This window comes from Streptomyces sp. NPDC059256 (genome assembly GCF_042753785.1).
Lineage (GTDB): Bacteria > Actinomycetota > Actinomycetes > Streptomycetales > Streptomycetaceae > Streptomyces.
The window spans coordinates 199,269-426,893 of record NZ_JBHYZO010000005.1 but is presented as its reverse complement, the minus strand read 5'-3'; the positions used below and the strand labels follow the sequence as shown (position 1 = coordinate 426,893).

Genomic DNA, 227,625 nt, shown 5'->3' with positions numbered 1-227,625 from the left:
GGGTGCTGGGGGTGACCGGCTGGCGGCTCGCCTTGCCGGTGCCGGGGCATCCGCTCGGTCTCAGCGGCCCGCCCGAGTTCAACGCCCGCGCCTTGGAGGCGCGGGAGGCCGTGGTCGGGTACGGGGCGCCGTACGGGCTGGTGCCGGAGATCAGCGAAGCGGGTCACCCGGGTGACCCGGCCGATGTGCACACGGAGGTGGTCTGGCACTGCCTGCCGGTGCGCGAGGCGCCGCCGGCCGACGTGCCGTCGTTGGGAGAGGCCGAGCGTGAGCTCGCGGAGGGGCTCAGAGCGGCGACGGAGGCCCTGACCCGACTCGACGTGGCCGCGTCGGGTCCGGTGGCGGAGGCTGCGCTGGACGCCTACCGGGCACGGGCCGAACGGGGTCGGGAGGCGCTGGCTCCGGGCTATCCACCGCGTGCGGTGCGGGTGTTGGAGCTCGCCCAACGGGTGGCGCTGCTGGTCTCGGTGGCCCTGGACGGCGGCGGGACCCGTCTCGGCGGAGCGGTGAGCGCATCGCAGATCGGTGCACGCGGGGAGGTGCTGCGGCCGGTGGAGCGGGTCGCGCGGAGGGCTCAGGTGGCGGCGTACAACGCCTTCGTGGAGGAGCGGGAGCGGGGCGCGTCCTGACGGTGGCGACCGGGCGGCGTCGGTAGGCCCTCCGGGCCGCCCTTCGTCCCCGGTCTCGTTCCGGTCGTGGCGCGGCGGCCCGGACCGTGGGTGAAGGGCCGTGGCGACACGACGACGCCCGGGCATCCGAGCCGGCTCTTGGGGAGGAGGCTTCGGATGCCCGGGCGGGTGGGGCAGCGTCAGCCGTTGATGCCCAGGTTGCCGAACGCGGGGTTCAGAAGGCCGATCACGTTCACCGTGTTGCCGACGACGTTGACCGGAACGTGGACCGGTGCCTGGACGAGGTTGCCCGAGCCGACGCCCGGGGAGCCCACGGCGTGACCGCCTGCGTGCGCGCCCGTGGTGGCGGAGGCCATCCCTGCACCCGCGGCGATCAGGCTGCCGGTGATCATGGTGAGGGCTGCGGCCTTCTTCAGGTTCTTCACTTTTGAACTCCTCCTGGCGTTCGCCGCGGCCAATCGCCGCGGCTCGCCCTGGAGAACGCCCGGACGGCGCACAGGATGCGCCGTCCGGGTGACATACACCCGACAGTATGAATCTCAGACTGGAGCGGAACCGTCTGCCGGTCTGCCCTTCGGTGAGTCGGTCAGTACCAGTCAGCCGGTGGCTCGGTGTCGTGCCGCTCAGTCGGTGAGGCCGTTTCGAACCGCCCAGAGCGCCGCCTGGGTGCGGTCCGCCAGATCGAGCTTCATCAGGATGTTCGACACATGCGTCTTGACGGTCTTCTCGGAGAGGACCAGCGCCCGGGCGATCTCCCGGTTGGAGCGCCCGTCGGCGATGAGGCCGAGGACCTCGCGCTCCCGCTCCGTCAGGGAGGTGCCACGTCCCGAGCCACTGCCGGGCTCGTCCTGGGACAGCAGGGCGCCGGCCACCTCCGCTTGGAGGAGGACATGCCCGGCGTGGACCGAACGGATCGCGCCGGCCAGCGCCTCGGGGTCCACGTCCTTGTACACGTACCCGGAAGCGCCGGCGCGCAGGGCCGGCACCACGGTGCGCTGCTCGGTGAAGCTCGTGACGATCAGCACCTTGGCGGGGTTGGACAGCTCCCGCAGTTTGCGCAGCGCCTCGATGCCGTCCGTGCCCGGCATCTTCACGTCCATCAGGATGACGTCGGGCATGAGTTCCTGCGCGCGGGCGACACCCTCGTCGCCGTCGCCCGCCTCCCCCACCACTTCGATGTCGCCCTGGATCTCCAGGAAGGTCCGCAGGCCCCGGCGTACGACCTGGTGGTCGTCGACCAGTAGGACCCGAACCGTCTTGTCACCCACCGGGGACCTCCATCTCGATCGTCGTGCCCTTGCCGGGTGCCGACACCACGCGTAGCCGACCACCGACCCCGCTCGCGCGGTCGCGCATCGAGACGAGTCCCAGATGGCGACCCGCCCGGCGGACCTCGCGGGGCTCGAAACCCTTGCCGCTGTCGGTGATGCTGAGGACCGCACCCTGTCCTCGGCGGGCGAGGACGACATCGACCTTCTTCGCGCCCGAGTGGCGCAGCGCATTGTGCAGCGCCTCCTGCGCGACCCTGAGCAGGGCTTCCTCCTGGGCCGCGGGAAGTGCCTTCATCCCACAGGTGTCAAAGGTGACGGTGGCGCTGTGCGCTCGGTCCAGTACGTGGATCTGGGTCCGCAGGGTGTTGATGAGTCCGTCCTCGTCCAGTGCGGCGGGCCGCAGTTCGACGACGGCGGCGCGCAGTTCCTCGGTGGCCTCGGCGGCGAGTGCGGCCACCTGCTGGAGCTCGCCCTTGGCGCGGGCCGGGTCACGGTCGACGAGGGCCGCCGCCGCCTGGGCCGTCAGGCGCAGCGAGAACAGCTTCTGGCTGACGGCGTCGTGCAGTTCATGGGCGAGGCGCGACCGCTCCTCGGCGATGGTGAGCTCGCGGCTGCGCTCGTAGAGCCGGGCGTTGGTGAGGGCGATGGCCGCGTGCTGGGCGAGGATAGACAGCAGTTCCTCGTCCTCCTCGGTGAATCCGCAGTCGCCCTGTGGCTTGGGGCAGGACTTGTTGGCGAGGAAGAGGGCGCCGATGATCTCGTCGCCGTCCTTGATGGGGAGGCCGAGGAAGTCGGACATCTCGGGGTGCTCGGCCGGCCAGCCCTCGAAGCGAGGGTCCTTGCGGACGTCGGCGAGTCGCTCGGGCTTGGCGTCGCGCAGCATGGCGGCGAGGATGCCGTGCTGACGGGGCAGCGGTCCGATGGCCTTCCACTGGGCGTCGCTGATCCCGTCGACCACGAACTGGGCGAAGCCTCCGTGGTCGTCGGGGACGCCCAGCGCCGCGTACTGCGCATCGAGCAGTTCCCGGGCCGAGGCGACGATCGTCTTCAGCACATCGCGCACCTCAAGATGCCTGCTCATGGCGAGCAGGGCGGTGCTCACGGCTGCGAGACCGGTGCTGGGTTGCTGACTCATGAACTCACGGTACCGGCGGCGGTGACCCCGCGTATCGGGCCGAGGGAGGCGGTCGCTTAGGGCTGTGGGACTAGGTCGAAGTGCCTTCAGGGTGGGGTCCCGCGGACGAGGCGGCCCGTCGGGTGCCGTTCCTACGGTGGGTGCATCGGCGAGAACGGTCAGTGGCGCCGGGTGCCGAGCGTACCGAAGGGGATGGATGCGATGCCGGTTGCAGTGATCACGGGGGCTTCGAAGGGCCTCGGGCGTGCGCTCGCGGAGGCGCTGGCCCAGCGTGGTTGGGATCTGGTGCTCGGGGCCAGGACCGTCGAGGTGCTGGAGCGGACGGCGGAGGCCGTGCGCTCCCACGGGACGCGGGTGACGGCGGTCTCGGGGGACGTCAATGACGCGGTGCACCGGGGTGAGCTGGTGGCCGCGGCGCGTGAGCTGGGCGGGCTCGACCTGCTGGTGAGCAATGCCAGTGCCTTGGGTGCCGAGCCGTTGGTGCGGCTGGACGTGTTGCCGCTGGACGGGCTGCGTGCGGCGCTGGAGACGAATGTGGTGGCGGCGCTGGGACTGGTGCAGGAGGCGCTGCCGCTGCTGCGCGCCAGCGGGTCGGGCACCGTGATCGCGTTGAGTTCGGATGCGGCGGCCGAGGCGTACGAGACCTGGGGCGGGTACGGGGCTGCGAAGGCGGCGCTGGACCAGTTGGCGGCCGTCCTCGCGGTGGAGGAGCCCGGACTGCGGGTGTGGGCGGTGGACCCGGGCGACATGGACACCGATCTCTATGCGGCTGCCGTGCCCGTGGACGACGAGCACAGGCCCGCACCCCAAACGGTGGTGCCCGGGTTCCTGCGGCTGCTCGACGAGCGGCCCCTGAGTGGCCGGTACGGGGCCCAGGCGCTGCTGGGCGGCCTCTAGGGCCTGTCCGATGCGTCCTGGCCGGGCTGCGGACGCCCTTGGTCGGACATGACCTGAGCCGCGTCCGATGCGGATGGCAGCGGCCGGGGCGTGACTGCGGCGCAATGCCTGCTCGCTGCCGTACCTGGACGGGCAGCGGGTGGGTTCCAGGAAACCAGTGGGGCGGCCGGGCGACCGAGCGCCGTAGACGGGGCGCTGGGGCCGGCGCAGGACACCGCCCTGGCCCGCGATGGACCGCGATGGACCTATCTATCGGAGGGATGGAGGCGTACGTGATGGCGCAGGACCATGAGGAGACCGGACGGGGAACGGGTGGGGCGGCGGCCTCCCTGGACGGGCTCAGGGTGCCTTCGGAGCTCTCCGCCCGGCTGCCCGCCGAGGTACGGGGTCGGGGCCGGGACGATGTGCGGCTGATGGTGTCGAGGGGGTCGGGGGTCTCCCACCACCGCTTCAGGGAGCTCCCGGGTCGGCTGCGGGCCGGTGACGTCCTGGTCGTGAACACCTCGCCCACCCTGGCGGCTGCGGTGAACGGCCGGGTCGGCGGCGAGGCCGTGGTCGTGCACTTCTCGACCTGCGGTGATGACGGCCGATGGGCGGTGGAGCTGCGCCGCCCGGACGGCGCGGGCAGTACCGAACCCCGTACCGGCGGTCCTCGGGGTGCGGTGGTGCGGCTTCCCGGCGGCACCCGGCTGGTTCTGGAGGCCCCGTTGGCCGCGGGTGCGGACCGGCTGTGGTGGGCATCGGTCTCCAGCGGTGTGCCGGAGCTGCTAGGGCGCTACGGGCGGCCCATTCGCTATGCGTACACGGCCCACGACCAGCCGCTCGCCGCGTATCAGACGGTCTTCGCGCTCCCCTCCCCCGACGGCACGGGTTCGGCGGAGATGCCGAGCGCGGCTCGGCCCTTCACCGAGGCGATGGTGGCGGAGCTGGTGAGCAGGGGGGTGCAGTTCGCGCCGGTGGTGCTGCACACGGGGGTGGCGTCGGCCGAGGCCCATGAGCCTCCGTACCCGGAGCGCTTCACGGTGTCGGCGGCGACCGCATGGCTGGTGAACGCGGCCCGGGCCGGCGGGGGCCGGATCATCGCCGTGGGGACGACGGCCGTCCGCGCGGTGGAGTCGGCGGCGGACGGGAGCGGGCTGGTGCGGCCCGTGACGGGGTGGACGGACCTGGTCGTGACGCCGGAGCGCGGGGTGCGGGTCGTGGACGGGCTGCTGACCGGGCTCCACGAGCCCGAGGCGTCGCATCTGCTGATGCTGGAGGCGATTGCCGGCCGGGAGTCCCTGGGCCGTGCCTACGCCGCGGCACTGCGCCGCCTCTACCTGTGGCACGAGTTCGGGGACGTCCATCTCCTCCTTCCGGACGAGACACCCACGCATTGCATTGCTGGCGCAACAATCAGTGAAACCGAACCGCACCCGATGTGAGCCCGCACATAGGACCCAGATCACTTACGAACCTCAGTAGTGGTTTGCGCAAGGCCATGTGAACGGCTGATAAGTAAAGGGAAAGGCGTTTCCGGGGGACGGTTATCAACTAATCCGGGTCGTACGTCACACCTTTGCCAGGACATTTTGCTGCCGCTAAGAATTGCCGAGTCGCCCGCCGTAGGAGCGCAGCGCCGCCTCCACGGCCTGATGCGACATCCGCTATTCGAAGAGGTACGACTGTATGTCCGCGTCCAGCACCCGACTGACCAAGGTCCACCGGGCCTCGATCGCCGGTATCGCCGCCGCCGGTGTCGCAGCCATCACCCTCTCCCTCGTTCCCGGCGCCGGCTCCACCGAGGCCGAAGCCGCCACCATGGCACCTGCCGTTCCCGTCGCCTGGCAGTCCGACTCCGCCAGTGTGAAGACCGTGCCGGTCCACGCTCACATCACCAAGCAGCAGTCGGCGATCGAGACCCAGGTCGAGGCCGCCGCGAAGGCCGTCACCAAGGCCAAGGCCGACGTCAAGGCCGCTGCGGCCCAGAAGGCGAAGCTCGCCGCCGCCGCCAAGCAGGCCGCTGTCGAGGCCGCCGCCAAGAAGCGCGCTGCCGAGCAGTCCGCGGCCAGCCGAGCCGCGGAGGTCACCCGCAAGCCGGTCTACGCCAACAACCTCGACGGCTGGATCCGCCAGTCACTCGACATCATGAAGAAGCACGACATCCCGGGCTCGTACGACGGTCTGCACCGCAACATCATGCGGGAGTCCAGCGGTAACCCGCAGGCCATCAACAACTGGGACATCAACGCGATCAACGGCGTGCCGTCGAAGGGCCTGCTCCAGGTCATCCAGCCGACGTTCAACGCGTACCACGTGCCCGGCACCCCGCACGACCTGTACCACCCGGTCGCGAACATCGTGGCCGCGGCCAACTACGCCGCCGACCGCTACGGCACCATCGACAACGTCAACGGCGCCTACTGAGCCTTAACGGGCCGGTCAGCGCTGCATACGCCGAAGGGCGGCACCCCGCAGTGGGGTGCCGCCCTTCGGCGTACCAGGGCCGGTCGTCGCTACTTGCGCATGACCTCGGGCTCGTGGCGGCGCAGCAGTCGGGCCACGAGGAAGCCGCAGAGGACGCCGATCGCGAGCAGGACGGTGATGTTGATGCCCCACTGGGTGACCGTGTTCTCCCACAGGGGGTCCAGGTCGTCCGGGTTCTTGTGGTCCCACGGGGGCATCAGCCGGCCGAGGTCCAGGGTGGAGCCGGCGCCGGCGATGGCCCAGCGGGAGGGCATCAGCCAGGCGAACTGCTCCAGACCGGGTGATCCGTACACCTTGAAGAGGATGCCGGTGAACACGACCTGGACGATCGCGAACATCACCAGCAGCGGCATGGTCTTCTCGGCGGTCTTCACCAGCGAGGAGATGACCAGGCCGAACATCATCGAGGTGAAGCCCAGTGCGGTGATCACCAGACAGAGTTCGACCGCGGGCGGCATGAGCAGGCCCTCTTCGGGCAGCCGGCGGGGGGCGAAGCCGATGCCGCAGATGATCACGGCCTGGAGGGCGGTGATCATGCCGAGGACGATCACCTTGGACATCAGGTACGCGGAGCGGGAGAGGCCGGTGGCGCGCTCCCGTTCGTAGATCACCCGTTCCTTGATCAGTTCTCGTACGGAGTTGGCGGCACCGGAGAAGGTGATGCCCACCGCGAGGATCAGCATGATCGTGCCGGCGTCGCCGTTGAACTTGGATCTGCCGTCATTGGGTGCGGCCAGTCCGAAGTCGGCCGGGATGACCACGCTGACCAGGCCGAGGACGGCGGGCAGGATCACCATCAGACCCATGAAGCCCTTGTCGGACGCGATGACGGAGACGTACCGGCGCATCAGGGTCAACAGCTGGGAGCCCCAGCTCTGCGGCTTCGGGGGGCGCAGTTGTTGGGGTGAGGGCATGTTCACCGACTGCGCGGCGACGGCGTCGATGTCCGCCGCGTACATCTGGTAGTGCTGTGAGCCGCGCCAGCGACCCGCCCAGTCGTAGTCCCGGTAGTTCTCGAACGCCGAGAACACATCGGCCCAGGTGGTGTATCCGAAGAAGTTGAGGGCCTCTTCCGGTGGGCCGAAGTAGGCCACCGAACCGCCGGGCGCCATGACCAGCAGTTTGTCGCAGAGCTGGAGTTCGGCGACGGAGTGCGTGACGACGAGGACGGTACGGCCGTCGTCGGCGAGTCCGCGGAGCAACTGCATCACATCGCGGTCCATGCCGGGGTCGAGTCCCGACGTGGGCTCGTCGAGGAAGATCAACGAGGGCTTGGTGAGCAGTTCAAGCGCCACGGACACGCGCTTGCGCTGACCGCCGGAGAGCGAGGTGATCTTCTTGTTCTTGTGGATGTCGAGCTTGAGCTCGCCCAGCACCTCGTCGATCCGTGCCTCGCGCTCGCTCTCGGCGGTGTCGCCGGGAAAGCGGAGTTTGGCGGCGTACTTCAGTGCCTTCCGTACGGTCAGCTCCTTGTGCAGGATGTCGTCCTGCGGGACCAGCCCGATGCGTTGGCGCAGCTCGGCGAACTGCCGGTAGAGGCTGCGGTTGTCGTAGAGCACATCGCCCTGGTTGGCCGGCCGATAGCCGGTGAGGGCCTTGAGCAGGGTGGACTTGCCCGAACCCGAGGGGCCGATGACTCCGATGAGGGATTTCTCCGGCACGCCGAAGGACACGTCCCGCAGGATCTGCTTGCCACCGTCGACCGTGACGGTGAGGTGGCGTGCGGAGAAGGAGACCTCTCCGGTGTCGACGAACTCTTCGAGTCGATCGCCGACGATACGGAAGGTGGAGTGGCCGACGCCCACGATGTCGTTGGGGCCGATGTTGACGGTGCCCGAGTTGGTGATCGGCTGACCGTTGACGTACGTGCCGTTGTGGGATCCGAGGTCGCGGATCTGGAAGCGGCCGTCGGGGGTGGCGGTGAACTCGGCGTGGTAGCGGGAGACTTGCAGGTCGGAGACGACCAGCTCATTTTCCAGGGCACGACCGATGCGCATCACCCGGCCGAGGGAGAGTTGGTAGAAGGTCGTCGGGCTGCGGTCCCCGTGCACGGGAGGGGTCCCGGGGCGTTGTCCGCCCTGTTCGGGAATGCCCGGTCCGTTCTGCGGCTGCCAGCCCCCGTGGTCGGGCTCCGGCCAGTTGTGCCGCGCCTCGGGCGGTGGCTCCGGCGCCTGGTGTTGGGGGTGACGTCCAACGCCCTGCCCGGCGATCCCACCGTGCCCGGCGACTGCACCCCGCCCGGGGACTCCACCGTGCCCGGGGACTCCGCCGTGGACATCGGCCGTCGCGGTGGACAGCATGAGTCGTGGACCGTCGGTGGAGTTGCCCAGATGGACGGCCGAGCCCGGGCCTATCTCCGTCCGCTGGATGCGCTGGCCCTGTACATAGGTGCCGTTCGTGCTGCCGTGATCCTCGATCACCCAGGTGTGGCCGCCCCAGCTGACGCTGGCGTGCCGCCAGGAGACCCTGGCGTCCTCCACCACCATGTCCCCCTGTGGATCCCGCCCCAGGGTGTACGACCTGGACGGATCAAGGGTCCAGGTCCTTCCGTTCAATTCCAGTACGAGTTCCCGCACTCCATGCCCCACTACTTGTCCCCCGAATTACCCCCGTCGCAGGGAGTCTAGGGATGGCGAACATCGTGGGGAACTATTTCAGGCTTGGTCCGACCTGGGGAAGTCGGGCCTCGTGAAGACCCTGGGAGCGACTGTCGCGGACGGCGGAGCAAAGATCATTGATCATGCGAAGTGCATACATCGTAGGTAGATCCGCTGGAATGCGGTGCAATCACCCGATAACACCCATGGAGTGGATCGGAAGGGCGGCCGGGCACGAGCACACCAGAAGGAATGCACTGTTCCCTTTGCACTCCTGCTGAGCAGGGCCGTTCTGCCCTCGGGGCGAACATCGGGGCGGGGCGCCTCCGGGGAGTGCGCCCGGATCAGTGGGGCGCCACGCTCCTGGCGCGACGACAGGCGCCCGGCATGGTCCTGGACCTCTCCCCCGTCAGGTCGCCGGGGCAACAGCGTCCCCACCGCCGTCGATATCGAGCCACCCGGGCAGTCGCACCGCACCGCCAGGAGCTATGCACCGGCCGTGGCGTGTGCCGGTGCGCTCAGCCGGGGCCGGGGTCGAGGCGGGGGCCGGTGCGCTCAGCCGGGCCTGAGGCGGGGGCCGGGGCCGGGCGAACCGCACCACCTCGGCGTACGGTGACGAGTGCGGCCGAATGTCCGCCTATCGGGACGGTGCGTCTCGGCACGGGCCCGCCGGATACGGTGGAGGAACCATGAGCGCTTCGCAGACCTCCGACGTACGCACCCTTCTCGTCAAGATCTTCGGGAAGGACCGCCCCGGGATCACCGCCGGACTCTTTGACACTCTTGCCACCTACTCCGTCGACGTCATCGACATCGAACAGGTCGTCTCCCGGGGCAGGCTCGTCCTGTGCGCCCTGGTCACCGCGCCCACCTCGGCCGGGGCCGACGAAGGCGACCTCCGAGCCACCATCCACAGCTGGGCCGAGGGCCTGAAGCTCCAGGCCGAGATCATCTCGGGCACCGGCGACAACCGGCCGCGCGGCAGTGGCCGCTCCCACGTCACCGTGTTGGGGCACCCGCTGACCGCGGAGGCGACGGCGGCCATAACGGCTCGTATCACCTCGGTCGGCGGCAACATCGACCGCATCTTCCGGCTGGCCAAGTATCCGGTGACCGCCGTGGAGTTCGCGGTCTCCGGCGCTGAGACCGAGCAGCTGCGGACGGCTCTGGCCACCCAGTCGTCGGCGATCGGCGTCGATGTGGCCGTGGTGTCCGCGGGGCTGCACCGGCGGGCCCAACGGCTGGTGGTGATGGACGTGGACTCCACGCTCATCCAGGACGAGGTCATCGAACTGTTCGCCGCTCACGCCGGGTGCGAGGACAAGGTCGCCGAAGTGACGGCGGCGGCGATGCGCGGCGAGTTGGATTTCGAGCAGTCCCTCCATGCACGGGTGGCCCTGCTCGCGGGGCTCGACGCATCGGTGGTGGACAAGGTGCGCGCGGAGGTACGACTGACTCCCGGCGCCCGGACCCTCATCCGGACGCTGAAGCGCCTCGGGTTCCAAGTGGGCGTGGTCTCGGGCGGATTCACCCAGGTCACGGATGACCTGGTGGAACGGCTCGGACTGGACTTCGCATCGGCGAACACCCTGGAGATCGTGGACGGAAAGCTCACCGGTCGAGTGACGGGTGAGATCGTGGACCGCGCGGGCAAGGCGCGACTGCTGCGCCGGTTCGCCGCGGAGGCGGGCGTACCGCTCGCGCAGACAGTGGCGATCGGCGACGGTGCGAACGATCTGGACATGCTCAACGCGGCCGGTCTCGGGGTGGCGTTCAACGCCAAGCCCGTGGTGCGCGAGGCAGCGCACACCGCCGTGAACGTGCCCTTCCTGGACACGGTGCTCTATCTGCTCGGGATCACCCGGGAAGAGGTCGAGGCCGCGGACGGCGCGGACGACGGACCCGCCGACTACTGATCGCCGTCAGCCCCATGGGGACGCGGGGACGCGGCCGTACCGATGAAGCAGCAGAGGCCCCGGCGCGAGCCGGGGCCTGTTCGGCCTCTGGGGCCGGGTGCCGATCGTGAGGACCGTTCCTGTCGGCGCGTCGTGCGGAGCGAGCGCCACCAGCGATGCTCAAGCTCAGGAGTGTGGCGTCCAGAAGTCGCGCAGGGTGCCCACTCCGTGTTCCAGTGACTTCCAGGATCCATTGAAGGCGATGACCGCGTAGGCCGAGGTCGGGAAGCCGCTGCGGTTCATCCGGGGCAGGAGGTCGCCCTCGGTCTCACCCGCGAGGGCGTCCGCGAGGGCGTGCATGCCGGGGTTGTGGCCGATGACCAGAACGTTGTTCACCTCGTCGGAGGTCTCGCTCAGCAGGGCGATGAGCTCGCCGAGGGACGCATCGTAGAGTCGCTCCTCGTAGCTCGTCCGAGGGCGGTGCGGCAGCTCGTGGACGGCCAGCTTCCATGTCTCGCGGGTCCGGGTGGCGGTCGAGCAGATGGCGAGGTCGATCGGAATGCCGGTCCCAGCGAGCTGGCGGCCGACCACCGGTGCGTCCTTGCGGCCCCGCTCGGCGAGCGGGCGCTCGTGGTCGGACTCGTCCGACCATTCGGCCTTGGCGTGGCGAAGAAGAACGATCGTGCGGGCTGCGGACGATGCGGGCGATCCGGGGGCTGTCCCTCCGGAAGACGTGGCGACGCTCATGCACCCCAGCTTCGCATGAAATGTGCCAGCGGGCGCGGGGTGTTGACGGGCTCACCCTCCTCGACCGAGTCCATGACGACGCCCTGGCGGGGACGGTCCGGAGCGCGGCGAAGTCCTTGAGGACGCGGCTGGGGCGGCGGTGGACGGGAGGCCCGCGGGAAGGGAATCGTTGGTGCCGGGGGCGGCAGGTCAGGTGGGTCCAGCAGGTCCAGCGGGTCCAGCGGGTCCAGCGAGGGAGAACGCCGGGGCGACCTACCGACCGACGTCGGCGATCACACACGCGCAGGGCAGTTGGCGGACCAGATCGAGCAGAAGCGTGGCGGGCGGCAGGCGGCAGGCGGCAGGCGGCAGGCGATGGTGTCGCTGCCGGGTCCGCTCACATCAACTCAACGGGCTGCGGAAACCAGCAGTGCTGCGGAAGCCAGCGGGAGAAGCGCTGCGACGGTTCAGGGGAACAGCAGTTGCCGCAGATAGGCGACGAGATCACCGATCCCGCTCTCCCCACCCGCGGACTGCGCCTGGGCAGGATCCGCAATCAGCAGCAGCAGGAACACGAAGGCGAGCATCGGCAGGACCAACGCCCACCAGTGAAGCCGGACACCGCTGGCACCGACGGTGGGGGAAGGGGTGGGCGAGTGCGCCGACATGGCCGTCTCCTCAGGGTCGTCCGCTGGTCTGCTCCGCTACGCAAAAACCTACGGATCGTGAGCTGACGGGCCCATCCGGTGACCCACCCACTTGTCCCTGAACCTGGCCCCCTAGGGGATGGTGGTGCTAACCCCACCCTCCCCCGGGATGCCGTCAGGACGGCCGACGGGCCGATCAGGGAGAGGCGATGGTCGCGATGATGCCCATCACGACGAAGAGGGCGATCATCGTGCCGAAGATCAGGAGAAGCTTCTTCTGGCCGTTCTGGGGATTCGGATCGAGGACTGGCTTCATCTCCTCAGTCTCGCATCCCCGTCTCGTCCTCGATCGTCCGGTCCCTCCCTGCGAGGACCCCCAACGCGATCTGCGGTACGAGCAGTCCCGCCATCAGACTGATCGGCAGTCCCCAGCCCCCGCTGTGCTGGTAGAGGACCCCGACCAGCAGCGGCACCGGCACGGCGATCAGATAGCCCACGGACTGGGTGAAGGCGGAGAGCCGTACGACGCCGGTCGCGGTCCTCGACCGCATCCCGATCATGGTCAGCGCGAGCGGGAAGGCGCAGTTGGCGACCCCTATCAGCAGGGCCCAGGCCCATGCGCCGGCCGCCGGGGCGAAGTACAGGCCCGTGTATCCGCCCAGTCCGCACAGCCCGAGCACGGCGACGATGGGTCCCTGGTTGCGCAAGCGGGCGGCGAGCCGTGGGATGGCGAAGGCGAGGGGCACCCCCAGGGCCATGATCACGGCAAGGAGAAGACCGGCTGTCCGGGCCGAGACTCCGGCGTCGCGGAAGATCTGCGGGATCCAGCCCATGACGGTGTAGCCGCCGGCCCCTTGGAGCCCGAAGTACCCGGTCAACGCCCAGGCGGTGGGGCTGCGCAGCAGACTCGCTGCCCTGCGGGCGGGGGCGATATCGGCAGGGGTGACGGCCAGGGCGGTGTTCCCTGCCCCGCTCCGCGCCACCGACGGCTGCCCGGGCTCCGCCGTCTGCGGCCTTCGTTCGGCGGCCCTGAGCGGTCGGAGTACCACCAACCAGGGAAGCACCGCGACGGCCGCGAGGGTCGCCCAGAGGCCGAGGCCGAGGCGCCAACTGCCGCCGAGCGCATCGGTCAGGGGGACGGTCGCCGCCGCGGCCAGACCGGTCCCCAGCGAGAGCGCCATGGAGTAGAGCCCGGTCATGGAGCCCACCCGGTCCGGGAAGTACCGCTTGACGAGCACCGGCATGAGCACGTTGGTGACGGCGATCCCCATCAGGGCGAGGGCACTGGCGGCCAGGAAGCCGGCCGTGCCGTCGGAGAAGGGCCGCAGCAGCAGCCCTCCGGCGACGGCCGCCATGCCCGCGCAGACCACGGTCGCGGGGCCGAAGCGGCGCGAGAGCCACGGCACCGCAGGGCTGAAGAGCGCGAAGCACAGGGGCGGTACGGCCGTGAGGAGGCCCGCGATGGATCCGCTCATGCCCAGTCCGGTCCGCACCTCCTCGAACAGGGCGCCGAGGCTGGTGATGGCGGGTCGCAGATTGAGCGCGGCGAGCACGATCCCCAGGATCATCAGACGCACGGTCCAGGTGCCCCAGGGCGCGGCCGGCCGGGCCGGCCCTTCGGTGACGAGCTGGGGGGCGGCTGTCACGGGCTTCTGGGTGGTCCTGTCCGGGGGCATCGCCCCATCATAGAATCATTGGATGTATTCCCTTCTGGCGGTTCGATCTGATTCGATCTGACTCGATCGGTTCGATCCGTCCCTCATCGCGCCAGGAGCGCCATGCCGCTGACCTCTCCCCGCCGTTCGGGGCTCACCGACCAGGTGATCGCCCAACTGCGCCACCAGATCACGTCGGGTGAGTGGCCCGTGGGTAGGCGCATTCCGACCGAACCGGAGCTGGTGGAGCTGCTCGGCGTAGCGCGCAACACCGTCCGGGAGGCCGTCCGTGCGCTGGCGCACAACGGTCTGCTGGACATCCGACAGGGATCGGGGACGTACGTCCTCGCCACCAGCGAGCTGGCGGGGGTGATGCACCGGCGGTTCGCCGGGGCGCTGCCCCGGGACATCGCCGAGGTGCGCTCCACCCTGGAGTCCTCGGCGGCCGACCGGGCGGCGCAGCGACGCACGGAAGCCGATCTACGGCTGTTGGACGCGCTGCTGGCCCGGCGGGAGGAGGCGTGGGCCACGGGCGATGCGGAGCGTTTCGTCGCCGCCGATGTGGCGTTCCATCTGGCGGTGGTGAGCGCTTCGCACAATGAGGTGCTCATCGAGTTGTACGCGGACCTCGGCCATCTGCTGCATGACTGGCTCCGTGCGGACGTGGGCCGGAAACTCGATCCGGAACGACATGTGGACCATGGGCGGCTGGTCGAGGCGATCCGTGCCCAGGACGGGGAGCGTGCGTCAGCGGAGGCCGCTGCGTATCCCTTCCTCTGCTCCGTGGACGAACACGGGCACCGCGACGACCACGGACACGACGGCGGGGGCCAGTAGCGGGGAGAGGGCCAGTGGCGCGGAGAGGGCCGGTGGCGCGGAGAGGGCCGGTGGCGCCCGGCGCGGAATCCGCTTCTGACCTCGGCAGGGGCACGACACCAGAGGAACGCAGCACCCAGTCGGCCGTTGTCGATCGTCAGGGATAGGCGACGGGCTGGTGGCTGATCCAGACCGCGCCGATCTCCTTCCAGCAGCGGCCCGTCAACTCCACGTAGCCCGCCGGTGCCACCAGGACCGGTGCGCTGTCGACGTCCAGGTCCCACCAGCGCTCGCACTCGATGTGCAACCGGACCCGGTCGCTGCCGGGGTAGGGGTTGTTGCAATGGGCGGTGGCGGTGGAGCCGTCGACGACCGTTCGGCAGAACGCCTCGTACCGCTGGGGTTCGGGTCGATCGCGCTGGGGCTCGCCGAGGGCCCCGGGGGCGGCACAGAACACTGCTGAGAGCGCCACCAGTACGGACGCTGAGCACCGGATCACATGCACGGGCTGGACCTCCTCGGCCGTACTGCGGCGGGTGGCCGCGGCTGCACCACAAGGGGGGATCGCCTCCCAGCCTGGCGGCCCGTCGCCCTGGCCGCGAGCCTTGAGGGCCGAACGAGTTACCCGACGCCGTGCACGACGACGCCCCCGCTCCTCCTCGGTGGGGAGCGGGGGCGTCGTCAGAGCCGCACAAGGGCGGTTCGATGCAGGTCAGGCGCCCATCATATGGACGCCGCCGTCGACGTGGACGATCTCGCCGGTCGTACGCGGGAAGAAGTCCGACAGCAGTCCGACGACACCGCGACCCGCCGGGTCCGGGTCGGCCAGGTCCCAGCCGATGGGCGCACGGTGGTTCCACACGTCCGCCAGGTCCTCGAAGCCGGGGATCGACTTGGCGGCCATCGACTTGATGGGCCCCGCGGAGATCAGGTTGCAGCGGATGTTCTTCGGACCGAGGTCACGGGCGAGGTAGCGGTTGGTGGATTCCAGGGCGGCCTTGGCCACACCCATCCAGTCGTACTTCGGCCAGGCGACCTGTGCGTCGAAGGTGAGGCCGACGACGGAGCCGCCGCGCTCCATCAGCGGCAGGCAGGCCATCGTCAGCGACTTGTAGGAGTACGCCGAGACCTGGACGGCGGTCGAGACGTCCTCCCAACCCGCCTCCAGGAAGTTGAACGCCCCCTGTGGGCCGAAGGCGATCGAGTGCACGATGCCGTCGAGGCCGCTCTCGTCGCTGGAGTGCTCGCGGATCTTGTCGGCGAGCGAGTCCAGGTGCTCCTGGTTGGTGACGTCCAGTTCGATGACGGGTGCCGTCTTGGGCAGCCGCTTGGCGATGCGCTCCACGAGGCTGAGCCGACCGAAGCCGGTGAGGATGACTTCCGCGCCTTCCTCCTGGGCGACCTTGGCCGCGTGGAAGGCGATGGACGCGTCGGTGAGGACGCCTGTGACGAGAATGCGCTTGCCGGCGAGAATTCCACTCATGGCGATCAGTGACCCATGCCCAATCCGCCGTCAACGGGAATGACGGCTCCAGTGATGTACGAGGCGTCGTCGGAGGCGAGGAAGCGCACGGTGGCGGCGATCTCCTCCGGCTGCGCATAGCGGCCGAGCGGCACCTGTTCCACGATGCCGGCGCGCTGTTCCTCGGTGAGCGCCTTGGTCATGTCGGTGTCGACGAAACCGGGGGCCACGACGTTGAAGGTGATGTTCCGCGAGCCGAGCTCACGGGCGAGCGAGCGGGCGAAGCCGACCAGGGCGGCCTTGGACGCTGCGTAGTTGGCCTGTCCGGCCGAGCCGAGCAGACCCACGACGGACGAGATCAGCACGACGCGGCCCTTCTTGGCCCGCAGCATCGCGCGGTTGGCGCGCTTGACGACCCGGAAGGTGCCGGTGAGGTTGGTGTCGAGGACGGAGACGAAGTCCTCCTCGGACATCCGCATCAGCAGCTGGTCCTTGGTGATGCCGGCGTTGGCGATGAGCACCTCCACCGGGCCGTGCTTCTCCTCGATCTCCTTGTACGCCTGCTCCACCTGCTCGGTGTCGGTGATGTCGCAGCGAACGGCGAGGCAGCCGGCCTGGGTGAGGGCCTCGGGCGGCTCGCCGGAGCGGTACGTGATCGCGACCTTGTCGCCTGCGTCGGCGAAGGCTCGGGCGATGGCGAGGCCGATGCCCCGGTTTCCTCCGGTGACGAGAACCGAGCGGCTCAACGGATCACCCTTTCGATAGCGGTCTGGTACCTCCGAAACTATCGGTCCCGCCCGCCTCCCGGAGAATCGGGCACTGACAGCGCCTACCTCGCGTCACTGTGGGGTCCCTACAGAACGCCACCGGGCAATGGCGACGAAACAGGGTGGGCAACGGGTGCTCGGGCGCGACATGATCAGGGCGACCGGGGTCGGCTCATCGGGGCGACCGGTCACCGAGGACAGGAGACATCCGTGGCCCATTCCATCGACGCGTCGTTCACGGCGCTGCCGCTGCGGGCGCTCGCCGACGCGGCGCTCGCCCGAGCACGCGCGCTGGGCGCCCACCACGCCGACTTCCGCTTCGAGCGGGTGCGCAGCGCCGCGTGGCGGCTGCGGGACGCCAAGCCGTCGGGGTCGTCGGACACCACGGATCTCGGCTATGCGGTGCGGGTGGTCCACGGCGGCGCGTGGGGGTTCGCCTCCGGTGTCGATATGACGATGGATGCGGCTGCGCGGGTCGCGGGGCAGGCGGTGGCCATGGCCAAGCTGTCGGCCCAGGTGATCGCGGCGGCCGGCTCGGACGAGCGGGTCGAGTTGGCGCACGAGCCCGTCCATGCGGACAAGACCTGGATCTCCTCGTACCGGATCAATCCGTTCGAGGTAGCCGACGAGGAGAAGACGGCGCTCCTCGCGGAGTGGAGTGCGCGGCTGCTGGCGGCAAGCGGTGTCGCGCACGTGGATGCGTCGCTGCTGACCGTGCAGGAGAACAAGTTCTATGCGGACACCGCGGGCACCGTCACGACCCAGCAGCGGGTGCGGCTGCATCCGCAGGTCAGCGCGGTCGCGGTGGACGAGACGACCGGCGAGTTCGACTCGATGCGGACGATCGCCCCGCCCGCGGGCCGGGGCTGGGAGTATCTGACCGGCACCGGCTGGGACTGGGAGGGCGAGCTGGAGCGGATCCCGGAGTTGCTGGCCGAGAAGATGCGGGCCCCGAGCGTCGAGGCGGGCCGCTACGACCTGGTGGTCGACCCGTCGAACCTGTGGCTCACCATCCATGAGTCGATCGGCCACGCCACCGAGTTGGACCGGGCACTCGGCTACGAGGCGGCCTATGCGGGCACCTCGTTCGCCACGTTCGACCAGCTGGGCAAGTTGGAGTACGGCGCTTCGATGATGAATGTGACCGGGGACCGGACCGCGGAGCACGGGCTCGCCACCGTCGGATACGACGACGAGGGCGTCAAGGCCCAGTCCTGGGACCTGATCAAGGACGGAACGCTGGTCGGCTATCAGACGGACCGGCGGATCGCGAAGCTGACGGGCCTCGGACGGTCCAACGGCTGCGCCTACGCCGACTCCCCCAGCCATGTGCCCGTGCAGCGGATGGCGAACGTCTCGCTCCAGCCGGTGGCGGGCGGTCTGTCCACCGAGGACCTCATCGGTGGGGTCGAGCGCGGGATCTATGTGGTCGGCGACCGTTCGTGGTCGATCGACATGCAGCGCTACAACTTCCAGTTCACCGGGCAGCGGTTCTTCAGGATCGAGAACGGGCGGCTCGCCGGGCAGTTGCGGGACGTCGCGTACCAGGCGACGACGACGGACTTCTGGGGGTCCATGGAGCAGGTGGGCGGCCCGCAGACCTATGTGCTGGGCGGGGCGTTCAACTGCGGGAAGGCACAGCCCGGACAGGTGGCGGCGGTCTCCCACGGCTGCCCCACCGCGCTGTTTCGCGGTGTGGACATCCTCAACACCAACCAGGAGGCGGGTCGATGACCTCGCTCCCGTGCAACGTCACCGGGGCGGGGCGCCGTGCGTCGCGCCCGGGGTCCTTCCGCTTCGCCACCCAGGAGAGCGTTCGATGAGCCGTAGCAGCAAGCCGTACGAGATCGTCGAACGGGCGCTGGAGCTGTCCTCGACCGACGGTTGCATGGTGATCGCCGACGAGCAGTCCTCCGCCAATCTGCGCTGGGCGGGGAACGCGCTGACGACGAACGGGGTCACGCGGGGCCGGACCCTCACGGTCATCGCGACGGTCGACGGGTCGCAGGGCACCGCTTCCGGTGTGGTGTCCAGGTCCGCTGTGACCGCCGATGAGCTGGAGCCGCTGGTACGGGCCGCGGAGTCCGCCGCCCGCAAGTCCGATCCCGCCGAGGACGCCCAGCCCCTGGTCGGGGACGCGGAGCCCACGGCCGGTTTCCGGGACGCGCCGGCTGAGACCTCTTCGGCCGTGTTCGCGCGGTTCGCTCCGGCTCTCGGGGAGGCTTTCGCCCGGGCCCGGGCGGGTGGGCGCGAGCTGTACGGCTTCGCCAGCCATGAGATGACCTCGACCTATCTGGGGACGTCCACGGGGCTGCGGCTGCGGCACGACCAGCCGAACGGCACGCTGGAGCTGAATGCCAAGTCCCCTGACCGTTCCCGATCTGCCTGGGCGGGGGTGGCCACCCGTGACTTCCAGGACGTGGACCTGGCCGATCTCGATGCGGAACTGGCGCAGCGGCTCGGCTGGGCCGAACGTCGGATCGAACTGCCGGCCGGGCGGTACGAGACGTTGTTGCCGCCGACGGCGGTCGCCGACCTGTTGATCTACCAGCTGTGGTCGGCGGCGGCGCGGGATGCCGCCGAGGGCCGTACTGTCTTCTCCAAGCCGGGGGGCGGCACCCGGGTGGGAGAGACGCTGTCGCCGCTGCCGTTGAGGCTTCGCAGCGACCCGCACGAGCCCGGTCTGGAGTCGGCGCCGTTCGTGATCGCCCATTCCTCGGGCGATGACGCCTCCGTCTTCGACAACGGTCTGCCGCTGTCGGCGACGGATTGGGTGCGCGGCGGGCGGCTGGAGCATCTGGTGACCACGCGGCACAGCGCCGGGCTGACGGGGCTGCCGGTCGCTCCGGGGGCCGGGAACCTCATCCTGGACGGGGGCAACGGGCGCTCGCTGGAGGAGATGGTGGCAGCGACGACCGGTCGCGCGCTCCTGTTGACCTGCCTCTGGTACATCCGTGAGGTCGATCCGGCGACCCTGCTGCTGACCGGGCTGACCAGGGACGGCGTCTATCTGGTGGAGGGCGGCGAGGTGGTCGGTGCGGTGAACAACTTCCGGTTCAACGAGTCACCGGTCGATCTGCTCTCCCGGGCGACGGAGGCAGGCCGTACGCAGAAGACGCTGCCGCGGGAGTGGGGCGACTGGTTCACCCGGGCGGCCATGCCGGCGCTGCGGGTACCCGATTTCAATATGAGCTCGGTCAGCCGGGGCGTATAACCTCGAAGGGGCCCACCATCGGGCCGTGTGATGACTCTGAAGGAGATGCGAGAGAAGTGACGGACATCGTCGACGAACTGCAGTGGCGCGGGCTGATCGCCCTGTCCACTGACGAGGACGCATTGCGGAAGGCGTTCGCGGACGGTCCCGTCACGTTCTATTGCGGCTTCGACCCGACCGCTCCCAGTCTGCACCTGGGCAATCTGGTGCAGATCCTGACCATGCGGCGCATCCAGCTGGCGGGGAACCTTCCGTTGGGGCTGGTCGGCGGGGCCACCGGGCTGATCGGTGACCCCAAGCCCAACTCCGAGCGGACGTTGAACGACCCGGAGACGGTCGCCGCCTGGGTCGGGCGGCTGCGGGCGCAGATCGAACGGTTCCTCGACTTCGAGGGCCCGTACGCGGCGACCATGGTCAACAACCTGGACTGGACGTCGGGTCTGTCGGCGATCGACTTCCTCCGTGACGTGGGGAAGTACTTCCGGGTCAACAAGATGATCGCGAAGGAGGCGGTCGCCCGTCGGCTGAACTCCGACGCGGGGATCAGCTACACCGAGTTCAGTTACCAGATCCTCCAGGGGATGGACTACCTGGAGCTGTACCGCCGACACGGCTGCACGCTCCAGACCGGTGGCAGCGACCAGTGGGGCAACCTCACCGCCGGTACGGATCTGATCCATCGGGTCGAGCCGGACGCGGGGGTGCACGCCCTGGCGACGCCGCTGATCACGAAGGCCGACGGCACCAAGTTCGGCAAGACGGAGTCCGGCACGATCTGGCTGGACCCGGAGCGGACCACTCCGTACGCCTTCTACCAGTTCTGGCTGAACGCGGACGACCGGGACGTCTCCAAGTTCCTGCGGATCTTCAGCTTCGCGTCGCGCGAGGAGATCGAGGAGCTGGAGCGGTCGACCGAGGAGCGTCCTCAGGCGCGGGCCGCCCAGCGGGCGCTGGCCCAGGAGCTGACGACGCTGGTGCACGGCGCGGAGCAGTGCGCCGCCGTGGTGCACGCGTCGAAGGCGCTGTTCGGGCAGGGCGAGCTGGCTGAGTTGGACGAGCCGACGCTGCGGGCCGCGCTCTCGGAGCTGCCGCATGCCAAGGTCGCCGAGTTGGCGCCGGTCGTCGATCTGTTCACCGAGGTGGGACTGGCCACGAGCAAGTCTGCGGCCCGGCGCACGGTCAAGGAGGGCGGGGCCTACGTGAACAACGTCAAGGTCACGGCCGAGGACGCGGTACCGGATGCCGGGGAGTTGCTGCACGGCCGCTGGCTGGTCCTGCGGCGGGGCAAGAAGAACCTGGCCGCCGTCGAACTGGGCTGACGCGGTTGCGCCAGCGGCGCCAGTGTTACGACGAGAAGGCGGCCACTCGGGATGAGCCCGGGTGGCCGCCTTTCGCCGTATCGGTGCACTCGCCGTATCGGTGCGCCCGCCGTGTCGCTGCGCGACCCCGCTCGATCGGGGGCCTGGCCCGCTCAGGCTCTCTGCTTGTTGCCCTTCATCGCGATCCACGCCCGGTCTCCCAGGAAGACCAGGGCGACGGCGAAGACGAGCTGGAGTGCGTGGCGCCCCCAGTCGAAGCCGGGGGTCTCCTCGATGCCCATCCCGCCTGCGGCCCAGTTGCCGAGCACCGCACCGCCGATGCCGCAGATGGTGGCCAGCCACAAGGGAAGGTGCTGCTTTCCGGGCAGGATCGCCTTGGCGATCAGTGCCAGCACGAATCCCACGATGATCGCCCACAACCAGCCCATTGCTGCCTCCTCGTACGGCTCTGCGTGAGCAGTTATGCCGCAAGTGTCAGCCCATAGTCCGTACGGCGCATGTCGGGCAGCTCCATACGTGGTGTGACCCAGTGCCGGCACGCATCGGATCCGACCCGCTCTCGTGGCCGTCACAGCGGCGGGCTACGGTGGGACGGTCAGGGCCAGGGAGTGTCCGACAGTGGACTCGGGTGGTGGAATGTGATGCGGAAGCAGGCACACGCGGAGGTCTTCCGGATCACGGGAGCGCGAGCGGGGCTCGCCGACGACGTACGGGCCCGTCAGCGTCGCTATGTGATCTCGATGTCCGTACGAACGGTTTCGGTGGTTCTGGGCGCCGTGCTGTGGAACGTGGAGCGCCATGTGGCGATCGTGGCCCTGGCCCTCGGCATCCTGCTCCCGTACATCGCCGTGGTGATCGCCAACGCCGGCCGGGAGAACGCGCCTTCGCTGCCGTCGGCCTACCTCTCCACACCGGTCCGTCCGATGATCGCGCCCATGGAAGGGGCATCCGACCCGGAATCCCCATCGGAACCGGCCGCCTTCGGGACCGAGGCACATCGTCCGCGGGGCGCTTGAGCTCACGGGGTGCGATCGACGCCCGTACCGCCGGTACGGAGTGCTCTCGAACCTCAGGAAAAGCTCAGATCAATCATGAAGTTCCAGTGCCTCCCACCCCATGGTGCGTGACATACTGCCTACGCGCTCCGCATCCCCCGTCGGAGCGACGGACCGACGCCGGGCAGCTCCCCCCGTGGCTGCTCGGCGTCGTTTGTTGTGGACAATGTGCTGGTGAGCGAAGAGACCCCGATCTGTTCCGCCAAGGGCTGCCGTGCGCCAGCCGTTTGGGTATTGGCCTGGAACAACCCGAAGCTGCACACTCCCGAGCGCCGCAAGACCTGGGTCGCGTGCGAGGAACACCGGGAACACCTCTCCCAGTTCCTCAGCCTCCGCGGATTCCTCAAGGACTGTGTGCCGCTGGCGGAATGGGAGGCTTCGGGCGCGGGGGACGCCGGCCGCTAGCCCTCGTCACCCGCTTCGCAGCGATCGGGACGGCGTTGGCCACCGCTCACTGCCGCCGGGGTGCTCGGGACGCTCCCGGCCGCGGAACGATCCCTCAGCCGCCGATCGCCGACATGGGCCGGTCCGGCTGGAGGAAGGACGGGTCATCGAGGCCCGAACCCGCCTTCTTCCCCCACATCGCCTGCCGCCACAGCTCGGCTATGTCCTCATCGGGTGCGTCCGAGCGCAGGGCGGCCCGTAGATCGGTCTCCTCGCGGGCGAACAGGCAGTTGCGCACCTGACCGTCGGCGGTGAGCCGGGTGCGGTCACAGGCGTGGCAGAACGGACGGGTGACGGAGGCGATCACTCCGACCTGGTGGGGGCCGCCGTCGACGATCCAGCGCTCGGCGGGGGCGGAGCCGCGCCGGTCGTCCCCTTCGGGGGTGAGCGTGAAGCGGGTGCGCAGCGAGGTGAGGATGTCACCCGCGGTGATCATGCCGTCGCGCTTCCAGCCGTGTTGGGCGTCGAGGGGCATCTGCTCGATGAAGCGCAGTTCGTAGGCGTTCTCGATGGCCCATGCGAGCAGTTCCGGGGCCTCGTCGTCGTTGAGGCCGGGCATCAGAACCGTATTGATCTTCACGGGGGTGAGGCCGGCTTCTCGGGCGGCCTCCAGTCCCGCGATCACATCGTGGTGTCGGTCGCGCCGCGTGAGTGTTTTGAAGACGTCCGGGCGCAGGGTGTCGAGGGAGACGTTGACCCGGTTCAGCCCGGCGGCGCCCAGGGCGACCGCGGTGCGCTTGAGACCTATGCCGTTGGTGGTGAGGGAGAGCCTCGGGCGGGGTGCGAGAGCCGCACAACGTTCCACGATGCCGACCAGTCCTGGCCTCAGCAGCGGCTCGCCGCCGGTGAAGCGCACTTCGGTGACTCCCAGCAGGGAAACGGCGATGTCGACCAGCCGGACGATCTCGTCATCGCTGAGCAGATCCGGTTTGGCCAGCCACTGGAGGCCCTCTTCCGGCATGCAGTAGGTGCACCGCAGATTGCAGCGGTCGGTCAGCGAGACACGAAGGTCGGTGGCGACCCGGCCATAGGTATCGACGAGCACCGCGGGCCCCCTTTCCCGGCGAATCCCAGCGAATTCCCAGCGGAACTGACGTATGTACGTCTTTGTCTGGGCAAGGCGCGATGGGCGTGGATCGCCGTCGTTGCTCCCTGCCTCTGTCGAGCCTACGTCAGGGGTCCGACGATCGACGGTGCCGGTGGGCGGGCGGGGTTCGCAGGGCAGTGTCCTTGGGCGTCCTTGGGCGTCCTTGGGCGTCTTGAGCGGGGATCGTGCAGCGGCGCCGACGTATGAGGGGGCCAGGGCGGCGGCTTCCTGCGCCCTGGCCCCCGTACCGTGCCCGTGCGGCTCAGTGGGCTCCGGTACCGGTGAGGGACTTGACCTCCAGTTCCGCGTACTTGCCGCGGTCCGGCTCCTCCTTGCCCAGCAGTGAGCCGAGGAAGCCGAGGAGGAATCCGAGGGGAATGGAGACGATGCCGGGGTTCTCCAGGGGGAACCAGTAGAAGTCCAGGTCCTTGAACATGGAGGTGGGCTTGCCGGAGACGACCGGCGAGAAGAGCACCAGCACCACGGAGGAGATCAGTCCGCCGTAGATGGACCACAGGGCGCCCTGGGTGGTGAACCTCTTCCAGAACAGGCTGTACAGGATGGTCGGCAGGTTCGCCGATGCGGCGACCGCGAAGGCGAGGGCGACCAGTCCGGCCACATTGAGGTCGCGGGCGAGTGCTCCGAGCCCGATGGAGACGACGCCGATGGCGACGGTCGCCCAGCGGGCAGCGCGGACCTCTTCCTTCTCGGTCGCCTGGCCCCTGCGGATCACATTGGCGTAGATGTCGTGCGCGAACGACGAGGACGAGGCGAGGGTGAGCCCGGCGACGACCGCGAGGATCGTGGCGAACGCGACCGCCGAGATGACCGCGAGCAGGATCGCCCCGCCGGCGGAGTCCGTACCGCCGATGTGGAGGGCGAGCAGCGGTGCCGCAGTGTTGCCGGCCTTGTTGGACTCGGAGATCTCCGTCTGCCCGACGATGGCCGCGGCACCGAATCCGAGGGCGATCGTCATCAGATAGAACCCGCCGATGATCCCGATCGCCCAGTTGACCGACTTCCGGGCGGCCTGGGAGGTGGGGACCGTGTAGAAGCGGATGAGGATGTGCGGCAGTCCTGCGGTGCCGAGGACGAGCGCGATGCCCAGGGAGATGAAGTCCAACTTGGAGGTGCCGGTCGCCCCGTACTTCAGTCCGGGCTCCAGGAAGGCCGCGCCGTGACCGCTCTTGTCGGCGGCGGTGCCGAGGAGTTCGGAGATGTTGAAGTTGAACTTGAGCAGCACCAGGAAGGTGATGAGCAGGGTGCCCGCGATCAGCAGGACGGCCTTGACCATCTGCACCCAGGTGGTGCCCTTCATTCCGCCGATGGTGACGTAGAGGATCATCAACAGACCGACCAGGGCGACGATGAGGACCTTGCCGCCGTCGTTGGTGATGCCGAGGAGGAGCGAGACCAGCACGCCCGCGCCGGCCATCTGTGCGAGCAGGTAGAAGATCGAGACGACGATGGTGGAGGTGCCGGCAGCGGTGCGCACCGGGCGTTGGCGCATCCGGTAGGCGAGGACGTCGCCCATGGTGAAGCGGCCCGAGTTGCGCAGGGGTTCGGCGACCAGGAGCAGGGCGACCAGCCAGGCGACGAGGAAGCCGATGGAGTAGAGGAAGCCGTCGTAGCCGAAGAGCGCGATGGCGCCGGCGATGCCGAGGAACGAGGCGGCGGACATGTAGTCGCCGGAGATCGCCAAGCCGTTCTGGAAGCCGGTGAATTGGCGTCCGCCCGCGTAGAAGTCGGCGGCGCTGCGGGTTTGGCGGCCGGCCCACACCGTGATGAACAGGGTCGCCACGACGAACGCGGCGAACAGGGTGATGATCAGGGGCCGGTGTTCGGTGGTGGCGTTCTCGGCCGCCAGTGCGGTGGCGGCCAGGTGCAGGGTGTCGCTCATCCGCCTGCCTCCGTACGGGATTCCATGCGGGACTTGATCGCCTCGGCCTTGGGGTCGAGCTTCGCCGCGGCGTGCCGGGAGTACAGCCAGGCGATGAGGAAGGTGGTGGCGAACTGGGCGAGGCCGAAGACCAGGGCCACGTTGATGTTGCCGTAGACCTTGGTGCCCATGAGGCCGCCCGCGTAGTTCGACAGCAGGACGTACAGCAGGTACCAGATGATGAACGCGACGGTCAGGGGAAAGGCGAACGAGCGGTAGGTGTGGCGCAGTTCGCCGAACTCCGCGCTCTCCTGCACCGCGATGAACTGCTCGGTGGTGGGCTGGGCGGGGGTGGTGCCGGTCTCGCCCTGGGGCGGCGGCGCTGCGTCGGATGCCACGGCTTCTCCTGGTGACGCGGGAGGGGTGGGGACAGGCATGGTGGTCAAAGTGGAATTACCTTCGCTATTCAGGAGGCACTGGAGGGTTGTGATGGTGCTCCACCTCCTGACAACGGCACGGTGAGCGCGCCGGACCGGTTCAACATCGGCCTTTTTTGGTGACGGTTTCCGCTCGGACATTGATGGCGATCAAGATCGGCGATAGCTTCGCTGGTCATGTACGCGTCCAAGCGCACCCCGTGTTTGGACGGTTGTCACGGATGATGTGGAGAACCCATGGCTCATCTGCGGTCCAAGCGGCGTCGAGCGATTGCGCTGCCTGCGGGTCTGGCGCTCACGGCCTCGCTCGGCTTCCTGCCCGCGGGAGCTGCCTCGGCTGCCACCCCGGCCGAAGTACCCGCCGCAGTGGTGGCGGACGGCCCGAAGTTGTCGTACGTGGTGAACGTCACGAGCGGATCCCACACGGCTGCCTCGGTGAAGAAGGCGATAGCGAGAGCGGGCGGAACGGTGGTGATCGCCTATGACCAGATAGGCGTCATCGTCGTCCACTCGCAGAACCCGGACTTCGGCCCGGAGATCCGGAAGGTCAAGGGCGTGGTGTCGGCAGGCTCCACCAGGACCGCGCCGCTGACGACCGCGACGGACACCTCGATCGACTCGGCGCGGCCCCTGACCGCCCAGGAGGCGAAGTCCGCCGCGGCCACCGCACAGGACGACCAGGATCCGCTCGAACCCCTCCAGTGGAGCCTGCCGGCCATCAAGGCCGACCAAGCGCACAAGAAGTCGCAGGGCAGCAAGAGGGTCACGGTCGCCGTGATCGACACCGGTGTGGACGACACCCACCCCGACCTCGCGCCCAACTTCGACCAGGCCGCATCCGCGAACTGCGTCACCGGCAAGCCGGACACCACCGCCGGCTCCTGGCGGCCCGCCGCCGGCGAGAGCGACCACGGCACGCACGTCGCCGGCACCATAGCGGCGGCCAAGAACGGCGTCGGCGTCACCGGGGTCGCGCCGGGCGTCAAGGTCTCCGGCATCAAGGTGTCGACGCCCGACGGCTTCTTCTACACCGAGGCCGTCGTCTGCGGCTTCATCTGGGCGGCCGAGCGCGGCGTCGAGGTGACCAACAACAGCTACTACGTGGACCCGTGGCTGTTCAACTGCAAGAACGACCCGGACCAGAAGGCCCTCGTCGAGGCTGTCACCCGGGCGACCCGGTACGCCGAGCGCAAGGGCGCCGTGAATGTGGCGGCGGCGGGCAACAGCCGTACGGACCTGGCGTCCGACCAGGTGAACGACGGCAGCAGCCCCAATGACAGCACCCCGGTCGACCGTGTGGTCGACCCGAGCGTGTGCCTCGACATCCCGACGCAGCTGCCGGGCGTCGTCACCACGTCCTCGCTGGGTGCGAAGGGGCTGAAGTCGTCGTTCTCGAACTACGGCAACGGCGTGGTCGACGTCTCCGCCCCCGGCGGTGACAGCACGGCCCTCCAGAAGCCGGACGCACCGGCGACCGACGGCCGCATCCTGTCCACGCTGCCGAACAACAAGTACGGCTACAAGGCCGGTACGTCGATGGCCTCGCCGCACGTCGCGGGCGTGGTGGCGCTCATCAAGTCGAAGCACCCGCAGGCGTCCCCGGCCGCGGTGAAGGCCCTGCTGTACGCACAGGCCGACAACCGGGCCTGCACCAACCCGTACGACCTCAACGGCGACGGTGTCGTCGACGCGGTGTGCGAGGGCGGCAAGGGCAAGAACGGCTTCTACGGTGAGGGTGTCGCCGACGCCCTCGACGCCGTACGCCGGTAGCGCCGAAGCGCCACGCACAGAGCCGCGGCAACGGTCGGCAGCGACCCCGTGAAGGGGCGTTGACCGGGCCGGACGCGGTAGGGCGCACAGGAAACAGGGGCCGGACGCCGAGCACGGGCGTCCGGCCCCTGTTGGTATCTCCCGGCAGTGTGATTCCAAAGCTCTGCGGGCTGTGGGGCTGCTAGGTCTGGGGCCGTGGGGCTCCCGGGCTGAGACCCGCTTCAGCCCGCCGTCAGTGGCGCGGCTGCCGGGCGAGCACCCCGAGGGTCAGCAGCAGTTGCCCCACCGCGTACAGGAGCATGATCCAGAAGTCGGACGCCGGCGGTTGGGGCCAGTCGGCGACCCCGGTGGCGATGATCAGGTCCGAGATCAGGAACAGCGCCCCGCCGACGCCGGCCGCGAAACCCAGCGCGGTCGATCGCCAGGCCATGGCGGTGAGCAGGAGCGAGTAGCCGGCGACGGGCACCCGCAGTTCGGCGGGCAGGCCGGGCCACAGGGCTGCGACGGCGCCGACCAGCGCCACCCCGTAGACGAGGACGGAGCCCCGGGGGGTCCGGGCGCGGCCGAACAGCGTCAGGTAGCACAGATGGCCCAGCGCGAAGGACCCCATGCCCGCGAGGAACGCCAGGTCAGAGTCGCCGAGTAGGAACACATCGCCTCCCCAGCCGCAGATGAGTGCAGCGACCAACAGCCGGGGACCCCGGTGGACGATCACCAGGGCGGCGAGCAGCGGCATCAGCAACGGTTTGGCGATGCGGTGGCCGAGTTCTGCGTCGGCGAGCAGGGAGGCGAGATCACCGACCAGCGCCGCTGCGAAGGCGACCAGCAGGACCCGGCCGGCCGTGCCCGCAGGAACGAGCGGTCTGTACCGTCGCGCGTGCCCCGGGGCGTCCGGTGTCGGACGGACCTCGTACCGCGCGCTCATGAGGTGGCCACCCGCGGCGGGTTGTGGGTGGTGGTGTTCTCGGTGAGCCCGACGACGGAACGCTCCTGCTCCGGTGCGAACGAGCCGAGGAGGCGGTCGCGCAGGAAGGGGATCTCGCCCGGAAGGTCGGTGAGCAGACTGCCCAGGCTGGTGACGGCGTCCCGGGCTTCGTGGCGCGCGGCCCGACCGTCGGGGCGGAGTCGCCAGCGGGTCATCTCCACGACGGTGAGCAGCACGAACGCGGGCGGGGACCACACCACGGCATCGGATGGATTGGGCATGGTGGCACGGTAGAGGCGGTTCGGCGGACAGGCTAGACGGTGTTACCGACAAGTATGCGAGACATGATGTCAGCAACTTTTGGTGACTTCTGCCAAGCGGGCGTCCGGCACGACCCACGGCATCGGGGCCGCGCCTGCCGGAACCACCCGGGTGCGATCACACTCCGGCAGCCCCCAGCAGGGAGCCGGCCGCGTAGGTGACGCCCATCGCCAGCGCTCCCCCACCGACGTTGCGCAGCACGGCGCGCGGCACCAGCGCCGCGCCCAGTCGCGCGCTCCACCAGCCCGTCATCGCCAGCGCGGCCAGCACGGACAGGACCGTGACCCACAGCCGCACCGAAGCCGGCGGCAGCACGATCGCCAGGAGCGGGAGCAGCGCACCGACCGTGAAGGCGAGGAAGCTGGCGACCGCGGCGTGCCACGGATTGGCGAGGGCGTCCGGGTTGATGCCCAGTTCCACCTGCGCATGGGCACGCAGGGCGTCCCGCTCGGTGAGTTGGACCGCGGCTTCCCTGGCGACCTGGGCGGAGAGCCCTCGTTCCGCCAGGAGATCGGTGAGCTCGTCGAGTTCGGCCTCCGGCTGCTCCCGCAACTCCCTGCGTTCGACGGCGAGCGCGGCCCGTTCGGAGTCTCGCTGCGTCGAGACGGACACGTACTCGCCGGCTGCCATGGACATCGAGCCGGCGAGCAGCCCGGCGAGCCCGGCCGTCAGGAGGGTGCCGCGGTCCCCGGTGGCTCCGGCGACGCCCACCACGAGTCCCGCGGTGGAGACCACCCCGTCGTTGGATCCGAGGACGGCGGCCCGTAGCCAGTTCAGCCGGGTTCCCAGCACATCGCCGTGGGGCTCGTGACCGGGGGGCGCGGTGGACGGGTCGTCAGGTGCTCCGCCCGGATATGAGCCGCCTCCGGGTGCCGCGGGGAACGGATCGTGCGGTTCGTCAGCGCTCACCTCGGGAGAGTCTCACCGAGTCGGAGCGAAGGCGCGGATCGACCCGCCCATGAACGGCGTCGGGCGGACTCCTCCGGCTGGATAGACCGCCGAGGGCCCGGACCCGGCCGTACCGCGAACGGACGGAGCGTCTCTTGGCCCTGTCACGGACATGGTTGACCCCCCGCCAGATCGGGTGCGGGCTCCGCGCACCCGGACCGGGGGCGCGTAGGGGGCGCAAAGGGCCACAAGGAGCGTACCGGGCAGGGGGATCGGACGCTGTCTCAGGTGGCCCGTATTCTCTGTGACCATGCTCGACGACAGCGCGACAGCAGCAACGACATGGCCGACCGCATATCCCGAGGGGTATGCGGTCGTCGATGTGGAGACCACCGGACTCGCTCGGGACGACCGGATAGTCTCTGCTGCCGTCTACCGCCTCGACACCCGGGGAGACGTCCAGGACCACTGGTACACGCTGGTGAACCCGGAGCGCGATCCGGGGCCGGTGTGGATCCACGGCCTCACCAGTGATGTGCTCGAAGGCGCCCCTCTCTTCGGGGACATCGTCGACGCCTTCTCCGAGCGGCTGGACGGGCGGGTGCTCGTCGCCCACAACGCCCTCTTCGACTGGTCGATGATCGCCCGGGAGTACGCACGGGCCGGCCGCACCGCACCGGTCAGACAGCGCCTGTGCACGATCGCGCTCGCCAAGGAACTGCGGCTGCCGCTGAGCAACCACAAGCTCGAATCCCTCGCCGCGCACTTCGGCGTGGTCCAGCAGCGCGCGCACCACGCGCTGGACGACGCACGGGTGTTGGCCGAGGCGTTCCGGCCCAGTCTGCGGGCCGCGGCCAAGGACGGTCTGCGGCTCCCGCTCCTGGAGTGCCGCCCCCTGACCGAGTGGGTCGACACCTCGACGCCCCGCATCGGCCAGCAGCCCTCGTACGGCCGATCGGCGTCGTACGGGAGGTACGGTGCCGGCAGCTGGCGCCCCGCGCGCAAGCGACCGGCCTGTCCCTACCCCAACCCCGGACGCTACGAGGTGGGCTCCACCCTGCAACAGGGGATGCGGGTGGCCTTCTCGGGAGACACCTCCGTCGACCGGGAGCTGTTGGAGGACCGGGCGATCGAGGCCGGGCTACACATCGCGACCAGCGTGTCGCGGCTGACGAGCCTGCTGGTGACCAACGATCCGGACGCCGCCACGTCGAAGTCGCTGAAGGCCAAGCAGTACGGCACGCCGATCGTCGACGAGGCCGCCTTCACCCAGCTGCTCAGGGACGTGAGCCCGGCAGACGGGTGACGACCGGGCGTGCCGCCTCCGAAGACGGACAGGCGGGGCCGCACCCTGTGGCCCATGGCACGTTGTGAGGTCTGTGGAAACGAGTACGGCATGTCGTTCGAGGTGCACGCGCAGGGCGCGGTGCACGTCTTCGACTGCTTCTCCTGCGCCATCCACCGCATGGCGCCCATCTGCGAGCACTGTCGGGTCCAGATCATCGGCCAGGGCGTCGAGGTCGAGGGCCACTGGTACTGCGGGGCGCACTGCGCCCGCGCGGAGGGCCAGGTGGGGATCGTCGACCGGGTGTGACGGGCCGCGCCCGACCTCCCGACGGCGTCGAGCGGTTTCGGCGGGGACCCGGCTCCGGCGCGACACGGCCCAGCAGGTACGGTCGAAGCCGTGTACCGCTTCCTGTTGTCCCGGCAGTGGGTGATCCTCACCCTCATCGGCCTCGTTCTCATCCCCACGATGATCGAGCTGGGTTTCTGGCAGTTCCACCGCCATGAGCGCCGGGTCGTGCAGAACGAGCTGATCGCGAAGAACCTGGCGGCGCAACCGGTTCCCGTGACCGAGCTCACCTCCGAGGGCCACACCGTGCCCCGCTCCGACTTCTGGCGGCGCGCGACGGCCACGGGCACCTTCGCCACGGACAAGGAGGTCGTCGTCCGGTTGCGGACCAACTCCGACGACCGGGTCGGCTTCCATGTGCTGACCCCGCTGGTGATGGCCGACGGACGCGCGGTGCTCGTCAACCGCGGCTGGGTCCCCAACGACCGGGGCGACCAGCACGCCTTCCCCGACGTACCGCCCGCGCCTCGGGGCACGGTGACGGTCACCGGCCGGTTGAAGGCCGACGAGACCTCACGCGGCAGCGGTATCAAGGAGCGCTCCGGGCTACCGCCGCGCCAGGTGATGCTGATCAACAGCTCGCAACAGTCGAAGGCGCTCGGGATGCCCGTCATCGGCGGCTATCTGGAGCTGACGGACCCCAGGCCCTCCGGCGACCTGCCCGAGCGGATCGGCCAGCCCGACCACGACTCGATCGGGGCGCACATGGCGTACGCGATCCAGTGGTGGCTGTTCACGACCGGGGTGCCCATCGGCTGGGTGGTCCTCGTACGCCGTGAGGTGCGCGACCGACGGGCCGCAGCGGACCGGGTGGACACCCCCGGAACCCCCGCCACACCCGTCAGCGCCTAAACGCAGATCCGGATCCCCCGGCCTTCTGCCGACCGGGCGAATCCGGCATTCACACCCGCTTGGTCGTCCGGTTGCTTAGCCTGCGCGGCCGACGGGAACAGGCCAAGGCGTGACCCTACGCATCGAGGACTACGCCCTCATCGGCGATCTCCAGACCGCGGCACTGGTCGGCACGGACGGTTCCATCGACTGGCTGTGCCTCCCGCGGTTCGACTCGGCGGCCTGCTTCGCCGCGATCCTCGGCAGCAAGGACAACGGCCACTGGCGCCTCGCCCCCAAGGGCGCGGACCTGTGCAGCAGCCGCCGCTACCTGGACGACTCGCTGGTGCTGGAGACGGTGTGGTCGACCCGGACGGGCAGCGTCAAGGTCATCGACTTCATGCCGCAGCGCGACGAGGCCCCCGACGTGACGCGGATCGTGGAGGGCATCAGCGGCTCGGTCGAGATGGAGGGGGTCCTGCGGCTCCGCTTCGACTACGGCTCGGTCGTGCCCTGGATGCGCCGTGCGGACGGCCACCGGGTGGCGATCGCCGGCCCCGACTCGGTGTGGCTGCGCAGCGAGCCCCAGGTCAAGACCTGGGGGCAGCAGTTCAGCACCGTGTCGTCGTTCACGGTCGCGGCCGGCGAGAAGGTGGCGTTCGTCCTCACCTGGCACCCCTCCCACCGTCAGCGGCCGGAGTGCGTGGACCCGTACGAGGCCCTGGAGACCAGCCTGCGGGACTGGCGGGAGTGGGCCGCGCGCTGTCGGACCGCTCCCGGCAGCCCCTACCGGGAGCCGGTCGTCCGCTCCTTGATCACCCTGAAGGCACTGACCTACGGACCGACGGGCGGGATCGTCGCGGCACCCACCACCTCGCTCCCCGAGGAACTGGGCGGCGTACGGAACTGGGACTACCGCTTCTGCTGGCTACGGGACTCCACCCTCACCCTGGACGCCCTGCTGGACGCGGGCTACCAGGAGGAGGCATCCGCCTGGCGCGACTGGCTCCTGCGGGCGGTCGCGGGCGATCCGGCCGACCTCCAGATCATGTACGGACTGGCCGGGGAACGACGGCTGCCCGAGACCGTACTGCCCTGGCTGCGCGGATACGCCGGCTCCGCTCCCGTACGCACCGGGAACGCCGCCGTGGAACAGCTCCAACTCGATGTGTACGGCGAGGTCATGGACTCCCTGTTCCTGGCCAAGGAAGCGGGGCTCCCCGCCCAGCAGCACGCCTGGTACCTCCAGCTGAGCCTGCTCGGATTCCTGGAGTCGAAGTGGCGGGAACCCGACGAGGGGCTCTGGGAGGTGCGTGGGCCGCGCCGCCACTTCGTCCACTCCAAGGTGATGGCCTGGGTGGCGGCGGACCGTGCGGTGCGCACCCTGGAGTCGGACACCTCGCTGCGGGGCGACGCCGGCCGCTGGCGCGCCATGCGCGACGAGGTGCATCGGGAGGTCTGTGAGAAGGGCTTCGACCCGAAGCGGAACACCTTCACCCAGTACTACGGCTCGGAGGAGCTCGACGCGGCGACCCTGCTGATCCCCCGGGTCGGCTTCCTCCCGCCGGACGACCCACGGGTGATCGGCACCGTGGACGCGGTCCGGGACGGGCTCGGCACCCCGGGCGGTCTGGTGCGCCGGTACAGCACCGAGGGCGCGGCGGTGGACGGACTGCCCGGCCAGGAAGGGGCCTTCCTGGCCTGCTCGTTCTGGCTCGCGGACGCACTGCGGATGACCGGCCGGGTGAAGGAGGGCAGGGAACTGTTCGAGCGGTTGCTGACCCTGCGCAATGATGTCGGGCTGCTGGCGGAGGAGTACGACCCGGTGGCGGGGCGTCAGCTCGGGAACTTCCCGCAGGCGTTCAGCCATATCGCGCTCGTGACCACGGCTCTCGCGCTGGGTCGCGAGGAAGAGGCAGGATAGGTCCATGGATCTTGGACTCAAGGACCGCGTCTACGTGGTGACAGGTGCCTCACGAGGCTTGGGGAACGCCGTGGCGCGCGCCCTGGTCGCGGAGGGCGCGAAGACCGTGATCAGCGGACGCGACGAGAAGACGGTGACGGACGCCGCCGCCGAGTTGGGCGCCGCGGCGGTCGGAACTGCCGTGGACAACGCCGACCCCGAGGCGGCCGAGCGGCTGATCTCGATGGCCCGGGCACACTTCGGACGGTTCGACGGAGTGCTGATCAGCGTGGGCGGCCCGGCACCGGGGTTCGCCGCCGACAACACCGACGAGCAGTGGCGGGCGGCGTTCGAGTCGGTGTTCCTCGGTGCCGTACGGATGGCGCGCACGGCCGCGGCTGCCCTCCAGGAGGGTGGGGTGATCGGGTTCGTGCTCTCCGGATCGGTCTATGAGCCGATCCCGGGGCTGACGATCTCCAACGGACTGCGACCGGGGCTCGCCGGCTTCGCCAAATCCCTCTCGATCGAGCTCGGTCCTCAGGGCATCCGGGTGGTGGGACTGCTGCCGGGGCGGATGGACACGGACCGGATCCGGGAGTTGGACGCGCTCTCCGGCGATGCGGACGCCGCACGGGCCGGAGCCGAATCCCGTATCCCCCTGCGCCGGTACGGTTCCCCCGACGAGTTCGGGACCGTGGCGGCCTTCGCGCTGTCGCCGGCCGCCTCCTATCTGACGGGAGTGATGCTCCCGGTGGACGGCGGCGCACGGCACGCGTTCTGAGCCCCGGTCACTCGGCAGCGCGGAGGGCAGTGCCCATGGCCCGGGGAGTGTCCTCGTGCCAGGCCCCGCAAGCCAGACGGGATCACGAGGGCACCACCTAGGTGACCTTGCTCGCCTCGTGCTTCGCCGCGGCGAGACGGGCCTCGGTCGGCAGGGAGGTCAGCCCCGCCGATTCCCTGGCGTGGGCGACCGCCTGTGAGGTGAGGCGGTGGAGCGTCGCCGCGGGCGAGGCATAGGGCTCAAGTAGCAGTCGGACCCGGGCGGTCGGCTCACCCCGCCGACCCGTCAGTCTGATCCGGGCCCGGGACACCCCTTCGAGGGACTGGGCCTCCGCTTCGACGGCATCCTCCAACGCCCGCCCACGCACCCGGGCGCCGTCCCCGTCGCCGCTGTCGACGAGCACCTCCGTCAGCCGGGAGCGGCGGAGTTGGGCGCAGAGCAGCCACAGGGCGAGCAGGACCAGCACGGCCAGTACGGCGATGACCACCGGCCACCACCAACTCTCGTCCCGCCAGCGTTGACGGTCCGCCGTGCTCAGCAGTACGTCGCTTGGCCCCTTCCAGGGCCACCAGGACGGTACGTCGAGCCCGGCTCCCGCCGCGAGCACCCCACCGCTCACACAGACCAGCACCAACCCGGCAAGGCCGAGCAGCACCCGATTGACGGTCCGTAGCATCGCGCTTCATCCCTTCTTCGCCTGGGGGCGTGCGACCTGCACGCTCAACGCCGGTGGCTTGGCCAGACCCAGTTCGCTGACGGCGGCACCGAGGGCGGTGTCCAGGTCCGTGTGCACGTCGTCGAGTTCCCTGAAGTGCGAACGGGCCCGCACGGCCGCCTTCTTGCGGCGCAGCCGCACCCGTACGGACTGGACCCCGGGCACCTCCATCGCCCGGTCCCTCAGCACCAGTGCGGCGGCGCGGCGGTCGAGCCCCGCGCGGACGTTCGGATGCTCGCGGCTCATCGGCAGCAGGGCGCGCAGGCCGGGCGTGAGGGCGAGCACCAACAGGAGCAGACCGAGCAGGACCACGACGGCGGCCACGACGAGGACCCAGGTGTCGTCCACGCGCCAGCGCGCGAGATGGTCGGCGGTGGTGCGGCGCCACTGCATCGCCGGCCGGTCCGCGCGTACGGCCGCGACGTCGTAGAGCAGGAGCCCCGCGCCGCCGAGCACCACCAGGGCGAGGAGTGCGGCCGGCACCCTGCGGGCCGACCAGAACCGGCCCGCCTTGGCTCCAGCGCCCGGCGGCGCTGGAGCCTGGCCTTCAGGTGCCCCGGTCTCACCGGACGGGGTGGCCTCGGTCATGACACCCCTTCCTGCGCTCGGCCGCGCGCCGGTGTGGCGGGCGCCGGTCGGAGCCGTTCGACGAGGACCGCTACCTCAGGCACGTCCATACCGGCCAGCGCCCGGACCCGTTCGGACACCCGACGGCGCACCGCACCGCACTGCTGGCCGATGTCGGAGGGGTAGTCGAGCTCCAGACTGATGCGGACCCGGGCGATGTCATGGCGCACGGCGACCGTGGCATGGGGTGCCCCGCCGCCCTTGGGACGGGAAGGCCCGTGGAGGGCTTCCCGTGCGGCCTGCGCCGCGATCTTGGCCACGACACGGTCGGCGATGACGGTCGCACCGCGTTCGGACGGGTCGACCCCGGCTCCTCCGTCGGTGCTCTTCGTACTCTGCGCGCCCTGTGTGCTCTGCGTGCTGTGCTCCGCTGCCACCCGGTGTCACCGTCGCCGATCGCCGCGATCGCGGCCACGGAAGAAGTCTCCGGGTTCCAGGTCGCCGTCCAGGAAGCGGCCGACCACGAATCCGACCGCCCCCAATGCGGCGACCAGAAGGAATGCGCCGAATCCACCGAAATATCCGGCGAAACCGAGCGCCATGCCGGCCACGAGGCCGACCACAGCCATGCCCATCGCGTGCTCCTCTGCGGTCTTCGGGCGGGACGTTCGGTGAACTACTGGATACGGGGCTCCGGCTCGTCGTCCTCCTCGTCGGGCAGCTTCACATCGCTGACCGCGATGTTGACCTCGACGACCTCAAGCCCGGTCATCCGTTCCACCGCGGAGACGACGTTCTCCCGCACCGCGCTGGCTACGTCGGCGATGGAGACGCCGTAGTCGACGACGATCTCCAGGTCGATGGCGGTCTGGACCTCGCCGACCTCCGCCTTCACTCCTCGGGTGGCGTTCGACTTGCTGCCGCCCGGCACCCGGTCGCGTACCGCCCCGAAGGTGCGGGACAGTCCGCTGCCCATGGCGTGCACACCCAGCACATCGCGGGCGGCGAGTCCGGCGATCTTCTCCACCACGCCGTCGGCGATGGTGGTTCGACCGCGGGAGGCCGGGTCACCGCGCTTGCCGGCCGGTGTCTTCCTCAGGTCATCGCTCGTACCGGAGGGCTCATGGCCCGCATCGGTCCGGTTCCTCGGGGCTGACTCGCTCATCTTCCTGCTTCCTTTCCGAGCGGTAGCACCCCCCTGGCGACTGCCTCGTAGGACCCGCTCGACCGCCGCGGGACCTCCAAGACACCCCTGAGCCCACACTAAGACGGGTTGCCCACTCTCGCGCCGGGGATGGGGCACGCTGGGGCAATGACGACAGGTGACGCGGTACGCAATCGGCTCGGACTCGGGAGGCTGCTTCCGCTCGGAGCGGCTTCCGACGGAGCGTGGCTGACGGAGGAGGCAGCAGTCGTGGTGCTACGGGCCGCTGTGGCGCCGCTGCCCGCGGTGGCACTGAGGCGGGTGAGGCTGTCTCTGGCCGATCCGGAGCAGGCAACCCCTCCCCCGGTGCCGGCTCCACCGAGCGCGCTACCGCCGGGGGGACTGAGGATCGAGGCCGACTTCACCGCCCCCGCCCATCGGCCTCTGCCGTCGGTCGCGTCCGAGCTCCGGGAAGTGCTCTGGAGTACAGCGACACACCGGCTCGACCTGGTCGTCGAGGAGACGGACCTCAGCGTGAGCGGTCTGTCGGACGCCCTCGCGGAGCCGGCCGCGAAGGCCCGGGAAGAAGGAAAGGCGGACGCTCGTCCACCCGGGGGACGTCCCACCCGTCCGGCGGGTCCCGCGGCCCTGGCTGCGTCCGCCGCCCCCGGGGTGGCGCATCTGACCTCGACGCTCGGCGACTCCGTGCATCTCGCACCGGACCACATCCGGGTCGAGGTGGCGACGGCTGTGGGGCATCGACCGCTGGCCGTGGTGGGAGCAGTGCGACGGGCGGTGCTCGCCGCGCTGGGGGACGACGGCCGGCCGGTGGTGGTCCTGGTGACGGCCGTGGGCCTGGAGGGGCAGCAGACATCGTCCACGGACTGACCTCCGTCGAGCCCGACTCAGCTCAGCCCGGATCAGCCCAGCTCGGCTCAGCTCAGCTCGTGACCAGGAAGGTGGGGCGGAAAACGGTCGTCCAAGGGGTCTGGAACGCAATGACGGCTCCTTCGAACCGCCACCGCGCACTGATGCGACCCCGCACCACGAGGCCGAGGTCGTCGATCGATGGAGCCGCCATGGATGCGGACTGGCGCCGACCGTGCACACCCGTTCGCGCCGATGGCCGGACGAGCGTCAGTGCCCGATGGCCGGACGAGGGTCAGTCCCCGATGCCCGCGAGATCGCGCAGCCGCCGTGCCTGTGCCGCGCGCTCCGCGGCCAACTGCTCCTCGTAGGAACGCGCTGAAGCACCCCGGAGCAGGGCCTTGGTCTCGATGACCGCGTCCCTCGGGGCAGCGAGCAGTGCGGACGCCAGATCGTTCACCGCGTCGTCGAGCTCATCCCGGGGCACGACCAGATTGGCCAGGCCGGTGCGCTCGGCTTCCTCGGCATGCACAAAGCGACCGGTGGCACAGATCTCCAGTGCACGTGCGTATCCCACGAGCGACACCAAGGGGTGGGTCCCCGTGAGATCGGGAACGAGCCCCAAGCTGGTCTCGCGCATGGCGAACTGGACATCACGCGCCACGACCCGCAGATCACAGGCCAGAGCGAGCTGGAAACCCGCACCGATCGCATGTCCGTGGACGGCGGCGATCGTGACGATGTCGCTCCGTCGCCACCAGGTGAAAGCCTCCTGGTACTCGGCGATGGCAGCGTCAAGCTCCGCATCGGAACGGCGCGCAAGATCGAAGAACGACGGCTCACCGTCGAAGCCCTCCGGCGTGAATGCCTGCCGGTCGAGCCCAGCGGAGAATGATTTGCCCTCACCGCGGAGCACCACGATCCGCACCGAACCCGGTAGCGACCGACCCGCCTGCGTCAACGCCCGCCACAGAGCGGGAGTTTGGGCGTTGAGCTTGCCCGGGTTGGTCAGGGTCACGGTGGCGACCGCGTCCTCGACGGTGAGTCGTACGCCGTCCTTGTCCAGCACGAAGTCACGAGCAGAGTCGAGCGAAGTCATGGGGCACCTCCGGTCCGGATGGCATCGGTGCAGCCTAAGCTACTGCACGGTAACCATCCGGGTGCAACCACCCGGTCGACCGCCAGATCGACCGGGTGGCCACCTCGCAGACCGTTGGCGAACCACGACCCCCGGCCGTCAGGCCGATGTGGCCTTCTTGCCTCGCGTCGCTCCGCCGCGTCCCCGCAGCGTCACTCCGGACTCGCTGAGCATCCGGTGAACGAACCCGTAGGACCGGCCGGTCTCTTCGGCCAGCGCCCGGATACTCGCACCGGAGTCGTACTTCTTCTTCAGGTCTGCCGCGAGCTTGTCGCGCGCGGCGCCGGTTACCCGGCTGCCCTTCTTCAGAGTCTCGGCCACCCGTGCCTCCTCATGGGAAGTGCGCTCTGGACTTCTCATGATCACCCCTTACGCGCTTCCTGGCCACCCATTCGACAAGGTCGGTGCACGCGGCTTTGGCGCGTGCAGTACGACCAACACACTCCGAATGATCGATTCCACTTTGCAGTGTGTGCATGCTGGAATCACTCGCTCCAGGAACTGGCTGGTCAGCACTGGTAAGGAAAAGGGCGCCCTCTGGGCGCACGCCGGTGCATGGGTGGCGCACACTCAGCAAGTGCCGCGCCACGGGATGAGACGCACTCACTCAGATGATGGATCACCTGTGAGCCGAATGATCCATACGAAGTGGATCAGCCATGGCGCGGCCCCGGCAGCCCGGGCCTGGCGTCGTGGCACGAGCCCTTTCCCGGGTACCCCTCCCCGGCGGGCGGATGCACCAGCGGGGAGAGGTGAAGCGGAAAGCCCGACTCCGGCAACTGGTCCCTCAGACGCTCACCCGGTACGGCCGCCGCTGTGCCCCCGTACATGCGGAGGCATCGCTACCGCCTGGCACGCTCCGGCTCAGGCGAGCGCAACCAGGTCCGCGTAGTCCGCGCCCCACAGGTCCTCGACACCGTCGGGCAGCAGGATGATCCGCTCCGGCTCCAGTGCCTGGACGGCTCCCTCGTCATGGGTGACCAGGATGACGGCGCCCTTGTAAGTGCGCAGCGCACCCAGGATCTCTGCCCGGCTGGCCGGGTCGAGGTTGTTGGTCGGCTCGTCGAGAAGGAGCACATTGGCGGACGAGACGACCAGGGTGGCCAGGGCCAATCGGGTCTTCTCCCCGCCCGAGAGCACCCCGGCCGGCTTGTCCACGTCATCGCCGGAGAACAGGAAGGAACCCAGCGTCTTGCGGACCTCCACAAGATCCAGGTCGGGCGCGGAGGACCGCATGTTCTCCAGGACCGTGCGCTCCGGGTCCAGGGTCTCGTGCTCCTGCGCGTAGTAGCCGAGCTTCAGACCGTGACCCGGAGTGACCGTGCCGGTGTCCGCCTTCTCCACACCGGCGAGCAGTCGCAGCAAGGTCGTCTTGCCGGCGCCGTTCAGTCCGAGGATGACCACGCGCGAACCCTTGTCGATCGCGAGGTCCACGTCGGTGAAGATTTCGAGCGACCCGTACGACTTGGACAGCCCCTCCGCCGTCAGGGGCGTCTTGCCGCAGGGCGCGGGCTCGGGGAAGCGCAGCTTGGCGACCTTGTCGGCCGCGCGGACGCCTTCCAGACCTGCGAGCAGGCGCTCCGCACGCCTGGCCATGTTCTGCGCGGCGACGGTCTTGGTGGCCTTGGCCCGCATCTTGTCGGCCTGCGAGTTCAGGGCCGCCGCCTTCTTCTCGGCGTTCTGGCGCTCCCGCTTGCGACGCTTCTCATCGGCCTCGCGCTGCTGCTGGTAGAGCTTCCAGCCCATGTTGTAGATGTCGATCTGGGACCGGTTGGCGTCGAGGTAGAAGACCTTGTTCACCACCGTCTCGACGAGATCGACGTCGTGGGAGATCACGATGAAGCCGCCGCGGTAGGTCTTGAGGTAGTCACGCAGCCAGACGATGGAGTCCGCGTCGAGGTGGTTGGTGGGCTCGTCGAGCAGCAGGGTGTCGGCGTCCGAGAACAGGATGCGGGCCAACTCGACTCGTCGGCGCTGACCACCGGAGAGCGTGTGCAGGGGCTGACCGAGTACCCGGTCCGGCAGGCCGAGCGCGGCGGCGATGGTGGCGGCCTCGGCCTCGGCGGCGTACCCGCCCTTGGTGAGGAACTCCGTCTCCAGGCGCTCGTACTTCTTCATCGCCTTCTCGCGGGTGGCCCCCTGGCCGTTCGCCATCCGGTCCTCGTTCTCCCGCATCTTCTTGAGCACGGTGTCGAGGTTGCGGGCGGACAGGATGCGGTCGCGGGCCAGGATGTCGAGGTCACCGGTGCGCGGGTCCTGCGGGAGGTAGCCGACTTCACCGGAGCGGGTGATCGTGCCCGCGGCGGGGGCGCCCTCGCCCGCGAGGCACTTGGTGAGGGTGGTCTTGCCCGCTCCGTTGCGACCGACCAGGCCGATCCGGTCGCCCTTGGCGATGCGGAAGGAAGCGGACTCGATGAGGATGCGCGCACCGGCGCGCAACTCGATGCCGGAAGCGGTGATCACGGACGGACTCCAAGGCGGTATGAACGGCGGAAGGGTGGGGCGTGGAAGCTTCGACGCCGTCTAATGCGCAAGGAGAGTGGCCATGGAGGCCAGTCTAACGGGGGTGCGCAAGTGGTTTATCCGATGCGTCCCGACAGGTGGGGCATCCAACTCGCCGGCGCCGCTCGCCACCGCCATGAGCAAAGCGGCGGTACTCCACGGTCCGCACCGTCGTGTCCAGCGGGCGGGTGAACACGGCCTGTGGGGCGGTGCTCGGCGCGCGGTCTGCCGAGGTCGACCGTCCGGTGGTCGGCCCGGCCGAGGGGCGTTGTCAGTGGGGAGTGCCAGACTGAGACGCAGCTCACATTTTCCATCCGTAGACGGAAGGGGTTCCCGGCCGTGGCACCGAAGCCGACAGCAACACCGACACCGAGCATTTGTCCGAGCATTCTCTACCAGGATGCGAAGGGCGCCATCAGACAGCTGACGGAGGCGTTCGGCTTCACCGAGCACGCGGTGTACCAGGACGACGAGGGCCGTGTCGTGCACGCCGAGCTCAGCCACGGCAACGGCATGGTGATGCTGGGCAGTCGAGGCACGGGCGGGAAGTTCGACGAACTGATGGCCGTGGGCGGCCCAACAGGTGTCTTCGTCCATGTGGACGACGTCGATGCCCACTATGCGCAGGCGGTGGAGCACCGCGCCGATGTGATGTCGTCCCCCACCGACCGCGAGTACGGGGCACGGGACTACCTGGTGCGGGACAGGGAGGGAAATGTGTGGAGCTTCGGGTCCTACCGACCGGGAGTGACGGATCCGCCGGCCGGCTAGAACTCCCGTGGTGCGTGCTGCGCGGCCGGGGGCCTTGGGGGAAGCCCCCGACGCGCGAGGTCATGCACCGCCGGTGTGCACCTGGAACGCGGCCCGCCGCACGGCTTTCGCCAGGGCGGGATCCGGATGGGCGGCGGCCAGGGCGACGAGGACCTGGACGGTGCGGGGGTGGCGACCGGAGCGGACCGCTTCGAGCAGCGCGGGGACCGTCCCCTGCACTGCCGAGTCGAGGTGGCGCAGCAGCAGTTGGGGCTCTCCGTGGTCCGCCACCGCGGCAGCGGTGTCCACCCAGAGCCATGTCGATTCCTCACGGGTGAGGACGTCCTGGGCGTCCTCGGGGTCCGCTCCTTCGTACTCGGCGATCCACAACAGCGCATAGGGCCGCAGGGTGAGTTCCTCCGCAGCCGCACGGACCTCCGCCTCGGCGGGCGCGCCGACGACGCGGAGCGCCTCGAAGGCCAGCCCACGCAGCAGTGCATCGTCACCACGGGCGACATCGAGGAGTTCGGCGACCGCGCTGGAGACCGTACGGGCGGCGAGCCAGGCCCGGTACTCGGCGCGGGCGGGCCCCGGGGTGAGGCGGGCACAGCCGCGCAGCATGTCGTCGGCGGGCTGTTCGATGTTTCCTGCCGGGCTCTGGGCGGCGACGCAGATCTGCTCCAGCTTGACCCAGACCGCCCAGTTGCCGAGGGGGGTCAAGGTGGCCGACCGGCCGTGGTCGAGGGTGAGCGCTCCGGCCGATGCGAGTCCGGCGAGGGCCCAGTTGAGGAGCGGAGCGAGGGCGTCGACCCGACCGTTCGCCGCCGGCTCCGCAAGGGGGCGCCGGCCGGTGGGGACGGAGATCGGAGCGACGGTGAGGTCGCCCGCTGCGGCCTCGTCGGCTTCGCCGCCCACGGCTGGGAGATCCGTCCCGTCCGGGGCGTTCGCCGCGGTTGCCCCCTCGGCGGGGTGCGGCGCAGGGGCGGCGGACAGTGTGTGCTGCGGGCCGTAGGGAACTTCGCAGCGTTCTTCGCGCAACTCCGCGACGCGCTGCTCCAGGAGGTCGAGCAGCGCGGGCAGCAGCACGGGACCTGCGGAGAGCTGGAGGAGGGAGAGGAGTTGGGGGACGGCTTCGACGACCTCGGCCACCGCGGTGGGCGCGATGTCTCCGGGCGCCGGGTGCGCCAGCGACCAGGCGTCGAAGAGGGCGACCCAGCCGCGGAGCACGGCCATGTCGTCGCGGTCCCAGGCCCGTAGCCGCCAGCCGGGGCGGGCGGTCTCGCCATGGATCTCCACCAGGCCGGCGAGTCTGGCCCGGTCCCAGGCGGACCGCACCTGTAGCGGGGTCAGTTCCAGTGCGACCGCGGCCCTTTCCCGGGCCTTCTCGGCGAGTGGTTGGACGTGGGGGTCGCGCTCCACGGCCGCCCAACGGGCGACGCGTACGGCATCGGCGAGGACTGCGCGCGCCTGACGCGCGAGCTCCGCGGGCGGAGGTGTGCCCTCGGGCGGCCTCGGTGCTGGACGGGTGCGCCGGGTCGTCACGGCCCGCCGGGCGGTCGCCAGTGGTCGCGGGCGGACAAGACGAAGTCTGGAGTTGCGCGCCAATTGCTCATCAGGCTTTCGGGACGTCACAGGGTCCAGTCTTCCCGCTGACGGCCCGAAAGCCCAAACGGAACCCGATGAACCGCGGGTTCGGTCGGGTCCTGGGGGAAGCCGGCCCGTGTCGTCAACCGGCTGACGGGGGTTACATCAAAGGGGTGAGGAACCGACGGAGGGCCTCTTCGTAGCTTGCCGGGTCCGCGTTCCACATCGCCGCGTGGGGGGCGTTGCGGACGGTGTGGAGCTGGATCAGCTCGGGTCGGCGGGCGGCGAGGTCACGTGAGGACCGCCAGGGCGCGACGGTGTCGTCGGGTCCGTGGATGATCAAGGTCGGCACCTCGGGGAGCTGCGTGTCTCCCGCGGGGAACGGCTGGTCGCCGAGGAGACCCGCCTTGCTCTGGGCGGCCTTGACGGCCAGGGGCAGCAGTGGGGCGGGGAGGTGGTGGGTCGCGGCGAGGGCCCGCAGGGTGGCCTCCCGGTCGAGTACCGGGGAGTCCAGTACGAGGCCGTTGATCCTTCCGCGCAGGGCCGAGTTGGCGGCAGCGTGCAGGGCCATGGTGGCTCCGGTGGACCAGCCGTGGAGAACGACCTGGTTCGCCCCGTTGCGGACGGCGAAGCGGAGGGCGGCATCCAGGTCACGCCACTCGGTGTACCCGAGATGTCCGGTCCCGTCCGGTGACCGGGGCGCGTCGGGGTCGCCGCGGTAGCCGAGGCCGAGGACCGGCATCCGCAGCCCATGGAGGAACGGCAGCAGGTTCAAGGGGTGTTCGCGGGTGGCTCCGAGTCCATGGACGGCGATCACCCAGGTCTCGCGCGGACCGGGGACGTACCAGGCGGGCAGTGGGCCGAGCTCGCCGGGAACGCTGACGTCCAGGTGCTCGATGCCGAGCGCGCTCGTCGGGTCGCCGGTGTGGAGCTGTGGGGTGAGTCGGACCTTCGTCCCGGGTTCCAGGGTGCCGTGGGCGATGCTCTCCAGCCGGCGCACCACCGTGTCGGCTGGGTGCTGCACGCCGTCCAGCGCCGGGCCGACCACGGCGTGGACGTCGGGGCCCTCAAGCCCGTACGTACCGGGCCGCCGGGAGGCGAGGCTGCGGGTGAAGGTGATCTGACCGGCTGCCGTGGCGTGCACGGTGAGCCGGGGATCGCCGGGGAGCGGTCGGCCGGTGGTGGTCCTGAGGGCGGCGTCGCCGGCGTACCGTCCGGCCGCGATGGCAGCCGCACCGATGCCGATGAGCGTGGTGACGGCCGCTGCCGTCGCAGTAACGGGGCGCACCATCCCAGTGTCGGCACGGCGGGGCGGCCCTGCCAGTGGACGACCGGCCTTCTCGGCTTCCCGGCTTGCTGCGGGCCACTGGGTTCCGGTGCGCCGCGACGGCCGGTCGCCCTGGTACGGCCGGTGCCGGGAGCGGGCGGGCCGCCGACCTTCGGGGGCGCGACCGCCCGTGGGACGGCCGGGCTGACGCCCCCGCGACGTTCGTCCTGCCCTGTCGTGGCTCGCTGGGGCCTGGGCTCACCCGCCCTCCGGGCCGCTCAGGGAGGCGGCTCCCTGGGCAGCTCGCCCGTCGGCGTCGTGAGCTCCGGAGCCGCACCCCGGTGCTGACCGTCGCCCCGACAGGACCGCAGGACCGTTCTGCGGCCCCTCGGGGGCGCTCCCGGGATATCCGGGGCGTCCGGTTGAGCCGTCCGAGCTCTTCGCCGAGCGGTGTTCGGGCGGCGAGGAGGCGCGTACGGCTCATCAGTCCCCGCGAGATGCATCGTCGAAATCCAGCCAGTGGGCCCCGAGGTCATCCTGACGGCCCCGGGGCCCGGCACGGTGTGGTCGTGGCGGCGTTCCTGGCTCGTTCCCGTCCGCGGGGAGGCCGCCCCGAACGGACCGTGGGCCGGTGGTGCGGAGGATGCCGCTCCATGGTGGACCGATACGTCCGAACAGGTCGCGACCCCGGTGCGGAATGGCCGGGTCCGCCCTCCTGGGCGACTCCGTGGGCGCTACACCCGGCCCTCGTCCGCAAAGCGCCGCCGAAGGCCCGGTCAACAGGGCCCCCGGAGCCTAAGCGGAACGCGATGTCAGGAGCGTTGGCCGTACCCCCGCAGCTGGGTGGCCACCTCGTCGAGTTCGGCGGAGGAGAGCAGGGAGGGCCGCAGGCCGGGCACCGACGAGGCCGCGAGCCAGACCTGGCACATCCACTCCAGTTGGGCGGTGCGGTCGTAGGCGCGGTCCAGCGAATCCGCATGCGCGATCGTGCCGTGGTTGCGCAGCAGACAGGCGCTGCGGCCATCCAGGGCCCGGCCCATGTTCCGGGCCAGTTCCGGCGTGCCGTAGAGGGCGTACGGGGCCACCCGGACGGGTCCGCCGAGCTCGGCGGTCATGTAGTGGACGGCCGGCAGTTCATCGACGAGCGTGGAGACTGCGGTGGCGTGGACGGCATGCGTATGGACGACGGCCCCGGCCTTGGATGTTCGGTAAACCTCCAGGTGGAGGGGGAGTTCACTGGTCGGCTTGAGGTCGCCGGCGACCTGTCGGCCCGCCAGGTCGACGACCACAGGCTCCCTCGTCGACAGACGTTCGTAGGGCACTCCGCTGGGGGTCACCACGACGAGGTCGCCGACCCGCGCCGACACATTGCCGGACGTACCCACCACCAAGCCCTCGGCAGCCGTTCTCCGGGCGGTGGTCACGACGTCCCGCCACGCCTGTTCGATGGACTCTTTGGACATGTGTTCGGCCATGGATCGATCCTGTCAGGCATGGCCGGAAGGCAACAGACCGTCCCGTGATGCAGATCACCCCAAAGGGCGTAAATGCCATCTTGCGGACACCGACGCCGTGGTGGGCCCGGGAGCATGACCACGCAGACGGCCCGAAGAGATCACTCAGGGCACAAGCGGAATCGCGAACCTCACTTGGGGACATCACGAATCTCGCCTCAGTTCACCTTCCGTTCACCCAGGTTATCTACGTTCGCGATGTCACTGACGTCGATAGATTGCCTGGGTAAATGGAACACATCACGCTGCTGCTCGCGATTGTGATCGTGACGGCTCTCGTGTTCGATTTCACGAACGGTTTCCACGACACGGCCAATGCGATGGCGACGACCATCTCGACCGGCGCGATGAAGCCCAAGGCCGCGGTCGCCATGTCCGCGGTGCTCAACCTCGTCGGCGCGTTTCTTTCGGTGGAGGTCGCCAAGACGATCTCCAGCGGCATCGTCAACGAGTCAGGCATCACCCCCGAAGTGATCTTCGCGGCGCTCGTCGGCGCCATCCTCTGGAATCTGTTGACCTGGCTGATCGGTCTGCCGTCCAGCTCCTCGCACGCCCTCATGGGCGGTCTGATCGGTGCGACCATCGCGTCGGTCGGTATCAGCGGAGTCAACGGCGGCACCGTGGTCACCAAGGTGCTCATCCCTGCGATCGCAGCCCCGCTGGTCGCCGGTATCGCCGCCTACCTCGCGTCCCGGCTGACGTACCGCCTCGGCCGGAACACCGACCCGAAGTCCACCGCCAAGGGCTACCGCGCCGGCCAGATAGCCTCGGCCGGCCTCGTGTCCCTGGCCCACGGCACCAATGACGCCCAGAAGACCATGGGTGTCATCACCCTCGCGCTCGTCGCCGGTGGAGTGCTCGTCCCCGGCTCCAACCCCCCCATGTGGGTCATCGCATCCGCGGGCATCGCCATCGCCCTCGGCACCTACCTCGGTGGGTGGCGCATCATCCGCACCATGGGCAAGGGCCTGACCGACCTCCAGCCGCAGCAGGGCTTCGCCGCCCAGACCAGTGCGGCCAGCGTCATCCTCGCCTCGTCGAACCTCGGCTTCTCCCTCTCCACCACCCACTCGTGCTCCGGCGCGGTGATGGGTGCCGGTCTGGGCCGCAAGGGCGGGGTGGTCCGCTGGTCGACCGCCACCCGGATGTTCGTGGCCTGGGGTCTGACCCTGCCGGCCGCCGGTCTGGTGGCCGCCGGTTCCGAGTACGTGACCAAGCAGGGTGACTGGGGCGTGGCGGTGGTCGCCACCTTCCTGGTCGCCTCGTCCGCCGCCATCTGGTTCATCTCCCGCCGCCAGGTCGTCGACCACACCAACGTCAACGACACGTCCGAGGAAGGCGAGCCCGCGGGCGTGGTCACCACGGCCATCGCGGCCGTCACCCCGCCGCCTGCCGGCACGACGATGAACAACTCCCTGGACGACCTCAAGACGACCATCCCGGCCCGCAATGCCGCGACCCCCGAAGCCGGCCCCGCCAGCCCGGCCGCGGTGTAAGGACTGAAGACCATGAAAATCGACTGGGTAGCCCTCGGCTCCGTCTTCGGCGTGAGTCTCGTCGCCACCATTGCGCTGGTGGGCCTGTTCACCCTGGGCATCATCGGTCTGAGCAAGCAGGGGGCTGCGACCGCCTCCGGCACCGGCTCGGTTGCCCTTCCCCGGATAGGCGCCTACACCTGCTTCGCCCTCTGCACCGCGGCCATCAGCTACGGCATATATCTGATCGTCACCTGAGGCCGCACCTCACCGCACAGCAGCAGTCGTTTCACAGCCGGGCCGTCGATCTCTCGGGATCTGCGGTCCGGCTTCTGCGTGCCCTGAGGGATCCTCGGGAAGCAGGGGCGATGTGGGGCTCGGCACACTGCACCGTCGCAGGTCAACGGCAGGTTGACGGCTGTTCTCGGGGCGTGGTGGACTGCCGGGGCCAACTACGACAGCAGCAGAGGAAGCCGGTGCGAATCCGGCGCGGTCCCGCCACTGTGACCGGGGAGTTCCTCCCCGTGAGCCAGGAACTCTCGCCGTCGATCACGTCGAACCAGGGCGCGGACACCCTGAGTGAGGACATATCGCCATGCCCGGCTACGGTCCAGCCCCTGCCTTGATCGACGGCATCCACTTGCTGTGCGGTGCACCCCCGGCGACGCCGGCCCGGCAGGGAACACGGATATCCCACGGGCCGGCACCAAGGGCCCTCCGAGGCGGAACGCCGGTCTGAAACCCATGCGTACCGATCGTGTCTTCGCGTACGGGGCGGCTGCCGGGCTCCTGGCTGATCTACTGCTCGGCGACCCGCGCCGAGGGCATCCCGTCGCCCTCTTCGGGCGGGCCGCCGGCACCGTCGAGAAGGCCCTGTGGCGTGACCACCGCGGCTGGGGAGCCCTGTACACGACGCTCTGCGTCGGCGGGGCCACCGCGACCGCCGCCCTGGCGTCCCGTGCCACCCGCCGCAGTCCGGTGCTCCGCACCGCGCTGACCGCGACCGCCACCTGGACCGTGGTCGGAGGGACGTCACTGGGCCGGGAGGCCCGTGCCGTCGGTGCCGCGCTCGCGGCCGGTGACATCGAGCGGGCCCGGGCCCGGCTGCCACACCTGTGCGGACGCGACCCCCAGTACCTGGACGAGCAGCAGATCGCCCGGGCGGTCGTCGAGTCCGTCGCCGAGAACACGTCGGACGCGGTCGTGGGGGCCCTGGTGTGGGGCGCGGTCGCGGGCGTGCCCGGACTGGTCGCCTTCCGTGCGGTGAACACCCTGGACGCGATGGTGGGGCACCGGTCGCCCCGGCACCGACGGTTCGGCTGGGCCTCGGCCCGGCTCGACGATGTCGCCGGCTGGCCCGGAGCGAGGCTGACGGCCGCTCTCGCCGCCGTCGCGGGCGAGAGCGCCCCCCGGGCACTCGCGGCCTGGCGGGCCGACGCCCATCGGCATCCCAGCCCCAACGCGGGACCCGTGGAAGCCGCGTTCGCCGGTGCGCTGGGAGTACGACTCGGCGGGACGCTCTCCTACGCCGGACGGATCGAGCACCGACCGGTCCTGCACTCCGCGGGCCGGCAGGTGGAGTTGGCCGACATCGAGCGGGCGGTACGGCTGTCACGACGGGTCGGGGTGTTGGCGCTCGGTGTGGGCGTGATGGCCCGCTCGCTGTTCGCACGGGCAGCGAGACCGCAGCGAGGACGACGAGAGGGCCGGGGGACCTGATGACGAGCCGAGGGCGCGGCGGTGGCCTGCTGATCGCCGGCACCACGTCGGACGCGGGCAAGAGCGTGGTCACGGCGGGCATCTGCCGCTGGCTGGTGCGGCAGGGGGTGAAGGTCGCTCCGTTCAAGGGCCAGAACATGTCCCTGAACTCCTTCGTCACCCGACAGGGCGCGGAGATCGGCCGGGCCCAGGCGATGCAGGCGCAGGCCGCCCGCGTCGAGCCCAGCGCACTGATGAACCCGGTGCTCCTCAAACCCGGCAGCGACCGGTCCAGCCAGGTCGTGCTGATGGGCAGACCGGTCGGTGAGATGAGCGCCCGCGGCTACCACGGCGGCCGACAGCAGACCTTGCTGGCCACCGTCGTGGAGTGCCTGGAGGAGTTGCGGGCCACCCATGACGCCGTGATCTGCGAGGGGGCGGGAAGCCCCGCCGAGATCAACCTACGGCGGACCGACATCGTCAACATGGGTGTCGCCCGGGCGGCCGGGCTGCCGGTGCTGGTCGTGGGCGACATCGACCGCGGTGGGGTGTTCGCCTCCTTCTTCGGGACGACGGCACTGCTCGCGGCCGAGGACCAACGCTTGGTGGCGGGCTACCTCATCAACAAGTTCCGCGGCGACGTCTCCCTGCTGGAGCCGGGCCTCGACATGCTCCACGACCTCACCGGACGGCGGACGTTCGGGGTCCTCCCGTACGCCCACGGGCTCGGGATCGACGAGGAGGACGGTCTGCGGGTGTCCCTGCGCGGTGCCGTACGCGAGTCGGTCACGGCGCCCCCGGTCGGCGAGGACGTGCTGCGGGTCGCGGTGTGTGCGCTGCCGTTGATGTCCAACTTCACGGACGTGGACGCGCTGGCGGCGGAGCCGGGGGTCCTCGTGCGCTTCGTGGACCGGCCCGAGGAGTTGGCGGACGCCGATCTGGTGATCGTCCCGGGCACCCGGGGCACGGTACGGGCCCTGCGCTGGCTCCAGGAACGCGGTCTGGCCGGGGAGTTGGCCAGGCGAGCGGCGGCGGGCCGACCCGTGCTGGGCATCTGCGGGGGCTTCCAACTCCTCGGCGAGCACATCCACGACGAGGTGGAGTCCAAGGCCGGGTCGGTCACCGGGCTGGGACTGCTCCCGGTCCGGGTCCGCTTCGCCGTGGAGAAGACGCTCGCCCGACCGGTCGGAAGTGCGCTCGGGGAGCGGGTGGAGGGGTACGAGATCCATCACGGGGTGGCCGAAGTCCTCGGTGGGGAGCCCTTCTTGGCGGGATGCCGCCTCGGGCAGGTGTGGGGCACCCACTGGCACGGTTCCTTGGAGAGCGACGGCTTTCGCCGACAGTTCCTGCGCGAGGTCGCCCGGGCCGCGGGCCGTCGGTTCGTGCCGGCCCCCGACACATCGTTCGCGGCCCTGCGCGAGGAGCAGTTGGACCGGCTCGGCGATCTCATCGAGGAGCACGCGGACACCGATGCGCTGCTGCGGCTCATCGAAGGGGGTCCGCCCGCGGGGCTTCCCTTCCTGCCGCCGGGAGCACCGCCACTGCCCGGAGTCTCCACAACGGGCGGCCGTCCGAAGGGCCCGGCCGCCACCGAAGGAGCTGGGAGCGACCCGAAGACCGAGGCCGGCACGGGAACCGCAACGGACATCAGGCCGAAGGACCAGACGGACACCCGGACGGACACCCGGACCGAGAGCCGGACGGAAGCCCGAACGGAAACCGTCACCGAACCCGCGTCGACGCAACAGTTGCCGGGGCCATCTCCGCTCCCGCACACCCATTCGCACATCTCACAGGAGGCCGGATGAGCACGCCGTACCCGTTCACCGCCATTGTCGGGCAGGACGACCTTCGGCTCGCCCTGCTGCTGAACGCCGTATCACCGCAGGTGGGCGGTGTGCTCGTCCGCGGTGAGAAGGGCACGGCCAAGAGCACAGCGGTCCGGGCGCTGGCAGCTCTGATACCGGAGGTGTCGATCGTTCCCGGCTGCCGGTTCTCCTGTGATCCGGGCGCACCCGATCCGGCGTGCCCTGACGGGCCGCACGAGCCCGGTGTCCCCGCCGCCCGCCCCGCGCGCATGGTGGAGTTGCCGGTGGGTGCGTCCGAGGACCGGTTGGTCGGCGCCCTGGACATCGAGCGGGCGCTGGCGGACGGTGTCAAGGCGTTCGAGCCGGGGCTGCTCGCTGCCGCGCACCGCGGAATCCTGTACGTCGACGAAGTGAATCTGCTCCACGACCACCTGGTGGACGTGCTGTTGGACGCCGCAGCCATGGGGGCGTCCTACGTGGAGCGGGAGGGCGTGTCCGTACGGCACGCGGCGCGGTTCCTGCTGGTGGGAACGATGAATCCGGAGGAGGGCGAGCTACGGCCGCAACTCCTGGACCGGTTCGGTCTGACGGTGGAGGTGGCCGCGTCCCGCGAGCCCGACCAGCGGGTCGAGGTGGTGCGAAGGCGACTGGCGTACGACGACGACCCCGTCGCGTTCGCCCTGCGGTGGACCGCCGAGGAGGACGCCCTACGGGCGAAGATCGTTGCGGCGCGGGTGCTGCTGCCGACGGTGTCGCTCGGTGATGACGCCCTGCGGCAGATCGCGGCCACCTGCGCGGCGTTCGAGGTGGACGGGATGCGCGCCGACATCGTGATGGCGCGCACCGCAACGGCACTGGCCGCCTGGGCGGGACGTACGGACGTGCTCGCCGAGGACGTACGACAGGCCGCCCTGTTGGCACTCCCCCACCGCCGTCGGCGCAACCCCTTCGATGCGCCGGGGCTCGACGAGGACAAGCTGGACGAGACGCTGGAGGAGTTCGGCGGGTCCGACACCGATCCCGATCCGGACCCCGACTCAGACCCGGACCCGGACACGGACACCGACCCCGGCGGTGGGCCGGGCGGTGGATCGCCCTCCCCTGACTCACCCGACGCTCCCCAAGCGCCCGATGCGCCCGCACCACAGGACTCCCCGGACACTCCGGACACCCCAGCCGCTGAGGACGCCTCCCCCCGGCAGGACTCCCCCGGTACGAGTGGAGCCGGTGAGCAGCGTGCCGTCCAGGCCACGGAACCCTTCCGTACGAAGGCGCTGAGCGTGCCGGGCATCGGCGAGGGGGCGGCCGGCCGGCGCTCACGAGCGCGGGCCGAGCACGGCCGGACCACGGGCTCACGCCGGCCTCGTGGCGCCCTGACCCGGCTGCATCTGGCAGCGACCGTGCAGGCTGCCGCCCCCCATCAGCGGGCCAGGGGGCGCAGCGGCCCCGGGCTGGTGATCCGCCGGGACGATCTGCGGCAGGCGTCGCGTGAAGGGCGCGAGAGCAATCTCGTGCTGTTCGTGGTGGACGCGTCCGGTTCGATGGCGGCCAGACAGCGCATGGGCGCGGTCAAGGGCGCGGTGCTCTCGCTGCTGCTCGACGCCTATCAGCGCCGGGACAAGGTGGGGCTGATCACCTTCCGCGGCCAGGACGCCGAGGTGGCACTGCCGCCGACGTCATCGGTGGACACGGCAGCCGCCCGGCTCGCCCTGCTGCCGACGGGCGGGCGCACTCCGCTGGCCGCCGGGCTCTTCAAGGCCCATGACGTGCTGCGGGTGGAGCGGATGCGGGATCCCTCGCGTCGGCCCCTGTTGGTCGTGGTGACGGACGGGCGGGCGACCGGCAAGGGGCCCGACCCGGTGGGCCTGGCGACCCGCGCCGCACGGCTGCACGCCAGTGAGGGCACGGCTGCGATCGTCGTGGACTGTGAGTCGGGGCCGGTCCGGCTGGGGCTCGCCGTTGCGCTGGCGACCGATCTGGCGGGTACGGCGGTGACGCTGGACGAACTGCGCGCGGACGCCATCGCCGGCCTGGTGAAGGACGCCCGGCAGCCGGGTGAGCAGACCGCCCGGCGCACGGGGGGATCGATCTCGATGGGGAGGGCCGCATAGATGCCGCAAGGACAGCCGTCCGTCGTTCCGGACGACGGACTCACCACCCGCCAGCGCCGCAACCGGCCGTTGGTCTTCGTCCACACGGGCACCGGCAAGGGCAAGTCGACGGCCGCGTTCGGGCTGGCTCTGCGGGCCTGGAACCAGGGGTGGCCGATCGGGGTGTTCCAGTTCGTCAAGTCCGCGAAGTGGAAGGTCGGCGAGGAGAACGCCCTGAAGGTGCTGGGCGCATCCGGCGAGGGCGGTCGGGTGGACTGGCACAAGATGGGCGAGGGCTGGTCCTGGGTGCAGCGCGATGCGCAGGCCACCAACGAGGAGGCGGCCAGGGAGGGCTGGGAGCAGGTCAAACGGGATCTGGCCGCGGAAACGTACCGGTTGTACGTCCTTGACGAGTTCGCCTACCCCCTGCACTGGGGGTGGGTGGACACCGCCGAGGTGATCTCGGTGCTGCGGGATCGGCCAGGTAACCAGCATGTGGTGATCACCGGCCGCAACGCACCGGCCGAACTGCTGGAGTTCGCCGATCTGGTGACCGAGATGACCAAGGTGAAGCACCCGATGGACGCAGGTCAGAAGGGTCAGCGGGGCATCGAGTGGTAGCACGTCTCGTCATCGCCGCCCCAGCGTCGAACAGCGGCAAGACCACCGTGGCGACGGGCCTGATGGCGGCGTTCGCCGCCACGGGTCTGGCCGTCTCCCCGCACAAGGTGGGCCCCGACTACATCGACCCCGGCTATCACGCCCTGGCCACCGGCCGTCCCGGCCGCAACCTCGACGCCTATCTCTGCGGTACGGAGTTGATGGCGCCGTTGTTCGCCCATGGCTCGGCCGGGTGCGATCTGGCGGTGGTCGAGGGGGTGATGGGGCTGTACGACGGGGCGTCGGGGGCGGGGGAACTGGCGTCCACGGCCCAGTTGGCGAAACTGCTGCGGGCGCCGGTGGTGCTGGTGGTCGACGCCTCGTCGCAGTCGCGTTCGGTGGCGGCCCTGGTGCACGGCTTCGTCTCCTTCGATCCTGAGGTGCGGATCGGGGGGATCATCCTCAACAAGGTGGGCACCGACCGGCACGAGGCCCTGCTGCGGGACGCTCTGGAGGAGTCGGGCGTGCCCGTGCTGGGGGTGCTGCGGCGGGGTGAGGCGGTGGCGACCCCGTCCCGGCACCTGGGGTTGGTGCCGGTCGCCGAGCGGCGGACGGAGGCCCTGACGGCGGTTGCCGCCATGGCCGAGCTGGTGCGCCAGGGGTGCGATATGGAGGGGTTGTTGGCGCTTGCGCGCAGTGCGCCGCCGCTGGGGGTCGCGCCCTGGGCACCGCCCGCGCTCGATCCGGCGACCGTGCTCGATCCGGCGGCCGTCGGGCCATCGCCGGTGGTCGCGGTCGCCGGTGGCCCGGCCTTCACCTTCTCGTACGCCGAGCACGTCGAACTGCTGACGGCGGCCGGGGCGCAGGTCGTCCCCTTCGATCCGCTGCGGGACGACCGGTTGCCGGAGGGGACAGCGGGCGTGGTCATCGGGGGTGGCTTCCCCGAGGTGTTCGGTGCCGAGTTGTCCGCCAACGAGACGCTGCGCAAGGACGTGGCGGACTTCGCCGGCTCCGGTGGGCCGGTCGCCGCGGAGTGCGCCGGGTTGCTGTACCTGGCGCGGTCGCTCGACGGACGGCCGATGTGCGGGGTGCTCGACGCGGATGCGCGGATGGGTGAGCGGCTGACCCTCGGGTACCGGGAGGCGGTCGCGGTGACCGACAGTTGTCTGGCGGTGGTGGGGACGCGGCTGCGGGGGCACGAGTTCCATCGGACCGTGATCGAACCGTCGGCGGGCCCGAGCCCCGCGTGGGGGATGCGACTGCCCCGGCCGCGGATGGAGGGGTTCGTCCAGGGCGGGGTCCACGCGAGCTATCTGCACACCCACTGGACGGCCGAGCCGGGGGTGGCCGCGCGATTCGTCGCCCGGTGCACGAGATGACGGGCCGCCGATGGCCCGGGCCCTCGGCTTCGAGGAGGGCGAGCGGCGGTTCGAGGGGCTCACTCGGCGATTCCGGTCACCAGCCAGATGAAGCCCACCCCGGCCGTTGTGCACAGGAGCGTCGGACCGGCCGTGTGGGTGTGGTGGGCCTCCGGCAGGATCTCGGCGGCGGCGAGGTAGAGCAGGGCACCGCCGAAGAAGCCGAGATAGCTGCCGAGGAGTTCCACGGGCAGGGTGAACAGCAGGGTGGAGGCCGCTCCGACGACCGGGGCCAGCGCGTCGGCGAAGAGCATCACCATGGCCTTGGCCCGGGTGTTCCCGTACAGACTGGCGATCGTGTACGTGTTGAAGCCGTCCGCGAAGTCATGGGTGATGACGGCCAGTGCCACGGTGATCCCCATGGCGTCGCCCACCTGGAAGGCGGCGCCGATCGCGATGCCGTCCATCAGGCTGTGGCTGACCATGGCGCCGGCCGCCGTGAGCCCCACCTGTGGAACGCGTTCCTCCGCTGCGCCGTGGGCGATCTGCCGGGCGGCCAGCAGCCGTTCCACCATGTGCGCCACGAGGAAGCCCCCGACGAACAGCAGCAGTGCCTGGGGCACCCCGAAGACTTCCTCGCCCGCGGCGTCCAGCGCTTCGGGCAGCAGATCGAGCCCCACCACACCGAGCATCAGTCCACCGGCCAGGCCCAGCACCAAGTGGCGCCGGTCGGTGACGCGTTGCGCCGTCCAACCGCCGAACAGCGTCATCACAAACGCGCCGAGCGCAACGAACACCGCCATGGGCCTTTGCTAGCGGATCGATCGGGCGCTGTGGGGTTTCTGCTGCGGGACCCGCCGCAATCACCCGTTTGCCGCGGAGGGAGTCCGCTCATGGCCCAGATTGCCGACGCCCATGAGATCTCCTGGACCGCTCGGCCCTGTCGGGTGCGGTGGCGTCCATGACCGGACGCGCGGGCCCGGATGCGCGGGCGGTGGTCGTGGGGGTGGGTGCGTCACGCGGTGTGCCCGAGGCCGAAGTGATTGGACTTGTCGCGACGACGCTACGGACGGCGGGTCTGACGCCGGAGGACGTCGTGGAGGTGGCCACCGTCGCGGCCAAGGCCGATGAGCCGGGCGTCCTCGCCCTGGCCCGGTGGCTGGGAGTACCGCTGGTGCAGCATCCCGCGGATCGGCTGGCCCTCGTCCCCGTGCCGCATCCGTCCACGGCCGTGCTGGGGGCCGTCGGCACCGCATCGGTTGCGGAGGCGGCTGCGCTGGCCGGTGGAGGTGTGCTGCTGGTGCCCAAGACGGTGTCCCGCCCGGAAGGAAGGGCCGCCAGGGCGACCTGTGCGGTGGTACGCAGAGTGTCGACCACCGAGATCGCCGATGGAGGTGCACACGCCCAAGGGTGCAAATCCGGCCTCGGCTCGGTGGCGGCCATGACTTCCGTGGAGCCATGCGGTGAGCCGGATGGCCGCCCGGACGGCTCCCGGCAGAGGAGCGCCGACCATGCGTTGGCCCCAGGGCGGGGAGCAGCGGCGTCGCCGATTCCTCCTGGGTAACAATATTGCTGTTCAGCGCCTTCTTCTTGAGTTGTTCAGCACATGGGCGGACCCTCGTCGAAGGCCGGGACACCCACGCGCCGTTCCGACGCCGAGCCCCCGCGCACCGAGGCGGACCCGGCCGGGATCACCCTGCCCGGGGAGGTCTCCCTGTCCATCCATCACCCCAAGAGACCGAAAAGAACAGGCCATGTCGGCACACTGCACGGAGTGGATGCCGCAATGGTGGACAGGATGACGATCGTGACGGTCGGCAACACAGCCACCCGCTCATCGTGGATCGAGCGGCGACCCCGCACGGCAGACGATGGCCTCCCCCAGACCGCGACGGCGCCGTGCACCAGACACCGGCGAACCGTCTGCGGCCCCCGTGGTGTGCCCGACCACGCCACCGACGACCGCCGGGTGATGCCGTCACCGGACGACACCACCCGGGCCCGACGGTGCAACCGGTTCCGCTGTGTCGACACCTCACCGCCCTCCCCCGCATCCCGCACTCCGGCGACCGACGTCGCCCGCCCCGGCCCGCGCGCACCAGCCTCATTGGTGCGCAGCCGGCCCGCCCCCGGGGGTGCGGTGGCCCTCCCCACCACCGCACCCCCGGAGCCCCGGGCATGCCGCACCCGTTCATGGCGCGGTCGCCCCTGCCATGCGCTCCCTCCTGCCGTACGTCCCTCACCCCAAGGAGGACGTGTGACGTCCCCGCTCCCCATCCCCCGCACCCACGAAAGTCCAGACAGCAGCCATGTACACGCACACTGACCCCCACGACCTGCGCCACCACGGCGACGCCGAAGTACGGGACAACGCTCCGCACATGATCGATCTCGCGGTCAACGTGCGCACCGACACCCCTCCGGAGTGGCTGCGGGAACGCATCGCCGCCTCCCTCGTGACGCTCGCCAGCTATCCGGACGGTCGCTCGGCGCGCGCCGCGGTCGCGGCACGCCATGGACTGCCGGTGGAGCGGGTGTTGCTGACCTCCGGTGCGGCGGAGGCGTTCGTGCTGCTCGCCAGGGCTCTGCGGGTGCGGCATCCCCTGGTCGTCCATCCTCAGTTCACCGAGCCGGAAGCCGCCCTGCGCGACGCAGGCCACACGGTGCACCGGTTGGAGCTCCGCGAGGAGAACGGCTTTAGGCTCGATCCCGGGGCCGTGCCCGAAGCCGCCGACCTGGTGATGGTCGGGAATCCGACCAATCCCACCTCGGTGCTCCACCCCGCCGCGGATCTCGTCGCGATCGCCCGGCCGGGACGAGTGCTGGTGGTGGACGAGGCGTTCATGGACGCGGTGCCGGACGAACGCGAGACCCTGGCGGATCGTACGGACGTACCCGGGCTTGTGGTGCTGCGCAGCCTCACCAAGACCTGGGGGCTCGCAGGTCTGCGCGTCGGCTATGTACTGGCGCCACCGGAGGTGATCGCCGAGTTGGAGCGCGTCCAGCCGCTGTGGCCGGTGTCGACGCCCGCCCTGGTCGCCGCCGAGGTGTGCATGAGCCCGGCGGCGCTGAAGGAGGCAGAGCACGCGGCGGGACTGATCGCCCTGGAGCGGGCCCATCTCCTGGCCGGTCTGGCGGAGTTCGACGAGGTGCGGGTGGTGGACGAGGCGGAGGCGTCGTTCGTCCTCGCCCGGGTCCGACGGGGTGCCGAGGTGCGCGAACGGCTGCGCTCCCTCGGGTTCGCGGTGCGCCGCGGTGACACCTTCCCCGGTCTCGATCCCAACTGGTTGCGGATCGCGGTACGGGACCGGGTGACGACGAACCGCTTCCTCCAAGCGCTTGACCAGGCACTGACGATGGTGGGCGACTGACGTTCCCGTACCGCTGACAGCGCCGGCCCAACGAAAGGGGGTGGGGCCCGCCCGCTGCGGACCCCACCCCCTTCGCCTTGCCCCTACCGGGGCATCAGCACCGTCAGCCGCGGGCCCGGGCCCGCTTGCGGACCATCAGCAGCGCACCCCCACCGAGGCCGAGCAGCGCCACCGAGCCGGCGGCCAGGTACATCGTGGTCGAACTGCCGCCCGTTTCGGCGAGGTTCTCGGTCGGCTCCCCACCGGAGAGCGCCTTGGTCCCCTCGGTGGGCGCCGGCTCCTGCGGGGATGTGGGCTCCTGCTCACCCGGCTCCTGCGGTGTCGCGGTCTCCTGCTGCCGGTGCGGGGCCTTCGGCGCCTCACACTTCGCCTCCACCAGCGTCACGGTTCCGTTGACCTCGGCGACGTTCAGGTTGAGGGGGTTCACCGCAACCTTGAGGGCGAGGGCGGTGGCCGCGGCGGTACGGGAGGTGGTGTGGGTCCTGGACAGATCGAGCGTGACCGTGCCGACGCCCGGCACGGCCACCGCCGTCTGCCCGCCCGCGCTGAGCGTGACCTTCTTGCCGAGCACCTTGACGTGACCGAGCACGTTCGAGGTGGCGGTGGGGCGGGCGCCGACCCGGCAGGTGGCCCGCGAGGTGACCTGCTCGACCTCGATCAGGGAGAGCAGCGGAAGCCCGGGCACGTGCACGCGGGCGCCCACGAGACGGGCGTACCCCTCGGCCTGCTTCTTGCCGACGGTCCCCCGCGAGGTGGCGACGTCCGCGCGCAGCACGGAGAACGGCCTGCCCTGGTCCACTCCGTCGAGCCGGACGGAAAGTGCCGTCTTGTCGGCGCTCGCCGGCGCCTTGACCTCGTTGAGCGTGGTGTTGAGGGGGACCTGCACGGTCTTGTTGTGCAGCGAGACGTCGAGCCCGGCGCGGAGCACGACAGCGCTCGCCCTTCCCTCGCTACCGCCGCCGGTGGCGTGTGCGGGGCCGGCGAGCGCCACCGGTGCCGCGACCATGGCGACGGAGGCGGTGACGGCGGCGCAGCGGCGTGCGGACGTGCGGAAGGCATTGCTGTTCACGGTGGTGGAACCCCCACGAGAGTTACGGCATCGCCGCACGGCCCGCAGGGACATGCGGGCCGTGGCGACGGGGACACCGGAATCTTTACGCACTCAGAGTGAATGGACAGACACCTGGGGTTAGTTCACCCCAAAGGGGGGTTTCCGCGCCCATATTCGATTAGTGACGTACGCATGTTCCTGAGAAGTGGGCGTGTCCCGGGTGCTCCGGTCGTGCGCCGGGGCACAACCGGACACCGGCCGAAAAATGTCTAACGAGCGGCGACCAACCGGAGACACGCTCGGTCAAGGGGCTGCCGCACGGGATGCCGGCGTCGGTCCGACGCCCGCACGGGATGCCGGCGTCGATCCGACGGCAGGGAAAGACCTCAGCCGATCACCTGACCGTTGAGGATCACCCGCTGCGGCGCCGCCAGCACCCTGACGTCCTCCCGTGGATCGGACGCGTACACCACCAGGTCCGCCGGGGCGCCCTCGTCCAACGCGGGCCGCCCGAGCCACTGTCTGGCCCCCCAGGCAGTGGCCGACAACGCCTCCAGCGGTGGAATCCCCGCCTTCACCAACTCGGCGACCTCGGCCGCGACCAGTCCATGGGCGAGCGACCCTCCCGCATCGGTGCCGACGAAGATCGGCACCCCCGCGTCATAGGCGGCGCGGACCGTGTCGTAGCGACGCTCGTGGAGTCTGCGCATATGGGCCGACCAGCGGGGGAACTTGGACTCCCCGCCGTCCGCGAGTGCCGGAAAGGTGGCGATGTTGACGAGGGTCGGGACGATCGCGACCCCGCGCTCCGCGAAGAGCGGAATCGTCTCCTCGGTGAGTCCGGTGGCATGCTCGATGCAGTCGATGCCCGCTTCCACCAGGTCGCGCAGCGAATCCTCGGCGAAGCAGTGGGCGGTGACGCGCGCCCCCAGCCGATGCGCCTCCGCGATCGCGGCCTCCACCTCGGCGCGCGGCCAACAGGCGGTGAGGTCCCCCGCGTCCCGGTCGATCCAGTCGCCGACGAGCTTGACCCAGCCGTCGCCCCGCTGGGCCTCCCGCGCCACGTAAGCGACCAGATCGTCCGGCTCGATCTCATGGGCGTAGTTCCGGATGTAGCGGCGGGTGCGTGCGATGTGCCGGCCCGCTCTGATGATCTTCGGAAGGTCCTCGCGCCCGTCTATCCAGCGGGTGTCGGAGGGTGAACCGGCGTCCCGGATCAGGAGGGCGCCGGCGTCGCGGTCCGCGATGGCCTGCTTCTCGCTGGTGGCGTCGTCCACCGGGCCGTGCCGATCGAGCCCGACATGGCAGTGGGCGTCGACCAGCCCGGGCAGCACCCAACCGGAAACGGTCCGAACATCGTGGGCTGCGAGGGGGCGCTGATGGGTGATGCGCCCCCCGACGACCCACAGTTCATCCCGTACGTCCTCGGGGCCGACCAGCACCCGCCCCTTCACATGCAGCACCGTGTGATCGCTCATGCCAGCACTGTACGAGCCCGGCTCAGGGGGGTGGGTACTCTCGTCTGTGATGCTGAAAGCCGCTGATCACACGCATGACCACAGCGGCTGGAGCAGAAGACGAACCCGATGCGCGACCTAGCTGCGCGGACCCGAAGAGGCACCACCGTGACACATCCGCTCCTGGACCTGCCCCCGCTGACCGCCGCGCACTTCGCGAGCATCGAGCGTCGCGTCGCCGCACTGCTCGACACCGAGCACGATGTGGTGATCACCCAGGGTGAGGCCCTGCTGCCGCTTGAGGGATGCATCCGCAGTGGCGCGCGAGCCGGCTCGACCGCGCTGAACGTGGTGACGGGACCGTACGGGCAGACGTTCGGCAACTGGCTGCGGGACTGCGGTGCCACGGTCGTCGACCTGGAGGTCCCCTTCCACACCGCGGTCACCGCGGAGCAGGTGGAGCGGGCCCTGGCCGCCCATCCGGAGATCGACTTCGTCTCACTGGTGCACGCGGAGGCGGCGACGGGCAACACCAATCCGGTTGCGGAGATCGGCGAGGTCGTACGGCGTCACGGCGCCCTCTTCATGTTGGACGCGGTGGCTTCGGTGGCCGCGGAACCACTGCTGCCCGACGCCTGGGGAGTCGACCTGTGCGTGATCGGTGCGCAGAAGGCCATGGGGGGACCGGCCGGTGTGTCAGCGGTGTCGGTGAGCGCACGGGCCTGGGAGCGGTTCGCGGCCAACCCGGCAGCGCCGCGGCGTTCCTATCTGTCGCTGCTGGACTGGAAGGAGCGTTGGATCGACGGCGGGCGGCGGGCACTGCTGCACGCTCCGGCGCAGTTGGAGATGCTCGCCCTGGAAGCCTGTGTGGAGCGCATCGAGTCGGAGGGCCTGGAGGCGGTGATGGCCCGCCATGCGTCGGCCGCCACTGCGACCCGCGCGGGTGCCACGGCGCTCGGTGGCGGTCTGGAGCCGTACGTGTACGAGGCACGGGACGCCGCTCCGGTGGCGACGACCCTGCGTGTACCGGCGGGCGTGGACGCGTCCGAGCTGGTGGCGCGGGCCCTGGCCGCCGATCCTTCGCTGCCGTTGATCGCGGGTGGCGGGGCGTTGGCCAAGGAGATGGTCCGCGTCAACCACTACGGCGTGGACGCCACTCGGGGTGCGGTGCGTTCCTCGCTCACCGCGCTGGGGTCGGCGCTCGCCCAGTCCGGTGCGGTGGTGGATCTGGAGGCTGCGGGACGCGCGGTGAGCGAGGTGTGGGCCTGACCGCACGGTAGGCAGCGGGCCCGAACACACCATCGGCCCCCGGTCGGCGTCAGCGCCGCATCGGGGGCCGATGTGCTGCTCCGCCGCTGTGGGAGGCACGGTCGTCACAGTGCCCCGGGTGCGTCGGGGAGGGACGTGAGCACCTCGTCGTGACGCCGGCCGGCACCGCAGCACCGACCGGCCCGGGGCGGCCGTCCGTGCGCCACGCATCCGCTTGACTTGTCGTCCGGAAACCCGAAAACGGAAAACGGGGCAGTCACAAGCGACAGGGACACATCAAGAATGCGATCGGCACATTCAATAAAGCCACCCGACATTATGGAACCGATTCACAACAGAGTTTATGGATGGCGGGTTTCCCTATCTCGTCTGCCCCCATAGCTTCACCCTAAACGCATGAGTTTCATCAATATTCACAAGGCCGATATCGAGATGTGACCGACCCCACAGGGCGCCCCTAAAATCCCTTTCGCACCCCACAAAATGGGTGATAGCTCCACCGCACATGATCGGTTCTCGCGCCCACGCGATAACACAGAACCCGATCTCACCCAACCCCTCTCCTCCATGCATTTTTAGAATTTGCTCGGTAAATTACTGGGGCATGACCGCCGCACAGGAAGACCTTGTACGAGCCACCCCGTCGAGCGAATTCATAACCGTTGAGCCCCCGCGAGTGGAGGATGGAGCCGCGCTCTGGCGCATTGCCCGCGACTCCGAGGTGCTCGACCTCAACTCCTCGTACAGCTATCTGCTGTGGTGCCGTGACTTCTCCGCCACCTCACTCGTGGCGCGAGCTCCCGACGGAGAGCCGATCGCCTTCGTCACCGGGTACGCCCGACCCGATCGTCCGACGACCCTCGTCGTCTGGCAGATCGCCGTGGACGACGAATTCCGCGGCCGAGGGCTCGCCGGAGTCCTGCTCGACGCGCTGACCGCCAAGGTCACGGGCGACCGGGGGATCAGCGAGGTCGAGACCACGATCACCCCCGACAACACCGCGTCCGACCGGCTCTTCACCGCCTACGCCCAGCGCCACGGCGCCCGGGTGGAACGCGAAGTCCTCTTCGACGACACGTTGTTCCCCGACGAGCCGCAGCCCCCGTCCCCAGCGGGTCAAGCGGGGCAGGCGCCGGGGCAGCCCACAGGGGCACACCAGCCGGAAGTCCTCTACCGGATCGGCCCGCTCGGCCACTGACCGCGGTCCGGCCCTCCGCTCCCCCACGACCTTCGCACCCCGTCCCCGCAGGTGCGCGTCCCGCACCGGCAGCTCGCCGGCTCCCCGGCGGGACGCCCGCACCCACTCGGCCAACTCGCGAACTCGACCAACAGGACCCCCTGGAGACCACTGTGACCATCACCCCGCCCGCCCTGAGCGTCTTCGAAACCCTCGAATCGGAGGTGCGCAGCTACTGCCGCGGCTGGCCCGCCGTGTTCGACCGGGCCCAGGGCAGCCAGTTGCACGACGAGGACGGCCACACCTACCTCGACTTCTTCGCCGGCGCAGGCTCGCTCAACTACGGCCACAACAACCCGGTGCTCAAGCGCGCCCTCATCGACTACATCGAGCGCGACGGCATCACCCACGGCCTGGACATGGCCACCACCGCGAAACGGGCGTTCCTGGAGTCGTTCCAGAACATCGTCCTGCGCCCGCGCGACCTGCCGTACAAGGTGATGTTCCCCGGCCCGACCGGCACCAACGCCGTGGAGGCGGCGCTGAAGCTGGCCCGCAAGGTGAAGGGCCGTGAATCGGTCGTCTCCTTCACCAACGCCTTCCACGGCATGTCTCTGGGCTCGCTCGCCGTGACCGGCAACGCCTTCAAGCGGGCCGGTGCCGGAATCCCCCTCGTCCACGGCACTCCGATGCCGTTCGACAACTACTTCGACGGTCAGATCCCGGACTTCATCTGGTTCGAACGACTCCTGGAGGACCAGGGCTCGGGGCTCAACAAGCCCGCCGCGGTGATCGTGGAGACCGTCCAGGGCGAGGGCGGCATCAACGTCGCCCGGGGTGAGTGGCTGCGCGCGCTCCAGGCACTGTGCGAACGCCAGGACATGCTGTTGATCGTCGACGACATCCAGATGGGCTGCGGCCGTACCGGTGGCTTCTTCTCCTTCGAGGAGGCGGGCATCACGCCGGACATCGTCACCCTGTCCAAGTCCATCAGCGGCTACGGACTGCCCATGTCGCTCTGCCTCTTCAAGCCGGAGCTGGACATCTGGGAGCCCGGCGAGCACAACGGCACGTTCCGCGGCAACAACCCCGCCTTCGTCACCGCGGCGGCAGCGCTCGACACCTACTGGGCGGACGGGCAGATGGAGAAGCAGACCCTCGCCCGCGGGGAACAGGTGGAGCAGGCGCTGCTGGGCATCGCGGCCGAGAACGCCGACGCCGGGATCTCCTTCCGGGGCCGCGGACTGGTGTGGGGCCTGGAGTTCGAGGACACCTCACGCGCTTCGGCGATCTGCGCCCGCGCCTTCGAGTTGGGGATGCTGCTGGAGACCTCCGGTCCCCAGAGCGAGGTGGTCAAGCTGCTGCCCGCGCTGACCATCTCCCCCGAGGAGTTGGACCAGGGCCTGCGCATCCTCGCCCGCAGCGTCCGCGAGACCGGCTGAACACCCCACCCCGAGGGCGGCCCTCCCCCGTCGACGCAGGGGGAGGCGTCCGCCCCACCATCGAGGAAAGGCAGCGAAGCACTGTGATCGTCCGCTCGTTCAAGGACATCGAGAACACCGAGCGCCATGTGAGATCAGCCTCCGGGACCTGGGAGAGCAAGCGCATCGTGCTCGCCAAGGAGAAGGTGGGCTTCTCGCTCCACGAGACCGTCCTGTACGCGGGCACCGAAACCTCCATGTGGTACGCGAACCACATCGAGGCGGTGCTCTGTGTGGAGGGCGAGGCCGAGCTCACCGATGACGAGACCGGCGAGACCCACTGGATCGAGCCCGGCACGATGTATCTGCTCGACGGCCACGAGCGCCACACCCTGCGTCCCAAGACCGACTTCCGCTGCGTCTGTGTCTTCAACCCGCCCGTGACCGGGCGCGAGGACCACGACGAGAACGGCGTCTATCCACTGCTCACCGAGGAGGGCTGAATCATGACGACCGCACCCGTACGCACCGATCTCTACCCGACCCGAGGCGTGGGGGAGGTGATGACCCCGCGCCAGGACCCGGTGGTCTGGTCCGCGCCGGGCGCCCCCGGGCCCGTCGTCCCGGGCGATCTGCGGGGCTACGAACGCGACGGATTCCTCACCGTCGAGGACATGATCTCCGACGACGAGGTCGCGATCTACCGCTCCGAGATGGAACGGCTGATCGCCGACCCGACCGTCCGCGCCGACGAGCGCTCGATCATCGAGCCCAAGTCGCAGGACGTGCGGTCGGTCTTCGAAGTGCACAAGCTCAGTGCGATCTTCGCCGCCCTGGTCCGCGATGAGCGCGTGGTGGGCAGGGCCCGCCAGATCCTCGGCTCGGACGTCTACGTCCACCAGTCGCGCATCAATGTGAAGCCCGGGTTCGGCGCGTCCGGCTTCTACTGGCACTCGGACTTCGAGACCTGGCACGCCGAGGACGGGCTGCCGAACATGCGGACCGTGTCGGTGTCCATCGCTCTGACCGAGAACCGGGACACCAACGGTGGTCTGATGATCATGCCCGGTTCGCACCGGACCTTCCTGGGGTGCGCGGGTGAGACCCCGAGCGACAACTACAAGAAGTCGCTTCAGATGCAGGACGCCGGCACCCCTTCGAACGAGGCGCTGACCCGGTACGCACAGGAGCACGGCATCCGGCTGTTCACCGGGCGGGCCGGCTCGGCGACCTGGTTCGACTGCAACTGCATGCACGGCTCGGGCGACAACATCACGCCCTACGCCCGCAGCAATGTGTTCATCGTCTTCAACAGCGTGGAGAACGCGGCGGTCGAGCCGTTCGCGGCTCCCGTGCCGCGTCCGGACTTCATCGGCGCCCGGGACTTCACGCCCGTCCGATGAACGCGACGGCCGTGCTCCGGGCGGGATGAGCGTCGCGGCGGGGCCGGTCCGGGTGGCGTCCGGACCGGCCCCGCCTGCTGTCCATCAGACGGTGCTCAGCACCGGATAGTCGATGAAGCCCTCGTCGCCACCGCCGAAGAAGGCGGTCGGGACGGGGGCGTTGTACGGGCCCTCGCTCTGCAACCGGACCGGCAGGTCGGGGTTGGCGAGGAAGAGCGACCCGAAGGAGATGATGTCGGCGACGCCCTCCGTGATGAGGGGCAGCGAGGCGTGGTCGGTCGGCCCCTCCGTGGCCGGGTTGAGCACCACCGTGCCGCTGTACTGACGACGCAGTTCCAGCGTGATCTCGCGGGCCTTCTCATGGTTCTCGGAGATGTGCACGTAGGCCAGGCCCAGCGGGTCAAGCTCGCGGATCAGGGCCGGGTAGACCTCGTGGGCGTCGGTCTCGGCGATGTCGTTGTACTCGTTGCGCGGCGACAGTCGGATCCCGGTGCGGTTGGCCCCGATCGCGGCGACCACGGACCGGGTGACCTCGGTGGCGAAGCGAATGCGGTTCTCCACCGAACCGCCCCACTCGTCGGTGCGCTGGTTGGTGTTCGACGCCAGGAACTGCTGGATCAAGTAGCCGTTGGCACCGTGCAGTTCGACACCGTCGAATCCCGCCTCGACCGCGTTGCGCGCACTGTGGGTGAACTCCTCGACGACCTCCGGGATCTCGGCGGTGTCGAGCGCACGGGGCGGCAGGAAGTCCTTGGGCCCCTCGTGGGTGAAGAGCTGTCCGGCGGCGGCGACCGCGGAGGGGGCGACGCTGGAGCGGCCGTCGGGGAAGAGCGAGGGGTGGCCGATGCGTCCGGAGTGCATCAGCTGGGCGAAGATCTTCCCACCCTTGGCGTGCACCGCGTCCGTGACCCTGCGCCAGGCGGCGACCTGCTCATCGCTGTGCAGTCCCGGGGTGTCGGGGTAGCCCTGTCCGGTGATCGAGGGCTGGATGCCCTCGGTGATGATCAGGCCGGCGCCGGCTCGTTGCGCGTAGTACTCGACGACCGAGTCGGTCGGCGTCAGGCCGGGGCCGAAGGCACGACTGCGGGTCATGGGGGCCATGGCGATGCGGTTCGCCAGCTTCTTGCCCGAAAGGTCGATCGGGTCGAACGCGGTGGTCATCAGGACTCCAGAAAGGATATATGTGGTCGGCCAAGTATTCCGCCGGGAGTCACTGTAGCGCATTTACTTGGCCGGCCAAGGTAAAGTTTTCCCTGGAGGCGCTGCCCGACGTTCGGGGACACTGTTCACACGGCAGCCCACCAGCGAGGAGTCCCGATGAAACCCGAGGCAGTCGCCGACCCCGTCTGTTCCGAGCCGCTGTCCGCCTGTGCACTGGGCGGGCCGGTGAGCCGTTCCCTGTCCCGGACCGCCCGACTGCACCGCATGGCAGCGGCCAAGCTGCTCAAGGGGCTGGAGCTCTACCCGGGGCAGGAGTCCTTGATGATCCAGCTGTGGAACGCCGGGCCGCTGCGCCAGGCCGACCTGATCAAGACGCTGGAGCTCGATCCGTCGACCGTCACCAAGATGCTGCAACGGCTCGAACAGGCCGGACACGTCCGCCGTCGACCGGACCCGGCGGACCGCAGGGCCGCACTGGTGGAGGCGACCACCGAGAGTTGTGAGCTCAACGCGGCGGTACAGGAGGCGATGACCGAGCTGGAGGGGCGCACCCTGGCCGGGCTGGACGAAGATGAGCGCGGGGAGCTGGTGCGGCTGCTCGGGAAGGTGGAGTCCAACCTCTGCACCCAGACCATGGACTGCCGCGACGACAGGTAGCCCCTTCTCGGCCGTGAGCACTTCGGACGCGCCTCACCGAGCGGAGTGCGGGCCACCTTCAGAGCCGGAGCGAAGCCCGGCGCACGGCGACCTCGCGGATGGAACGTCGATCCGGATGGCCGGGACTCGCGCCTTGACCCGCGCCTTGGTTCGCGCCTTTTCGAACGGTCGGTCGGGGCGTTGCACCGGGCTGCCAGGGGGCGGAATCCGCGCTTACGCAAGACAAGAGATCTATGCGCGTAGATGGCTCTATTGCGGCCTCGACACCGGCGATGCGGCATTGCAATCTGACCACGGTTCCGCATTGGACATGTCCTCAAGCCCTGGGAGGAGTCATACTCACGGCAATGAACAAGTCAGCCGAATCCCGGCGCCATCTGCCGACGAGTCCCTTCAACCGCGCACAAGCGGGTCCTCCCATCGAGGAGTATGCGGTGGGGGACCGGGTCTCGCACGATCAATACGGTCTGGGCCGAGTCATCGCGGTGGAGAGCGGCAATGCCGCTGTCCATGTCGACTTCGCCGGTCGCAAGGGGAGAATCCCCAGTCCCTACACCAAGCTCGCGAAACTCTGAGGGTCGCTTCCTCCGAAACGCGCTACCGGAACCCGCCGTGCGATCCGCGGCGGGCCCGGCGGCCCGGTCACAGTGCCTGTGCGGCCGGTTTCACCATGCCCCGAACGGTCCGCGACTTCACGAAGTCGCCCATGGCGGTCATTTCCCACTCGCCGGAGAACTGCTTGATCAGCTTCGCCATCATCACCCCGGTCTGAGGCTCCGCGCTCGTCAGATCGAACCGCACCAGCTCCTCGCCGGTGGCCGCGTCCATCAGCCGGCAGTACGCCTTGGCGACCTCGGTGAACTTCTGTCCCGAGAACGAGTTCACCGTGAAGACCAGGCCGGTGACGTCAGCCGGGAGCCGACCGAGGTCAACGGTGATCACTTCGTCGTCCCCTGCCCCCTCACCGGTCAGATTGTCGCCCGAGTGCCTGATGGAGCCTTGGAGGATCGTGAGCTTGCCGAAGTAGCAGCTGTCCAGATGGTTGCGCGTGGGGCCGTAGGCGATCACGGAGGCATCGAGGTCGATGTCCTTGGACCGGTAGGCGGGCTCCCAGCCCAGGCCCATCTTGACCTGGGAGAGCAGCGGACGGCCGCCCTTGACCAGGGAAACCGTCTGGTTCTTCTGAAGGTTGACGCGCCCCTTGTCGAGATTGATCTTGCCTGAACCTGGTGCTGCCACGGGCGCGGCGGGGGGCGCCGCGGGAGCAACGGGGGCCGGGGCAACGGGGGCGGGCGCGGCGGCCACCGGAGCGGCCGGCGGCTCCTCCTCGACGGAGACCCCGAAGTCCTTGGCGATGCCCGCGAGTCCATTGGCGTACCCCTGGCCGACCGCGCGCACCTTCCAGGCGCCGTTGCGCAGATAGACCTCGACGACCACGAGCGCGGTCTCACCGCCGAGCTGCGGCGGAGTGAAGGTGGCGAGGGCGCTGCCGTCGTCGGCGTTGCGCACGGTGGCGGTCGGCTCGACGCCCTGGAACGTCTGTCCGGCCGCATCAGGGCTGGCCGTGACGACGATCTTCTCGATGCCGGGCGGCACCGCGGAGGTGTCCACCACGATGGCGTCAGGAGCCGAGCCCCCGCCGGAGCGATAGGTCACCCCGGGGCCCACGGGCTGGTTGTAGAAGATGAAGTCGTCGTCGGAGCGCACCTTGCCGTCGGCGGTGAGCAGCAGGCCCGATACGTCGAGCCGCACCGGAGCGGCGACGTCCACCGCGATTCGAGCGGCGGGCAGGGGGATGTTCGAGCCGGGGGTCATAGCTGTCATGTCTGGGGTAACGAGCGAGACGGCTTTGCCGTTCCCTTACCTTTTCGGCCGACGACCGAGCGGGTGAAGGCCGCCACCAGCGGCTTCCGCACCCGGTGACCGGTGCGGGCGCTCCCGGGCCCGAGCGGGTTGGACGCAAAGCTGCAACGGGCTGACCGCGAGGCTGCGACGGGCCGACCGCGGGGCTCGGGCGGCCGTCACCCAGCGGCGTACCGGAGGAGCTCCTTCCCCTCGCCTGTAGCGCAACCAGGCATAGCGGGCCTGTGCAATGACCTTGACGGCGCTGGCGGACCCTGTCTAGCGTCATCCAGCCACATCCCATGGAGGAGATCGACGCGGAAGGCGCCCCATGACCGTCGCCCCCGTCCCCTCCCGCACCCAGTACGTCCTCGAAGAGATCAGGCACGCCGTCCTCACCGGCCGGCTGCGGCCCGGACAGCCGCTGGTCGAGACGGAGCTGGCCGTTCGGTTCGGGGTGTCCAAGACTCCCGTGCGCGAGGCGCTCAAAACCCTGGCGGGCAGTGGGCTCGTGGTGATGAGTCAGTACAAGGGGGTCACCGTCCGAACCGTGGACGCCGCGATGGCCCGCGAGGTCTACGACGTCCGGCTACTGCTCGAACCGGAGGCACTGCGTCGGGCCGTGGAGTCGTCGCTCGATCTGAAAGCGGACCTGAACGGGGCCGTGACAGCCCTCGCCAGGGCCGCGCTGGCGACCGATCCGGCCGAGCGCTCCCTCGCGGCCGGTGACTTCCACCGGGCGCTCTGTCTGCCCTGCGGCAATCCGCTGCTCGCCCGCATGCTCGACGACCTCAGGGATCAGGCGGCCCTCGTCTCCGCCGTCGTGTGGGCGGCCGACCCCTCGGGGGCGCGCGAGGACGCCGAGCACCGGGAGATCCTCCGGCTGGCGCTCCAGGGGGACGCCCACGGCGCCGCCGCGGCACTGCGCCGGCACATCGCCGGCTTCGTCGACCGCGCCTTCCCCGACGGCCTCGCCACCTGCTGATCTCACTTCAGTGCCGCCGCCATCATCTTCTGGGCGACGGGCGCGGCCAGCCCGTTGCCGCTGACCTCGGAGCGGGGTCCGCCCGCGTCTTCGATGAGCACCGCGACCGCCACCTCCTTGCCGTTGTCGCTGTCCTTGGCGTAGGAGGTGAACCAGGCGTACGGCGTCTTGCTGTTGTTCTCACCACGCTGGGCGGTGCCCGTCTTGCCGCCGACCTCGGCGCCGTCGACCCGGGCGTTCGATCCGGTGCCGTCCTCCACCACCGTCACCATGGCACTGCGCAGTTCCTTGGCGGTCTCGGCGGACATGATCCTGGACGAGGAGCCCCCACCACCGGACTGGAGGGTGTTCCCGTCGCCGTCCACCACCTCGGAGACCAGGTGTGGGGCCTGCATCACACCGTCGTGGGCGATAGCCGCCGAGACCATGGCCATCTGGAGGGGGGTTGCCGTGACATCGAACTGGCCGATGCCCGTCAACGCCGTCTGCGCCTTGTCCAGACCGGTCGGGTAGATGCTGGCGTACGCCCGTACCGGCACATCGAGTTCGTCATCGTTGAAGCCGAACTTCTCCGCCATGGCCCGCACCTCGTCCTGTCCGAGGTCCGCCGCGAGCTTCCCGAAGACGTTGTTGCACGAGTACCGCAGGGCGGTGCGCAGCGAGGCGTTCTCACAAGGGGCGGAGGGGATGTCGTTCACGAGGACGCGGGTGGTTCCCGGAAGCGTGTACGGGAGGGGGCTGTCGGTCCGCTCGTCCACGGAGTCGTAGGTCCCCTTCTCCAGGGCTGCCGCCGCGACGACCAGCTTGAAGGTGGAGCCGGGTGCCAGGGGCTGTCGAAGGGCCCGGTTGACCAGTGGTTTGTCCTCGTCCGCGAGGAGCTTGCGCCACTGTTCCCCGTCGTTGGTCCCGGCGATGGTCGACGGATCGTAGGAGGGGGTGCTGACCATGCCGAGGATCTTCCCCGTCTTCGGGTCGATGGCGACCGCAGCTCCCTTGATGTCGCCGAGCGCCTCGTATCCGGCGCGCTGCACCTCGGGGTCGATCGTGGTGAGCACGTCCCCCGGCTCCAACTGCTTGTCCAGGATCGCGTCCACCGGGTCCTTCAACCGGTCGTCGGTGCCGTCCAGGACCTTGCTGTGGATGCCCTCCAACTGGGTGGCGCCATACGCCTGCGAGCTGTATCCCGTCACTGCGGCGTAGAGGGGGCCGTCGGTGTAGGTGCGTTGGTACGCCAGATCACTTCCGGTCGTGGGCTTGGAACCGGTGACGGGCGCGCCGGCTACCACGATGTCCCCGAGGGGCTGGGCGTACTGGTCGATGGTGTTGCGTCGGTTCTTTTCCTGGTCCGCGAGGGCCTCGGCCTCATAGGTCTGGAGCCAGGTGGCACGCACCAGGAGTGCGAGCACCAGCAGCAGACTGAAGACGGCGGCATGCCTGATTGTCCTATTCATCCCACTGCAAGACGAAGGGGATCGCCACAGGAGTTCCCCCACGTCCCGTTTCTCACATTTTCTTCATGTGGGCCGAGGGAAGATCCGGAGCCGGGGAGCGGCCCCCGCCACGGGACCGCCAGGGGACCGCCGCACCGCGAAGGCGTTCTCACAGTCGACGCGTCGCCAGGGTGAGCCGGTTGCGCGCATCGAACAGGGCCTCCTTGATGAGGTGTTCGTGCCCGGCCGTCAGCCGGGCAACCGGCACCGAGCAGCTCACCGCGTCCCGGGCGGGCGTCCGGTACGGAATCGCCACCGCGAAGCACCGCAGACCCAGGGTGGACTCCTCGCGATCCACCGCGAGGCCGCGCTCCCGGATCGTGGGCAGTTCTCCGATCAACCGCTCCCGATCGGTGACGGTGTGCTCGGTCTGGGCCGACAGCACCTCGGGGAGCATCGCCCGCACCTGTTCGTCGGTGTGCGTGGCGAGCAGGGCCTTGCCCAGAGCGGTGGAGTGCGCGGGGAGCCTGCGACCGACCCGGGTGAAGGGGCGCAGATAGTGCTGGGACTGCCGGGTGGCGAGGTACACCACGTTCACCCCGTCGAGACGGGCCAGATGGATGCTCTCGCCGGTGTCGTCGGAGAGTCGGTCCAGCGTGGGGCGGGCCGCCGCCACCACTTCGTCCCCGTCCAGATAGGAGGTGCCGACCAACAGGGCGCGCACCCCGATGCCGTACCGCGTGTCGGTCGCGTCCGTCTCCACCCAGCCCAAGTCGACCAGGGTGCGCAGCAGCATGTACAGACTGGACTTGGGGTAGCCGACGGCTTCCTGAACATCGGTGAGCGAGTGCATTCCGGGTTGCCCCGCGAAGAACTCCAACAACTCCACCGTCCGCACCGCGGACTTGACCTGTGTGCCACTCGAATCCACCGCTGACATGATCGCGAGCAGCCCCCTCTCGACCGAGGACGACGCCGTCGGACGGAGTCGTGCCGCCGATCGAAGCCGTTCATCATCTGGAATGAGGTTCACATTACCGAACCGAGGGAGCGTCGGAGCCGAGGAACGGGACTCTCAGCCCGATGGCCCGACGAGAGGGACATGACCCGAAGAGAGCCACTCATGCCTCCCATCCCCCGTGTCCCCCGTGTCCCCCGTGTCCCCTGTGCCCCGCGTCCCCCCGTGCCCCTGGGGTCCATGAGGTCGCTACCCATGGGGGGTTCCGCCGTGACAGTGCCCACAGCCGACATCGCACGGCTCCGCAGCGGACTGCGCGATGGTGTCGCGGGTGGACGACCCACCCCCCTCTGACGCACACTGCCCCGATGATCGACCCCTGTGAGCTGCCCGAGCTCCCCTTCCCGTTGCGTGCGTACGGCCCACAGGCCAACTGGTCCCATGAGAACGGGGTGCTGACCGGCTGGGCGGGCGCCAGGGCGGACCGCTTCGTACCACCGGCGGGCAGCTCGTTGGACCCCGCATCCGACGCACCTCGACTGCTGGGCGCACCCGAGGGCGACTTCCAGCTGATCGCCCGGGTCACCGTCGGCTTCCGGGCTTCCTTCGACGCGGGTGCCCTGTATCTGCACGTGGGCGAGCGCGAATGGGCCAAGCTCTGTCTGGAGCTCTCCCCGGACAAGCCCACGATCTGCACGGTCGTCACCCGGGGCCACTCCGACGACGCCAACTCCTTCGAGGTCGAGGGCGACAGCGTGTGGCTGCGCATCAGTCGCACCGGACGGGCGTTCGCCTTCCACGCCTCCACCGACGGCAAGCACTGGATCTTCGTCCGCATCTTCGCGCTGGGGACCGAGGAGACCGCGGGCGCCGCGCTGGTGGGGTTCCTCGCCCAGTCGCCGGTGGGAGAGGGGTGTGTGGTGAGCTTCGACCACATCGACTACCGGGAAGGGTGGCCCAGCGGGCTGCGGGACGGATCCTGAGGAACGTTTCGGCGTTCCACGCTGCCGCTGATCTTCCGGGGTGCCAACACCCTCGGGCAGAGACTCCGAGCCGCGTACCGAAGACCGACAACCGGCCACTGGCCGACTCCAGGCCGGCCGATGCCCAGAACCAGCCAGGCACCAGTCCATTCTGCCAGCCGGAAAAGGCCGGAAATCGCTGGAAACGGCTGGAAATGAACGTCCGGTCATGGCTGCCCCGGCGCGGTCGGGCCGACTACGCACTACCGGGCAGGAATCCAACGGAACCATCGTGTGTTCCCGCAGAGTGGGACACACGGCCACATCCATCACGAACCACTGGAGACACCCCGCATGATCGTCGAGATATGGAGCGACATCGCCTGCCCCTGGTGCTACATCGGGAAGGCACGCTTCGAAAAGGGACTCGCCGGATTCGCCCACCGCGAGCAGGTCGAGGTCATCCACCGGTCCTTTGAACTCGACCCCCAGCGGGCCAAGGGCGACACCGCCTCGGTCGTCGACATGCTCGCCAGCAAGTACGGACGCACCCTGGAGCAGGCGCGCGCCATGGAGGAGCACGTGGCGTCCAACGCCCGCTCCGAGGGACTCGCGTACCGCACCGAGGGCCGCGACCACGGAAGCACCTTCGACATCCATCGGCTGCTCCACCTCGCGAAGGAGCGCGGGCTCCAGGACGAGCTGTTGAACCGGGCCTACGAGGTCAACTTCGCCGACGAGCGATCCGTGTATGACCCCGAGGTGCAGGTCGCCGTCGCCGTGGCGGCCGGGCTCGACGAAGCCGAGGTCAGGGCGGTGCTCGCCGACGGATCGCGATACGCCAACGAGGTGCGTGCCGATGAGCGCGAGGCATCGGAGCTCGGGGCGAACGGAGTGCCGTTCTTCGTGTTCGACCGCCGCTACGGGGTCTCCGGCGGCCAGCCCGTCGAACTCTTCACCCAGGCGTTGGAACAAGCGTGGCAGGGGCGTGAGGCGGATGCCGCCACCGCCGCCGCACCGGCCTGTGAGCCGGACGGGGCCTGTGCGGTGCCGAACGGCTGATCCACACCGCCGAGTCGCTCCAAGCGCCCTGTCCGAAAGAAGGCAATCACTCAGCGATGCCCGATTGACCCACGGTCGGGGGCGGCACAAGGTGAGTGCATGGAGACCCTGGTCGGTGCCGAGTTCGCGCCGGAGACGACGTATCTGAACACCTCCACCTGCGGGCTGCTGCCCGCCCGAGCCGTCATGGCGATGACGGGGCTCATGGACGAGTTGGCCGCCGGACGGATGGACGGCGCCGGGGACTACGCGGCGGTGATCGCCGTCCGGCGTTCCTTCGCCGAGATCGCCGGTGTGGGTGAGGACCGGGTCGCCGTGGGTGGCTCGGTCGCCGTCCACACGGCACTGATCGCCGGTTCGCTGCCACCCGGGGCCGAGGTCGTGCTCCCCGAGGGCGAGTTCGCCTCGGTGGTGACGCCCTTCGCGGTCCGCGGAGACCTCAAACTGCGGTTCGCCCCGCTGAACGGGCTGGCGGACGCGGTGCGCCCCGGGACGGCGCTGGTGGCCTTCTCCGCGGTGCAGTCCGCGGACGGGCGGATCGCCGATCTTCCCGCGGTGCGGGAGGCGGCGGCCACTCATGGCGCCCGCACGCTGCTGGATGCCAGCCAGTCGGCGGGGTGGCTCCCACTGCGGGCCGGGGACTGGGACTACACGGTGACGGGAGCCTTCAAGTTCCTCCTGTGCCCACGGGGGGTCTCATTCCTCACCCTCACGGAAGAGGCACAGACCTCGGTGGCACCGCTCCACGCGGGGCCCTTCGCCGCCGAGGAGCTGTGGGGGCCGCCGTATGGGCCGGTGGAACGATTCGCGGACTCGGCCCGCCGCTACGACGAGCCTCCTGCCTTCCTCTCGTACCAGGGAGCCCAGCGGTCGCTGGAGCTGGTGGTGGAGGTCGGTGTGCCCGCCCTCCACCGGCACGCCACCGAACTCGCCCGCCAGTTCCGCGAAGGGCTCCGGGCGCTCGGTCACTCCCCGGTGCCCTCGGACTCGGCGATCGTCGCGGTACCCGGAATCGGTGGGCGGGCGGCCGACCTGGCCGCTGCGGGGATCGTGGTCGCGGAGCGGGCGGGGTACTTGCGGGCGGCCTTCCACCTGTACAACTCGACGGCTGATGTGGAGCGGTCGTTGGGGGTGCTGGCAGGCGGGTGAAGCCCACAGGGCGAAGGAACGGACAGTGGTACCCGAGATAGCCGGCCGGATCGCACGGCGCCCCCGTGCGATCCGGCCCGGGCGGACCCTCGAACGGCACACTCGGTCGGCCCGACCTCCGTCCAGTCGAGCCCCGAGCACCCGAAGCACCCGAAGCACCCGAAGCACCCGAAGCGAACAACGACCGAGCGGAAGGCCACGAGGACGACAGCTCCTCGGGCCCGTCGGGTGGGGCCTCAGCGGGAGCGAGCCTTGAACGCCGCCTTCCGGGCTTCCTTCGCCACACGCTTGTTCGGGTGCATGCGGCCCATCGCTTCCAGCACGTCCGCCGTCGCCGGGTGGTCCACCCGCCACGCCGCATCGAAGAATCCGCTGTGCTGGCCCGTCAGTCCCTCCACCAGACCGCGCAGTTCGTCGGGTTCTCCGTCGGCGTCGAGTTGCGCGGCGATCGTGTCGATGGAGAGCCAGAAGACCATCGACTCCGGCGGCGCCGGCACATCCGCAGCGCCCCGCTCGGCGAGCCAGACCCGCGCGAGACCGCCGAGTTCTGCGTCGTCGAGGACCGCGCGCACCTCCGGCTCGGCCTGGGCCCCGACATGGGCCAACGCCTGCTGGCAGCGGAGTCGGCGCAAGGGGCCGCCCGCGTCCGCACCGCGGGCTGCGGCCAGGAGTTCCTGTGCAGCCGCCGCGGGCTCGCGCCGCGCCAACCACTGCTCGGTCTCGGCGCCCGCCGCCGCCTCGGGGTAGCCGGCGAGCCCGTCGAGGAGTACGTCCGCGCCCTTGTCGGCGAGTTCGCCCACGACCGGCGCCGCCACTCCGGCCTCCAGCAGTCGGACCCGCACTCCGTGGAGACCGAGCGGGGTCAGCTTCACCAGCCCGTACCGCGAGAGGTCTTCCTCCTCCAGCGAGGCAGGGCCCTCGCCCGGCTCGTCGACCATGAGCGTCTCGTCCACCGGCTGGTACTCGACCAGACCGATCGGCTCCAGCAGCCGGAACTGGTCGTCGAGTCGCATCATGGCGACGGAGACCTGTTCCAGGATGTCGTCCGTGGGCTCGCCCATGTCGTCGGGCACGATCATCGAGGCGGCGAGGGCGGGCAGGGGCACCGGTTCGCCACCCGTGGCCCCGTCGGTGACGGTCAGCAGATAGAGGTTGCCGAGCACCCCGTCGAGGAATTCGGCCTCGCCGTCCGGGTCCCAGTCGAGGGCCGCGTAGTCGATCTCGCCGTCCGGTCCGATCGCCTCGGACAACTCGTCCAGCAGGGGCGCGATGGCGTCGGCGTACACCGCTTCCAGCGCCTCCTGCCAGACGGCCAGGACATCCCGGGGCGCACCGGCGATCAGCTCCAGGCCCTCCCCCGCGGAGACGGTCCCGTATGCCTCGGCATCAGCATCAGCCGGATCGTGCACCTCAAGGAGGCCCGCGTCGACGGCCGTGCGCCATGCCTCACTGGCGTACGCAGGTCCTTCGCTGTCGTCACCGAGCCCCAACACCTCGGCCGCGGCCGGCAGTTGTTCCTCGATCAGCTCGCCGCCGGCTCCCACCAGGGTCTCCGGCCCTGCCCAGCGGGCCAGTCGTACGGCCCTGGCCAGCAGGGGGGCGGCCAGCGCGGCACGCGCCAGCTCCGCGTCCGGACGCAGCCGCACCGGCGGCAGGATGGGACCGTCGTGGGGCATCTGGGGCTTCTCCTGAAGGGTCTGGGGAGCCCGGACGTGGCGCCGGGGGTTCTCCAGCGTAGACGCATATCGCCGGGTTTCGCCGCCCGGGCTGCGGGCATCGGCCAACCATTGACGCACCGGTGACCAGCCCATGGCCCCCGGCGCGCTCGCGGCCGAACCCGACAGCCCCGCCCACTCTTGACAAGTACCCGTCGCAGCACGGAGATTGACGCGCGTAGAGCGCCAGGGCCCACCACCGTGGGTCCGCACCCGGGCAATCCCGTAGACGAGCACCGCCGGCACGCAACGACGCCACGAGCACCGTGCCGCCCCGACCACCCTCGATTCCGGAGTCTTCATGCCTCTCCCCGCCGTTCCGAGAACCGCCGCCGTCGCCGCCCTCGTCGCCTCCGCACTGGCCGCGGGGCTACTCACCGGCTCCGCCACGGCCGCGACCCAGCACGCGACGACATCGGTGGACAGCACGACCGGTGTGCACATCCATGACATCCAGGGCACCACCCGGATCTCCCCGCTCGTGGGTCAACAGGTCGCGGACGTCCCCGGCATCGTCACCGGCGTACGGGGCTACGGCTCGTCCCGGGGCTTCTGGTTCCAGGACCCGCACGCCGACGACAACCCGGCGACCAGCGAGGGCGTCTTCGTCTTCACGGGCGCCGGCTCCACTCCCTCAGTCACGGTCGGTGACGAGGTGCGGGTGTCGGGCACGGTCAGCGAGTTCGTCCCTGGTGGCACGGCCTCGGGCAACCAGTCCCTGACCCAGCTCTCGCGCCCCTCGGTGACCGTGGTGTCATCGGGGAACCCGCTGCCCGCGCCCGTCACCATCGCCGCCTGGTCGGTGCCGGCCGCCTACGCCCCGGCCGGCGATCCAGCGGCCGGCGGCAGCGTCAACGCGCTCCCGCTGAAGCCCCGCTCCTTCGCCCTCGACTACTACGAGTCCCTGGAGGGGAGCAACGTCAGCATCGGCACCTCTCCCGTGGTCGGAGCCACCGCGTTCTCCGAACTGTGGGTGACGGTCAAGCCGTGGGAGGTCCGGACGGCCCGCGGCGGAGCACTGTACGGCTCGTACGCCTCCCAGAACGGCGGTCGGCTCAAGGTCCAGTCCCTGGTCCCCGTCGCACAGCAGCCCTTCCCCGATGCGAACGTCGGCGATGTGCTGACCGGCCGGTCCGAGGGACCGCTCGACTTCAACCAGTACGGCGGCTACACCCTCACCGCCCGCACCCTGGGCACGGTCGTCGACCGCGGCCTGGAACGGGAGCGCACCCGCCCTCAGCGTTCGGGAGAACTGGCGGTCGCGACGTACAACGTCGAGAACCTCGATCCGTCGGACCCGCAGGAGACCTTCGACGCCCTCGGCCGGGCCGTCGTGACCAATCTGGCCTCGCCGGACATCCTGGCTCTGGAGGAGATCCAGGACAACAGCGGGGCGAAGAACGACGGTACGGTCTCGGCCGAGCAGACGGTCGAGAAGTTCATCTCGGCGATCGCCGCCGCGGGCGGCCCGTCCTATCAGTGGCGAAGCGTGGACCCGCAGAACAACGAGGACGGCGGCGAACCCGGCGGCAACATCCGCCAGGTGTTCCTCTTCAACCCCGACCGGGTCTCCTTCACCGACCGCCCCGGCGGGGACGCCACCACCCCGACCGGTGTCGTACGCGAGCGGGGTCGAGCGGCGCTGACCCTGTCACCCGGTCGGATCGACCCCGCGAACAGTGCCTGGGAGGCGAGCCGCAAACCCCTCGCGGGCGAGTTCTCCTTCCGCGGGCGACCCGTCTTCGTGATCGCCAACCACTTCGGCTCGAAGGGCGGCGACGAGGCGCTCACATCCCACCGACAGCCGCCGAATCGAATCTCCGAGGTCAAGCGCATCCAGCAGGCGCAGTCGGTGAACGCCTTCGTCAAGGACATCCTGAAGGCGGACCGCCGAGCGGATGTGCTGGTCGTCGGGGACATCAACGACTTCGAGTTCTCCGCGACGACCAAGGCACTCACGGCGGACGGCGCGCTGCGCGCCGCCATCACATCGCTGCCCCGCTCGGAGCGGTACTCGTACGTCTTCCAGGGCAACAGCCAGGTGCTCGACCAGATCCTGACCAGCCCGTCGATCGACGACTTCAGCTACGACAGCGTTCACATCAACGCCGAGTTCACAGACCAGAGCAGCGACCACGACCCGCAGGTGCTGCGCTTCCGCCCATGAACCCCGGCAAACGCATGAACACATGAGCACCCGTGAACCCGTGCGCCCATGAACCCGTGAAGCCGTGAACCCGTGAGCCCGTGAACCCGTGGAGCCACGCACTCACCGACTCATGAACGTGTCTGCCCGCTGGGGAGTCCTCTGCACCGTGGAGCCTCGTACGCCTCATACGCCTTGTGCACCTCGTGTTGCACGGAAGGTGGATCGAGTGCGCCGTGAAGGCCGCCGACGAGCAGCACACCCCTCGGCGGTGGCGCGCCGATGACTACACGCCCGGGCCGAGCGTCAGCCCGGGCGTGTAGCGGCGCACCGAACCTCCGCTCACCCCGGGGAACGCGTGCACCCGGGCCCACTCCTTCGAGTGCGTCCCGATCCCGTTGCCGGGCGCGTCCAGCGCGCTCTGGTGCGCTTCGGCGCTCTCCCACTCGGCGTAGTTGAGCACCCGGGTCCCGTCCTGTCCCAGATGGAAGTGTCCGGAGATGCCCGCACCCTGGAGGGCGGCGGACTCGGGTGTGGCGCGGGTCGGGTCCTCGACCGCGGTCGCGTCCGCCTGGAGTGCGGTGAACACGGTGTCCACCCAGGCCCGTTGCCGCTCGACGTCAGGACCGTCGAACTCGGCCTCGACGATCACCACCGACCCGGGCACCCTGCGGTCGTCCGGGGTCGCCGCGCTCCGGTAGAGCTCGTACCCATGGAGACCCAGCCGCCGGATCCCGGGGACCGCGGCATCCACCTCGGCGTTCCAGCCCTCCTTGAAGTCGGTGGCGGTGCGCAGGAACTCCTGGAAGTCCTCCTCACTGGTCCACTGCGTGTAGTGCAGCAGGGTGCGGCCGTCCTCGCCGAAGTGCACGGTGTAGGAGAGCAGCCCGCCGCCCGGCCAGCCGCGGCGGCGCCATGCCAGTTCCAGCGCGGCAACGGTGGCGCGCTGGCGCTCGGGGGTGCCGACGTCCCAGGTGGAGACCTTGACGACTTGGGAGTCGGGCCGGTCGAGCACCGGGCGGGCATAGGAGTTCTGCTGGGTGATCAAAGACAGGATCATGGTGATGGCCTCTCGAATCGGCGCACCCCCCATGGGTGCGCCGTCGATCACCAGGGTCGAACATCAAGTTCGGTTGAGGTCAACAGCCGGCCGGAGTGCGGGCGATCTGTCCGGCCCGCAACACCGAGAGGCCCTGACCCGCGAGGCGCGCGAAATCGGCCAGGGTCATCGCCATGCGGCCTCGGACACAACCGCCGCAGGCCGCCTCCATCGCATGCCAGCCGGGCCTTCCCCAACCGGCGTCGGCGAGCAGGGTCGTGCGCCCGAGGCAGGGGCAACAGCCGACGGTCATGGTGCGTACGCGCTGACGGGCGTAGCGGAAGCCGAGTTCGTAGCGCAGGTAGACGCCCAGGACCGCCACTTCCAGGAGGACGGCCGTACGGTGCTCGGCGGTACAGGTGAGGCCCAGTGCACCCGAGCGTGAGATGAGGGCGTGGAAGCCGCAGTCACAGCGTCGGGAGGGCACCCGGTGCCGACGCCCGTACACGCACTGGGCGTCGTCCAGCACGGTGTAGGGCTCCCGGCCGCCGAGGGCGACCCCGAGGAACCCGGCTCGGGTGAGATCGCGCGAGAGCACCGGATGGGCGATCTTGTAGCCGATGGGAGGGTCCGCGGGGCGTTCCTCCAGGAGCCGGGGATTCACGGAGCTACCGGAACCTCGTCGGGATGTTTGCTGGGCTGTTCGCTCGGCACCGGCTCTGAGGCCGGGGTAGGTTCATCGGACTCCGCCTGAACCAGCGGCTCCTCTTCCGCGTATCCCTTGGCGAGCGGCTTGCCAAGCCTCATGAAGACCTCCGTTGGGACGAAACGAGCGGCGAGCGGGCACGCGAGTGTGCGCCCGGATGGAACGGTTCGAGCAGGCGGCGCAAGGGCCGGGACGTGCTGGCCGAGCAGGCGGAGCGGCGGTGCGAGGTGCCGTGAGCGCAGGGAGCAGTGAGCACGGAGGGGCTCGGCGGGGGTGGACAGCCGAAAGCCGGACCCCGTTGCCGTCATGGTGTCCCACCGAGCACCATCGGGCCAAGACCGCAGCCATATGTCACTGTTCAGTGCTGCTTATCGCTTGCTTAAAGCAGAACTAAGTGGACCTGAAGTGTCAGGGGCGCGAAGACTGCGGCCATGACGACACCGCGCCCCTTCGGCCGTTCTCTGTGCGCAATGATCACCCCCTTCGATGGGTCCGGGGCGCTCGATGTGGCTGCTGCCGCCCGCCATGCGGTGCGGCTGGTGGACGGTGGCTGCGACGGACTGGTCCTCAACGGCACCACGGGCGAGGCCCCGACCACGTCCGATGCGGAGAAGACCGCACTGGTGCGCGCGGTGCGGGAGGCCGTGGGCGGTGCGGTGGCGGTGGTGGCCGGAGTGGGTAGCGCGGACACCCGACACACGGTCGCGCTGGCCCGGGAGGCCGAACGGGCGGGCGCGGACGGGCTGTTGGTGGTGGCGCCGTACTACAGCTGTCCGCCGCAGCCTGCCATCGAGGCTCATTTCCGCCAGGTCGCGGACGCGGTGGGCGTTCCGTTGATGGTCTACGACATCCCTGGCCGCACCGGTGTCAGGGTCGAGGTGGAGACGCTGCTGCGGCTGGCGGAGCACCCGAGGATCGTGGCGGTGAAGGACTGCGCACAGGATCTGCTGGGGTCCACGAAGGTGATCGCGAACACCTCGCTCGCGTACTACTCCGGCTGCGAGGAGCTCAACCTTCCGCTGTATGCGGTGGGGGGCGCGGGCCAGGTGAGCACGGTCGCCAATGCGGTGCCCGAAGTGTTCAGGGCGGTACTGGACGCCTTCGACCGCGGGGAGACCGGTCGGGCGGCCCGACTGAACCGACTGGCCCTGCCCCTGGTCGAGTTGATGATGGCCGCGGGGCTTCCGGGAGCGGTGACGGCCAAGGCGGTCATCGGCGCGGGTGGTGTCAGGGCCCCGCTGCAGAGCGCCGACCCGCTGACGGTGGAACGGCTGCGGGCCGCCCATGACGTGCTGCTGTCCCACCACGACGAGTGGAGCTGAGCGGACCCGAGGGTGGCGGTGAGTGCACCGCCACCCGCGGTCCGAGCCGCCTAGTTGTGGCTGTGCAGGACGTCGTTGAGGCCGCCCCAGACCGCGTTGTTGGGCCGGGCTTCGACCGTGCCGGTCACCGAGTTGCGGCGGAAGAGGATGTTGCTGGCTCCGGAGAGTTCCCGGGCCTTGACGATCTCTCCGTCGGGCATGGTGATGCGGGTGCCGGCGGTGATGTACAGGCCCGCCTCGACCACGCACTCGTCGCCGAGTGCGATCCCCACACCGGCTTCGGCACCGATCAGACAGCGCTCGCCGATGGAGATGATGACGTTGCCGCCGCCGGAGAGGGTGCCCATGGTGGACGCGCCGCCGCCGATGTCGGAACCGTCACCGACGACGACGCCGGCGGAGATGCGGCCCTCGACCATGGACGTTCCGAGCGTGCCGGCGTTGAAGTTCACGAAGCCCTCGTGCATCACGGTGGTGCCCTCGGCGAGGTGGGCACCGAGCCGCACCCGGTCGGCGTCGGCGATGCGCACGCCCTTGGGTGCGACGTAGTCCGTCATGCGCGGGAACTTGTCGATGCTGGTCACCTGGAGGTGCAGCCCCTCGGCGCGGGCATTGAGCCGTACCGTCTCGATGTCGTCGACGGCGACCGGGCCCAGCGAGGTCCAGGCCACGTTGGAGAGGAGCCCGAACACACCTTCAAGGCTCTGGCCGTGCGGCTTGACGAGCCGGTGGGAGAGCAGGTGCAGCCGCAGATAGGCGTCGTGGGCGTCCAGCGGCTTCTCGTCGAGCGAGGAGATGACCGTACGGACGGCGATGACCTCCACTCCCCTGCGGGTGTCCGGCCCCAACGCCTTGGCGGCCCCTGCGCCGAGTTGTTCGACGGCCTGTTCGGCGGTGAGCCGCTCGGTTCCCGCGGGGCCGGGCTCGGCCGCGAGGGCGGGGGCGGGGAACCAGGTGTCGAGGACGGTTCCGTCAGCAGCGAGGGTGGCGAGCCCGGCGGCTGCGGCGCCGGTGGTGCGCGAGGCGGTGGTATCGGTCATGGGGAGAACCTAACGCGCACCGCGCCCGGTGGGCGAACCGGTCTCATGCGCCGCCCCGGCGGTCGCCCTGGTGTCGACGGCGACCGCGACGACCACCGCCGCCACCCGGCCGGACGGCATCACCATCGGGCTCCCGCGGCACCCCGTTCGTGGGACCGCGAAGGCTCCGCCCGAGTTCAGGAACGCAGTACGCGCCCGAGCATCTCCCGTGCGTACTCCTCGTCGTACGGGACGTTCGACAGAAGGACCTGGAGGCAGATTCCGTCCAGCAGCGCGACCAGTGCCCGTGCGGTGGCCCGGTCGGTGCCCTGGCTGAGGTGGTCCACGACGCCATGGGTCCACTCGGCCGCGACCGGGCGCAGCGCGGGGCGGCGCAGGGCCGCGAGATAGAGCTCGTACTCCAGTTCAACCCGGGTGCGGTCCGCGGCCAACCACTCCCCCATGGTCTTGGCCAGGATGGCGGGGAGCGCGGCGGTGGGGCGGGGGTCGATGGCGCGGAGGGCTGCCACGAAGCACTGGTTGATCTGGCGCAGCGCGGCGATCAGCAGTTCATCGAGGGAGGCGAAGTGGTACGTCGTGGAGCCGAGCGGCACATCGGCGGCTGCGGCCACCGTGCGGTGGGTGAGGGCGGTGATGCCGCCCTCACCGACGATCCGGATCGCGGCGTCGATGATGCGTTGTCGTCGCTCCGGGTCATGGCGTCGGGCCATCAGTGGGCTCCGCCGAGGTTGAGCACCATGACGCCTGCGATCACCAGGCCGATGCCGGCGAACTTGGCCAGGCTGACGGTCTCCCCCAGGAAGATCATTCCGATGCCGGCGACGGCCGCCGTGCCCACGCCCGCCCAGATCGCGTACGCGGTGCCCACGGAGAGGGTCTTCAAGGTCTGGGCCAGGAGGGAGAAGGCGAGCAGATAGCCGAGGACGGTCAGGATCGACGGCCAGAGCCGGGTGAAGCCTTCGCTGTACTTCATGGCGGTGGTGCCGGCCACCTCGGCGACGATGGCCGCGGCCAGGAGTGCGTATCCCATGTGTACGAGCGTACACAACGATGCGTACGCCCGTACACAAAATGGTCCCTCCGCGCGGATCGCAACCGGGGACGCCGATCGGTCCGTCCGAGCCTGCAACGGCGAGGCTCACCGGAAACGGCTCCGCACTCCGGCACAGGACACAGGAGACCCAGTGGCAGACGACACCCGCACCGAGGGACACGGGTCCGCACCCCCGCCTTGTCCTCACCCGGGGGTGATCCCGTGGGCGCCCCTGAGCGTCGGCGACATCCTCGGTGGAGCGCTCACCACGATGCGCCGCTACGGGAAACACCTGCTCGGCATCGGCGTCATCGCCTACGGGACGGTGGCCGTCGCCGTCATCGCCGGCTACGGGATCGCCTATGAAGCCGGGTTGCTCAACGGACTGCTGGACGCCGAACAACCGGGCGAGGGGCCCACGGCCACCCTGGCGCTGATCGGGGTCGGTGCGATCGCGGCCATCGGGCTCCTGCTCGCCACGGCCACGGTGTGCACGGCGTCGGCCACAGTGCTCCAGGAGGCAATCGTCGGCCGGCCGATCGGTTGGGCCGAACTGTGGCACCGCACCCTGGAGCGACTTCCGTCCGTGACCATGACGGTCCTGGTCAGCGGACTCCTGCTGGCGATCCCGGCCGGCCTGTTCGGCGTCGCCGCACTGGTGGCGCTGTTCTCCCTGCTGGAAGGCGACGGAAAGGTGTCACCGCTGGTGCCGTCCGCCTTGCTGATCGCGCTCGTCCTGGCCGGCCCGGCGTTCTGGTTGGCCGTACGGTTCAGTCTGGCTCCCGCCGTCGCCGTCTTCGAGCGGCAGAGCGCGGCGACGGCCCTGCGCCGCTCCTCCCTGCTGGTGCGGGGTGTCTGGTGGCGCACCTTCGGGATCGCACTGCTCGCCCTGCTGGTCGCCTCGGCGGTGGCTCTGCTGCTCCGCCTGATGTTGAACGCCGTCCGGATGCTGCCCGGAGAGGCCGGGGAGGTACTGGACACCGGGTCCGACCCCTCGTTCGCCGCCGCACTGATCGGCTACGGACCGCTGCTGCTCCTGGGAGTGTTGGGCCAGCTGATCCATCAGATGCTGATCACCGTGCTGCCCCAACTCGCCCTGGGCGTGCTCTACGTGGATCGCCGGCTCCGCACGGAGCAGTTGGGACCCGCCCTTGCGGCAGCGGCCATGACACGGGCCGACGACACCGACCGCATACGGTCCGGCACCTAGGACCGCATGCCGCGATCGCACATGCACATGGGCCCGGAGCGCGCACACGACAACGGCCGCACCCACCGGTCACTCCGGTCGGTACGGCCGTTCCCCGCTGCACGGGATGTACGGGTGAGGTACAGGTGGCGTACGGGTCAGACGTTGAAGCCCAGTGCGCGCAGCTGCTCGCGCCCATCGTCAGTGATCTTGTCCGGGCCCCACGGCGGCATCCAGACCCAGTTGATCTTCAGCTCATTCACGATGCCGTCCGTCGCCGACTTCGCCTGGTCCTCGATCACATCGGTGAGCGGACAGGCAGCCGACGTCAGCGTCATGTCGAGCGTGGCGATATTGGCATCGTCGATGTGAATGCCGTAGATCAGCCCGAGGTTGACGACATCGATGCCCAGTTCGGGGTCGACCACGTCGTACAGCGCCTCGCGGACTTCTTCCTCGGAGGCCGGCTTGAGCGCGGCTCCTGTGTTCTCGGTCATGCCGTCTTCCTCTCAGGGCCGTCGCCCAGCGCCTGCGCGGTCGCGTCCTTCCACGCCATCCAGCTCAACAGCGCGCACTTGACCCGCGCCGGGTACTTGGAGACACCGGCGAACGCGACCGCGTCCTCCAGCACCTCTTCCATCGCTTCGTCCGGCTCGATCTTGCCCTTGGACTGCATCAGCTCCAGGAACGTGGCCTGGATCTTCTGCGCCTCGGCCAGTTCCTTGCCGACCAGCAGCTCGTTGAGGACGGACGCGCTGGCCTGGCTGATGGAGCAGCCCTGGCCCTCGTAGGACACGTCCGCGACCCGGGAGCCGTCGTACTTCACCCGCAGGGTGATCTCGTCGCCGCAGGTCGGATTGACGTGGTGCACCTCGGCATCGCCATCACGCAGACCGCGCCCGTGCGGGTGCTTGTAGTGGTCCAGGATGACTTCCTGGTACATCGAATCAAGCTTCACAGCAACAACCGCCCTACCCGAAGAATTGTCGGACGTGCTCCAGCCCGTCGATCAGCGCATCGACCTCTCCGGGCGTGGAGTACAGATAGAACGACGCCCGGGTGGTCGCGGGAATTCCGTAGCGCAGGCACACCGGCCGCGCGCAGTGGTGCCCGACCCGGACCGCGATGCCCTGCTCGTCGAGGACCTGGCCCACGTCATGGGGGTGGATGTCCCCCAGTGTGAAGGAGATCGCCGCACCCCGCTCCTCGGCCGTGTTCGGGCCGATGATGCGCAGGTCGGGTACCTCAAGCAGCCGCTTCACCGCGTACTCGGTGATCGCGTGCTCATGGGCGGCGATCTTGTCCATGCCGATCGCGTTGAGGTAGTCCACGGCCGCCCCGAGGCCGACGGCCTGGGCGATCGGAGGCGTACCCGCCTCGAACTTGTGGGGCGCCGGGGCGTAGGTCGAGGAGTGCATGGAGACGGTCTCGATCATCTCGCCGCCACCGAGGAACGGCGGCAGGTCCTCCAGCAGTTCCTGCCGTCCCCACAGCACGCCGATGCCGGTGGGCGCGCACATCTTGTGGCCGGTGAAGGCCACGAAGTCGGCCTGGAGCGCCTGGACGTCCAGCGGCATGTGGGGCGCCGCCTGGGAGGCGTCGATCAGGACCAGTGCGCCGACCTGCTGGGCGCGGCGCACGATGGCGTCGACCGGGTTGTGGGTGCCCAGAATGTTGGAGACCAGCACAAAGGAGACGATCTTCGTCTTCTCGGTGATGATCTCCTCGATGTTGGAGAGGTCGAGATGACCGTCGTCGGTGAGCCCGAACCACTTCAGCTTGGCGCCGGTGCGCTGCGCGAGCAGCTGCCACGGCACGATGTTGGAGTGGTGCTCCATCTCGGTGATGACGATCTCGGTGTCGCTGTCCACGCGGTAGGGCTCATCGGCCCAGCCGAGCATGTTAGCGACGAGGTTCAGCGACTCCGAGGCGTTCTTGGTGAAGATGACCTCGTCGCGGCTGGGCGCGTTGATGAACGACGCCACCTTGTCACGGGCGCCCTCGTACAGTGCCGTGGCCTCTTCGGCGAGCACATGGACGCCGCGGTGCACATTGGCGTGGTGCTGCTCGTAGTAGTCGGTGATCGCATCGATCACCTGGCGCGGCTTCTGCGAGCTGGCGGCGCTGTCGAGGTAGACCAGCTTCTTGCCGTCGTGGATGACCCGATCCAGGATCGGGAAGTCCTTGCGGATCGATTCCGTGTCGAGGAGGCCGTCAAGCCCCTGCCGGACAGTGGTCACAGCCTTCCCCTTCCACTTTCATTGCCGCCCGCGAGGCGCACCCGCCCGCGGCAGATCAGCTGCGGGCCGGTGGCCTCGCGTGCGTCGCTCACTGGGATACGCCGTCCTTGGTGTAAGCCTCGTAGCCTTCGGCCTCCAGCTTGTCCGCCAGCTCGGGGCCGCCGGACTCGGCGATCCGACCGTTGGCGAACACGTGGACGTGGTCCGGCTTGATGTAGCGCAGGATGCGCGTGTAGTGCGTGATGAGCAGGGTGCCGACCTCGCCGGACTCGCGGACGCGGTTGACGCCCTCGGACACGACGCGCAGCGCGTCCACGTCGAGGCCGGAGTCCGTCTCGTCGAGGATGGCGATCTTCGGCTTGAGCAGCTCCAGCTGAAGGATCTCGTGGCGCTTCTTCTCACCGCCGGAGAAGCCCTCGTTGACGTTGCGCTCGGCGAAGGCGGGGTCCATGTGGAGGCGCTCCATGGTCTCCCGGACCTCCTTCACCCACGTACGCAGCTTGGGTGCTTCACCGCGCATCGCGGTGGCGGAGGTGCGCAGGAAGTTGGAGACCGAGACACCCGGGATCTCGACGGGGTACTGCATGGCGAGGAAGACGCCGGCGCGCGCCCGCTCGTCCACGCTCATCTCCAGGACGTCCTCGCCGTCCAGGGTGACCGTGCCACTGGTGATCTGGTACTTGGGGTGGCCGGCGAGCGAGTAGGCGAGGGTGGACTTGCCGGAGCCGTTGGGGCCCATGATGGCGTGGGTCTCGCCCTGCTTCACGGTCAGGTCGACGCCCTTGAGGATCTCCCGGGAGCCGTTGTCGGCCTCGACGGAGACGTGCAGGTCGCGGATTTCAAGCGTTGCCATGGGTGACTCAGGACTCCTGGGTGATGGAGACGAGCACATCGTCCCCTTGGATCTGTACGGGGTATACGGGGACGGGGCGCGTCGCGGGCAGTCCGGACGGCTTGCCGGTGCGGAGGTCGAAGGCGGAACCGTGCAGCCAGCACTCGATCTGACAGTCCTCCACCTCGCCCTCGGAGAGCGAGACGTTCGCGTGGGAGCAGATGTCGTAGATCGCGAACACTTCGCCCTCGGTACGGACGACCGAGATCGCGGTGCCATCGAGTTCCACCCGCTTCGGGGTGTCCTCTTCGAGCTCGCTCAGCCCGCAGGCACGGACGAAACTCATGCGACCGACGCCTCCAGCTCCTGTTCGATCTTGGCGATCAGGCGCTCTTCGACATCGGGCAGCCCGATCTGCTGGACCAGTTCGGCGAAGAAGCCGCGCACGACGAGCCGACGGGCGTCCTGCTCCGGGATGCCGCGGGCCATCAGGTAGAACAGCTGCTCGTCGTCGAAGCGGCCGGTGGCGCTGGCGTGGCCGGCGCCGACGATCTCACCCGTCTCGATCTCCAGGTTGGGCACGGAGTCGACGCGCGCACCGTCGGTGAGGACGAGGTTGCGGTTCATCTCGTAGGTGTCGGTGCCCTCGGCCATCACCCGGATCAGGACATCGCCGATCCACACCGCATGGGCGTCCTGGCCCTGGAGCGCGCCCTTGTACACGGCGTTGGACTTGTTGTGCGGGTTGTTGTGGTCGACGAGGAGGCGGTGCTCCTGGTGCTGGCCCTGGTCCGTGAAGTAGAGGCCGAACAGCTCGGCCTCCCCACCGGTGGACGCGTACGAGACGCGCGGGTGGAGGCGGACCAGGTCCCCGCCGAAGGTGACCACGACGGACTTGAACGAGGCGTCCCGGCCGATCAGCGCATTGTGCTGGGCCACGTGGACGGCCTTGTCGTCCCAGTCCTGCACGGAGACGACGGTGAGCTTGGCGCCGTCACCGATGACGTAGTCGACGTTGGAGGCGAGAACCGCATCGCCCGTGTGGTCGATGACGACGACCGCCTCGGCGAACGCGCCGAGTTCGATCACCTGGTGGCCGAAGGCGGTGCCGCCCTCGCCGTGGACGGCGACGCGGATCGGCTCGGTGAGCACCTGCTCCTTGGGCACGGTGACGACCGACGCCTGCGCGAAGGAGGAGTACGCCTGGGCGGCGACCCGGTCCACGGGCATGCCGGCCTTGCCGAGCCGCGCGTCGTCACGGCCCACGGTCTCGACGATGACGCCGTCGGGCGCGTCGATGACGACCTTCACTCCGCCGCCGTTCGCAACGGCGGTGCCGTTGTGCAGCCCGCCGAGCCGGTCGAGGGGCGTGAAGCGCCACTCCTCCTCACGGCCGTGAGGGACCGGGAAGTCCGCCACGTCGTACGACGGGGGCGCACTCATACGGGTGGCGACGGTCGACTCGGCGGCCACCGCGATCGCGCCGGCGGTGGTGGACCCCGCCGGAATGTTCTGAGCCTCAGCCATGGCTGTCGTCGTGCTCTCTCTCTGCCTTCGGGTCAAGGATTCAGTCGCATGTGGGGCGGGCACGGATGCGCCCGCCCCGGCGGTGAGGGGGTCGGGGTCAGCCGACCGATCCCTCCATCTGGAGCTCGATCAGCCGGTTGAGCTCCAGCGCGTACTCCATCGGCAGTTCCTTGGCGATCGGCTCGACGAAGCCGCGCACGATCATCGCCATGGCCTCGAACTCGGTCATGCCGCGGCTCATCAGGTAGAAGAGCTGGTCCTCGGAGACCTTGGAGACGGTCGCCTCGTGCCCCATGGAGACGTCGTCCTCGCGGACGTCGACGTAGGGGTAGGTGTCCGAACGCGAGATGGTGTCGACCAGCAGGGCGTCACAGAGCACGTTGGACTTGGAGCCGGGCGCGCCCTCGCCGATCTCGATCAGACCGCGGTAGGAGGTACGGCCGCCACCTCGCGCCACCGACTTGGAGACGATGTTGGAGGAGGTGTTCGGGGCCATGTGGACCATCTTGGCGCCGGCGTCCTGGTGCTGGCCCTCGCCGGCGAAGGCGATGGACAGGGTCTCGCCCTTGGCGTGCTCGCCCATCAGGTAGACGGCCGGGTACTTCATGGTCACCTTCGAGCCGATGTTGCCGTCGACCCACTCCATGGTGGCGCCTTCGTACGCGACGGCGCGCTTGGTGACCAGGTTGTAGACGTTGTTCGACCAGTTCTGGATCGTCGTGTAGCGGCACCGGCCGCCCTTCTTGACGATGATCTCCACCACGGCGCTGTGCAGCGAGTCCGAGGAGTAGATGGGCGCGGTACAGCCCTCGACGTAGTGGACGTAGGCGTCCTCGTCGACGATGATCAGCGTCCGCTCGAACTGGCCCATGTTCTCCGTGTTGATACGGAAGTACGCCTGGAGCGGGATGTCGACGTGGACACCCTTCGGCACGTAGATGAACGAGCCGCCGGACCACACCGCCGTGTTCAGCGAGGCGAACTTGTTGTCGCCGACCGGGATGACGGTGCCGAAGTACTCCTGGAAGAGCTCGGGGTGCTCCTTCAGCGCGGTGTCGGTGTCGAGGAAGATGACGCCCTGCTCCTCCAGGTCCTCACGGATCTGGTGGTAGACGACCTCGGACTCGTACTGCGCGGCGACACCGGCGACCAGGCGCTGCTTCTCCGCCTCCGGGATACCCAGCCGGTCGTACGTGTTCTTGATGTCTTCGGGCAGGTCCTCCCAGGAGGCCGCCTGCTTCTCCGTGGAGCGCACGAAGTACTTGATGTTGTCGAAGTCGATGCCCGACAGATCCGAGCCCCAGTTCGGCATGGGCTTCTTGTCGAACAGCCGCAGCCCCTTCAGGCGCAGCTTCAGCATCCACTCCGGCTCGTTCTTCTTCGCCGAGATGTCGCGGACGACGGCCTCGGAGAGGCCACGCTTGGCCGCCGCGCCTGCCGCGTCGGAGTCGGCCCAGCCGAACTCGTACGTACCCAGCCCTTCCAGTTCGGGGTGGGCAGTCTCCGTGGGGAGAGTCATGCGGGGTTCCTCCCGGCCGTGCTTCCAGATGCTGATGGTGTGGTGGTCTGTGAGCTCCCGTGACCGGCCAGATGGGGCCGATTGCGCGGGATGAACGTCGTACAGACACCGTCGCCGTGGGCGATGGTGGCCAGACGCTGTACATGGGTGCCGAGCAGACGGGAGAAGAACTCCGTCTCCGCCTCACACAGCTGTGGGTAGCGCTCGGCCACATGAGCGACCGGGCAGTGGTGCTGACAGAGCTGTTCGCCCTGCTGGGGGCCCGGCGCGCTACGCGCCGTAGCAGCGTACCCGTCGGCGCTGAGCGCCTTCGCAAGCGCTTCGGTGCGCCCCTCCGGGGGCGCGGCCTCGACGGCCTCGCGATAGGGCTCGGCCTGACCCTCGATCCGATCGCGTGCGAATGCAGCGACGGCCGCTTCGCCTGCCGCTCCGCCGCCCGCGGCCTTCTCGATCCAGCGGAGGGCGTCCACGGCCAGCAAGTCGTACGACTGGTCGAAGGCGTCCCGACCGCAGGCGGTCAGGGCGAACACCTTGGCGGGCCTGCCCCGGGTGCGGGCGCCGTAGATCCGCTGTTCGCGGGGTTCGACGATGTTCTCCGCGACGAGGGTGTCGAGGTGTCGGCGGACGGCTGCCTGGGTGAGTCCCAGACGGCCGGCCAGATCGGCGACGGTGGACGGGCCATGGTCCAGGACGGACCGCGCGACCCGGTTGCGCGTCGGATGATCCCCGCGCGTTCCGGTCGCAAGTTCCTCCCTGGGGGACTCGCCAACGTTTTTCACAACACCATTGTTGCGTAATTCCGCTGGACGTGACAACCGCCGTCCGGGCGCGGGGGCGGTGCGCTTCATCACTTAGGGTTACCTAATTAGCCCACTCGCCGGCGGTTGATCAAACCCACTCTGGCCAGGCATTTTACCGGATATTCAGCCCCTGGATCGGGACGCTCGGTGACCTTGATCGTATCCAAGGGGAATTTTTTGCAAGAGGGCCGAAAGCGCAGGTCCAGCCCTCGCCGCTGCCCTTTCCTCGGGAGGATCCGCCATCGTGGCGGAGAAAGTCCGCTCGCTGGCTGTGGACCCGGCGGAAGGGCGAGTGCAACACCAAAAGTTCATTTCGGCCGGTATTCGCCCCTCGCATTCGCTCTCCCCGGGGGCGCGCTCCGAGGAGAGCGAGCACCCGCCTAGACTCCGCATATGCGAAGCGAGCCGGTCGTCCAGATCCGGGGCCTGACCAAGCGGTACGGATCGAAGACTGCCGTCAACGGCCTCGACCTCGACGTCTTCCCCGCTCTGGTGACCGCCGTCCTCGGTCCGAACGGGGCCGGCAAGACCACCACCATCGAAATCTGCGAGGGCTACCGCCGTGCCGACTCCGGCACCGTGCGGGTCCTCGGTCTCGACCCGATCGCCGACGCCGCACGACTGCGCGCCAGGATCGGTGTGATGCTCCAGTCCGGCGGGGTGTACTCCGGTGCCCGCGCCGACGAGATGCTGCGCCACATGGCGAAGCTCCACGCCCATCCGCTGGACGTGGACGCCCTGATCGAGCGGCTGGGCCTCGGCGGCTGCGGTCGGACCACCTATCGCCGGCTCTCCGGCGGCCAACAGCAACGGCTCGCGCTCGCCATGGCCGTCGTCGGCCGTCCCGAACTGGTCTTCCTGGACGAACCCACCGCCGGCCTCGACCCTCAGGCCCGCCGCTCCACCTGGGACCTGGTGCGGGAACTGCGCAGCGACGGCGTCTCCACCGTCCTGACCACCCACTTCATGGACGAGGCGGAACAACTGGCGGACGATGTCGCGATCATCGACGCCGGCCAGGTGATCGCCCAGGGCAGCCCCGAGCAGCTCTGCCGGGGCGGCGCCGAGAACACCCTGCGCTTCACCGGCAGGCCAGGACTCGACGTCGGCTCCCTGCTCAAAGCGCTGCCCGATGGCACCGAAGCGATCGAACTGACCCCGGGTGCCTATCGGATATCGGGCGAGGTGGGTCCCCAACTGCTGGCCACCGTCACCTCATGGTGCGCACAGCACGGGGTCATGCCGGACGGCATCTCCGTGGAGCGGCACACCCTGGAGGACGTCTTCCTGGAGCTGACGGGCAAGGAGCTACGGGCATGACCCGGAACACCATCGCGGGCGGCCCACGGCCGTCCGCCCTCCGTGAGGGGTTGCGCCCATGAGCGCCGGAACGTACGCACCGCGGCCCGGTGCCGCCCCGCTCGGCCGCATGATCGCGGCGCAGACGGTGTTCGAGACGAAGATGCTGCTGCGCAACGGCGAGCAACTGCTGCTGACGGTCATCATCCCGTCCCTGCTGCTCGTGCTGTTCTCGACCGTGGACATCATCGACACGGGAAGCTCCGAAGCGGTCGACTTCCTGGCCCCCGGCGTGCTCGCCCTCGCGGTCATGTCCACCGCCTTCACCGGGCAGGCGATCGCCACCGGCTTCGAACGCCGGTACGGAGTCCTCAAGCGGCTCGGTGCCTCACCGCTCCCCCGCTGGGCCCTGATGTGCGCCAAGACGCTGTCGGTCCTGGTCACCGAACTCCTCCAGATCGCCCTGCTGACGTCCATCGCCCTGGCGCTGGGCTGGTCTCCACGGGGCAATCCGATCTCCGTACTGCTGTTGCTGGCACTCGGCACCGCCGCCTTCAGCGGACTCGGGCTGCTGATGGCAGGAACCCTGCGGGCGGAAGCCACGCTGGCCGCGGCGAACCTGGTGTTCCTGCTGCTCCTGGTGGGCGGTGGCGTGATCGTGCCGCTGGACCGGTTCCCGGACGGTGTGGAGTCGGTGCTCTCCCTGCTGCCGATCTCCGCGCTCTCCGACGGGCTGCGTGACGTCCTGCAACAGGGGGCCGCGCTGCCCTGGGCGGACCTGGGAGTGCTGGCGCTCTGGGCGATTCTCGGCCTGGGCGCGGCGGCCCGCTACTTCCGCTGGGAGTAGCCGCAGGGCCCCGCGGAGCGAAGCCTCCGACGGCTTCGCGGGTGATGGTTCGATGGACGATGTTCCGACTTCCCTGTCCCGGTTGATGTCCGGCGTCTTCCGCTGGTACTGACCCCCGCGCCAGTATGTGCCTACCAAGATCAGTGCGATCTGCGCGTGGGAGGCATGAATGGAGCGGACCGCGGCACTGCGACTGGACGCGGAGTGGACACGGGTCAGATCGGGTCGGGCGGGTGTCGCATCGGCCGCACGCGAGCGGAAGCTGCGCGAGGTGATCGCCGCCCTCACTCCCCACGCGGACACGGACCCCCCGCTCGCGGCCCGACTCGGGCTCCGCTACACCGATCTGGCCCGCCACCACTTCGACGCGGGCCGTCGGACAGCAGCCCTCAGCGCCGTACGAGAGGCGCTGCGACGCTGCGCCGGCCCCGCCGAGGAGGACCCCGAACACGCTCGCTGGTACGCCCATGCCCTGATCAGCCACTCGCTCTACCTCGCCGAGCCCCTCAGCGACGAGTTGGGGCTACCGCGCTACTCCTTCCGTCAGGGCGGCGACCGCCCGCCGGCCGCGGACCGGGCCGACGGCTGCGCCGCGCTCGCGTCCACGCGCCGTGCCATCGAGGTCTGGGAACGGCTCGACCCCCGCGATCCGCGCAACCGTCAGGGGCTGGCCCAGTCCCATGCCTTCCTCGGCGATCGGCTGGAGGAACTCGGCGACCCGGTGGAGGCGGCGGCGTGGGCGGTTCGGTCACAGCGCGAGTTCCACGCCCTGCCACCGGACGTCGGGACGCCGACGACCGTGCGGGCCGCCGCGCTGGAACACCTGGGTGATCAGTTGGAACGCAGGCTGCGGCGCTGCCCCTTCCACGGCGGGCTCACTCGGCTGCACGCCGAGGGTCTGCTTCCCGAACAGCTGCTGCCGCTCGCCGTGGTCGCCGCGCGGGTCGAAGGCGTCGAACCTGAAGTGATCGCGGCCGGACTGGGCCTGGCACTGTCCGAGGTGCGGCGGATGCTGCGGGCGCGCTCATGGCGTGCGGTCTGGCGCTTCGACACCCGGGAGGAGGACGGTGCCCCCTGGACGGCGTTGGCGCACCCGTGGCGCGGTACGGACGCGGTGACGGACCTCAGCGCGGCGGCGGTGGCCGCCGATCTGGTGGACGCCTTCCTGAACGGACCCGTGCGGCCACCGGGGGCGGCGCAGTGGCGGATCGCCGTGTGGTGGGAGGAGGAAGGCCATCTGGACGGCTCCCGCTTCTGTGTCACGCACACGGCGAGCACGGGCACGGCGACCCCTGATGCAGTGCGCTGACCCTGATGCGGCGCGCTGAGAGCCGTAGGTTGGGTCTGCGCTGCTCAGAGCGACGCGCCGGCCGATCCCACCCCTCGTGAAAACATGCACAAGGCACCCGCCTACGATAGGCCCGTGCAGACCCCCCTCGCTCTCATCGCCCAACGCTGGACCGCGTCTCCCCGTATCGTCCGGCGTGCCGCCCTGTCCGCCGTCGTGATGACCGTGCTGATCATCGTCACCGGCGGAGCGGTCCGGCTCACCGGTTCAGGTCTCGGCTGCGACACCTGGCCCAAGTGCACGGACGACAGTCTCTTCGCCACTCCGGAGCAGGGCCTGCACGGTGCGATCGAGTTCGGCAACCGGATGCTGACCTATGTGCTGTCGGCCGCTGTGGGGTGGGCCATCATCGCCGCCCGCTCGGCCAATCCGCGGCGGTACTCCCTGACCCGGCTGGGTTGGGCGCAGTTCTGGATCGTGCTCAGCAATGCCGTCCTCGGCGGTATCACCGTCTGGGCGGGTCTCAACCCCTGGACCGTCGCCGGTCACTTCCTCGCCGCGAACGCGCTGCTCACGGTGGCCGTCATCACCTGGCACCGGGCGGGTGAGACGGATGCGGCCCCTCGTCCACGGGTGCCTCGCCCGGTCCGCCAACTGTCCTGGGCGATCGTCCTCACTTCGGTGGTGCTGATCGTTCTGGGCACCAGTGTGACCGGCTCGGGCAAGCACGCGGGCGACAGCAGCGATGTGCCGCGGATGCCGTGGGACTGGGCGAACGCCGCGCACGTCCATGCCGCTTCCGCCTGGGTGGTCTGCGCACTGGCCCTCGCGATGTGGTTCGTGCTGCGGGTGGTGGACGCGCCTCTCGACATCCGGGCCCGCTCCCGGGATCTGCTGGTCATCCTGTTGCTCCAGGGCGGAGTCGGCTACCTCCAGTACTTCACCGGCGTGCCGGAGATCCTGGTGGGCGCCCATATGTTCGGCTCGGCCCTGATGTGGATCGCCGTGCTCCGGTTGGCGCTGAGCCTGCGGGAGCGCTCGCAGGCACCCGCCTCCGTACCCGCGCAGAGCGGCGACCCCGCGCTCTCCTCGATCTGACGGCCCGGACGGGGCACCACGGGCGGCGGGGTCCAAGACGGCCCTGAGGTCAGCGCCGCGATCCGTGCCCCCGCGGTGACACGCCCCCGCGGTGAACAGCAGTTCGCCCCCACCCGACCGCCCCGCGAGCGCTGCGGACGCGAACAGGGGTACTCCAGCAACGATGCTCGACCGGTGGTGACGGTCTCCGGTGGTCCGGAGGCCGTCTCTCCCGTGTCCTTGCGCGGCCGTCAGTCCTGAGCGGGTCCGCCGACCTGGATGCCCGCCATCCGGGTCCATTCGTAGCGCCCGGTGCGGACCTTGGCCGCGAAGTCCCCGTCAAAGGAGTCGTGGAGCGTGAGGCCGGCCTTCTCGGCGGCGGCCACGGCGATCGCATGGGTGGGAGCGACGAGATCGCCCCAGCGCCCGTCCTCCCCGACGAGGACGATCCGGGTACCGGCCTGTCCCAGGTAGGCGAGTTGCCCTTCGGCGCCCCCGTGGACGCGGGAGAAGGAGCCGATCTCCCGGGCGAGCTTGGCCGCCTTGCGCTCCGCGCGGCGCTCCGACTGCGTGATGTCTGCCATGATCGCGATGCTACTCACGGGTACGCCCGCTGGCGACGGCGGGTGCGCGTGGTGTCTGCCACGCGCAGCGGTCCACCCCTCGTACGGGACGCGTGCACCACGGAAGTGGCCGCCCGCGAAACGGGCCGCACATCAAGCCCCGAAACGCACGAAGCCCCGCACCAAAGGCGCGGGGCCGGCAGGGGCCGTCAGCTGACGAAGGGGTCCACGGCGACCGCCACGAACAACAGCGACACATAGGTGATCGACCAGTGGAAGAGGCGCATCTCCTTGAGCTTGCCGCCCGTCGCACCCGACTTGGCTCGGGCCTGGAGGGCGTGGGCCTCCCAGAGCCACCAACCACCGGTGGCCAGCGCCACCGAGGTGTAGAACCAACCGGTGTAGCCGAGCGGGGTCAGCAGCAGTGAGACCGCGACCATCACCCAGCTGTAGAGGACGATCTGGCGGGCCACCACCTGGTTGGAGGCGACCACGGGCAGCATCGGCACACCGACGCGGGCATAGTCCTCCCGCACCTTCATCGACAGCGGCCAGTAGTGCGGCGGCGTCCAGAAGAAGATGACCAGGAAGAGGATGACCGCGGCCCAGGACATCGAGTTGGTGACCGCCGACCAGCCGATCAGTACCGGCATACAGCCCGCGATGCCGCCCCAGACGATGTTCTGCGAGGTGCGCCGCTTCAAGATCATCGTGTAGACGACGACGTAGAAGAGGAGGGCACCGAGCGAGAGCCAGGCGGACAGCCAGTTGACCAGGAGCCCGAACCAGAGCGTGGAGATGACCGCGAGCGTGAGGCCGAACACCAGGCCCTCACGCGGCGACACCATGCCGGTGACGAGGGGCCGCTGCGAGGTGCGGTCCATGAGGGCATCGATATCGCGATCGATGTACATGTTCAGCGCGTTGGCGCCGCCCGCGGAGAGATAGCCACCGAAGCAGGTGGCGAGCACCAGCCAAAGATCAGGCACACCTTGCGCCGCGAGGAACATCACGGGCACGGTGGTAATGAGCAGCAGCTCGATGATCCGTGGCTTGGTGAGGGCCACGAATGCTTTGACCCTGGCCCCGAACGGCCGGGCGCCGGGGCTGGTCCCAAGCACCCCCGCTGGACGGGATTCGACGGCCGTCACGCACACCCCTGACAGAGACTCCCAGCAAGCCCCGGGCCACAGGAAAGGGTCCGGTCATGGCTTGCGCGTACGACGTCACTTTAGAGGCTGCCCGTGCGCCGCTCCGCACGGGGGTGCGCTCGTGTTGAACGCCCGGCCCTGCCTGCGGCAACGCTCCCACGGGTGGGCCGGCAGCTTCACCGACGGGCCGTCGGCCGTGTCGCGGGTAGGCTCGATGGCGCCCGGTGCTTTCGCGTCACCGGGGGACGGCACGTGGAAGCACGTGCGCAGACATGTGGAGAGGAGCCCTGACCCAGGGTGAGCACCAAGCCGACCACCACAGACCTTGAGTGGACCGATCTGGATCAGCGGGCCGTTGATACCGCCCGCGTCCTGGCCATGGATTCCGTACAGAAGGTCGGCAACGGCCACCCCGGTACGGCCATGAGCCTCGCGCCCGCCGCCTATGTGCTCTTCCAGAAGGTGATGCGCCACGACCCCGCGGACGCGGACTGGACCGGTCGGGACCGGTTCGTACTCTCCGCTGGGCACTCGTCGCTGACCCTCTACACCCAGCTCTACCTGGCCGGTTTCGGCCTGGAGTTGGACGATCTGAAGGCGTTCCGGACCTGGGGCTCCAAGACCCCCGGCCACCCGGAGTACGGCCACACCACCGGTGTCGAGACGACCACGGGTCCCCTCGGCCAGGGTGTCGCCAACGCCGTGGGCATGGCGATGGCCGCCCGCTACGAGCGCGGTCTGTTCGACCCGGACGCGGCGCCCGGCACCTCGCCGTTCGACCACACCGTCTTCGCCATCGCCGGTGACGGCTGCCTCCAGGAGGGCATCGCCGCCGAGGCGTCCTCGCTCGCCGGTCACCAGAAGCTGGGCAATCTGGTCCTCCTGTGGGACGACAACCACATCTCGATCGAGGGCGACACGGAGACCGCGGTCTCCGAGGACACCCTCAAGAGGTACGAGGCGTACGGCTGGCACGTCCAGCGCGTGGAGCAGCAGGAGAACGGCGACCTCGACCCGGCGGCCCTGTACCGGGCGTTCAAGGCGGCGCAGGCGGAGACCGAGCGGCCGTCCTTCATCGCGGCCCGTTCGATCATCGCCTGGCCCGCCCCGCACGCCCAGAACACCGAGGCTGCGCACGGTTCGGCGCTCGGCGAGGAGGAGGTCGCGGCCACCAAGCGCGTCCTCGGCTTCGACCCCGAGCAGCACTTCGAGGTCACGGACGAGGTCATCGCGCACACCCGCGGGGCACTGGACCGGGGTCGTGAGGCGCGCGGCGAGTGGGAGAAGACGTTCGCCGCCTGGCGTACGGCCAACCCGGAGCGCGCGGCCGAGTTCGACCGCGTCCGCGCGGGCGAGCTGCCCTCGGGCTGGGAAGAGGCGATCCCGGACTTCGAGCCCGGCAAGAGCGTCGCGACCCGGGCGGCGTCCGGCAAGATCCTCCAGGCGCTCGGTGCGCTCCTGCCCGAGCTGTGGGGCGGTTCGGCCGACCTCGCGGGCTCCAACAACACCACGATCGACAAGACGTCGTCGTTCCTGCCCGCGGACAACCCGCTGCCGGAGGCCAACCCGTACGGCCGCACGGTCCACTACGGCATTCGCGAGCACTCGATGGCGGCCGTGATGAACGGCATCGCGCTGCACGGCAACACCCGTATCTACGGCGGCACCTTCCTGGTGTTCTCCGACTACATGCGCAACGCGGTGCGGCTGTCGGCGCTGATGCACCTGCCGGTCACGTACGTGTGGACGCATGACTCGATCGGCCTGGGCGAGGACGGCCCGACCCACCAGCCGGTGGAGCACCTGGCATCGCTGCGGGCCATCCCGGGGCTGAACATCGTCCGCCCGGCCGACGCCAATGAGACGGCGATCGCCTGGCGCGAGATCCTGAAGAGGTACACGAAGGAGTTCGGCGTGGGTGCGCCGCACGGTCTGGCGCTGACCCGTCAGGGCGTGCCGACGTACGCGCGCAACGAGGACGCCGCGCGCGGCGGCTATGTGCTGTTCGAGGCCGAGGGCGGCGACGCCCAGGTGGTGCTCATCGGCACGGGCTCCGAAGTGCAGCTCGCGGTCGAGGCGCGGGATCAGCTCCAGGCGGCCGGTGTGCCGACCCGGGTGGTCTCGATGCCGTCGGTCGAGTGGTTCGACGAGCAGGACCAGGAGTACCGGGACGCGGTGCTGCCCCCCGCCGTCAGGGCGCGGGTGGCGGTGGAAGCCGGCATCGGGCTCACCTGGCACCGCTTCGTGGGCGACGCGGGCCGGATCGTCTCGCTGGAGCACTTCGGTGCATCGGCGGACGGGAAGGTCTTGTTCCGCGAGTTCGGATTCACCGCGGACGCGGTTGCCGCCGCCGCGCGGGAATCTCTCGCCGCCGCAGCACGCTGACGCCGTTAAACGACTGAGTATCAAGCAGGAGATGCAACCCTCATGACAGACGCACTCAAGCGCCTGACCGACGAAGGCGTCGCGATCTGGCTCGACGACCTGTCGCGCAAGCGGATCACCTCGGGGAATCTCGCCGAGCTGATCGACCAGCAGCACGTGGTCGGCGTGACCACCAACCCGTCGATCTTCCAGAAGGCGATCAGCAGCGGTGACGGCTACGAGCGGCAGCTCACGGAGCTGGCCGCGCGCAAGGTCACCGTCGAGGAAGCCATCCGCATGATCACGACGGCGGACGTGCGGGACGCCGCCGACATCCTGCGGCCGGTGTTCGACGCCACCGGAGGTCAGGACGGCCGGGTCTCCATCGAGGTCGACCCCCGTCTGGCCCACAACACCCTGGCGACGGTCGCCGAGGCCAAGCAGCTGGCCTGGCTGGTGGACCGCCCCAACACCCTGATCAAGATCCCGGCGACGAAGGCCGGCCTGCCCGCGATCACCGAGACCATCGGGAACGGCATCAGCGTCAACGTCACGCTGATCTTCTCGCTGGAGCGGTACCGCGAGGTGATGGACGCCTATCTGGCGGGCCTGGAGAAGGCCAAGGAGCGCGGACTGGATCTGTCGAAGATCCATTCGGTGGCCTCCTTCTTCGTCTCCCGCGTGGACACCGAGATCGACAAGCAGCTCGACGCGCTGGGGACCGCCGAGGCCAAGGACGCCCGCGGCAAGGCGGCACTCGCCAATGCGCGCCTGGCCTACGAGGCGTACGAGGAGGTGTTCGGCTCGGACCGCTGGTCGGTGCTGGACCGTGCCCGCGCCAACAAGCAGCGTCCGCTGTGGGCGTCGACGGGTGTCAAGGACCCGGCGTACAAGGACACGCTGTACGTGGACGAGCTGGTCGCACCGGGCACGGTGAACACCATGCCCGAGAGCACCCTGGACGCCACCGCGGACCACGGCCAGATCACCGGTGACACGGTGCGCGGCACGTACGACGCCTCGCGCGCCGAGCTGGCTGCGGTCGCGGAGCTGGGCATCTCGTACGACGATGTCGTCAAGCTGCTGGAAGACGAAGGCGTCGAGAAGTTCGAGGCCGCCTGGAACGATCTGCTCAAGTCGACCGAGGCAGAGCTCAAGCGCCTCGCCCCCTCGGAGGGCTGACGAACTTGTTCGGTACCGGCGAAGCAAATCCGCTTCGTGACGCCGCCGACCGACGGCTCCCGCGCATCGCGGGGCCGTCGGGCCTGGTCATCTTTGGTGTCACGGGTGACCTGTCCCGTAAGAAACTGATGCCCGCCGTCTACGACCTGGCCAATCGCGGACTGCTGCCGCCGGGTTTCTCCCTGGTCGGGTTCGCCCGTCGGGAGTGGCAGAACGAGGACTTCGCACAGGAGGTCCACGACGCGGTCAAGGCACATGCCCGTACTCCGTTCCGTGAGGAGGTCTGGCAGCAGCTCATCCAGGGGATGCGCTTCGTCCAGGGCGACTTCGGGGACGACGACGCGTTCGAGACGCTGAAGAAGACGATCACCGAACTGGACGAGGCACAGGGCACCGGAGGCAATTTCGCCTTCTATCTGTCGGTGCCGCCGAAGTTCTTCCCCAAGGTGGTCAAGCAGCTGAAGAAGCACGGCCTGGCCGACCAGAAGGAGGGTTCCTGGCGACGGGCCGTCATCGAGAAGCCCTTCGGCCACGACCTGGTGTCGGCCAAGGAGCTCAACCAGGTGGTGCACGAGGTCTTCCCGCCCCACGAGGTCTTCCGCATCGACCACTACCTGGGCAAGGAGACCGTCCAGAACATTCTGGCGCTGCGGTTCGCGAACACCCTGTTCGAGCCGATCTGGAACCGGTCGTACGTCGACCATGTGCAGATCACCATGGCCGAGGACATCGGCATCGGCGGCCGGGCCGGGTACTACGACGGCATCGGTGCCGCTCGGGACGTCATCCAGAACCACCTGCTGCAACTGCTGGCACTGACCGCCATGGAGGAGCCCGCCTCCTTCGACGCCGACGCGCTCGCCGCGGAGAAGACCAAGGTGCTGGGCGCGGTACGGCTGCCCAAGGACCTGGGTGCGGACACCGTACGCGGCCAGTACGCGGCTGGGTGGCAGGGCGGCGCCAAGGCCGTCGGCTACCTCCAGGAGGAGGGCATCGACCCCAAGTCGACGACCGACACCTATGCGGCGATCAAGCTGGAGATCGACAACCGCCGCTGGGCGGGCGTGCCGTTCTACCTGCGGACGGGCAAGCGCCTCGGGCGCCGGGTCACCGAGATCGCGGTCGTCTTCCAGCGCGCGCCGCACTCCCCCTTCGACCACACCGCCACCGAGGAGCTGGGGCAGAACGCCCTGGTGATCAGGGTGCAGCCGGACGAGGGGGTGACGCTGCGGTTCGGTTCCAAGGTTCCGGGCACTTCGATGGAGGTGCGGGACGTCTCGATGGACTTCGCCTACGGGGAGTCCTTCACCGAGTCGAGCCCGGAGGCGTACGAGCGACTCCTCCTCGATGTCCTGCTCGGTGACTCGAACCTCTTCCCGAGGGTGGAGGAGGTCGAGCTGTCCTGGAAGATCCTCGATCCCATCGAGACCTTCTGGGACAACAACGGCAAGCCCGCCCAGTATCCGTCCGGGACCTGGGGCCCGATCGAGGCGGACGAAATGCTCGCACGAGACGGACGGAGCTGGCGTCGCCCATGAAGATCGACCTCACGGACACCACATCCAGCAAGATCAACAAAGCGCTGGTGCAGGGGCGCCGAGCGGTCGGCACCCCGGCCGTCGGCATGGTCCTTACCCTGGTCATCGTCACGGACGAGGAGAACGCCTACGACGCGCTGAAGGCCGCCAACGACGCGTCCCGCGAGCACCCCTCGCGGACCCTCGTGGTCATCAAGCGGGTCTCCCGCTCACCGCGGGACCGGGCGCAGACGCGGCTGGATGCCGAGGTGCGCGTCGGCGCGGACGCCGGCAACGGTGAAACGGTCGTACTGCGGCTGTACGGCGAGGTCACCGACCACGCCCAGTCCGTGGTGCTGCCGCTGCTGCTCCCCGATGCCCCGGTGGTGGTCTGGTGGCCGATCAACGCGCCGCTGGACCCCGCCAAGGACCCGCTGGGCGCACTCGCCCAGCGGCGGGTCACCGACAGCTACGCCGCCGAGCGGCCGATCCACGAGCTGACCGCGCGCTCCGAGGCTTACACCCCCGGGGACACGGATCTGGCCTGGACCAGGATCACCCCCTGGCGCTCCATGCTCGCCGCCGCCCTGGACCAGGTGGTCTGCGACGTCACCTCGGTCGAGGTGGAGGGCGAGGAGTTCAACCCCAGTGTGGAACTGCTGGGCATGTGGCTGGCGGACCGGCTCTCGGTGCCGGTGCGGCGCTCGCTCTCCTCGGGGCCGGGCCTGACGGCCGTCCGCATGGAGACGAGCAGCGGCCCGATCGTCCTCGACCGCGCCGACGGGTCCCTGGCGAACCTCGCCATCCATGGGCAGCCCGACCGGGCGGTGGCCCTCAAACGCCGTGAGACCGCGGAACTGATCGCGGAGGAGCTGCGCAGGCTGGACCCGGACGACACCTACGAGGCGACGCTGCGCTTCGGTGTGGACCGGCTGGACGACAGCGACGGCGACGGGGCACGCCCCGGCACATCGGACGCCGCCCGTCCGGTGGCCGAGCCCGCCGCGGAGAAGAAGGCGGCCCCTGCCACCGCTCGCAAGGCCCCCGCACGCAAGGCGGCGGCCAAGTGAGCGCTCCGCAGTTGGTCGTCCACCGCGACAAGGAGTTGATGGCGCAGGCCGCCGCGGCCCGGTTGATCACCCGGATCGTGGATGCGCAAGCGGCACGCGGCTCGGCCTCGGTGGTGCTCACCGGCGGCCGTAACGGCAATGCCCTGCTGGCGGCCCTCGCGACCTCACCCGCCAGGGACGCGGTGGACTGGCAGCACCTCGATCTGTGGTGGGGCGACGAGCGGTTCCTGCCGGACGGGGACCCCGAGCGCAATGTCACCCAGGCCCACGAGGCGCTGTTGGACCGGGTGGCGGTGGACCCGGCGCGGGTGCATCCGATGGCCCCTTCGGACGGTGCGTACGGCAGTGACGTGGAGGCGGCAGCCGCCGCCTACGCACAGGCGCTGGCTGCCGCATCCGGCCCGGAGGACCATGGTCCGGTGCCCACCTTCGACGTACTGATGCTGGGCGTCGGGCCGGACACCCATGTGGCCTCGCTCTTCCCGGAGTTGCCCGCCGTGCGGGAGACCGAGCGCACGGTGGTCGGAGTGCGCGGTGCGCCGAAACCGCCGCCGACCCGGATCTCCCTGACGCTTCCGGCGATCAGGGCGGCCCGTGAGGTGTGGTTGCTGGCCGCGGGCGAGGACAAGGCCAACGCCGTGGCGATGGCACTGTCGGGAGCGGGCGAGATCCAGGCCCCGGCCGCGGGCGCCCGAGGACGCAGCCGGACACTCTGGCTGTTGGACGCGGCAGCGGCATCCGAGCTGCCCCGGGACCTCTACCCACCGGCCTCCGCCTAGGTGTGTCCGGCCGGAGCCTGACGGCTGCTGTCCGGTGCCTGGCATCTGGCATCTGGCGTCCGGCATCTGAGCGGTTGCTTCAACTGCCCTCGTGGCCCGGTCCGTTGCTCGGACCGGGCCACCGGTATGTTCGGTGGAGGGTGCTCCCAAGGCACCCGTGGGGAGGCGCCATGTCCTGGGGAAAGCGGACCACTGCTGTCGGAGCGGCGCTGTGGATGGCCACGGCCGCGGCGCTCAGCGCGTGCGGGACCCAAGGGGCCGCTTCCGGCACCAGCGGTCCCCCGCCCTCATCCTCCAAGCCACCCGCATCCGGGCCGAGCCCCTATGTGGAGGAGGGCGTGGTGGACGGCGCACCCCACAACCGCGAGAACAACGCCTACCGCAGGGCGGGCGAGATCACCCCTGGTGACGCGGCGGCGGCAAAGAAGGCGGTCGACCGGATCCGCCCCGTGGTGGAGAAGCTGCGCCGCCAGGGCCGCATCGAACCGGAAGACGTGCTCCCGGCACTGCTCGACCTTGGTTTCGACGCTTCACGCATGGAGGTCCAGCGCCCCTGGTCGGCGTGGGACGACTCGGATCCCGACGCTTCCTGGGGCACGGCCTTCGGCATCCGTATCGGTACGACCGGCTGTGTCACCGGACGGGTGGTCGAGAGCCAGACCTGGGCGAGTGTGAATGGGCCCTACCCGGAGACGGGCTGCCTCTATCCGGCGACCGGCCACTGACGCCTCTCCGCATCTCCTGAGCGCCTCCTGAGCGCCTCCTTGGCGCTTCTCGGCGTCTCCTTGGCGCTCTAGTCGGCCGCCGTGTCGTTCCCGGCCGGCTCGTCCCGCACCAGGAAGGGTTCCAGCAGCCCCGGCACCGCATCCGCGGCGAAGGCGAGGCCCTCCCCCTGCGCCGCGTCATGGACCGTGTAGGCACCGCTGCCCGCCGCGGTGGTCGCCGTCAGGGTCAACAGACCCGCCCGCCGCTGGAACAACGACTGCTGGACCACCCAGCCGATCACCCCACCGCGTTGCAGGGCGACCGTCGCCCGGCGGGCGGTCCCGGAACGGGCGACGAGGTAGTCGCCGCTGAGCGCGTGCCCCAGACTGCGGTAGGCGTCCAGCGCGAAGAACACCGCCGCGGGCAGCGCCACCACGGCGAACCCCGCAGCCAGATACGCCAGTACGGGCGTCAACCACAGCCCCAGCACGGCCAGGACCAGGGTCGGGACGGCGACGGTCAGCAGCGCCCACCGTAGCCGGCGGGCGCGTGCCGCCGGGGGGTGCGGGGTCAGGGGCGCGCTGGTCGGTGTGCGCACTTCCCTCAGCACACCACCCGCGACGGTGTCCGCGATCTCCCGTGGCGCTGGCGGCAGCAAGGACTTGAGGTCGGCGTGCTTGTCGCCGTCGTCGTGGGAGATTCCGGTGGCGACGGCGTCCAACCGGGCCGCCCCCAGGAAACGTATGGCGAAGGGTTCGACGAGTTCGACGCCGCGCAGTCGGCGCTCCTCCATCGAGACAGAGCGGGCGGTGAGCAGCCCTCTGCGCACCCGGAGGGTGCCGCCCTGCTCACGTTCCAGTCGATAGCCCCACCAGACCTCGATCCAGACGCCGAGGGCCCCCACCACACCCGCCAGGAGCGCGACCAGCACGAGGACGACCACCATCACCGCGATGGAGGTCTCCTCGAAGCGGTCGCCCACCCAGTCGATCACTTCCCCTTGGGCCCCGAACCACTCGCTGACCTGCATCACCGCACCGGCTGCCGCACCGCCGAGTACCGGGGCGAGCACGGACAGCGGCGCGTAGCGGATCCAGGCGGGGTCGACGGCGGCGATCACGCCCTCGCCATGGACCGTGTCGGGGCGGGTGGGGCGGCCGAGCAGTTCGGTGCGCAGCCGCTCGCCCTCGGCCTTGGAGACCGGATTCAGCTCCAGCGTCGATTCGCCGCCGCTGCGTTCCCCGGTGCCGATGCGGACCTTGACCAGGTCGAGGACGCGCAGAAGGGGGTTGGCGGAGAGGTCCACGCTGCGGATGCGCTCGCGGGCCAGTGAGCGCCGGGTGACCAGGAGGATTCCGGTGTGGAGTTCGACCCGCTCGGCGCCGACGCGGTAGCGGGTGCGGCGCCAGTTCAGGTACTCGACGGCCGCCCCTGCGAGCACGAGCAGGACGGCGGCGCCGAGGAGCAGGGCCAGGCCGGTGCCTCCCTCGGGTCCCAGGCCGAACCATGCACCGCTGGAGAGGCCGAGCAGTACCGGCAGACAGATGCCGGCGGCGACGGACGACAGGACGGCCGTCGTGACGAGGACGGCCCGTTGGTCGAGCTGCTGCCACGGGGCCCCCTCGCCGGTTTCGTCCGACGAGGGGTGCGGCTCTGCGGCGGACGCATCAGTCTCCGTGCCCGGGTCCGTGACTCCGGGGGAACGGTCCGCCGGGTGTTCGTCCCCCTTGGGCTCCGCCGCGCCGTCCGGTGTCATGTGGCGTCCCCGGGCGTGGCCTGGGTGATCCGGGTCAAACGGTCGGCCAGCTCTGCGGCCAGTTGCTGATCGAGCCCTTCGATCTTGATCTCGCCGCGGGACGAGGCTGTCGTGACGGTGACCGTGGACAGTCCGAAGGCCCGCTCCAGTGGTCCTCGCATGGTGTCGACGCGCTGGATCCTCGACATCGGGGCGATGTGCCACTCCTGCCAGAAGGCACCCGTACGAACGTAGACCGCTTCGTCCGTCACCTCCCAGCGGTGGACGCGGAACCGCCAGGCGGGGATGGTAAACGCCTCCACGATGCCGAGCACGGCCAGGACCCCGGCCACCACGAGGAGCCAGCCGCGGGCAGGGGTGATGAAGGCAGCGAGGACGGCCGGCACTGCGGCGACCACCGCGGTGCCGATCAGTGACTGCACCCGCCACCAGCCCACAACCCGCTCATCGAGCATGTGGTTGGGCGGTCTCAGCCGCACCACGGCACTCTCACCCCTCGCCCCCTCGTCCATCCGGATCAACGCCCTCGCAGGGAGCGGTACGTCGCAACCAGCGCGGCGGTGGAGCTGTCGAACACATCACCCTGGCCGCCCTGAGAGCCGCCCGTGCCAGCCGTACCGCCCGTGCCATCGGTGCCGTCGGTGCCGCCCGTGGCAGTCAGCGCCGGTTCGAGCTGCTTGGCGAGCACCTTGCCGAGCTCGACACCCCACTGGTCGAAGGAGTCGATGTTCCAGATCGCGCCCTGGACGAACACCTTGTGCTCATAGAGGGCGATCAGTTGGCCGAGCACCGAAGGGGTGAGGGCATCGGCGAGGATCGTCGTCGTGGGGTGGTTGCCCAGGAAGGTCTTGTGCGGGACCAGCCGTTCCGGCACTCCTTCGGCACGCACCTCGTCGGCCGTCTTGCCGAAGGCCAGCGCCTGGGTCTGGGCGAAGAAGTTGGCCATCAGAAGGTCGTGTTGGGCGGCGAGCGCGGGTCCGAGGTCCGCGACCGGACGGGCGAAGCCGATGAAGTCTGCCGGGATCGTCTTGGTGCCCTGATGGATCAACTGGTAGTACGCGTGCTGCCCGTTGGTGCCGGGGGTGCCCCAGACGACCGGCCCCGTCTGCCAGTCGACACGGGCCCCCGTACGGTCCACCGACTTGCCGTTGGACTCCATGTCGAGCTGCTGGAGATAGGCGGTGAAGCGACTCAGGTAGTGGGAGTACGGCAGCACGGCATGGGCCTGGGCGTCGAAGAAGGCGCCGTACCACACGCCCAGCAGCCCCAACAGGAGCGGCGCATTGGCCTCGGCGGGAGCCGTACGGAAGTGCTCGTCGACCAGGTGGAAGCCGTCGAGCATCTCCCGGAAGGCGGCCGGTCCGATGGCGATCATCAGCGAGAGGCCGATGGCGGAGTCAAAGGAGTAGCGTCCGCCGACCCAGTCCCAGAACTCGAACATGTTCGCGGTGTCGATCCCGAAGTCTGCGACCTTCTCGGCGTTCGTCGACAGGGCCACGAAGTGCCGGGGAACCGCTTCCTGACCTGCATTCAGCTGGCTGAGGAGCCAGTCCCGCGCCGAGGTGGCATTGGTGATGGTCTCGACCGTGGTGAACGTCTTCGATGCCACGATGAAGAGGGTCTCGGCCGCGTCCAGATCGCGCACGGCCTCGTGGAGGTCCGCTCCGTCGACGTTGGACACGAAACGCACGGTCAGATCGCGCGCCGAGAACGAGCGCAGCGCCTCGTACGCCATCGCCGGACCGAGGTCCGATCCACCGATGCCGATGTTGACGACCGCCCGGATGGGCCGGCCCGTATGACCGGTCCACTCCCCCGACCTGATCTGCTCGGAGAAGGCCGCCATGCGATCCAGGACCGCATGGACGTCGGGGACTACGTTCCTCCCGTGCTCCCCGTGCTTCCCGTGCTCCCCGTGCACCTCGATCACCGCGTCGCGGGGGGCGCGCAGCGCGGTGTGGAGCACTGCCCGGTCCTCGGTGATGTTGATCCGGTCGCCGCGGAACATGGCGTCCCGCAGCCCGGCGACGTCGGTCGCTGCGGCCAGTGCCCGCAGCAGCCCCAACGTCTCGTCGGTGACCAGGTGCTTGGAGTAGTCCAGGTGGAGATCGCCGACCCGCAGGGTGTACGCGCTGCCGCGTGCGGCGTCAGCCGCGAACAACTCCCGTAGATGTGTCTGTCCCAGCTGCTCGCGGTGCTTGCCGAGAGCGGTCCACTCGGGAATCTGGTTGAGCCTGGGGCGGCTTGGTGCGTTCACTCGGACATCAGCCCAATTCTGTCGTGCTTGCCTGCTGCGCCGTCTCCAACCTAATTGATCAGAACGGCGGGTGAGAGGAGCACGCAGCGGCGTCGCCCGGTCAGAGCGAAAACGGGGCGAAGGGCACGACGGCCGTGGTAGGCGACCGAGGGCCCGACCGGCGCTGGCGATCGCGGGAAAAGCCTCCGGCCGGGCACCCAAGGTGTCCCGGCCGGTTTCCAAGTACTAGATTTCGCCGCGCAGTTTGGCGAGCGCCTCGGCGAGAATCGCTTCCCCGTCTGCGTCACTGCGCCGCTCCCGTACATAGGCGAGATGCGTCTTGTACGGTTCCGTGCGCGGCGGGTCCGGGGGACTGTCCCGGTCCTGACCGGCCGGGAATCCACAGCGCGGGCAGTCCCAGGTGTCAGGGACCTGCGCGTCACTGGCGAAGCTCGGCTGCGTCTCGTGCCCGTTGGAGCACCAGAAGGAGATGCGCAAGCGGGGCGCGGACTCGCCGCGCTCGGCCTCGCCCATCGGCCCCGCTCCGACCCGGCTTCCCCGGATCGCGTTGCCACTTGCCACGGTCGTAACTCCCTGCGTGATGGTGCTGTACAGCGTCTCACAGCGGCTGCGCCGCGGTGCCCCAGTCTACGTAAGGCCCAACGCTCGTCCAGGGATTGGAGTTACCTACCATCCCGGGGCGGGTAACCCGCAGGTCAGCTGTCCAGCTTCATCAGCAGACCCAGCACCATGATGCAGGCGAACCACATCAGACCGACCACGACGGTGATGCGGTCGAGGTTGCGCTCGGCGACCGAGGAACCACCGACGGAGGACTGCATGCCGCCACCGAACATGTCGGAGAGGCCGCCGCCCTTTCCCTTGTGCATCAGCACCAGCAGCATCAGCAGCAGGCTGAAGACGATCAGGGCGATCGAGAACCCCATAACCACGGCTGGACCCTACTTCCTGGCAAATCTCTCGGAACTTCTATGACGACGGGGGCCGGATGGCAAGCCACCCCGGCCCCCGCAAGGGTACGACGGATCTGCCCTACCGCATACTCACTGGTCGCGGAAGCGGACGATCTTGACGAACTCGTCCGAGTCCAGTGCCGCACCGCCCACCAGGGCGCCGTCGACGTCGGGCTGGGTCATGATCGCGGCGACGTTCCCGGACTTGACCGAGCCGCCGTACTGGATGCGGACCTTGTCGGCCAGCTCCTGCGAGTACAGCTCGGCGAGCCGCCCGCGGATCGCACCGCAGACCTCCTGGGCGTCCTCGGGAGTGGCGACCTCACCGGTGCCGATGGCCCAGACGGGCTCGTAGGCGATCACGATGGTCTCGGCCTGCTCGGCCGGGACGTCCTTGAGGCCGCCGTCGAGCTGGGCGAGGGTGTGCTGCACCTGCTGTCCGGCCTTGCGGATGTCCAGGCCCTCGCCGACACAGAGGATCGGGGTGATGCCGTGCTTGAACGCGGCCTTCACCTTGGCGTTGCAGATCTCGTCCGTCTCGGCGTGGTACTGACGTCGCTCAGAGTGACCGACAGCGACGTAGGAGCACTTCAGCTTGGACAGCATCAAGCCGGAAATCTCGCCGGTGTACGCGCCGGATTCATGGGCGGAGATGTCCTGGGCGCCGTACTTGATCTTCAGCTTGTCGCCGTCGATCAGGGTCTGCACCGAGCGCAGATCGGTGAAGGGCACCAGAACGGCGACCTCCACGGCGTCGTAGTCCTTGTCCGCCAGGGCGAAGGCGAGCTTCTGGACGTGGGCGATGGCCTCAAGGTGGTTGAGGTTCATCTTCCAGTTGCCCGCCATCAGGGGGGTACGGGTACTCATGGAAAGGATCAGTCCTCCAGTGCGGCAAGGCCGGGAAGGGTCTTGCCTTCGAGATATTCGAGGCTGGCGCCGCCACCGGTCGAGATGTGACCGAAAGCGTTCTCGTCGAAGCCCAGGATGCGCACCGCGGCGGCGGAGTCCCCGCCCCCGACGACGGTGAAGGCCGGAGAGTCGAGGAGCGCCTGCGCCAGTGCGCGGGTGCCCTCGGCGTAGTCGGGGTGTTCGAAGACGCCCATCGGGCCGTTCCAGAAGACGGTGGCCGCATCCGCGAGCTTCGACGCGTACAGCTTGCGGCTCTCGGGACCGATGTCCAGACCCTCCTGACCGGCCGGGATGGCATCCGCGGGGACCGTGTCGGGGTTGGCCGGGGCCTTCGTCTTCAGGTCGGGGAACCCGGAGGCGACCAGGACGTCGACGGGCACCACGAACTCGACGCCCTGCGCCTTCGCACGCTCCAGGTACTTCTGGACCGCGGGGACCTGGTCCTCCTGGAGCAGCGAGTTGCCGACGTCGTGGCCCTGGGCCTTGAGGAAGGTGTACGCCATGCCACCGCCGATCAGGATGCGGTCGGCCTTGTCCAACAGGTGGTCGATCACGCCGAGCTTGTCGGAGACCTTGGCCCCGCCGAGGACGACGACGTACGGGCGCTGCACCTCGTCGGTGAGCTTCTTCAGGACCCCCACCTCGGTGGCGATGAGGTAGCCGGCCGCGTGCGGCAGCCGGGCCGGGAGGTCGTAGACGGAGGCGTGCTTGCGGTGCACGGCGCCGAAGCCGTCGCCGACGTAGACGTCGGCGAGGGTGGCGAGCTGATCGGCGAAGTCGGCGCGCTCGGCGTCGTCCTTGCTGGTCTCACCGGGGTTGAAGCGGAGGTTCTCGATCACCGCGACCTGACCGTCGCCGAGCCCCGCGACAGTGGCCTTGGCCGAGTCGCCGACGGTGTCCGTCGCGAAGGCGACGTCCGCACCGAGGAGCTCGCCGAGGCGGGCAGCGGCGGGGGCCAGTGAGAAGGCCGGGTCGGGTGCGCCCTTGGGGCGGCCGAGGTGCGAGGCGACGATCACGCGCGCACCCGCGGCGGCGAGTGCGGCGACGGTCGGCTGGACGGCGCGGATGCGGCCGTCGTCGGTGATGGTGGTGCCGTCGAGCGGCACATTGAGGTCGGCGCGGACAAAGACCCGCTTGCCTGCGACTCCATCGGCCAGAAGCTGGTCGATCGTCTTCATGGACAGGACTCCTCGGAGGGCTGTCTGAGAGCTGGACTGGGCTGTGTTTCACCGGGCCGGTCCGCGCCTTCGCAGGCGCGGACCGGTCGGCGTGGGCTGGGACGTGCGACAGGGCTCGAACCGCGCTTCACTGCGCAGCCCGAGCCCTGTTGCTCACCTCGTGGTGCTCCCGTTGCTGATCTGAGCGAAGCCGTTCAGAGCGGTGGTGCTCAGAGCTGGTTGCCGACGAAGACCGTGAGGTCGACGAGGCGGTTCGAGTAGCCCCACTCGTTGTCGTACCAGCCGAGGATCTTCACCGAGTTGCCCTCCTGGACCATGGTCAGGGAGGAGTCGAAGATGCAGGACGCCGGGTCGCCGACGATGTCCGAAGACACGATCGGGTCCTCGGTGTAGGCCAGGACACCGGCGAGGTCGCCACCCTCGGACGCCTTGCGGAAGGCCGAGTTGACCTCGTCCTTGGTGACCTCGCGGCCCAGCTCGACCACCAGGTCGGTGGCGGAACCGGTCGGGACCGGGACGCGCATGGCGATGCCGTCCAGCTTGCCCTTGAGCTGCGGAAGGACCAGAGCGGTCGCCTTGGCGGCACCGGTCGTGGTCGGAATGATGTTCTCCGCGGCTGCGCGGGCGCGGCGCAGGTCCTTGTGCGGGAAGTCCAGGATGCGCTGGTCGTTGGTGTAGGCGTGGATCGTGGTCATCAGACCGCGGACGATGCCGAAGTTCTCGTCGAGGACCTTGGCCATCGGCGCCACACAGTTGGTGGTGCAGGAAGCGTTCGAGATGATGTGGTGGTTGGCCGGCTCATACTTGTCCTGGTTGACGCCGAGGACGATGGTGATGTCCTCGTCGCTGGCCGGAGAAGAGATGAGGACCTTCTTGGCGCCGCCGTCGATGTGCTTCTGGGCGTCGGCCTTCTTGGTGAAGATGCCCGTCGACTCGATGACGATGTCGACGCCCAGTTCACCCCACGGAATGTCGGCGGGGTTGCGCTCGGACAGCACCTTGAGAGTGCGGCCGTCGACCGTGATGGTGTCGGCGGTGTGCGACACCTCGGCCTTCAGTCGTCCCAGGATGGTGTCGTACTTCAGCAGGTGGGCCGTGGTCGCGGTGTCACCCAGGTCGTTGACAGCCACGATCTCGATGTCCGCACCCTGGTCCAGCAGCGCGCGGAAGTAGTTACGACCGATGCGGCCAAAGCCGTTGATGCCTACGCGGATCGTCACGAACCGATCTCCTCGTTAGGTACGCCGGGTTTCGACGCCGGCGAGTTGTATGGGATGTCCCCGACCGCTTACGACCCTACCTCTCTGGGCGGCCCGAGGTGACATCAAGGGGCCCGTACGTGGCGACGGCGATCCGTACCCCCGAGTAGGGGGCTCGGACCGCCGTCGGTTGATCTTGACCTGATCTAGCCGTGCTGTTCGCTACCGAGCGTCAACGCCGCAGTGCGCTGAGCGCCTTGCCGAGGAACTGTTTGCGGTCAGGAGCCGCCACGTGCTCCAGACCGAATCCGATCAACACGGTGTCCCTGGTGGTCACCGCGCTCGCCGACGGGAAGAGGTCCTGGCTGCGGACCCAGTTCCCGCGCGGCACCGGGCTGCCGGCGGGCGGTGCCGCGACCGTCCAGGCGCCCAGCGAGGTTTCGAAGCCTTCGCCCTGTGCGGCACCGCCGGTGACGAGCTTGGTGTCGTCGACGAAGACGCCGCGTCCACCGTCACTCGGGTCGGTGATGTAGGAGACGGAGACCTCGATCTGCTTGCCCGCGTAGGCACTCAGGTCGAAGGAGGCGGACCGCCAGCCGTCGGAAGCCCCGGTGAAGGAGTTCCAGGTGCCGGTGGTGCCACTGGGCGTGCATCCGTTGTCGCCGACGGTGAGGTAGCGCTTCAGATGCGGGTGCTGGTTGACGTAGAACCCTGCGCCGCACTCCGCGGGCACGGTGGTGCGGGTGCCGCCGTTGAGATCGGGCAGCGTCGTCCAGTCGTCCTGACCGACGGTGTGCACCTCGACCACCGCGTTGTCGTAGCCGGGCTCGGTGTTGAAGCTGAGGCGCAGATCGAGCTTCGGGGCGTCGGCAGCGGTGGTGCCGGTCAGATCGACCGGGCGGCTCAGCCGCATCCAGGACGCGTTGCGGTGGCTGGCCGCCGCGTAGTACTGCCCCTCGTAGGGCGAGAAGGGCATCCGTACGCCCTGGTAGTCCCCGGCAGCCGCGCTGCGGAACTGCGGGAACTCGTCGGGCGGCAGGGTGTCCGATGTGATGGTGTAGGCGCCCGCGGCGTCCAGTGGGTTGCCGTCGGCCCCCGCGAGGGCAGCCGCCGCGCCCGAGAGCCGTCCCTGGCCAGCGAAGTCCGTGACGTTGCCGAGGGACGCACGACCCGACGCACCCAGGTAGTACTGGGCGAAGTCATCGCTGATCGCCCGGCCCAGGTTGGCATTGCCGCCCGCCCGCTCACCGGTGGTGATCAGCTTGCCGCCCTCGTTGAGGTAGGACCGGACGGACTTGGTGACCGCCCAGGAGGGTGCGGCTGCACCCGTGTACCAGACGGCCGTCGAGAAGTGGCTGAGGACACCGAGACGGTGCGGTGCGCCCTGGGTCGCGACATCCCAGACGACGCCGCTGCGCTTGTTGTCGGCGAGCGCCTTCGTGTAGGTGGCGGCGTGCCGGGCCGCGGTGGTACCGCCCTCTTCGGCGATCACCAGGGTGTCCGCGCGGGCACGTTCGGCGACGGTGTAGGTGAACGGGGTGCTGGAGGTGGTCTTCCCGTCCCTGGTGCGGCCGGTGAACCAGACCTCGACCTTGTCACCGGGGCGGGCGTCCTCCACTTCGGCGCGGTACTCGTCGAAGCGGATGTTGTCCTCGCCGCCGTAGGTCTCACCGCCCTTCCACGCCTTGAGGTCCTCGTCCTGGACGCGTCCGCCGTTGATGCGGTAGTTGAGCTCCTTGTCCCGGACGGACTTCCGGGCGACGACGGAGACCTCCTGGTCACCGCCGCGGGCGTAGGAGACGGTGAAGGGGTCCGGCGTGAAGTCCGCGGCCTTCAGTCCCAGTGACGACACCGGCTGGTCGGGAGTCGGCGCGCTTTCGGCAAGCGACAGCGCGAACGGGATGTTCTTGGCGAACTCCTGCTGGATCAGCTTCTCGTCGTCCGGGAAGGTGAAGACGGAGGCGCAGTCCGCCGCGTTCCAGGGGTCGTTGGGATCGATCCGCGAGACGGTGGCACAGGTCGACATCTCCGGGGTGTACATCATCATCCCGTTGACGTTGGCCGCGTGTCCGTCGGCCTCGCCGTTGGTGATGTAGAGCTCGGATGAGACCTGTGGGCGGTAGCCGGGGATCGCCGGATTCCCGGGGGTGCCGGCCAGCGCCTTGTATATGACGTCGTCGGGGGTGTCGGTGGCGATGTGCCAGCCGACTCCGTAGAGGATCAACTCGGCCGCGGAGTGGTAGTTGATGCCGTACTCGAAGCCGATGCGCTTCTGGAAGGCGTCGATGGCCTTGGTCTCGGGCTCGGAGCCGGGGCGGCTGCCGCGGAAGGTCTCGTCGAAGGGGTCGGGCGAGGAGCCTTCGTCGTCGTAACCCCACTTGTACGAGAAGTTGCGGTTGAGGTCGACGCCGTCGCCCGCCTCGATCACACCGTTGCGGTCGTTGTCGCGCAGGTTCTTGCGCCACTGCCGTTCTTCGGTGCCCTGGAACGTGTAGTCGTATCCATCAGGGTTGGCGGAGATCACGAACCACAGCTCGGTGGAGTCCACGATCTTGGTGATCCGCGGGTCCTTGCCGTAGTTGGTGAGGTAGTGGTGCATCAGCCGCCGGGTCATCTCAGGAGTGATCCACTCCCGGGCGTGCTGGTTGGACATGTACAGGGTGGAGGGCTTGGACCCGTCCCGGTAGCGGTCGGCGCCCTTGCTGACCTTCAGGGCGAGGATGTCCTGGCCCTTGACGGACTTGCCGATGCTGATGACCTTGGTGAGGGAGGGGTGGGCCTGGGCGGTGGCGAGGATCTCGTTCTTGAGACCACCGGCGCCGCCGTACGGGCGGTAGACGCCGTCGCCCGCTGCCGCGAGCCGTTTGCTGACGGCGGCGGAGATCTTGTGCTCGGTGACGCCGACGCCCTGTTGGCGCAGCTCACCGGCCTGTTCATCGGTGAGGTACAACTCAACGGTGCCGGTGCCCTGGTCGGGCACCTGGGAACTGAGTTCATGCCCGTCGGCGCCCGTCGCGAGGACCAACGGAACCTGGGCCTTGGTGATTTTCGCGTGCCATACGGACAGTCCGTCGCCGCCCCCGTCCGGGGCCGGCTCGGCCTGGGCGAGTGGTGCGACGGCTAGTGCGGCGGTCAGAAGTGAAACGGCGGCAAGGATCGCACTCGCTCTGCGTCTCATAAGCCCCCCTTGCTGGTGTGTGCCAGGAAAGTGAACAGACGCCAGACTCATCAGCGTCCATGGCCATGTCAAGGAGCGCGCGCTGGTATATGAGAGCGGGACGTGGCTGAAGTGGCCTTCCGTGCAACCCGATCGGGTCCGAGCGGCTCGGGCGAAGGCACCGGACGGAGTCATTCCCGCTGGACATGACCTGGCCTCAGCATCGGGGCCGGACATGGGACACGGCACTCCGTGGAGTGCCGTGAGCGGGTCCGTTGAGCCGTCCGGCGCGATCGGGCCGGCACGGGCGCGGTGAGTTCAGCCGACGAGGCCGTCCGCCATCTCCTCGGTGAGGTTGCACTCCGTACCGGGAATCCCCAGGTCCTGTGCCCTCTTGTCGGCCATGGCCAACAGCCGACGGATGCGCCCCGCGACCGCGTCCTTCGTCAACGGCGGGTCGGCGAGGGCTCCCAACTCCTCCAGGGACGCCTGCTTGTGCTCCATGCGCAGTCGGCCCGCCGCTGCGAGGTGCTCGGGAACCTCCTCGCCCAGGATCTCCAACGCCCGCTGGACCCGTGCGCCGGCCGCGACCGCGGCCCGGGCAGAGCGACGGAGGTTGGCGTCGTCGAAATTGGCCAGCCGGTTGGCGGTGGCCCGCACCTCGCGCCGCATCCGGCGCTCCTCCCAGGCCAGCACCGACTCATGGGCGCCCAGCCTGGTCAACAGCGCGCCGATGGCGTCACCGTCCCGCACGACGACCCGGTCCACACCCCGTACCTCGCGCGCCTTGGCACCGATGGAGAGCCGACGCGCCGCGCCCACCAGGGCGAGCGCCGCCTCCGGGCCGGGGCAGGTGACCTCAAGGGACGAGGAGCGACCCGGCTCGGTCAGCGAACCGTGGGCCAGGAAGGCGCCGCGCCACGCCGCCTCGGCGTCACAGGTGGCACCGGAGACGACCTGGGGCGGCAGGCCCCGGATCGGCCGACCACGGCCGTCCACCAGACCGGTCTGGCGCGCCAGCTGATCACCGCCCGCAACCACCCGGACGACATAGCGCGAGCCGCGGCGCAGCCCGCCGGGCGCCATCACCATCAGCTCCGAGCCATGGCCGAAGATCTCCAGGATGTCCCGCTTCAACCGCCGGGCGGCGATGCCGGTGTCCAGCTCCGCCTCGATCACGATCCGTCCGCTCACCAGGTGCAACCCGCCCGCGAACCGCAGGATCGCCGAAACCTCTGCTTTTCTGCAGCAGGTCCGGGTGACGGGAAGCCGGGAGATCTCGTCTTTCACCGCTGCCGTCATCGCCATGGGCCGATCCTTCCATGCATCCGAAAAATACGGTCGTACGCGGCGGCCAACAGTTCCGGGTCGTGCCGTGGAACTCTGTCGGGCGAGGCCACAGGGGCCAGCTCGACCGCGGCGCCGAGACGCTCGGCGGCATCGGCGAGCAAGCTGCGATCGGGCACGGCGGCCTCGTCGGCCAGCACCACGTCCAATGCGAGTTTAGGCGCGTGTCGTCCCAAAACCTCCAAATGACGCTGCGGTGAGAAGCCTTCTGTTTCACCGGGCTGGGGTGCCAGATTGAGTGAGAGGACACGCCTGGCCTTGGTCTCCACCAGGGCATCCAGCAGCTCGGGCACCAGCAGGTGCGGGATGACGGAGGAGAACCAGGAACCGGGTCCGAGAACCACCCAATCGGCGTCAAGAACGGCGGCGACGGCCTCCGGTACGGCGGGGGGATCGTGCGGGACGAGATGGACGGACTGCACGTCGCCCGGGGTCAGGGCGACCGTCGCCTGCCCGCGTACCGTGTCCACGTCGAAGGGGCGCGCCGGGTCGTGCCCCCGGACCAGGGCCTGGAGCTCCAGCGGTACGGCGGACATGGGGAGCACCCGCCCGTGGGCGCCCAATAGCTTGCCCACCAGGTCGAGGGCTTGGACATGGTCACCGAGCTGCTCCCAGAGGGCGACGATCAGCAGATTGCCGACCGCGTGCTCATGGAGGTCGCCGTGGGACTGGAAGCGGTGCTGGATCACCCTCGACCAGGTCTGGCCCCAGTCGTCGTCCCCGCACAGGGCGGCCAGGGCCTTGCGGAGGTCGCCGGGGGGCAGGACCCCGAGCTCCTCCCGGAGCCGCCCGCTGGAGCCTCCGTCGTCGGCGACGGTGACCACGGCGGTGAGGTCCCCGGTGATACGGCGCAGGGCCGCCAGCGACGCGGACAGCCCCCGGCCGCCGCCGAGGGCGACGACCTTGGGCTGAGCGCCGCGTTTGCGGCCCACGGCGGTGTGCGCGGATCTGCGCAACCGCCGCAGCCGCAGGGTGTTGATGCTCACTCGCGCCCCATGTCCCGGTGGACGACGACGGTCTCGACGCCGGCTGCGGAGAGCCGCGCGGCCAGCTTCTCGGAGGTGGCGACCGAGCGGTGCTTGCCGCCCGTACAGCCGACAGCGATGGTCACGTACCGCTTGCCCTCGCGACGGTAGCCGGCGGCGATCAGCTGGAGCAGCTCGGTGTACTGGTCGAGGAACTCCTTGGCGCCGGGCTGGTTGAAGACGTAGTTGGACACCTCTTCGTTGCGGCCGGTGAAGGGACGCAGCTCCGGAACCCAGTGCGGGTTGGGCAGGAACCGCATGTCGACGACGAGGTCGGCGTCGACCGGCAGCCCGTACTTGAAGCCGAAGGACATCACGGTGGCCCGGAGCTCGGGCTCCTCCTCGCCCGCGAACTGGGCGTCCATCTTGGCCCGCAGTTCGTGCACGTTCAGGCTGGAGGTGTCGATGACCAGGTCGGCGTCCCCGCGCAGTTCGCGCAGGAGGTCGCGCTCGGCCGCGATGCCGTCGACGATCCGGCCGTCGCCCTGGAGGGGGTGCGGCCTGCGGACCGATTCGAAGCGGCGCACCAGGGCGTCGTCCGACGATTCGAGGAAGACGATCCGCCGAGTGACCTGCTTGGCGTCGAGGTCGGCGAGGGACTCGCGGAGGTTGTCGAAGAACCGCCGGCCGCGGACGTCGACGACGACCGCGATCCGGGCCACATTGCCCTGGGAGCGCGCGCCCAGCTCCACCATGGTGGGGATCAGCGCGGGCGGCAGGTTGTCGACGACGAACCATCCGAGGTCCTCCAGGCACTTGGCGGCGGTGCTGCGCCCGGCGCCGGACATACCGGAGATGATCACCAGCTCGGGAATCGCGGCTTCCGCTGCCTCGCCCGATTCGGTGGTGGTGGCCGTACTCACTTCTGCTGCTCCGTCTCCGTCGTGCTCGCTCATGCTGTGCTGCCCCCGTCGTTCTCTTCCATGATCTCTCCTGTCGCCGTGTTCACGGCAGGGGCGGCGGGTGCCGCCGCGGCAAGGGCGGCGACCACGGATTCGGCGGTCTTGCGGCCCATGCCGGGTACTTCGCAGATCTGCTCGATTGTGGCCTGTCGCAGCCGCTTGACCGAGCCGAAATGCTTGATCAACGCTTGTTTCCGGCGCTCCCCCAGACCGTGGACGGCGTCCAGGGGGCTGGTACGGATGCGTTTGGTCCGCTTGGACCGCTGGTAGCGGATGGCGAAGTCGTGGGCGGTGTCACGCACCCGCTGGAGGAGGTAGAGGCCCTCGCTGGAGCGTGGCAGGACGACCGGATCGCTCTCGCCGGGCAGCCAGACCTCTTCCAGCCGCTTGGCGAGTCCGCAGACGGCCACATCGTCGATGCCGAGCTCGTCCAGCGCGCGCCGGGCTGCGGCGACCTGAGGCTGCCCACCGTCCACCACGACCAGTTGCGGGGGGTACGCGAAGCGCCGGGGCCGACCGTCGTCATCGGTGGCCGGGCCCCCTGGGCCCCCCGCGTGGTCTGCATGGTCTGCATGGCTTGCGTGGTCTGCGTGGCTCGGGTGGCTCGGGTGCGTGGCGGTACCGGGCATGCCGTCCCGCTCGCCCGGATCGTCCGCGCCGATCCACTCGCCCGTACGATCCTTCTCGGCCAGGTAGCGGCGGAACCTGCGGCTGATCACCTCATGCATGGACCGGACGTCGTCCTGTCCCTCGCCGTGCCACACCTGGGTGTCTCCGACCCGGCCCTTGATCTGGAACCGGCGGTACTCGCTCTTGCGGGGCAGCCCGTCCTCGAACACGACCATGGAGGCCACGACGTCCTCGCCCTGGAAGTGGGAGATGTCGAAGCACTCGATCCGCAGGGGTGCCGAGTCAAGACCGAGGGCTTCGGCGATCTCCTCCAGCGCCCGGGACCGGGTGGTGAGGTCGCTGGCGCGTTTGGTCTTGTGGAGGGCCAGCGCTTGTTGGGCGTTGCGCTGGACCGTCTCCATCAGGTCCTTCTTGTCGCCGCGCTGCGGAATGCGCAGCGACACCTGGGCGCCGCGGCGCTCGCTGAGCCACTGCCCGACCGTGTCCGCTGCCTCGGGCAGGGCAGGGACCAGGACCTCCTTGGGGACCGACTCGCCGCGCTCCTCGCCGTACAGCTGCTGGAGCGCGTGCTCGACGAGGCCGGCCGTGTCGACTGCTTCGACCTTGTCCGTGACCCAGCCGCGCTGTCCGCGCACCCGTCCGCCGCGGACGTGGAAGATCTGCACGGCGGCTTCCAGTTCGTCCTCGGCCAGTGCCATCAGATCGGCGTCCGTGGCATCGGCGAGCACCACGGCGTTCTTCTCCAGGGCGCGCCGTAGGGCGTCTATGTCGTCGCGCAACCGGGCCGCGCGCTCGTACTCCATCTCCTCGGCGGCGGCCGTCATCTGCTTCTCCAGACGGCGGATGTAGGTCCCGGTGCGGCCCGCCATGAAGTCGCAGAACTCCTCGGCCAGTTCGCGGTGCTCCTCGGCGGTGACCCGCCCCACGCACGGTGCCGAGCACTTGCCGATGTAGCCGAGGAGGCAGGGCCGGCCCTTTTGCTGGTGGTTCTTCAACACGCCGGCCGAGCAGGTCCGTACGGGAAAGACCCGCAGCATCAGGTCGACGGTCTCGCGGATGGCCCATGCCTGGCCGTACGGGCCGAAGTAGCGCACGCCCTTGCGCTTGGCCCCGCGCATGACCTGGACCCGCGGGAACTCCTCGTTCAGCGTGACCGCGAGGTAGGGATAGCTCTTGTCGTCGCGGTACTTGACGTTGAACCGGGGGTCGTACTCCTTGATCCAGGAGTACTCCAGTTGGAGGGCCTCGACCTCGGTGGAGACGACCGTCCACTCCACCGCTGCCGCGGTGGTGACCATGGTGGCCGTGCGCGGGTGCAGATTCGCCAGGTCCTGGAAGTAGCTGGCGAGGCGCTGACGCAGGCTCTTGGCCTTCCCGACGTAGATCACCCGGCGGTGCTCGTCGCGGAACTTGTAGACCCCCGGGGAGTCGGGGATCTCTCCCGGCCTGGGACGGTAGCTGGAGGGGTCTGCCATACCGTCCACCCTACTGGCGGGGGCTGACAGTCAGGCCACGTCAGGGCATGACCGCGGGACCGGTGCCCAGGGGAGCACCGGCCCCGCGCTCTGGGCCGGGCGGCGTTGCGCGCGGCAGGCCGCGACGGCGGTGGGGTGGGGGCCGTCGCGGCAGGGGGGTTCCGCAGCGGGTTCGACGCCCGATCGTGGTTCGGGCGCCCGCCACCGGCTGGGGTGGCGGGCGCCCCTGGCACTCAGCCGCGGCGGCGGAGCCTCAGCGCCGTCACCCCGCACAGGGCGACGGCGAGGACGGCACCCGCGCCCGCCGTGACCGAGGAGACCGTGAGCGCGCCGGCATCGCGCTCGTCGACGGCCTGGGAGGACCCGGCGGCGGCCCGGGGCTCCGGTGCCGACTGGTCGTAGCCGCCGGCCACACCCTTCTTCGCGTAGGTGGAGCCGGGGAGCTTGTCGCCGTAGGCGGCGCGCACCCGGTTCCCGTAGGCGGCGAGGGTGGTGCCCTTGCTGCCGACCGCGCGGATCGCGTCCTCGTCGAGCGGGAGGACCTTGGTGCCCTTGCTGACGTACCAGGCGTCGATCTGCGGTTCCTTGAAGACGGTGCCGCCGGCCAACTTGGCGGCACCCAGTTGGGCGTACCGGAGTTCGTCGTCGCCGGTGGCTATGTTCACCACCTGCCAGGCGGAACCCACCCGGGCCGCCCAGACGGACGCCTTCTGGCCGTCGGACGAGACGGCCTTGGTGGCGACGAACTCCAGTTGGGCCACGGGTGCGCCGGCCCTGCCCGCGACGAACGCGGGCGACAGGGTGTGGACGGGGACCGTCGCGCCCTCCGCACGGGGTGCCGCGGCCGATCGGGCGACGGCCCCGTCACGGGCGAAGAACCGGGAGAGGGTGTCGAGGGTTGCGGGAGCCGTGGCGGCCTTGCGGGCCTCGGTGAGGTCCGTCGCGGCTGCCGTGAGGCTCGGTGTGCTGTCGGCGGCGGCCGTGGAGGCGCCCGTGAGGGTACCGGCCGTGCCCAACGCGATGCAGGCGGCGACCGCGGCGGTCAGCCGGGGTGCTCTAGACGTCGGCTTCATCGCGCTCACGCCCCGATCCGGTAGAGCGAGTGGGTCCAGGAGTGACTGCTGTTGTTGATGTACCAGGCGTGGGTGGCCCAGTTGTACCGTCCGCTGGAGGGCCAGGGATCGCCCCAGTACACCCAACTGCTGGCGGTGTCGTAGCCGTAGATCACATGCATGTGACCACCGCCGCTGGACCATTGGATACGGGTCTCTATCGGACGGTTGGAGTTGATTTCGGTCTGGACCGTGGAGTAGTTCAGCCAGCCGGTGACGTAGGAGCCGGGGTTGATGCCCGCCCAGCGCAACCCGGTCTGCACATTGCCGAGCGTGGCCTGGTTGTTGGGGCACTGGGTGTTCTGCGACCGGTTGAAGGCGGCGTTGCAGAACTGGTTCTGCGAGTAGGTGCGGCCGTAGAACGTGGCGATCGTGTTGCCGGCTGCGGCCCAGCACCAGTTGGTCTTCAACTGGGCCTGCATGGTGATGTTGAGCCGCTTGCTGGCCAGTGCGGCCTGGGCGGAGCTGCCGTCGGTCGCCGGGGTGGCGGCGACGGCCGAGGACAGGGGCAGGGTGACGAGGGCGGCGAGGACTGCCGCCATCGCGGCAAGTCGTCTCCTGGTACTGCGCATCGCGGTCCTCCCTGAGGGATGGTGAGGGGTGGAGGAGCGCGTCCGGACGCTGCTGGTTGAGCATCGATCCTTGTCGCGAGCAGGTCAACACGCTTCAATGCGGGAGACATGGAGCTGTGAACGCGACGGCCGGGATGTGAACGGATGAGTCCCGCCCCACCTGGACGGCCGTGATCGCCTGGCCACAGGGCACACCCCGGTCGTGAACGTTCACTGTCCTCCGTGCAGGGAACACGCACCTGGGGAGAGGCACTCATGGGTCATACCGAAGCCGATCTGGCGCAGGTGCTGCACACCGGCCCCTTCCATCTGGCGCTCAGGGCGGCGCTGGCCGTGCGCGGGCTGCCCCTGCACCGCGTCCAGCACCACCTCGCCCACCGCGGCATCAAGGTCGGGGTGACGAGCCTCAGCTACTGGCAGCAGGGAGCCCGCCGACCGCAGCGCCCCGAGTCGCTACGAGCCGTGCGGGCACTCGAAGACGTGCTGTCGCTGCCCGGCAACTCCCTGCTGAGACTGCTCGACGGTGAGAACGGCGCGCGCTCGGACGTCGAACGCCCCGCCTCGCGCTCCTACCGCTCCCTGCTGGAGGTCTCGGACACGGTCGAGCGACTGCTCGCCGACCTGGAAGCGCCCACCGACGGCGGACTGCACACCGTCGGCCACCACGAGAGGGTGCGGATCGGTGCCCGGCGACAACTGCTGGCACGCGGATCACAGCACGTCGTCCGCGCCCACCGCGACGGGATCGACCGCTATCTCGCCATCCACCACGGCGAAGCCGGATGCGATCCCGAACGGATCGAGGTCACCGCACGGGAGAACTGCCGTACCGGACGGGTCCGCTCGGACCGTCAGACGGGGGTGGTCGTCGCAGAACTCCTCTTCGACGCCCGGCTGCGGGCTGGTGACACGTACCTCTTCAGCTACGGGTTCGAGGACGGAACGGGCGGTCCGAGTGGCGAGTACGTGCGGGGCTTCACCTACGCGGGCGGGCAGTACGTGCTCCAGGTGGCCTTCGACCAGGGGGCGCTGCCGGTGCGCTGCCGCCGGTTCGCCCAGGCCACGACCGGCGCGCCGCGCGGCGCAAGAACGGATCTGACCCTGAGCGGGCACCACCGCACGGTCCATCTCGTCGAGCAGGGGGTGCGGCCCGGGATCCTCGGGATCGACTGGGACTGGGATTGATCGATGCCCACGGTCAGCGCCCGCAGGGGGCCGGGCCGAGCACGCCATCCGACAGGTTCCGGGGGCGGCGAGCACGGCCCCGGCGCCCTCCGGCACGGGCGGTCCTCAGCTCTCGGGACCGGCGATCAGTCGCCCGTTCTCGGCTTTGATCGGGACGGCCGGGAGGGGTACGGTCGCCGGCCCCTGGAGCGCCTCGCCTGTGGTCACGTCGAAGCGGCTGCCGTGGCAGGGGCAGTTGCCCTCGTTCTCCACGATCTTGTCCAGCACACAACCCGCATGGGTGCACTGGGCGCTGAATGCCTTGTACTCGCCTGCGGCGGGGCAGCTCACCAGGATGCGCTGCTCGCGATAGAGCTTGGACCCTCCGACTGGGACGGCGTCCGCCGCACCCAGTTCCACCGGCGCGGTGGGGACCGGGTTCTTGGCGTGTCCGAGCTTGGATTCGGTGGAGCAGCCGGCGACCCCCAGACCGGCGGCCCCGGCGAGGGCCGCGCCTTTCAGCACGGTGCGACGGGCGGCTGGGGAGTGGCCGGACATGAGGACTCCACGCTTTCGATCATGGGGCGGGGTGTCGCCCGGACGGGCGGAACTGGTGCCGTGGCGACAGAGCCGACAATACCGACGCCGACCGCTGGGCCGATGAGCGGGCTCCCCTCCCCGGCCCAAGTCTCAGGAGTCCCATGCGTTACTTTCGGTCGGTGATCGTCGTCGCCGGAGAGTCCCTGATCGACCTGGTCCCGCATGCGGAGGGAACAGGGCTCGCACCCCTGCTCCCCCGCCTCGGCGGCGGACCGTACAACACCGCGGTGGCCCTGGGGCGGCTCGGCGCGCCGGTGGCGTTCTGCTCGCGCATGTCGACCGACGGCTTCGGTGACGCCCTGCTCGCCGGGCTGCACGGCGCCGGTGTGGACACCTCGCTCGTGGTGCGCGGCCCGGAACCGACGACGCTGGCCGTCGCCACCGTGGGCGCGGACGGCTCCGCGGGGTACACGTTCTACGCCGAAGGCACCGCCGACCGTCTCTTCGAGCTGCCCCCGTCGCTGCCCCCTCAGGTGCGCGCGGTGGCCCTGGGCACCTGCTCGCTGGTGCTGGAGCCGGCCGCGACGGACTACGAGTGCTTGCTGCGGCGGGAGGCACGGCGCGGACTGGTGACGCTCCTCGACCCCAATGTGCGGCCGGGTCTGATCCCCGACCCTGATGCGTACCGGAAGCGGTTTTCGAGCTGGCTGCCCGATGTGTCGCTGCTGAAGCTCTCGGAGGAGGACGCCCACTGGCTGGGCGGCGTGCCACAGGGGCCCGGCGCCGTGGTGCTGACACGGGGCGGGGCGGGCCTGACGGTGTGGACCCGCCATGGCGTGGAAGTGTCAGTTCCGGCCACCGCGGTGAAGGTCGTGGACACCATCGGGGCCGGCGACACGGTGAACGCCGCCCTGCTCCACGCCCTGGCCGTTCGGGACGCCCTCTCGCCGCACGCACTGGCGGCCCTGGACGCGGACGGCTGGCGCGAGGTGCTGGAGTTCGCCGCCCGGGCGGCGGCGGTGACGTGCTCCCGGTCCGGTGCCCAACCGCCGTACGCCCATGAGCTGGGGGGCAGCTAGCGAACCGGCGTGTCACGGCTGAGGCGCTGCGGACTGCTGGCTGGTGTCCGGGCGGTACTGGTGGGGCGGACCGAGGCCGGGCCCGTACCGGTTTCGGGGATCGGACCCGGCCGGCAAGTTCTGCGCCCTGGCCGGGTGCGGTGCGGCGGGCGGGCTGTGGGGCGGGCGGGAAGTCGGGCAGGCGCGATGTCGGGCGGGTCAGGGGTGCGAGACCCGGTACAGATCGCGCAGCAGGGCGATCTCCGCCCCGTGGTGCAACAACTCCTGGTTGACCCACCACACGATGTCGATGAACGGCTCCTCCGCATCGCTGCCATGGGGGTAGGTGCAGTACCCCACGGTGTCCAGAGCGGTGTCGTCGACGTGGGACAGGGCCCGACGCCAGGCGGTGGCTCCCACACCGAAGGCCGCCATCGCACCCCTCGCGTCCCCCTCGACCGGATGGTCGTCCCGGGTGAGCGCATGGCTGCCGGCCGTGTGGTCAGCCCGCAGGGCGAGCATCTCGGTGAGGTGGCTGAGGCGCCATGCGATGGTCGTGAAGGGCGGCGGCCAGGGATGCGGATACGCCGCTCCGTCCCGCCCCCACTCCCCCGCGCCGGCCAGCAGCGTTGCGCGCGGGCCTGGCCCGTCCGTGCGTCGCCGAACCGACCAGCAGTCCGACGTCGGCTCCCAGAGGTACTCCCGGTCGGTCATGGGGCCGACCTGGGTGTCTGTCCCGTCGCCGCTGTCCATGACGGGCCCGGCCAGCCGGTTGGCCAGGCGTTCGTGGGCGAAGTCGAACTGCTCCAGCAGGGGGATCAGACGGGGTGGGATCACTACGGCGCTCCTGTGCGCGGACCTGGTCGGCGGGGGGAGGGTCGATCCGCAGACCGTGAGCCTGCCACACCCCGCTTCCCCACCGCGCTCCAGTTCTTCGGAGGCATCGACGGGCGGACGGGGGAACACTGACGAGGGCATACGGTCCGAGCCGGTGCTTCCCGCTGCCACGACCGTTGGTGTGGTGGCGAGAAGCACCGGCTCGGCGCTCAGTCCGATTCCGACCGACGAAGGTGCTTCCCGGTGGTTGGAGTCGAGACTCGTGGGCTCATGCCTTGCGGGACCGCGCGGTCTTCGTCGCGGCAGTCTTGCGCACGGCGGCTGACTTGGCAGCCGTCTTCTGCCCGGCTGCGGTCTTGGCCGCCGTCTTGGCCACGGTCGCCTTGGCCGCTGTCTTGGCCGCTGTCTTGGTCGCGGTCTTGGTCGCGGTCTTGGTCGCGGTCTTGGTCGCGGTCTTGGTCGCCGCAGCCTTGGCCGTTGTCGACTTCGTTGCCGTGGCCTTGGCGGTCGCCTTCCTCGCGGACGTCTTCGCAGCCGTCTTGCGAGTGCTCGACCGGGTCTGCGGCATCGCCGCATCGCTGATCCGGTCAGCATCCAGGATCTCCCGCAGGAACTTCCCGGTGTGGCTGGTGGGAACTGCGGCGACCTCCTCGGGGCTACCCTCGGCGATCACCAGACCGCCACCGCTACCGCCCTCGGGCCCCATGTCCAGGACCCAGTCAGCGGTCTTGATCACATCGAGGTTGTGCTCGATGACGATGACGGTGTTGCCCTTGTCCACCAGACCTGAGAGGACCGTGATCAGCTTGCTGATGTCCTCGAAGTGCAGTCCGGTGGTGGGCTCGTCAAGCACGTAGACCGTGCTGCCCGTGGAACGCTTTTGCAGCTCCGAGGCCAACTTGACCCGCTGGGCCTCGCCGCCGGAGAGCGTCGGCGCGGACTGCCCGAGCCGGACATACCCCAGGCCCACCTCGTTCAACGTCTTCAGATGGCGGGCGATGGTCGGCACCGCCTCGAAGAAGCTCAGTGCCTCCTCGATCGGCATGTCCAGCACCTCGGCGATGGACTTGCCCTTGTAGTGGACTTCCAGCGTCTCCCGGTTGTAGCGCGCACCGTGACAGACCTCGCACGGCACATAGACGTCCGGCAGGAAGTTCATCTCGATCTTGATGGTGCCGTCGCCGGAGCAGTTCTCGCAGCGGCCCCCCTTGACGTTGAAGGAGAACCGGCCGGGGAGGTATCCGCGGACCTTGGCCTCCATCGTCTCCGCGAACAGCCTGCGGACGTGGTCGAAGACACCGGTGTACGTGGCCGGGTTCGACCGGGGCGTACGTCCGATGGGCGACTGGTCGACGTGGACGACCTTGTCGACGAGGTCGTCGCCCTCGACCCGGGTGTGCCGGCCGGGGACCGACTTCGCACCGTTGAGCTCGCGCGCCAGATGCGTGTAGAGGATGTCGTTGACCAGGGTGGACTTGCCCGAGCCCGATACGCCCGTAACGGCGGTGAGCACCCCGAGCGGGAACGCGACGTCGATGTCGCGGAGGTTGTTCTCCCGGGCGCCGTGGACCGTGAGCTGACGGGTGGGATCCACGGGTCTGCGGATCTCCGGGGTCGGGATGGACCGCTTCCCCGCGAGGTACTGCCCGGTCATGGACTCCTTGTTGGCCAGGAGCTCCTTGAGCGGTCCGGAGTGCACCACCTCGCCGCCGTGCTCACCGGCGCCGGGGCCGATGTCGACCACCCAGTCGGCCACCTTGATCGTGTCCTCGTCGTGCTCGACGACGATCAGGGTGTTGCCCATGTCACGGAGTCGGACGAGCGTCTCGATCAACCGGTGGTTGTCCCGCTGGTGCAGACCGATGGACGGCTCGTCGAGGACGTAGAGCACCCCGACGAGTCCGGAGCCGATCTGGGTCGCCAGCCGGATGCGCTGGGCCTCGCCTCCGGAGAGCGTGCCGGCGGCGCGGTTCAGCGAGAGGTAGTCCAGGCCGACGTCCACGAGGAAGCGCAGCCTCTCGTTGACCTCCTTGAGCACCCGCTCGGCGATCTTCTTGTCCCGGGTGTTCAGCTTCAGCCGACCGAGGAACTCGGCACAGTCGCTGATCGACATCGCGGAGACCTCGGCGATCGACTTCCCCATCACCGTGACGGCGAGGACGATCGGCTTCAGCCGCGTGCCCTGACAGGTCGGGCAGGGCACCTCGCGCATATAGCCCTCGAAGCGCTCCCTGCTGGTGTCGCTCTCGGCCTCCTGGTGCCGCCTGCGTACGAACTGGACGGCACCTTCGAAGGCCGGGGTGGTGTAGGCGCGCTCGCGACCGTACCGATTGCGGTAGCGGACCTCGACCTGGGTCTTGTGCCCGTGCAGCAGGGCCTTCTTGGCTCGCTGCGGCAGCCCGGCCCAGGGCATGTCGGTGGAGAAGCCCAGCGCTTTCGACAGCCCGCCGATCAGGCGCCCGAAGTACTCCTTGGTGTGGCCGTGTGACCAGGGGTGGATCGCCCCTTCGTCCAGCGACTTGTCCTCGTCGGGGACGATCAGCTCGGGATCGACCTCCATACGGGTGCCGATGCCGGTGCAGTCGGGGCAGGCGCCGAACGGAGAGTTGAACGAGAAGGACCGGGGCTCCAGTTCCTCGAACGACAGATCGTCGTACGGGCAGTACAGGTGCTCCGAGTACATCCGCTCGCGCTCGGGGTCGTCCTCGGGCAGGTCGACGAAGTCCAGGACCACCATGCCGCCGGCGAGCCCGAGGGCGGTCTCGACCGAGTCGGTCAGCCGCCGCTTGGCGCCGTCCTTCACCGTGAGGCGGTCGATCACCACCTCGATGGTGTGCTTCTCCTGCTTCTTCAGCGTCGGAGGCTCGGCGAGCTGGATGGTCTGCCCGTCCACCCTGGCGCGGCTGTACCCCTTCGTCTGGAGGTCGGCGAAGAGATCGACGAACTCCCCCTTGCGCTCGCGCACCAGCGGGGAGAGCACCTGGAAGCGGCTGCCCTCGGGCAGCTCCAGGACCCTGTCCACGATCGCCTGCGGCGACTGGCGCGTGATGGGGCGCCCGCACTCGGGGCAGTGGGGCTTGCCGATCCTGGCGAACAGCAGCCGGAGGTAGTCGTAGACCTCGGTGATCGTGCCGACCGTGGAGCGGGGGTTGCGGGAGGTCGACTTCTGGTCGATGGAGACGGCCGGGGACAGTCCCTCGATGAAGTCGACGTCGGGCTTGTCCATCTGCCCCAGGAACTGGCGGGCGTAGGACGACAGGGATTCCACATAGCGGCGCTGGCCCTCGGCGAAGATCGTGTCGAAGGCGAGCGAGGACTTGCCGGACCCCGAGAGCCCCGTGAACACGATCAGGGAGTCACGGGGGAGGTCGAGCGAGACGTTCTTGAGGTTGTGCTCGCGAGCGCCACGGACGATGAGACGGTCGGCCACGCCGGGTCCGCACCTTTCTTAGAGAGACCTGGTCTGGAGAGACCTGGGGAAGATCAAGGGAGGTCCTGAAGGTCATGGGCAGGACGAGGGAAGTGAGGGTGGCTGCCCCGACCCGGACTGCTCCAGCCTTCCAGCGTAAAGCGGACCGTCAAATATGTCGGAGGACCGCTGCATGGGCTGAAGGGATCGAGTGCCTGAGAACCAAGGATGCCTCTCCCCAGGCTATAGCACGCACATTCGATTTACGGCCGCCGGAAGCCACCTTCACCCGAATGAGTGGCCGGGCTAGGGTCGGGCCCATGATCGATCCCCAACGTGACCTGGCCTCTCTCCGCGACGCGACCGAGCGGCTGCTGAGCGCCACCGCCGCCCTGGACAACGCCCACCTCGCCGGACCGTCACGGCTGCCCGGCTGGAGCCGCGGCCATGTGCTCGCCCACCTGGCCCGAAATGCCGACGCCCTCGTCAATGTGCTCGAAGGGCGCCCGATGTACGAGAGCGCCGCGGCCCGCGAGGAGGACATCGAGCGGGACGCCCCCCGGCCGCTCTCCGCACAGCTCGCTGACGTCCGCGACAGCGCCGCACGTTTTGCGGACGCGGGCGCCCGCCCCGCCGACTGGGACCGCACCGTAGAGCTGCGCAACGGCGTCACCGACTCGGCGTCCCGCGTGCCCTTCCGCAGGCTCGTCGAGGTCGAGCTGCACCATGTCGACCTGGACATCGGCTACGAGCTGGAGCATCTGCCGGCCGACTTCACCGCCCGGGAGATCGCGTTCCTGACCGAGCGGTTCGCGGGCCACCCCGAGGTCCCCCCGATCCATGTGGTCGCAGCCGCCGGTACCGGTGACTGGCACACGGGAGGCACCCGGGGAGAGCCCGTCAGCGTCGCCGGACCGGCGCCGGTGCTGCTGGGGTGGCTCGCGGGCCGGCGCGCCGGGGCGGAGCTGATGGAACTGACCGTCGGCGGCACTGCTCCCGGCGCCACTCCACCCGTACTGCCCCCGCTATAGGCTGCCCACCATGACGTACAGCGGTGTGGTGAAGGTCGGCGGACCGGCGGATGTGCACGAGCTGACCGATCTGATGATCTCCAAGGTCGCGGTCGGCCCGATGGACAACAACTGCTACCTGTTGCGCTGCCGGGCGACCGGCGAGCAGTTGCTCATCGACGCGGCCAACGACCCACAGACCCTGCTCCAGTTGATCGGGGACGACTCCATCGCCTCGGTGGTCACCACGCATCGCCACGGTGACCACTGGCAGGCGCTCGGCGAGGTGGTCGCCGCCACGGGTGCGCGCACCTACGCCGGCGCCTTGGACGCCGAAGGCATCCCCGTCCCCACCGACGTACGGGTCGATGACCTGGACACCATCCGGGTGGGCAGGGTGGAGTTGACCGCCCGCCATCTCGTGGGGCACACCCCGGGCTCCATCGCCCTGGTCTTCGACGATCCGCACGGACACCCCCACGTCTTCACCGGCGACTGCCTGTTCCCCGGCGGAGTGGGCAACACCCGCAAGGACCCCGAGGCGTTCGCCAGCCTCCTCCACGACGTGGAGACCAAGCTCTTCGCTCCACTGCCGGACGAGACCTGGGTCTATCCGGGGCACGGCAAGGACACCACTTTGGGCGCGGAGCGCCCGCACCTGTCCGAGTGGCGCGAACGGGGCTGGTGACACCGAGATCCACGGGGTTCCGCAGGGGCCCACAGCGGAGCCTTGCCGGTCAGGCCGGCAAGGTCGCCGTCACCACCAGCCCGCCCCCCTCCCGGGGGCTGGCGTTGACCGTTCCGCCGTGCGCACGGGCCACCGCCCGGACGATCGAGAGGCCGAGCCCCGCACCCTTGGCGCTGACCAGGCGATCGGCCCCCAGCCGACGGAACGGCTCGAAGAGCCCGGGTATGTCGTACGGCGGCACCGCGGGCCCGGTGTTGGAGACCTCGACCTCTGCGGCCCCGTCGGCTCCGGTGCGACTGACGACGTACAAGGCGCCTCCGTCCCCGGCGTTGTGACGGATGCCGTTCTCCACGAGGTTGTGCACCATCCGTTCGAGCAAGAGGGCGTCACCCGTGGTGAGCGCCTCCTGCGCGCACTCGTGCACGGTGATCCCGGACCGGCTCGCCTCCGCTGCGGTCTGGGACACCACATGGTTGACGATGTCGGCCAGATCGACGGGCAGTCGATCGGCGATCTCGTTCTCCGAGTCGGCGAGCAGCAACAGCCCGCTGATCAACCGCTCATGTCTGCTGTTGATCTCCAAGAGGCTCTCACCGAGTTGTCGCACGTCTTCCGACGCCGTTCTGCGGTGCATGGCCACCTCGACGAGAGCCCGGCCCAGCGTGAGCGGAGTGCGTAGTTCATGGGAGGCGTTGGCCACGAAGCGGCGCTGGCCGTCGAAGGAGCGGTCGAGGCGCTCGACCATGGTGTCGAAGGTGTCGGCCAGGTCCTTCACCTCGTCGTCGGGGCCCTGCAACGCGATGCGTTCGTGTAGTCCCCGGCCCGCGGCGGGGGCTGCTGCGATGCGCCGGGCGGTCTCGGTGACCCGGTGCAGCGGGGCGAGCACCCGCCCGGCCACCAACCAGCCGACGACGGCCGCCGTGCCGCCCACCACCACCAGCGCGACGCCTCCCTGGGCCAGTAGGGAGGTGACGGCCGCGTCCTGGATCACTTCCCGCTGCTCCTTGAGCCAGACTCCGGGCAGATCGCTGGAAACGAGCTGCCCGTGGCGGTCGTAGAAGGTGGTCGAGGGAGCGCCGGGTGCGGGCGAGCCCATCGGTCCGGGCGTCGAAGCCGAAGCTGGCTGGGACGGCTTGACTGAAGGCAATGAAGAAAATGATGGCGATGGTGGAGATGAGGGCACGGCCGTGGCAGGCGGCGATGCCAGCGACGAGGGTGCTGCCTGCTTCAGCGACTTCTCGATGACCTTGGGGCTGACGCGGTTGAGCTCCTGGTTGAAGAAGACGTAGACCGTTGCGAGGATCACCACCCCGGCGACCATGAACAGTCCCCCGTAGATCAGGGTGAGTCGGGTCCGCAGACGCATCCGGCGCACTCCGTGCCGGTACGTCCAGTGCCTCCGGGCGCCGGTGGACCTCATGGGATGCGGTACCCCGCTCCCGTGATCGTTTCCACGACGGGCGGGCCGCCGAGCTTGCGGCGGAGTTTGAGGACGGCCAGGCGCACGGCCCCGGTGAACGGGTCGGCGTGCTCGTCCCACGCCTTCTCCAGCAGCATTTCGGCGGAGACCACGGCGCCCTCCGCCCGCAGCAGTTCACTGAGTACGGCGAACTCCTTGCGGGACAGGGGCACATAGCGGCCGTCCCGGAACACCTCGCGTCGGGCGGGGTCGAGGCTGATGCCGGCCCTGCGCAGCACGGGTGGCACCGCGGGTCGGCAACGGCGCCCGAGCGCTTGGATACGGGCGGAGAGCTCCGCGAACGCGAACGGCTTGGTGAGGTAGTCGTCCGCGCCGATCCCCAGGCCCCGTACCCGATCTGCCACCTCGGCGGCGGCGGTGAGCATCAGTACGCGCGCTGCGGCCCCGGAGTCGACGACCCGACGGCACACCTCGTCCCCGTGGACGACGGGTAGGTCGCGATCGAGCACGATCACGTCGTAGTCGTTCACCGTGGCCCGCTCCAGCGCGGCGGCGCCGTCGAGTGCGATGTCGACCGCGTGCGTCTCCTCGCGCAGCCACTCCGCGATGGCGTCGGCCAGTACGGGCTCATCCTCGACCACCAGTACGCGCACGTGCGGCTCCTCTCCCCTGGTCCGCCGTATCCCGTCGCCGCGCGCCGAGTTGGTCGAACGGGTGCGGGGCCGGTGGTCTCCATGGTGACCGCCGTTGTGTTTCCTCACCGTTAGGGAGGCGCGGTCGCCGGGGGAAACGGCGAGGAAACGGGAGGCGGCGTTCCATCTGACGCAGGCGGCCGGAAGGTCTTCGAGCCGCCGTGGTCCGAGGAAGGGACGACCCATGCGATCACGCACCCGTACCGCGCTGGCGGTACTGCCGTTCGCGCTGGCCCTGGCGTTGACCGGATGTTCATCCGACGACGGGGGCAAGAAGGTGGCCTCGGCCGAGGGCGGCGAGGCCGGCTCGGACACACCGGGCAGTGCCCGACCCAGCCTGAGCCAGCAGGAGATGGGCGTGAAGTTCGCCCAGTGCATGCGCAAGAACGGCGTCGACATGGAGGACCCGAAGGACGGCCGCGTCATCGTCAAGCAGAAGAAGGAGTCCGAGGCCGCCATGGAAAAGGCGATGGAGAAGTGCCGGGAGTTTCAGCCCCAGGGCCCCGGACCAGGGCAGAAGGCCGATCCGAAGGTGGTCGCGGCGATGCAGAAGTACGCGACGTGCATGCGGAAGAACGGGGTGGAGAAGTTCCCGGACCCACGGCCGGGTGGTGGTCTGCAAATGGACAAGTCGGTCCATGACGACCCCAACTTCGCTGCGGCCGAGAAGGCGTGCAAGGAACATCTGGAGGCCGAACGCAAGCGGGTCGAGGAGAAGAACCGGTGACCGACGAGACCGGCACCCCCTCCCTGCGGGAGCACCCGTACGCAGCCGTCGACGGTACGACAGGGGCCGCGGAGTCGACCGACGGTGCAGCGGCACCCGTGACGACAGCGGCGGCAGGGGTGCGTACGACCGGCCCCCGACGCCGCAGACGCCGCACAACCCTGCTGGTCGCCCTGGCCGTTCTGACCGCGGGCGGTGCCGTCACGGCGGCTGCGCTCGGACTCGGCGACGGCAACGGCGCATCCGGCGGCAAGAGCGACGGAGGACTGCCACCGAACACGACGCAGGTGACCCGACAGACCCTGCGGGACGTTCACCGCGCGGACGGACAACTCGGCTACGGACAGGCGACCACAGCGGCCGAACGCACCCCGGGCACCATCACGGATCTCCCGCAGACAGGCGACCGCATCAGACGTGGCGATCCGTTGTACGAGGTGGACAACCGTCCGGTGACCCTGATGTACGGCTCGCTCCCGGCGTACCGCGCACTGAGTTTGGGTGTCGAGGGACCGGACGTGAAGCAGTTGGAGCGCAACCTGGCAGCACTCGGGCACACCGGCTTCACCGTGGACGAGGAGTTCACCGATGGGACCGCGGATGCGGTGAAGCAGTGGCAGGAGGACCTCGGGGTGGAGGAGTCGGGGCGGGTCGACCTGGGCCGGGTGGTGTTCGCCCCCGGCGAGGTCCGGATCGACGGCCTGGAAGCCGAAGTGGGCGGGCAGCTGGGACAGGGCGGCAGGGTGCTGTCGTACACCGGGCTGACGAAGGCCGTCACCGTGGAGTTGGAGGCGAGCGAGCAGCGGGTGGCCGCCAAGGGTGCGACGGTCACGGTGACCCTGCCCGACGAGGTGGTGGTGCAGGGCAAGGTCACCCAGGTCTCCACCGTCATCGAGGCGGCCACCGGCCAGGAGGAGGCGCAGACCAAGGTCGAAGTGGTGGTGGAGCTCACGGGCACGAAGGCCCAACGGGCCGCCGACGCGTACGCCCTCGCCGCCGTGAACGTCGACTTTGTCGCGCAGACGCGCAAGGACGTGCTGACCGTGCCCGTCGCCGCGCTGCTGGCGCTGTCCGAGGGCGGCTTCGGCGTGGAGGTCGTCAAGGGCGGCACCTCGTCCTATGTCCCGGTCACCACCGGGCTGTTCGCGGACGGCCGGGTGGAGATCACCGGAACGGGCATCGAGCAGGGCACCACGGTGGGGATACCGAAGTGATCTCTCTGAGGGACGTGAGCAAGGTCTATCCCGGTCCGGTGGCGGCGCTCAACGGGGTGTCGGTGGACATCTCCCGTGGTGAGCTCCTGGCCATAGTGGGGCCTTCCGGGTCGGGGAAGTCGACGATGCTGCATGTACTGGGGACGCTGGACCGACCCAGCGCCGGACAGGTCCACATCGAGGGCCACGAGGTCGGTTCGCTCTCCGACCGACAGTTGTCGGCGCTGCGGGCGAGCCGGATCGGCTTTGTCTTCCAGCAGTTCCACCTGGCAGGGGGCACATCGGCACTGGGCAACGTCGCCGACGGACTGCTGTACTGCGGGCTGCGCCCCGCCGAACGGCGCCGGCGGGCAGCAGCCGCGCTGGAACGAGTCGGTCTCGGCCATCGGATGGACCACGAGCCCCATGAGTTGTCCGGTGGGGAGCGTCAGCGGGTCGCCATCGCACGGGCGGTGGCAGGCGACCCGGCGCTGCTGCTCGCCGACGAACCGACCGGTGCACTCGATTCCGTATCGGGGGAGGGTGTGATGCGGTTGCTGCGCGAGTTGAACACGGCCGGTACCACCGTGGTGATCATCACCCATGATCGGGAGATCGCCGGCTCGTTGCCCCGGCAGATACGGATGCTGGACGGCCGGATCGCCGAGAACTCCACGGAGGTGGCCCGATGACCTCCTCCGCGGCTTCGGCACCGGTGGACACGGCGGTGCCCCGGGGTCCGAAGCCGTCCGACGCCCCCTCGCCCGGCATGCTGCGACCGGCCAGGCTGCGCCCGCGGGACATCGTCAAGGTGGGGGCGGTGGGCTTGCGGACCAGGCCGCTCAGGGCGTTCCTGTCCGCGCTCGGCATCGCCATCGGCATCGCGGCGATGATCGGGGTCGTGGGGATCTCGTCCTCGTCGCGCGCCGAACTCGACCGCACGCTCGCCACCTTGGGCACCAATCTGCTGACCGTGTCCCCCGGGTCGACGATGACCGGTGACGCCGCCCAGTTGCCCGAGGACGCCGAGGCGATGGTGGGCCGGATCGGCCCGGTGGAGTCGGTCTCCGCGGTCGGTTCGATCGAGGGGGCGAAGGTCTACCGCAGCGACAAGATCCCCGAGGTGGAGACGGGTGGTCTGGCCGCCTACGCCGTGCGTGAGGATCTGCCGGCCACCGTGGCGGCTGAGGTCGCCAGTGGGGTCTGGCTGAACACCGCCACCAGCCGCTACCCGGCGACCGTCCTCGGTGCGTCGGCGGCCGAGCGGCTCGGGCTCGGCCGCGCCGGGCCCAGGACCCGGGTGCTGATCGGCGGGGAGTGGTTCACCGTGGTCGGCATCCTCAAGCCGGCCGCCCTCGCTCCCGAACTGGACACGGCGGCACTGGTGGGCTGGTCGGTCGCCCGTGCCGAGCTGGGATTCGACGGACGCCCGACGACCGTCTACGCCCGGGCCGAGAAGGGAGCGGTCGCGGACGTACGCGCGGTGCTCGGACCCAGCGCGCATCCCGTGGCTCCCAACGAGGCGGAGGTCTCACGGCCGTCGGACGCACTGGCCGCCGAGCAGGCGGCGGGGAAGGCGTTCACCGGGCTGCTGCTGGGACTCGGTGGGGTGGCGCTGCTGGTCGGCGGGGTCGGGGTCGCGAACACCATGGTGATCTCGGTGCTGGAGCGCAGGGCCGAGATCGGTCTGCGCCGCTCGCTGGGGGCGACTCGGGGACAGATCCGCACGCAGTTCCTCGCCGAGTCGCTCCTGCTCTCGGCCCTGGGCGGCGCCGGTGGCGCGGTGCTGGGGTCGGCTGTGACGGCCGGCTTCGCCACCTACCAGGGGTGGCCCGTGGTGGTGCCCGTGTGGGCACTGCTCGGGGGGATGGGGGCGACCCTCGCGATCGGTGCGGTGGCCGGACTCTACCCGGCCGTACGAGCCTCCCGGCTCGCTCCCACCGAGGCCCTGGCCTCGCCGTAGCACCCGGTCATCGGAGGCCGCTCGGGCGGCGGGGCGGCCTCCGTTCGACGAAGGACTCCGGACACACGAACGGGGGCGGATGGCTCCATTGCCATCCGCCCCCGTCGCTACACCTGAAGGTCAGGACTGAACGCTGTCCTTGTCGTCGTCCTTGACCGGGGTCTCGCCGGCCTCGACAGCCTCGGCCGCTTCCCGCTCGGCCTGCTTCTTGGAGGCGATCAGACTGGTGATGGTGGTCACGATCAGCACACCGCAGATGACGGTGAGCGAGAACGGAATGGAGATCTCGGGGACGTGCACCCCGTTCTCGTGCAGTGCGTGGAGCACCAGTTTGACGCCGATGAAGCCGAGGATCACCGACAGGCCGTAGCTGAGGTGGACCAGCCTCTTCAGCAGACCGCCGATGAGGAAGTACAGCTGGCGCAGACCCATCAGGGCGAACGCGTTGGCCGTGAAGACGATGTACGGGTCCTGGGTCAGACCGAAGATCGCCGGGATGGAGTCCAGGGCGAAGAGGATGTCCGTGCTGCCGATAGCGAGCATGACGACCATCAGCGGGGTCAGTACACGCTTGCCGTTGACCTGGATGAAGAGCTTCGTGCCGTGGTAGCGGTCGGCGACGCCGAACTTCTTCTCGATCGACTTCAGGAGGCGGTTCTCCTCGAAGTCGTCCTCCTCCTCATCGGCACGTGCTTCCTGGATGAGCTTCCAGGCGGTGTAGATGAGGAACGCACCGAAGATGTAGAAGACCCAGGAGAAGCTGGCGATGATGGCCGCGCCGGCCGCGATGAAGATGGCGCGCAGCACCAGGGCGATCAGCACACCGATGAGCAGCACTCGCTGCTGGAGGTGTGAGGGCACCGAGAACTTCGCCATGATCAGCACGAAGACGAAGAGGTTGTCGACACTCAGCGACTTCTCGGTGATGAAGCCCGCGAAGAACTCTCCGGATGCCTGGCTCGTGCCGAAGATCATCAGGCCGATGCCGAACAGGATGGCTAGCGCGATCCAGACGATCGTCCAGATTCCGGCTTCTTTGATCGACACGTCATGGGGCTTGCGCCCGATGAAGAAGTCGACCGCGATCAGGGCTGACAGACCGAGGATGGTCAGCAACCACAGGTTGAATGAAACGTCCACTGCGCCTCCGGCGTCGTACGGCTCTTTGCTCAGCGTCGTCGCTGCCGGAGGTCTCTTCCACCCGGGCGGTCCTAGCCGCTCAGGCCGACGCCCCGGGACCAATGGTGATCCGTACTGACGGGTACGTCGCAGGCCGGGAATACTCCCCTCCGCTCACAGGAGCTTACAGTAGCCCCAAGGAAAGGTAAAGAGGATGGTAAAGGGAGGTTCAAATCCCCTGCTCAGACGGGGCCTCTTGGTCATGACCACGATGTCGCCGACCGATGTCGCCCATCCTGAACCCTCCCGCGGTTGCGCCGCGTGATCGAGCTGCGGCTGACTGTGCTCCTGTGCAGCACGCCGCCCTTCGACTGCTCGTACGGCTTCGCACCCACCAGCCATCTCCACCCATGCGGTACCGGTGTGTCCGGCACCGTATCCGATGGTCAAGGAGCGACGACGGACTTACGCCAAAAGGGGCAGCGACCCCCCGGGGCGGCGTCCGTTCGACGCGCTCCCCGAGGTGACCCACGGGTGCCCCGGGCCAGCCCCCGCAAACGCCCACCAACGCAGGTCGGCCCGGAGATGGCCCGGGAGGGCCAGCTCCTCAGCGCCCCCAGGTGCGGCGGGCGGCCGTGACCTGATCCAACACCTGGCGCAGCACGGCACTGCCCGGCGGAATCGTCGGAGGCTGATAGGTCCACGCATGACGCACCCACGGGTCGGCCAGATGATCGTCCGGCACGGGGGTGATCCGCAGCAGCGCACGCCACAGGGGGTCGAGCACCGGCCCGTAGGCGCTGGCGTCCTCACGGTCGGCGACCATCATCAGATGAACACCCACCGCCGGCCCCTCATCGGCCAGATAGCGCAACTGGGTGACCGCACGATCGTCGAAACCGTGGGGGAAGTCATGGACGATCAGTAGTTGCTCGGCCGTGTCGAGGTCCGGTGGGAGCGCGTCCGGAGCACCGCCGCGCACCGCCATGGTGACCAGGTCGACCCGCTGGGTGAGCTTCGCCAGCGTCTCGCTCACTCCCTGGGCACCGGCAGCCGGTGGGTTCGCCAGCACTCCGGACTCGACGAGTGGCGCGAGGGAGGCGGCGGCGGTCCCCGCGGGGTCAATCGCATGCACGGTGAACTCACCGGGTGGATAGACCGCGAGCAATCGAGCGGCGTGGGCCACCGCGCAGTCCATGGCCAGCCGTTTCAACTGGGCCTCGTCCAGCATCAGCGCGGCTTCCCCACCCCCACGCCCGCTGTCGACCCACAGACCGCGCTCCAACGGGAGCCTGACCAGGAACGGAATACGCATTTCCGGGCTCTCGGGCAGCTGGAGATCGCCCAGCCGCAACGCCATGGGAGTCTCCATGGGCACCCGGTAGGCGTGCCAGACCGGGTTGTCCCAACGCGCGTATGCGGGCGGTAGCGCCGGCTCGACGACATCGGACTCGGCGGTGAGCTGGGCGAGATCCCGGTCGAGCGCCTGCCGCGCCTGCGCGGTCAACTCTTCGCACTTGGCACGGGCAGCAGCCCTGGCCGCGTCCCCCGCACCCCCGATACGACTGCGGGGGTCGGACAGGGCCTGGTCGAGCTCCTGGTCGAGCCGGGACTCGGCGAACTCGACGGCGCTGCGGTACGCGGCGACCGAGCGGGCGAAGTCCTCGAACATGCCCCAGATCTGGTTGTAGAGGCGCTCCTCCATGGACCAGCCGGTGGCGTCCCCCGCGACCGGCTGTGCGGGCTGGCCCGGCTCGCCGGCAGGCGCCGTGGGAGGCGGCGGGGGCGGTGCGGAGCGCCTACGGGGATGGGCGTAGTCGATGGGCCCGCCCGCGCCGGTGGGGGTGGGCTGGGTGTCCGAGACTCCGGAACCGGAGGAAGCACTTGCCCCCGACAGACCCTGTGGAATGGTGGGCTCACCGCTGCTGGGCGGCTGTGGCGCGGGCGGTGCCGGGGGCTGGAGCGTGTATCCGCCGTCGTGGGCACCGCTGGTACGCAACTCCGCGGGCTCCGTTCGTGGCGCGGGTGCCACGGCTGCCGCCTGGATCTCGGCCGCCCGCTCCCGGGCCTGTGGAAGTCCCTGGTCGCCGAGCAGTTGGGCGAGGCCACCCGCGTACCCCTGACCGACGGCCCGCACCTTCCAGGCACCCTGGCGCCGATACAGCTCGACCGCGACGAGAGCGGTCTCCGCCTCCAGGCCGGTGATGGTGAAACTGGCCAGCTCGTCGCCGTGCTGGCCGATCACGGCGAGGAAGGGCGCGGCCGTGGCACCGAAGTGCGCCGGTCCCGCGGTGCCGTCGGGGAGCGCCAGAAGCAGGTGCACCTGGTGCACGGCGGTCGGCACGGCATCCAGATCGACGGAGAAACGGGGTGCGTCGGTGGTCGCACGGGACACCTCGACCCCGGGCACGGCGGGCGCTCCGGGGTGGGCGAGCTCCTCGCCCCGTACGCATCCCTGGTCATCGGAGCAGGTGACGCAGGCCAACAGCGGGTGTCCGGCCGACACCCGGATCTCCAGGCGGGATTCGGGCAGTGGATGGTTCTGCCCCCGGACCAACTCGGCGGTCATCGCCTTCGTCCCCTCGGTGCTCTGCGGTGGTGCGCGGTGGTCGGTACCGCGCCCTCAATGTCGACTATCACGCGGTGTTCGGGTCTGCGGTGCTGCGGGTACTGCGGGATTCTCTCTCTTTCGCACGGAGGCGCCGATGGTGGCCACCGCCGCTCGGGGCGCAATGCCCTCGCCCGGTCGAGCCGCGCGGGCGCCGGGATCGACCCGCCCCCTCGCGACGACGGCGATCGTGCCGCCGGCAAGCGCTACAGCTCCCGGCGGCCGATGCCTCCGGGAGCTGCATGTCCATCCGTGCGCCCTGCACGGAGCCCTGCGGGCCCGGCCCTTAGAGATGCGGCAGGATCGAGGGCATCAGGTCCTGGAAAGTCCGCCCGTTGGCGGGGTTGCCCAGGGCGGTCATCTGCCAGCCGTCGTCACCCTTGCTCCGGTGCACCTTGGCCATGATCTGCGCGGTGTAGTTGCCGCCGCCGTCCAGGGTGTAGCGGGCGAGCTCCTGGCCGTTCGTTTCGTCGACGAGACGACAGAAGGCGTTCTGCACCTCTTGGAACGTCTGGCCGCCGAACGAGTTGACCGTGAAGACGATCTGGTCGATGTGGACGGGCACCCTCTGGAGGTCCACCAGGATCGCTTCGTCGTCGCCGCCCGAACCGGCACCGCCGACGAGGTTGTCTCCCGTGTGCTTCACCGAGCCGTCATCACTGACGAGGTGGCGGAAGAAGACCACGTCCACCGGCTGCTTGTCGGCGAAGAGCACCGCCGAGGCATCGAGGTCGATCTCCTTGGTGCGCGAGCCGAACAGACCGCGGCGCGCCGCCGCCTGCCAGCCAAGCCCCATCCGCACAGCCGTGAGGGTGCCCCCGTCGCTCTTCCGCAGGCTGATGGCCTGACCCTTGGTCATGTTGACCGTCACGCGCTGTCCCCTTCTTCCTGTTCATCGATGTGCAGCCACCCATACGGGTGGCTGCCCAGCACCCTACGCAGTCACCTCAACGGCGCGGCACAATTGGCCAGTATTTGTGTCGTTCTTGCAACACAGCAGGTACGTGGCCCGTGCGACGTGCCTGGTGGGGCGTGCCCACCGCTCTCCCGCACCTCAGGGAGCGCACATCTCAGACCAGCCCCGCTTCCTTCATCTGACGCAGTTCCTTCTTCAGTTCCCCGACCTCGTCCCTCAGCCGGGCGGCCACCTCGAACTGGAGGTCGGCGGCGGCTGCCCGCATCCGCTCGGTCATCTCCTCGATGATCCCCGCGAGTTCGGCGGCGGGTCGGTCGGTCAACTGGGTGTCCTTGGCACCGCGCTTCCCCTTGCCCTTGCCCGCGAGTGCCGGGACCGGGGCCTTGGCGCCCTTGCCGGGTGTCGGTTTGCGGTAGTCCGTACCGAGCAGTTCCTCGGTGTCGACTTCCTCGCGTGCAATGGTGGCGACGATGTCGTTGATCTTCTTCCGCAGCGGTTGGGGATCGATGCCCCGCTCGGTGTTGTAGGCGACCTGCTTCTCGCGGCGACGGTTGGTCTCGTCGATGGCCTTCGCCATGGCCGCGGTGATCTTGTCCGCGTACATATGGACCTGGCCGGAGACGTTGCGCGCCGCGCGGCCGATGGTCTGGATCAGCGAGGTCCCGGACCGCAGGAAACCTTCCTTGTCCGCGTCGAGGATCGCCACCAGGGAGACCTCGGGCAGGTCGAGCCCCTCCCTCAGGAGGTTGATGCCCACCAGCACGTCGTACTCGCCGGCACGCAGCTCGCGCAGCAACTCCACTCGGCGCAGGGTGTCCACGTCACTGTGCAGGTAGCGCACCTGGATGCCCAGTTCGAGGAAGTACTCCGTGAGGTCCTCGGCCATCTTCTTGGTGAGCGTGGTGACCAGGACCCGTTCGTCCTTCTCGGTGCGCAGGCGGATCTCGTGGACCAGGTCGTCGATCTGCCCTTCGGTGGGCTTGACGACGACTTCGGGGTCGATCAGCCCGGTCGGGCGGATGATCTGCTCCACGAAGCCGTCACCACGGGAGAGCTCGTAGGTACCGGGAGTGGCGGACAGATAGACGGTCTGCCCGATCCGCTCGGTGAACTCCTCCCACTTCAGCGGCCGGTTGTCGAGCGCGGACGGCAGTCGGAAACCGTGGTCGACCAGGGTGCGCTTCCGGGAGGCGTCCCCCTCGTACATCGCGCCGATCTGGGGCACGGTCACATGGGACTCGTCGATGACCAGCAGGAAGTCCTCGGGGAAGTAGTCGAGGAGGGTGTTCGGCGGGGAACCGGGGTCACGGCCGTCGAAGTGCATCGAGTAGTTCTCGATGCCGGAGCAGGAGCCGATCTGGCGCATCATCTCGATGTCGTAGGTCGTGCGCATCCGCAGTCGCTGGGACTCCAGCAGCTTGCCCTGCTTGTCGAGGTCGGTCAGACGCGTTTCGAGCTCCTGCTCGATGCCGTTGACGGCCCGCTCCAGACGCTCCGGCCCCGCCACGTAGTGGGTGGCCGGGAAGACGTAGAGCGACTGATCCTCGCTGATGATCTCGCCCGTGAGCGGGTGGAGGGTGGAGAGCGCCTCGATCTCGTCGCCGAACATCTCGATCCGGACCGCGAGCTCCTCGTAGACCGGGAAGATCTCGATGGTGTCACCCCGGACCCGGAAGGTGCCGCGGGCGAACGCCACGTCATTGCGCGTGTACTGAATGTCGACGAAGCGGCGCAGCAGCTGGTCACGGTCGACCTCCTCGCCCACTTTGAGGGGCACCATCCGGTCGACGTACTCCTGCGGGGTCCCCAGGCCGTAGATGCAGGAGACGGAGGCGACGACCACCACGTCGCGCCGGGTCAGCAGCGAGTTCGTCGCGGAGTGGCGCAGCCGCTCGACCTCCTCGTTGATCGAGGAGTCCTTCTCGATGTAGGTGTCCGACTGGGGGACGTACGCCTCTGGCTGGTAGTAGTCGTAGTACGAGACGAAGTACTCGACGGCGTTGTTGGGGAGCAGCTCGCGGAACTCGTTCGCCAACTGGGCGGCCAGGGTCTTGTTCGGCGCCATCACCAGGGTGGGCCGCTGGAGCTTCTCGATCATCCATGCGGTGGTCGCCGACTTGCCGGTACCGGTGGCGCCGAGCAGGACCACGTCCTTCTCGCCCGCACGGACGCGGCGCTCCAGGTCGGCGATGGCCGTGGGCTGGTCACCACTGGGCTGGAAGGGACTGACGACCTCGAAGGGCGCCACCGAACGTTCGATCTTGGAAACGGGCCGCATGGATCCACCGTACGACCCGCCACTGACATCCGGGCGCCTGACCGCTCGCCGACCGCCCTGCGCCCAGGGGCGCACGAGTGGTCGGCGAGGCGATCAGTGCTGGTCAGTGACGGTGCGGAGGGTTTCCATCGCCGGCGATCCAGGGTGTCTGGGGCTCCACAGCCGATGTCGGCTGCTCGCCGTTGCGCGCGCCCGTCCCGGGTGCACCGGCGAGATGCGCCGCCGCCTGCGGTGGGATCGGTTCGGCGGCCGGGGGGACAGCGGCGTGCAGGCCCTGGGAGGGGAGCGGCCAGTCGTCCTCGACGCGCCTCGTGCCGAAGGCGGAGAAGGGCGCCGCGGGCCGCGGCTCGACGCCTCGCGGCTGCCACTCGACGGACGGCTCGGACGGGGAAGCCTGGGCTGGCCTGTCCAGCGCTGACACGTCCCGCGGCGACGGTCGGCCCACCGTCCGGAGCCCGGTATCGCGCCAGGCGTCGGGCGCCTGTCCGAACAGGGACGGGTTCACGCGCCCCACGGAGTCGTCGGAGCGCCCTTGCGCCTTGTCGCCGAGCCGATTCCGGTCGGGCTCCCCCATCACCAACTGGGGGTCGAACATCACGACCACTCCGGCCAGCAGGAGGAAGACGAGCGGGCCGAGGAGCATGGGAGCGAGGATGCTGGCCGGAGAGTCACCGGTCGCGGCGCTGCCCGTCGTCCCGTGCAGATGGACGCTGACCGATGCCATTCCGGTGTAGTGCATCCCGGTGACGGCGACACCCATCACGAGACTGGCGCCGAGGCTCGCCATGAAGCCGTGGACGGAGACCGCGGCCCACAGCGCGGCGGTCGCCGCCACGACCGCGATCACCACGGAGAGGATCACGATGGGCGTGCTGTACGCGATCGTGCCCTCCATCCGCATGCCGGCCATGCCGAGGTAGTGCATCGAGGCCACCCCGAGACCGGTGATGGTGCCTCCCGTGAGGAGCGCCATCACGGTCGCTCCCCGGTAACCCACGATGAAGATGCCGATGCCGACCATCACGATCGCGACGACGAGACTCGCGAAGGTGATGGATCGGTTGTAGGTGACCGGGGCCTCGGCGACGGTGAACCCCATCATGGCGATGAAGTGCATCGTCCAGATGCCGGAGCCGATGGAGGTTGCGCCGAGGGCCAGCCATCCTGGCTTGTACGAGCCGGTGCCATGCACCGACCGCGTGGTGCAGCGCAGCCCGAGTGCCGATCCGAGGCAGGCCATGATGAATGCCACCACGGGTGTGACCAGCCCGTAGCTGAAGCCGTCCAGTGTTCCCTGCATGTCCTGCGTCCCTTGTTACTTGTGGTCTCGGCGAACTCCTGGCGGTGGCCCCTGACCGCTGGTGGAACGTCTTTTCAAGGGACGAGACTATGCCCAACACGTCGATGGACAAACATATGGGTACAAGATCGAAAGCAAGCGAGATGCCTGAGTGGAAGCATCTGTGCGCATTTGTTCATGTTTCAGTAGTGCACTGAGTGACGTGCGTTGGTCTGCCCTGGCCTGTATTGAGTCGATGAGGCGTTTGCACGCCTCCACGAACGACCGAGCATCGTCAGGAGTCAAGGTGTTTTCACGTCATGCCACAGCAACCACCCTCGCCCTGCTGGGAATCGGCGCTTCCTTCACCCTCGCCCCACTGGCCCAGGCCGATCAGGCGCCCTCCCGGACAGGAGCCGTCACGGCCTCGGGGAGTGGACCGTCGGTGATCGCCCACCGGGGCGCCTCCGGATACGCCCCGGAGAACACCCTCGCAGCCGTCGACCTCGCCGACGACATGGGCTTCGACTGGGTGGAGAACGACGTCCAACGCACCCGCGACGGCCAACTCGTCGTCGTCCACGATGAGACCTTGGCGCGGACGACGGACGTCGAGCAGCGATTCCCCGACCGTGCGCCCTGGCGGGTCCGCGACTTCACCGGCGCGGAGATCGCCACCCTCGACGCCGGCAGTTGGTTCGGCCAGAAGTGGACCCATGCCCGGGTGCCCACGCTGCGGCAGTACCTCGACCGCGTCGACCGCAACGGACAGAAGCTCCTGCTGGAGATCAAGCGCCCCGAGCTCTACCCGGGCATCGAGAAGGACACCCTGCGGGTGCTGCGCCAGGAGGGCTGGCTCGACCGCTCGCACATCCGCGGCAGGTTGGTGATGCAGAACTTCAGCGCGGACAGCGTGAAGACCGTCCACCGCCTACGACCCGACGTCATCACCGGGTTCCTCGGCACACCGCCCGTCGCCGAGCTGCCCTCGTACGCCGCCTTCACCGACCAGATCAACCCCGCCGCCTCATCGGTGACGGCCGACTACGTCGCCTCCGTACAGCGGCTCAAGGGCGCGCACGGCGCCCCGCTGAAGGTGAACATCTGGACCGTCAACGACGCCGCAACAGCCGTCCGGATGAGCGAGTTCGGCGTGGACGGCATCATCACGGACCGGCCGGACGTCGTACGGGACGCCGTGGACTCGTGACACCGCGGACCAACGCGCACTGATGACGGGCCCGGCGGACAGCACCTCGTACGCCGGGCCCACCAGGCGTCCGCCGGATCCGCAGCGCATCCGGGCAGCACTGTCAGGGCGCTGCCCTACCCTCCGGGCATGAGCATGAACGGCGTGTACATACGCCTGACTCCTTCCGAACTCACCCGGGCGCTGCACGACCCCGCCTGGGCCATGGAGTACGTGGACGGGTTGCTGGAGGCGGAGTCCGACCTCGAACAGCTACCGTCGACCGCGCGCAGTCATCGCACGCACGGGACGTGGCACGCCCTGCACTTCCTGCTGCGGCGTCGGGGCTTTCCCGTCGACATCGTCCACGGTGAGGAGGAGATGCCCGGCACGCAGGACCGGGGAGGACACGGCCCGCCGCGCTGGGTGACCCCCGACCGGGTCCGCATCGCCGCCGATGCCCTCTCGGCACTCACCCCGGCCGAACTGATCGAAGGGGTCACCCCGGGGCAGCTCGCCGACGCGGGCGTCTACCCGATCTCCCAATGGGCCGACGAACACTCCCTGGGGCTGGTGACCGGCGTCTACCCATCTCTTGTGGCCTTCTTCAGGACCACGGCCCTGCGAGGTCACGCCCTTCTCGTCTGGGTCGACTGACGAGGGACCGGCTCCGAGCAGCGGGGTGGGGTGCCCGGGACGGCGTCACACTGCACGCTCTTCGAACGGCGTCGCCGTGGCGCCCATGAGCCGCTACGGCCGGAAACCCGAGGCGACTGAGATGTCAGTGGTGCGCCGTAACGTGGTTCACATGAAGACCTTCGAGTGGACCGTCCTCGACACGCGCGTCGGACCGCTGCTGTTGGCCGCCACCGAGGACGGCCTGGTCAGTGTCGTGTTCCATGCCGAGCGATCAGTGCAGGACAGGGCGCTGGGCGAGTTGTCCGACAGACTGGGCGCCCAGCCCGTGGCGGAAGGGGCGAAGCTGCTCGCCGAGCCCGTGCGGCAGTTGGACGCGTACTTCGCGGGGAAGCCGATCGACTTCGCGCTGCCCCTCGACTGGTCGCTGTCCAGCGGGTTCAACCGCGAAGTGCTGCGTGAACTGGCGTCCACCGTCTCCTACGGCACGGTGGTGGGATACGGAGACCTCGCTTCCCGGGTCGGCCAGCCCGGCGCCGCACAGGCCGTGGGCGCGGCCATGGGGTCCAATCCCCTGCCGGTGGTGGTGCCCTGCCACCGGGTGGTGGAGTCCGGGGGGAAGCTGGGCGGATTCAGCGGTGGTCTGGAGACCAAGCGCCAGTTGCTGGCGCTGGAGGGTGTGCTCCCGGAGCCGCTGTTCTAGGACCGGTCCCGCCGCCCAGGACCGCTTCCCTGACCGGGACCGCTCCCTGACCATCGCGAAGGCTGGGCTCGACATCGTGGACATCGTGGACGTCACGGGTTCCGGTCCCCGGTCCCGTTCGCGTGCCCTGGCGGAGGAACGGGGGCGATGCCCTCCGGGGGACGTCTCTCAAGGTCGGACCGGAAGATATTCCTTTGTCATATCTCCTGGCAGACTGCGCGGGTGAGTACCAGTCCTGACCTACCCGGCATATCCGGCGCCTCCGAGCCACCCGCCTCGTCCCCCGGCATCCCGCCCACTCCCGAGCCGTCCGATCAAGCACTGATCGCGCTGCGACGCCGTACCACCACCGTCCTGGTCATCAGCCAGATCCTCGGTGGACTCGGCGTTGCCATCGGGGTCGCCCTGGCCGCGGTGCTCGCCGAGCGACTGAGCGGTACGGAAGCACTCGCGGGACTGGCTCCCACCGCCACCGTCGCCGGCACCGCGGTGCTCTCCCTGCCGCTGGCCTCGTTGATGGCATCCCGCGGCAGACGCCCGGGCCTCGTGCTCGCCTATCTGATCGGAGCGGCGGGCGGCGGCGTGGTGGTGCTGGCCGCGGCGATCGACAACTTCCCCCTCCTGCTCCTCGGCATGGCCGCCTTCGGCGCCGGTTCTCTGGCCACCCTCCAGGCCCGCTTCGCCGCCGCCGACCTCGCCCTGCCCGAACGGCGGGGTCAGGCGATCTCCAATGTGGTCTGGGCCACGACGGTCGGAGCGGTACTCGGGCCCAACATCGCCGCGCCCGCCGGTCGCAGCATCTCCGGTCTCGGCCTTCCCTCCGAAGCCGGACCGTTCGTCTGGGCCGCCGCGGTGTTCCTCCTGGCGGCGCTCCTCGTTCATGTGCTGTTGCGCCCCGATCCACTGCTGACCGCCCGCGCGATGTCTCCCGGGGAATCCTCCTCGGCGGGGCGCTCCCTACGGTCCGGGATCGAGGCGGTCCGGGAGTCTTCCATGGCCAAACTGGCGCTGGTGACGGTCACCGTGTCGCACACCGCCATGGTGGCGATCATGTCGATGACCCCGGTCGCCCTCAGCCACCACGGCGCGGACATCGAACTGATCGGACTGGTCATCAGCGGCCACATCGCCGGCATGTACGCCTTCTCGCCGGTGATGGGCTGGTTGGCCGACCGGTTCGGGAGGATCTCGGTGATCGGCCTCGCCGTCGGTCTGCTCTCGCTCGCGGCCCTGTTCGCCGGTACGGCCGGGTCGAGCCATACCCGCATCGCCGTCGGTCTCTTCCTGCTGGGCCTCGGCTGGTCGGCCGGTGTGGTGTCCGGCTCGGCGTTGCTCACCGATTCGGTGTCACCCGCTTCCCGGGCCGCAGTGCAGGGGCTGTCCGACCTGGTGATGAGCGCTGCGGCGGGTATCGGCGGGGTCTGCGCCGGGTTGATCGTCGCCCAGGCCGGATACGGCTGGTTGAACGCGGTCGGCGCCTGTCTCCTGCTCCCGATGGCCGCGTTGGCCGTTCGCCGGGCGATGCGCTGACTGAGCAGCAGCGGCACCGCTCCGGGCCGGCACGGAGCCAAGAGCCGACCGCCCCATCGACACCATCGACCGGTGAATGTCCAGCCCGACGGTCCGGAAACGACTCACTCGGGCTTGCGGAAGCCGCTCCAGGCGGGATGGCGCGGGTCGTCAGCGTGGACTACCGCGTCGGCCAGGTCCCCGGGGGCGACCTCCTCCTCGTACCGTTCCAATGCGGGCAGTGTCCAGCGTTCGGCCTCGTCCGTACGCCGTCGCAGGGCTCCCGATGAGAGCCGCAGATGCAGGGACACGTCGAAGGGAAATCCCTGGCCGAGCAGTAGTGGACCGTGCAGGAGCAGCACTCCGCCCGCGGGCAGTCCTACTCGCGCGCTACGGGTCGCCCGGTCCGTGATGGGATCCCAGAGGTCGGGCAGAACGAGCCCGCTGCCTCCGCGCTCCAGCGGACCGAAGACCTCACGCCAGAGCGCCCCCGCATCAAACCAGTCGTTGTAGTACGCGTCGGGGTCGGTACGTCCGTACTCATACCGGAGCGATGCGGGACGCAGAAAGCCCGCTGTGCTCACCCCGAGGGTCGCTCGGCCGCGCAACCGCAGTTCCCGTCCGATCCTCGCGCCCAACTCCCCGCCCCCTGCGACGAAGGAACCGTCCAGTGCGATGCGGAGCCAGGGACTGCCGTCCGCAGCTGAGATGCCCATGGTGTGGTCCGCCACGGCAGCGGCCAATCGCTCCCAGGTGATCGCTTTGAGTTGCACCGGTCCATCTTCGGCCACGGCACTGGGCCGAACCCAGTTGCCGTGGCGCGGGGAGAGTACGGGCACCTACTCGTCGAACCAGGTCGGTGCCTCGGTGTTCACCGCGAGGGGGCTGCCGTGGGGCAGCAGATACGTCACGTACAACACCACCGGCACACTTCCCGTGTTCCGTCCGATGTGGCGGTGTTCGGGCCCCGACGGTTCTATGAACACCGAACCTGCGGGGGTGACTTCGACCGACCGGTCCTGAAGCGTGCGGGTCAAGGTGCCCGAGGTGACAACGGTGAGGAGTTGGCCGTGATGGTAGTGCCATCCGGTGGAGCCGCCCGGGGCGATCGTGATCGTGCGCACGATCACATCGGTTCGCCCGGTGGCCCTGAGTTTCACGGTCCCCTGGGTGACTCCGTGCGCAAGGACCGTGCCCACGAGACCGCTACCGGACGCAGCACTCACCGCGGACGGTGAAGCAGCGGCGATCGTCCTGTGTCGGCTGCCCCCCATCACCAGCGCACCGCTCGTCCTTCCATGACGTCCAGCGCTCGCCAGCATGTCCTCGAACCCCATGAAAGCCTCCAACTTCTGCCCGGGAAGATGCGGCCGTGCACACCCGTCCGCCCGGGTGTCTCGCCAAAACGACGTCACGCTATTCGAGAAGGGACCGTCCGAAAAGGACGCGTGTCAGCGATGGGGGCACGGATAGGTCATCGGGCTCTGGCCAGCGCGAACAGCCGAAAAAGGAGCGGGTCCGAAGGCGTAGCCGGCCTTCGGACCCTTGGTTTCCGCCCATCTTGCACGCCGGCGCATTGAAGAACCCGAGTCAGTCATTATGTCGTCGCGTCCTGCCTTTGGACCACCGCACATCGAGCTGTGCGGACCGGACTTGAACCGGTATTTCGACGTCCGAGGGCTCGGGCCCGGTCGATCCGACGATCGGCGGAGAATGCTGAACCTAGAGGAATAATCTGAGTCTGACGGCGGCTGCCTCTACCGGACTTGGGCTACCGCGACCCGTACAACGAGTGCCGCGGGGAGGATTCGAACCTCCACTGGAACCGCACCATCACGACAAGCCTCAGTTTCAGCTTGCGCTCCTCGCGCACCCCGCCCGCTCAACAGCGGACGGGGAGTCATCACGGCTGCCCGTTCAACCGAACAGGTAGCCGAAAACTGCGTCACCCACCCGCTGGTCGGTGACATCGGCGCCATTGGCCTCCTCGCGGGCGAACTTCACGGCCTGCTGCAACTTCTCCACCCGTTCCAGCAGTTCGTTCACACGCCGCGCGGGCAGTGCGCCGGAGAACTTCACCGTGGTCCAGTAGCCGACCGGAATGTCCTCGTAGTACACCTCGACCTGTGCCGGGTGCTTCTCGGTCGCCTCCGCCTTCACATGGTTGCGGGGGACCTTCTTCGTACGCACGGTACGGACGACTTCCGTCTTCCAGGCGTCCGTCGAAGGGTCCTGCGTCCAGGACTCGGATGCGTCGAGGACGGGCAGTTTGCGCACGAAGGTGTTGATGTCCGTGAGCTGCTTCTCCAGGAAGAGCAGATAGGAGACGGGCACGTCACTCACGATCACCCGCCCATCCACGGAGACATCCGCGCGGGCGGTGCAGTTGGCCCAGTCCTTGGTGGCGGTCACATCGAAGAGCCGGGACAGCGTCTTCGACGTCTCGCGCAGCACATCCTCGGCCTTGACCTGCACCCTCGTCGACTCGGGCGGCAGCTGCTCGCCCTCCTCGTCCTTCGGCTGGTAGGTACGCGAGATGCCGGCGAGCAGCGCAGGTTTCTGAAGCCCGTGATGGGCGGCGGTCAGGTCCTGATGGGTCTTGGACTTGACGCCCTTCTCCACTGCGATGATCTGGTTTAGTTTCGCCACGTCGATCAAGCTATCAAGACCATCTTGTGGGCTCGACCGATTATCGCGATCCCTGTCGGATCGTCATCTTCCGATCGCTCTCCGGATCGTCGTCCCGGGGTTGCACGACCTCTCACCCTTCAACGTCCCTTGGGGAGCAAGCACCATGGAGACAGCCGTCATCGCGGTCATCGGCACGCTGCTCGGCTCGGTGGTCACCCACTTCTTCCAGCGCCGGACGACAGAGCGCACGGCGGAGCTGACCCGTGCCGAACAACTGCGCCAGGAGCGGATCTCCGCCTACAGCGCCTTCGCCGGGGCGTTGGTGGACTACCGGCGGGGACAGAACGACCGCTGGCACCGAGCTCGGGAGACCCCGGGCAGTTCGGCCGCCGAAGAGGCTCGGATCGACTCGTACCGCTTGCGCTCCAGCGCACATCAGGCATGGATCAGGGTGCAGTTGGTGTGTGACGACATCAAGGCACTGGAGCTGGCGGCGGCGGCCTTCGAAGTGACCAATTGCATGCATGAGGCACCTGACGAGGACGACCGCTCGCAGCGGTCGGAGCAGGCCCGCGAGACCCTGTCGGAGTTCATCGGGGCCGCCGCTCCGAGCGTTCGCTGAACACCCGGAACCGGGCCCCGCCTTCGGCCGCGCACCCAGGGGACTGTGGGCGCAGCCGTGCCACGCCCTCCCGATGGCCGGTCGTCCACCGCCATGGGGAGGAGCGCTGGCGCTTCCCTACCGAGGTGGCAGGTCCTTTCAGGCCCCCGTGCGACGGGCTCGGTGGAAGAGCACGGCCCCACCGAGCATCAGGGCTGCTCCCACGGGCACCGCGTATCCGATCCCGTCGGCACCGGTGTGGGCCAGGGCGTCGTCCGTCTCGGTGTCCACCGAGACCACGGGCTTGGTGGGCTTCTCGACGACTCGGGTGACGGGCTTCTCCACCGGCTTGGTCGGCGGGACCACCGGCTTCTCCACCACGGGCGGAGGCTTGGGGCCCGTGGGCTCGGACGGCCCGTTGACCGAGGTGTTGCCGATCGCCGGATTGCCGATGCCGACGACGTTCACGGAATTGCCGCTGACGTTCACCGGGAGATCGATCGGCAGCTGAATGCCGTTGCCGGAGATCACACCGGGGGAACCCTTGGCGATACCGCTGGCGACGGCGCCTCCCGGGGCTTGGCCGTTGCTCGACGTCTGACCGCCGGGAGCGGTGCTGCCGGTCTGAGAAGAACCGCCGGAGGTGTTCGCGCAGGTGTTGCCCGCGGTCGGGTTGAGCAGTCCGACCACGTTGACCGTGTTCCCGCAGACGTTGAGGGGAACGTGGATCGGAAGCTGGATCGTGTTGCCCGCGATCACACCCGGCGAGCCGATCGCCGCGCCATTGGCGGTCGAGTCGGCGTGTGCGTGTCCCGCCAACGCCAGCGCGCCGCCCGTGAGCATCACGGTGGCGAGCCCCTTTCGATGAAGCTGCCTCATCGGATCCTGCCTTCAGGAGAACTTCTCGGGCACTCGCCCGCATCCCGGACAACGATGCTCAAAGGCCGATTGGATCCGGATCCCTACTCGTTTCACCCCATCGAGTGTGCGCCTGTTCGAACCGGGCTCCCGCAGTCATGAGCGGTACGGCAGGGCCGCCTCACCGTGTGGCGTGCGCTCCTGATCGGCTACCGATCCTCGGGATTCGGCGGAATCTGCGGACGGGGAGCGCAGGTCGAGACGGTTGACCCGCGAGGGAGTAGGGCGAGGGCGCTCAGGGCGGACGGGCGGGCCGTCAGTAGCGGACGGGGAGCGCCAACAGCCCCCGGGACCGGATCGACGGTCGCCACCTGAGCGAGCCCTCGTCGGTGTTCAGCGCCAACAGGGGGAAGCGTTCCAGCAGTGCGGTCAGTGCGATCTCCAACTCCAGTCGGGCCAGATGAGCACCGAGGCAGTGGTGGAGGCCATGGCCGAGCGCGACATGGCCCTGGGCGTCCCGATCGAGGTCGATCCGGTCCGGTTCGGGGAAGCGGCTGGGGTCTCGATTGGCGGCAGCCAGGCAGAGCATGACCGTCTCGCCGGCCGGCACGGTCACTTCGCCGATCGTCAGATCGACGATGGGGAAGCGACGGATGGCCAGCAGTGCGGACCCTTCGTACCGCATGAACTCGTCGACCGCCGCGGTGACCTTGACGGGGTTCTGTCGCAGTTCCGCGAAGAGCCGGGGGTCGCGGAGCAGGGCGAGAACCGATGTGCCGATGACGTGGACGGTGTTCTCGTATCCCACGAAGAGGATGAGGAACACGAGCGAGGTCAACTCGTCCTCGCTGAGACGGTCAGTGCCGTCGGGGCCCGGCTCGTCGCGGACCGCGATCAGTGCGGAGAGGAGGTCATCAGCGGGCTCTCGACGCTTGTGCTCCAGGAGGTCCCGCACATAGGCGATCAGCTGGCCGACGGCATTCCTGGCGGCGTCGGGGCGCGCCGGGTCGGGCAGCAGCAGGGCGTCCGTCCACACCCGGAAGTCCCGCCGTGCCTCCCGGGGCACGCCGAGGAGTTCGCAGATGGCGTTGATGGGGAGCGGGGCCGCATAGGAGGCGATCAGCTCTGTCTGACCATCGGTCGCGATGCCGTCGAGGAGTTCGTCGGCGATATGACGGATCGGTTCTCTCAACTGCTCGATGCGCCGTGCCGTGAAGGTCTTGGTGACCAGACGTCGGATACGGGTGTGATCCGGGGCGTCCATGTTGAGCAGGTTGGCGTCGAGGGCGGGAGGGAGTCGGAAGCCGCGATATCCACCGGGAGTTCCGTTCCGCTTGTCCAGGGACAGCTGGGGGTTGGCGAGCGCCTCGCGCACATCGTCGTAGCGGGTGACGATCCAGACGGGCAGTCCGTCCGGGCCCACTGTACGGTGCACCGGTGTGGATTCCCTGAGCCTGTCGTAGACGGCGTAGGGACGGGTCAGGAACTCGTGCGTCAGATCGTCCAGGGCCATGGAGCCACCTTAGGGAAGGTCATCGACGCAGCTGACCAATCCCGCGGAGCGAACCGTACGAACGACCAAATTGCGCCGGCCAGTGGCGGGTCCACTGCTCGTGGGTCACTTCGCTCAGCGGCAGGGTGTCGGCCTCCCTCGTGTCGGGACAGGACGGGCTTCCCGGAGCACACGATGTGGCCCGGTGATCCCGTGTGCCCGGACCTTGGCCCTCGACCTCTCGTCGGCGTCCCCGAAGGATGGGGCTCAGCCGCCCAACAGGGTGTTGAGCACCTCGACCGGGTCGGAGCTCGGTGTCCCACGCGGCCACCAGTCGTCCCGGCCCGCATCGGACTCATATCCGTACCAGAGGCCATCACGACCGTATCTGAGCTGGAGGGTCGCGGTGGACAGATGGTTGTCGCGGGGGCGGAAATCCGGGAACCCGGCGGCTACCAGGGCCGGTCGGGCCCGGTCGAACGGACCGGCCGGCGGATCCCAAGCGGACTCCAACACGGTCAGCGCTGACGATCCGCCCTGCCGCCAGGCTGCCACCGCCCGGGCGATGGTCGTGGGAGTACGCCCCGTGGCCGCGGCCAACTCCCGGTACAGGGCGCGGGAGGAGGCCGTGAGCCCCGAACCCGGATGGGCAGCTGCCAGCCGGACCGCGTCCTGCCATGCGGTCAAGGGCGCGATCGGATCGACGCCCGTGGTGAGCAGGGCATGCGCACGCGCGGTGGCCTCCGTGGCGAGGAGGTCCAGCGCCAGCGGATCGGGGGCACCGGGTGCTTGAGGGTATGCGGGTGGCCGCCCGGGGGCTGCCGGGAGCGGGAAGGGGGGCGGGAGCATGGGGAGTGGGCCTCGGGCGAGCGCCTCACGAATGTCGACCGTGGGGAACGGGCCGGCGTCCGCTGCTCGCTGTGCGGCGGATCGGGTGGCGTTGCGCTGAGAGATCGCTGCGAGGAGTTCGCGCTCCCCCATGCCCCGCATCAGGAAGAGCACCAGCGGGTCTTGGTCGAGCAGTCGCCCGGTTTGGTAGCAGAGCGCGGCGGCGTGCTTGCAGGGGAAGCCGTCGTCGGGGCAGGAGCAGTCGGGAATCAGATCACCTGCGGCGGGGAGGAGGTCCGCAATGGATGCGAGTACGTGCGGGACGTCCTTGTCGAGGAGGGCGGCGATGTGTTCGGGGCGGGCTGCCACTGCGGCGAGGAGGTCGGCCCACTCGTCGTCCCCGAGGGTGCGCAGGCGGATCTCCGTCCGGTAGGGGCGGGGGCGACTGCCATGGACGTAGGCGGTGACCCGCCCTGGGGTGATCGTGATCGAGTCGACGAGACCGCGACCTGCGTATGCCCGGCCGCGGGTGAGTCTGGCCTGGTCGAGCGCGGTGTCCTCCAGGGCCTCGACCCAGGCGTGGCCCCACCAGCTGGACGCGGCCTGTGTGCCGGTCAGTGGTTCCGGAGCGGGAAAGGTGCGACGCCGGTCGTCGTGCCGAGCGGCCGTGGGTGCGGTGCGCCGTCCTCGTGTGCCTCGGGGGTCCCGCACGGGGAGTGGTTGCCCTGGATGCTCGTGCCCTTGGTGCTCCTGCTGTTCTTGGCGCCCGTGCTGTTCCTGCTGCTCCGGTCGCTGCTGCTGTCCGGATCGGGGGCGACCGTACGGGCGGTTCACGCGGGCCTCCGCAGGGAGACGAGATCGGCCAACTCACGGTCGGTCAGCTCGGTGAGCGCGGCTTCTCCGGACCCGAGAACCGCGTCCGCAAGGGCCCTCTTGTCGGCCAGCATGGCCGCGATGCGGTCCTCGACCGTGCCCTCGGCGATCAGCCGATGGACCTGAACGGGCTGTGTCTGACCGATGCGGTAGGCACGATCGGTTGCTTGCTCCTCGACGGCGGGATTCCACCAACGGTCAAAGTGGACGACGTGTGCCGCACGGGTGAGGTTGAGGCCCGTGCCCGCGGCTTTGAGGGAGAGGAGGAACACCGGAACGTCACCGGACTGGAAGCGGTCCACCATTCTCTCTCGCTCCGCTACGGGGGTTCCCCCGTGGAGGAGCTGGGCCACGATGCCGCGGGACGACAGATGCCGGTCGATCAGCCTGGCCATCGTGACGTACTGGGTGAAAACCAGCACCGAATCACCCTCGGCCAGGATCACTTCGAGCAGTTCATCGAGAAGGGCGAGCTTTCCGGAACGCCCCGCCAGCCGGATCGCCCTCCCCTGGCGGTCAGTTCCCGCGCTGGTGGAACCGTGGCCCGACCCATCTGCTCCTTCGCGCCCGTCGGATACCTCACGGGGCGTACCGGGGCGAGCCCCTGGAGCGTCGACACCCGAAGCGCCGTCCGCGGCGAATCCTCCACGTCCGACTTGCTTCGCGACGGAGCGCAGGGCTCGACGCCGTCCCGGGTCGATGGGCTCCGATGGAACGAGGTCCACTGGGGACTCGACCGGATTCGAGGGGCTGCCGGGCGCCCGGGGAGCCGGGGCCACGGGTGACGGGCTCTCGACGGCCACTGTTCCCGGATCCACTTCGGCCGTCGTCTCCGGCGCACCGGCGGCCGTCAGCGGTGGCCCAGGAAGGACGACATCCGATGCCGCGGGCCGTGTCGCCGTGATGTCCATGGTTCCTGCCGCAAGCGGCGCCCGCCCACCCGCCGCCGGAAGCAGGCCCCTCCCCTTCAACCCGTCGTACTCCTTCAGGAACTGAGCGGGGTGATTACAGATCTGTTTGAGATCGGTCAGCAGTTTCATCACCAGTCCACGGCGCGCGATCCCCTCTGCGCCGCCGATCGTGGCCATCGCCTCGCGCACCACCGCCTCGTAGAGCGATGCCTGTTCCCGGGTGAGGGCCACGGGGTGGTCCGACTCGGTCTTGGGGGGAAGCTCGGGAACGATGCCCGGGTCGGACTTCTTCCGGCGCAGGAGGAAAGGTCGAACCAGACGGGCCAGCCGCTCGGCCGCCTCGTCGTCCTCGCCGAGCTCCACCAATCTGGCGTGGCGGGAGCGGAATGCCTTGAGCGGTCCGAGGAGCCCGGGGGTGGTCCAGTCCAGCAACGCCCAGAGCTCGGAGAGGTTGTTCTCCACCGGAGTACCGGTGAGCGCGACTCGGGCGGGAGCGGGAATCGTGCGCAGCGCCTTGGCCGTCGCCGAGAAGGGGTTCTTGACGTGCTGCGCCTCGTCGGCGACCACCATCGACCAGGCATGCGAGGCGAGCTGTTCGGCGCTGGAGCGCATCGTGCCGTAGGTGGTCAGGACGAATCCGCCCGCCGCTTCGTCCAGCGTGCGGCTGGCGCCGTGGAAGCGTCGGACGGGGACACCGGGGGCGAAGCGCGTGATCTCTCGCTGCCAGTTACCGAGGAGCGAGGCCGGGCAGACGACCAGCGTCGGCTCTGGGCGGTCGCGGTGGAGATGGAGCGCGATCAGCGTCACGGTCTTGCCGAGGCCCATGTCGTCGGCGAGGCAGCCGCCGAGCCCGAGGGATGTCATCAGGTCCAACCAGGCCAGTCCGCGTTGCTGGTAGTCACGCAGGGTCGCCGCGAGCCCTGCGGGAGGCGGCACCGGGGCGGGACCGGTGCCGAGCCGGTCGCGCAACGCTGCCAAGGCCCCGGTGGGTACCGCCGGCACGGACTCGCCATCGACCTCGGCGGTCCCGGTCAGCGCCACCGCCAGCGCGTCGATCGGTTCGAGCAGTCCCAGCTCGCGTTTGCGGGCCTTCCTCACCAGGTCGGGATCGACCACCACCCACTGGTCCCGCAACCGGACCATCGGGCGGTGCGACTCGGCAAGGAGGTCCATCTCATGATCGGTGAGCGGATCGCCGTCCAGGGCGAGTTGCCAGTTGAACGCGAGGAGCTGGGCGCTGTCGAAGAAGGGGGTGCCGTCGGTCGCTGATCCCGGAGCCGGCCGCACGACAGCACTGGCCGACAGCGAGCGCACCAGCTCACGGGGCCAATGCACGCTCACCCCGGCAGCGGCGAGCCTCTGAGCCCCGGGACCGAGCAGCTCGTAGAGCTCGTCCTCCTCCAGGGTGAGCACATCGGGCACATCGCGCTCCAGGAGACGGGCGAGGGGTGGCCAGACCCTCGCCGCACGGCGCACGGCGAGAACGGCGTCGATCTCTGCCCTCGGTCCGAACTGTTGGGATCCGCCACCTGCCCAGAGCTGCTCGGCGTCAATGACCAGAGTGGCATCGGCCAGGCTGTGCACCTGGACGACGGCCGCAGCGGCGCCCTTCCTCGGCTCCTCCCCTTCGCCCGGTGTGTCGAACAGCTCGAAGGCCGAGAGGTCGAGCCGCAGCGACACTCGTACGCCCGCGTCCATCCCTGCGACGGCTTCCGCCGCCCAGGTACGGGTGTGGGGCAACCATTGCGGCGCTTGGGCCGCGAAGGGGGCGCCCGCTGCCCAGGCTGCTGCGGGAGTCCTTGGCAAGCTGTCGGCGACCGCGTCGAAGAAAGCTCTGACCAACGCCTCGGGCTCGGGTAGCGCGATGCCATCGCGGGCGAATGACGCCGGTGTCGCATGCGCCTCGTGGGGCATGGCGGCTGCGATCGCTCTCAGCTGGGCGATGTCATGGGCATCCAGTGGCCCCGCTCGCCACGCATCATGATCGGCCGGGGTCAGGCCCGGGAGGAGCTTCCCCCCGGCGACGAGATGCAGCGCATGCAGGGCTGCCGCTCCCCAGCAGGCGGCGGCCGGGTGCGCGGATGGGTGCGAACGGGCGCGCACCAGCACGGGAAGGGCCTCGACCACCGAAAGGACCACGGCAGGGACGATCTGAACGGAGAACCCGTCATCGGCGTTCTGCTCGCCGGCGGCAACGGTGGCTTGCGGCAGCACGACGGTGATCTCGCCGGGCTCCCCCCTCAATGGGCGCCCTTCGGGGGACCAGAAGGCGACCTTGCCCTCACGCGGGAGCGCAGCGGGAAGGAAGACCGCCGCACAGGAGACGGCGAGGTCCTGGGCGTCGGACGGATGGACGAGTTCTGTCATCAGACCCTTCATGGGTCGCCTCCCCTCACCGGATTGAGTGCCTTGGCACGGGTCGCTCACTGATGACGACCATACGGGTGGGGTCTGACATCACCTCGGTCCCACGGCATAGCAGCAGGTCGGAACGGCTGGCTGGCACGGTAGGAGTGTTCCGTGGAGGTCGCCGGTGAACCTTGGCGGGGCCTCGCAAGCACCGCGACGGCGTCTGCACCGCCGCATGCGACGGCCCTGGGCACGCGTCCCACCCGCAGCCCGCTCTCGGCGTTCGGCACCTTGGTCCCGACCGCCATGGGCCAGGCCGTAGCAAGCCGCAGACCCGTGGGCACAGGGAGCCATCAGACGGCAGGCGGTGGGTTCCCCCTGCGCGAAGCCGTCGATCCTGCCATGGGATACGCCACCGAGTTCGTACGGGTCGGCGGAGTCTCGCGCGTACCGACGGGGCTCGTGGTCTGAGGCTTCGTCGTCCGAGGGCTCGCGGCTGCGTGCGGCTGGCCCTCCGGGGAGTCATCCTCGCGATCAGCGACGGCGACGGATACGGACGGATCCGTCCGCTCTCCGCTGCCTGCCGGAAGCTGCTGCGCCGACTGATCCTGCTGCGGTTGCTGGGCTCGCTCCAGGAAGCGGAGCAGTTCCACCGGGAAGGGAAGCACCAGGGTGGAGTTCTTCTCTGCGGCCACGGCGACCACTGTCTGAAGCAGCCGCAACTGGAGGGCCGCCGGTTCCTCGGACATCACTCCCGCCGCCGCTGCCAGCTTCTTCGACGCCTGGAGCTCTGCGTCCGCGTTGATCACCCGGGCGCGGCGCTCACGGTCGGCCTCGGCCTGTCGCGCCATGGACCGCTTCATGGCCTCGGGCAGTGACACGTCCTTGATCTCGACCCGGTCGATCTGTACGCCCCAACCCATAGCGGGGCTGTCGATCATGAGTTCAAGTCCCTGGTTGAGCTTCTCCCTGTTGGACAGGAGATCATCCAGATCGCTCTTGCCGATGATCGAACGCAGTGAGGTCTGCGCCATCTGGGAAACCGCGAACCGATAGTCCTCGACCTCGACGATGGCGTTGGCCGGGTCGACCACGCGGAAGTAGACGACGGCGTCAACACGAACCGTGACGTTGTCGCGGGTAATGCCCTCCTGTGCCGGCACCGGCAGGGTCACCACCTGCATGTTGACCTTCCGCAGCCGGTCCACGGCCGGGACGATCATGGTGAATCCGGGTCCCTTGATCCCGCCGCGCAGCCGCCCCAGCCGGAACACCACGCCGCGCTCGTACTGCTTGACCACACGGGCTGCCGCCATCGCGTAGAGCACAAGACCGGATGCGACGGCCACCGCGGCTATCACCAGTGCCTCGATCATCAGGGCACCCCCTTCTGTCCGAGCTACGCCCAACACCACGATATGCCCGATATGGCACGTATTGCACGTAAATTCAGGAATCTTCGCATGCTCCGAACAGCCGTGATCAGCCGGCCTCCATAGGTGCAGCGAGCCCGCGGCGGCGTCCGATCAGCCAGACATGGCCCAACCGGACCGGCCGGTCAGGAGACCGGTCGCGCCCGCACCCAGGTGGCATCGGCAGTCAGGTAGGACTCAACGGCGAGGCCCGCCTCGGCCAGGCACTCCGCCAATTCCTCCTTGGCCAACGGACGGCTCCGAAACGTCTGCGTCCAGGTCACATCCGGGAACACGTACTCCGCACGGGCGCGGTACACCCCGTCTCCCAGCGGTTCGGACGCGATCCGCATGGTGTAGCCGGACGGATCCACCCGCTCTCGCGGAACCTGCGTGTGCCAGTCCGCGCCCTCCCGCTGGATCAACACAGAGCCGTCGTCGGTCACATGATCACGACAGGTCCGCAGCATGCGCCGGCGCGCTGCCGACTCACTGGTGTTTATCAGGAAGGACGCAAGGAGGACCACGTCGAACCGCTCGCCGAGTTGCAACACCTCAATGGAGCTGCACAGAGTGCGGGCACCACGAACCCTCTCCAGCATCTCGGGTGACTCGTCGACGGCGGTGACCGTGAACCCGCGGCCGATGAGGGGATGGGTCAGCCGTCCGGCCCCGCTGCCGAGTTCAAGGATGTTCGACTGCTCGGGAATTGCGGACTGGATGATGTCCGGCTCGTCCCGCGGACCCAGTCGGGCGTAGAGCTCGACCGAACAGCCGTCGGGGGTGATCGCGCCCGGTCCGGTTCCCCGGTGTCCTGCGTGCCTCCTTGTGGTCATGTACCACCAACGCACGGTCCGGCCTCGGCGGTTTCCCCATCCCGTCGTCGGTGGTTGCATCCTGGAGGAGGAGATGCAAAGGCCATGCGCACAGGCAGTGAACCCGTCACCGCACGCAGTGCTCTGCGACTGCGGTTCTGGCTGAGCGTGTGGGGATTTCTGTGGGCCGCCGCGGGCACGGCCGCATTCAGCCTCACGGGACACCCCGGCTGGGCAGCGGCCTTCGGAGCGCTCTTGGTGATCGTGACCGTCGATCTGAGCATGATCGTCCACCATATTCATCAGGGAGCGCATTACCAGCCGGGCCGGGACGTACCCCCGTACGAACCCGTGCACGGGCGGAACCAACCGAGGCCGCGACCACCGGCGGGACCGCACCGCGCCTAGGGCGATCGAAGATCAGCTCGGGGCATCGAAACGCGCGGCCTTCACATACTCCGGTTTGGGATCGAGGGCTGCGGCCAGCCGGAAATGGCGTCTGGCCTGCTCAGGACGGCCCGAGCGCTCGAATGTACGCGCCAGGGCGAAGTGGGCGAAGGCATTGTCGGGCTCGCGTTCCAGCACCAACTCGAATTCGAGCTCAGCAGCCCGCAGTTGGGCCGCGGCGAAGAAGGCGCGAGCGCGCAGCAGCCGAGCCGCGGTGTTCTCGGGATGAGCGCCGATGACCGAGTCCAGGAGCTTCACGGCGCCACGCGGATCCCTCGCCGCGAGCAGCTGCTCGGCTGCGCGGAAGTCGATGACGTGCGTATCCGGGTTGCTATTGGGCACGGCAACATCCTTCCCATGACTGACTGGTTCCAACACCACGGCCGTTGGCGGTATTCCGATGATCGGCAACAGCTGCGGGGCTCGCTCCGTGAAAAGGCACCCTGCCCGGCGTCACCTCCGACAGCTCAGACCGCAGCGTCGCGTCGATGGGCCCTGGTCAGCCGGCCATGGCAGCGATCAGGACGGCAGCGGCAAGCCCCAGAGCGAGCGCCAGCAGCACGACCCCCGCGGCGATGAGCGCTCGGTCCAGTGCCGTGCGCTGGTGCCCGTCGATGACGACGTCGTGCGGATCGGCCGGGTCGTACCAGAGCCTGACGCTGCCGCTGGTCGCGTCGAGCGCAACCGGGGAGACGGTCTCCACCACCCTGCCGTCCAAGGTCTCGTACGTCAGCAAGGGGCGCAGGGCACCCGGCGGCGGTGGCTTGACCAGCGCGAGGGCGAAGTAACACGAGCCGGTGATGCGGCGGGTGTGGCGCAGACCGTACGCCCCGGCGAGCATCGCCACGAGTCCTGCCATGGCCGTGAAGACGGCGAAGATGGGCTCCACCCCGCCGAGACTAGGCAGCGGAGAGCCGACCGCGAAGGAGCGTTGACGCGGACCTGATGCAGAGCGCCAGGAAACTCACACCGGCCTGACGCGGCTCAGCGTCCTGCCGCTCGCTCCTTCAGCTCGGCCCACACCGTGCGCACCTGGGGCTCCAGGGCCTCCAAGGGCCCATCGTTGTCGATCACAAGATCGGCGATGGCACGCCTCTCCTCCCGGGTAGCCTGCGCAGCCATGCGCGCCCGCGCCTCGGAGTCAGCCATTCCACGGACTCGGACCAACCGCTCCAACTGGGTCTCCGCCGACGCGTCCACAACGATGACCAGGTCATACAGCCCAGCCAGTTCGTTCTCGGTGAGGAGGGGAACGTCATGGACCACCACCGCATCGGGAGCTGCGGCCTCCTCCAATGCCTGCGAGCGCGCCCTCACCAGGGGATGCACGATCGCGTTGAGGGCGGCGAGCCGCTCGGGGTCGGCGAAGACGATCGATCCGAGCTTCGGTCGGTCCAGTGAACCATCGCCACCGAGCACACCGGGGCCGAAGGTCTCCACAATGGCCGCGAGACCAGGAGTGCCGGGTTCGACCACTTCACGAGCGATGCGATCGGCGTCGATCAACACCGCCCCGTAGGAAGCCAGCAGTCGAGAGACTTCACTCTTGCCGGCGCCGATTCCACCGGTCAGGCCCACGGACAGCATGATCCGCAGCCTAGCTCTTTGAGCACCGGGGCGGTACGACGGACCGGGCTTTGCCCGCTGGGCCCCGGGAGCTGGAGCCCCGGGGCTGTCGCGTGGAACTAACCGTCGCCTTCGCGCTCCGCGAGGAAGCGTTCGAACTCCCGCCCGATCTCGTCCGCGGACGGCAGATCAACGGGCTCAGCGACGAGGTTGCCCCGGGTCTCCGCGCCCGCCATCGCGTCGTACTGGTGCTCAAGGCCCTGCACCAGCCCGACGAGTTCCTCGTCGCCCTCTCCGATCTGACGCTCGATCTCGTTCTGGGTGCGATGGGCTTCGGTGCGCAGAGTGTGGGCGACGCCTGGCAGAACGAGCCCGGTGGCGGCGGTGATCGCTTCGAGTGCGGTCAACGCGGCATCGGGGTAGGACGAACGAGCCACGTAGTGCGGCACGTGCGCGGCAACCCCCAGCACGTCTTGGCCGGCTTCCATCAACCGGAACTCGATGAGGGACTCCGCGCTACCCGGTACCTGCGCCTCGTCGAAGGGGCTGCGGTGGCCGGGCATGAGATCCGTGCGGTTGCCGTGCGGTGTGAGACCGACCGGTCGGGTGTGCGGCACGCCCATGGGGATGCCGTGGAAGTTGACCGACAGCCGCACCCCGAGGCGTTCGACGATCTGCGCCACGGCTGCGGCGAACCGCTCCCACTCCACATCGGGCTCGGGTCCGGAGAGCAGGAGGAAGGGCGCACCCGTGGCGTCCTGGACGAGGCTCACCTCGATGGTCGGGGTCTCGTACGCCGTCCACCGGTCACGCCGGAAGGTCAGCAGCGGGCGCCGGGCCCGGTAGTCCACCAGTTTGTCGTGATCGAAACGGGCCACGACCTGGTGCGGCAGTGAGTCGAGGATATTACCGACGATCTGGTCACCGGTCTCCCCCGCGTCGATGTATCCGTCGAAGTGGTACAGCATGACCAGGCCCGCTGACTCCTGCGCGAGCGCCATATCGACGACCGCGAGGCCCTTGGGCTCCCATTCGTACAATCCCTGGGGATCAAGCACGATTACCGCTCCTCCTCGTCTCCATGGACAAGAACACACGGTCCGGCACGGACATTCCCCGCCACGGGCGCGAACACGCCATCGCAGGAGCGGAATTCACGGAGGATCCGGGGCGACGTACTCGGAGCCGACATACGGCGAGGCCCGCTCCCGAAGGAGCGGGCCTCGCTGTTCAGCTATCCCTCAGCAGGTGCCGAGCGTCAGCTCTGGCCTCCGGCCAGCTTCTCACGCAGGGCGGCAAGCGCCTCGTCCGACGCCAGGGCGCCGGAGTTGTCGTCCGACTCCGAGGAGTAGGAACCGCTGGCGGGCGCGGCGGCCGGAGCGGCGGTGCCACCCTCGGCAGCAGCGGCCTCGTCGGCCTCGCGGGACTTGATGACCTGGGCCTGGTGCTGCTCGAAGCGCTGCTGCGCCTCGGCGTACTGGGTCTCCCACGCCTCGCGCTGGGTGTCGAACTCCGGCAGCCAGTCGTTGGTCTCCGGGTCGAAGCCCTCGGGGTAGATGTAGTTCCCCTGGTCGTCGTACGACGCGGCCATGCCGTACAGCGTCGGGTCGAACTCGACCGAGGCCGGGTCAGCACCGAAGGACTCGTTGGCCTGCTTCAGCGAGAGGCTGATGCGACGACGCTCAAGGTCGATGTCGATGACCTTGACGAAGATCTCGTCGTTGACCTGGACGACCTGCTCCGGGATCTCCACGTGGCGCTCGGCCAGCTCGGAGATGTGGACCAGGCCCTCGATGCCCTCGTCGACGCGCACGAACGCACCGAACGGAACCAGCTTGGTGACCTTGCCGGGAACGACCTGGCCGATCTGGTGCGTACGGGCGAACTGCTGCCACGGGTCTTCCTGGGTCGCCTTGAGCGACAGGGAGACACGCTCGCGGTCCATGTCGACGTCGAGAACCTCGACGGTGACTTCCTGGCCGACCTCGACAACCTCGGAGGGGTGGTCGATGTGCTTCCAGGAGAGCTCGGAGACGTGAACCAGACCATCGACGCCACCCAGGTCCACGAAGGCACCGAAGTTGACGATCGAGGACACGACGCCGGAGCGGACCTGCCCCTTCTGGAGGGTGGTGAGGAACGTCTGGCGAACCTCGGACTGGGTCTGCTCCAGCCAGGCACGGCGGGACAGGACCACGTTGTTGCGGTTCTTGTCCAGCTCGATGATCTTGGCCTCAAGCTCCTTGCCAACGTACGGCTGGAGGTCGCGAACACGGCGCATCTCGACCAAGGAGGCCGGGAGGAAGCCGCGGAGGCCGATGTCGAGGATGAGACCACCCTTGACGACCTCGATGACGGTACCGGTGACGATCCCGTCTTCTTCCTTGATCTTCTCGATGGTGCCCCAGGCACGCTCGTACTGGGCGCGCTTCTTCGAGAGGATCAGGCGGCCTTCTTTGTCCTCCTTCTGGAGAACAAGGGCCTCGATCTCGTCGCCGACCTTGACAACCTCATTGGGGTCAACATCGTGCTTGATCGAGAGCTCGCGGCTCGGGATCACACCTTCGGTCTTGTAACCGATGTCGAGCAGGACCTCGTCCCGGTCGACCTTCACGATGACGCCGTCGACGATGTCGCCGTCGTTGAAGTACTTGATCGTCTCGTCGATCGCGGCGAGGAAGGCTTCCTCGTTACCGATGTCGTTGACCGCTACCTGCGGAGTGGCGGTGGTCTCGGTGCTGCTCGTCATGTGGGAAAGGGCTCCGGTGCGGACATTGAAGTCGTAGGTACTGCTACGCCGGAGCCCGTATCGCAGCTGCAAGAAGCCGGACAGCTTAGGAAGCACCTGCCCAGTGGGTGATCAGCGAAGTCTTGAAGACTTCGACGACTACCCGCATGGAGGCGCCTCGTGAACCGAGGGGACATACATACAGATGCGAGCGCGGCCTACTCTGTCTGAGGCACGCAGGCCCGCAGCGCAACTTGTAGCATACGGGGGCAGCCGGAGCCGGTCAATGCGCGAAGGCGCACACCCGGGGCGGATCACCGCATACCCGGCACAACTAATGTTTGCAGAGGCCACGATGGCCGTCATCAGTCGCGCTGAACGCAAACCACAACGACGGTGAAGATGATCCAGCATCCTCAAGATCCTACGGATTCCGCACGCCCCGCGGCTCTTCGTGAACCCCTACCCGCCGATGAACTCGAACCCGAGGCGACCAGGCGTGTCGCGGATGCCACGGAGAGCAGCCGGGCCAGTCGGAGCTGGTGGGACCGGAACGCCGACGAGTACCAGAGCGAGCACGGCTCCTTCCTCGGGGACGACCGCTTCGTCTGGGGTCCGGAAGGACTCGACGAGGCCGAGGCCGGACTGCTCGGTCCGGCAGCCGAGCTGAAGGGCCTCGACGTACTGGAGATCGGGGCCGGCGCGGCACAGTGCTCGCGCTGGCTGGCCGCGCGTGGAGCGCGTCCGGTGGCTCTGGACCTCTCACACCGACAGCTCCAGCACGCACTGCGCATCGAGGCGGAGAGTGCGGCGGGCGGCGCGCCCGCACTGGTCCAAGCTGATGCGGGTGCCCTGCCGTTCCACGACGGCTCGTTCGATCTGGCGTGTTCCGCGTACGGAGCGGTGCCCTTCGTCGCCGATCCGGTGGGGGTCTTCTCGGAAGTGCGCAGGGTCCTGCGGCCGGGCGGTCGCTGGGTCTTCTCCGTGACCCATCCGATCCGCTGGGCGTTCCCGGACGAGCCCGGGCCCGAGGGGCTCAGCATCAGCGCCTCCTACTTCGACCGCACTCCCTATGTGGAACAGGACGAGCAGGGGCGTGCGGTGTACGTGGAGCACCACCGGACCATCGGTGACCGGGTCCGGGACGTGGTGGCGAGCGGCTTTCGGCTGGTGGATCTGGTGGAGCCGGAGTGGCCCGCGTGGAACGCCCAGGAGTGGGGAGGCTGGTCGCCGCTGCGGGGGAGTTTGATACCGGGGACGGCGATCTTCGTCTGCGAGCGGGACTGAGCAACGCCGGTCAGGACGGGGGCGTGGCCTCGGGGCTCGCCCAGGTCGTTCGGGCGGGCCGTAATGACTCGGCGTCGGGGTCGTCACGGCCCGTCGGTCGGATCACGGGACGGCGGATCTGATCAGGTGGGGGCGGGACGGCCCGGTCGGGTCGGGCCGGGCCGGGTGTCTTCTGCCCGGTTGGGTGTCTTCCGTCGGGTCGGGTGCCTTCTGTCGGGCGGTGGCGCCCGACGGCCTGCGGCGGACGGTTGACGGCACGGCCAGGTCTCCCCTGCTGCCTGGCCGACGGCACTCTGGAGCGATCCACTCCGGGCAATCGTGCGCACACCAGGCGAGCCATTGGTCATATCAGCGGACTAGATGTTCGGCCCTGTGGATGGGGCACGGCAGAGCCCGATCCGAAGTACGAGACTGGGCCCATGATCCGAACCGACGCACTCGACCGGCTGCCGGTCCGCGAGGCCGTCCCTGACCTGCTGGCCGCTCTCGACGAGCGCGGCACCGCGGTTCTGCACTCACCACCGGGCACGGGCAAGACGACCCTGGTGCCCTTGGTCCTCGCCGGTCTGGTCGGGGCGGGCCCGGGCCGGCGCGTCCTGGTCGCCGAACCTCGGCGGATGGCGGTGCGAGCTGCAGCCCAGCGGATGGCCTGGCTCCTGGGGCAGGAGCCAGGGCAGTCGGTCGGCTTCACCGTGCGCGGCCAGCGCAGCGTCGGACCTTCGACCAGGGTCGAGGTCGTCACCACCGGTGTCCTGCTCCAGCGCCTCCAGCGGGATCCCGAACTCGCCGGTGTGGACGTCGTGCTCATCGACGAGTGCCATGAACGTCATCTCGACGCCGACACCGCACTCGCCTTCCTGACGGATGTACGAGCGACGCTGCGACCGGAGCTCAAGCTCATCGCGGCCTCCGCCACCGGAGACTCTCCGGCCTGGGCCGATCTGCTCGGCACTCTGGATGAGTCGGGGCGGCCTGCTCCGGTCGTGTCGAGCTCGGGTACGGGATTCGAAGTCGCCGTCCACTTCGCCCCGCCGCCCGCGGGCATCCGGCCGGCGCACGGGACCTGGGTGGACGCCGGTCTCCTCCGCCATGTCGCGGGCACCGTCCGGCTGGCGCTCGATCGCCACCCAGGGGACGTCCTGTGCTTTCTACCGGGGACCGGTGAGATCGCCCGGACCGCCGGAATGCTGGACGGGGTGGACGCGGAAGTCCTTCAGCTGCACGGGCGCGCACCCGCGGCGGTGCAGGACGCGGTGCTGAGCGGCAGCAAGGGCCGTCGGCGCGTGGTGCTCGCCACCTCGGTCGCGGAGTCGAGCCTGACCGTGCCTGGGGTGCGCGTGGTCGTCGACTCCGGGCTCGCCCGCGAGCCGCGCACCGACCATGCACGCGGTCTCGGTTCGCTGGCGACGGTCCCCGTCTCGATCGCGGCAGCGACACAGCGGCGGGGGCGAGCAGGGCGCGAAGCGGCCGGCGCCGTCTATCGCTGCTGGGCCGAGGCCGACGATCTACGGCGCCCCCGGTTTCCCTCACCCGAGATCAGGACGGCGGATCTGGTGTCCTTCGCTCTCCGTGTCTCCTGTTGGGGAGATCCTTCGGCGGCCGGTCTCGCGCTGCTCGACGCCCCTCCGGCCGGGGCCATGGCGGCGGCCCAGGAGGTCCTTGCGGCGGTGGGGGCGGTGGACACCTCCGGTCGTGCGACCGAGCGAGGCGTGCGGATGTCCCGTATCGGACTGCATCCGCGCCTGGCCCGAGCACTGCTGGATGGCGCCCCCGCCGTGGGCGAACGGCGGGCAGCCGAGATCGTCGCTCTCCTCAGCGAAGAGCCACCGCGTGAGTACGGTGACGATCTCGCGGCGGCGTGGCGTGCGGCCCGTCACGGCAGGGACGGCTACACCGCACGGTGGCGCGCCGAGACCAGACGGCTGGCATCGGCTCTGACCGAGGCGACGGGTCGGGGCGAAGACTCATCCGGTCGGGGAGATCACTCCGGCATCGGCGACGACACTGCGGCGGGGCTGGTCACGGCACTCGCGTTCCCCGAGAGGGTGGCGAGGGCACGCGGCGCAGGAGTCTTCCTGATGGCCTCGGGTACGGCCGCCGAGGTCCGGGGAGGTTCCGGGCTGGGCGGTGTGTCCTGGCTGGCGGTGGCCGTGGCGGATCGGCCTATGACCGCGGCAACAGCCCGGGTCCGACTCGCCGCCGTGGTGGAAGAGGACATCGCCTTGTCCGCAGCCGACCATCTGTTGAGCGCCGGCGAGGAAGTCCAATGGCGCGACGGTGATGTGGTGGCCAGGAGCGTGAGGCGGCTGGGTGCCATCGAGTTGTCCGCGCGGCCTCTGCGCAACCCCCCTGCCGATCTGGTCCGCGAGGCGCTCCTCGATGGTCTGCGGAGAGAGGGATGGGGGCTGCTGCGCTGGTCGCGGGAGGCCCACGACCTGCGCCATCGGCTCGGTTTTCTCCACCGGGAGTTGGGCGGCCCCTGGGCTGATGTGTCGGATGAGGCGCTGTTGGCCCGGAGCGATGAGTGGCTGGAGCCGGAGTTGTCCCGCGCCAAACGACGGTCGGACCTGGGTCGCATCCCCGCACGGGAGGCATTGCAGCGGTTGATGCCGTGGGCAAGCGGCCAAGCGGCCAGATTGGAGGAGCTCGCACCCGAACGGATCGAGGTGCCGAGCGGCTCCCGGATACGGGTGGACTACAGCGGCGCCCAACCGGTGTTGGCGGTCAAGCTCCAGGAGTTGTTCGGGTTGGGGCAGACCCCCTCGGTCGCGGGAGTACCCGTGCTGCTGCACCTTCTCTCCCCGGCTGGTAGACCAGCCGCCGTCACTGCCGATCTGGCCTCCTTCTGGGAGGAGGGGTATCGATCGGTCCGGGCGGAGCTGCGTGGCAGGTACCCCAAGCACCCTTGGCCACTGGACCCATCGACCGCGGAACCGACCCGGCACACCAAGGCCCGTATGGCCAGGGGAGGAGCACGAGAACCGTAGGGCGTCGAAGGTAGGCGCAAGGCGTCCACCGCCCCTCCACCGCTGTGGGACGGAGGGGCAGCCGATCGTGGAGTGCGCCGGTCAGCCCGCGGAGGCCCTGGTCGAGGGGGACGAGGACGGGGCCGAAGATGCGGGCGACGACGGGGAGGGCGAGGGTGCCGACTGGGTCGGAGACGGCGAGGGTGCGGGGGCCACCTCAAGCTCGACGGTGATGCTCACTCCACCGGCCGCGGCCAGCCGCAGCAGGAAGGTGCCGGTCGACTCGTCCGCGAAGACCTTGGGAAGCGTCAGCCTTCCCTCCGCGTCGGTGGTGAGGTCGGAGAGCGTACGGAGAGGCTTGCCGTCGGCGCCCTTGAAGTAGGGGCCCTTGTCGTTCTCGACGGCTGTGGCACCGTCTGCAGGCTTGATCATCGTGGCGGTGATCGCCACTCCAGCGGCGTCCGCTCCCTGGTGGGCGGCCTTGACGGTGATCAGCTCGGCGAACTCCGAACCGACGGCCGTCGTCAGGGGCTTGTCGCCGACCCTGGAGAGCTTGTCGGCCACGGGCGCCGTGACCACGGCGGAGAAGGAGATCGGCTTCAGTTCCCGTCCCACGACACTGGCCCAGACGGTGAACCGTCCCACCTTCGCTCCGGCCTTCAGCAGGGGCGCGGTGACCGTGCCATCTGCACCCGTAGCACGGACGACGCTGGTCCTACCGCCGCTGAAGCGGGCATCCGTGTTCCCGACGATCTCGAAGCGCACGTCCTTCTCAGCCGCGCCGCGGCCGGCCGCATCGCGCACTCGGGCGGTGATCTTCTCGGCGAAGTCGCGCCCGGCAACGGCGGTCAAAGTACCGGTGCCGGCATCCTCGATCTTGGTGACCGGCGACACCGCGGGGGGTGTCGGCGGCTTCGGATTGGGCTTCGCCGGCGGGTTGGGGAGTTGAGGAGGCTTGCTGGTGGGTGGTGTCGATGGCCCCTCCTCCCCGGTGCCCGGTCCCTTGGGCGGTTTGGGCGCGGGCTTCTCGGAGCCGGGCGGAGTGAGGGGATCCCTGCCACCGGGTGAATCTCCACCGGGTATCGGACCCTCATCGGTTCCCGGGCTGTCGGGGGTGGTGGACCCGGGCAGCACACCTTCGCCGTCGGGGACCTCGTGCGTACCGTTCTTGTAGTACTCGAACCAGGAGAGGACCGTACGGAGGTACTCCCGGGAGTGGTTGTAGCCGAGGATGGCCTGGTCGAGGTCCTGTTTGACCGTCAGGTCCCTGTTACCCGCGCAGAGGTAACGACCAGCGGCCAGGGCCGCGTCGTAGATGTTGTTGGGGTCTTTGAGCCCGTCGCTGTTGGCGTCCTGTCCCCAGGTCGCCCAGGTCGTGGGAATGAACTGCATGGGGCCGACGGCGCGGTCGTAGACCGTGTCGCCGTCGTGTGCGCCGTTGTCCGAGTCGGGGATGTTGGCGAAGCCGACACCGTTGAGGACCGGGCCTCGGATCGGAGCGAGTGTGGTGCCCTGGGCGTCCACCCGACCGCCCCTGGCCTGGCCGGATTCCACCTTCCCGATGGCGGCGAGGAGTTGCCAGGGCACCTTGCAGCCGGGATCCGAGCCGGCGATGGTCTGCTCAGCCTGCTTGTAGGCCGCGAGAACCGTGGCCGGGATGCCCGCTTCGGCAGGACCGGTGGTGACAGGAAGATCCGTGGACGTGCCGGGCTTCCCGGGAGTTGTCAGCGGTGGCAAGTCCGTGTGGTAGGGCGAGTTGCCGGTGACGGGCGTGCCGGGTGGTGGCGTTGCGTCGGACGCACTCTGGCCACTGCCGCGGGCCGAGCCGTCACCCGTCCCCGAGGGGGTGACTCCCGGCGCTTGCGAAGCGGAGAGTGCCGCGACGGCCGCGGCGGCGACTGCGGTGCTCGTCGCCCCTCTGCGCAGCCGTCGGCCGATGTGCGCTGCCATACGTCTGTTCCCTCCCGAAAGCGACGCCCCCGCGCTCCCCAATACGATTAAATGCAATACTCACGCGACCCTACGGCAACTAAAGGCTCCACAACACCGGGCCTTGACCTGCATTCACCAGTTCGCCACCTCCGCATCGCCAGGTGTCCAAACTCAGCACCTCGCACGGACCGAACGGCGTTGGTCGGGGGTTCACCCCTCGGCGATCGCCGAGGACCTTTCATGCCCTTCACGCTCAGCCATGCCGCCGCGGTTCTCCCGGGACTCAGAAGAGATGGCACAGCACACGGACCGCTGGTCGCCTCAGCGTTGGTGATGGGCTCCTTTTCGCCGGACATCACCTATTTCGCGGCCTCCGTGGTGCCGGAGGCCATGGCCTGGGGCGACTTCACCCATGGCCTCATCGGGCTGTTGACCGTCGATGTGCTGGTGACCGCTCTTCTGGTGGGTTTGTGGTGGGTGGTGCGCGATCCCCTGTTCGCGCTGCTGCCCCCTCCGTTGCATCTTCGGGTCCGTGCATGGCTCACCGGCCCGGCGATCCGCTGGGGACCCTCGTATCTGGTGCGGTTCTTCGTGTCGGCGGTCATCGGCGCGGCCACGCACATCTTCTGGGACTCCTTCACACATGAGGGCCGCTGGGGCACGAGGATGGTGCCGGTGCTGGCTGAGACGGTGGGCGGCTTCGGAGTCCACAAGTTCGCGCAGTACGGCTCGTCGGCCATCGCTCTGCTGGTGATCGGGGCGTTCGTCGTGTCCGCGCTGAGCCAACAGCCCGTGCCGCCCCCGAACTCGCGCCCGCCGCACACGGCGCCGCGCTGGCGTCCCGTGGATCGCCGCACTCGTCGCACCGTCTGTCTGGCGCTGCTGGCGTTCGCACTGTGCGGCGCGCTTCATCGGTGCATCGTGCTGTATCGGAGCTGGGACGGGGACCTCTCCCCCATCGATCTGATCCCGACGGCCTGCTTCGGGGCGGGGACCGGGTGGGCCGTCGGCGTACTGCTGTACGCGGTGGTGGCCCGGCTCGCTTCGACTGCGCACACACCCATGGACCTGGCCCACGCGGAACCGGATGAACCAGAGCCATCCCGTCGTGGTGGACGGCTCTGATCGGTCTTCACCCCAAGGCGCCCTGCCTTCGATGGATGTGCCTGAGGAGTGCGGCCCTCAGGCACATCCACATCCAGTCGGAGGTGAGTCCGGCGCACGACCCCCCAAAGGGGGTTGCTGCCCGGGCCGGCCTACTGCCTTGAAGTCAGTGGGCGGCGGACTCCCAGTCGGTTCCCACACCCACCGACACGTCCAACGGAGCGCTCAGCGAGGCGGCCGAGGACATCTCGCGGCGCACGATCGCCTCGACCTCCGCCCGCTCGCCCGGCGAGATCTCCAGCACGATTTCATCGTGCACCTGGAGCAACAGCCGTGAGGACAGCTCTGCTTCGCGCAGCGCCCCGTCCACCTTGAGCATGGCGATCTTGACGATATCGGCGGCGGTGCCCTGGATCGGTGCGTTCAGCGCCATGCGCTCGGCTGCCTCTCGGCGCTGGCGGTTGTCGCTGTTGAGATCGGGCAGATAGCGGCGACGGCCGAGCATGGTGGCGGTGTATCCCGTCGCCCGGGCCTCGTCCACGACGTGGTGGAGGTAGTCACGGACCCCGCCGAAACGCTCGAAGTAGGTGTCCATCAGCGCACGGGCCTCACCGGCTTCGATATTGAGCTGCTGGGAGAGACCGAACGCCGACAGCCCGTAGGCGAGCCCGTACGACATGGCCTTGATCTTGCGGCGCATCTCCGGGTCGACCTCGGAGGTCTTCACGTTGAAGACCTGGGAGGCCACGGTGTTGTGGAGGTCCTCACCCGAGGTGAATGCCTGGAGCAGACCCTCGTCCTGGGAGAGGTGGGCCATCACCCGCAGCTCGATCTGGCTGTAGTCGGCGGTCATCAGCGACTCGAAGCCCTCGCCGACGACGAAGCCGCGGCGGATGGCCCTGCCCTCGTCGGTACGGACCGGCACGTTCTGGAGGTTGGGGTCCGTGGAGGAGAGTCGACCGGTCGCGGCGACGGTCTGGCTGAAGGTCGTATGGATCCGGCCGTCCGCTGCGACCGTCTTGATCAGGCCCTCGACGGTGGAACGCAGTCGGGCCTGCTCACGGTGGCGCAGCATGATAACGGGCAGGTCGTGTTCGGTCTGTGCGGCGAGCCAGGCCAGCGCGTCCGCGTCGGTGGTGTAGCCGGTCTTGGTCTTCTTGGTCTTGGGCAGGTTGAGCTCGCCGAAGAAGACTTCTTGGAGCTGCTTGGGTGAGCCGAGGTTGAACTCGTGGCCCACGGCGGCATGGGCCTCCTTCACCGCCTGCTGGACCGCACCCGCGAACAGCTGCTCCATCGCCTCGAAATGGGCCCGATCGGCGGCGATGCCGTGCCGCTCCATGCGGGCGAGGAGGAGCGAGGTCGGGAGCTCCACATCGTGGAGCAGTTCGGTGGCGCCGACTTCGGTCAGCTTCTCGCCGAAGGCGTCGCCCAGGTCGAGGATCGCTCGGGCCTGGGCCATGAGCGCGTCGGCCTCGGCCTGTTCGTCGGTACCGAAGGCCAACTGCCCGTCCGCGGCGGCGGCCGGTGCCAGCTCTCGGTGGAGGTACTCGATGGACAGGGCGTCCAGGGCGAAGGAACGACGGCCCGGCTTCACCAGGTAGGCCGCGAGGGCCGTGTCCATGGAGATGCCGGCGAGCTGCCAGCCGTGCTCGGGGAAGACCCGCAGCACGTCCTTGGCGTTGTGCAGGACCTTGGGCCGAAAGGCGTCCGCGCTCCAGGCGGTGAACGCCTGCTCGTCGGACTCGTCGAGCCGGGTCGGGTCGAACCATCCGGCGCTTCCGTCGGCTGCGGCGAGGGCGATCTCGCTGACACTGCCGACCCCGAGGGCCCAGCTGGCGACCACGGCCATGCCCAGCGGTTGCGCGCCGTGCTGGTCGAGCCAGGGGCCGAGCTCACCGGTGGCGAGGACGGTCCCGTCGAGTTCCACGCCGGCGGCGGGCGGAGCTGCTTCCTCCTCGGCCGAGCCCGGGTCGACCGCGAGGAGCCGCTCACGCAGGCTCGGGTTGCGGATCTCCAGGACTTCGAGGAATCCCTTGAGCGCGTCCCTGTCATAGGGGGCACGCTCCAGTTCGGTGACGGGCCGGGACAACTCCACGTCACGGACCAGCTCGGTCAGGTGGCGGTTGAGTTTGACGGAGTCCAGATGGTCCCGCAGGGACTGCCCGACCTTGCCCTTGACCTCGTCCGCGCGCTCGACCAGCTCGGCGAAGGAGCCGAACTGGTTGATCCACTTGGTGGCGGTCTTCTCGCCGACGCCGGGAATGCCGGGGAGGTTGTCGGACGGGTCGCCGCGCAGGGCGGCGAAGTCCGGGTACTGCGCGGGGGTCAGTCCGTACTTCTCCTCGACCTTGGCCGGGGTGAAGCGGGTCAACTCGGAGACGCCCTTGGTGGGGTAGAGCACGGTCGTGTGCTCGCTGACGAGCTGGAAGGAGTCCCGGTCGCCGGTGACGATCAGAACATCGAAGCCAGCGGCCTCGGCCTCGGTGGCCAAGGTGGCGATGATGTCGTCGGCCTCGAAGCCCTCGACCGCGAACCGGACGGCGTTCATGGTGTCGAGGAGCTCGCCGATCAGCTCGACCTGCCCCTTGAATTCGTCCGGAGTGGCCGAGCGGTTCGCCTTGTACTCGGGGAAGTCCTGCGAACGCCAGGTCTTGCGCGACACGTCGAAGGCCACGGCGAAGTGCGTGGGCGCCTCGTCACGCAGGGTGTTCGCCAGCATGGAGGCGAAGCCGTAGACGGCATTGGTCGTCTGACCGCTGGCGGTCGAGAAATTCTCCGCGGGGAGCGCGAAAAACGCCCGGTACGCCAGGGAGTGCCCGTCCATCAGGAGCAGGCGCGGACGGTTGTCGTCTGGGGTCTTCTTCGACGCTGTCTCAGCCACGGACACGATCCTGCCATGTGCCACTGACATCGCCCGCCATGCGACGGTCCGGTACCCCCCGGGCGGGGTCGCTGCGGGCGGGCCGTGCCCCCTATGTCGGCTTGTCGGCCAGGTTGTCGGTGGGGTTTGTCGGTGGGGCGTGGCAGGATCGAAGGTAGACGACTTTCCCGTACAAATGTACGTTCGCGATGTGGTTGGCGCCCTGCTGGCCGTTTCCTGGTGATCGCGTCCGGCAGGGCGCGAACCACATCGATGGGCACGACACGTACAGAGCACGCGCTCACAGAGGAGCACGATGGCCGGCAAGCCTCCCGCAGGTGATCCGATTCAGGACGCGCCGCAGGTCGACGCTCCGCTGCACGCCGCGGCGGGGCTCTCCGCCATCGGGCACACGCTCAAGATCGCCCAACAACAGATGGGCGTACGGCGTACGGCGCAGACACTGCTCAAGGTCAATCAGAAGGACGGCTTCGACTGTCCGGGATGTGCCTGGCCCGAGGGCGAGAAGCGCCATGCGGCCGAGTTCTGCGAGAACGGGGCGAAGGCGGTCGCCGAGGAGGCCACGCTCCGCCGGGTGACCCCCACCTTCTTCGCCGAGCATCCCGTGGCGGACCTCGCGACGCGCAGTGGCTACTGGCTGGGCCAGCAGGGCCGGATCACGGAGCCCGTCTATCTGCCCGAGGGCGGCGATCGCTACGAGGCGGTGAGTTGGGAGCGGGCGTTCTCGATCATCGCCGAGGAGTTGACGGCCCTGTCATCTCCCGATGAGGCGTTGTTCTACACCTCGGGGCGCACGAGCAACGAGGCAGCGTTCCTGTTCCAACTGTTCGCTCGCGAATTCGGCACGAACAACCTCCCCGACTGCTCGAACATGTGCCACGAGTCCTCCGGCTCTGCACTCACCGAGACGATCGGGGTCGGCAAGGGCAGTGTGTCCCTGGAGGACATCCACCAGGCCGATCTGATCATCGTCGCCGGCCAGAACCCCGGGACGAACCACCCCCGGATGTTGTCCGCCCTGGAGCGGGCCAAGCGGGCCGGCGCGCGCATCATCTCCGTGAACCCCCTTCCCGAAGCCGGGATGGAGCGGTTCAAGAACCCGCAGACACCGCGGGGGCTGGTTCAGGGGGTCGCGCTGAACGACCTCTTCCTCCAGATTCGCATCGGCGGCGACCAGGCCCTGTTCCGGTTGCTGAACAGGCTCATCCTGGAGGCGGGCGCCGAGGCGGTCGACCAGCCGTTCATCGACGAACACACCCATGGGTACGAGGAGTTCCGGGCCGCGGCGCTGGCCGCCGACTGGGACGAGACGCTCGCCGCGACAGGGCTGGAGCGCGCCGAGATCGAGCAGGCCCTGGCCATGGTGCTGGCGTCTGAGCGGACGATCGCCTGTTGGGCCATGGGACTCACCCAGCACAAGCACTCGGTGGCGACCATCCGCGAGGTGGTCAACTTCCTGTTGCTGCGCGGCAGCATAGGGCGACCAGGGGCGGGCGTGTGTCCCGTGCGCGGTCATTCCAATGTGCAGGGCGACCGGACCATGGGGATCTTCGAGCGCCCCGCGCCGGCCTTCCTCGATGCGCTGGAGAGGGAGTTCGGCTTCGCGCCGCCCCGGCATCACGGTTTCGACGTCGTCCGGTCCATCGAGGCCCTGCGGGACGGTCGGGCGAAAGTGTTCTTCGCCATGGGTGGCAACTTCGTGGCCGCGACACCGGACACGGATGTCACCGAGGCGGCGATCCGCAAGGCCCGATTGACGGTGCACGTATCGACCAAGCTCAACCGCTCCCACGCGGTGACGGGCCGGCGAGCGCTCATCCTGCCCACCCTGGGGCGTACCGACAAGGACGTGCAGGCCGGCGGTAGGCAGGTGGTGACCGTCGAGGACTCGATGGGCATGGTGCACGCCTCGCGGGGCAACCTCCCGCCGGCGAGCCCCCAACTGCTCTCCGAGCCTGCGATCGTGGCCCGGCTGGCGCGTGCGGTCCTCGGCTCGGCTTCGGCGACGCCCTGGGAGGACTTCGAGCGTGACTACGGCACGATCCGGGACCGGATCGCCCGTGTGGTGCCGGGCTTCGAGGATTTCAACACCAAGATCGCGCGGCCTGGGGGCTTCACCCTGCCGCACGCACCGCGGGACGAGCGCCGTTTCCCGACCGCCACGGGGAAGGCGAACTTCACAGCGGCGCCGGTGGAGTTCCCCGAGGTGCCCGAGGGACGGCTGTTGCTCCAGACCTTGCGTTCACACGACCAGTACAACACCACGATCTACGGGCTGGATGACCGCTACCGCGGCATCAAGGGCGGCCGTCGGGTCGTCCTGGTGAACCCGGTGGACGCGGCGGCGCTGGGCCTGGCGGACGGCGCGTACACGGACCTCGTCAGTGAGTGGCGGGACGGGGTGGAGCGTCGGGCGCCGGGCTTTCGGGTGGTGCACTATCCGACGGCGCGAGGCTGTGCCGCCGCCTACTACCCGGAGACCAATGTCCTGGTGCCGCTGGATTCCACCGCGGACACGAGCAATACGCCGGCGAGCAAGTCCGTGGTGGTGCGCTTCGAGCCCGTCTGAGCGGACCCGTCCGACCGAAGGGATGGGCAACCGAGTAGGCCCGTCGCGGCCCTGAGGCGGTGCGCGTCGGTGGAGAGTTCCGGAGGGATGGTTCCGGGCGCCTTCGGTGACATCCGAGCCGAGTGACCTCCGGCGCCCCGCGGTCACACCGGAAGCGTCAGGAGCGCCAGGAGCGTCGGGACAGACAAGGATGCAGCGCGGGTGAGCGACGCGACGCACAGCGGGCGTTGCTCAACCAGGTGATATGACGTTGTACGCACCACGTACCCACAGCGATCGGAGTCGGACCCATGGGCGAGCCCTCAACCGCGAAGTTTCCGCAAGAGGTCATCGACGAGTACGCGGCTCTCGGTGTGGATCTGCCGGCCCTCTTCTCCGCGGGCAATCTGGGCAGCCGGATGGGGATCCAGATCATCGAGGCATCGCCCGAGCGGGTCGTCGCCACCATGCCGGTCGAGGGGAACACACAGCCCTACGGGTTGCTGCACGGTGGCGCTTCGGCCGTCCTGGCGGAGACGATCGGCTCGATCGGCGCCATGTTGCACGGGGGCAGCAGCAAGATCGCGGTCGGGGTTGACCTCAACTGCACCCACCACCGGGGCGTCCGCTCCGGGCTTGTGACCGGGGTGGCCACACCGCTGCACCGCGGCCGGTCGACGACCACGTACGACATCGTGATCACCGATGAGCAGGAGCGGCGGGTCTGCTCGGCACGGTTGACCTGCATGGTGCGCGATGTGCGGCCCGGCGACGCCGACGGTGTGCGCACCAGCTAGACCAACCAATCGAACGACCGACCAATCCAACGACCGACCAATCGATCGGGCAGGCAGACGCACCACCCAGACAGACCAGACGGACGGGCATAGGGCTCGGCTCGGCTCGGCTCGGCTCGGCTCGGCTCGGCTCGGCTCGGCTCGGCTCGGCTCGGCTCGGCTCGGCTCGGCTCGGCTCCAGGATGGTACGGACGGACGACGGGGCATGCGCCGCTTCGATCTGCGGCGCACGTCGACCGATGGGGCACGCCCGGCCGCCTTCACCCTGCACACCGCCCCGCCGACCAAGCCCTTTCCTCCCCAACTGTGCAGGGAAAGGTACTGAACCAGAGAATTCGTCAGGCTCAGGCGATATCTACCCTCATGAGGCTTCCACCGCCCGAAGGTGCCCTCCGACGGTTGCCCCCTCACCACCCGGGACGGCTCAGGATCGCTCTGGTCAGCTCTGGTCAGCTCGGGTTCGCTCAGGTCGGCTCGGGATCGCCCCCGTCTCCCGCAAAGTCGAGCATCAGCGCCTTGCCCGACGACCGATCGCGACGCGGTCCGCGCGACGACCCATCGCGGCACGGCCCACCACAAGGCCGGCTCGACAGCCGGGAACGAACGGCAAACCTCGTTCGTCCCTCCACCAGAGCCCGGAACTTCGCCATCACCGAGTTACCGAACGTGACGAATGGGCGTGGTCAGCATGGGAACCCCTCGGCGCACTTCGACCGGATTCGCCCTGACCCTCACCCTCCTCATCGTCACCGCGAGCGGTTGTGCATCGCCCCCGCGAACCAACGGCGGCCCGACCGCAACTCCCACACCGCGAAACTCCTCAGCTGTCGCCATATGCACAACTCTCATCTCCTACTGGGCCAAAGAGTCGCTCAAGGGCAGTAAATGGGCCGGGCTCGACTGGGAGCAGAAGGGCCTGTCCAACGAGCAGTTCGAAATACACGAGGAACTCCTGTCGGCCGCGCGAGCCGAGGAAAGACATCAAGGTCGCGAAGCAGCCCTAGAGTTGATCGATGTACGGGCCAGCCAGGAGTGCTCGACGCGGCAGGGAGCCACCGGCAATTCGGAGAACTGGCGACCGCCGATTCCGCAGGGCTGACGAACCCGTCCCATGGATGCGTCCGACGGCGCTGCCGCAGCGTCCACCCCCGCCGCACCCGTCCCTCCCACCCCCGGGAAGCCGAAGGTGGAAGTCGGAACCAAGCCGGATATGACGGATAGCCACCCCTCGTTGACCGTGACAGTCAGTAGTCAATCTCGTGGCGGAATTGAGGGCTCCACTGGCCGGGGCATCAACCTCGACAGCGCCGTCCACACCCCTGGTCGCAGATGTGTGCAGTCAGCACCAATATCGCCTCAAGCCCCTTAGTGGAACTGGGCGTTCTCAGCATGTGGCTGAGGTTTGGCCGAGTGAATGACCGATCTACGACCCTCCGACTCACCGATATTTGACCTCGGCATAACAAGAGAGTCACATCCTGACTTGGCTACTGACCCACCCATCCAGCTGCGCTTAGAGTCACGGCCAGTCACCGCGCCGCCGGGCTCAATGACAGCGTGACACGTGTACGCCCGTTCGGCTCGGCGACGCATCGGCCCTTCAGGGGAGGGGCCGCGCCAGGGAAAGGACTTATCGTGCGAAACCGTTCCTTGCTCATACTCACCGCCGTGGTCACCACGGGAGCGCTCACCCTCACCGCATGCGGATCGCGCGACGATGACAACAAGAAGTCCGACAGTGGCAAAAAAACCACTGTGATCATCGGTGTCGATGCCCCGCTGACAGGTTCCCTGTCCGCGCTCGGTCAGGGAATCAAGAACTCGGTGGACCTCGCGGCCAAGACCGCGAACAAGAACAACGAGGTCCCGGGCGTTGAATTCAAGATCGAAGCACTCGATGACCAGGCCATTCCCGCATCCGGGCAGGCCAACGCCACCAAGCTCGTGGGCATGAAGGACGTCCTCGGCGTCGTCGGCCCGCTGAACTCCGGCGTCGCCCAGTCCATGCAGGGCGAGTTCGACAAGGCCAATCTGACCCAGGTGTCCCCGGCCAACACCAACCCGTCGCTGTCCCAGGGCGACAACTGGGGCAAGGGTGAGAAGAAGCGCCCCTTCAAGACGTACTTCCGTACCTCCACCACGGACGTCATCCAGGGCAAGTTCGCCGCCCAGTACCTCTTCAACGACGCCAAGAAGAAGAAGGTCTACGTCGTTGACGACAAGCAGACCTACGGCGCCGGCCTGGCGGCGATCTTCGCCGAGGAGTTCAAGCGCCTCGGCGGTGCGGTCGCGGGTACGGACCACGTCACGGTGAAGGAGACCGACTTCTCCAGCACCGCCGACAAGGTCAAGTCGTCCGGCGCGGACTCGGTCTACTTCGGTGGCCAGTACCCCGAGGCGGGACTGCTCGCGGACCAGATCAAGAAGACCGGCGCGAAGATCCCCACCATGGGTGGCGACGGCATCTACGACCCCGCGTTCATCAGCGCTTCGGGCGAGTCGAACGACGGTGACTTCGCGACCTCGGTCGGCTACCCGGTCGAGAAGCTCGAAACCGCGAAGAAGTTCATCACGGACTACGCGGCCGGCGGCTACGGCGACCCGTACGCGGCATACGGCGGCTACTCCTACGACGCCGGCTGGGCCATCGTCCAGGCCGTGAAGGCGGTCGTCGCGGACAACGACGGCAAGCTGCCCGAGGACGCCCGCGCGAAGGTGACCGAGGCCATGTCGAAGGTGTCCTTCGACGGAGTCACCGGCAAGGTCTCCTTCGACGAGTTCGGCGACACCACGAACAAGCAGCTCACCGTCTACTCCGTCAAGGGCGGCAAGTGGACGGACGTCAAGAGCGAAACGTTCAAGGACTGATCCCCAGCACTGCCCCGCAGCACTGAACCAACCGCGCGAGGGCGCAAACAGCGCCCTCGCGCGGAGTCATATCCGACACGCTCATCGGACATCGGAGGCTCTGCGGTGAACGAACTGCCGCAACAGCTGGCCAACGGTCTAGCCCTGGGTGCCCTATACGGTCTCATCGCCATCGGGTACACCATGGTCTACGGCATCGTCCAGCTCATCAACTTCGCCCATGGCGAGATCTTTATGATCGGGGGGTTTGGCGCCCTCACCACCTATATATGGCTCCCCAGCGGAATCAGCCTTTTCGTCGCGATTCCTCTCATGATCATAGGTGGCGCGATAGCCTCCGTCGGCGTCGCCGTACTAGCCGAACGATTCGCGTATCGGCCCTTGCGTGGCGCGCCCCGGCTCGCCCCACTGATCACCGCGATCGGACTGTCGATCGTGCTCCAGCAGGCCGTCTGGAGCTGGTACCCGGACGCGAAGAAGGCTCGTAGCTTCCCGGAGTTCACCGGAGAGTCCTTCAAGATCCTGGACAATCTGACGATCCAGCGCGCCGATGCGTTCGTGCTGGTCCTCGCCCCGCTCTGCATGCTCGCGCTGGGACTCTTCGTCTCCAAGAGCCGCAACGGACGGGCCATGCAGGCAACCGCGCAGGACCCGGACACCGCCAAGCTCATGGGCATCAACACCGACCGGATCATCGTGTTGGCGTTCGCCATCGGTGCCGCCTTCGCCGCGGTCGCAGCCGTGGTCTACGGCCTGGACAAGGGCCAGATCAACTTTGAGATGGGCTTCATCCTCGGGCTGAAGGCGTTCACCGCGGCGGTCCTCGGCGGTATCGGCAACATCTACGGTGCGATGGTCGGCGGCGTCGTCCTGGGTCTCGCCGAAGCCCTGTCGATCGCCTACATCGAAGAGATCCCCGGTATGCAGCAGCTGGGCGGCGGCGCCTGGGCCAACGTCTGGGCGTTTGTACTCCTCATCGTCGTGCTCCTGGTCAGGCCGCAGGGTCTGCTCGGTGAGCGCGTCGCGGATCGGGCGTGAGAACGATGACCACGGACACCATCACCCAAGTCAAGCCGGCGCCCGATGACTCCTCTCGTACGCGGTTGATCCGCTGGGTCGTCACGGCCGGTGGCCTCGCCACCATCGCCAGCACCTTCACCGCCTGGACGTACACGGACGCCTTCCCCGGCGATCTGACCGTCTACGGCTACCCCGGTGGACTCCAGGTCCTGACCCTGGTCGCCGGCGCACTCGTCGTCCTCTACGGACTGGCCTCGCTCGGCGTCAAGGGCCTCGGCTGGCTGGCGCCCGCGGGCACCACGAAGGCGCTGCGCTTCCTCGCCCTCGGCGCGTTCGCCACCACCTGGTTCACGACGATCGCCATCGCCTGGCAGCTCGAAGGGCTGGTCAATCTCGAACCGGGTGCCTTCGTCGCCTCCGTGGCATCGGCGGTACCGCTGGCCGCGTTCGCCCTGGCGGACGACACCCGCAAGGCGGCCCGCCCCAAGGAGCTGCCGTCCTGGGCCGAGATCCTGTTGATCGTCGCGGCGTTCGCGGTGGGCATGTACGTCGTGACGTACGGCATCGACACCGAGTACGCCGAGTTGTTCACGGGCTACCTCATCACCGTCGGGTTCGCGGTGGGCGGTCTGATCAAGTCCGGTCTGACCGCGCGTCTTTCCGGGCTCACCACCAAGTACCGCCAGGTCACCGTGATCGCGGCATTCGCCGCCGCCATCGCCTTCCCCTTCACCCAGAACACCGACACGTACACGCTGATCGCGGTCAACATCCTGATCTTCGCGACGGTCGCCCTGGGTCTGAACATCGTCGTCGGCCTGGCAGGTCTGCTGGACCTCGGGTACGTCGCCTTCCTGGGCGTCGGTGCCTATACGGCCGCCCTGGTGTCGGGTTCGACCGCGTCCGCGTTCGACGTGCACTTCCCGTTCTGGGCCGCTGTCCTCACCGGTGCGGTCGTGTCGCTCATCTTCGGTGTGGTCATCGGCGCACCGACGCTCCGGCTGCGCGGCGACTACCTCGCCATCGTGACCCTGGGCTTCGGCGAGATCTTCCGCATCGCCATGGGCAACCTCGACGGTGTGTCGGGTCCGCAGATCACCAACGGTCCCAACGGTGTTCCCAACATCCCGGACCTGGAGTTCTTCGGGTACGACTTCGGTGAGTCCCACACCGTCTTCGGGATCGAGCTGGGCAGCTACGCCAACTACTACCTGCTGATGCTGCTCGCGATGGCGCTCGTCATCGTCGTGTTCAGCCGTGCGGGCAGTTCCCGCATCGGTCGGGCCTGGGTCGCCATCCGGGAGGACGAGACCGCGGCCACGGCGATGGGCATCAACGGCTTCCGGGTCAAGCTGATCGCCTTCGCGCTCGGTGCCACGCTGGCCGGTCTCGCCGGTACCGTGCAGGCGCACGTGCAACACACCGTGGTCCCGGAGATGTACCAGTTCGCCGGTCCCGTACCGCCCAACTCGGCCTTCCTGCTGGCGGCTGTGATCCTTGGCGGCATGGGCACGGTCACCGGGCCGTTGCTCGGTGCCACGCTGCTGTACATGATCCCGGCCAAGCTCCAGTTCCTCCAGGACTACCAGCTCCTCGGCTTCGGTCTCGCACTGATCCTGCTGATGCGGTTCCGTCCCGAGGGGCTGATCGCCAACCGTCGGGCGCAGTTGGAGTACCACGAGACCGACCAGCTCGACGTGCCGGACAAGGGCCTGACCGGCCCCGGCGTCGGCATCACCAAGGCGGGGGCGTGACGACCATGACGACCACCACCATCGACATCGCCACCTCTCCCGTCCTGGAGGCGAGCGGTGTCACCATGAGGTTCGGCGGGCTCACCGCCGTCCGTTCGGTGGACCTCACCGTCAACGCGGGCGAGATCGTCGGCCTGATCGGCCCCAACGGCGCCGGCAAGACCACCTTCTTCAACTGCCTGACGGGGCTGTACGTGCCCACGGAGGGCAAGGTCCGCTACAAGGGCACCGTGCTCCCGCCGAAGCCTCATCTGGTCACCAAGGCGGGCGTCGCCAGGACCTTCCAGAACATCAGGCTCTTCGCCAACATGACCGTGTTGGAGAACGTCCTGGTCGGACGGCACACCCGTACGAAGGAGGGGCTGTGGTCCGCGCTGGTGCGCGGGCCGGGCTTCAAGCGGGCCGAGGCAGCGTCGCACGAGCGCGCCATGGAGCTGTTGGGCTTCATCGGCCTGGAGCACAAGGCCGATCATCTGGCGCGCAACCTCCCCTACGGCGAGCAGCGCAAGTTGGAGATCGCCAGGGCCATGGCCAGCGATCCGGGCCTGCTGCTGCTGGACGAGCCGACGGCCGGCATGAACCCGCAGGAGACCCGGGCGGCCGAGGAACTGATCTTCGCCATCCGGGACCAGGGGATCGCCGTCCTCGTCATCGAGCACGACATGCGGTTCATCTTCAACCTCTGTGACCGGGTGGCCTGTCTGGTGCAGGGCGAGAAGCTCGTCGAAGGCACCGCGGAGGTCGTCCAGGGCGATGAGCGGGTGGTCGCCGCCTACCTCGGGACGCCCTTCGAGGGAGCTCCGGGTGCGGAGGAGGTCGCCGAGGTCGAGGCCGCGGAGGCGCACAACGCCGCCGCTTCCGGTGCCGAGGGCACAGCGGAGGGCGGCTCCGTCGCGCAGGGCAGTACCGGCACCACCAGCCCGGAAGGGGAGACCCAGTGAGCACTTTGCTGGAGGTCGAGGACCTCAGGGTCGCCTACGGCAAGATCGAGGCCGTGAAGGGCATCTCCTTCAGTGTCGAGGCCGGCCAGGTGGTGACCCTCATCGGCACCAACGGCGCGGGCAAGACGACGACCCTGCGGACGCTGTCCGGGCTGTTGAAGCCCTCCGGTGGGCGGATCGTCTTCGACGGCAAGCCGCTCAGCGGCTATCCCGCGCACAAGATCGTGGCGATGGGCCTCGCCCACTCCCCCGAGGGCCGGCACATCTTCCCGCGGCTGTCGATCGAGGAGAACCTGCGGCTCGGTGCGTTCCTGCGGAGCGACAAGGCCGGCATCGAGCGGGACATCCAGCGCGCCTATGAGCTCTTCCCGATTCTGGGCGAGCGCAGCAAGCAGGCGGCGGGCACGCTCTCCGGCGGTGAGCAGCAGATGTTGGCGATGGGGCGGGCGCTGATGTGTCAGCCGAAGCTGTTGATGCTCGACGAGCCGTCGATGGGTCTCTCGCCGATCATGATGCAGAAGATCATGGCGACGATCACCGAGTTGAAGGCGCAGGGCACGACCATCCTGCTGGTCGAGCAGAACGCCCAGGCGGCGCTCTCGCTCGCCGATCACGGGCATGTGATGGAGGTCGGGAAGATCGTGCTGTCCGGTACGGGAGAGCACCTGCTGCACGACGAGTCGGTGCGCAAGGCGTACCTGGGCGAGGACTGAGCCCTTCGGGGCTGCCCAGACCCCGTACGACGACAGGGCCCGCGCCCCTGCCGAGCAATCGGTGGGGACCGCGGGCCCTGTCGTCGTGTGAGGAGGGCCGCTACTGGCCCTTCGCCGCCTTCTTCTCCTCGGCGTCCTCGATGACCGCCTCGGCGACCTGCTGCATGGACATGCGGCGGTCCATGGAGGTCTTCTGGATCCATCGGAAGGCGGCGGGCTCGCTCAGCCCGTACTCGGTCTGGAGGATGCTCTTGGCGCGGTCGACGAGCTTGCGGGTCTCCAGCCGCTGGGAGAGGTCGGCGACCTCCTGCTCCAGCGCCTTGAGCTCGGTGAAGCGGGAGACGGCCATCTCGATGGCGGGGACCACGTCGCTCTTGCTGAAGGGCTTGACCAGATAGGCCATCGCGCCGGCGTCCCGGGCTCGTTCGACCAGGTCCCGCTGGGAGAAGGCGGTGAGCATCAGCACCGGGGCGATGGATTCCTCGGCGATCTTCTCGGCTGCGGAGATGCCGTCGAGGATGGGCATCTTCACATCGAGGATGACGAGGTCCGGCCGGTGTTCCCGGGCGAGCTCGACGGCACGCTGTCCGTCTCCGGCCTCACCGACGACCGCGTATCCCTCTTCTTCCAGCATCTCTTTGAGGTCGAGCCGGATGAGGGCCTCGTCCTCGGCGATGACCACGCGGGTGGTGAGCGGGGGGACGTGCGACTTGTCGTCGTCGGCGACGGGCTGGGGCGAGTCGGGGGCGGTCACGGGACTCCTCATTCCAAGGCATTTCCAAGGCGTTCCAATGCAGGGTGCTGCCCATGAGCCTACCCAGCTCCTGTATGGTGGGGGCACGAAGGGTGCCCGCCACCCTACGTTTCCAAGGCGCCCCGGTAGCCCAGCGGTAGAGGCAATGGTCTCAAACACCATCCAGCGTGGGTTCGAATCCCACCCGGGGTACTTTCCCTGCAATTCCATGGTCGCGATTTCATCATCGCGACCATGATTGTTTTCCGCCTCCGCCGAGGCCCCGGGCGAGGGGGCCCCAGCGGTCCTGCATCCTTCAGCTGGTGGTGTCGTCCACACCGATGTGGTGCACCCGCACCAGGTTCGTGGAGCCGGGCATTCCGGGAGGTGATCCCGCGGTGATCACCACGATGTCACCCCGCTCGCACCGGCCGATCTTCAGCAGTTCCTCGTCGACCTGGGCCACCATGGCGTCCGTGGACTCCACATGGGGGCCGAGGAACGTCTCCACGCCCCAGGTCAGATTGAGCTGGGAACGGGTCCCCTGGTCGGGCGTGAACGCCAGCAGGGGGATCGGCGAGCGGTAGCGCGAGAGTCGGCGCACGGTGTCGCCGGACTGCGTGAAGGCGACCAGGAACTTGGCTCCGAGGAAGTCGCCCATCTCGGCTGCGGCACGGGCGACCGCACCGGCCTGGGTACGCGGCTTGCTGCGCTCGGTCAGCGGCGGCAGGCCCTTGCCGAGCACGTCCTCCTCGGCCGCCTCGACGATCCGGCCCATGGTGCGCACGGTCTCAATGGGGTACTTGCCCACGCTCGTCTCGCCCGAGAGCATCACGGCGTCGGTGCCGTCGATGACGGCGTTGGCCACGTCGGAGGCTTCGGCGCGGGTGGGGCGGGAGTTCTCGATCATCGAGTCCAGCATCTGCGTGGCGACGATGACGGGCTTGGCGTTGCGCCGGGCCAGCTTGATCGCCCGCTTCTGGACGATCGGCACCTGCTCCAGCGGCATTTCGACGCCGAGGTCGCCGCGGGCGACCATGATGCCGTCGAAGGCGGCCACGATGTCGTCGATGTTGTCCACGGCCTGGGGCTTCTCGACCTTGGCGATGACGGGCAGTCTGCGCCCCTCCTCGTCCATGATCCGGTGCACGTCCTCGATGTCGCGACCGCTGCGGACGAAGGACAGGGCGATGACGTCGACACCAGTGCGCAGCGCCCAGCGGAGGTCTTCGATGTCCTTCTCGGAGAGGGCGGGGACGGAGACGGCGACCCCGGGGAGGTTGAGGCCCTTGTTGTCGGAGACCATGCCCCCTTCGATGACCGTGGTGTGCACCCGCGGCCCGTCGACGGCGGTCACTTCGAGGGTGACCTTTCCGTCGTCCACGAGGATGCGCTCACCGGGAGCGACATCGCCGGCCAGCCCCTGATAGGTCGTTCCGCAGATATTGCGGTCGCCTTCCATCGGCTCGACGGTGATCGTGAATTCATCACCGCGCTCCAACAGGACCGGACCCTCACGAAAGCGCCCAAGTCGGATCTTCGGGCCCTGGAGATCAGCCAGTACACCGACGCTGCGACCCGTCTCGTCGGACGCTTTGCGTACGCGCTGATAGCGCTCGTCGTGTTCGGTGTAACTACCGTGGCTGAGATTGAGTCGGGCCACGTCCATTCCGGCTTCGACCAGGGCTTTGATCTGGTCGTACGAGTCGGTGGCTGGGCCCAAAGTACAGACGATTTTCGCTCGGCGCATAGAACGACCCTAGGGCATACCCCATCCGTAGGGATTTGATTCCAGGTTTCTTCCCAACAACCTTTGCGTGAAAGGTCATTGACAACTGTCGAAATGTGCGCAAGGGCGCTCCGATGAGCAATTCCGCTGCCCGGAGCGCCCTTTCTGCGATGGTCCGCTAGGAGAAATCCCCTAAAGCACCGGTGGGGTCATCGTGAAGCGGGCGTTCACCTGTGCGTAGACCGTCTGACGCTGGGGTTCGAGATCGAGCGCCGGTGCTCCTTTGGCCAGTTCGGCGGAGCCGGCGAAGGCCATGGGAGCCGACCGGGCCATGCTGTAACCGCCGCCGTCCTCCGCGCCCAGATCGGCGAGCTCCACCAGTGCGGAGAGTTGCGCTCCGAGCGCCCCCGCGTACTCACGGGCCCGCTGGACGGCTTCGAGCACGGCCTGCCGACGGGCCTCGCCATGGGCGGGTGACTGGGGCCGCAGCTTCCACCACGGCCCGTCGACCCGGGTCATCTCCAGGTCCCCGACCCGGGTCGTCAGCTCGCCGAGAGCGGTGAAGTCGGCCAGTTCTGCGATGAGGTAGACCTTCCCGTGGTACGAACGGACGTGTTCCCCCTTGCCCCGCTTGGCGAGCTCCGGGGTGATCGAGAAGGCGCCGGTCTCCAGCTTCTCCACGGCCTCGCCGTAGGACTTGACGAGATCCAGGACGGCTGTGTTGCGCCGGGTGAGGTCCGCGAGCGCGGCGCGGCGGTCGGAGCCGCGGGCGACGACGGTGATCCCGATCCGGGCGATCTCCGGATCGACCTCCAGCCGGGCCTCACCGCGCACGGCGACGCGCGGGGTCTCGGGGGTGCCGTACGGGGCGGCGGGTGCGGGTGCGTCGGTGCTGGATGCGTCCATGGTCTCGGCGAGGCTCCCTCGTTCGTCCGTGCCTGCCGCACGGATCGCATGGCAGGCGCGGACATGCTGACGGCTGATGTCAGAAACACTGTCGCATCCGGCTCTGACATGGAGGAGCTCATCGGCGGGGCGGTGTCAGCGAGCACGCCCCGCCGCCCATGACGGCGGACCGAACCGGGACCGAACCGGGCCCGGCACGGACCCGACATGGCCCCGGCATCGACCCCATATGGGCGCGATATGGACCCGCGGCTCAGAAGCTCGGTGCGAGCGGGGTGAAGTGCATGCCCTGGGCGGGTACGCGGGGCGGAGCAGGCCGTTCCAGTCCGAAGCTGGTGAAGGCGGTGCGCCTGGGCAGCGGATAGGGCTCCTGGCCGGTCAGCGAGTTGAGGATGCTGGCGCTGCGCCAGGCGGCGAGTCCCAGGTCGGGAGCCCCGACCCCGTGGGTGTGCGTCTCGGCGTTCTGTACGTAGACGGAGCCGGTCATGGTCTTGTCGGTGACCATCCGGTAGTCGGTGTCGATGTGGGGACGCCCGGCGGCGTCCCGCCGCAAGTAGGGGTCGATCCCGGCGAGGAGGAGGTCCACCGGGCGCTGGCGGTAGCCGGTGGCGAGGACGACCGCATCGGTCATCAGCCGTGATCGCGCGGCTTGTTGGAGGTGTTCCAGATGCAGTTCGATCTTGGTGGTGGCGACCCGACCCGCCGTTCGGACGCGCACTCCCGGGGTGAGTACGGCGTCCGGCCAGCCACCGTGCAGGGTGCGCCGGTAGAGCTCCTCGTGAATGTCGGCGATCGTCCCCGCGTCGATGCCCTTGTGGAGGTGCCACTGACCGAACGCGACCTGGTCCCGGGTCTGTTCGGGGAGCGAGTGGAAGTAGCGGCTGTAGTCGGGGGTGAAGTGTTCGAGGCCGAGTTTGGAGTACTCCATCGGTGTGAACGCCTCGGTACGGGTCAGCCAGTGCACCCCCTCGCGTCCCACGGGCCGCTGACGCAGTAGATCGAGGAAGATCTCCGCACCCGACTGTCCGGAGCCGATCACCGTGATGTGTTCGGCGGCCAGCAGTCGATCGCGGTGGTCGAGGTAGTCGGCCGAGTGGATCACCGGTGCGGCCGGTGCGTCGACCAGGGGTCTCAGCGGTTCGGGTACATAGGGTTCGGTGCCGACCCCGAGGGCGATGTTCCGGGCGTAGGTGCGGCCCAGCGCCTCGGCCTCGCCGTCGGCGTCGAGTTGGGTGAAGTCGACTTCGAACAGTTGGCGGTCCGGATTCCAGCGCACGGCGTCGATCTGGTGGCCGAAGTGGAGCCCGGGCAGGCTGTGGCTCACCCAGCGGCAGTACGCCTCGTACTCGGCGCGGTGGATGTGGAACCGCTCGGCGAAATAGAAGGGGAACAGTCGCTCACGGGAGCGGAGGTAGTTGAGGAAGCTCCAGGGGCTGGCAGGGTCGATGAGGCTCACCAGATCGGCGAGGAACGGAACCTGGACGCGGGCGCCTTCGATCAAAAGGCCCGGATGCCAGCTGAAGTGATGGCCCTGCTCGTAGAAGGCGGTGTGCAGGGGCTTGCGCAGGCCGTGGGCCAGTGCGGCGAGCGAGAGGTTGAACGGTCCGATGCCGATGCCCACGAGGTCGTGGGGCTGCTCGGCTTCGGCGGGGGGCATTGCGCTCATCGATGGGTGCCTTCCACGAGTTCGTTCACGAGGTGGACCAGTCGGTGCAGGTCATCCGCGGTGGTGTACGGGTTCAGGAGCGTCACTTTGAGCCAGAGGCGGCCGTCCATACGGGCGCGGCCCAGGACGGCCCTCCCGCTGGTGAGGAGCGTGCGGCGAATGGCCGCGGTCTGTTCGTCCGTCGCGCCGCGCGGCCGGAACAGTACGGTGCTGAGCGTGGGGCGGTCCCACAGTTCGAGCCGGGCGTCCGCCGCGACGAGGGCGGCGAAGTCGCCGGCGCGCGCCATGGTGGCGTCCACCAACTCGGCGAGCCCGCTGCGGCCGAGGGCGCGGAAGGTGACGGCGACCTTGAGCACGTCGGGGCGGCGCGTGGTCCGCAGGGACCGTCCCAGGAGATCGGGGAGGCCGGCTTCGGTGTCGTCGTCGGGATTGAGGTAGTCGGCGGTGATCGCGAGCGGGCCGAGCCGGGACCGGTCGCGCACCGCGAACAGTCCGGCCGCCACGGGCTGCCAACCGAGTTTGTGGAGATCGAGGGTGACGGAGTCGGCGCGGTCCAGACCCGCGAGCGCGGAACGGTGGCGCTCGCTGAACAGCAGCGGTCCGCCGTAGGCGGCGTCGACGTGGAGTTCGACGCCGTGCCGCTCGCACAGTGCGGCAACCTCGGGAAGAGGGTCGATGCGTCCGGTGTCGGTCGCCCCCGCCGTGGCCACCACCAGCCGGGGTCCGTGCAGTTCGGTCAGGGCCTCGTCGAGCGCGACCGGGTCGAGGGTGCCGCCACCCGCCGACACGACCACCGGCGCGGGCAGGCCCAACAGCCAGGCGGCACGCTGTACGGAGTGGTGGGAGCCCGTACCGCAGATCACCTGGATCGCACCGTGGCGTTCACGGGCCAGCAGCAGGGCGAGTTGGTTGGACTCGGTGCCTCCGGTGGTGATGAGGGCGTCCGGATCGGGCGCATCGGGATAGACCTCGGCGGCAACCGCCTTGGTCACCACGCGCTCCAACTCGGAGGCCGCCGGAGCCTGGTCCCACGAGTCCAGGGACTGGTTGAGTGCGCACGCCGCGAGATCGGCGGCGACGGCGAGGGCGAGCGGTGGGGTGTGCAGATGTGCGGCACACAGCGGGTCCGCGGGATCGGCGGCGCCGTACGCCATCGTCCGTACGAGCCGGTGCAGCGCGTCACCCGCGCCGATGCCGTGGTCGGGCAGGACCGGTTCGGCGACCTGCTGGACCAGGGCTGCGACGCTCAGGGGGCCGCCCGGCGGGAGGGGGCCGCCGCGGTCGGCGGCGCCTTCCCTGAGGGCTTCGAGCACCAGACCGATGAGGGGGCGGAGGGCGTCGGGGCCATGGGCCCCACCGGCGAGCGGGGCGGGCCAGGTGCTGAAGGCCCCCGGTTCGCCGGTGTCCGTACCGGTCTCGGGTGCCGTGCCGTGTGTGACAGGTGCCGGTGACGAACTCGGGTCGGGTGCGCTCGACGTGCTCATGGGCGTCCTCCGCGGGCTGCGTGGGCGGGGCGACCCCGGTCGGAGGGGTGCGCGCCGTGCTCAACGAGTCCGGCATGGAGGAGGTTCGGCTCCCCGCGGGGAGCCTGGTCACACGGGCGCGTCGGAGCACTCCGCGCGGAGGGTGGTCACCCGGCGCACTTGCGGCGCGGTCCGCTGTCGGCAGAGTCCGCCACGGCCGGAACGCGCTCGGAACGCACTTGCACGAAAAGCGGACGAGCGGGCTGGACGAGCAAGTCCGGAATCTCGGGGGCTGACCGGCAGCCGGTCAGCCCCCGGAGCCGATCACACGGAGGGGTCGACCCCCCGTACCGCCAGTGCGCGGCGCAGGTCGTCGAGTTGGTCGGAGAGGCTACGGCGCAGGGCGGGGATCATCTGGGCGTCCCGCAGACATGTCTCGCCGAGCTCCCGGGCCTCGTCGTCCACCGCGTGCAGCGGGAAGGCGTACCGGCCGGCGGCCTCCGCTATCGCCGGACCCCTGCGGTCCGCCAGGGCGACCGTGTCGGGGTAGTAGCGCACGAGGTACGGGGCGACCAGTTCGGCCTGTTCGGGTTGCCAGAAGCCCTGGGCCGTGGCACGGAACAGATAGTTCGAGAGGTCGTCGGAGGCGAACAGCCGCTCCCAGGCGGTTTCCTTCGCTTCCGGTGTCGGCAGGGCGGAGCGACATCGGGCCGCGCCCTGCTGGCCTGTGGCGCTCGGGTCGGCTTCGAGTTCGGCGGCGATGGCGGCTTCGTCCGTCTCACCGAGGACGGCGAGCCGGTACAGGATGCGCCAACGCAGTTCGGGGTCCAGTTCCGGTCCGCCGATGACGCTGCCTTCGGCGAGCCATTCCTGGATCGCCTCCGGCTGGGCCGCCGCGTCGATGAAGTGACGTACGGCGATCAGCCGCAGTCCCGGGTCGCTGCCGTCCTCGGTGCGCCGCATCAGTCCGCGGCAGATGTCCCGGATGGCACCGAGTGCGGCGGACCGTTCGGCGGCCGGTACATAGCGGTCCGCGACCTGACCGGCGGCGAAGGCGAGGACGCCTTGGGCGATCGCCAGGTCCGTTTCCCGGGGCAGTTGCGTCCGGGCGGCCTCCAGATAGGCCCTGGGGTCGAGTTCTCCGTCGCGGACCATGTCACGGGCCGCGTTCCAGATGACGGCGCGGGTCAGGGCGTCCGGGACGTACGACAGGATGCGTACCGCGGTCTCCCAGGAGCCGGGGTCGAGTCGGATCTTGGCGTAGGTGGTGTCGTTGTCATTGAGGACGATGAGCGCGGGGCGCCGGCCGGGGTGCTGCTCGGCGGCACCGTCCCCCTGTGGGATGTCCAGTTCGTAGCGATGGCGCAGGACGACCCGGGTCGGGTCGACGGGGTCGATGTCGTACGCGCCGACGGCGATGCGGTGCGGGCGGCTGCCCTGGTGGTCGACGGCGAGCGACCAGGTGCCGGGGGCTTCGGTGACGGTGGGCGTGAGGGTGTCGACGCCGGTGGTGCGCAGCCACGACTCGGCCCAGGCGGGCAGATCGCGGTCGGTGGCCTGCGACAGGGAGTCGATGAAGTCGGCGAGGGTCGCGTTGCCGAACTTGTGGCGCGCGAAGTGGATGTTGATGCCGGCGAGGAAGTCCTTCTCCCCCATCCAGGTCACCAGCTGCCGCAGGGCGGAAGCTCCCTTGGCGTAGGAGATGCCGTCGAAGTTGAGGAGGGCGGCGGCGGTGTCCGGGACCGCGTCCGGGTCCGGGGAGACGGGATGGGTGGAGGGCCGCTGGTCGGCGTCGTACCCCCAGCCCTTGCGGGCGACGGCGAAGTCGACCCAGGTGTCGGTGAAGCGGGTGGCTTCGGTGAGGATCTGGAAGCCCATGTACTCGGCGAAGGACTCGTTCAGCCAGAGGTCGTCCCACCAGACCATGGTGACCAGGTCGCCGAACCACATGTGGGCCATCTCATGGGCGATGACCATCGCCCGCGTCTGACGCTCGGTGTCGGTGACGGCCGAGCGGAAGACCAGTTCCTCGCGGAAGGTGACCAGGCCGGGGTTTTCCATCGCTCCCGCGTTGAACTCGGGGACGAACGCCTGGTCGTAGGAGTCGAAGGGGTAGGGCTCCTCGAACTTCTCGTGGTACCGGTCGTAGCACTGCCGGGTGATCTCGAAGAGTTCGTCCGTGTCCGCGTCGAGGTAGGGCGCGAGCGAGCGGCGACAGTGGAGGCCGAAGGGGAGCCCGGCGTGTTCGGTGCGTATGGAGTGCCAGGGTCCGGCGGCGACCGCGACGAGATAGGTGGAGAGCAGGGTGGTGGTGGCGCAGCTCCACTTGCCGTCGCCGTGGTGGGTCGCGACACCGTTGCCGAGGACGGTCCAGCCGCCGGGGGCGGTCACCGACACGTCGAAGACGGCCTTGAGGTCCGGCTGGTCGAAGGCGGAGAAGACTCGCTGGACGTCGTCCAGGAAGAGCTGGGTGTAGACGTAGGTCTCGCCGTCCGCGGGGTCGGTGAAGCGGTGCATTCCCTCGCCGGTGCGCGAGTAGTGCATGTCCGCCTCGACGCGCAGTTCGTGCTCCCCCTGGGTGAGCCCGGGCAGCGGGAAGCGGTTGCCGTCGAGCGCGGCGGGGTCGAGCGGATGTCCGTCCAGCGTTACGGAGTGCAGTGCGGCCGGCTTGACCTCGACGAAGGTGTCCCCGTCCGCGCGGGCGGTGAAGTGTATGACGGTGGTGGAGCCGAAGGTCTCTGTCTCTTTCCCGGGAGGGACCCCCGCCCCGGCGGTGAGGTCGAGATCCACGGTGTAGCGGTGGACGTCGAGAAGCTGTGCACGAGTCTGCGCTTCGTCGCGCGTGAGTACGGACATGGGTGCCATGCTGCCTGATCCACGGGGCCGAGCACATGGGGTATCGGTTGCGCTTTGAGCGCACGTCGGCGTCGCATAAAGGGCTGCCACGCCTCATTTCGATTGTGTGGTGTCCCGCGTGTCCCGGGAGCAACTGGTGGGAGTCGCAGACGTCCGCTCATCCCTCTTGTGCGTCGGCGCCGGCGTGTACCCCGCGCGGGCCGTGATGGAGCCGGGTGCCGGTCGGCCCTCCCGTGTCCGGGGAGGGAAGCCCACCGGCCGTCCCCGCGCCCCGGCTCGGGCGGGGGCGGAACGGATCACGGCTCGGAAGGCATTGCCCTGCGCCGGGCCGCGCCGCCTCCGGGCGGGGAGGCGGTGGCACGGACACCCGCAACGTGCTGTGCACGTTCGGGCGGCGGCGGTCAGCCCCAGTCCACACAGGAGTTCAGATAGGTGTTGCCCTCGAACCGGGCGATCTCCACACCGACATGGAAGATCCCGTTGGGGTGCGAGGCGCTCGTCTCGCGCACGAACGTGCGTCCGGCGCCGCTGGTGTTCTTGTGCCAACCCCACTTGACCGTGGTGCCGCTGACCGTCTTCGACAGGAAGCGAACCCTCACATGGTGGCCGTCGGCCCGCGAGTCCGTCACGCTCAGGGTGAGGTCCACCCTGTCGGGGCCGTGCCAGTTCATGACACGGGCGCCGCCGTCCGCACCGGTGGTGAAGCACTGCCTGTACACAGTGATCGCGGCGGCTGGGCTTGCCATCGCCGCGGTCAGGACCAGCGACGCCACCACGGTTCCGGCAGCAGCCAGTTTCCTCTTCATCTCATCCCACCTTCTTCGTCGTGGGCGCCAGTCTTTCCCCTTGTGAGCCGGGTGCTCCATGGCAATGCGTACCGAGGACTTGTGGCTGAGTGACCTGCGTTCCGGACCGGGCGGGCAGATGCGGCGCACGAGCCGGGGGTGCGCGCCGTCACAGAACCGGGGGGGTGCGCGCCGTGGCAGAACCGGGGGTGTGCGCCGTGACAGAAGTCGACTCCCGAGGTCGCCTGTGGACCGGTCGGCGTCCTGCCCCGGGCAAGGACGCCGACCTCGGATCAGGTCAGGTCAGCGACGCCCGCGCTGGCGCGGCGCCCCCGCCCGCCGTGTCCCCCGGTGATCGCCTTGGAACCGGAACAGATCCGCCCACTGCTCCGCGTCGAGGTCCCTGGGCAGTTGCCGGGGGCGGATGCCGTGCCGTTGCACCCACTGCCCGATGCGATGGCCGGGCAGGCCCGGCGCCGCACCGGCGATGATCTCGGGCAGGGCACGTCCCCGGCCGGTGAACACGCGGTGGGCGAAGTCCTGGTACTCACGGCGGGCCGAGGGCGGCAGAAGCGGGCGGTCACGGCGGGTGATGGTCATCAGCCCGCCGTCGACGGTGGGCCGTGGGCGGAACGCCGTCGACGGCACTCGGGCGACCAGCCCGAAGCGGTACCACGGCCACCACTGGGCCGTCATCAACGTCGCCCCACCCACGGCGGCCCGCCGCCGGGCGACCTCCCACTGCACCAACAGCACGGCATCGGTCCAGTCGGGCGAGGCGAGGATGTGGCGGAGCATCGGGGTCGTCTCATGGAAGGGCAGGTTCCCGACGAGGACGTGCGGGCTGGTCGGGGCCTGGTAGCGGAGGAAGTCACCGGGGACGACGGTGGTACGCCCCCGGGTGCGCCGAGCAAGCCGGGCGGCATGCCTGGGGTCGATCTCGATACCGGTGAGGGGACGCTCCAGGGTCTCCAGCGGCAGCGTCAGTGCGCCGTCGCCGCTGCCGATCTCGATGATCGGTCCTTCGGTACGGGCGACGAGGTCAATGACGGTGGTGATGGTGGTGCGGTCGATGAGGAAGTTCTGACCGAGTTCATGACGGCCAGGACGGTGGTGCGTGGGCACAGGATCTCCGCGACTTCGAGGTGATCCGGGCAGCACGGGATGCCGCTCGGAGATGACTCACGGAAGCGGCGGAGCGATTCGGGAGGTGAGGACGATCCGCCGCTAGGCGCGGCGCAGCCTCATCACTGCGATCCCACAGGAGATTCCACACATGGGGGCGAGCCTAGGCGGGCGGTGGTGGGGGCCCGCAACTCGTTTTCAGCGCCCGAGCGGCGGCGGGTGCCGGTGCACGAGCCGGGGCGCTACGGCTGGTGCGCGCCGCCCGGGTTGGCCGCGATCGTCTCATGGTGACGGATCACCTCGGCGATGATGAAGTTGAGCAGCTTCTCCGCGAACGCCGGGTCGAGCCGGGCATCCTCGGAGAGGCTGCGCAGCCGCTCGATCTGGCGGGACTCGCGCGCCGGGTCGGCGGCCGGGAGTTGGTGGTGCGCCTTGAGATGACCGACCTGCTGGGTGCACTTGAAGCGCTCGGCGAGCATATAGACGAGGGCGGCGTCGATGTTGTCGATGCTTCCGCGCAGCCGATCCAGCTCGGCCTGTACGTTCTCGTCGATGTCCCTGGTCGTCATGGTTGGTGAGCTTACGTGGACCGGGTGCTGATGGTGGGCGGGTGTTCAGGGTCTGGGATGCGGTCGCTCCAGCCACCCGGTACGGAACGTCCCTGCTGCTCACGGAAGCGGACGGGCGCGGTGCCCACGCGTCGGGTGAACAGCCGGGAGAAGTACGCGGGGTCCTCGTAGCCGACGCGGCGGGCGATGGATGCGACGGAGAGTTCGGTGGCGGCGAGGAGCTCCCGGGCCCGTCTCAGTCGGATGGAGAGCAGATAGTCCTTGGGGCTGCATCCCGCGCCCCGGCGCACGGCGGTCCGCAGTTCGGCCGGGGTCATTCCGTGCCGGGCGGCGTGCTCGGCGACGGACAGGGGTTGGAAGGCGTCCCGGGCCAGTGCGGTGAGCACGGGGTCGCCGGCGGGGCTGGTGTCGGCGCGGGCGCGGCGCAGGGCGACGAGGAGTTCATGGACGGCCGCTGCGGTTTCGACCTCCAGGAGGGGGTTTCCGCGGCGGGCGGCCCGGGCGATCCGGCCGATCGCGGCGCGTGGTCCCGCCGCGTCCGAGAGCGGGACGACGGGCAGGTCGGGGTCGATGTAGCCGAGTTCGGTGTACGTGTCGGTCGCGGGGCCGTCGAAGTCGACGAAGCTCTCGTCCCAGCCGCCGGGGTCGGGTCCGTAGTGGTGGGGGACGCCGGGGGTGATCCAGATCAGGGCGGGTGCGGTGACGGCGAGGCGCTGCCCGTCGGGCGCACGGAACCAGCCGCTCCCCGAGCTGATCACCACGGCCACATGGTGGTCCAGCGTGCGCGGCCCGACAGTCGGCAGGCTGCCGTGTTGCAGACCGACACCGAGGCAGACCAGACCGAGCCGACGATGGACCGCACCTGGGGTGAAGTAGCGCATCCAGGTGTGATACATCCGCCTTTGCCCCTTCTTGGCTGATCGTCTGCGCTTCTCCGCGCTCGCTTGTGTCCAAACAGTGCCGATCTTTGTCCATGGACCGGTCGGCCGCCAGGGGTCAAAGGTGGGCGGGTGGCTGAATTCGGCGTGGGTGAGACGGACTTTCTGCTCGATGGACGGCCGGTGCGGCTGCTCTCGGGCGCGCTGCACTACTTCCGAGTACACGAGGGGCAGTGGGACCACCGGTTGGCGATGCTGCGCGCGATGGGCCTGAACTGCGTGGAGACGTACGTTCCGTGGAATCTGCACGAGCCCGCCCGCGGCGAGTACACGGATGTGGAGGCGCTGGGCCGGTTCCTCGATGCCGCGCAGAGGGCGGGTCTGTGGGCGATCGTGCGCCCGGGGCCGTACATCTGCGCCGAGTGGGAGAACGGCGGATTGCCGATGTGGCTGACCGGACTGGTCGGCCGACGGGTGCGCACCGACGACGCCGAGTACCTGGCGGCCGTGGACGGTTGGTTCACCAAACTCCTCCCCCAGGTCGTGGAGCGCCAGATCGACCGCGGCGGCCCGGTGATCATGGTCCAGGCGGAGAACGAGTACGGGAGCTACGGCAGCGACCAGGGCTATCTGCGGCACGTGGCGGACGTCCTGCGCGACTGCGGGGTGAGCGTCCCGCTGTTCACGTCGGACGGGCCCGAGGACCACATGCTCACCGGTGGTTCGCTGCCGGACGTGCTCGCAGCCGTCAACTTCGGGTCGGGCGCCATGGACGCCTTCGCCGCCCTGCGCCGCCACCGCCCGAGCGGGCCGCTGATGTGCATGGAGTTCTGGTGCGGCTGGTTCGCCCACTGGGGCGACGAGTGCGTGACCCGGGACGCGACACAGGCCGCGAAGGAACTCCGCGAGATCCTGGAGCTCGGCGGCTCGGTCAACCTCTACATGGCGCACGGCGGAACCAACTTCGGCGGCTGGGCGGGCGCCAACCGGGCCGGCACCCTGCACGACGGGCTCTTGGAGCCGACGGTGACGTCCTACGACTACGACGCGCCGATCGATGAATCCGGACGGCCGACGGAGAAGTTCTGGGCCTTCCGGGAGGTCTTCGCCGAGTACGCCGACAAGCCGCTGCCCGAGGTCCCGCCCGCTCCCCCGCTCCTGGGCGCCGGTCTCGATGTGCGTCCGGCCGACTGGTCACCGCTCGATGCCGTCCTGGACGCCGTCGGCGACCCGGAGACGACGACCCCGACCCCGCCGACGTTCGAGGAGTTGGGCGTGGACCGCGGCCTGGTCCGCTACCGGGTCCGGGTACCGGGGCCGCGCCGACCGTATCCGCTGCGCGCCTCCGGGCTGCGTGACCGGGCGGTCGTGTACGTGGACGGGGTACGGGCCGGAGTACTCAGCGAGGACCACGAAACCCTCCCCGAGCTGGTCCCGGGCCCTGCCGAGGTGGATTTCTGGGTGGAGTCGCAGGGCCGGGTCAACTACGGTCCACGCCTGGGCGAACCGAAGGGCATCACGGGCGGCGTGCTGCACGAGCGCCAGTACCTGCACGGGGTGCGGGCACAGGGTCTACGGCTGGCGTCGTTCACCCCCGAAGCGGTCGAGAGCGTGTCGTTCCTGCCCGCGGGATCGGGCGGGCCGGGCCTGTACCGCACCTCGGTGGAGATCGAGAGGCCCGGGGACGCCCGGGTCGAACTGCCCGGGTGGACCCGGGGCTTCCTCTGGGTGAACGGCTTCTGCCTGGGACGGTACTGGTGGGTCGGCCCCCAACAGGGCTTGTTCCTGCCGGGGTCGGTGCTCAGACAGGGGACGAACGACATCTGGGTCCTGGAACTGGAGGAGGCGGGGGCGGGGATCACCCTGCGCTGACGGCGTCGCCCTGGTGCTTGCCGCCACTGAATGAAGATCTCTCTCATGACATGACAATCCACCCATAATCGTTGACCGGGAGTGGAGCCGCTTCCTACGCTCAGGTCAACGCGGTGCGGCGCACGGTTTCTGATCTCCCGTCCGGGACTCCCGGACCGTTCGGAGGAGTGTCCGTGAGAACTGGCACCAAGCTCCCTTCCAAGAAGCGTGCGCTCAGCATCCTGGTGACGGTGCTCCCGCTGGTGATGCTGGCGGGAACGACAACGTCCGCGCGGGGCTCACCACTGCGGGCACTCCGTGAACGACCGAACCGAAGCCCAGAGCCGAGATGTACGGCCGCCGTGATGGGACGCGTCGACTCCGCGTACCGTCAGTGCGGAGTCAGCGGCGGACACTGGGTCCGCCCACCCCGCCCACCCCGCCCACGAGAACGCTGATTCCCCACCCGTTCCCGACGCCGACCGCGCCCCTCCCTCACGCAGGGACACCCCCGTCCCCCCACACGCCTCGCCCCCGATGCCTGGTGCTCCGCATCGGGGGCGAGGTCCGTTCACAGTCCGGGGCGTGCCTTGATCTCGTCTATGAAGTCGGCCCACGCGTGAGCGGGAATGAGGAGAGCAGGGCCATGGGGGTTCTTGCTGTCCCTCACCGGCAACAGGCCGAGGTGGAGATGTGCCACCTCGACGCAGGCAGCGCCGTCCCCATTGCTATAGCTGGACTTGCGCCAGCCGGTGAGCACTGAGGACTCAGGAACGGTCGTCATCTTCATATCCTTCTTCGTACCCCTTCAGGTAACTGCGGAGGAGGTCGAGCGACTCCCTCTCCGGCAGAGCCATGGAGCGAGCCACGTCGAAGCGCTGGGTCAGACCGAGAACGCCTTTTGGCGACTCGACCAGTTCGCCGGAAATAAAGCTCTCTGCGTACCCGAGCGTAGCGCCGCTTGCCAGGGTCAGGAGGCTCAGACTCCCACCCAGCAGGGGGTGTTGCCCACGGGCAAAGGGCAAGATCTGAACCGAGATGTTCCAACTCTCAGCAGCCGTGAGAAGGTGAGCGATTTGGCCAGCCATGCAGCTCATTCCACCCATGGGGCGCTTAACGGCCGCCTCATCCATGATGGCCCAGTAGAGCAGCGGTTCTTCGCGCTCAAAGATCTGCTTGCGCCGCATCCGCGTGCCAACCCGGCTTTCAACGTCATCCCCCGCAAATCCGGGAAGCGATGCTTGGAACAGGGCACGAGCGTAACCCTCGGTTTGAAGTAGACCTGGCACCAGGCTGCACTCAAAAACCTGAATTCGGGCGGCGCTCTTTTCGCTTTCTACGATCGTTCGCCCATAGTCAGGAATCGTCGAGTCCTGAGCCATGCCCAAGAGTTCGACGAACAATCCGTGGGTGCGGAAATGGGCATCCAATGCCTGAGCCAGTGCCTCCGACGGTAACTGCTCCCCGCGCTCCACCCGGCTGAGATATGTGTGCGGATACGTCACCCGCTCCGCGAGCGCGCGCTGTGACAGGCCCTCTTCCATCCGCAGACGCTGCAAGCGCCGCCCCAGCACCGTGCGCGGAGTGGGTTTCCCGCCGTCCTCGTTGTTTAGCTCCACGATCGAACTCACCTTCAATTCCCTGTCCACAGACGCCCTTTGGTGACAGGCAGAACAGGTACCTGACGTGCCCTTTCATCGATGGTAGTAGCGACGCCTCGGCAGCTGGGGCGGAATCTCTCGCTCGACATATCTGGCCACAACGAGAACCCCCGCAACCGGGTAAGCGGTGCGGGGGCATTGGCCAACGCTTGAAAGGAGCGTCGGCATGACCAACGCTATCGACCACTTCACCGCTGTTCACCCATCTGCCTTGCCAACGTCCGAAGATCCGCCTTCGATGACGCAAAAGGCAGCTTCCAACGGCGTTGTGGAGGTCGCCCCATGAGCGACACCTGCGGCGGTGCCTTCACCCTGTCCCGATGGCGTCCGACGCCCCGCAGTGTCGGGCAGGCACGGGCCGAATTCCGGGACGTTCTGAACGGCTGGGGACTGGCACCGATCGAGCAGGCCGCGCTGATCGTGCTTTCGGAGTTGCTGACCAATGCCGTGCGGCACGCACGCGTACCCGGGCGGGACATTGAGACCCGCTATCTGCCGCTCTGGCGCGGGGTGCGGATCGAAGTGCATGACGCTTCCGACGTACGGCCGCGGCTGACCGTACCCGCGGCGGATGCGACAGGAGGCAGGGGGCTTCCGCTGGTGGCGGCTCTCTCCGATGCCTGGGGCGTCGCCTCGCGCACTGGTCCCGGGAAGATCGTCTGGGCCGAGCTGACCCTCCCGGAGCTGTCCAGCGGATGAGGTACGTGCCCCTGGCCATGGTCATGATCCGACGTACGGCCAGGGGCACAGGCGTGTGCCCGAGGTGTGTACGGACCGGGCGCGCACCCTACGAGGTGAAAGCCCCCACCGGCAGGCCGAGTTCGCGTTCCGCGACGATGAAGACCAGCTCTTCGACCGTGCCGTAGTTGACGGCCTTGCGCATGGCGGCCTGGACGCTCAGCCCGTCGAGTACGGCGAGGATGCGCGAGGCGCTGACCCGGGGGTCGGCGGTGGTGAAGTCGCCGGACCGGATGCCCTCGTCGATCAGGCCGACGAGTTGGCCGACGTCCGCCGCCATCTGGGCGGCGACCGCGCTGTGCAGTGCGGGCCGTTTGCGGCCCAGCCGCCAGGCGTCAAGCCAGAGCAGGTTCATCCGGTCGCGATCTCCGGCGGTGTGGAACCGCAGCAGCGCGAGCAGCCGGTCGACCGGGAGATCGGCCGTCTCGACGACGGCGTCGATCTCGCGGCTCTCCGCCACGGCGGCTGCCGTGAACGCTTCGGCGAGCAGGCTGTCCACCGCTGGGAAGTAGTGGCTGACCAGGCTGCCCGCCACCCCCAGCCGGTCAGCGACGCTCCGGAGCGTGATGTGTTCCAGCCCCTCGCTCAGGGCTAAGGCCGAGGCTGCGGCCACGATCTCCGCGCGCCGGTCTTCGGCGGACTTTCGACGGACTTTGGCTCTAGGGGTTGACGTCACGGGGAGGACTCTATTGACTGCTCGCTCAACAGGCAATTGAGCACATGCTCAATAAGGCTCTGCACCAGTTCAGGAGCGTCCCATGCCCATAGCCGAGCAGACAGACCCGGAGAGAACGAGCGCCAACGCGTTCGGAAAGATCGAAAGCCGCGGCATCGACCGCATCCCCGACGACGAACGCCACGGCCACCCCCGCGAGTTGGTCCGCATCTGGGCCTTCGCCAGCGTCAACTACCTGTACATCATCCTCGGCGGCCTGCTGATCGTCTTCGGACTGACCGTGTGGCAGGGCCTCGCCGTGGTCGTCGTGGGCAATCTGTTCTGGGCGGCCATCGGCCTGCTCGCCACCAGCGGCCCGGTGTCGGGAACGCCCAGCGGGGTCATCACCCGAGCCATGTTCGGAACCCTGGGCAACCGGGTCATCGTCGGGCTGTTCAGCTGGCCCAGCTTCATCGCGTACGGCGCCATCAACCTCTCGGTGGGAGGGCTCGCCGCCTTTGCGTTCACCGAACAGGTGGGCCTTGCCGCCCAGCGGCCCGTACAGATCGTGATCGTGCTGCTGATCGCCGCTCTCACCCTGACGATCAGCGTGTACGGGTACGACACCATCCTCAAGGTGAGCGGCGCCATCACCACCGCACTCGCCCTGTGCATGGCCGTCCTCGGCGGCTTCGTCCTCACCAAGGCCGACTGGAACTACGCACCCGCCGCCGAGTCGGCGCTGTCCGGCGGTGCGCTCTGGGCCGTGATCACCGCGGGTATCGCCCTGACCGCCTCGTCCCCGCTGTCCTGGGCCATCAGCCCCGACTACGCCCGCTATCTGCCCGCGGACACCTCCCGCAAGGCCGTCGCCACCTGGACCGCACTCGGCGGATTCATCCCGGCCGTTCTGCTCGGGTCGGTGGGCGTGCTGGCCGGCAGCGTCGTCGACATGGCCGACGCCCAGAAGTCGCTGGCCACGATCCTGCCGGGCTGGTTCTACCCGGTCTTCCTGCTGGTGATCGTCATCGGCTCGATCACCAACAACGTGATCACCCTCTACAGTTCGGGCCTCTGTCTCCAGTCGGTCGGGCTGCGGCTGCCCCGCATGGCCACCGTTCTGCTGTGCGGTCTGCTCGGTACCGCGATCGCCTGCTACGCGCTGTTCATCTCCGACTTCACCGACGCCCTGAGCAATATCCTCGAACTCTCGGTCGCCTTCGCCGGGCCGTGGATCGCGATCATCGCCTCCGACCTCCTCATGCGGCACAACCGCTATGACGGTGTGGAGTTGCACGACGAGTCCCCACAGGGGCCGTACTGGTTCTCGGCCGGTACCAACTGGGCGGGCTGTACGGCACTGGTGGCCGGCACCACCGTCGGGGCCCTGTGCATGAACACCACGCTGTTCACCGGGCCCATCGCCTCGGCCCTCGGTGGCGCCGACCTCACCTTCGTCTTCGGGCCGACCGTCGCCGCCTGTCTCTACCTCGTACTGGTCAGGACCCTCTACCCGGCGCAGTACGCCGTCGCCCGCAACCGGACCGCTCCCTTGGACCACGCGGTCACGACGAGCACCACCAGCACCACCAGCAAGGAGAACTGACCCGTATGTCCGCCGCCACCGCGCTGCCCGTCGCCGACCGCTGGTACACCGTCACCCCCGTCGACGAGTCGCTGACACTGATCCAAGAGCCCCATGTGGACCCGCTGCTCAGCGCCAACACCTGGCATCTGCGCGGCACCCGCCACGATCTGCTCATCGACGCCGGACTCGGGGTCGCCTCCCTGCGGGAGGCACTGCCGGACCTCTTCGGCGAGCGTGAGCCGGTCGTCGTCCTCACCCACGCCCATCTCGACCACATGGGCTCGGCCCATGAGTTCGCCGAGTGCTGGGCGCACCCGGCCGAGCCGGTCGACACACCCGGTCGCGGCTCCCTCCTCGCCCGAGTCGTGAACGACACCCTCGGCGGAGATCCCGACGGAGCAGCGGAACTCCCTCCGGTGCTGATCAACGCCCTGCCCACCGCGGACTACGACCCCCTCGCCTACCGACTGCGTCCGGTTTCGATCACCCGGCAGTTGGAGGAGGGCGACACCATCGATCTGGGCGACCGGCAGTTGCGCGTACTCCACCTACCCGGTCACACCCCCGGAAGCATCGGTCTGTACGACGAGGAGCGGCGCGTCCTCTTCTCCGGCGACGTCCTCTACGACGATGAACTCCTCGACACGCTGGCGGGCTCCGACATCGGTCAGTACATCGCGACCATGAAGAGGCTGCGCCGGCTCGACATCGACCTCGTCCACGCCGGTCACGGGGCGAGCTTCGGTGCTGAGCGGATGCGCGAGATCATCGACGCGTATCTACTGTTCCGCGGTGGACAGGCGCCCCCGGAGACCCCGGCGGCGCAGTGAGCGCCGCCTAGACCTCCCACACCTCGAAGGCGTCCAGGACGAACTCCGACCCCCAGGCGCCTCCGATCTTCCGCAGCCCCACCCATGCCTCGCCCTCGTCGGGTGCGGTGAACTCATGGCTCCACAGGGTGGGTTCGGTGGCCACCGGGATCGGAGCGCGGTCGAGTTCGCGGGTGTCGACGCCGGTGATCCAGGCGTACTCCCCCGCCTTCTCGTTCTCGTAGCGGAACTGCACCCGGTAGCGCCTGCCCGGCTCGAAGCGCACCAGGTGCTGGACCGTGCGGTAGACCAGGCCCTCGTTCTCACCGCGGGACTTCAGGGACTCGGTGCCGTCGATGACGTCGTCGATCGCCTTGCCGTTCCAGCCCCGCTGGGTGAAGGGGGCGTGGCGTTGGGCGATGTGGGTGCGTGGGTCGGTGGCGCCGCCCGCGTCGCCCTTGACGAAGACGCCCCAGCCCTGGGGCACGTTCTCGAAGTCCTCGTACGCCACGGTGCCCGGTTTGCGGGTGGGGCGGGTGGGGCGGGCGGCGACGATGCGGACGTTGTCGAAGCGGACGCGGGCTTCACCGGCAGCGGCACGCAGGCTGAGGGTGAGGGGGCCGCCGCCCTCGGGGACCGTGAAGTGGGTGAACATCCGCTGGAAGCGCGTGCCGTGCTTGCGGTCCGCCGCCACGTAGTTGACGGCCGTGGAGATGTCGGTCCAGTTCTCGGCCCGTACCCCGTCGGACGTACGCACCTCCAGGCTGGCGCGGCGGCGTTCGCCGGCGGTCGCACCGATCTCGACCTGCACGGAGGCCGCGTAACTGCCGGGTTTCAGCCGGGTCAGCCGCTGGCTGACGGTCGCCGCCGCGCCGGCCGCGATCACCAGTTCGTAGTCCCCGATCGCGCTCAGGGCGACCGACGCGGGGCCGGTGGTCCGCCAGCCGTCGAGGCTCCCCGAGGTGAACCCGGGGTCGTGGAGGGGGGTCGCCTGACCCCAGTCGGGATCGGGCTGCGCGGGCTGTCGGGTGCGGTGGACGACGTACGGCTGTCCCGGCTCGGCGTCGATGGTGATCCGGCCGCCACTGCGCACTCGTAGGTCCTCGATGTGTTCGCGGCCCTGGTCGGTGAGGCGGTAGAGCGCCACGCGGGAGCGGCGCTGCCAGCCGCGGGGCAGACGCCATTCGCTGGTGCCGCCCGTGGGGTTGTAGTGGTAGAGCTTGGTGGGGTCGGTGGCCCGGCGCGGCTCCCAGGGGAGGAGATACGTTCCGCCACGGTAGACCAGACGGCCGTCCGTGGTGATCTTGCGGCTGCCGTCGGCGTCCGAGACCGAGGTGGGGCCGAAGAAGGTGATCTCGTGCTCGTCCCACCGCTTGATGGGGTGCGCCTGGAGGTACTTCGCGGGCAGGGAGTGGGTCCAGATCAGTTCGTAGAAGGCGGGCCAGTCGATCTTGCCGACCCAGCCCTCGAAGTTGCTGGTGCGCGGGATGCCCAGCAGGGTCGGCCACTTGTCGGCGAAGACATCCTTCTGATGGTTGCGGATGAAGCGGATCAGTCGGGAGTTGATGCCGCGGGAGGTGTCGGGGCCGTAGTCGATCTCGGTCGCCCAGTGCGCCCACAGCGCCGAGCGTTCCAGGCCGTGGCCCCACTCGGTGGTGATCTGCCACCCCTGGTCGCGCAGGGCGCGCTGGAGCCGGTCGGAGGTCCAGCCGGATTCGCGGAAGACATCGATGTACAGCATGTTCAGGGCGGGATGGGTTTCGGCGCGCAGATCGGCGAAGCGCCGCACGATGTCACCGCTGACCAGGTCGCGCCGCTGGTCGATGCGGTACGACTGGTCCAGCCAGTCCCACTGCTCGTTGGACTTGTCGACGAGCGTCTCGGAGAAGGCGTTGGCGACCGGATAGGACTCGGTGGCGTTGACGTGCACACCGAAGTCGCTGTTCCACTTCTGCCCTTCGCGGAGCAGGGTGTTGAGATCGGTCAGTCCGCCCGCGCGCTTGTTGTGGTTGCCGGCGTAGTCGGGGTGGGCGGAGTCGTGACCCTCCGACTGGTACCCCTTGAGGAGGGTGTACTGCCGTAGCCCGTCCGTCGCCAGGGAGATGCGTTTCACCTGGTCGAGGGTGGCGAGGAAGGGGTTGGTCGCCTGGGAGGCGAAGTTGAACGGGATGTGGGGCACCACGCGCAGATGCTGTTCGTCGGCTCCCAGTGGGGTGACCATGATGTCCCGGAAGGCGATCGCGGCGTCCTGCCAGTCGACGATGCCGTCGCCGCCGCGGTCCCGGGTGATGACGACGGTGGCGTACGGGAGGGGTTCGGTGGCGTCGGCGGGTGCGGTGGCCGCGCGATGGGTCCACTGGCCGGGGGCGAGTTGGGCCTTCACATAGCCGTCGCGGACCAGTGTCTGGCGCCAGAGCCGGCCGTTCTCCCAGGTGGTGCCGGCCGCGCTGGTGGGTTTGTCCCAGACGGTGTTGGTCTCGATCGCCCCGCCGAGTCGGTCATGGGCGACGACGGCGTACGCGCAGCCGGTGGCGCGGGCCTCCGCGGGGGTCTGGGGTGTGAGCCGGACGAGGGTGTCGCCGCTGGCGGCCTTGTCGAGGTGGATGCGGGCGGCGTGGAGGACGGCGCCGGGCTGGTCGCTGCGGACGGAGAGCAGTGCGAGGTCCGGGATCTGGAGGGTGCCCACGGGCAGTGCGCCGCTGTCCTCGATCCGGGTGACGCGCCAGTGGACCTGCCAGCCGTCGACGCGGATCTCCACGTCGATCTCGGTGGGGCCGAAGCCGAGGGTGTAGGAGACGTGGTCGCGGCGGGCGCGGGCGGTGACGCGCTCCGGGGTGCGGGCCACCGAGTCGATCAGTACGGAGGTGATCGGGTCCTCCTGGCCGTACAGCCGGGCGCCGGACTCGCGGTGGGTGTACGCCAGGATGCGCGGGAAGCCGCTGTCCACGGTGACGTCGAGTTCGGCGGAGCGCAGAACGGTTTCGGCGGGTCCGGTCGGGGAGGCGGACGCGGTGCCCGAGGCACCGAGGGCCGTGCCGGCTCCGGCGAGGGCGGTGGCGGCCACCACGGTTCTACGACTGGGCCCGCGATCTTCTGCGTACACGCTCGTCCTCCTCGTCACGGTCATGCGGTTCACGTCAATCTGGCCGTGACGAACGGGCGTGGCCCATGGACAAAGCGGGGGCAGGTGTTGGACTTAACCACACCAGCCCCCGCCGTCCCGGAGCTAACGTTCTGCAGCGAAGTGAAGCCTTCTTGCCGAGAGAAGGCCCCTGGCCCGTGGCTGACGAATCCCGCCTGGTGCGCCCTGCCCTGCGGGGAGATGGCGGGACTTGACTGACACTGCCTAGAGGGTGGCCGCGGCCGACTTGATGGTGGCGGCGAAGTGGGAGACCTCGGTGTAGACGCCGGGGTAGTTGGGCCGTGCGCAGCCCTGGCCCCAGCTGACTATGCCGACCTGCACCCAGGCGTTGGCGTTGTCGCGGCGGAACATGGGGCCGCCGGAGTCACCCTGGCAGGTGTCGGTGCCGCCCGAGGTGTATCCGGCGCAGATCTCCTCGCGGGCGACCAGGCTCGGGTAGGAGCGCTGGCAACTGGCGTCGGAGACGAACGGAACCTGGGCCTTGAGCTGGTAGCGCTGCTGCGGACCGCCTTCACGGGCCGCACCCCAACCGGCGATGGTGAAGGTGCCGGTGTTGTACGTGGCGGTCTCGGCGAGCTTGAGGGTGGGCAGGTTGATCGGCTGGGCCAGCTTGACCAGCGCCCAGTCCTTGCCCGTGCCGTTGTAGCCGGGCGCCTGGAGGACCTTGGTGGAGCGGACCTTGATCGCACTGGGGCTCTGGAGGTCGACGACGCCCGCGGTGGCGGTGATGGTGGTGTTGGGTCCGGAGCCGTTCACACAGTGGGCGGCGGTCAGTACGACCTGCGGGCTGATCAGGGATCCGCCACAGCCCATGGAGAGCCGCACCATGAAGGGGAATTCACCCTGGGCGGCGCGGGTGCCACCGACGACGGGCGGGGCGGCGGCGGATGCGGTGCTGGGCTGGAGGCTGACGGCGGCGAGGAGGACGGCGCCGGCCGCAGCGGATCTCTTGAGGGTACGCAGAAGATTCAACGGACTGCCCTTCGTGGGGGGTTGAGAAATTGCGCTCCCATCGGGCGATGACCGCACACCTCACTGTTGGACCTGTGCTGTCATGAGCCCGACAAGCGGTGATCCGGATTATGAGCAGTCGATCAGCGGTGCCACAAGGAGCAATTTTCAGCCATGTCAGCAAGGCGCTTCAGGGGTGAGTCTTCGTACAGTTGACCCATGGAGGGGACGCCTCGGGGGCGCGGGTCAGGAGCGGAACATCTGATGGCGAAGGGCAATGAAGTCGTCCACGGCTTCCCCCATCTCGACACCGTGCGGCGAGCGATCACCGCACTCCACCGACGCCTCGCACCCGATGGGCTGCTCGCCTACGCATCGAGCGTCCTCGCCGCCGACGTGGCCTTCTCGGATGACGACGATCTACATCTGGGAGCCCAGACCGTCGCCCAAGCGCTGGTCAACCATCTGCGACTACCGGACGCCCGGATGGTGGTGAGCTTTCGGGAGATGCCTCACGCGGCGACGGTGGAACTGACCGCGGGACCTGAGTACTTCATCGAACTCAACGACCGCTTCCGCCGACACCGGCGGGACGTCGGCGCCGCCCTGGCCCATGAGATCACCCATGTCTGGCTGCACCGACTGGATCTGTCGTTCCCCGACACCCACGACAACGAGATCCTCACCGACACCGTGACGACCTATCTGGGCGCCGGCTGGCTGCTGCTCGACGCCTTCCGCGAGGACCGGGTTTCCAGCCAGAAACTGGGCTATCTGACACCCGAGGAGTTCGGCTATGTCATTGCCAAACGTGCGCTTTTCCTTCACGAAGACCCGGCAACGTGGTTCACCAGCCCACAGGGGTACACCGCGTACACGAAGGGGCGCGCACTGGCGCTGCGCGAGGCCCGACAGCCGCCGCTGACCACCTCGGGCTGGACCGCGAGACACCGCTACGCCAAGGACCGCCGCCAGGCGCTGGAACACCCGGAGCAGGACCGGGCGAACGGGCTGCACCCCTATGCCTTCGAGTCGGGACCGCAGGGGCCGCGGGTCTCCTTCCCCTGCCCGACCTGCCACCAGCGCATCCGCCTCCCCGTCCGCGGACACACCCGGGCCCGCTGCGGCCTGTGCCGCTCGATTCTCGAATGCGACACCTGAGCGATCCCTCGTAGGCTCCGGCCATGACACACCAAGTGGCAGCAGGGTCCGACGCGTTGTTCACGGCTGTCCTTCGGGGTGATGAGGACGCCGTCGTCGCGCTGCTCGGCAGCGGCGTGAGTGCGGAGACGACCGACGAGGACGACCAGACCGCGTTGCACCTGGCATCCGTCCAGGATCAGCCGGGGATCGTACGTCGACTCCTGGCCGCCGGCGCCGACCCCAACCGGGGCAGTGGGCCACAGGCGGGGGAACTACCGCTGTGCGGGGCCGCGATCTGGGGCCATGCCGAGACCGTACGAGCCCTCCTCGAAGCCGGGGCGCGGCCCAACAGCCGTGAGGAATTCGGGGGGACCGCCCTGCTGGGCGCGGTGGAGGGCGGCCATGTGGCCACCGCTGATGTGCTGCTGCGCTTTGGCGCCGACTCCGAACTCGCCCCAGAACAGGGGGTATCGCCCGTGGTCGCGGCGGTGCGCCGGGGGTCGCCCGCCGTCGTACGGGTGCTGCTGGAGCACGGAGTGAGCGAGCCCGGCCAGCGGGTGGCGCTGACCGAGGCCCGTCGGTGGCTGGACCGCGATGTGGCCGAGGACCTGCACACCGAACTGGTACGCACTCATGGCGAGGGCCACCGTGCCGTGACCCGCCGGGAGACGGGCCCGGGCGGAGTCGAGACGGTGGTGGTGGAGTTGCTGCGGAACGACGAGCCCTTCGCCGGTAAGGAGCGGGAGACCGGACACCGGACCATCGGCGCACTGCTGGAAGAAGCACTGGGCGAGCGCACGGGATGAGGGAAGGGCGCGAACACCCGGCTATGCGCGCTCGGCTTCATCGGCGGCGGCACGGGACGGCAGCGCGAGGCAGGCCAGCGCCGTCAACCTGACGATGAACGCACCCCACACCATCGGGAGAACTCCGTCGATCGCCAGGGACAGGTCCATCGTGTCCGCGACCCAGGAGACCAACAGCCAGATCAGGAAGTCCTGGACGAGTCCTATCGTCGCGAGCAGGAGGACCCTCAGGGGAGGCGCGGTCCTGATGTTCTCGGGCCATATGCTGATCAGTTGGTTGAAGATCACGAACAGCGCGAAGGGGATCACCAACGCGGCGAACGAAAAGCCCCCCGGCATGGAGATCCCGGGGAGCACTACGACGGAAAAGGGACACACCTGCGAGAAGTCCCAACACTCTTCTTTGCTTTTGTTCTTCTCTGTGTCTGCTCATGGTTCAGATGATCGCACCAGGTCAGTCGTATTCGGACAAGAGGTACTAACACCCGACGAGTGGCGGCACAATGCCCTCATGACCACTACCGTGAGCACCAAGACCGTCACGTCCCGTGATCTCTGGCTTCTCTTCGAACCGATCCACTCCGTCACGTACTTCACCCCGGAAGGCACCTCCGTGTTCGAGGAGGCCGGGCTACGCGGCTTCTGGCGCGGCTACTTCGCCGGTCGGTCGGCGCCGCTGGGCACCGTGGGCGCCGGAGCGGCGACGGGGGCGTTCTGCTCTTACGCGCCCACGATGGTCGCGGAAGCACTGCCCTCCGTCTGGGCCCAGATCACCCCGTCCGAGGCGCTCGACGTACGGCGCGAAGGCGCGCGGGCCGCCCTGACCCGCCTCCTCGCGGGCCAGGAGGAACGGAGCGAGCAGGCAGCCGAGTTGCTGTCCGAGGTCGCAGCCGCCCCCGACTGCGCGGGTCGCACCCTCGCAGCGGCGAACGCAGCGCTCCCCTGGCCCAAGGACCCGCTCGACCGCCTGTGGCACGCGGCGACCGTCCTGCGCGAACACCGCGGTGACGGGTACGTGGCCGCACAGACCGCGGCCGACCTCGACGGCTGCGAGATCCTGCTACTGCGCACGGGCATCGACCTGCCGCGCAGTGAGCTCCAGCCCTACCGCGGCTGGAGCGACACGGAGTGGGAAGAGGCGGGGCAACGCCTCAAGGAGCGGGGGCTGCTGACCCCGGACGGCCGGGCCACCGAGGACGGTCGGCGCCTGCACGCGGCGATCGAGGACACCACCGACCGGGTGTCCGCCCGACCGTGGGCCGGCGCCGATCTGCATCTGATCGCCGAGACCCTGACCCCACTCGCGGACGCGGTCGCCAAGGTGCTGCGCTTCCCGAACCCGGTGGGACTCCCGGACCGGCCAGGGCGATAGCGCCGTACCGTACAGAGCCGGGCGGGCCCGCCCGCCCGGCATCCAGAGACCGTGATCCACCCGGCGCTCCCGCCGCGTCCCCCGTGTGCCGCCCGAGCGGCCGGGGTCCTCTGTGCCAGGAGTGCGCCGGATCAACGGCGGCGACGCACCGTCAACTCCTCGCCCGGCCGCCAGGACCGCAGCACCATCTCGTCGCCCTCCACCGAGGTCCGCACCACATCCGCGAGTTCCACCCGGAAGAGATGGAACGGCAGCGGATGCTCGATCGCCTCGGCGAACCGGGCCAACTCCTCGGGGTCGGTGATCTCCACCGCCCGTCCGGACAGCTTGACGTCTCCCCCGTCCATCGAGTCGTCCGTGCCCGGGTTGGCGTGCAGAGCCAGCCGTGGGTCTCGTACGAGGTCCCGGGCCTTGAGCGAGTCGGGCATCATCCCCAGCCAGAGCTGTCCCTCGCGGAAGATCACTTCAAGCCCCGTCACCCTCGGCGATCCGTCCTTGCGCAGGGTGGCGAGGACATGGTGGCGGTGGCGTGCGAAGCGCGCCTGCACGGTCTGGGCGAAGTCGGGTTCGGCGTGCTGGAAGTCGGCCCACGAGGAGCCGACCGCGGGGGCTTGTGCAGTCATGACGTCACCTCACCATGAAATCCCGACATCTCCTGTCCGGTTTTGCCGGTGTCGGTGAAACACCCGTGGATGAATCGTGCTGTCCTGGAAGGTGGGCGTACCGCCCGGGCGGCGGTGGGGAGGACGCTGACCCCCGACCCCGATCAGGAGGTTGTGATGGCGATCCTGATGCACGCCACCATGCCCGGTGTCACCACCGAGCAGTACGACGCGCTCAACAAGGAACTCCAGGCGCTGCCGGGCGACACCTTCGCCGGCTGCCTCACCCATGTGTGCGTGGCCGCCTCGACCGGTATCGAGGTCTATGACCTCTGGGAGTCCAAGGAGGCCATGGAGAAGTTCTTCACGGTGATGATGCCGGTCACGGAACGGCTCGGCTGGAGCGCTCCCGAGCAGGAGCCGACCCAGTACGAGGTCTACAACCACTGGGTTGCGGGGAAGTGACCGCCGACATCCGGTGACCCCTCCCCCAGCAGTCGTGCCCGACCAGCGCTGACCGTTCCCTCAGCGACGAAGGGGCGCGGCCGGGTGGATGGGTGCGCTCAGCCGACGATGCCCTGTGCCCGCGCGGCGGCAAGCCAGCGCGGAAACTCGCCCACAAGCCGGTCGTACAGTTCCCCGTCCGGCACCTGGCGGGGGTCGAGACCCGCGTGGAAGTAACCGGCGTTGTCCACGGGCCGCTTGTCCGGCACCGCCAGTTCATCGAGTTTGCGCAGGAAGTCGAACTGGGTGCTGCGCGTGTTGCCGAAGCCGACGAACTGCCAGAACAGCGGAAGCTTCGCCGCCTTGCAGACGTACCGCTCGGCCGCGAGCTTGTTGATCGGGCCGCCGTCCGTCTGGAAGACCACCAGGGCGGGTGCGGTCGACCCGCTGTCGATGTAGTGGTCGATCACCGCGTCCATCGCCAGGTGGTAGCTCGTCTTCCCCATGTGCCCGAGGCCGGCGACTATCTGGGCGACCCGCCCGCGGTGGTTGTCCAGGGCGATGTCGGTCACCGCGTCGACATCGGTGGAGAAGAAGACCACCGGGACGATGCCGTCGTCATCGAGGTTGGCCGAGAGCCCGAGCACCCGGTCGGCGAGCGCCTGGACGCTGCCGTCCCGGTAGTAGTCCTTCATCGAGCCGGAGTAGTCCAACACCAGGTAGACGGCGACGCGATGGCCGTCGAGACGGTGCTTGCGCAGGGAGACCCCGGCCGACTTGTAGAGGCTGACCAGAGCGGGCGCCCGCTGCTCGACCTTCTGAAGACTGATCGCCGGTCCCCCGGCAGTGCGCAGTACGGCCATGGCGCTGCTCCCCCTTCGTCCGCCGCCCCCGGCAGACGTCCCCATAGATCGACAGTGCACCCGAGATTACGTCATACGTACGACATCGGACCGATGGCCGACGACAATGGGGTTGACCTCAAGCAAAGTTGAGGTTGAACGATGGGCGCATGACCCCACCACGGCCGTCCCGCCCCCTGCTGACCCTGCTCATCGTCCTCTTCGGCTATCTCTCCCTGCCGATGGGGATGACGGGAACCTCCGTCGCCCTGCCCGAGATCGGCCGGGACCTCGACGCATCCGGCGCGGCCCTCCAGTGGGTGGTCACCGGATACATGCTGGCCGCCTCGTCCACGATGCTGGTGGCCGGCTCACTCGGCGATCTCTTCGGCCGTCGGAGGGTGTACGCGCTCGGAGCCTTCCTCTACGCAGCCGGAATCCTCGGCTCCGCCGCCGCGCCCGATGTGCTGGTGCTCGATGTGGCCCGCACGATCGCGGGCGTCGGCGGAGCCGCGGTGATGGCCGGCGGGGGCGCGATCATCGCCACCGTCTTCGAAGGCCCCGCCCGGGCACGGGCGTTCGCCGCCGTGGGCACCACCGCGGGCGTGGGGCTGGCGATCGGTCCGACGCTGTCGGGATGGCTGGTCGGAGGGCTCGGCTGGCGCTCGTCCTTCCTGGTCTTCGGAGTCGCAGGCGCGCTGATCCTGCTCGCCGGTCGACTGATACCGGAGTCACGGGCGGCCGTGCGGCCCCGTGTCGACCGGCCGGGGGTGGCGAGCTTCATCGCCGGCCTGGCGCTGCTGATGTTCGCCGTCACCCAGGGCTCGCAGTCGGGTTGGACCAGTGCGGCGGTCCTCATCCCGCTGCTGGGGGGCCTGGCGCTCCTCGCGGTCTTCGTGGCCGTCGAACGCCGCAGCGACCACCCCGTCCTGGAGCTGACTCTGGTGCGCGACCGTGCGTTCTCCGGATGGCTGGTCGGGGCGGTGTTCATCACCGCGGGCTCGGTCGGGGTACTGGTCTTCCTGCCCACCTACCTCCAGGGCACGGGCGGGCTCTCCGCCCAGGGCGCAGGGCTGGTCCTGCTGATGGCGACCGCTCCGGTCTTCGTCTTCCCCACTGTGGGCGGGCGGCTCGTCGCCCGTGGACTGCCCGCGCGGCACCTGATCCTCGGAGCCCTGCTGCTGACGGCCGCGGGCAACCTCTGGCTCGCCCTCGCCCTCGCCCCGGACGCGGGGCTCACCCGGCTGGCCGCTCCCCTGCTGCTGATCGGCACGGGCAACGGGCTGGCACTCGGACAGATCGAGGTCCAGGCGCTCGGGGCGGTCGCCCCGGAACGCGTGGGCATGGCTTCGGGGCTGCTCGGCACGGCCCGCGGTGGGGCGGGCGCCCTGGTCATGGCGGGCTTCGGATCCCTGCTGGTGACCCTGGTGGATGCCCGGACCGGTGATCGCGGGCTCACGGCCGGGGTGACGGCGGGGCAGCGCCCGGAGGCGGCGGGCGAGTTCACCGACGCCTGGCAGTGGGTGGTGACGGGGATCGCGCTGGTCCTCGCCCTGGCGGCCGTGCTGGTCCACCGGCTGCTGCGACCGGGCGCGAACCGAGCGGACGGGCCGCAGCCGTCGGTGTCACGGGAGCCCGAACCGGGTCCCGAGCCCGTGCCGAGCGCCTGACGGCTCGGGCCCGTGTCGTACCGGAGAGGGACTGCGCGAAAAAGCGATGCGACGCCTGCCCAGGTCCGGTCGGGGACGGGGCAGGCGCCGCGCTAGTTCCGCACGCCGTTGTACGGGACGATCTTGGACCAGGGCCGGTTTCGGGCCCCGGTGCGACGGGTCAGACGGTCAGTGCCCGGTCCGTCGGGCGGACCGGTGCGGGCAACTCGCTCGCCCCGGTCAGGAAGCGGTCCACGCCACGGGCGGCGGAGCGGCCCTCGGCGATGGCCCACACGATCAGCGACTGACCGCGTCCGGCGTCCCCTGCAACGTACACGCCTTCGACATTGGTCGCGTAATCGGCGTCCCGCACGATGTTGCCGCGGCCGTCGAGATCGAGACCGAACTGCTGGACCAGGCCGTTCTCCTGGTCCGTGCCGGTGAAGCCCATCGCGAGCGTGACCAACTGGGCCGGGATGCTGCGCTCGGTGCCGGGCTTCTGCTCCAGCTTGCCGTCCTTGAACTCCACCTCGATCAGGTGCAGCGACTGGACATTGCCGTCCTCGTCGCCCTCGAAGTGGGTCGTGGAGACGGAGTACACCCGCTCGCCACCCTCCTGGTGCGCGGAGGTGACCTTGTAGAGCATGGGGAAGGTGGGCCAGGGCTGGCCGGCGCTGCGCTCCTCACCCGGGCGGGGCATGATCTCCAACTGGGTCACGGACGCGGCGCCCTGTCGGTGGGCCGTACCCACACAGTCGGCACCCGTGTCACCGCCGCCGATGACGACGACGTGCTTGCCCGCTGCGGTGATCGGCGGGGCGATGAAGTCGCCCTCCTGCACCTTGTTGGCGAGCGGCAGGTACTCCATCGCGAAGTGGATGCCGCGCAGGTCACGGCCGGGCACCGGCAGATCGCGGGAGACGGTCGCACCGGCAGCGACGACCACCGCGTCATAGCGGCGGCGCAGTTGGGCCGCTTCGATGTCCCGGCCGATCTCGACCTCGGTACGGAACTTGGTGCCCTCCGCGCGCATCTGCTCGATGCGTCGGTTGATGTGCACCTTCTCCATCTTGAACTCGGGGATGCCGTACCGCAGCAGTCCGCCGATCCGGTCGGCGCGCTCGTAGACGACGACGGTGTGACCTGCCCTGGTCAGTTGCTGCGCGGCGGCCAGTCCGGCCGGACCGGAGCCGATGACGGCGACCGTCTTGCCCGAGAGCCGCTCCGGCGGCTGCGGGGTCACGTCACCGGAGTCCCACGCCTTGTCGATGATGGAGACTTCGACGTTCTTGATGGTGACGGCGGGCTGGTTGATGCCGAGGACGCACGCCGACTCACAGGGCGCCGGACACAGCCGCCCGGTGAACTCCGGGAAGTTGTTGGTGGCGTGCAGCCGCTCGCTGGCGGCGGCCCAGTCCTCGCGGTACGCGTAGTCGTTCCACTCCGGGATCAGGTTCCCGAGCGGACAGCCGTTGTGGCAGAACGGGATGCCGCAGTCCATGCAGCGGCCGGCCTGCTTGCTGATGATCGGCAGCAGGGAGCCGGGAACGTAGACCTCGTTCCAGTCCTTGAGACGCTCGCCCACGGGGCGGGACTTGGCGACTTCGCGCCCGGTGGTCAGGAAGCCCTTGGGGTCAGCCATTGATCGCCGCCTCCATCATCTTCTCAGTGGTCTCCTGCTCGGAGAGACCGGCGAGCTCAGCGGCGTCCTTGGCGGCGAGCACTGCCTTGTACGTGGTTGGGATGATCTTGCTGAATCGTTCGACGTTCACCGACCAGTCGGCCAGCAGCTTCGCGGCGACGGTGGAGCCGGTCTCCTCCTGGTGCCGGCGCACGACATCGTGCAGCCACTGCCTGTCGGTGTCGGAGAGGGGCTCGATCGCGGCCAGGTTGCCCGCGTTCACGTTGTCCCGGTCGAGGTCGATCAGATAGGCGACGCCACCGGACATGCCGGCCGCGAAGTTGCGTCCGGTCTCGCCGAGGACGACCGCGTGGCCACCGGTCATGTACTCGCAGCCGTGGTCGCCCACGCCCTCCGAGATCACGGTGGCACCGGAGTTGCGGACGCAGAACCGCTCGCCCGTGCGTCCGCGCAGGAAGATCTCGCCACCGGTCGCGCCGTAGGCGATGGTGTTGCCTGCGATGGTGGAGAACTCCGCCAGGTGGTCGGCGCCGCGGTCGGGCCGGACGATGACCCGGCCGCCGGACAGGCCCTTGCCGACGTAGTCGTTGGCGTCGCCCTCCAGCCGCAGGGTGACACCGCGCGGTACGAAGGCGCCGAAGGACTGGCCTGCGGAGCCCGTGAAGGTGATGTCGATGGTGTCGTCGGGCAGTCCGGCACCGCCGAACGCCTTGGTCACCTCGTAGCCCAGCATCGTGCCCACGGTGCGGTTGATGTTGCGGATGGCCACCTGGGCGCGCACCGGCTGGGCGGCCTCGGGGCTCTCCGCCTTCAGGGCGTCGATGGCGAGCTTGATCAGCTCGTTGTCGAGTGCCTTCGACAGTCCGTGGTCCTGCTCGATGAGGGCGTGGCGCACCGCACCCTCGGCGAGTACCGGCACGTGGAACAGCGGCGCCAGGTCGAGGCCCTCGGCCTTGAAGTGGTTGACGGCCCGCTCGGTCTCCAAGAGCTCGGCGTGACCGACGGCCTCCTCGACGGAGCGGAAGCCCAGTTCGGCGAGGAGTTCACGGACCTCTTCGGCGATGAACTCGAAGTAGTTGACGACGTACTCGGCCTTGCCGGAGAAGCGTTCGCGCAGTACCGGGTTCTGGGTGGCGATGCCGACCGGGCAGGTGTCCAGGTGGCAGACGCGCATCATGACGCAGCCCGAGACGACGAGCGGCGCGGTGGCGAAGCAGTACTCCTCGGCACCGAGCAGCGCGGCGATGACGACGTCACGGCCAGTCTTGAGCTGACCGTCGGTCTGGACGACGATCCGGTCCCGCAGTCCGTTGAGCAGCAGGGTCTGCTGTGTCTCGGCCAGCCCCAGCTCCCAGGGGCCGCCCGCGTGCTTCAGCGAGGTCAGCGGGGACGCTCCCGTACCGCCGTCGTGTCCGGAGATCAAGACCACGTCGGCGTGGGCCTTGGAGACGCCGGCTGCGACCGTTCCGACACCGACCTCGGAGACGAGCTTGACGTGGATGCGGGCCCGCGGGTTGGCGTTCTTGAGGTCGTGGATCAGCTGGGCGAGATCCTCGATGGAGTAGATGTCGTGGTGCGGGGGCGGGGAGATCAGGCCCACGCCGGGGGTGGAGTGCCGGGTCTTGGCGACCCAGGGGTAGACCTTGTGGCCGGGCAGCTGGCCGCCCTCGCCGGGCTTGGCTCCCTGCGCCATCTTGATCTGGATGTCGTCGGCGTTCACCAGGTACTCGCTGGTGACACCGAAGCGGCCGGAGGCGACCTGCTTGATGCTGGAGCGACGGACCGGGTCGTACAGGCGGTCCGGGTCCTCGCCGCCCTCACCGGTGTTCGACTTGCCGCCGAGTCGGTTCATGGCGATGGCGAGGGTCTCATGGGCCTCGTGCGAGATGGAGCCGTAGGACATGGCGCCGGTGGAGAACCGCTTGACGATCTCGCTGACCGGCTCGACCTCGTCCAGCGGGATGGACTCGCGCCCGCTCTTGAAACCGAAGAGCCCGCGCAGGGTCATCAGCCGCTCGGACTGCTCGTTCACCCGGTCCGTGTACTGCTTGAAGATGTCGTAGCGGCGGTTGCGGGTGGCGTGCTGGAGGCGGAAGACCGTCTCCGGGTCGAACAGGTGCGGCTCGCCCTCGCGCCGCCACTGGTACTCGCCGCCGATGTCCAGCGCGCGGTGCGCCGGGGCGATGCCGGAGGTGGGGTACGCCTTGGTGTGCCGGGCCGCGACCTCGCCGGCGACGATGTCGAGTCCCGCGCCGCCGATCTTGGTGGCGGTGCCGTTGAAGTACTTCTCGACGAACGCCGAGTCCAGGCCGATGGCCTCGAAGACCTGGGCGCCCCGGTAGGAGGCGACGGTCGAGATGCCCATCTTGGACATGACCTTGAGGACGCCCTTGCCGAGCGCGTAGATCAGGTTGCGGATGGCTTGCTCGGGCTCGATGCCCTCGATGAAGGTGCCC

The 227,625-nt window shown here is 69.2% G+C and carries 198 protein-coding genes, 1 tRNA gene, 2 pseudogenes and 1 riboswitch (2 of these 202 running past the window's edge); of the genes and pseudogenes, 87 read left to right on the top strand and 114 right to left on the bottom strand.

Annotated features, from left to right (window positions below; genetic code table 11):
• Nucleotides 1-629, top strand: partial view of a hypothetical protein gene (locus ACFXJL_RS15825; protein WP_358877576.1) — the 3' portion only. Its footprint begins 178 nt before the window's first position; only the last 629 of its 807 coding nucleotides appear in the window; the start codon falls outside the window, past its left edge; the stop codon is at nt 627-629.
• 179 nt (nt 630-808) lie between these two features.
• On the opposite strand, the gene ACFXJL_RS15820 is transcribed toward ACFXJL_RS15825, so the two are convergent.
• The 3 genes from ACFXJL_RS15820 to ACFXJL_RS15810 form a co-directional block, all read right to left on the bottom strand.
• Nucleotides 809-1,054 carry a chaplin gene (locus tag ACFXJL_RS15820; protein ID WP_329016756.1) on the bottom strand — a complete coding sequence of 82 codons (246 nt, stop codon included), beginning with the start codon at nt 1,052-1,054 and terminating at the stop codon, nt 809-811.
• Between the two features lie 198 nt (nt 1,055-1,252).
• Nucleotides 1,253-1,897: a response regulator transcription factor gene (locus ACFXJL_RS15815; RefSeq protein ID WP_329016759.1), complete on the bottom strand. Its 645-nt coding sequence runs from the start codon at nt 1,895-1,897 to the stop codon at nt 1,253-1,255.
• On the bottom strand, nt 1,890-3,035 hold the full coding sequence (locus ACFXJL_RS15810; protein WP_358877577.1) for a GAF domain-containing sensor histidine kinase: 1,146 nt from the start codon (nt 3,033-3,035) through the stop codon (nt 1,890-1,892). Before ACFXJL_RS15810 ends, ACFXJL_RS15815 begins: the two co-directional genes overlap by 8 nt.
• Nucleotides 3,036-3,236: 201 nt before the next feature.
• Here ACFXJL_RS15810 and ACFXJL_RS15805 point away from each other — a divergent pair, with 201 nt between their 5' ends.
• The 3 genes from ACFXJL_RS15805 to ACFXJL_RS15795 all read left to right on the top strand — a co-directional run bounded on the left by ACFXJL_RS15805 (nt 3,237) and on the right by ACFXJL_RS15795 (nt 6,338).
• Complete coding sequence (locus ACFXJL_RS15805) at nt 3,237-3,932, top strand: SDR family oxidoreductase (RefSeq protein WP_358877578.1); 696 nt, start codon at nt 3,237-3,239, stop codon at nt 3,930-3,932.
• 275 nt (nt 3,933-4,207) lie between these two features.
• Nucleotides 4,208-5,356: an S-adenosylmethionine:tRNA ribosyltransferase-isomerase gene (locus ACFXJL_RS15800; RefSeq protein ID WP_384637800.1), complete on the top strand. Its 1,149-nt coding sequence runs from the start codon at nt 4,208-4,210 to the stop codon at nt 5,354-5,356.
• A 244-nt stretch (nt 5,357-5,600) separates the two neighbouring features.
• Nucleotides 5,601-6,338, top strand: a complete 738-nt coding sequence (locus ACFXJL_RS15795; RefSeq protein ID WP_384637797.1) for a transglycosylase SLT domain-containing protein — start codon at nt 5,601-5,603, stop codon at nt 6,336-6,338.
• Nucleotides 6,339-6,427: 89 nt separating this feature from the next.
• Here the strand turns inward: ACFXJL_RS15795 and ACFXJL_RS15790 are convergent, their stop codons facing one another.
• Nucleotides 6,428-8,986: an FHA domain-containing protein gene (locus tag ACFXJL_RS15790; RefSeq protein ID WP_384692676.1), complete on the bottom strand. Its 2,559-nt coding sequence runs from the start codon at nt 8,984-8,986 to the stop codon at nt 6,428-6,430.
• Between the two features lie 698 nt (nt 8,987-9,684).
• On the opposite strand from ACFXJL_RS15790, the gene serB reads away from it, so the two are divergent.
• A complete protein-coding gene (serB, locus tag ACFXJL_RS15785) occupies nt 9,685-10,911 on the top strand; it encodes a phosphoserine phosphatase SerB (protein ID WP_358877581.1) in 1,227 nt (408 codons plus the stop codon).
• Between the two features lie 165 nt (nt 10,912-11,076).
• On the opposite strand, the gene ACFXJL_RS15780 is transcribed toward serB, so the two are convergent.
• The 4 genes from ACFXJL_RS15780 to ACFXJL_RS15765 form a co-directional block, all read right to left on the bottom strand.
• Nucleotides 11,077-11,637, bottom strand: a complete 561-nt coding sequence (locus ACFXJL_RS15780) for a histidine phosphatase family protein (protein ID WP_329016779.1) — start codon at nt 11,635-11,637, stop codon at nt 11,077-11,079.
• Between the two features lie 446 nt (nt 11,638-12,083).
• A complete protein-coding gene (locus ACFXJL_RS15775; protein WP_384692672.1) occupies nt 12,084-12,284 on the bottom strand; it encodes a hypothetical protein in 201 nt (66 codons plus the stop codon).
• 175 nt (nt 12,285-12,459) lie between these two features.
• Nucleotides 12,460-12,579: an SGM_5486 family transporter-associated protein gene (locus ACFXJL_RS15770; RefSeq protein ID WP_329016784.1), complete on the bottom strand. Its 120-nt coding sequence runs from the start codon at nt 12,577-12,579 to the stop codon at nt 12,460-12,462.
• A 4-nt stretch (nt 12,580-12,583) separates the two neighbouring features.
• Nucleotides 12,584-13,939 carry a CynX/NimT family MFS transporter gene (locus ACFXJL_RS15765; protein WP_384692669.1) on the bottom strand — a complete coding sequence of 452 codons (1,356 nt, stop codon included), beginning with the start codon at nt 13,937-13,939 and terminating at the stop codon, nt 12,584-12,586.
• A gap of 102 nt (nt 13,940-14,041) precedes the next feature.
• Here ACFXJL_RS15765 and ACFXJL_RS15760 point away from each other — a divergent pair, with 102 nt between their 5' ends.
• Nucleotides 14,042-14,755 carry a FadR/GntR family transcriptional regulator gene (locus ACFXJL_RS15760; RefSeq protein WP_384692666.1) on the top strand — a complete coding sequence of 238 codons (714 nt, stop codon included), beginning with the start codon at nt 14,042-14,044 and terminating at the stop codon, nt 14,753-14,755.
• Nucleotides 14,756-14,891: 136 nt separating this feature from the next.
• Here ACFXJL_RS15760 and ACFXJL_RS15755 read toward each other — a convergent pair whose 3' ends face one another.
• From ACFXJL_RS15755 to fabG, 3 genes are all read right to left on the bottom strand, one after another.
• Complete coding sequence (locus ACFXJL_RS15755; RefSeq protein WP_358877585.1) at nt 14,892-15,239, bottom strand: hypothetical protein; 348 nt, start codon at nt 15,237-15,239, stop codon at nt 14,892-14,894.
• Between the two features lie 207 nt (nt 15,240-15,446).
• Nucleotides 15,447-16,217 carry an enoyl-ACP reductase FabI gene (gene fabI, locus ACFXJL_RS15750; protein ID WP_358877586.1) on the bottom strand — a complete coding sequence of 257 codons (771 nt, stop codon included), beginning with the start codon at nt 16,215-16,217 and terminating at the stop codon, nt 15,447-15,449.
• 5 nt (nt 16,218-16,222) lie between these two features.
• Complete coding sequence (gene fabG / locus ACFXJL_RS15745; RefSeq protein WP_358877587.1) at nt 16,223-16,942, bottom strand: 3-oxoacyl-[acyl-carrier-protein] reductase; 720 nt, start codon at nt 16,940-16,942, stop codon at nt 16,223-16,225.
• A gap of 231 nt (nt 16,943-17,173) precedes the next feature.
• Between fabG and ACFXJL_RS15740 the strand changes: the two genes are divergently transcribed.
• The 3 genes from ACFXJL_RS15740 (at nt 17,174) to tyrS (ending at nt 21,496) form a co-directional block, all read left to right on the top strand.
• A complete protein-coding gene (locus ACFXJL_RS15740; RefSeq protein ID WP_358877588.1) occupies nt 17,174-18,697 on the top strand; it encodes a TldD/PmbA family protein in 1,524 nt (507 codons plus the stop codon).
• Between the two features lie 85 nt (nt 18,698-18,782).
• Nucleotides 18,783-20,177, top strand: a complete 1,395-nt coding sequence (locus ACFXJL_RS15735) for a metallopeptidase TldD-related protein (RefSeq protein WP_384692661.1) — start codon at nt 18,783-18,785, stop codon at nt 20,175-20,177.
• Nucleotides 20,178-20,233: 56 nt separating this feature from the next.
• Nucleotides 20,234-21,496, top strand: a complete 1,263-nt coding sequence (tyrS, locus tag ACFXJL_RS15730) for a tyrosine--tRNA ligase (RefSeq protein ID WP_329016808.1) — start codon at nt 20,234-20,236, stop codon at nt 21,494-21,496.
• A gap of 152 nt (nt 21,497-21,648) precedes the next feature.
• Here tyrS and ACFXJL_RS15725 read toward each other — a convergent pair whose 3' ends face one another.
• Nucleotides 21,649-21,924 (bottom strand): GlsB/YeaQ/YmgE family stress response membrane protein, encoded by a 276-nt coding sequence (locus tag ACFXJL_RS15725; protein ID WP_358877591.1) that lies wholly within the window; start codon nt 21,922-21,924, stop codon nt 21,649-21,651.
• A 213-nt stretch (nt 21,925-22,137) separates the two neighbouring features.
• On the opposite strand from ACFXJL_RS15725, the gene ACFXJL_RS15720 reads away from it, so the two are divergent.
• Nucleotides 22,138-22,512 (top strand): DUF3099 domain-containing protein, encoded by a 375-nt coding sequence (locus tag ACFXJL_RS15720; protein ID WP_358877592.1) that lies wholly within the window; start codon nt 22,138-22,140, stop codon nt 22,510-22,512.
• 213 nt (nt 22,513-22,725) lie between these two features.
• Nucleotides 22,726-22,956, top strand: coding sequence for a hypothetical protein (locus ACFXJL_RS15715; RefSeq protein ID WP_329016817.1), 231 nt, complete (start codon nt 22,726-22,728; stop codon nt 22,954-22,956).
• Between the two features lie 94 nt (nt 22,957-23,050).
• Here the strand turns inward: ACFXJL_RS15715 and moaA are convergent, their stop codons facing one another.
• The 3 genes from moaA to ACFXJL_RS15700 all read right to left on the bottom strand — a co-directional run bounded on the left by moaA (nt 23,051) and on the right by ACFXJL_RS15700 (nt 26,359).
• Nucleotides 23,051-24,040 carry a GTP 3',8-cyclase MoaA gene (moaA, locus tag ACFXJL_RS15710; protein ID WP_358877593.1) on the bottom strand — a complete coding sequence of 330 codons (990 nt, stop codon included), beginning with the start codon at nt 24,038-24,040 and terminating at the stop codon, nt 23,051-23,053.
• Between the two features lie 304 nt (nt 24,041-24,344).
• Nucleotides 24,345-25,982: a cation acetate symporter gene (locus ACFXJL_RS15705; RefSeq protein ID WP_358877594.1), complete on the bottom strand. Its 1,638-nt coding sequence runs from the start codon at nt 25,980-25,982 to the stop codon at nt 24,345-24,347.
• Nucleotides 25,979-26,359: a DUF485 domain-containing protein gene (locus ACFXJL_RS15700; RefSeq protein WP_358877595.1), complete on the bottom strand. Its 381-nt coding sequence runs from the start codon at nt 26,357-26,359 to the stop codon at nt 25,979-25,981. The genes ACFXJL_RS15705 and ACFXJL_RS15700 overlap by 4 nt, the downstream gene beginning before the upstream one ends.
• A gap of 276 nt (nt 26,360-26,635) precedes the next feature.
• Between ACFXJL_RS15700 and ACFXJL_RS15695 the strand changes: the two genes are divergently transcribed.
• On the top strand, nt 26,636-28,168 hold the full coding sequence (locus tag ACFXJL_RS15695; RefSeq protein WP_358877596.1) for a S8 family serine peptidase: 1,533 nt from the start codon (nt 26,636-26,638) through the stop codon (nt 28,166-28,168).
• Between the two features lie 232 nt (nt 28,169-28,400).
• Here ACFXJL_RS15695 and ACFXJL_RS15690 read toward each other — a convergent pair whose 3' ends face one another.
• From ACFXJL_RS15690 to ACFXJL_RS15680, 3 genes are all read right to left on the bottom strand, one after another.
• Nucleotides 28,401-29,093 (bottom strand): lysoplasmalogenase, encoded by a 693-nt coding sequence (locus ACFXJL_RS15690; protein ID WP_384692654.1) that lies wholly within the window; start codon nt 29,091-29,093, stop codon nt 28,401-28,403.
• Nucleotides 29,090-29,374 carry a hypothetical protein gene (locus tag ACFXJL_RS15685; RefSeq protein WP_384637766.1) on the bottom strand — a complete coding sequence of 95 codons (285 nt, stop codon included), beginning with the start codon at nt 29,372-29,374 and terminating at the stop codon, nt 29,090-29,092. The genes ACFXJL_RS15690 and ACFXJL_RS15685 overlap by 4 nt, the downstream gene beginning before the upstream one ends.
• 157 nt (nt 29,375-29,531) lie before the next feature.
• Complete coding sequence (locus ACFXJL_RS15680; RefSeq protein WP_384637834.1) at nt 29,532-30,206, bottom strand: VIT family protein; 675 nt, start codon at nt 30,204-30,206, stop codon at nt 29,532-29,534.
• Nucleotides 30,207-30,612: 406 nt separating this feature from the next.
• Between ACFXJL_RS15680 and ACFXJL_RS15675 the strand changes: the two genes are divergently transcribed.
• The 5 genes from ACFXJL_RS15675 to ACFXJL_RS15655 all read left to right on the top strand — a co-directional run bounded on the left by ACFXJL_RS15675 (nt 30,613) and on the right by ACFXJL_RS15655 (nt 35,450).
• Entirely contained in the window at nt 30,613-31,608 is a 996-nt protein-coding gene (locus ACFXJL_RS15675; protein WP_384692650.1) for a DEDDh family exonuclease, read from the top strand.
• A 54-nt stretch (nt 31,609-31,662) separates the two neighbouring features.
• Complete coding sequence (locus tag ACFXJL_RS15670) at nt 31,663-31,896, top strand: hypothetical protein (RefSeq protein WP_358877598.1); 234 nt, start codon at nt 31,663-31,665, stop codon at nt 31,894-31,896.
• A 90-nt stretch (nt 31,897-31,986) separates the two neighbouring features.
• Nucleotides 31,987-32,787 (top strand): SURF1 family protein, encoded by an 801-nt coding sequence (locus tag ACFXJL_RS15665; protein ID WP_384692646.1) that lies wholly within the window; start codon nt 31,987-31,989, stop codon nt 32,785-32,787.
• 109 nt (nt 32,788-32,896) lie between these two features.
• Nucleotides 32,897-34,690, top strand: coding sequence for a glycoside hydrolase family 15 protein (locus ACFXJL_RS15660; RefSeq protein ID WP_383543836.1), 1,794 nt, complete (start codon nt 32,897-32,899; stop codon nt 34,688-34,690).
• A gap of 4 nt (nt 34,691-34,694) precedes the next feature.
• Nucleotides 34,695-35,450 carry an SDR family oxidoreductase gene (locus ACFXJL_RS15655; RefSeq protein WP_384692642.1) on the top strand — a complete coding sequence of 252 codons (756 nt, stop codon included), beginning with the start codon at nt 34,695-34,697 and terminating at the stop codon, nt 35,448-35,450.
• A 97-nt stretch (nt 35,451-35,547) separates the two neighbouring features.
• Here the strand turns inward: ACFXJL_RS15655 and amaP are convergent, their stop codons facing one another.
• The 5 genes from amaP to ACFXJL_RS15630 all read right to left on the bottom strand — a co-directional run bounded on the left by amaP (nt 35,548) and on the right by ACFXJL_RS15630 (nt 37,897).
• The gene (amaP, locus tag ACFXJL_RS15650; protein WP_384692640.1) at nt 35,548-36,126 is read right to left on the bottom strand and encodes an alkaline shock response membrane anchor protein AmaP; all 579 of its coding nucleotides are present in this window, start codon (nt 36,124-36,126) and stop codon (nt 35,548-35,550) included.
• Between the two features lie 6 nt (nt 36,127-36,132).
• A complete protein-coding gene (locus ACFXJL_RS15645) occupies nt 36,133-36,753 on the bottom strand; it encodes a DUF6286 domain-containing protein (protein ID WP_384692637.1) in 621 nt (206 codons plus the stop codon).
• Entirely contained in the window at nt 36,750-37,067 is a 318-nt protein-coding gene (locus ACFXJL_RS15640; protein ID WP_358877771.1) for a hypothetical protein, read from the bottom strand. The genes ACFXJL_RS15645 and ACFXJL_RS15640 overlap by 4 nt, the downstream gene beginning before the upstream one ends.
• 108 nt (nt 37,068-37,175) lie before the next feature.
• The gene (locus ACFXJL_RS15635; protein WP_358877604.1) at nt 37,176-37,367 is read right to left on the bottom strand and encodes a hypothetical protein; all 192 of its coding nucleotides are present in this window, start codon (nt 37,365-37,367) and stop codon (nt 37,176-37,178) included.
• 41 nt (nt 37,368-37,408) lie between these two features.
• Entirely contained in the window at nt 37,409-37,897 is a 489-nt protein-coding gene (locus tag ACFXJL_RS15630) for an Asp23/Gls24 family envelope stress response protein (RefSeq protein ID WP_358877605.1), read from the bottom strand.
• A 147-nt stretch (nt 37,898-38,044) separates the two neighbouring features.
• On the opposite strand from ACFXJL_RS15630, the gene ACFXJL_RS15625 reads away from it, so the two are divergent.
• Complete coding sequence (locus ACFXJL_RS15625) at nt 38,045-38,764, top strand: hypothetical protein (protein ID WP_384692632.1); 720 nt, start codon at nt 38,045-38,047, stop codon at nt 38,762-38,764.
• A 52-nt stretch (nt 38,765-38,816) separates the two neighbouring features.
• Here ACFXJL_RS15625 and ACFXJL_RS15620 read toward each other — a convergent pair whose 3' ends face one another.
• The 4 genes from ACFXJL_RS15620 to ACFXJL_RS15605 all read right to left on the bottom strand — a co-directional run bounded on the left by ACFXJL_RS15620 (nt 38,817) and on the right by ACFXJL_RS15605 (nt 42,344).
• On the bottom strand, nt 38,817-38,957 hold the full coding sequence (locus tag ACFXJL_RS15620; protein WP_384692630.1) for a hypothetical protein: 141 nt from the start codon (nt 38,955-38,957) through the stop codon (nt 38,817-38,819).
• Between the two features lie 81 nt (nt 38,958-39,038).
• Nucleotides 39,039-39,842 (bottom strand): enoyl-CoA hydratase/isomerase family protein, encoded by an 804-nt coding sequence (locus ACFXJL_RS15615; protein ID WP_358877607.1) that lies wholly within the window; start codon nt 39,840-39,842, stop codon nt 39,039-39,041.
• A gap of 138 nt (nt 39,843-39,980) precedes the next feature.
• Nucleotides 39,981-40,202 carry a helix-turn-helix domain-containing protein gene (locus ACFXJL_RS15610; protein WP_009337982.1) on the bottom strand — a complete coding sequence of 74 codons (222 nt, stop codon included), beginning with the start codon at nt 40,200-40,202 and terminating at the stop codon, nt 39,981-39,983.
• 543 nt (nt 40,203-40,745) lie between these two features.
• Nucleotides 40,746-42,344 carry an ABC-F family ATP-binding cassette domain-containing protein gene (locus ACFXJL_RS15605; protein WP_358877608.1) on the bottom strand — a complete coding sequence of 533 codons (1,599 nt, stop codon included), beginning with the start codon at nt 42,342-42,344 and terminating at the stop codon, nt 40,746-40,748.
• Nucleotides 42,345-42,722: 378 nt separating this feature from the next.
• Here ACFXJL_RS15605 and ACFXJL_RS15600 point away from each other — a divergent pair, with 378 nt between their 5' ends.
• On the top strand, nt 42,723-43,154 hold the full coding sequence (locus ACFXJL_RS15600; protein WP_384692626.1) for a VOC family protein: 432 nt from the start codon (nt 42,723-42,725) through the stop codon (nt 43,152-43,154).
• A 60-nt stretch (nt 43,155-43,214) separates the two neighbouring features.
• Here ACFXJL_RS15600 and ACFXJL_RS15595 read toward each other — a convergent pair whose 3' ends face one another.
• From ACFXJL_RS15595 to ACFXJL_RS15585, 3 genes are all read right to left on the bottom strand, one after another.
• Nucleotides 43,215-44,765 (bottom strand): hypothetical protein, encoded by a 1,551-nt coding sequence (locus ACFXJL_RS15595; protein WP_384692623.1) that lies wholly within the window; start codon nt 44,763-44,765, stop codon nt 43,215-43,217.
• Between the two features lie 112 nt (nt 44,766-44,877).
• Nucleotides 44,878-46,005 (bottom strand): alpha/beta hydrolase, encoded by a 1,128-nt coding sequence (locus tag ACFXJL_RS15590; protein ID WP_384692621.1) that lies wholly within the window; start codon nt 46,003-46,005, stop codon nt 44,878-44,880.
• A gap of 791 nt (nt 46,006-46,796) precedes the next feature.
• Nucleotides 46,797-47,459, bottom strand: a complete 663-nt coding sequence (locus ACFXJL_RS15585; RefSeq protein ID WP_384692618.1) for a class II aldolase/adducin family protein — start codon at nt 47,457-47,459, stop codon at nt 46,797-46,799.
• Between the two features lie 269 nt (nt 47,460-47,728).
• Between ACFXJL_RS15585 and ACFXJL_RS15580 the strand changes: the two genes are divergently transcribed.
• The 7 genes from ACFXJL_RS15580 to ACFXJL_RS15550 all read left to right on the top strand — a co-directional run bounded on the left by ACFXJL_RS15580 (nt 47,729) and on the right by ACFXJL_RS15550 (nt 56,548).
• Entirely contained in the window at nt 47,729-48,994 is a 1,266-nt protein-coding gene (locus ACFXJL_RS15580) for an inorganic phosphate transporter (RefSeq protein WP_358877612.1), read from the top strand.
• 12 nt (nt 48,995-49,006) lie between these two features.
• Complete coding sequence (locus tag ACFXJL_RS15575; RefSeq protein WP_329016883.1) at nt 49,007-49,231, top strand: hypothetical protein; 225 nt, start codon at nt 49,007-49,009, stop codon at nt 49,229-49,231.
• 159 nt (nt 49,232-49,390) lie between these two features.
• Nucleotides 49,391-49,533, top strand: a riboswitch (cobalamin riboswitch).
• A gap of 184 nt (nt 49,534-49,717) precedes the next feature.
• On the top strand, nt 49,718-50,692 hold the full coding sequence (locus tag ACFXJL_RS15570) for a cobalamin biosynthesis protein (RefSeq protein ID WP_384692614.1): 975 nt from the start codon (nt 49,718-49,720) through the stop codon (nt 50,690-50,692).
• Nucleotides 50,692-52,479: a cobyric acid synthase gene (locus ACFXJL_RS15565; RefSeq protein WP_384692612.1), complete on the top strand. Its 1,788-nt coding sequence runs from the start codon at nt 50,692-50,694 to the stop codon at nt 52,477-52,479. Before ACFXJL_RS15570 ends, ACFXJL_RS15565 begins: the two co-directional genes overlap by 1 nt.
• Entirely contained in the window at nt 52,476-54,590 is a 2,115-nt protein-coding gene (locus ACFXJL_RS15560; protein WP_384692609.1) for a putative cobaltochelatase, read from the top strand. The genes ACFXJL_RS15565 and ACFXJL_RS15560 overlap by 4 nt, the downstream gene beginning before the upstream one ends.
• A complete protein-coding gene (gene cobO, locus ACFXJL_RS15555; protein ID WP_358877616.1) occupies nt 54,591-55,190 on the top strand; it encodes a cob(I)yrinic acid a,c-diamide adenosyltransferase in 600 nt (199 codons plus the stop codon).
• Complete coding sequence (locus tag ACFXJL_RS15550; RefSeq protein ID WP_358877617.1) at nt 55,184-56,548, top strand: cobyrinate a,c-diamide synthase; 1,365 nt, start codon at nt 55,184-55,186, stop codon at nt 56,546-56,548. The genes cobO and ACFXJL_RS15550 overlap by 7 nt, the downstream gene beginning before the upstream one ends.
• A 59-nt stretch (nt 56,549-56,607) precedes the next feature.
• Here ACFXJL_RS15550 and ACFXJL_RS15545 read toward each other — a convergent pair whose 3' ends face one another.
• Complete coding sequence (locus ACFXJL_RS15545) at nt 56,608-57,330, bottom strand: ZIP family metal transporter (RefSeq protein ID WP_358877618.1); 723 nt, start codon at nt 57,328-57,330, stop codon at nt 56,608-56,610.
• Between the two features lie 158 nt (nt 57,331-57,488).
• On the opposite strand from ACFXJL_RS15545, the gene ACFXJL_RS15540 reads away from it, so the two are divergent.
• Both ACFXJL_RS15540 and cobC read left to right on the top strand, forming a co-directional pair.
• Nucleotides 57,489-58,091, top strand: coding sequence for a cobalamin biosynthesis protein (locus ACFXJL_RS15540; protein WP_384692604.1), 603 nt, complete (start codon nt 57,489-57,491; stop codon nt 58,089-58,091).
• Between the two features lie 706 nt (nt 58,092-58,797).
• Nucleotides 58,798-59,898 (top strand): annotated as a pseudogene (gene cobC / locus ACFXJL_RS15535) (Rv2231c family pyridoxal phosphate-dependent protein CobC); the annotation flags it as partial.
• Between the two features lie 103 nt (nt 59,899-60,001).
• Here cobC and ACFXJL_RS15530 read toward each other — a convergent pair.
• On the bottom strand, nt 60,002-60,967 hold the full coding sequence (locus ACFXJL_RS15530) for an SCO1860 family LAETG-anchored protein (protein ID WP_358877619.1): 966 nt from the start codon (nt 60,965-60,967) through the stop codon (nt 60,002-60,004).
• A gap of 368 nt (nt 60,968-61,335) precedes the next feature.
• Nucleotides 61,336-62,427 carry an amidohydrolase family protein gene (locus ACFXJL_RS15525; RefSeq protein WP_384692601.1) on the bottom strand — a complete coding sequence of 364 codons (1,092 nt, stop codon included), beginning with the start codon at nt 62,425-62,427 and terminating at the stop codon, nt 61,336-61,338.
• 147 nt (nt 62,428-62,574) lie between these two features.
• Here ACFXJL_RS15525 and ACFXJL_RS15520 point away from each other — a divergent pair, with 147 nt between their 5' ends.
• From ACFXJL_RS15520 to thpD, 5 genes are all read left to right on the top strand, one after another.
• The gene (locus tag ACFXJL_RS15520) at nt 62,575-63,675 is read left to right on the top strand and encodes a pyridoxal-phosphate-dependent aminotransferase family protein (protein WP_384692598.1); all 1,101 of its coding nucleotides are present in this window, start codon (nt 62,575-62,577) and stop codon (nt 63,673-63,675) included.
• A gap of 604 nt (nt 63,676-64,279) precedes the next feature.
• Nucleotides 64,280-64,873: a diaminobutyrate acetyltransferase gene (gene ectA / locus ACFXJL_RS15515; RefSeq protein WP_384692596.1), complete on the top strand. Its 594-nt coding sequence runs from the start codon at nt 64,280-64,282 to the stop codon at nt 64,871-64,873.
• Nucleotides 64,874-65,025: 152 nt separating this feature from the next.
• A complete protein-coding gene (gene ectB / locus ACFXJL_RS15510; protein ID WP_384637710.1) occupies nt 65,026-66,294 on the top strand; it encodes a diaminobutyrate--2-oxoglutarate transaminase in 1,269 nt (422 codons plus the stop codon).
• A gap of 83 nt (nt 66,295-66,377) precedes the next feature.
• The gene (locus ACFXJL_RS15505; protein WP_329016928.1) at nt 66,378-66,776 is read left to right on the top strand and encodes an ectoine synthase; all 399 of its coding nucleotides are present in this window, start codon (nt 66,378-66,380) and stop codon (nt 66,774-66,776) included.
• A 3-nt stretch (nt 66,777-66,779) separates the two neighbouring features.
• A complete protein-coding gene (thpD, locus tag ACFXJL_RS15500) occupies nt 66,780-67,676 on the top strand; it encodes an ectoine hydroxylase (protein ID WP_384692593.1) in 897 nt (298 codons plus the stop codon).
• 84 nt (nt 67,677-67,760) lie between these two features.
• On the opposite strand, the gene ACFXJL_RS15495 is transcribed toward thpD, so the two are convergent.
• Nucleotides 67,761-68,837 (bottom strand): alkene reductase, encoded by a 1,077-nt coding sequence (locus ACFXJL_RS15495; protein WP_358877625.1) that lies wholly within the window; start codon nt 68,835-68,837, stop codon nt 67,761-67,763.
• A gap of 156 nt (nt 68,838-68,993) precedes the next feature.
• Here ACFXJL_RS15495 and ACFXJL_RS15490 point away from each other — a divergent pair, with 156 nt between their 5' ends.
• Both ACFXJL_RS15490 and ACFXJL_RS15485 read left to right on the top strand, forming a co-directional pair.
• Nucleotides 68,994-69,494 (top strand): MarR family winged helix-turn-helix transcriptional regulator, encoded by a 501-nt coding sequence (locus tag ACFXJL_RS15490; protein ID WP_358877626.1) that lies wholly within the window; start codon nt 68,994-68,996, stop codon nt 69,492-69,494.
• Nucleotides 69,495-69,841: 347 nt separating this feature from the next.
• Nucleotides 69,842-70,069: a hypothetical protein gene (locus ACFXJL_RS15485; protein WP_329016940.1), complete on the top strand. Its 228-nt coding sequence runs from the start codon at nt 69,842-69,844 to the stop codon at nt 70,067-70,069.
• A gap of 67 nt (nt 70,070-70,136) precedes the next feature.
• Here ACFXJL_RS15485 and ACFXJL_RS15480 read toward each other — a convergent pair whose 3' ends face one another.
• A complete protein-coding gene (locus tag ACFXJL_RS15480) occupies nt 70,137-71,318 on the bottom strand; it encodes a TerD family protein (protein ID WP_384692589.1) in 1,182 nt (393 codons plus the stop codon).
• A gap of 349 nt (nt 71,319-71,667) precedes the next feature.
• On the opposite strand from ACFXJL_RS15480, the gene ACFXJL_RS15475 reads away from it, so the two are divergent.
• Nucleotides 71,668-72,321, top strand: a complete 654-nt coding sequence (locus ACFXJL_RS15475) for a GntR family transcriptional regulator (protein ID WP_384692586.1) — start codon at nt 71,668-71,670, stop codon at nt 72,319-72,321.
• Between the two features lie 2 nt (nt 72,322-72,323).
• Here the strand turns inward: ACFXJL_RS15475 and ACFXJL_RS15470 are convergent, their stop codons facing one another.
• Both ACFXJL_RS15470 and ACFXJL_RS15465 read right to left on the bottom strand, forming a co-directional pair.
• Nucleotides 72,324-73,772, bottom strand: a complete 1,449-nt coding sequence (locus ACFXJL_RS15470; RefSeq protein WP_358877629.1) for a penicillin-binding protein 2 — start codon at nt 73,770-73,772, stop codon at nt 72,324-72,326.
• Nucleotides 73,773-73,920: 148 nt separating this feature from the next.
• Nucleotides 73,921-74,691 carry an IclR family transcriptional regulator gene (locus tag ACFXJL_RS15465; protein ID WP_384692583.1) on the bottom strand — a complete coding sequence of 257 codons (771 nt, stop codon included), beginning with the start codon at nt 74,689-74,691 and terminating at the stop codon, nt 73,921-73,923.
• 386 nt (nt 74,692-75,077) lie between these two features.
• On the opposite strand from ACFXJL_RS15465, the gene ACFXJL_RS15460 reads away from it, so the two are divergent.
• The 3 genes from ACFXJL_RS15460 to ACFXJL_RS15450 all read left to right on the top strand — a co-directional run bounded on the left by ACFXJL_RS15460 (nt 75,078) and on the right by ACFXJL_RS15450 (nt 77,882).
• Nucleotides 75,078-75,692: a DUF1349 domain-containing protein gene (locus ACFXJL_RS15460; RefSeq protein WP_384692580.1), complete on the top strand. Its 615-nt coding sequence runs from the start codon at nt 75,078-75,080 to the stop codon at nt 75,690-75,692.
• A gap of 333 nt (nt 75,693-76,025) precedes the next feature.
• Nucleotides 76,026-76,733 (top strand): DsbA family oxidoreductase, encoded by a 708-nt coding sequence (locus tag ACFXJL_RS15455; RefSeq protein WP_384692577.1) that lies wholly within the window; start codon nt 76,026-76,028, stop codon nt 76,731-76,733.
• Nucleotides 76,734-76,832: 99 nt separating this feature from the next.
• Nucleotides 76,833-77,882 carry an aminotransferase class V-fold PLP-dependent enzyme gene (locus tag ACFXJL_RS15450; protein WP_384692574.1) on the top strand — a complete coding sequence of 350 codons (1,050 nt, stop codon included), beginning with the start codon at nt 76,833-76,835 and terminating at the stop codon, nt 77,880-77,882.
• A gap of 236 nt (nt 77,883-78,118) precedes the next feature.
• On the opposite strand, the gene ACFXJL_RS15445 is transcribed toward ACFXJL_RS15450, so the two are convergent.
• The gene (locus ACFXJL_RS15445) at nt 78,119-79,558 is read right to left on the bottom strand and encodes a hypothetical protein (RefSeq protein ID WP_358877634.1); all 1,440 of its coding nucleotides are present in this window, start codon (nt 79,556-79,558) and stop codon (nt 78,119-78,121) included.
• Nucleotides 79,559-79,898: 340 nt separating this feature from the next.
• Here ACFXJL_RS15445 and ACFXJL_RS15440 point away from each other — a divergent pair, with 340 nt between their 5' ends.
• On the top strand, nt 79,899-81,764 hold the full coding sequence (locus ACFXJL_RS15440; protein WP_384692570.1) for an endonuclease/exonuclease/phosphatase family protein: 1,866 nt from the start codon (nt 79,899-79,901) through the stop codon (nt 81,762-81,764).
• 265 nt (nt 81,765-82,029) lie between these two features.
• Here ACFXJL_RS15440 and ACFXJL_RS15435 read toward each other — a convergent pair whose 3' ends face one another.
• Both ACFXJL_RS15435 and ACFXJL_RS15430 read right to left on the bottom strand, forming a co-directional pair.
• Nucleotides 82,030-82,803: an antibiotic biosynthesis monooxygenase gene (locus ACFXJL_RS15435; RefSeq protein WP_384692567.1), complete on the bottom strand. Its 774-nt coding sequence runs from the start codon at nt 82,801-82,803 to the stop codon at nt 82,030-82,032.
• 79 nt (nt 82,804-82,882) lie between these two features.
• The gene (locus ACFXJL_RS15430) at nt 82,883-83,446 is read right to left on the bottom strand and encodes a hypothetical protein (protein WP_329016973.1); all 564 of its coding nucleotides are present in this window, start codon (nt 83,444-83,446) and stop codon (nt 82,883-82,885) included.
• Nucleotides 83,447-83,919: 473 nt separating this feature from the next.
• Here ACFXJL_RS15430 and ACFXJL_RS15425 point away from each other — a divergent pair, with 473 nt between their 5' ends.
• Nucleotides 83,920-84,810: a 4-hydroxy-tetrahydrodipicolinate synthase gene (locus ACFXJL_RS15425; protein ID WP_358877637.1), complete on the top strand. Its 891-nt coding sequence runs from the start codon at nt 83,920-83,922 to the stop codon at nt 84,808-84,810.
• A 50-nt stretch (nt 84,811-84,860) separates the two neighbouring features.
• Here ACFXJL_RS15425 and dapD read toward each other — a convergent pair whose 3' ends face one another.
• The 3 genes from dapD to ACFXJL_RS15410 all read right to left on the bottom strand — a co-directional run bounded on the left by dapD (nt 84,861) and on the right by ACFXJL_RS15410 (nt 86,880).
• Entirely contained in the window at nt 84,861-85,850 is a 990-nt protein-coding gene (gene dapD / locus ACFXJL_RS15420; protein ID WP_358877638.1) for a 2,3,4,5-tetrahydropyridine-2,6-dicarboxylate N-succinyltransferase, read from the bottom strand.
• 176 nt (nt 85,851-86,026) lie between these two features.
• The gene (locus tag ACFXJL_RS15415) at nt 86,027-86,560 is read right to left on the bottom strand and encodes a TetR/AcrR family transcriptional regulator (protein ID WP_384692563.1); all 534 of its coding nucleotides are present in this window, start codon (nt 86,558-86,560) and stop codon (nt 86,027-86,029) included.
• Complete coding sequence (locus ACFXJL_RS15410; RefSeq protein WP_329016986.1) at nt 86,560-86,880, bottom strand: multidrug efflux SMR transporter; 321 nt, start codon at nt 86,878-86,880, stop codon at nt 86,560-86,562. The genes ACFXJL_RS15415 and ACFXJL_RS15410 overlap by 1 nt, the downstream gene beginning before the upstream one ends.
• A 154-nt stretch (nt 86,881-87,034) precedes the next feature.
• On the opposite strand from ACFXJL_RS15410, the gene ACFXJL_RS15405 reads away from it, so the two are divergent.
• Nucleotides 87,035-88,093, top strand: coding sequence for a hypothetical protein (locus tag ACFXJL_RS15405; protein ID WP_384692560.1), 1,059 nt, complete (start codon nt 87,035-87,037; stop codon nt 88,091-88,093).
• A 137-nt stretch (nt 88,094-88,230) separates the two neighbouring features.
• On the opposite strand, the gene ACFXJL_RS15400 is transcribed toward ACFXJL_RS15405, so the two are convergent.
• The 8 genes from ACFXJL_RS15400 to ACFXJL_RS15365 form a co-directional block, all read right to left on the bottom strand.
• Nucleotides 88,231-88,569 carry a metal-sulfur cluster assembly factor gene (locus ACFXJL_RS15400; RefSeq protein ID WP_329016989.1) on the bottom strand — a complete coding sequence of 113 codons (339 nt, stop codon included), beginning with the start codon at nt 88,567-88,569 and terminating at the stop codon, nt 88,231-88,233.
• Entirely contained in the window at nt 88,566-89,030 is a 465-nt protein-coding gene (sufU, locus tag ACFXJL_RS15395) for a Fe-S cluster assembly sulfur transfer protein SufU (protein ID WP_329016991.1), read from the bottom strand. The genes ACFXJL_RS15400 and sufU overlap by 4 nt, the downstream gene beginning before the upstream one ends.
• 13 nt (nt 89,031-89,043) lie before the next feature.
• Nucleotides 89,044-90,312 carry a cysteine desulfurase gene (locus ACFXJL_RS15390; protein WP_329016993.1) on the bottom strand — a complete coding sequence of 423 codons (1,269 nt, stop codon included), beginning with the start codon at nt 90,310-90,312 and terminating at the stop codon, nt 89,044-89,046.
• 88 nt (nt 90,313-90,400) lie between these two features.
• On the bottom strand, nt 90,401-91,165 hold the full coding sequence (sufC, locus tag ACFXJL_RS15385) for a Fe-S cluster assembly ATPase SufC (RefSeq protein WP_329016995.1): 765 nt from the start codon (nt 91,163-91,165) through the stop codon (nt 90,401-90,403).
• 7 nt (nt 91,166-91,172) lie between these two features.
• Complete coding sequence (locus ACFXJL_RS15380) at nt 91,173-91,490, bottom strand: non-heme iron oxygenase ferredoxin subunit (protein WP_358877641.1); 318 nt, start codon at nt 91,488-91,490, stop codon at nt 91,173-91,175.
• The gene (gene sufD / locus ACFXJL_RS15375; protein WP_384692554.1) at nt 91,487-92,671 is read right to left on the bottom strand and encodes a Fe-S cluster assembly protein SufD; all 1,185 of its coding nucleotides are present in this window, start codon (nt 92,669-92,671) and stop codon (nt 91,487-91,489) included. The genes ACFXJL_RS15380 and sufD overlap by 4 nt, the downstream gene beginning before the upstream one ends.
• 97 nt (nt 92,672-92,768) lie before the next feature.
• Nucleotides 92,769-94,190 (bottom strand): Fe-S cluster assembly protein SufB, encoded by a 1,422-nt coding sequence (sufB, locus tag ACFXJL_RS15370; protein WP_358877643.1) that lies wholly within the window; start codon nt 94,188-94,190, stop codon nt 92,769-92,771.
• Entirely contained in the window at nt 94,187-94,969 is a 783-nt protein-coding gene (locus tag ACFXJL_RS15365) for an ArsR family transcriptional regulator (RefSeq protein WP_358877644.1), read from the bottom strand. Before ACFXJL_RS15365 ends, sufB begins: the two co-directional genes overlap by 4 nt.
• Nucleotides 94,970-95,383: 414 nt before the next feature.
• Here ACFXJL_RS15365 and ACFXJL_RS15360 point away from each other — a divergent pair, with 414 nt between their 5' ends.
• The 4 genes from ACFXJL_RS15360 to ACFXJL_RS15345 all read left to right on the top strand — a co-directional run bounded on the left by ACFXJL_RS15360 (nt 95,384) and on the right by ACFXJL_RS15345 (nt 99,522).
• On the top strand, nt 95,384-96,310 hold the full coding sequence (locus ACFXJL_RS15360) for an ABC transporter ATP-binding protein (RefSeq protein ID WP_358877645.1): 927 nt from the start codon (nt 95,384-95,386) through the stop codon (nt 96,308-96,310).
• Between the two features lie 58 nt (nt 96,311-96,368).
• Nucleotides 96,369-97,136, top strand: coding sequence for an ABC transporter permease (locus ACFXJL_RS15355; RefSeq protein WP_358877646.1), 768 nt, complete (start codon nt 96,369-96,371; stop codon nt 97,134-97,136).
• Nucleotides 97,137-97,305: 169 nt separating this feature from the next.
• Nucleotides 97,306-98,445: a hypothetical protein gene (locus tag ACFXJL_RS15350; RefSeq protein WP_384692550.1), complete on the top strand. Its 1,140-nt coding sequence runs from the start codon at nt 97,306-97,308 to the stop codon at nt 98,443-98,445.
• An 84-nt stretch (nt 98,446-98,529) separates the two neighbouring features.
• A complete protein-coding gene (locus tag ACFXJL_RS15345; protein ID WP_358877648.1) occupies nt 98,530-99,522 on the top strand; it encodes a COX15/CtaA family protein in 993 nt (330 codons plus the stop codon).
• A gap of 230 nt (nt 99,523-99,752) precedes the next feature.
• Here ACFXJL_RS15345 and ACFXJL_RS15340 read toward each other — a convergent pair whose 3' ends face one another.
• Together ACFXJL_RS15340 and ACFXJL_RS15335 are read right to left on the bottom strand one after the other, a co-directional pair.
• Nucleotides 99,753-100,085, bottom strand: coding sequence for a hypothetical protein (locus ACFXJL_RS15340; RefSeq protein ID WP_358877649.1), 333 nt, complete (start codon nt 100,083-100,085; stop codon nt 99,753-99,755).
• A 188-nt stretch (nt 100,086-100,273) separates the two neighbouring features.
• Nucleotides 100,274-101,215 carry a heme o synthase gene (locus tag ACFXJL_RS15335; protein ID WP_358877650.1) on the bottom strand — a complete coding sequence of 314 codons (942 nt, stop codon included), beginning with the start codon at nt 101,213-101,215 and terminating at the stop codon, nt 100,274-100,276.
• 297 nt (nt 101,216-101,512) lie between these two features.
• Between ACFXJL_RS15335 and tkt the strand changes: the two genes are divergently transcribed.
• From tkt to ACFXJL_RS15305, 6 genes are all read left to right on the top strand, one after another.
• Complete coding sequence (gene tkt, locus ACFXJL_RS15330; protein ID WP_384692546.1) at nt 101,513-103,600, top strand: transketolase; 2,088 nt, start codon at nt 101,513-101,515, stop codon at nt 103,598-103,600.
• A gap of 42 nt (nt 103,601-103,642) precedes the next feature.
• Nucleotides 103,643-104,761 carry a transaldolase gene (gene tal, locus ACFXJL_RS15325; RefSeq protein WP_358877652.1) on the top strand — a complete coding sequence of 373 codons (1,119 nt, stop codon included), beginning with the start codon at nt 103,643-103,645 and terminating at the stop codon, nt 104,759-104,761.
• A gap of 5 nt (nt 104,762-104,766) precedes the next feature.
• Entirely contained in the window at nt 104,767-106,299 is a 1,533-nt protein-coding gene (zwf, locus tag ACFXJL_RS15320; protein ID WP_358877653.1) for a glucose-6-phosphate dehydrogenase, read from the top strand.
• Entirely contained in the window at nt 106,296-107,348 is a 1,053-nt protein-coding gene (gene opcA / locus ACFXJL_RS15315) for a glucose-6-phosphate dehydrogenase assembly protein OpcA (protein ID WP_384692542.1), read from the top strand. The genes zwf and opcA overlap by 4 nt, the downstream gene beginning before the upstream one ends.
• Nucleotides 107,345-108,127, top strand: a complete 783-nt coding sequence (gene pgl, locus ACFXJL_RS15310; RefSeq protein ID WP_329017041.1) for a 6-phosphogluconolactonase — start codon at nt 107,345-107,347, stop codon at nt 108,125-108,127. The genes opcA and pgl overlap by 4 nt, the downstream gene beginning before the upstream one ends.
• A 170-nt stretch (nt 108,128-108,297) precedes the next feature.
• Nucleotides 108,298-108,852, top strand: coding sequence for a hypothetical protein (locus ACFXJL_RS15305; protein ID WP_384692538.1), 555 nt, complete (start codon nt 108,298-108,300; stop codon nt 108,850-108,852).
• A gap of 68 nt (nt 108,853-108,920) precedes the next feature.
• Here the strand turns inward: ACFXJL_RS15305 and ACFXJL_RS15300 are convergent, their stop codons facing one another.
• The 15 genes from ACFXJL_RS15300 to ACFXJL_RS15230 form a co-directional block, all read right to left on the bottom strand.
• Entirely contained in the window at nt 108,921-110,588 is a 1,668-nt protein-coding gene (locus ACFXJL_RS15300) for a PH domain-containing protein (RefSeq protein ID WP_384692535.1), read from the bottom strand.
• Nucleotides 110,585-111,100 carry a PH domain-containing protein gene (locus ACFXJL_RS15295; protein ID WP_358877658.1) on the bottom strand — a complete coding sequence of 172 codons (516 nt, stop codon included), beginning with the start codon at nt 111,098-111,100 and terminating at the stop codon, nt 110,585-110,587. Before ACFXJL_RS15295 ends, ACFXJL_RS15300 begins: the two co-directional genes overlap by 4 nt.
• A 5-nt stretch (nt 111,101-111,105) precedes the next feature.
• Nucleotides 111,106-112,845, bottom strand: coding sequence for a glucose-6-phosphate isomerase (gene pgi, locus ACFXJL_RS15290; protein ID WP_384692532.1), 1,740 nt, complete (start codon nt 112,843-112,845; stop codon nt 111,106-111,108).
• A 225-nt stretch (nt 112,846-113,070) separates the two neighbouring features.
• On the bottom strand, nt 113,071-113,406 hold the full coding sequence (locus ACFXJL_RS15285) for an RNA polymerase-binding protein RbpA (RefSeq protein ID WP_079110552.1): 336 nt from the start codon (nt 113,404-113,406) through the stop codon (nt 113,071-113,073).
• A 134-nt stretch (nt 113,407-113,540) separates the two neighbouring features.
• Nucleotides 113,541-113,771 carry a preprotein translocase subunit SecG gene (gene secG / locus ACFXJL_RS15280; RefSeq protein ID WP_329027374.1) on the bottom strand — a complete coding sequence of 77 codons (231 nt, stop codon included), beginning with the start codon at nt 113,769-113,771 and terminating at the stop codon, nt 113,541-113,543.
• A gap of 117 nt (nt 113,772-113,888) precedes the next feature.
• Complete coding sequence (gene tpiA, locus ACFXJL_RS15275; RefSeq protein WP_384637643.1) at nt 113,889-114,665, bottom strand: triose-phosphate isomerase; 777 nt, start codon at nt 114,663-114,665, stop codon at nt 113,889-113,891.
• Nucleotides 114,666-114,673: 8 nt separating this feature from the next.
• On the bottom strand, nt 114,674-115,885 hold the full coding sequence (locus tag ACFXJL_RS15270) for a phosphoglycerate kinase (RefSeq protein WP_358877661.1): 1,212 nt from the start codon (nt 115,883-115,885) through the stop codon (nt 114,674-114,676).
• A 209-nt stretch (nt 115,886-116,094) separates the two neighbouring features.
• Complete coding sequence (gap, locus tag ACFXJL_RS15265) at nt 116,095-117,105, bottom strand: type I glyceraldehyde-3-phosphate dehydrogenase (RefSeq protein ID WP_250921193.1); 1,011 nt, start codon at nt 117,103-117,105, stop codon at nt 116,095-116,097.
• A 211-nt stretch (nt 117,106-117,316) separates the two neighbouring features.
• Nucleotides 117,317-120,262, bottom strand: coding sequence for a M14 family zinc carboxypeptidase (locus tag ACFXJL_RS15260; RefSeq protein WP_358877662.1), 2,946 nt, complete (start codon nt 120,260-120,262; stop codon nt 117,317-117,319).
• A gap of 297 nt (nt 120,263-120,559) precedes the next feature.
• Nucleotides 120,560-121,549 (bottom strand): DNA-binding protein WhiA, encoded by a 990-nt coding sequence (gene whiA / locus ACFXJL_RS15255; protein ID WP_329017067.1) that lies wholly within the window; start codon nt 121,547-121,549, stop codon nt 120,560-120,562.
• Nucleotides 121,540-122,574 carry a uridine diphosphate-N-acetylglucosamine-binding protein YvcK gene (gene yvcK / locus ACFXJL_RS15250; RefSeq protein ID WP_358877663.1) on the bottom strand — a complete coding sequence of 345 codons (1,035 nt, stop codon included), beginning with the start codon at nt 122,572-122,574 and terminating at the stop codon, nt 121,540-121,542. The genes whiA and yvcK overlap by 10 nt, the downstream gene beginning before the upstream one ends.
• The gene (gene rapZ / locus ACFXJL_RS15245) at nt 122,571-123,509 is read right to left on the bottom strand and encodes an RNase adapter RapZ (protein WP_358877664.1); all 939 of its coding nucleotides are present in this window, start codon (nt 123,507-123,509) and stop codon (nt 122,571-122,573) included. The genes yvcK and rapZ overlap by 4 nt, the downstream gene beginning before the upstream one ends.
• Nucleotides 123,506-125,620: an excinuclease ABC subunit UvrC gene (gene uvrC, locus ACFXJL_RS15240; RefSeq protein ID WP_384692524.1), complete on the bottom strand. Its 2,115-nt coding sequence runs from the start codon at nt 125,618-125,620 to the stop codon at nt 123,506-123,508. The genes rapZ and uvrC overlap by 4 nt, the downstream gene beginning before the upstream one ends.
• Nucleotides 125,621-125,853: 233 nt before the next feature.
• Nucleotides 125,854-126,693 (bottom strand): hypothetical protein, encoded by an 840-nt coding sequence (locus tag ACFXJL_RS15235; RefSeq protein WP_358877773.1) that lies wholly within the window; start codon nt 126,691-126,693, stop codon nt 125,854-125,856.
• Nucleotides 126,694-126,698: 5 nt separating this feature from the next.
• Entirely contained in the window at nt 126,699-127,304 is a 606-nt protein-coding gene (locus tag ACFXJL_RS15230) for a papain-like cysteine protease family protein (protein WP_358877666.1), read from the bottom strand.
• Nucleotides 127,305-127,559: 255 nt separating this feature from the next.
• Here ACFXJL_RS15230 and ACFXJL_RS15225 point away from each other — a divergent pair, with 255 nt between their 5' ends.
• The gene (locus tag ACFXJL_RS15225) at nt 127,560-128,489 is read left to right on the top strand and encodes a hypothetical protein (RefSeq protein ID WP_358877667.1); all 930 of its coding nucleotides are present in this window, start codon (nt 127,560-127,562) and stop codon (nt 128,487-128,489) included.
• 105 nt (nt 128,490-128,594) lie between these two features.
• On the opposite strand, the gene ACFXJL_RS15220 is transcribed toward ACFXJL_RS15225, so the two are convergent.
• On the bottom strand, nt 128,595-129,026 hold the full coding sequence (locus tag ACFXJL_RS15220) for a Rieske (2Fe-2S) protein (RefSeq protein WP_384692520.1): 432 nt from the start codon (nt 129,024-129,026) through the stop codon (nt 128,595-128,597).
• Between the two features lie 161 nt (nt 129,027-129,187).
• Between ACFXJL_RS15220 and ACFXJL_RS15215 the strand changes: the two genes are divergently transcribed.
• Entirely contained in the window at nt 129,188-130,087 is a 900-nt protein-coding gene (locus ACFXJL_RS15215; RefSeq protein ID WP_358877774.1) for a carbohydrate kinase, read from the top strand.
• Nucleotides 130,088-130,285: 198 nt separating this feature from the next.
• On the opposite strand, the gene ACFXJL_RS15210 is transcribed toward ACFXJL_RS15215, so the two are convergent.
• On the bottom strand, nt 130,286-130,903 hold the full coding sequence (locus ACFXJL_RS15210) for a DinB family protein (protein ID WP_384692517.1): 618 nt from the start codon (nt 130,901-130,903) through the stop codon (nt 130,286-130,288).
• Between the two features lie 268 nt (nt 130,904-131,171).
• Entirely contained in the window at nt 131,172-134,333 is a 3,162-nt protein-coding gene (gene uvrA, locus ACFXJL_RS15205; RefSeq protein ID WP_384692514.1) for an excinuclease ABC subunit UvrA, read from the bottom strand.
• Nucleotides 134,334-134,632: 299 nt separating this feature from the next.
• On the opposite strand from uvrA, the gene ACFXJL_RS15200 reads away from it, so the two are divergent.
• A complete protein-coding gene (locus ACFXJL_RS15200; protein ID WP_384692511.1) occupies nt 134,633-135,343 on the top strand; it encodes a maleylpyruvate isomerase family mycothiol-dependent enzyme in 711 nt (236 codons plus the stop codon).
• Nucleotides 135,344-135,353: 10 nt separating this feature from the next.
• Nucleotides 135,354-136,010 (top strand): MBL fold metallo-hydrolase, encoded by a 657-nt coding sequence (locus tag ACFXJL_RS15195; RefSeq protein WP_358877672.1) that lies wholly within the window; start codon nt 135,354-135,356, stop codon nt 136,008-136,010.
• A 49-nt stretch (nt 136,011-136,059) separates the two neighbouring features.
• Here ACFXJL_RS15195 and ACFXJL_RS15190 read toward each other — a convergent pair whose 3' ends face one another.
• Together ACFXJL_RS15190 and ACFXJL_RS15185 are read right to left on the bottom strand one after the other, a co-directional pair.
• Entirely contained in the window at nt 136,060-137,376 is a 1,317-nt protein-coding gene (locus ACFXJL_RS15190) for a sensor histidine kinase (protein WP_384692508.1), read from the bottom strand.
• A 50-nt stretch (nt 137,377-137,426) separates the two neighbouring features.
• Entirely contained in the window at nt 137,427-138,083 is a 657-nt protein-coding gene (locus ACFXJL_RS15185) for a response regulator transcription factor (RefSeq protein ID WP_358877674.1), read from the bottom strand.
• Between the two features lie 223 nt (nt 138,084-138,306).
• Here ACFXJL_RS15185 and ACFXJL_RS15180 point away from each other — a divergent pair, with 223 nt between their 5' ends.
• From ACFXJL_RS15180 to ACFXJL_RS15165, 4 genes are all read left to right on the top strand, one after another.
• Nucleotides 138,307-138,849 (top strand): hypothetical protein, encoded by a 543-nt coding sequence (locus tag ACFXJL_RS15180; RefSeq protein ID WP_358877675.1) that lies wholly within the window; start codon nt 138,307-138,309, stop codon nt 138,847-138,849.
• Entirely contained in the window at nt 138,846-140,063 is a 1,218-nt protein-coding gene (locus ACFXJL_RS15175; RefSeq protein ID WP_384692503.1) for an efflux RND transporter periplasmic adaptor subunit, read from the top strand. Before ACFXJL_RS15180 ends, ACFXJL_RS15175 begins: the two co-directional genes overlap by 4 nt.
• Nucleotides 140,060-140,734 (top strand): ABC transporter ATP-binding protein, encoded by a 675-nt coding sequence (locus ACFXJL_RS15170; RefSeq protein WP_384692500.1) that lies wholly within the window; start codon nt 140,060-140,062, stop codon nt 140,732-140,734. The genes ACFXJL_RS15175 and ACFXJL_RS15170 overlap by 4 nt, the downstream gene beginning before the upstream one ends.
• 77 nt (nt 140,735-140,811) lie before the next feature.
• Entirely contained in the window at nt 140,812-142,005 is a 1,194-nt protein-coding gene (locus ACFXJL_RS15165) for an ABC transporter permease (protein ID WP_384692719.1), read from the top strand.
• 120 nt (nt 142,006-142,125) lie between these two features.
• Here ACFXJL_RS15165 and ACFXJL_RS15160 read toward each other — a convergent pair whose 3' ends face one another.
• The 5 genes and pseudogenes from ACFXJL_RS15160 to ACFXJL_RS15140 all read right to left on the bottom strand — a co-directional run.
• On the bottom strand, nt 142,126-143,145 hold the full coding sequence (locus tag ACFXJL_RS15160; protein ID WP_358877678.1) for a TerC/Alx family metal homeostasis membrane protein: 1,020 nt from the start codon (nt 143,143-143,145) through the stop codon (nt 142,126-142,128).
• Between the two features lie 586 nt (nt 143,146-143,731).
• On the bottom strand, nt 143,732-145,693 hold the full coding sequence (locus tag ACFXJL_RS15155; RefSeq protein ID WP_384692496.1) for a TerD family protein: 1,962 nt from the start codon (nt 145,691-145,693) through the stop codon (nt 143,732-143,734).
• A gap of 325 nt (nt 145,694-146,018) precedes the next feature.
• Nucleotides 146,019-146,603 carry a TerD family protein gene (locus ACFXJL_RS15150; protein WP_329017121.1) on the bottom strand — a complete coding sequence of 195 codons (585 nt, stop codon included), beginning with the start codon at nt 146,601-146,603 and terminating at the stop codon, nt 146,019-146,021.
• A 199-nt stretch (nt 146,604-146,802) separates the two neighbouring features.
• Nucleotides 146,803-148,926: an excinuclease ABC subunit UvrB gene (gene uvrB / locus ACFXJL_RS15145; RefSeq protein ID WP_384692493.1), complete on the bottom strand. Its 2,124-nt coding sequence runs from the start codon at nt 148,924-148,926 to the stop codon at nt 146,803-146,805.
• Nucleotides 148,927-149,485: 559 nt separating this feature from the next.
• A pseudogene (locus ACFXJL_RS15140) lies at nt 149,486-150,226 on the bottom strand (MHYT domain-containing protein); the annotation flags it as partial.
• A 286-nt stretch (nt 150,227-150,512) separates the two neighbouring features.
• Here ACFXJL_RS15140 and ACFXJL_RS15135 point away from each other — a divergent pair.
• From ACFXJL_RS15135 to ACFXJL_RS15120, 4 genes are all read left to right on the top strand, one after another.
• On the top strand, nt 150,513-151,415 hold the full coding sequence (locus ACFXJL_RS15135) for a glycerophosphodiester phosphodiesterase (RefSeq protein ID WP_384692490.1): 903 nt from the start codon (nt 150,513-150,515) through the stop codon (nt 151,413-151,415).
• A gap of 129 nt (nt 151,416-151,544) precedes the next feature.
• Nucleotides 151,545-152,051, top strand: coding sequence for a YfbM family protein (locus ACFXJL_RS15130; protein WP_358877681.1), 507 nt, complete (start codon nt 151,545-151,547; stop codon nt 152,049-152,051).
• 151 nt (nt 152,052-152,202) lie between these two features.
• Complete coding sequence (locus ACFXJL_RS15125) at nt 152,203-152,733, top strand: methylated-DNA--[protein]-cysteine S-methyltransferase (RefSeq protein WP_358877682.1); 531 nt, start codon at nt 152,203-152,205, stop codon at nt 152,731-152,733.
• Nucleotides 152,734-152,880: 147 nt separating this feature from the next.
• Nucleotides 152,881-154,263: an MFS transporter gene (locus ACFXJL_RS15120; RefSeq protein WP_384637599.1), complete on the top strand. Its 1,383-nt coding sequence runs from the start codon at nt 152,881-152,883 to the stop codon at nt 154,261-154,263.
• Nucleotides 154,264-154,367: 104 nt separating this feature from the next.
• On the opposite strand, the gene ACFXJL_RS15115 is transcribed toward ACFXJL_RS15120, so the two are convergent.
• The 3 genes from ACFXJL_RS15115 to ACFXJL_RS15105 form a co-directional block, all read right to left on the bottom strand.
• Entirely contained in the window at nt 154,368-155,015 is a 648-nt protein-coding gene (locus ACFXJL_RS15115) for a uridine kinase (RefSeq protein ID WP_384692485.1), read from the bottom strand.
• A 66-nt stretch (nt 155,016-155,081) separates the two neighbouring features.
• Nucleotides 155,082-155,516, bottom strand: coding sequence for a cupin domain-containing protein (locus ACFXJL_RS15110; protein WP_358877778.1), 435 nt, complete (start codon nt 155,514-155,516; stop codon nt 155,082-155,084).
• Between the two features lie 643 nt (nt 155,517-156,159).
• Complete coding sequence (locus tag ACFXJL_RS15105) at nt 156,160-156,891, bottom strand: hypothetical protein (RefSeq protein WP_384637593.1); 732 nt, start codon at nt 156,889-156,891, stop codon at nt 156,160-156,162.
• Nucleotides 156,892-157,036: 145 nt separating this feature from the next.
• Here ACFXJL_RS15105 and ACFXJL_RS15100 point away from each other — a divergent pair, with 145 nt between their 5' ends.
• Nucleotides 157,037-157,495 carry a hypothetical protein gene (locus ACFXJL_RS15100; protein WP_329017138.1) on the top strand — a complete coding sequence of 153 codons (459 nt, stop codon included), beginning with the start codon at nt 157,037-157,039 and terminating at the stop codon, nt 157,493-157,495.
• A 138-nt stretch (nt 157,496-157,633) separates the two neighbouring features.
• Here the strand turns inward: ACFXJL_RS15100 and ACFXJL_RS15095 are convergent, their stop codons facing one another.
• The 6 genes from ACFXJL_RS15095 to ACFXJL_RS15070 form a co-directional block, all read right to left on the bottom strand.
• Complete coding sequence (locus ACFXJL_RS15095) at nt 157,634-158,353, bottom strand: chaplin (RefSeq protein ID WP_358877685.1); 720 nt, start codon at nt 158,351-158,353, stop codon at nt 157,634-157,636.
• A 295-nt stretch (nt 158,354-158,648) separates the two neighbouring features.
• On the bottom strand, nt 158,649-159,845 hold the full coding sequence (locus ACFXJL_RS15090; RefSeq protein ID WP_384692480.1) for a cytochrome P450: 1,197 nt from the start codon (nt 159,843-159,845) through the stop codon (nt 158,649-158,651).
• A gap of 246 nt (nt 159,846-160,091) precedes the next feature.
• The gene (locus tag ACFXJL_RS15085; RefSeq protein WP_384692716.1) at nt 160,092-161,363 is read right to left on the bottom strand and encodes an SWIM zinc finger family protein; all 1,272 of its coding nucleotides are present in this window, start codon (nt 161,361-161,363) and stop codon (nt 160,092-160,094) included.
• Between the two features lie 119 nt (nt 161,364-161,482).
• Nucleotides 161,483-164,803, bottom strand: coding sequence for an SNF2-related protein (locus tag ACFXJL_RS15080; protein WP_384692713.1), 3,321 nt, complete (start codon nt 164,801-164,803; stop codon nt 161,483-161,485).
• 335 nt (nt 164,804-165,138) lie between these two features.
• A complete protein-coding gene (locus tag ACFXJL_RS15075; protein WP_384692477.1) occupies nt 165,139-166,161 on the bottom strand; it encodes a slipin family protein in 1,023 nt (340 codons plus the stop codon).
• Between the two features lie 182 nt (nt 166,162-166,343).
• The gene (locus tag ACFXJL_RS15070; protein ID WP_384692474.1) at nt 166,344-167,033 is read right to left on the bottom strand and encodes a class I SAM-dependent methyltransferase; all 690 of its coding nucleotides are present in this window, start codon (nt 167,031-167,033) and stop codon (nt 166,344-166,346) included.
• 84 nt (nt 167,034-167,117) lie between these two features.
• Between ACFXJL_RS15070 and ACFXJL_RS15065 the strand changes: the two genes are divergently transcribed.
• Nucleotides 167,118-167,420, top strand: a complete 303-nt coding sequence (locus ACFXJL_RS15065) for a DUF6343 family protein (RefSeq protein ID WP_358877689.1) — start codon at nt 167,118-167,120, stop codon at nt 167,418-167,420.
• A 12-nt stretch (nt 167,421-167,432) separates the two neighbouring features.
• Here ACFXJL_RS15065 and ACFXJL_RS15060 read toward each other — a convergent pair whose 3' ends face one another.
• The 5 genes from ACFXJL_RS15060 to rpsA all read right to left on the bottom strand — a co-directional run bounded on the left by ACFXJL_RS15060 (nt 167,433) and on the right by rpsA (nt 171,774).
• The gene (locus ACFXJL_RS15060) at nt 167,433-167,801 is read right to left on the bottom strand and encodes a tetratricopeptide repeat protein (RefSeq protein ID WP_358877690.1); all 369 of its coding nucleotides are present in this window, start codon (nt 167,799-167,801) and stop codon (nt 167,433-167,435) included.
• Between the two features lie 157 nt (nt 167,802-167,958).
• Complete coding sequence (locus tag ACFXJL_RS15055; RefSeq protein ID WP_384692469.1) at nt 167,959-168,348, bottom strand: hypothetical protein; 390 nt, start codon at nt 168,346-168,348, stop codon at nt 167,959-167,961.
• A 95-nt stretch (nt 168,349-168,443) separates the two neighbouring features.
• Nucleotides 168,444-169,046 carry a dephospho-CoA kinase gene (gene coaE, locus ACFXJL_RS15050; protein ID WP_358877692.1) on the bottom strand — a complete coding sequence of 201 codons (603 nt, stop codon included), beginning with the start codon at nt 169,044-169,046 and terminating at the stop codon, nt 168,444-168,446.
• 98 nt (nt 169,047-169,144) lie between these two features.
• Complete coding sequence (locus ACFXJL_RS15045; protein ID WP_329017161.1) at nt 169,145-170,083, bottom strand: PAC2 family protein; 939 nt, start codon at nt 170,081-170,083, stop codon at nt 169,145-169,147.
• A gap of 200 nt (nt 170,084-170,283) precedes the next feature.
• Nucleotides 170,284-171,774: a 30S ribosomal protein S1 gene (gene rpsA, locus ACFXJL_RS15040; protein ID WP_329017163.1), complete on the bottom strand. Its 1,491-nt coding sequence runs from the start codon at nt 171,772-171,774 to the stop codon at nt 170,284-170,286.
• Nucleotides 171,775-172,155: 381 nt separating this feature from the next.
• Here rpsA and ACFXJL_RS15035 point away from each other — a divergent pair, with 381 nt between their 5' ends.
• Both ACFXJL_RS15035 and hrpB read left to right on the top strand, forming a co-directional pair.
• Complete coding sequence (locus ACFXJL_RS15035) at nt 172,156-173,040, top strand: class I SAM-dependent methyltransferase (protein WP_384692464.1); 885 nt, start codon at nt 172,156-172,158, stop codon at nt 173,038-173,040.
• Nucleotides 173,041-173,459: 419 nt separating this feature from the next.
• A complete protein-coding gene (gene hrpB, locus ACFXJL_RS15030) occupies nt 173,460-176,027 on the top strand; it encodes an ATP-dependent helicase HrpB (protein ID WP_384692462.1) in 2,568 nt (855 codons plus the stop codon).
• 81 nt (nt 176,028-176,108) lie between these two features.
• On the opposite strand, the gene ACFXJL_RS15025 is transcribed toward hrpB, so the two are convergent.
• Complete coding sequence (locus ACFXJL_RS15025) at nt 176,109-177,956, bottom strand: lytic transglycosylase domain-containing protein (protein ID WP_384692459.1); 1,848 nt, start codon at nt 177,954-177,956, stop codon at nt 176,109-176,111.
• 222 nt (nt 177,957-178,178) lie between these two features.
• Here ACFXJL_RS15025 and ACFXJL_RS15020 point away from each other — a divergent pair, with 222 nt between their 5' ends.
• The gene (locus ACFXJL_RS15020; RefSeq protein WP_384692456.1) at nt 178,179-179,063 is read left to right on the top strand and encodes a DUF4184 family protein; all 885 of its coding nucleotides are present in this window, start codon (nt 178,179-178,181) and stop codon (nt 179,061-179,063) included.
• Between the two features lie 145 nt (nt 179,064-179,208).
• Here the strand turns inward: ACFXJL_RS15020 and polA are convergent, their stop codons facing one another.
• Nucleotides 179,209-181,923, bottom strand: a complete 2,715-nt coding sequence (gene polA / locus ACFXJL_RS15015) for a DNA polymerase I (RefSeq protein WP_384692453.1) — start codon at nt 181,921-181,923, stop codon at nt 179,209-179,211.
• A gap of 295 nt (nt 181,924-182,218) precedes the next feature.
• Here polA and ACFXJL_RS15010 point away from each other — a divergent pair, with 295 nt between their 5' ends.
• From ACFXJL_RS15010 to ACFXJL_RS14975, 8 genes are all read left to right on the top strand, one after another.
• The gene (locus ACFXJL_RS15010) at nt 182,219-184,492 is read left to right on the top strand and encodes an FdhF/YdeP family oxidoreductase (RefSeq protein ID WP_384692450.1); all 2,274 of its coding nucleotides are present in this window, start codon (nt 182,219-182,221) and stop codon (nt 184,490-184,492) included.
• A 290-nt stretch (nt 184,493-184,782) separates the two neighbouring features.
• Entirely contained in the window at nt 184,783-185,268 is a 486-nt protein-coding gene (locus ACFXJL_RS15005) for a PaaI family thioesterase (RefSeq protein ID WP_384637557.1), read from the top strand.
• 688 nt (nt 185,269-185,956) lie between these two features.
• Nucleotides 185,957-186,367, top strand: coding sequence for a hypothetical protein (locus tag ACFXJL_RS15000; RefSeq protein ID WP_384692446.1), 411 nt, complete (start codon nt 185,957-185,959; stop codon nt 186,365-186,367).
• A gap of 536 nt (nt 186,368-186,903) precedes the next feature.
• Complete coding sequence (locus tag ACFXJL_RS14995) at nt 186,904-188,136, top strand: branched-chain amino acid ABC transporter substrate-binding protein (protein ID WP_329017186.1); 1,233 nt, start codon at nt 186,904-186,906, stop codon at nt 188,134-188,136.
• 105 nt (nt 188,137-188,241) lie between these two features.
• Complete coding sequence (locus ACFXJL_RS14990; protein ID WP_358930746.1) at nt 188,242-189,174, top strand: branched-chain amino acid ABC transporter permease; 933 nt, start codon at nt 188,242-188,244, stop codon at nt 189,172-189,174.
• A 5-nt stretch (nt 189,175-189,179) separates the two neighbouring features.
• On the top strand, nt 189,180-190,910 hold the full coding sequence (locus ACFXJL_RS14985) for a branched-chain amino acid ABC transporter permease (protein WP_384644249.1): 1,731 nt from the start codon (nt 189,180-189,182) through the stop codon (nt 190,908-190,910).
• Nucleotides 190,907-191,851, top strand: a complete 945-nt coding sequence (locus ACFXJL_RS14980) for an ABC transporter ATP-binding protein (protein WP_384644212.1) — start codon at nt 190,907-190,909, stop codon at nt 191,849-191,851. The genes ACFXJL_RS14985 and ACFXJL_RS14980 overlap by 4 nt, the downstream gene beginning before the upstream one ends.
• Complete coding sequence (locus tag ACFXJL_RS14975) at nt 191,848-192,564, top strand: ABC transporter ATP-binding protein (protein ID WP_358877703.1); 717 nt, start codon at nt 191,848-191,850, stop codon at nt 192,562-192,564. The genes ACFXJL_RS14980 and ACFXJL_RS14975 overlap by 4 nt, the downstream gene beginning before the upstream one ends.
• A gap of 100 nt (nt 192,565-192,664) precedes the next feature.
• Here the strand turns inward: ACFXJL_RS14975 and ACFXJL_RS14970 are convergent, their stop codons facing one another.
• The gene (locus ACFXJL_RS14970) at nt 192,665-193,318 is read right to left on the bottom strand and encodes a response regulator (protein WP_329017202.1); all 654 of its coding nucleotides are present in this window, start codon (nt 193,316-193,318) and stop codon (nt 192,665-192,667) included.
• A gap of 119 nt (nt 193,319-193,437) precedes the next feature.
• Between ACFXJL_RS14970 and ACFXJL_RS14965 the strand changes: the two genes are divergently transcribed.
• Nucleotides 193,438-193,510, top strand: a tRNA-Leu gene (locus ACFXJL_RS14965).
• A gap of 103 nt (nt 193,511-193,613) precedes the next feature.
• Here ACFXJL_RS14965 and pyk read toward each other — a convergent pair.
• The 9 genes from pyk to ACFXJL_RS14920 all read right to left on the bottom strand — a co-directional run bounded on the left by pyk (nt 193,614) and on the right by ACFXJL_RS14920 (nt 205,292).
• Nucleotides 193,614-195,047: a pyruvate kinase gene (gene pyk / locus ACFXJL_RS14960; RefSeq protein ID WP_358877704.1), complete on the bottom strand. Its 1,434-nt coding sequence runs from the start codon at nt 195,045-195,047 to the stop codon at nt 193,614-193,616.
• Between the two features lie 171 nt (nt 195,048-195,218).
• Entirely contained in the window at nt 195,219-195,932 is a 714-nt protein-coding gene (locus tag ACFXJL_RS14955) for an SIMPL domain-containing protein (protein WP_384692439.1), read from the bottom strand.
• Nucleotides 195,933-196,185: 253 nt separating this feature from the next.
• Entirely contained in the window at nt 196,186-197,598 is a 1,413-nt protein-coding gene (locus ACFXJL_RS14950) for a SidA/IucD/PvdA family monooxygenase (RefSeq protein WP_329017210.1), read from the bottom strand.
• Nucleotides 197,595-199,082, bottom strand: coding sequence for a pyridoxal phosphate-dependent decarboxylase family protein (locus tag ACFXJL_RS14945; protein WP_384692434.1), 1,488 nt, complete (start codon nt 199,080-199,082; stop codon nt 197,595-197,597). Before ACFXJL_RS14945 ends, ACFXJL_RS14950 begins: the two co-directional genes overlap by 4 nt.
• Before the next feature lie 303 nt (nt 199,083-199,385).
• Nucleotides 199,386-201,917, bottom strand: coding sequence for an aminopeptidase N (pepN, locus tag ACFXJL_RS14940; protein ID WP_384692431.1), 2,532 nt, complete (start codon nt 201,915-201,917; stop codon nt 199,386-199,388).
• A 401-nt stretch (nt 201,918-202,318) separates the two neighbouring features.
• Nucleotides 202,319-202,723 (bottom strand): hypothetical protein, encoded by a 405-nt coding sequence (locus ACFXJL_RS14935; RefSeq protein WP_358877707.1) that lies wholly within the window; start codon nt 202,721-202,723, stop codon nt 202,319-202,321.
• A gap of 282 nt (nt 202,724-203,005) precedes the next feature.
• Nucleotides 203,006-203,827: a 23S ribosomal RNA methyltransferase Erm gene (gene erm / locus ACFXJL_RS14930; RefSeq protein WP_384692428.1), complete on the bottom strand. Its 822-nt coding sequence runs from the start codon at nt 203,825-203,827 to the stop codon at nt 203,006-203,008.
• A gap of 242 nt (nt 203,828-204,069) precedes the next feature.
• Nucleotides 204,070-204,396 carry a chorismate mutase gene (locus tag ACFXJL_RS14925; protein ID WP_358877709.1) on the bottom strand — a complete coding sequence of 109 codons (327 nt, stop codon included), beginning with the start codon at nt 204,394-204,396 and terminating at the stop codon, nt 204,070-204,072.
• Between the two features lie 11 nt (nt 204,397-204,407).
• On the bottom strand, nt 204,408-205,292 hold the full coding sequence (locus ACFXJL_RS14920; protein WP_329017224.1) for an AraC family transcriptional regulator: 885 nt from the start codon (nt 205,290-205,292) through the stop codon (nt 204,408-204,410).
• Between the two features lie 114 nt (nt 205,293-205,406).
• Here ACFXJL_RS14920 and ACFXJL_RS14915 point away from each other — a divergent pair, with 114 nt between their 5' ends.
• Nucleotides 205,407-207,146 carry a beta-galactosidase family protein gene (locus tag ACFXJL_RS14915; RefSeq protein ID WP_384692423.1) on the top strand — a complete coding sequence of 580 codons (1,740 nt, stop codon included), beginning with the start codon at nt 205,407-205,409 and terminating at the stop codon, nt 207,144-207,146.
• A gap of 550 nt (nt 207,147-207,696) precedes the next feature.
• On the opposite strand, the gene ACFXJL_RS14910 is transcribed toward ACFXJL_RS14915, so the two are convergent.
• On the bottom strand, nt 207,697-207,909 hold the full coding sequence (locus ACFXJL_RS14910; protein WP_358877711.1) for a DUF397 domain-containing protein: 213 nt from the start codon (nt 207,907-207,909) through the stop codon (nt 207,697-207,699).
• A complete protein-coding gene (locus tag ACFXJL_RS14905) occupies nt 207,893-208,756 on the bottom strand; it encodes a helix-turn-helix transcriptional regulator (RefSeq protein ID WP_358877712.1) in 864 nt (287 codons plus the stop codon). Before ACFXJL_RS14905 ends, ACFXJL_RS14910 begins: the two co-directional genes overlap by 17 nt.
• A 312-nt stretch (nt 208,757-209,068) precedes the next feature.
• Between ACFXJL_RS14905 and ACFXJL_RS14900 the strand changes: the two genes are divergently transcribed.
• The gene (locus ACFXJL_RS14900) at nt 209,069-209,485 is read left to right on the top strand and encodes an ATP-binding protein (protein ID WP_384692419.1); all 417 of its coding nucleotides are present in this window, start codon (nt 209,069-209,071) and stop codon (nt 209,483-209,485) included.
• 88 nt (nt 209,486-209,573) lie between these two features.
• On the opposite strand, the gene ACFXJL_RS14895 is transcribed toward ACFXJL_RS14900, so the two are convergent.
• Nucleotides 209,574-210,200 (bottom strand): TetR family transcriptional regulator C-terminal domain-containing protein, encoded by a 627-nt coding sequence (locus ACFXJL_RS14895; RefSeq protein WP_358877714.1) that lies wholly within the window; start codon nt 210,198-210,200, stop codon nt 209,574-209,576.
• 82 nt (nt 210,201-210,282) lie between these two features.
• Between ACFXJL_RS14895 and ACFXJL_RS14890 the strand changes: the two genes are divergently transcribed.
• Nucleotides 210,283-211,785, top strand: a complete 1,503-nt coding sequence (locus ACFXJL_RS14890; protein WP_384692416.1) for a purine-cytosine permease family protein — start codon at nt 210,283-210,285, stop codon at nt 211,783-211,785.
• 5 nt (nt 211,786-211,790) lie between these two features.
• Nucleotides 211,791-212,597, top strand: coding sequence for an MBL fold metallo-hydrolase (locus tag ACFXJL_RS14885; protein WP_384692413.1), 807 nt, complete (start codon nt 211,791-211,793; stop codon nt 212,595-212,597).
• 7 nt (nt 212,598-212,604) lie between these two features.
• Here the strand turns inward: ACFXJL_RS14885 and ACFXJL_RS14880 are convergent, their stop codons facing one another.
• Nucleotides 212,605-215,703 (bottom strand): endo-alpha-N-acetylgalactosaminidase family protein, encoded by a 3,099-nt coding sequence (locus tag ACFXJL_RS14880; RefSeq protein ID WP_384692411.1) that lies wholly within the window; start codon nt 215,701-215,703, stop codon nt 212,605-212,607.
• Nucleotides 215,704-215,922: 219 nt separating this feature from the next.
• Nucleotides 215,923-216,690 carry a serine protease gene (locus ACFXJL_RS14875; RefSeq protein WP_358877718.1) on the bottom strand — a complete coding sequence of 256 codons (768 nt, stop codon included), beginning with the start codon at nt 216,688-216,690 and terminating at the stop codon, nt 215,923-215,925.
• 243 nt (nt 216,691-216,933) lie between these two features.
• Here ACFXJL_RS14875 and ACFXJL_RS14870 point away from each other — a divergent pair, with 243 nt between their 5' ends.
• Nucleotides 216,934-217,830 carry a hypothetical protein gene (locus ACFXJL_RS14870; RefSeq protein WP_384692407.1) on the top strand — a complete coding sequence of 299 codons (897 nt, stop codon included), beginning with the start codon at nt 216,934-216,936 and terminating at the stop codon, nt 217,828-217,830.
• 23 nt (nt 217,831-217,853) lie between these two features.
• A complete protein-coding gene (locus ACFXJL_RS14865) occupies nt 217,854-218,618 on the top strand; it encodes an ankyrin repeat domain-containing protein (RefSeq protein WP_384692404.1) in 765 nt (254 codons plus the stop codon).
• A 21-nt stretch (nt 218,619-218,639) separates the two neighbouring features.
• Here the strand turns inward: ACFXJL_RS14865 and ACFXJL_RS14860 are convergent, their stop codons facing one another.
• Nucleotides 218,640-218,957: a hypothetical protein gene (locus ACFXJL_RS14860; protein ID WP_384692401.1), complete on the bottom strand. Its 318-nt coding sequence runs from the start codon at nt 218,955-218,957 to the stop codon at nt 218,640-218,642.
• A gap of 172 nt (nt 218,958-219,129) precedes the next feature.
• On the opposite strand from ACFXJL_RS14860, the gene ACFXJL_RS14855 reads away from it, so the two are divergent.
• A complete protein-coding gene (locus tag ACFXJL_RS14855) occupies nt 219,130-219,990 on the top strand; it encodes a hypothetical protein (protein ID WP_358877722.1) in 861 nt (286 codons plus the stop codon).
• Nucleotides 219,991-220,121: 131 nt separating this feature from the next.
• Here the strand turns inward: ACFXJL_RS14855 and ACFXJL_RS14850 are convergent, their stop codons facing one another.
• Nucleotides 220,122-220,613 (bottom strand): pyridoxamine 5'-phosphate oxidase family protein, encoded by a 492-nt coding sequence (locus ACFXJL_RS14850; RefSeq protein WP_358877723.1) that lies wholly within the window; start codon nt 220,611-220,613, stop codon nt 220,122-220,124.
• Nucleotides 220,614-220,682: 69 nt separating this feature from the next.
• Between ACFXJL_RS14850 and ACFXJL_RS14845 the strand changes: the two genes are divergently transcribed.
• Nucleotides 220,683-221,057, top strand: a complete 375-nt coding sequence (locus ACFXJL_RS14845; protein WP_384692397.1) for a hypothetical protein — start codon at nt 220,683-220,685, stop codon at nt 221,055-221,057.
• 98 nt (nt 221,058-221,155) lie between these two features.
• Here the strand turns inward: ACFXJL_RS14845 and ACFXJL_RS14840 are convergent, their stop codons facing one another.
• Nucleotides 221,156-221,899 (bottom strand): VWA domain-containing protein, encoded by a 744-nt coding sequence (locus ACFXJL_RS14840; RefSeq protein ID WP_329017265.1) that lies wholly within the window; start codon nt 221,897-221,899, stop codon nt 221,156-221,158.
• 149 nt (nt 221,900-222,048) lie between these two features.
• Here ACFXJL_RS14840 and ACFXJL_RS14835 point away from each other — a divergent pair, with 149 nt between their 5' ends.
• The gene (locus ACFXJL_RS14835) at nt 222,049-223,548 is read left to right on the top strand and encodes an MFS transporter (RefSeq protein WP_384692394.1); all 1,500 of its coding nucleotides are present in this window, start codon (nt 222,049-222,051) and stop codon (nt 223,546-223,548) included.
• A gap of 160 nt (nt 223,549-223,708) precedes the next feature.
• On the opposite strand, the gene ACFXJL_RS14830 is transcribed toward ACFXJL_RS14835, so the two are convergent.
• Complete coding sequence (locus tag ACFXJL_RS14830; RefSeq protein ID WP_358877727.1) at nt 223,709-225,169, bottom strand: glutamate synthase subunit beta; 1,461 nt, start codon at nt 225,167-225,169, stop codon at nt 223,709-223,711.
• Nucleotides 225,162-227,625, bottom strand: the 3' portion of a protein-coding gene (gltB, locus tag ACFXJL_RS14825) for a glutamate synthase large subunit (protein ID WP_384692391.1). 2,102 nt of this gene lie beyond the right edge of the window; 2,464 of the gene's 4,566 nt are visible here — the last part of the coding sequence; the start codon falls outside the window, past its right edge — the gene reads right to left on this strand; the stop codon is at nt 225,162-225,164. The genes ACFXJL_RS14830 and gltB overlap by 8 nt, the downstream gene beginning before the upstream one ends.

Excerpts from the sequence above, each read along its gene's own strand:
- ACFXJL_RS15810 (WP_358877577.1), bottom strand. The coding sequence starts at position 3,035 with ATGAGTCAGCAACCCAGCACCGGTCTCGCAGCCGTGAGCACCGCCCTG.
- ACFXJL_RS15805 (WP_358877578.1), top strand. The coding sequence starts at position 3,237 with ATGCCGGTTGCAGTGATCACGGGGGCTTCGAAGGGCCTCGGGCGTGCG.
- ACFXJL_RS15800 (WP_384637800.1), top strand. The coding sequence starts at position 4,208 with ATGGCGCAGGACCATGAGGAGACCGGACGGGGAACGGGTGGGGCGGCG.
- ACFXJL_RS15795 (WP_384637797.1), top strand. The coding sequence starts at position 5,601 with ATGTCCGCGTCCAGCACCCGACTGACCAAGGTCCACCGGGCCTCGATC.
- serB (WP_358877581.1), top strand. The coding sequence starts at position 9,685 with ATGAGCGCTTCGCAGACCTCCGACGTACGCACCCTTCTCGTCAAGATC.
- ACFXJL_RS15780 (WP_329016779.1), bottom strand. The coding sequence starts at position 11,637 with ATGAGCGTCGCCACGTCTTCCGGAGGGACAGCCCCCGGATCGCCCGCA.
- ACFXJL_RS15775 (WP_384692672.1), bottom strand. The coding sequence starts at position 12,284 with ATGTCGGCGCACTCGCCCACCCCTTCCCCCACCGTCGGTGCCAGCGGT.
- ACFXJL_RS15770 (WP_329016784.1), bottom strand. The coding sequence starts at position 12,579 with ATGAAGCCAGTCCTCGATCCGAATCCCCAGAACGGCCAGAAGAAGCTT.
- ACFXJL_RS15765 (WP_384692669.1), bottom strand. The coding sequence starts at position 13,939 with ATGCCCCCGGACAGGACCACCCAGAAGCCCGTGACAGCCGCCCCCCAG.
- ACFXJL_RS15760 (WP_384692666.1), top strand. The coding sequence starts at position 14,042 with ATGCCGCTGACCTCTCCCCGCCGTTCGGGGCTCACCGACCAGGTGATC.
- fabI (WP_358877586.1), bottom strand. The coding sequence starts at position 16,217 with ATGAGTGGAATTCTCGCCGGCAAGCGCATTCTCGTCACAGGCGTCCTC.
- ACFXJL_RS15735 (WP_384692661.1), top strand. The coding sequence starts at position 18,783 with ATGAGCCGTAGCAGCAAGCCGTACGAGATCGTCGAACGGGCGCTGGAG.
- ACFXJL_RS15725 (WP_358877591.1), bottom strand. The coding sequence starts at position 21,924 with ATGGGCTGGTTGTGGGCGATCATCGTGGGATTCGTGCTGGCACTGATC.
- ACFXJL_RS15720 (WP_358877592.1), top strand. The coding sequence starts at position 22,138 with ATGCGGAAGCAGGCACACGCGGAGGTCTTCCGGATCACGGGAGCGCGA.
- ACFXJL_RS15705 (WP_358877594.1), bottom strand. The coding sequence starts at position 25,982 with ATGAGCGACACCCTGCACCTGGCCGCCACCGCACTGGCGGCCGAGAAC.
- ACFXJL_RS15695 (WP_358877596.1), top strand. The coding sequence starts at position 26,636 with ATGGCTCATCTGCGGTCCAAGCGGCGTCGAGCGATTGCGCTGCCTGCG.
- ACFXJL_RS15690 (WP_384692654.1), bottom strand. The coding sequence starts at position 29,093 with ATGAGCGCGCGGTACGAGGTCCGTCCGACACCGGACGCCCCGGGGCAC.
- ACFXJL_RS15685 (WP_384637766.1), bottom strand. The coding sequence starts at position 29,374 with ATGCCCAATCCATCCGATGCCGTGGTGTGGTCCCCGCCCGCGTTCGTG.
- ACFXJL_RS15675 (WP_384692650.1), top strand. The coding sequence starts at position 30,613 with ATGCTCGACGACAGCGCGACAGCAGCAACGACATGGCCGACCGCATAT.
- ACFXJL_RS15670 (WP_358877598.1), top strand. The coding sequence starts at position 31,663 with ATGGCACGTTGTGAGGTCTGTGGAAACGAGTACGGCATGTCGTTCGAG.
- ACFXJL_RS15655 (WP_384692642.1), top strand. The coding sequence starts at position 34,695 with ATGGATCTTGGACTCAAGGACCGCGTCTACGTGGTGACAGGTGCCTCA.
- amaP (WP_384692640.1), bottom strand. The coding sequence starts at position 36,126 with ATGCTACGGACCGTCAATCGGGTGCTGCTCGGCCTTGCCGGGTTGGTG.
- ACFXJL_RS15645 (WP_384692637.1), bottom strand. The coding sequence starts at position 36,753 with ATGACCGAGGCCACCCCGTCCGGTGAGACCGGGGCACCTGAAGGCCAG.
- ACFXJL_RS15635 (WP_358877604.1), bottom strand. The coding sequence starts at position 37,367 with ATGGGCATGGCTGTGGTCGGCCTCGTGGCCGGCATGGCGCTCGGTTTC.
- ACFXJL_RS15630 (WP_358877605.1), bottom strand. The coding sequence starts at position 37,897 with ATGAGCGAGTCAGCCCCGAGGAACCGGACCGATGCGGGCCATGAGCCC.
- ACFXJL_RS15625 (WP_384692632.1), top strand. The coding sequence starts at position 38,045 with ATGACGACAGGTGACGCGGTACGCAATCGGCTCGGACTCGGGAGGCTG.
- ACFXJL_RS15620 (WP_384692630.1), bottom strand. The coding sequence starts at position 38,957 with ATGGCGGCTCCATCGATCGACGACCTCGGCCTCGTGGTGCGGGGTCGC.
- ACFXJL_RS15615 (WP_358877607.1), bottom strand. The coding sequence starts at position 39,842 with ATGACTTCGCTCGACTCTGCTCGTGACTTCGTGCTGGACAAGGACGGC.
- ACFXJL_RS15585 (WP_384692618.1), bottom strand. The coding sequence starts at position 47,459 with ATGGCCGAACACATGTCCAAAGAGTCCATCGAACAGGCGTGGCGGGAC.
- ACFXJL_RS15580 (WP_358877612.1), top strand. The coding sequence starts at position 47,729 with ATGGAACACATCACGCTGCTGCTCGCGATTGTGATCGTGACGGCTCTC.
- ACFXJL_RS15575 (WP_329016883.1), top strand. The coding sequence starts at position 49,007 with ATGAAAATCGACTGGGTAGCCCTCGGCTCCGTCTTCGGCGTGAGTCTC.
- ACFXJL_RS15570 (WP_384692614.1), top strand. The coding sequence starts at position 49,718 with ATGCGTACCGATCGTGTCTTCGCGTACGGGGCGGCTGCCGGGCTCCTG.
- ACFXJL_RS15565 (WP_384692612.1), top strand. The coding sequence starts at position 50,692 with ATGACGAGCCGAGGGCGCGGCGGTGGCCTGCTGATCGCCGGCACCACG.
- ACFXJL_RS15560 (WP_384692609.1), top strand. The coding sequence starts at position 52,476 with ATGAGCACGCCGTACCCGTTCACCGCCATTGTCGGGCAGGACGACCTT.
- cobO (WP_358877616.1), top strand. The coding sequence starts at position 54,591 with ATGCCGCAAGGACAGCCGTCCGTCGTTCCGGACGACGGACTCACCACC.
- ACFXJL_RS15545 (WP_358877618.1), bottom strand. The coding sequence starts at position 57,330 with ATGGCGGTGTTCGTTGCGCTCGGCGCGTTTGTGATGACGCTGTTCGGC.
- ACFXJL_RS15540 (WP_384692604.1), top strand. The coding sequence starts at position 57,489 with ATGACCGGACGCGCGGGCCCGGATGCGCGGGCGGTGGTCGTGGGGGTG.
- ACFXJL_RS15525 (WP_384692601.1), bottom strand. The coding sequence starts at position 62,427 with ATGAGCGATCACACGGTGCTGCATGTGAAGGGGCGGGTGCTGGTCGGC.
- ectA (WP_384692596.1), top strand. The coding sequence starts at position 64,280 with ATGACCGCCGCACAGGAAGACCTTGTACGAGCCACCCCGTCGAGCGAA.
- thpD (WP_384692593.1), top strand. The coding sequence starts at position 66,780 with ATGACGACCGCACCCGTACGCACCGATCTCTACCCGACCCGAGGCGTG.
- ACFXJL_RS15495 (WP_358877625.1), bottom strand. The coding sequence starts at position 68,837 with ATGACCACCGCGTTCGACCCGATCGACCTTTCGGGCAAGAAGCTGGCG.
- ACFXJL_RS15490 (WP_358877626.1), top strand. The coding sequence starts at position 68,994 with ATGAAACCCGAGGCAGTCGCCGACCCCGTCTGTTCCGAGCCGCTGTCC.
- ACFXJL_RS15485 (WP_329016940.1), top strand. The coding sequence starts at position 69,842 with ATGAACAAGTCAGCCGAATCCCGGCGCCATCTGCCGACGAGTCCCTTC.
- ACFXJL_RS15480 (WP_384692589.1), bottom strand. The coding sequence starts at position 71,318 with ATGACAGCTATGACCCCCGGCTCGAACATCCCCCTGCCCGCCGCTCGA.
- ACFXJL_RS15475 (WP_384692586.1), top strand. The coding sequence starts at position 71,668 with ATGACCGTCGCCCCCGTCCCCTCCCGCACCCAGTACGTCCTCGAAGAG.
- ACFXJL_RS15470 (WP_358877629.1), bottom strand. The coding sequence starts at position 73,772 with ATGAATAGGACAATCAGGCATGCCGCCGTCTTCAGTCTGCTGCTGGTG.
- ACFXJL_RS15465 (WP_384692583.1), bottom strand. The coding sequence starts at position 74,691 with ATGTCAGCGGTGGATTCGAGTGGCACACAGGTCAAGTCCGCGGTGCGG.
- ACFXJL_RS15460 (WP_384692580.1), top strand. The coding sequence starts at position 75,078 with ATGATCGACCCCTGTGAGCTGCCCGAGCTCCCCTTCCCGTTGCGTGCG.
- ACFXJL_RS15455 (WP_384692577.1), top strand. The coding sequence starts at position 76,026 with ATGATCGTCGAGATATGGAGCGACATCGCCTGCCCCTGGTGCTACATC.
- ACFXJL_RS15450 (WP_384692574.1), top strand. The coding sequence starts at position 76,833 with ATGGAGACCCTGGTCGGTGCCGAGTTCGCGCCGGAGACGACGTATCTG.
- ACFXJL_RS15445 (WP_358877634.1), bottom strand. The coding sequence starts at position 79,558 with ATGCCCCACGACGGTCCCATCCTGCCGCCGGTGCGGCTGCGTCCGGAC.
- ACFXJL_RS15440 (WP_384692570.1), top strand. The coding sequence starts at position 79,899 with ATGCCTCTCCCCGCCGTTCCGAGAACCGCCGCCGTCGCCGCCCTCGTC.
- ACFXJL_RS15435 (WP_384692567.1), bottom strand. The coding sequence starts at position 82,803 with ATGATCCTGTCTTTGATCACCCAGCAGAACTCCTATGCCCGCCCGGTG.
- ACFXJL_RS15425 (WP_358877637.1), top strand. The coding sequence starts at position 83,920 with ATGACGACACCGCGCCCCTTCGGCCGTTCTCTGTGCGCAATGATCACC.
- dapD (WP_358877638.1), bottom strand. The coding sequence starts at position 85,850 with ATGACCGATACCACCGCCTCGCGCACCACCGGCGCCGCAGCCGCCGGG.
- ACFXJL_RS15415 (WP_384692563.1), bottom strand. The coding sequence starts at position 86,560 with ATGGCCCGACGCCATGACCCGGAGCGACGACAACGCATCATCGACGCC.
- ACFXJL_RS15410 (WP_329016986.1), bottom strand. The coding sequence starts at position 86,880 with ATGGGATACGCACTCCTGGCCGCGGCCATCGTCGCCGAGGTGGCCGGC.
- ACFXJL_RS15400 (WP_329016989.1), bottom strand. The coding sequence starts at position 88,569 with ATGACCGAGAACACAGGAGCCGCGCTCAAGCCGGCCTCCGAGGAAGAA.
- sufC (WP_329016995.1), bottom strand. The coding sequence starts at position 91,165 with ATGGCAACGCTTGAAATCCGCGACCTGCACGTCTCCGTCGAGGCCGAC.
- ACFXJL_RS15380 (WP_358877641.1), bottom strand. The coding sequence starts at position 91,490 with ATGAGTTTCGTCCGTGCCTGCGGGCTGAGCGAGCTCGAAGAGGACACC.
- sufD (WP_384692554.1), bottom strand. The coding sequence starts at position 92,671 with ATGGCTGAGGCTCAGAACATTCCGGCGGGGTCCACCACCGCCGGCGCG.
- sufB (WP_358877643.1), bottom strand. The coding sequence starts at position 94,190 with ATGACTCTCCCCACGGAGACTGCCCACCCCGAACTGGAAGGGCTGGGT.
- ACFXJL_RS15360 (WP_358877645.1), top strand. The coding sequence starts at position 95,384 with ATGCGAAGCGAGCCGGTCGTCCAGATCCGGGGCCTGACCAAGCGGTAC.
- ACFXJL_RS15355 (WP_358877646.1), top strand. The coding sequence starts at position 96,369 with ATGAGCGCCGGAACGTACGCACCGCGGCCCGGTGCCGCCCCGCTCGGC.
- ACFXJL_RS15350 (WP_384692550.1), top strand. The coding sequence starts at position 97,306 with ATGGAGCGGACCGCGGCACTGCGACTGGACGCGGAGTGGACACGGGTC.
- ACFXJL_RS15345 (WP_358877648.1), top strand. The coding sequence starts at position 98,530 with ATGCACAAGGCACCCGCCTACGATAGGCCCGTGCAGACCCCCCTCGCT.
- ACFXJL_RS15340 (WP_358877649.1), bottom strand. The coding sequence starts at position 100,085 with ATGGCAGACATCACGCAGTCGGAGCGCCGCGCGGAGCGCAAGGCGGCC.
- tal (WP_358877652.1), top strand. The coding sequence starts at position 103,643 with ATGACAGACGCACTCAAGCGCCTGACCGACGAAGGCGTCGCGATCTGG.
- opcA (WP_384692542.1), top strand. The coding sequence starts at position 106,296 with ATGAAGATCGACCTCACGGACACCACATCCAGCAAGATCAACAAAGCG.
- ACFXJL_RS15305 (WP_384692538.1), top strand. The coding sequence starts at position 108,298 with ATGTCCTGGGGAAAGCGGACCACTGCTGTCGGAGCGGCGCTGTGGATG.
- ACFXJL_RS15300 (WP_384692535.1), bottom strand. The coding sequence starts at position 110,588 with ATGACACCGGACGGCGCGGCGGAGCCCAAGGGGGACGAACACCCGGCG.
- ACFXJL_RS15295 (WP_358877658.1), bottom strand. The coding sequence starts at position 111,100 with ATGGACGAGGGGGCGAGGGGTGAGAGTGCCGTGGTGCGGCTGAGACCG.
- secG (WP_329027374.1), bottom strand. The coding sequence starts at position 113,771 with ATGGGGTTCTCGATCGCCCTGATCGTCTTCAGCCTGCTGCTGATGCTG.
- tpiA (WP_384637643.1), bottom strand. The coding sequence starts at position 114,665 with ATGAGTACCCGTACCCCCCTGATGGCGGGCAACTGGAAGATGAACCTC.
- ACFXJL_RS15270 (WP_358877661.1), bottom strand. The coding sequence starts at position 115,885 with ATGAAGACGATCGACCAGCTTCTGGCCGATGGAGTCGCAGGCAAGCGG.
- ACFXJL_RS15260 (WP_358877662.1), bottom strand. The coding sequence starts at position 120,262 with ATGAGACGCAGAGCGAGTGCGATCCTTGCCGCCGTTTCACTTCTGACC.
- whiA (WP_329017067.1), bottom strand. The coding sequence starts at position 121,549 with ATGGCGATGACGGCAGCGGTGAAAGACGAGATCTCCCGGCTTCCCGTC.
- rapZ (WP_358877664.1), bottom strand. The coding sequence starts at position 123,509 with ATGAGCGAGCACGACGGAGACGGAGCAGCAGAAGTGAGTACGGCCACC.
- uvrC (WP_384692524.1), bottom strand. The coding sequence starts at position 125,620 with ATGGCAGACCCCTCCAGCTACCGTCCCAGGCCGGGAGAGATCCCCGAC.
- ACFXJL_RS15235 (WP_358877773.1), bottom strand. The coding sequence starts at position 126,693 with ATGAAGCCGACGTCTAGAGCACCCCGGCTGACCGCCGCGGTCGCCGCC.
- ACFXJL_RS15230 (WP_358877666.1), bottom strand. The coding sequence starts at position 127,304 with ATGCGCAGTACCAGGAGACGACTTGCCGCGATGGCGGCAGTCCTCGCC.
- ACFXJL_RS15225 (WP_358877667.1), top strand. The coding sequence starts at position 127,560 with ATGGGTCATACCGAAGCCGATCTGGCGCAGGTGCTGCACACCGGCCCC.
- ACFXJL_RS15220 (WP_384692520.1), bottom strand. The coding sequence starts at position 129,026 with ATGTCCGGCCACTCCCCAGCCGCCCGTCGCACCGTGCTGAAAGGCGCG.
- ACFXJL_RS15200 (WP_384692511.1), top strand. The coding sequence starts at position 134,633 with ATGATCGATCCCCAACGTGACCTGGCCTCTCTCCGCGACGCGACCGAG.
- ACFXJL_RS15195 (WP_358877672.1), top strand. The coding sequence starts at position 135,354 with ATGACGTACAGCGGTGTGGTGAAGGTCGGCGGACCGGCGGATGTGCAC.
- ACFXJL_RS15190 (WP_384692508.1), bottom strand. The coding sequence starts at position 137,376 with ATGCGTCTGCGGACCCGACTCACCCTGATCTACGGGGGACTGTTCATG.
- ACFXJL_RS15180 (WP_358877675.1), top strand. The coding sequence starts at position 138,307 with ATGCGATCACGCACCCGTACCGCGCTGGCGGTACTGCCGTTCGCGCTG.
- ACFXJL_RS15165 (WP_384692719.1), top strand. The coding sequence starts at position 140,812 with ATGCTGCGACCGGCCAGGCTGCGCCCGCGGGACATCGTCAAGGTGGGG.
- ACFXJL_RS15155 (WP_384692496.1), bottom strand. The coding sequence starts at position 145,693 with ATGACCGCCGAGTTGGTCCGGGGGCAGAACCATCCACTGCCCGAATCC.
- uvrB (WP_384692493.1), bottom strand. The coding sequence starts at position 148,926 with ATGCGGCCCGTTTCCAAGATCGAACGTTCGGTGGCGCCCTTCGAGGTC.
- ACFXJL_RS15130 (WP_358877681.1), top strand. The coding sequence starts at position 151,545 with ATGAGCATGAACGGCGTGTACATACGCCTGACTCCTTCCGAACTCACC.
- ACFXJL_RS15125 (WP_358877682.1), top strand. The coding sequence starts at position 152,203 with ATGAAGACCTTCGAGTGGACCGTCCTCGACACGCGCGTCGGACCGCTG.
- ACFXJL_RS15120 (WP_384637599.1), top strand. The coding sequence starts at position 152,881 with ATGCCCTCCGGGGGACGTCTCTCAAGGTCGGACCGGAAGATATTCCTT.
- ACFXJL_RS15110 (WP_358877778.1), bottom strand. The coding sequence starts at position 155,516 with ATGGGGGGCAGCCGACACAGGACGATCGCCGCTGCTTCACCGTCCGCG.
- ACFXJL_RS15100 (WP_329017138.1), top strand. The coding sequence starts at position 157,037 with ATGGAGACAGCCGTCATCGCGGTCATCGGCACGCTGCTCGGCTCGGTG.
- ACFXJL_RS15095 (WP_358877685.1), bottom strand. The coding sequence starts at position 158,353 with ATGAGGCAGCTTCATCGAAAGGGGCTCGCCACCGTGATGCTCACGGGC.
- ACFXJL_RS15090 (WP_384692480.1), bottom strand. The coding sequence starts at position 159,845 with ATGGCCCTGGACGATCTGACGCACGAGTTCCTGACCCGTCCCTACGCC.
- ACFXJL_RS15080 (WP_384692713.1), bottom strand. The coding sequence starts at position 164,803 with ATGACAGAACTCGTCCATCCGTCCGACGCCCAGGACCTCGCCGTCTCC.
- ACFXJL_RS15075 (WP_384692477.1), bottom strand. The coding sequence starts at position 166,161 with ATGATCGAGGCACTGGTGATAGCCGCGGTGGCCGTCGCATCCGGTCTT.
- ACFXJL_RS15070 (WP_384692474.1), bottom strand. The coding sequence starts at position 167,033 with ATGACCACAAGGAGGCACGCAGGACACCGGGGAACCGGACCGGGCGCG.
- ACFXJL_RS15065 (WP_358877689.1), top strand. The coding sequence starts at position 167,118 with ATGCGCACAGGCAGTGAACCCGTCACCGCACGCAGTGCTCTGCGACTG.
- coaE (WP_358877692.1), bottom strand. The coding sequence starts at position 169,046 with ATGCTGTCCGTGGGCCTGACCGGTGGAATCGGCGCCGGCAAGAGTGAA.
- rpsA (WP_329017163.1), bottom strand. The coding sequence starts at position 171,774 with ATGACGAGCAGCACCGAGACCACCGCCACTCCGCAGGTAGCGGTCAAC.
- ACFXJL_RS15035 (WP_384692464.1), top strand. The coding sequence starts at position 172,156 with ATGATCCAGCATCCTCAAGATCCTACGGATTCCGCACGCCCCGCGGCT.
- hrpB (WP_384692462.1), top strand. The coding sequence starts at position 173,460 with ATGATCCGAACCGACGCACTCGACCGGCTGCCGGTCCGCGAGGCCGTC.
- ACFXJL_RS15025 (WP_384692459.1), bottom strand. The coding sequence starts at position 177,956 with ATGGCAGCGCACATCGGCCGACGGCTGCGCAGAGGGGCGACGAGCACC.
- ACFXJL_RS15020 (WP_384692456.1), top strand. The coding sequence starts at position 178,179 with ATGCCCTTCACGCTCAGCCATGCCGCCGCGGTTCTCCCGGGACTCAGA.
- ACFXJL_RS15010 (WP_384692450.1), top strand. The coding sequence starts at position 182,219 with ATGGCCGGCAAGCCTCCCGCAGGTGATCCGATTCAGGACGCGCCGCAG.
- ACFXJL_RS15005 (WP_384637557.1), top strand. The coding sequence starts at position 184,783 with ATGGGCGAGCCCTCAACCGCGAAGTTTCCGCAAGAGGTCATCGACGAG.
- ACFXJL_RS15000 (WP_384692446.1), top strand. The coding sequence starts at position 185,957 with ATGGGAACCCCTCGGCGCACTTCGACCGGATTCGCCCTGACCCTCACC.
- ACFXJL_RS14985 (WP_384644249.1), top strand. The coding sequence starts at position 189,180 with ATGACCACGGACACCATCACCCAAGTCAAGCCGGCGCCCGATGACTCC.
- pyk (WP_358877704.1), bottom strand. The coding sequence starts at position 195,047 with ATGCGCCGAGCGAAAATCGTCTGTACTTTGGGCCCAGCCACCGACTCG.
- ACFXJL_RS14955 (WP_384692439.1), bottom strand. The coding sequence starts at position 195,932 with ATGGACGCATCCAGCACCGACGCACCCGCACCCGCCGCCCCGTACGGC.
- ACFXJL_RS14950 (WP_329017210.1), bottom strand. The coding sequence starts at position 197,598 with ATGAGCGCAATGCCCCCCGCCGAAGCCGAGCAGCCCCACGACCTCGTG.
- ACFXJL_RS14945 (WP_384692434.1), bottom strand. The coding sequence starts at position 199,082 with ATGAGCACGTCGAGCGCACCCGACCCGAGTTCGTCACCGGCACCTGTC.
- pepN (WP_384692431.1), bottom strand. The coding sequence starts at position 201,917 with ATGTCCGTACTCACGCGCGACGAAGCGCAGACTCGTGCACAGCTTCTC.
- ACFXJL_RS14935 (WP_358877707.1), bottom strand. The coding sequence starts at position 202,723 with ATGAAGAGGAAACTGGCTGCTGCCGGAACCGTGGTGGCGTCGCTGGTC.
- ACFXJL_RS14925 (WP_358877709.1), bottom strand. The coding sequence starts at position 204,396 with ATGACGACCAGGGACATCGACGAGAACGTACAGGCCGAGCTGGATCGG.
- ACFXJL_RS14920 (WP_329017224.1), bottom strand. The coding sequence starts at position 205,292 with ATGTATCACACCTGGATGCGCTACTTCACCCCAGGTGCGGTCCATCGT.
- ACFXJL_RS14910 (WP_358877711.1), bottom strand. The coding sequence starts at position 207,909 with ATGACGACCGTTCCTGAGTCCTCAGTGCTCACCGGCTGGCGCAAGTCC.
- ACFXJL_RS14900 (WP_384692419.1), top strand. The coding sequence starts at position 209,069 with ATGAGCGACACCTGCGGCGGTGCCTTCACCCTGTCCCGATGGCGTCCG.
- ACFXJL_RS14890 (WP_384692416.1), top strand. The coding sequence starts at position 210,283 with ATGCCCATAGCCGAGCAGACAGACCCGGAGAGAACGAGCGCCAACGCG.
- ACFXJL_RS14885 (WP_384692413.1), top strand. The coding sequence starts at position 211,791 with ATGTCCGCCGCCACCGCGCTGCCCGTCGCCGACCGCTGGTACACCGTC.
- ACFXJL_RS14880 (WP_384692411.1), bottom strand. The coding sequence starts at position 215,703 with ATGACCGTGACGAGGAGGACGAGCGTGTACGCAGAAGATCGCGGGCCC.
- ACFXJL_RS14870 (WP_384692407.1), top strand. The coding sequence starts at position 216,934 with ATGGCGAAGGGCAATGAAGTCGTCCACGGCTTCCCCCATCTCGACACC.
- ACFXJL_RS14865 (WP_384692404.1), top strand. The coding sequence starts at position 217,854 with ATGACACACCAAGTGGCAGCAGGGTCCGACGCGTTGTTCACGGCTGTC.
- ACFXJL_RS14860 (WP_384692401.1), bottom strand. The coding sequence starts at position 218,957 with ATGCCGGGGGGCTTTTCGTTCGCCGCGTTGGTGATCCCCTTCGCGCTG.
- ACFXJL_RS14855 (WP_358877722.1), top strand. The coding sequence starts at position 219,130 with ATGACCACTACCGTGAGCACCAAGACCGTCACGTCCCGTGATCTCTGG.
- ACFXJL_RS14850 (WP_358877723.1), bottom strand. The coding sequence starts at position 220,613 with ATGACTGCACAAGCCCCCGCGGTCGGCTCCTCGTGGGCCGACTTCCAG.
- ACFXJL_RS14845 (WP_384692397.1), top strand. The coding sequence starts at position 220,683 with ATGAATCGTGCTGTCCTGGAAGGTGGGCGTACCGCCCGGGCGGCGGTG.
- ACFXJL_RS14840 (WP_329017265.1), bottom strand. The coding sequence starts at position 221,899 with ATGGCCGTACTGCGCACTGCCGGGGGACCGGCGATCAGTCTTCAGAAG.
- ACFXJL_RS14835 (WP_384692394.1), top strand. The coding sequence starts at position 222,049 with ATGACCCCACCACGGCCGTCCCGCCCCCTGCTGACCCTGCTCATCGTC.
- ACFXJL_RS14830 (WP_358877727.1), bottom strand. The coding sequence starts at position 225,169 with ATGGCTGACCCCAAGGGCTTCCTGACCACCGGGCGCGAAGTCGCCAAG.